Origin of the sequence: Microbacterium sp. UNCCL10, assembly GCF_000746195.1 — a bacterium.
In the GTDB taxonomy this organism is placed as follows: Bacteria; Actinomycetota; Actinomycetes; order Actinomycetales; family Microbacteriaceae; genus Microbacterium; species Microbacterium saccharophilum.
The window spans coordinates 1,012,153-1,242,838 of the sequence record NZ_JQKT01000007.1; the positions used below are offsets into that span (position 1 = coordinate 1,012,153).

197 protein-coding genes, 8 tRNA genes, 1 other RNA gene and 2 pseudogenes (2 of these 208 running past the window's edge) are annotated in these 230,686 nt (G+C 70.3%); 143 read left to right on the forward strand and 65 right to left on the reverse strand.

Going from position 1 to position 230,686, the window contains the following annotated elements; genetic code table 11:
- The 5 genes from BR85_RS05140 to BR85_RS05160 form a co-directional block, all read left to right on the forward strand.
- Positions 1 to 1,003: the 3' portion of an alpha/beta hydrolase family protein gene (locus tag BR85_RS05140; protein ID WP_231478572.1), read on the forward strand. 137 nt of this gene lie to the left of the window's left edge; 1,003 of the gene's 1,140 nt are visible here — the last part of the coding sequence; its start codon lies off the left edge, out of view; it ends in the stop codon at positions 1,001 to 1,003.
- 116 nt (positions 1,004 to 1,119) lie between these two features.
- A complete protein-coding gene (locus tag BR85_RS05145) occupies positions 1,120 to 1,677 on the forward strand; it encodes a PDDEXK nuclease domain-containing protein (protein WP_051526156.1) in 558 nt (185 codons plus the stop codon).
- A 421-nt stretch (positions 1,678 to 2,098) separates the two neighbouring features.
- Positions 2,099 to 3,910 (forward strand): SLC13 family permease, encoded by a 1,812-nt coding sequence (locus BR85_RS05150; RefSeq protein ID WP_028495562.1) that lies wholly within the window; start codon positions 2,099 to 2,101, stop codon positions 3,908 to 3,910.
- Positions 3,911 to 4,357: 447 nt separating this feature from the next.
- On the forward strand, positions 4,358 to 7,144 hold the full coding sequence (locus BR85_RS05155; RefSeq protein WP_081782670.1) for a cation-translocating P-type ATPase: 2,787 nt from the start codon (positions 4,358 to 4,360) through the stop codon (positions 7,142 to 7,144).
- 139 nt (positions 7,145 to 7,283) lie between these two features.
- Entirely contained in the window at positions 7,284 to 7,547 is a 264-nt protein-coding gene (locus BR85_RS05160) for a hypothetical protein (RefSeq protein ID WP_028495563.1), read from the forward strand.
- A 190-nt stretch (positions 7,548 to 7,737) separates the two neighbouring features.
- Here BR85_RS05160 and BR85_RS05165 read toward each other — a convergent pair whose 3' ends face one another.
- The 5 genes from BR85_RS05165 to BR85_RS05185 all read right to left on the reverse strand — a co-directional run bounded on the left by BR85_RS05165 (position 7,738) and on the right by BR85_RS05185 (position 14,324).
- A complete protein-coding gene (locus BR85_RS05165; RefSeq protein ID WP_028495564.1) occupies positions 7,738 to 8,577 on the reverse strand; it encodes a universal stress protein in 840 nt (279 codons plus the stop codon).
- Between the two features lie 613 nt (positions 8,578 to 9,190).
- Complete coding sequence (locus tag BR85_RS05170; protein WP_331280841.1) at positions 9,191 to 10,006, reverse strand: DUF6671 family protein; 816 nt, start codon at positions 10,004 to 10,006, stop codon at positions 9,191 to 9,193.
- Between the two features lie 24 nt (positions 10,007 to 10,030).
- Positions 10,031 to 10,348 carry a P-II family nitrogen regulator gene (locus tag BR85_RS05175; protein ID WP_028495566.1) on the reverse strand — a complete coding sequence of 106 codons (318 nt, stop codon included), beginning with the start codon at positions 10,346 to 10,348 and terminating at the stop codon, positions 10,031 to 10,033.
- Positions 10,336 to 12,810: a DUF2309 domain-containing protein gene (locus tag BR85_RS05180; protein ID WP_155947951.1), complete on the reverse strand. Its 2,475-nt coding sequence runs from the start codon at positions 12,808 to 12,810 to the stop codon at positions 10,336 to 10,338. The genes BR85_RS05175 and BR85_RS05180 overlap by 13 nt, the downstream gene beginning before the upstream one ends.
- Positions 12,810 to 14,324 carry a proton-conducting transporter transmembrane domain-containing protein gene (locus BR85_RS05185; protein WP_155947952.1) on the reverse strand — a complete coding sequence of 505 codons (1,515 nt, stop codon included), beginning with the start codon at positions 14,322 to 14,324 and terminating at the stop codon, positions 12,810 to 12,812. Before BR85_RS05185 ends, BR85_RS05180 begins: the two co-directional genes overlap by 1 nt.
- Positions 14,325 to 14,443: 119 nt before the next feature.
- Between BR85_RS05185 and BR85_RS05190 the strand changes: the two genes are divergently transcribed.
- A complete protein-coding gene (locus BR85_RS05190; RefSeq protein ID WP_036272261.1) occupies positions 14,444 to 14,749 on the forward strand; it encodes a helix-turn-helix transcriptional regulator in 306 nt (101 codons plus the stop codon).
- 58 nt (positions 14,750 to 14,807) lie between these two features.
- Complete coding sequence (locus tag BR85_RS05195; RefSeq protein WP_028495567.1) at positions 14,808 to 15,086, forward strand: helix-turn-helix transcriptional regulator; 279 nt, start codon at positions 14,808 to 14,810, stop codon at positions 15,084 to 15,086.
- Positions 15,087 to 15,128: 42 nt separating this feature from the next.
- Here BR85_RS05195 and BR85_RS14850 read toward each other — a convergent pair whose 3' ends face one another.
- A complete protein-coding gene (locus BR85_RS14850; protein WP_155947953.1) occupies positions 15,129 to 15,635 on the reverse strand; it encodes a hypothetical protein in 507 nt (168 codons plus the stop codon).
- Positions 15,636 to 15,916: 281 nt separating this feature from the next.
- On the opposite strand from BR85_RS14850, the gene BR85_RS05205 reads away from it, so the two are divergent.
- The 8 genes from BR85_RS05205 (at position 15,917) to BR85_RS05230 (ending at position 24,561) form a co-directional block, all read left to right on the forward strand.
- Positions 15,917 to 16,960, forward strand: a complete 1,044-nt coding sequence (locus BR85_RS05205; protein ID WP_036272489.1) for a TerC family protein — start codon at positions 15,917 to 15,919, stop codon at positions 16,958 to 16,960.
- A 67-nt stretch (positions 16,961 to 17,027) separates the two neighbouring features.
- Positions 17,028 to 17,414, forward strand: coding sequence for a hypothetical protein (locus tag BR85_RS15385; protein ID WP_155947954.1), 387 nt, complete (start codon positions 17,028 to 17,030; stop codon positions 17,412 to 17,414).
- Between the two features lie 649 nt (positions 17,415 to 18,063).
- Positions 18,064 to 19,026 carry a hypothetical protein gene (locus BR85_RS15160; RefSeq protein ID WP_036272264.1) on the forward strand — a complete coding sequence of 321 codons (963 nt, stop codon included), beginning with the start codon at positions 18,064 to 18,066 and terminating at the stop codon, positions 19,024 to 19,026.
- A 299-nt stretch (positions 19,027 to 19,325) separates the two neighbouring features.
- Entirely contained in the window at positions 19,326 to 19,502 is a 177-nt protein-coding gene (locus BR85_RS15390; RefSeq protein ID WP_155947955.1) for a hypothetical protein, read from the forward strand.
- Between the two features lie 298 nt (positions 19,503 to 19,800).
- Entirely contained in the window at positions 19,801 to 19,956 is a 156-nt protein-coding gene (locus tag BR85_RS15635; protein ID WP_231478573.1) for an OsmC family protein, read from the forward strand.
- 88 nt (positions 19,957 to 20,044) lie between these two features.
- Positions 20,045 to 20,371, forward strand: a complete 327-nt coding sequence (locus BR85_RS05220; protein WP_051526160.1) for a hypothetical protein — start codon at positions 20,045 to 20,047, stop codon at positions 20,369 to 20,371.
- Positions 20,372 to 20,605: 234 nt separating this feature from the next.
- Positions 20,606 to 24,109: a MobF family relaxase gene (gene mobF, locus BR85_RS05225; protein ID WP_036272493.1), complete on the forward strand. Its 3,504-nt coding sequence runs from the start codon at positions 20,606 to 20,608 to the stop codon at positions 24,107 to 24,109.
- 80 nt (positions 24,110 to 24,189) lie between these two features.
- Complete coding sequence (locus BR85_RS05230; RefSeq protein WP_028495572.1) at positions 24,190 to 24,561, forward strand: hypothetical protein; 372 nt, start codon at positions 24,190 to 24,192, stop codon at positions 24,559 to 24,561.
- A 37-nt stretch (positions 24,562 to 24,598) separates the two neighbouring features.
- Here BR85_RS05230 and BR85_RS05235 read toward each other — a convergent pair whose 3' ends face one another.
- A complete protein-coding gene (locus BR85_RS05235) occupies positions 24,599 to 25,423 on the reverse strand; it encodes a hypothetical protein (protein WP_028495573.1) in 825 nt (274 codons plus the stop codon).
- Between the two features lie 312 nt (positions 25,424 to 25,735).
- Here BR85_RS05235 and BR85_RS05240 point away from each other — a divergent pair, with 312 nt between their 5' ends.
- The 10 genes from BR85_RS05240 (at position 25,736) to BR85_RS15395 (ending at position 41,211) form a co-directional block, all read left to right on the forward strand.
- Positions 25,736 to 25,939: a helix-turn-helix domain-containing protein gene (locus tag BR85_RS05240; protein ID WP_028495574.1), complete on the forward strand. Its 204-nt coding sequence runs from the start codon at positions 25,736 to 25,738 to the stop codon at positions 25,937 to 25,939.
- Positions 25,940 to 26,018: 79 nt separating this feature from the next.
- Positions 26,019 to 26,627, forward strand: coding sequence for a DUF1819 family protein (locus BR85_RS05245; protein WP_028495575.1), 609 nt, complete (start codon positions 26,019 to 26,021; stop codon positions 26,625 to 26,627).
- Complete coding sequence (locus BR85_RS05250; RefSeq protein WP_081782671.1) at positions 26,627 to 27,238, forward strand: DUF1788 domain-containing protein; 612 nt, start codon at positions 26,627 to 26,629, stop codon at positions 27,236 to 27,238. The genes BR85_RS05245 and BR85_RS05250 overlap by 1 nt, the downstream gene beginning before the upstream one ends.
- 4 nt (positions 27,239 to 27,242) lie before the next feature.
- Positions 27,243 to 30,725, forward strand: coding sequence for a BREX system P-loop protein BrxC (brxC, locus tag BR85_RS05255; protein WP_028495577.1), 3,483 nt, complete (start codon positions 27,243 to 27,245; stop codon positions 30,723 to 30,725).
- Entirely contained in the window at positions 30,725 to 34,150 is a 3,426-nt protein-coding gene (gene pglX, locus BR85_RS05260; RefSeq protein WP_028495578.1) for a BREX-1 system adenine-specific DNA-methyltransferase PglX, read from the forward strand. Before brxC ends, pglX begins: the two co-directional genes overlap by 1 nt.
- Positions 34,143 to 36,635 (forward strand): BREX-1 system phosphatase PglZ type A, encoded by a 2,493-nt coding sequence (pglZ, locus tag BR85_RS05265; RefSeq protein ID WP_028495579.1) that lies wholly within the window; start codon positions 34,143 to 34,145, stop codon positions 36,633 to 36,635. The genes pglX and pglZ overlap by 8 nt, the downstream gene beginning before the upstream one ends.
- A 7-nt stretch (positions 36,636 to 36,642) precedes the next feature.
- A complete protein-coding gene (gene brxL / locus BR85_RS05270) occupies positions 36,643 to 38,853 on the forward strand; it encodes a BREX system Lon protease-like protein BrxL (protein WP_051526162.1) in 2,211 nt (736 codons plus the stop codon).
- A gap of 10 nt (positions 38,854 to 38,863) precedes the next feature.
- Complete coding sequence (locus BR85_RS05275; protein WP_155947956.1) at positions 38,864 to 40,084, forward strand: hypothetical protein; 1,221 nt, start codon at positions 38,864 to 38,866, stop codon at positions 40,082 to 40,084.
- Between the two features lie 420 nt (positions 40,085 to 40,504).
- A tRNA-Ala gene (locus BR85_RS05280) sits at positions 40,505 to 40,577 on the forward strand.
- Positions 40,578 to 40,659: 82 nt separating this feature from the next.
- Positions 40,660 to 41,211 (forward strand): hypothetical protein, encoded by a 552-nt coding sequence (locus BR85_RS15395; protein ID WP_155947957.1) that lies wholly within the window; start codon positions 40,660 to 40,662, stop codon positions 41,209 to 41,211.
- 51 nt (positions 41,212 to 41,262) lie between these two features.
- On the opposite strand, the pseudogene BR85_RS15860 reads toward BR85_RS15395, so the two are convergent.
- The 6 genes and pseudogenes from BR85_RS15860 to BR85_RS05305 form a co-directional block, all read right to left on the reverse strand.
- Positions 41,263 to 41,439 (reverse strand): annotated as a pseudogene (locus BR85_RS15860) (recombinase family protein); the annotation flags it as partial.
- A gap of 17 nt (positions 41,440 to 41,456) precedes the next feature.
- A pseudogene (locus BR85_RS15640) lies at positions 41,457 to 42,068 on the reverse strand (AraC family transcriptional regulator); the annotation flags it as partial.
- Between the two features lie 119 nt (positions 42,069 to 42,187).
- Entirely contained in the window at positions 42,188 to 43,093 is a 906-nt protein-coding gene (locus BR85_RS05290) for an NADP-dependent oxidoreductase (RefSeq protein WP_028495581.1), read from the reverse strand.
- A gap of 74 nt (positions 43,094 to 43,167) precedes the next feature.
- Positions 43,168 to 43,593 carry a cupin domain-containing protein gene (locus BR85_RS05295; RefSeq protein ID WP_028495582.1) on the reverse strand — a complete coding sequence of 142 codons (426 nt, stop codon included), beginning with the start codon at positions 43,591 to 43,593 and terminating at the stop codon, positions 43,168 to 43,170.
- 107 nt (positions 43,594 to 43,700) lie between these two features.
- Positions 43,701 to 45,707: a heavy metal translocating P-type ATPase gene (locus BR85_RS05300; RefSeq protein ID WP_028495583.1), complete on the reverse strand. Its 2,007-nt coding sequence runs from the start codon at positions 45,705 to 45,707 to the stop codon at positions 43,701 to 43,703.
- Positions 45,708 to 45,798: 91 nt separating this feature from the next.
- Positions 45,799 to 46,038, reverse strand: coding sequence for a heavy-metal-associated domain-containing protein (locus BR85_RS05305; RefSeq protein ID WP_028495584.1), 240 nt, complete (start codon positions 46,036 to 46,038; stop codon positions 45,799 to 45,801).
- A 160-nt stretch (positions 46,039 to 46,198) separates the two neighbouring features.
- Here BR85_RS05305 and BR85_RS05310 point away from each other — a divergent pair, with 160 nt between their 5' ends.
- The 4 genes from BR85_RS05310 (at position 46,199) to BR85_RS14865 (ending at position 48,458) form a co-directional block, all read left to right on the forward strand.
- Positions 46,199 to 46,882 (forward strand): Crp/Fnr family transcriptional regulator, encoded by a 684-nt coding sequence (locus BR85_RS05310; protein ID WP_028495585.1) that lies wholly within the window; start codon positions 46,199 to 46,201, stop codon positions 46,880 to 46,882.
- Positions 46,883 to 47,572: 690 nt separating this feature from the next.
- Positions 47,573 to 47,761 carry a hypothetical protein gene (locus BR85_RS05315; RefSeq protein WP_036272499.1) on the forward strand — a complete coding sequence of 63 codons (189 nt, stop codon included), beginning with the start codon at positions 47,573 to 47,575 and terminating at the stop codon, positions 47,759 to 47,761.
- A 63-nt stretch (positions 47,762 to 47,824) separates the two neighbouring features.
- The gene (locus BR85_RS05320; protein ID WP_231478575.1) at positions 47,825 to 48,040 is read left to right on the forward strand and encodes a hypothetical protein; all 216 of its coding nucleotides are present in this window, start codon (positions 47,825 to 47,827) and stop codon (positions 48,038 to 48,040) included.
- Positions 48,041 to 48,218: 178 nt separating this feature from the next.
- The gene (locus BR85_RS14865) at positions 48,219 to 48,458 is read left to right on the forward strand and encodes a hypothetical protein (RefSeq protein ID WP_051526165.1); all 240 of its coding nucleotides are present in this window, start codon (positions 48,219 to 48,221) and stop codon (positions 48,456 to 48,458) included.
- On the opposite strand, the gene BR85_RS05330 is transcribed toward BR85_RS14865, so the two are convergent.
- The 4 genes from BR85_RS05330 to BR85_RS05345 form a co-directional block, all read right to left on the reverse strand.
- Complete coding sequence (locus BR85_RS05330) at positions 48,455 to 49,018, reverse strand: flavodoxin family protein (RefSeq protein ID WP_051526166.1); 564 nt, start codon at positions 49,016 to 49,018, stop codon at positions 48,455 to 48,457. The two genes, BR85_RS14865 and BR85_RS05330, sit on opposite strands and share 4 nt — an antisense overlap.
- Before the next feature lie 44 nt (positions 49,019 to 49,062).
- Complete coding sequence (locus BR85_RS05335) at positions 49,063 to 49,713, reverse strand: response regulator (RefSeq protein ID WP_028495588.1); 651 nt, start codon at positions 49,711 to 49,713, stop codon at positions 49,063 to 49,065.
- A complete protein-coding gene (locus BR85_RS05340) occupies positions 49,710 to 51,413 on the reverse strand; it encodes a sensor histidine kinase (RefSeq protein WP_081782673.1) in 1,704 nt (567 codons plus the stop codon). Before BR85_RS05340 ends, BR85_RS05335 begins: the two co-directional genes overlap by 4 nt.
- Before the next feature lie 88 nt (positions 51,414 to 51,501).
- Positions 51,502 to 51,990: a universal stress protein gene (locus BR85_RS05345; protein ID WP_081782674.1), complete on the reverse strand. Its 489-nt coding sequence runs from the start codon at positions 51,988 to 51,990 to the stop codon at positions 51,502 to 51,504.
- Between the two features lie 233 nt (positions 51,991 to 52,223).
- Between BR85_RS05345 and nagE the strand changes: the two genes are divergently transcribed.
- Positions 52,224 to 54,146 (forward strand): N-acetylglucosamine-specific PTS transporter subunit IIBC, encoded by a 1,923-nt coding sequence (gene nagE / locus BR85_RS05350; RefSeq protein ID WP_028495589.1) that lies wholly within the window; start codon positions 52,224 to 52,226, stop codon positions 54,144 to 54,146.
- Between the two features lie 12 nt (positions 54,147 to 54,158).
- On the opposite strand, the gene BR85_RS05355 is transcribed toward nagE, so the two are convergent.
- From BR85_RS05355 to BR85_RS05365, 3 genes are read right to left on the reverse strand one after another with little or no spacing between them, the layout of a single operon-like run.
- On the reverse strand, positions 54,159 to 54,869 hold the full coding sequence (locus tag BR85_RS05355; protein WP_028495590.1) for an SOS response-associated peptidase: 711 nt from the start codon (positions 54,867 to 54,869) through the stop codon (positions 54,159 to 54,161).
- 35 nt (positions 54,870 to 54,904) lie between these two features.
- Positions 54,905 to 55,936, reverse strand: a complete 1,032-nt coding sequence (locus tag BR85_RS05360) for an App1 family protein (protein ID WP_028495591.1) — start codon at positions 55,934 to 55,936, stop codon at positions 54,905 to 54,907.
- A 4-nt stretch (positions 55,937 to 55,940) separates the two neighbouring features.
- Positions 55,941 to 56,624, reverse strand: a complete 684-nt coding sequence (locus BR85_RS05365) for a DedA family protein (protein WP_028495592.1) — start codon at positions 56,622 to 56,624, stop codon at positions 55,941 to 55,943.
- 42 nt (positions 56,625 to 56,666) lie between these two features.
- Here BR85_RS05365 and BR85_RS05370 point away from each other — a divergent pair, with 42 nt between their 5' ends.
- From BR85_RS05370 to holA, 5 genes are all read left to right on the forward strand, one after another.
- Positions 56,667 to 57,974 carry an anthranilate synthase component I family protein gene (locus BR85_RS05370; RefSeq protein WP_051526168.1) on the forward strand — a complete coding sequence of 436 codons (1,308 nt, stop codon included), beginning with the start codon at positions 56,667 to 56,669 and terminating at the stop codon, positions 57,972 to 57,974.
- A 69-nt stretch (positions 57,975 to 58,043) separates the two neighbouring features.
- Positions 58,044 to 60,635 (forward strand): leucine--tRNA ligase, encoded by a 2,592-nt coding sequence (leuS, locus tag BR85_RS05375; protein ID WP_028495594.1) that lies wholly within the window; start codon positions 58,044 to 58,046, stop codon positions 60,633 to 60,635.
- An 89-nt stretch (positions 60,636 to 60,724) separates the two neighbouring features.
- Positions 60,725 to 61,315, forward strand: coding sequence for a ComEA family DNA-binding protein (locus tag BR85_RS05380; RefSeq protein ID WP_028495595.1), 591 nt, complete (start codon positions 60,725 to 60,727; stop codon positions 61,313 to 61,315).
- Positions 61,312 to 63,639 carry a ComEC/Rec2 family competence protein gene (locus tag BR85_RS05385; protein ID WP_028495596.1) on the forward strand — a complete coding sequence of 776 codons (2,328 nt, stop codon included), beginning with the start codon at positions 61,312 to 61,314 and terminating at the stop codon, positions 63,637 to 63,639. The genes BR85_RS05380 and BR85_RS05385 overlap by 4 nt, the downstream gene beginning before the upstream one ends.
- Before the next feature lie 9 nt (positions 63,640 to 63,648).
- Entirely contained in the window at positions 63,649 to 64,683 is a 1,035-nt protein-coding gene (holA, locus tag BR85_RS05390; protein WP_028495597.1) for a DNA polymerase III subunit delta, read from the forward strand.
- Positions 64,684 to 64,777: 94 nt separating this feature from the next.
- Here the strand turns inward: holA and rpsT are convergent, their stop codons facing one another.
- Entirely contained in the window at positions 64,778 to 65,038 is a 261-nt protein-coding gene (rpsT, locus tag BR85_RS05395) for a 30S ribosomal protein S20 (protein WP_028495598.1), read from the reverse strand.
- A gap of 210 nt (positions 65,039 to 65,248) precedes the next feature.
- On the opposite strand from rpsT, the gene BR85_RS05400 reads away from it, so the two are divergent.
- Complete coding sequence (locus BR85_RS05400; protein WP_028495599.1) at positions 65,249 to 66,511, forward strand: MFS transporter; 1,263 nt, start codon at positions 65,249 to 65,251, stop codon at positions 66,509 to 66,511.
- Here the strand turns inward: BR85_RS05400 and BR85_RS05405 are convergent.
- Complete coding sequence (locus BR85_RS05405; RefSeq protein WP_028495600.1) at positions 66,462 to 67,184, reverse strand: alpha/beta fold hydrolase; 723 nt, start codon at positions 67,182 to 67,184, stop codon at positions 66,462 to 66,464. The genes BR85_RS05400 and BR85_RS05405 overlap by 50 nt on opposite strands.
- A gap of 51 nt (positions 67,185 to 67,235) precedes the next feature.
- A complete protein-coding gene (locus BR85_RS05410) occupies positions 67,236 to 71,954 on the reverse strand; it encodes an ExeM/NucH family extracellular endonuclease (protein WP_424960581.1) in 4,719 nt (1,572 codons plus the stop codon).
- A gap of 224 nt (positions 71,955 to 72,178) precedes the next feature.
- Here BR85_RS05410 and lepA point away from each other — a divergent pair, with 224 nt between their 5' ends.
- The 12 genes from lepA (at position 72,179) to BR85_RS05470 (ending at position 83,998) form a co-directional block, all read left to right on the forward strand.
- Complete coding sequence (lepA, locus tag BR85_RS05415; RefSeq protein WP_028495601.1) at positions 72,179 to 74,032, forward strand: translation elongation factor 4; 1,854 nt, start codon at positions 72,179 to 72,181, stop codon at positions 74,030 to 74,032.
- A 10-nt stretch (positions 74,033 to 74,042) separates the two neighbouring features.
- The gene (locus BR85_RS05420) at positions 74,043 to 74,693 is read left to right on the forward strand and encodes a DUF1990 family protein (protein WP_028495602.1); all 651 of its coding nucleotides are present in this window, start codon (positions 74,043 to 74,045) and stop codon (positions 74,691 to 74,693) included.
- Positions 74,693 to 75,910, forward strand: coding sequence for a radical SAM family heme chaperone HemW (gene hemW / locus BR85_RS05425; RefSeq protein WP_028495603.1), 1,218 nt, complete (start codon positions 74,693 to 74,695; stop codon positions 75,908 to 75,910). Before BR85_RS05420 ends, hemW begins: the two co-directional genes overlap by 1 nt.
- Positions 75,911 to 75,988: 78 nt before the next feature.
- On the forward strand, positions 75,989 to 77,026 hold the full coding sequence (hrcA, locus tag BR85_RS05430; protein WP_028495604.1) for a heat-inducible transcriptional repressor HrcA: 1,038 nt from the start codon (positions 75,989 to 75,991) through the stop codon (positions 77,024 to 77,026).
- Between the two features lie 42 nt (positions 77,027 to 77,068).
- Positions 77,069 to 78,181 carry a molecular chaperone DnaJ gene (gene dnaJ / locus BR85_RS05435; RefSeq protein ID WP_028495605.1) on the forward strand — a complete coding sequence of 371 codons (1,113 nt, stop codon included), beginning with the start codon at positions 77,069 to 77,071 and terminating at the stop codon, positions 78,179 to 78,181.
- 3 nt (positions 78,182 to 78,184) lie between these two features.
- On the forward strand, positions 78,185 to 78,919 hold the full coding sequence (locus tag BR85_RS05440; RefSeq protein WP_028495606.1) for a 16S rRNA (uracil(1498)-N(3))-methyltransferase: 735 nt from the start codon (positions 78,185 to 78,187) through the stop codon (positions 78,917 to 78,919).
- A gap of 23 nt (positions 78,920 to 78,942) precedes the next feature.
- Positions 78,943 to 79,290 carry an HIT domain-containing protein gene (locus tag BR85_RS05445; RefSeq protein ID WP_028495607.1) on the forward strand — a complete coding sequence of 116 codons (348 nt, stop codon included), beginning with the start codon at positions 78,943 to 78,945 and terminating at the stop codon, positions 79,288 to 79,290.
- On the forward strand, positions 79,247 to 80,359 hold the full coding sequence (locus tag BR85_RS05450; RefSeq protein WP_051526169.1) for a PhoH family protein: 1,113 nt from the start codon (positions 79,247 to 79,249) through the stop codon (positions 80,357 to 80,359). Before BR85_RS05445 ends, BR85_RS05450 begins: the two co-directional genes overlap by 44 nt.
- Positions 80,356 to 80,823, forward strand: a complete 468-nt coding sequence (ybeY, locus tag BR85_RS05455; RefSeq protein ID WP_028495609.1) for an rRNA maturation RNase YbeY — start codon at positions 80,356 to 80,358, stop codon at positions 80,821 to 80,823. The genes BR85_RS05450 and ybeY overlap by 4 nt, the downstream gene beginning before the upstream one ends.
- Positions 80,820 to 82,166, forward strand: coding sequence for a hemolysin family protein (locus tag BR85_RS05460; RefSeq protein ID WP_028495610.1), 1,347 nt, complete (start codon positions 80,820 to 80,822; stop codon positions 82,164 to 82,166). The genes ybeY and BR85_RS05460 overlap by 4 nt, the downstream gene beginning before the upstream one ends.
- Before the next feature lies 1 nt (position 82,167).
- Positions 82,168 to 83,061, forward strand: a complete 894-nt coding sequence (gene era, locus BR85_RS05465; RefSeq protein WP_028495611.1) for a GTPase Era — start codon at positions 82,168 to 82,170, stop codon at positions 83,059 to 83,061.
- Position 83,062: 1 nt separating this feature from the next.
- Positions 83,063 to 83,998 (forward strand): quinone oxidoreductase family protein, encoded by a 936-nt coding sequence (locus tag BR85_RS05470; RefSeq protein ID WP_028495612.1) that lies wholly within the window; start codon positions 83,063 to 83,065, stop codon positions 83,996 to 83,998.
- An 11-nt stretch (positions 83,999 to 84,009) separates the two neighbouring features.
- On the opposite strand, the gene BR85_RS14870 is transcribed toward BR85_RS05470, so the two are convergent.
- Positions 84,010 to 85,416: an HNH endonuclease signature motif containing protein gene (locus BR85_RS14870; protein WP_051526170.1), complete on the reverse strand. Its 1,407-nt coding sequence runs from the start codon at positions 85,414 to 85,416 to the stop codon at positions 84,010 to 84,012.
- A gap of 130 nt (positions 85,417 to 85,546) precedes the next feature.
- On the reverse strand, positions 85,547 to 86,185 hold the full coding sequence (locus BR85_RS05480) for a hypothetical protein (protein WP_051526171.1): 639 nt from the start codon (positions 86,183 to 86,185) through the stop codon (positions 85,547 to 85,549).
- Between the two features lie 195 nt (positions 86,186 to 86,380).
- On the opposite strand from BR85_RS05480, the gene leuA reads away from it, so the two are divergent.
- Positions 86,381 to 88,141, forward strand: a complete 1,761-nt coding sequence (gene leuA / locus BR85_RS05485; protein ID WP_028495614.1) for a 2-isopropylmalate synthase — start codon at positions 86,381 to 86,383, stop codon at positions 88,139 to 88,141.
- Positions 88,142 to 88,202: 61 nt separating this feature from the next.
- Here leuA and BR85_RS05490 read toward each other — a convergent pair whose 3' ends face one another.
- Positions 88,203 to 88,889, reverse strand: coding sequence for a trimeric intracellular cation channel family protein (locus BR85_RS05490; RefSeq protein ID WP_028495615.1), 687 nt, complete (start codon positions 88,887 to 88,889; stop codon positions 88,203 to 88,205).
- A gap of 36 nt (positions 88,890 to 88,925) precedes the next feature.
- On the opposite strand from BR85_RS05490, the gene recO reads away from it, so the two are divergent.
- From recO to BR85_RS05515, 5 genes are all read left to right on the forward strand, one after another.
- Positions 88,926 to 89,654, forward strand: coding sequence for a DNA repair protein RecO (gene recO, locus BR85_RS05495; protein ID WP_028495616.1), 729 nt, complete (start codon positions 88,926 to 88,928; stop codon positions 89,652 to 89,654).
- Positions 89,651 to 90,454, forward strand: a complete 804-nt coding sequence (locus BR85_RS05500; protein ID WP_028495617.1) for an isoprenyl transferase — start codon at positions 89,651 to 89,653, stop codon at positions 90,452 to 90,454. The genes recO and BR85_RS05500 overlap by 4 nt, the downstream gene beginning before the upstream one ends.
- Positions 90,455 to 90,588: 134 nt before the next feature.
- A complete protein-coding gene (locus BR85_RS05505) occupies positions 90,589 to 91,200 on the forward strand; it encodes a hypothetical protein (protein WP_028495618.1) in 612 nt (203 codons plus the stop codon).
- Positions 91,201 to 91,206: 6 nt separating this feature from the next.
- Positions 91,207 to 92,163, forward strand: coding sequence for a hypothetical protein (locus BR85_RS05510; protein WP_051526172.1), 957 nt, complete (start codon positions 91,207 to 91,209; stop codon positions 92,161 to 92,163).
- A 39-nt stretch (positions 92,164 to 92,202) separates the two neighbouring features.
- Entirely contained in the window at positions 92,203 to 92,895 is a 693-nt protein-coding gene (locus tag BR85_RS05515; RefSeq protein ID WP_028495620.1) for a DsbA family oxidoreductase, read from the forward strand.
- 9 nt (positions 92,896 to 92,904) lie between these two features.
- Here BR85_RS05515 and BR85_RS05520 read toward each other — a convergent pair whose 3' ends face one another.
- Positions 92,905 to 93,408, reverse strand: coding sequence for a glutathione peroxidase (locus BR85_RS05520; protein WP_028495621.1), 504 nt, complete (start codon positions 93,406 to 93,408; stop codon positions 92,905 to 92,907).
- Between the two features lie 63 nt (positions 93,409 to 93,471).
- Here BR85_RS05520 and dusB point away from each other — a divergent pair, with 63 nt between their 5' ends.
- From dusB to BR85_RS05545, 5 genes are all read left to right on the forward strand, one after another.
- The gene (gene dusB / locus BR85_RS05525; protein WP_028495622.1) at positions 93,472 to 94,638 is read left to right on the forward strand and encodes a tRNA dihydrouridine synthase DusB; all 1,167 of its coding nucleotides are present in this window, start codon (positions 93,472 to 93,474) and stop codon (positions 94,636 to 94,638) included.
- Positions 94,610 to 95,998 carry a deoxyguanosinetriphosphate triphosphohydrolase gene (locus BR85_RS05530; RefSeq protein ID WP_424960582.1) on the forward strand — a complete coding sequence of 463 codons (1,389 nt, stop codon included), beginning with the start codon at positions 94,610 to 94,612 and terminating at the stop codon, positions 95,996 to 95,998. Before dusB ends, BR85_RS05530 begins: the two co-directional genes overlap by 29 nt.
- Entirely contained in the window at positions 95,998 to 97,845 is a 1,848-nt protein-coding gene (dnaG, locus tag BR85_RS05535) for a DNA primase (RefSeq protein WP_028495624.1), read from the forward strand. Before BR85_RS05530 ends, dnaG begins: the two co-directional genes overlap by 1 nt.
- Positions 97,846 to 97,877: 32 nt before the next feature.
- Positions 97,878 to 98,645 carry an ATP-binding cassette domain-containing protein gene (locus BR85_RS05540; protein ID WP_028495625.1) on the forward strand — a complete coding sequence of 256 codons (768 nt, stop codon included), beginning with the start codon at positions 97,878 to 97,880 and terminating at the stop codon, positions 98,643 to 98,645.
- Positions 98,646 to 98,710: 65 nt separating this feature from the next.
- Positions 98,711 to 98,786 (forward strand) — tRNA-Asn (locus tag BR85_RS05545).
- Between the two features lie 199 nt (positions 98,787 to 98,985).
- Here BR85_RS05545 and BR85_RS05550 read toward each other — a convergent pair.
- Positions 98,986 to 99,303 carry a hypothetical protein gene (locus BR85_RS05550; protein WP_028495626.1) on the reverse strand — a complete coding sequence of 106 codons (318 nt, stop codon included), beginning with the start codon at positions 99,301 to 99,303 and terminating at the stop codon, positions 98,986 to 98,988.
- Positions 99,304 to 99,624: 321 nt separating this feature from the next.
- On the opposite strand from BR85_RS05550, the gene BR85_RS05555 reads away from it, so the two are divergent.
- Positions 99,625 to 100,467 (forward strand): universal stress protein, encoded by an 843-nt coding sequence (locus BR85_RS05555; protein ID WP_028495627.1) that lies wholly within the window; start codon positions 99,625 to 99,627, stop codon positions 100,465 to 100,467.
- A 6-nt stretch (positions 100,468 to 100,473) separates the two neighbouring features.
- Here BR85_RS05555 and def read toward each other — a convergent pair whose 3' ends face one another.
- A complete protein-coding gene (def, locus tag BR85_RS05560) occupies positions 100,474 to 101,040 on the reverse strand; it encodes a peptide deformylase (RefSeq protein WP_028495628.1) in 567 nt (188 codons plus the stop codon).
- A gap of 58 nt (positions 101,041 to 101,098) precedes the next feature.
- Here def and BR85_RS05565 point away from each other — a divergent pair, with 58 nt between their 5' ends.
- The 3 genes from BR85_RS05565 to BR85_RS05575 all read left to right on the forward strand — a co-directional run bounded on the left by BR85_RS05565 (position 101,099) and on the right by BR85_RS05575 (position 103,183).
- Positions 101,099 to 102,169 (forward strand): DMT family transporter, encoded by a 1,071-nt coding sequence (locus tag BR85_RS05565; RefSeq protein WP_036272514.1) that lies wholly within the window; start codon positions 101,099 to 101,101, stop codon positions 102,167 to 102,169.
- 59 nt (positions 102,170 to 102,228) lie between these two features.
- Positions 102,229 to 102,305: transfer RNA gene (locus BR85_RS05570), tRNA-Ile, on the forward strand.
- Between the two features lie 374 nt (positions 102,306 to 102,679).
- Positions 102,680 to 103,183, forward strand: coding sequence for a DUF3145 domain-containing protein (locus BR85_RS05575; RefSeq protein ID WP_028495630.1), 504 nt, complete (start codon positions 102,680 to 102,682; stop codon positions 103,181 to 103,183).
- 210 nt (positions 103,184 to 103,393) lie between these two features.
- On the opposite strand, the gene BR85_RS05580 is transcribed toward BR85_RS05575, so the two are convergent.
- From BR85_RS05580 to aceE, 6 genes are all read right to left on the reverse strand, one after another.
- Positions 103,394 to 104,632 (reverse strand): beta-ketoacyl-[acyl-carrier-protein] synthase family protein, encoded by a 1,239-nt coding sequence (locus BR85_RS05580; protein ID WP_028495631.1) that lies wholly within the window; start codon positions 104,630 to 104,632, stop codon positions 103,394 to 103,396.
- Positions 104,633 to 104,682: 50 nt separating this feature from the next.
- Positions 104,683 to 104,931 (reverse strand): acyl carrier protein, encoded by a 249-nt coding sequence (locus tag BR85_RS05585; RefSeq protein WP_028495632.1) that lies wholly within the window; start codon positions 104,929 to 104,931, stop codon positions 104,683 to 104,685.
- A 73-nt stretch (positions 104,932 to 105,004) separates the two neighbouring features.
- Positions 105,005 to 106,006: a beta-ketoacyl-ACP synthase III gene (locus BR85_RS05590; RefSeq protein WP_028495633.1), complete on the reverse strand. Its 1,002-nt coding sequence runs from the start codon at positions 106,004 to 106,006 to the stop codon at positions 105,005 to 105,007.
- Positions 106,003 to 106,926, reverse strand: a complete 924-nt coding sequence (locus BR85_RS05595; RefSeq protein ID WP_028495634.1) for an ACP S-malonyltransferase — start codon at positions 106,924 to 106,926, stop codon at positions 106,003 to 106,005. The genes BR85_RS05590 and BR85_RS05595 overlap by 4 nt, the downstream gene beginning before the upstream one ends.
- A gap of 108 nt (positions 106,927 to 107,034) precedes the next feature.
- On the reverse strand, positions 107,035 to 108,249 hold the full coding sequence (locus BR85_RS05600) for a PucR family transcriptional regulator (RefSeq protein ID WP_028495635.1): 1,215 nt from the start codon (positions 108,247 to 108,249) through the stop codon (positions 107,035 to 107,037).
- Positions 108,250 to 108,257: 8 nt separating this feature from the next.
- Positions 108,258 to 110,987, reverse strand: coding sequence for a pyruvate dehydrogenase (acetyl-transferring), homodimeric type (aceE, locus tag BR85_RS05605; protein WP_028495636.1), 2,730 nt, complete (start codon positions 110,985 to 110,987; stop codon positions 108,258 to 108,260).
- A gap of 150 nt (positions 110,988 to 111,137) precedes the next feature.
- On the opposite strand from aceE, the gene BR85_RS05610 reads away from it, so the two are divergent.
- Together BR85_RS05610 and BR85_RS05615 are read left to right on the forward strand one after the other, a co-directional pair.
- A tRNA-Val gene (locus BR85_RS05610) sits at positions 111,138 to 111,210 on the forward strand.
- Between the two features lie 53 nt (positions 111,211 to 111,263).
- The gene (locus tag BR85_RS05615) at positions 111,264 to 112,529 is read left to right on the forward strand and encodes an APC family permease (protein ID WP_028495637.1); all 1,266 of its coding nucleotides are present in this window, start codon (positions 111,264 to 111,266) and stop codon (positions 112,527 to 112,529) included.
- 2 nt (positions 112,530 to 112,531) lie between these two features.
- On the opposite strand, the gene BR85_RS05620 is transcribed toward BR85_RS05615, so the two are convergent.
- Positions 112,532 to 114,040, reverse strand: a complete 1,509-nt coding sequence (locus BR85_RS05620) for an amino acid permease (protein ID WP_028495638.1) — start codon at positions 114,038 to 114,040, stop codon at positions 112,532 to 112,534.
- Positions 114,041 to 114,125: 85 nt separating this feature from the next.
- On the opposite strand from BR85_RS05620, the gene BR85_RS05625 reads away from it, so the two are divergent.
- Together BR85_RS05625 and BR85_RS05630 are read left to right on the forward strand one after the other, a co-directional pair.
- On the forward strand, positions 114,126 to 114,857 hold the full coding sequence (locus tag BR85_RS05625) for a zinc ribbon domain-containing protein (RefSeq protein ID WP_028495639.1): 732 nt from the start codon (positions 114,126 to 114,128) through the stop codon (positions 114,855 to 114,857).
- A 17-nt stretch (positions 114,858 to 114,874) separates the two neighbouring features.
- Positions 114,875 to 116,593 (forward strand): bifunctional 3'-5' exonuclease/DNA polymerase, encoded by a 1,719-nt coding sequence (locus tag BR85_RS05630; protein WP_092896841.1) that lies wholly within the window; start codon positions 114,875 to 114,877, stop codon positions 116,591 to 116,593.
- A gap of 3 nt (positions 116,594 to 116,596) precedes the next feature.
- Here BR85_RS05630 and BR85_RS05635 read toward each other — a convergent pair whose 3' ends face one another.
- Together BR85_RS05635 and BR85_RS05640 are read right to left on the reverse strand one after the other, a co-directional pair.
- A complete protein-coding gene (locus tag BR85_RS05635) occupies positions 116,597 to 118,339 on the reverse strand; it encodes a DUF4012 domain-containing protein (RefSeq protein WP_092896844.1) in 1,743 nt (580 codons plus the stop codon).
- 9 nt (positions 118,340 to 118,348) lie between these two features.
- Entirely contained in the window at positions 118,349 to 119,020 is a 672-nt protein-coding gene (locus tag BR85_RS05640) for a hypothetical protein (protein ID WP_036272277.1), read from the reverse strand.
- A 155-nt stretch (positions 119,021 to 119,175) separates the two neighbouring features.
- On the opposite strand from BR85_RS05640, the gene rnpB reads away from it, so the two are divergent.
- Positions 119,176 to 119,536: RNase P RNA component class A (rnpB, locus tag BR85_RS14905), an RNA gene on the forward strand.
- Positions 119,537 to 119,561: 25 nt separating this feature from the next.
- Here the strand turns inward: rnpB and ppgK are convergent.
- Positions 119,562 to 120,380 carry a polyphosphate--glucose phosphotransferase gene (gene ppgK, locus BR85_RS05645; protein WP_028495643.1) on the reverse strand — a complete coding sequence of 273 codons (819 nt, stop codon included), beginning with the start codon at positions 120,378 to 120,380 and terminating at the stop codon, positions 119,562 to 119,564.
- A gap of 101 nt (positions 120,381 to 120,481) precedes the next feature.
- On the opposite strand from ppgK, the gene BR85_RS05650 reads away from it, so the two are divergent.
- The 3 genes from BR85_RS05650 to BR85_RS05660 are packed head-to-tail and all read left to right on the forward strand — an operon-like array spanning position 120,482 to position 125,099.
- Positions 120,482 to 120,724, forward strand: coding sequence for a hypothetical protein (locus tag BR85_RS05650; RefSeq protein ID WP_028495644.1), 243 nt, complete (start codon positions 120,482 to 120,484; stop codon positions 120,722 to 120,724).
- Between the two features lie 32 nt (positions 120,725 to 120,756).
- Positions 120,757 to 122,094, forward strand: coding sequence for a type I glutamate--ammonia ligase (glnA, locus tag BR85_RS05655; protein ID WP_028495645.1), 1,338 nt, complete (start codon positions 120,757 to 120,759; stop codon positions 122,092 to 122,094).
- Between the two features lie 5 nt (positions 122,095 to 122,099).
- Complete coding sequence (locus BR85_RS05660; RefSeq protein ID WP_028495646.1) at positions 122,100 to 125,099, forward strand: bifunctional [glutamine synthetase] adenylyltransferase/[glutamine synthetase]-adenylyl-L-tyrosine phosphorylase; 3,000 nt, start codon at positions 122,100 to 122,102, stop codon at positions 125,097 to 125,099.
- A gap of 18 nt (positions 125,100 to 125,117) precedes the next feature.
- Here the strand turns inward: BR85_RS05660 and BR85_RS05665 are convergent, their stop codons facing one another.
- Positions 125,118 to 125,585: a universal stress protein gene (locus BR85_RS05665; protein WP_051526239.1), complete on the reverse strand. Its 468-nt coding sequence runs from the start codon at positions 125,583 to 125,585 to the stop codon at positions 125,118 to 125,120.
- Positions 125,586 to 125,642: 57 nt separating this feature from the next.
- On the opposite strand from BR85_RS05665, the gene BR85_RS05670 reads away from it, so the two are divergent.
- The 3 genes from BR85_RS05670 to BR85_RS05680 are packed head-to-tail and all read left to right on the forward strand — an operon-like array spanning position 125,643 to position 129,346.
- A complete protein-coding gene (locus tag BR85_RS05670; protein WP_036272279.1) occupies positions 125,643 to 127,544 on the forward strand; it encodes a heavy metal translocating P-type ATPase in 1,902 nt (633 codons plus the stop codon).
- 39 nt (positions 127,545 to 127,583) lie between these two features.
- A complete protein-coding gene (locus tag BR85_RS05675) occupies positions 127,584 to 128,531 on the forward strand; it encodes an ABC transporter ATP-binding protein (RefSeq protein WP_036272281.1) in 948 nt (315 codons plus the stop codon).
- Entirely contained in the window at positions 128,528 to 129,346 is an 819-nt protein-coding gene (locus BR85_RS05680; RefSeq protein ID WP_028495648.1) for an ABC transporter permease subunit, read from the forward strand. Before BR85_RS05675 ends, BR85_RS05680 begins: the two co-directional genes overlap by 4 nt.
- Positions 129,347 to 129,422: 76 nt before the next feature.
- Here BR85_RS05680 and glnA (BR85_RS05685) read toward each other — a convergent pair whose 3' ends face one another.
- Positions 129,423 to 130,847 (reverse strand): type I glutamate--ammonia ligase, encoded by a 1,425-nt coding sequence (gene glnA / locus BR85_RS05685; RefSeq protein WP_028495649.1) that lies wholly within the window; start codon positions 130,845 to 130,847, stop codon positions 129,423 to 129,425.
- Positions 130,848 to 130,977: 130 nt separating this feature from the next.
- Here glnA (BR85_RS05685) and BR85_RS05690 point away from each other — a divergent pair, with 130 nt between their 5' ends.
- A complete protein-coding gene (locus BR85_RS05690; RefSeq protein WP_028495650.1) occupies positions 130,978 to 131,379 on the forward strand; it encodes an RDD family protein in 402 nt (133 codons plus the stop codon).
- Positions 131,380 to 131,402: 23 nt separating this feature from the next.
- On the opposite strand, the gene BR85_RS05695 is transcribed toward BR85_RS05690, so the two are convergent.
- Complete coding sequence (locus tag BR85_RS05695) at positions 131,403 to 132,113, reverse strand: DUF4191 family protein (protein WP_028495651.1); 711 nt, start codon at positions 132,111 to 132,113, stop codon at positions 131,403 to 131,405.
- A 117-nt stretch (positions 132,114 to 132,230) separates the two neighbouring features.
- On the opposite strand from BR85_RS05695, the gene BR85_RS05700 reads away from it, so the two are divergent.
- On the forward strand, positions 132,231 to 133,451 hold the full coding sequence (locus tag BR85_RS05700; protein ID WP_036272283.1) for a hypothetical protein: 1,221 nt from the start codon (positions 132,231 to 132,233) through the stop codon (positions 133,449 to 133,451).
- An 18-nt stretch (positions 133,452 to 133,469) separates the two neighbouring features.
- On the opposite strand, the gene sucB is transcribed toward BR85_RS05700, so the two are convergent.
- The 3 genes from sucB to BR85_RS05715 all read right to left on the reverse strand — a co-directional run bounded on the left by sucB (position 133,470) and on the right by BR85_RS05715 (position 138,155).
- Positions 133,470 to 135,260, reverse strand: coding sequence for a 2-oxoglutarate dehydrogenase, E2 component, dihydrolipoamide succinyltransferase (gene sucB / locus BR85_RS05705; protein ID WP_028495652.1), 1,791 nt, complete (start codon positions 135,258 to 135,260; stop codon positions 133,470 to 133,472).
- Between the two features lie 61 nt (positions 135,261 to 135,321).
- On the reverse strand, positions 135,322 to 136,692 hold the full coding sequence (gene lpdA / locus BR85_RS05710) for a dihydrolipoyl dehydrogenase (protein WP_028495653.1): 1,371 nt from the start codon (positions 136,690 to 136,692) through the stop codon (positions 135,322 to 135,324).
- Positions 136,689 to 138,155 (reverse strand): leucyl aminopeptidase, encoded by a 1,467-nt coding sequence (locus BR85_RS05715; protein WP_028495654.1) that lies wholly within the window; start codon positions 138,153 to 138,155, stop codon positions 136,689 to 136,691. The genes lpdA and BR85_RS05715 overlap by 4 nt, the downstream gene beginning before the upstream one ends.
- A gap of 82 nt (positions 138,156 to 138,237) precedes the next feature.
- On the opposite strand from BR85_RS05715, the gene BR85_RS05720 reads away from it, so the two are divergent.
- The 5 genes from BR85_RS05720 (at position 138,238) to BR85_RS05740 (ending at position 143,509) form a co-directional block, all read left to right on the forward strand.
- Positions 138,238 to 139,164: a proteasome assembly chaperone family protein gene (locus BR85_RS05720; protein ID WP_028495655.1), complete on the forward strand. Its 927-nt coding sequence runs from the start codon at positions 138,238 to 138,240 to the stop codon at positions 139,162 to 139,164.
- Positions 139,165 to 139,378: 214 nt separating this feature from the next.
- Positions 139,379 to 140,749: an RNA polymerase sigma factor gene (locus BR85_RS05725; protein ID WP_028495656.1), complete on the forward strand. Its 1,371-nt coding sequence runs from the start codon at positions 139,379 to 139,381 to the stop codon at positions 140,747 to 140,749.
- Entirely contained in the window at positions 140,746 to 141,444 is a 699-nt protein-coding gene (locus tag BR85_RS05730) for a coenzyme F420-0:L-glutamate ligase (protein WP_028495657.1), read from the forward strand. Before BR85_RS05725 ends, BR85_RS05730 begins: the two co-directional genes overlap by 4 nt.
- Before the next feature lies 1 nt (position 141,445).
- Entirely contained in the window at positions 141,446 to 142,468 is a 1,023-nt protein-coding gene (locus BR85_RS05735; RefSeq protein WP_028495658.1) for a sugar-transfer associated ATP-grasp domain-containing protein, read from the forward strand.
- Positions 142,469 to 142,495: 27 nt separating this feature from the next.
- Positions 142,496 to 143,509: a sugar-transfer associated ATP-grasp domain-containing protein gene (locus tag BR85_RS05740; protein WP_028495659.1), complete on the forward strand. Its 1,014-nt coding sequence runs from the start codon at positions 142,496 to 142,498 to the stop codon at positions 143,507 to 143,509.
- 86 nt (positions 143,510 to 143,595) lie between these two features.
- On the opposite strand, the gene BR85_RS05745 is transcribed toward BR85_RS05740, so the two are convergent.
- Positions 143,596 to 143,811, reverse strand: coding sequence for a DUF7455 domain-containing protein (locus tag BR85_RS05745; RefSeq protein ID WP_028495660.1), 216 nt, complete (start codon positions 143,809 to 143,811; stop codon positions 143,596 to 143,598).
- A 199-nt stretch (positions 143,812 to 144,010) separates the two neighbouring features.
- Between BR85_RS05745 and BR85_RS05750 the strand changes: the two genes are divergently transcribed.
- Positions 144,011 to 146,083 (forward strand): DNA gyrase/topoisomerase IV subunit B, encoded by a 2,073-nt coding sequence (locus BR85_RS05750; RefSeq protein WP_028495661.1) that lies wholly within the window; start codon positions 144,011 to 144,013, stop codon positions 146,081 to 146,083.
- 9 nt (positions 146,084 to 146,092) lie between these two features.
- Here BR85_RS05750 and BR85_RS05755 read toward each other — a convergent pair whose 3' ends face one another.
- Both BR85_RS05755 and BR85_RS05760 read right to left on the reverse strand, forming a co-directional pair.
- The gene (locus tag BR85_RS05755) at positions 146,093 to 146,467 is read right to left on the reverse strand and encodes a nuclear transport factor 2 family protein (protein ID WP_028495662.1); all 375 of its coding nucleotides are present in this window, start codon (positions 146,465 to 146,467) and stop codon (positions 146,093 to 146,095) included.
- Between the two features lie 66 nt (positions 146,468 to 146,533).
- Positions 146,534 to 148,990 carry a DNA gyrase/topoisomerase IV subunit A gene (locus BR85_RS05760; RefSeq protein ID WP_028495663.1) on the reverse strand — a complete coding sequence of 819 codons (2,457 nt, stop codon included), beginning with the start codon at positions 148,988 to 148,990 and terminating at the stop codon, positions 146,534 to 146,536.
- A gap of 64 nt (positions 148,991 to 149,054) precedes the next feature.
- Between BR85_RS05760 and BR85_RS05765 the strand changes: the two genes are divergently transcribed.
- Positions 149,055 to 150,188, forward strand: coding sequence for an alkaline phosphatase family protein (locus BR85_RS05765; RefSeq protein WP_028495664.1), 1,134 nt, complete (start codon positions 149,055 to 149,057; stop codon positions 150,186 to 150,188).
- A gap of 7 nt (positions 150,189 to 150,195) precedes the next feature.
- On the opposite strand, the gene sepH is transcribed toward BR85_RS05765, so the two are convergent.
- Positions 150,196 to 151,224: a septation protein SepH gene (sepH, locus tag BR85_RS05770; protein ID WP_028495665.1), complete on the reverse strand. Its 1,029-nt coding sequence runs from the start codon at positions 151,222 to 151,224 to the stop codon at positions 150,196 to 150,198.
- Between the two features lie 213 nt (positions 151,225 to 151,437).
- Between sepH and BR85_RS05775 the strand changes: the two genes are divergently transcribed.
- Positions 151,438 to 151,731, forward strand: coding sequence for a DUF4193 domain-containing protein (locus tag BR85_RS05775; RefSeq protein WP_028495666.1), 294 nt, complete (start codon positions 151,438 to 151,440; stop codon positions 151,729 to 151,731).
- An 11-nt stretch (positions 151,732 to 151,742) separates the two neighbouring features.
- Here BR85_RS05775 and BR85_RS05780 read toward each other — a convergent pair whose 3' ends face one another.
- Complete coding sequence (locus BR85_RS05780; protein ID WP_307725234.1) at positions 151,743 to 152,216, reverse strand: DUF3093 domain-containing protein; 474 nt, start codon at positions 152,214 to 152,216, stop codon at positions 151,743 to 151,745.
- Positions 152,217 to 152,234: 18 nt separating this feature from the next.
- Here BR85_RS05780 and dut point away from each other — a divergent pair, with 18 nt between their 5' ends.
- The 6 genes from dut to pepN all read left to right on the forward strand — a co-directional run bounded on the left by dut (position 152,235) and on the right by pepN (position 161,612).
- The gene (dut, locus tag BR85_RS05785) at positions 152,235 to 152,684 is read left to right on the forward strand and encodes a dUTP diphosphatase (protein WP_028495668.1); all 450 of its coding nucleotides are present in this window, start codon (positions 152,235 to 152,237) and stop codon (positions 152,682 to 152,684) included.
- Positions 152,681 to 153,265 (forward strand): DUF3710 domain-containing protein, encoded by a 585-nt coding sequence (locus BR85_RS05790; protein ID WP_028495669.1) that lies wholly within the window; start codon positions 152,681 to 152,683, stop codon positions 153,263 to 153,265. Before dut ends, BR85_RS05790 begins: the two co-directional genes overlap by 4 nt.
- Positions 153,262 to 153,990: a DUF3159 domain-containing protein gene (locus tag BR85_RS05795; RefSeq protein WP_028495670.1), complete on the forward strand. Its 729-nt coding sequence runs from the start codon at positions 153,262 to 153,264 to the stop codon at positions 153,988 to 153,990. The genes BR85_RS05790 and BR85_RS05795 overlap by 4 nt, the downstream gene beginning before the upstream one ends.
- Positions 153,991 to 154,123: 133 nt before the next feature.
- Entirely contained in the window at positions 154,124 to 156,991 is a 2,868-nt protein-coding gene (locus tag BR85_RS05800; RefSeq protein ID WP_028495671.1) for an aconitate hydratase, read from the forward strand.
- A 108-nt stretch (positions 156,992 to 157,099) separates the two neighbouring features.
- Positions 157,100 to 159,055, forward strand: a complete 1,956-nt coding sequence (gene dxs / locus BR85_RS05805) for a 1-deoxy-D-xylulose-5-phosphate synthase (protein ID WP_028495672.1) — start codon at positions 157,100 to 157,102, stop codon at positions 159,053 to 159,055.
- Positions 159,056 to 159,107: 52 nt separating this feature from the next.
- Positions 159,108 to 161,612, forward strand: a complete 2,505-nt coding sequence (pepN, locus tag BR85_RS05810; RefSeq protein WP_028495673.1) for an aminopeptidase N — start codon at positions 159,108 to 159,110, stop codon at positions 161,610 to 161,612.
- A gap of 176 nt (positions 161,613 to 161,788) precedes the next feature.
- Here the strand turns inward: pepN and BR85_RS05815 are convergent, their stop codons facing one another.
- The 4 genes from BR85_RS05815 to BR85_RS05830 all read right to left on the reverse strand — a co-directional run bounded on the left by BR85_RS05815 (position 161,789) and on the right by BR85_RS05830 (position 166,995).
- On the reverse strand, positions 161,789 to 163,930 hold the full coding sequence (locus tag BR85_RS05815) for a 3-hydroxyacyl-CoA dehydrogenase NAD-binding domain-containing protein (protein WP_028495674.1): 2,142 nt from the start codon (positions 163,928 to 163,930) through the stop codon (positions 161,789 to 161,791).
- An 11-nt stretch (positions 163,931 to 163,941) separates the two neighbouring features.
- Positions 163,942 to 165,144 (reverse strand): thiolase family protein, encoded by a 1,203-nt coding sequence (locus tag BR85_RS05820; RefSeq protein ID WP_028495675.1) that lies wholly within the window; start codon positions 165,142 to 165,144, stop codon positions 163,942 to 163,944.
- Positions 165,145 to 165,215: 71 nt separating this feature from the next.
- Entirely contained in the window at positions 165,216 to 166,412 is a 1,197-nt protein-coding gene (locus tag BR85_RS05825; RefSeq protein WP_028495676.1) for a ribonuclease D, read from the reverse strand.
- Positions 166,405 to 166,995: a DUF3000 domain-containing protein gene (locus BR85_RS05830; RefSeq protein ID WP_028495677.1), complete on the reverse strand. Its 591-nt coding sequence runs from the start codon at positions 166,993 to 166,995 to the stop codon at positions 166,405 to 166,407. Before BR85_RS05830 ends, BR85_RS05825 begins: the two co-directional genes overlap by 8 nt.
- 25 nt (positions 166,996 to 167,020) lie before the next feature.
- Between BR85_RS05830 and BR85_RS05835 the strand changes: the two genes are divergently transcribed.
- The 4 genes from BR85_RS05835 to BR85_RS05850 all read left to right on the forward strand — a co-directional run bounded on the left by BR85_RS05835 (position 167,021) and on the right by BR85_RS05850 (position 171,333).
- Positions 167,021 to 168,232 carry an alpha/beta hydrolase family protein gene (locus BR85_RS05835; protein WP_028495678.1) on the forward strand — a complete coding sequence of 404 codons (1,212 nt, stop codon included), beginning with the start codon at positions 167,021 to 167,023 and terminating at the stop codon, positions 168,230 to 168,232.
- 9 nt (positions 168,233 to 168,241) lie between these two features.
- Positions 168,242 to 169,270 (forward strand): cell division protein ZapE, encoded by a 1,029-nt coding sequence (gene zapE, locus BR85_RS05840; RefSeq protein ID WP_028495679.1) that lies wholly within the window; start codon positions 168,242 to 168,244, stop codon positions 169,268 to 169,270.
- 219 nt (positions 169,271 to 169,489) lie between these two features.
- Positions 169,490 to 170,716, forward strand: a complete 1,227-nt coding sequence (locus tag BR85_RS05845; protein ID WP_028495680.1) for an ammonium transporter — start codon at positions 169,490 to 169,492, stop codon at positions 170,714 to 170,716.
- Positions 170,717 to 170,817: 101 nt separating this feature from the next.
- Positions 170,818 to 171,333, forward strand: coding sequence for a type II toxin-antitoxin system PemK/MazF family toxin (locus BR85_RS05850; RefSeq protein WP_028495681.1), 516 nt, complete (start codon positions 170,818 to 170,820; stop codon positions 171,331 to 171,333).
- A 278-nt stretch (positions 171,334 to 171,611) separates the two neighbouring features.
- Here the strand turns inward: BR85_RS05850 and BR85_RS05855 are convergent.
- Positions 171,612 to 171,684: transfer RNA gene (locus tag BR85_RS05855), tRNA-Val, on the reverse strand.
- A 182-nt stretch (positions 171,685 to 171,866) separates the two neighbouring features.
- Here BR85_RS05855 and BR85_RS05860 point away from each other — a divergent pair.
- The 6 genes from BR85_RS05860 to BR85_RS05880 all read left to right on the forward strand — a co-directional run bounded on the left by BR85_RS05860 (position 171,867) and on the right by BR85_RS05880 (position 173,652).
- Positions 171,867 to 171,938, forward strand: a tRNA-Gly gene (locus BR85_RS05860).
- A 53-nt stretch (positions 171,939 to 171,991) separates the two neighbouring features.
- Positions 171,992 to 172,065, forward strand: a tRNA-Cys gene (locus BR85_RS05865).
- Between the two features lie 24 nt (positions 172,066 to 172,089).
- Positions 172,090 to 172,164 (forward strand) — tRNA-Val (locus tag BR85_RS05870).
- 119 nt (positions 172,165 to 172,283) lie between these two features.
- On the forward strand, positions 172,284 to 172,457 hold the full coding sequence (locus tag BR85_RS15400) for a hypothetical protein (protein ID WP_155947959.1): 174 nt from the start codon (positions 172,284 to 172,286) through the stop codon (positions 172,455 to 172,457).
- 21 nt (positions 172,458 to 172,478) lie between these two features.
- Positions 172,479 to 172,988 carry a glycine cleavage system transcriptional repressor gene (locus BR85_RS05875; protein ID WP_028495682.1) on the forward strand — a complete coding sequence of 170 codons (510 nt, stop codon included), beginning with the start codon at positions 172,479 to 172,481 and terminating at the stop codon, positions 172,986 to 172,988.
- Between the two features lie 7 nt (positions 172,989 to 172,995).
- A complete protein-coding gene (locus tag BR85_RS05880; protein ID WP_028495683.1) occupies positions 172,996 to 173,652 on the forward strand; it encodes a DNA alkylation repair protein in 657 nt (218 codons plus the stop codon).
- An 11-nt stretch (positions 173,653 to 173,663) separates the two neighbouring features.
- Here the strand turns inward: BR85_RS05880 and BR85_RS05885 are convergent, their stop codons facing one another.
- Positions 173,664 to 174,821: an SLC13 family permease gene (locus tag BR85_RS05885; RefSeq protein ID WP_081782713.1), complete on the reverse strand. Its 1,158-nt coding sequence runs from the start codon at positions 174,819 to 174,821 to the stop codon at positions 173,664 to 173,666.
- Between the two features lie 169 nt (positions 174,822 to 174,990).
- Between BR85_RS05885 and thrS the strand changes: the two genes are divergently transcribed.
- Both thrS and BR85_RS05895 read left to right on the forward strand, forming a co-directional pair.
- The gene (gene thrS, locus BR85_RS05890; RefSeq protein WP_036272289.1) at positions 174,991 to 177,000 is read left to right on the forward strand and encodes a threonine--tRNA ligase; all 2,010 of its coding nucleotides are present in this window, start codon (positions 174,991 to 174,993) and stop codon (positions 176,998 to 177,000) included.
- The gene (locus BR85_RS05895; protein WP_028495686.1) at positions 176,997 to 177,548 is read left to right on the forward strand and encodes an HIT family protein; all 552 of its coding nucleotides are present in this window, start codon (positions 176,997 to 176,999) and stop codon (positions 177,546 to 177,548) included. Before thrS ends, BR85_RS05895 begins: the two co-directional genes overlap by 4 nt.
- A gap of 12 nt (positions 177,549 to 177,560) precedes the next feature.
- Here BR85_RS05895 and pdxY read toward each other — a convergent pair whose 3' ends face one another.
- Positions 177,561 to 178,412, reverse strand: a complete 852-nt coding sequence (gene pdxY / locus BR85_RS05900) for a pyridoxal kinase PdxY (RefSeq protein ID WP_028495687.1) — start codon at positions 178,410 to 178,412, stop codon at positions 177,561 to 177,563.
- Positions 178,409 to 179,755: an aminotransferase class I/II-fold pyridoxal phosphate-dependent enzyme gene (locus tag BR85_RS05905; protein WP_028495688.1), complete on the reverse strand. Its 1,347-nt coding sequence runs from the start codon at positions 179,753 to 179,755 to the stop codon at positions 178,409 to 178,411. The genes pdxY and BR85_RS05905 overlap by 4 nt, the downstream gene beginning before the upstream one ends.
- A gap of 107 nt (positions 179,756 to 179,862) precedes the next feature.
- On the opposite strand from BR85_RS05905, the gene pdxS reads away from it, so the two are divergent.
- Entirely contained in the window at positions 179,863 to 180,747 is an 885-nt protein-coding gene (gene pdxS / locus BR85_RS05910; RefSeq protein ID WP_028495689.1) for a pyridoxal 5'-phosphate synthase lyase subunit PdxS, read from the forward strand.
- Positions 180,744 to 181,334, forward strand: coding sequence for a pyridoxal 5'-phosphate synthase glutaminase subunit PdxT (gene pdxT, locus BR85_RS05915; RefSeq protein ID WP_036272291.1), 591 nt, complete (start codon positions 180,744 to 180,746; stop codon positions 181,332 to 181,334). Before pdxS ends, pdxT begins: the two co-directional genes overlap by 4 nt.
- Positions 181,335 to 181,350: 16 nt before the next feature.
- Here pdxT and BR85_RS05920 read toward each other — a convergent pair whose 3' ends face one another.
- On the reverse strand, positions 181,351 to 182,730 hold the full coding sequence (locus tag BR85_RS05920; RefSeq protein ID WP_028495690.1) for a pyridoxal phosphate-dependent decarboxylase family protein: 1,380 nt from the start codon (positions 182,728 to 182,730) through the stop codon (positions 181,351 to 181,353).
- 129 nt (positions 182,731 to 182,859) lie between these two features.
- Here BR85_RS05920 and BR85_RS05925 point away from each other — a divergent pair, with 129 nt between their 5' ends.
- From BR85_RS05925 to BR85_RS05965, 9 genes are all read left to right on the forward strand, one after another.
- The gene (locus BR85_RS05925) at positions 182,860 to 183,597 is read left to right on the forward strand and encodes a hemerythrin domain-containing protein (RefSeq protein ID WP_166657794.1); all 738 of its coding nucleotides are present in this window, start codon (positions 182,860 to 182,862) and stop codon (positions 183,595 to 183,597) included.
- Between the two features lie 23 nt (positions 183,598 to 183,620).
- Positions 183,621 to 184,379 carry a YebC/PmpR family DNA-binding transcriptional regulator gene (locus BR85_RS05930; protein WP_028495692.1) on the forward strand — a complete coding sequence of 253 codons (759 nt, stop codon included), beginning with the start codon at positions 183,621 to 183,623 and terminating at the stop codon, positions 184,377 to 184,379.
- Between the two features lie 52 nt (positions 184,380 to 184,431).
- The gene (gene ruvC / locus BR85_RS05935; RefSeq protein ID WP_028495693.1) at positions 184,432 to 185,010 is read left to right on the forward strand and encodes a crossover junction endodeoxyribonuclease RuvC; all 579 of its coding nucleotides are present in this window, start codon (positions 184,432 to 184,434) and stop codon (positions 185,008 to 185,010) included.
- A gap of 47 nt (positions 185,011 to 185,057) precedes the next feature.
- Positions 185,058 to 185,678 (forward strand): Holliday junction branch migration protein RuvA, encoded by a 621-nt coding sequence (gene ruvA / locus BR85_RS05940; RefSeq protein WP_028495694.1) that lies wholly within the window; start codon positions 185,058 to 185,060, stop codon positions 185,676 to 185,678.
- Positions 185,671 to 186,702, forward strand: coding sequence for a Holliday junction branch migration DNA helicase RuvB (gene ruvB, locus BR85_RS05945; protein WP_028495695.1), 1,032 nt, complete (start codon positions 185,671 to 185,673; stop codon positions 186,700 to 186,702). The genes ruvA and ruvB overlap by 8 nt, the downstream gene beginning before the upstream one ends.
- A gap of 81 nt (positions 186,703 to 186,783) precedes the next feature.
- On the forward strand, positions 186,784 to 187,242 hold the full coding sequence (locus tag BR85_RS05950) for a preprotein translocase subunit YajC (RefSeq protein WP_028495696.1): 459 nt from the start codon (positions 186,784 to 186,786) through the stop codon (positions 187,240 to 187,242).
- A gap of 44 nt (positions 187,243 to 187,286) precedes the next feature.
- Positions 187,287 to 189,002 carry a protein translocase subunit SecD gene (gene secD, locus BR85_RS05955; RefSeq protein ID WP_028495697.1) on the forward strand — a complete coding sequence of 572 codons (1,716 nt, stop codon included), beginning with the start codon at positions 187,287 to 187,289 and terminating at the stop codon, positions 189,000 to 189,002.
- The gene (gene secF / locus BR85_RS05960) at positions 189,002 to 189,991 is read left to right on the forward strand and encodes a protein translocase subunit SecF (RefSeq protein WP_028495698.1); all 990 of its coding nucleotides are present in this window, start codon (positions 189,002 to 189,004) and stop codon (positions 189,989 to 189,991) included. Before secD ends, secF begins: the two co-directional genes overlap by 1 nt.
- Before the next feature lie 104 nt (positions 189,992 to 190,095).
- On the forward strand, positions 190,096 to 192,363 hold the full coding sequence (locus BR85_RS05965) for a RelA/SpoT family protein (RefSeq protein ID WP_028495699.1): 2,268 nt from the start codon (positions 190,096 to 190,098) through the stop codon (positions 192,361 to 192,363).
- Here the strand turns inward: BR85_RS05965 and BR85_RS05970 are convergent.
- The 3 genes from BR85_RS05970 to BR85_RS05980 all read right to left on the reverse strand — a co-directional run bounded on the left by BR85_RS05970 (position 192,342) and on the right by BR85_RS05980 (position 195,107).
- The gene (locus BR85_RS05970; protein WP_028495700.1) at positions 192,342 to 192,905 is read right to left on the reverse strand and encodes an SAM-dependent methyltransferase; all 564 of its coding nucleotides are present in this window, start codon (positions 192,903 to 192,905) and stop codon (positions 192,342 to 192,344) included. The two genes, BR85_RS05965 and BR85_RS05970, sit on opposite strands and share 22 nt — an antisense overlap.
- Before the next feature lie 124 nt (positions 192,906 to 193,029).
- Positions 193,030 to 194,733: a DUF349 domain-containing protein gene (locus BR85_RS05975; RefSeq protein ID WP_197018588.1), complete on the reverse strand. Its 1,704-nt coding sequence runs from the start codon at positions 194,731 to 194,733 to the stop codon at positions 193,030 to 193,032.
- A 68-nt stretch (positions 194,734 to 194,801) separates the two neighbouring features.
- Entirely contained in the window at positions 194,802 to 195,107 is a 306-nt protein-coding gene (locus tag BR85_RS05980) for a hypothetical protein (protein ID WP_028495702.1), read from the reverse strand.
- A gap of 157 nt (positions 195,108 to 195,264) precedes the next feature.
- Between BR85_RS05980 and BR85_RS05985 the strand changes: the two genes are divergently transcribed.
- On the forward strand, positions 195,265 to 196,533 hold the full coding sequence (locus tag BR85_RS05985; protein WP_028495703.1) for a replication-associated recombination protein A: 1,269 nt from the start codon (positions 195,265 to 195,267) through the stop codon (positions 196,531 to 196,533).
- Positions 196,530 to 197,141, forward strand: coding sequence for an NUDIX hydrolase (locus BR85_RS05990; RefSeq protein WP_051526174.1), 612 nt, complete (start codon positions 196,530 to 196,532; stop codon positions 197,139 to 197,141). The genes BR85_RS05985 and BR85_RS05990 overlap by 4 nt, the downstream gene beginning before the upstream one ends.
- A gap of 18 nt (positions 197,142 to 197,159) precedes the next feature.
- Here BR85_RS05990 and BR85_RS05995 read toward each other — a convergent pair whose 3' ends face one another.
- Positions 197,160 to 197,444 (reverse strand): hypothetical protein, encoded by a 285-nt coding sequence (locus BR85_RS05995; RefSeq protein WP_028495704.1) that lies wholly within the window; start codon positions 197,442 to 197,444, stop codon positions 197,160 to 197,162.
- Positions 197,445 to 198,010: 566 nt separating this feature from the next.
- Here BR85_RS05995 and rpsD point away from each other — a divergent pair.
- The 14 genes from rpsD to BR85_RS06065 all read left to right on the forward strand — a co-directional run bounded on the left by rpsD (position 198,011) and on the right by BR85_RS06065 (position 213,751).
- The gene (gene rpsD / locus BR85_RS06000) at positions 198,011 to 198,640 is read left to right on the forward strand and encodes a 30S ribosomal protein S4 (protein ID WP_028495705.1); all 630 of its coding nucleotides are present in this window, start codon (positions 198,011 to 198,013) and stop codon (positions 198,638 to 198,640) included.
- A gap of 125 nt (positions 198,641 to 198,765) precedes the next feature.
- Positions 198,766 to 199,083, forward strand: coding sequence for a hypothetical protein (locus BR85_RS06005; protein WP_036272293.1), 318 nt, complete (start codon positions 198,766 to 198,768; stop codon positions 199,081 to 199,083).
- Positions 199,084 to 199,149: 66 nt separating this feature from the next.
- The gene (gene alaS, locus BR85_RS06010; RefSeq protein WP_028495706.1) at positions 199,150 to 201,816 is read left to right on the forward strand and encodes an alanine--tRNA ligase; all 2,667 of its coding nucleotides are present in this window, start codon (positions 199,150 to 199,152) and stop codon (positions 201,814 to 201,816) included.
- The gene (gene ruvX, locus BR85_RS06015; protein ID WP_028495707.1) at positions 201,813 to 202,286 is read left to right on the forward strand and encodes a Holliday junction resolvase RuvX; all 474 of its coding nucleotides are present in this window, start codon (positions 201,813 to 201,815) and stop codon (positions 202,284 to 202,286) included. Before alaS ends, ruvX begins: the two co-directional genes overlap by 4 nt.
- Positions 202,286 to 203,782 carry an endolytic transglycosylase MltG gene (gene mltG, locus BR85_RS15790; protein ID WP_028495708.1) on the forward strand — a complete coding sequence of 499 codons (1,497 nt, stop codon included), beginning with the start codon at positions 202,286 to 202,288 and terminating at the stop codon, positions 203,780 to 203,782. Before ruvX ends, mltG begins: the two co-directional genes overlap by 1 nt.
- A gap of 3 nt (positions 203,783 to 203,785) precedes the next feature.
- Positions 203,786 to 204,619 carry a shikimate dehydrogenase family protein gene (locus BR85_RS06025; protein WP_028495709.1) on the forward strand — a complete coding sequence of 278 codons (834 nt, stop codon included), beginning with the start codon at positions 203,786 to 203,788 and terminating at the stop codon, positions 204,617 to 204,619.
- Positions 204,620 to 204,623: 4 nt separating this feature from the next.
- Positions 204,624 to 205,835 carry a chorismate synthase gene (aroC, locus tag BR85_RS06030; protein WP_028495710.1) on the forward strand — a complete coding sequence of 404 codons (1,212 nt, stop codon included), beginning with the start codon at positions 204,624 to 204,626 and terminating at the stop codon, positions 205,833 to 205,835.
- Positions 205,832 to 206,338: a shikimate kinase gene (locus tag BR85_RS06035; protein ID WP_028495711.1), complete on the forward strand. Its 507-nt coding sequence runs from the start codon at positions 205,832 to 205,834 to the stop codon at positions 206,336 to 206,338. The genes aroC and BR85_RS06035 overlap by 4 nt, the downstream gene beginning before the upstream one ends.
- Positions 206,335 to 207,411, forward strand: a complete 1,077-nt coding sequence (aroB, locus tag BR85_RS06040; RefSeq protein WP_028495712.1) for a 3-dehydroquinate synthase — start codon at positions 206,335 to 206,337, stop codon at positions 207,409 to 207,411. Before BR85_RS06035 ends, aroB begins: the two co-directional genes overlap by 4 nt.
- Positions 207,412 to 207,601: 190 nt before the next feature.
- Positions 207,602 to 208,060 carry a type II 3-dehydroquinate dehydratase gene (locus tag BR85_RS06045; RefSeq protein ID WP_028495713.1) on the forward strand — a complete coding sequence of 153 codons (459 nt, stop codon included), beginning with the start codon at positions 207,602 to 207,604 and terminating at the stop codon, positions 208,058 to 208,060.
- Between the two features lie 91 nt (positions 208,061 to 208,151).
- Positions 208,152 to 208,712, forward strand: coding sequence for an elongation factor P (efp, locus tag BR85_RS06050; RefSeq protein ID WP_028495714.1), 561 nt, complete (start codon positions 208,152 to 208,154; stop codon positions 208,710 to 208,712).
- Positions 208,713 to 208,715: 3 nt separating this feature from the next.
- On the forward strand, positions 208,716 to 209,126 hold the full coding sequence (gene nusB, locus BR85_RS06055; RefSeq protein WP_028495715.1) for a transcription antitermination factor NusB: 411 nt from the start codon (positions 208,716 to 208,718) through the stop codon (positions 209,124 to 209,126).
- A 23-nt stretch (positions 209,127 to 209,149) separates the two neighbouring features.
- Entirely contained in the window at positions 209,150 to 212,089 is a 2,940-nt protein-coding gene (locus BR85_RS06060) for a DEAD/DEAH box helicase (RefSeq protein ID WP_028495716.1), read from the forward strand.
- An 81-nt stretch (positions 212,090 to 212,170) separates the two neighbouring features.
- Positions 212,171 to 213,751, forward strand: coding sequence for a Rieske 2Fe-2S domain-containing protein (locus BR85_RS06065; RefSeq protein WP_028495717.1), 1,581 nt, complete (start codon positions 212,171 to 212,173; stop codon positions 213,749 to 213,751).
- A gap of 54 nt (positions 213,752 to 213,805) precedes the next feature.
- Here the strand turns inward: BR85_RS06065 and BR85_RS06070 are convergent, their stop codons facing one another.
- Both BR85_RS06070 and BR85_RS06075 read right to left on the reverse strand, forming a co-directional pair.
- Entirely contained in the window at positions 213,806 to 214,621 is an 816-nt protein-coding gene (locus BR85_RS06070; protein WP_036272295.1) for a permease prefix domain 1-containing protein, read from the reverse strand.
- Positions 214,603 to 214,941 (reverse strand): PadR family transcriptional regulator, encoded by a 339-nt coding sequence (locus BR85_RS06075; RefSeq protein WP_028495718.1) that lies wholly within the window; start codon positions 214,939 to 214,941, stop codon positions 214,603 to 214,605. Before BR85_RS06075 ends, BR85_RS06070 begins: the two co-directional genes overlap by 19 nt.
- Before the next feature lie 106 nt (positions 214,942 to 215,047).
- On the opposite strand from BR85_RS06075, the gene pyrR reads away from it, so the two are divergent.
- The 14 genes from pyrR to rpe form a co-directional block, all read left to right on the forward strand.
- On the forward strand, positions 215,048 to 215,593 hold the full coding sequence (pyrR, locus tag BR85_RS06080; RefSeq protein ID WP_028495719.1) for a bifunctional pyr operon transcriptional regulator/uracil phosphoribosyltransferase PyrR: 546 nt from the start codon (positions 215,048 to 215,050) through the stop codon (positions 215,591 to 215,593).
- Complete coding sequence (locus tag BR85_RS06085) at positions 215,590 to 216,561, forward strand: aspartate carbamoyltransferase catalytic subunit (protein WP_028495720.1); 972 nt, start codon at positions 215,590 to 215,592, stop codon at positions 216,559 to 216,561. The genes pyrR and BR85_RS06085 overlap by 4 nt, the downstream gene beginning before the upstream one ends.
- Positions 216,558 to 217,859: a dihydroorotase gene (locus BR85_RS06090; RefSeq protein WP_028495721.1), complete on the forward strand. Its 1,302-nt coding sequence runs from the start codon at positions 216,558 to 216,560 to the stop codon at positions 217,857 to 217,859. The genes BR85_RS06085 and BR85_RS06090 overlap by 4 nt, the downstream gene beginning before the upstream one ends.
- Positions 217,856 to 218,389, forward strand: a complete 534-nt coding sequence (locus tag BR85_RS06095) for a PH-like domain-containing protein (protein ID WP_028495722.1) — start codon at positions 217,856 to 217,858, stop codon at positions 218,387 to 218,389. The genes BR85_RS06090 and BR85_RS06095 overlap by 4 nt, the downstream gene beginning before the upstream one ends.
- The gene (carA, locus tag BR85_RS06100; RefSeq protein WP_028495723.1) at positions 218,386 to 219,531 is read left to right on the forward strand and encodes a glutamine-hydrolyzing carbamoyl-phosphate synthase small subunit; all 1,146 of its coding nucleotides are present in this window, start codon (positions 218,386 to 218,388) and stop codon (positions 219,529 to 219,531) included. The genes BR85_RS06095 and carA overlap by 4 nt, the downstream gene beginning before the upstream one ends.
- Positions 219,531 to 222,818 carry a carbamoyl-phosphate synthase large subunit gene (carB, locus tag BR85_RS06105; RefSeq protein WP_028495724.1) on the forward strand — a complete coding sequence of 1,096 codons (3,288 nt, stop codon included), beginning with the start codon at positions 219,531 to 219,533 and terminating at the stop codon, positions 222,816 to 222,818. Before carA ends, carB begins: the two co-directional genes overlap by 1 nt.
- Positions 222,815 to 223,678 carry an orotidine-5'-phosphate decarboxylase gene (gene pyrF / locus BR85_RS06110; protein ID WP_028495725.1) on the forward strand — a complete coding sequence of 288 codons (864 nt, stop codon included), beginning with the start codon at positions 222,815 to 222,817 and terminating at the stop codon, positions 223,676 to 223,678. The genes carB and pyrF overlap by 4 nt, the downstream gene beginning before the upstream one ends.
- Positions 223,671 to 224,567: a guanylate kinase gene (gene gmk / locus BR85_RS06115; RefSeq protein WP_028495726.1), complete on the forward strand. Its 897-nt coding sequence runs from the start codon at positions 223,671 to 223,673 to the stop codon at positions 224,565 to 224,567. The genes pyrF and gmk overlap by 8 nt, the downstream gene beginning before the upstream one ends.
- 87 nt (positions 224,568 to 224,654) lie before the next feature.
- Positions 224,655 to 224,909 carry a DNA-directed RNA polymerase subunit omega gene (gene rpoZ, locus BR85_RS06120; RefSeq protein WP_028495727.1) on the forward strand — a complete coding sequence of 85 codons (255 nt, stop codon included), beginning with the start codon at positions 224,655 to 224,657 and terminating at the stop codon, positions 224,907 to 224,909.
- 105 nt (positions 224,910 to 225,014) lie between these two features.
- Entirely contained in the window at positions 225,015 to 226,208 is a 1,194-nt protein-coding gene (gene metK, locus BR85_RS06125) for a methionine adenosyltransferase (RefSeq protein WP_028495728.1), read from the forward strand.
- 10 nt (positions 226,209 to 226,218) lie between these two features.
- The gene (locus BR85_RS06130; RefSeq protein WP_028495729.1) at positions 226,219 to 228,171 is read left to right on the forward strand and encodes a primosomal protein N' family DNA-binding protein; all 1,953 of its coding nucleotides are present in this window, start codon (positions 226,219 to 226,221) and stop codon (positions 228,169 to 228,171) included.
- Positions 228,172 to 228,179: 8 nt separating this feature from the next.
- Positions 228,180 to 229,109, forward strand: a complete 930-nt coding sequence (gene fmt, locus BR85_RS06135) for a methionyl-tRNA formyltransferase (RefSeq protein WP_028495730.1) — start codon at positions 228,180 to 228,182, stop codon at positions 229,107 to 229,109.
- Positions 229,106 to 230,461 (forward strand): RsmB/NOP family class I SAM-dependent RNA methyltransferase, encoded by a 1,356-nt coding sequence (locus tag BR85_RS06140; RefSeq protein WP_028495731.1) that lies wholly within the window; start codon positions 229,106 to 229,108, stop codon positions 230,459 to 230,461. The genes fmt and BR85_RS06140 overlap by 4 nt, the downstream gene beginning before the upstream one ends.
- Before the next feature lie 201 nt (positions 230,462 to 230,662).
- Positions 230,663 to 230,686 carry the 5' portion of a ribulose-phosphate 3-epimerase gene (gene rpe / locus BR85_RS06145; protein ID WP_051526175.1) on the forward strand. 714 nt of this gene lie beyond the right edge of the window, so only the first 24 of its 738 coding nucleotides appear in the window; the start codon lies at positions 230,663 to 230,665; the stop codon falls past the right edge of the window.

A 230,686-nucleotide genomic window follows, 5' to 3' on the forward strand; every position in this document is an offset into this window, starting at 1 on the left:
CCGGCAGGTGATCGTGCTCGATCGAACGCATCAAACTGAGTCCCCGGGTGAGTTCACTCTGCTGTTCCCAGGTGGCCATTGGGCGCAGCTGTCTGCCGAGGTACTTGATCGCGGGTCTGGGCGCCTCGCACGAGCCGTGACAGCAACAGCACCGGGCTTCACACCGTCAGCCGACGATCGCGCCTCGTGGAGCGGGATCTACTTCATGACGCCCGCCGATGCGGGCCTCAGCGCCTACGACGTTGCGATCCCCACTCCGTCGGGGCCTGCGCCGGCGTGGCGTATTGATGGCAGCGACTCGCAGTCAACGAGGTGGGCAATCCACATCCATGGGCTCGGCAGCCCGCGAGCCGGAACGCTGCGCGGTGTGCAAGTCACCACGGATGTGGGCTACACGTCTCTCGTCGTCAGCTACAGGAATGACGGCGAGGGCCCGCGGCGCGGAAGTGGTCGGTCAACACTCGGCGCCACTGAAGTCGAAGACGTGGACGCTGCGATCCAGTACGCCATCGACCAAGGCGCGCGTGAGGTCGTTCTCTTCGGCTGGTCGATGGGAGCGCAGGTCGCACTCCAGCTCGCTGCACGGCCGCGTTACAGCAGGCTGATAGCCGGGCTCATCCTTGAGTCGCCCGTTCTCGACTGGGCAGCCACGATCAAGGCGAACTGCGCCCGCACCGGGCTGCCTGCCGCGGCGGGGCTCCTCGCGCTCCCGTGGCTCACTTCGCCTTTGCTCGTACACGCAGTCGGCTTGACCGGCACCATCCCTCTCGGGGATCTCGACTGGATCGCACGCGCGCACGAGCTGGCAGTCCCTACTCTGATCCTCCACGGAACGAACGACGGCTCGGCGCCGTCGGCCCTCTCTCGCGAGCTCGCAGTGCTGCGTCCAGATCTCGTTCAACTCGAAATCTTCGACTCAGATCACACGATGACGTGGAACTCCGACCGAGAGCATTGGCGGTCCACTGTTGCTGCCTGGCTTATCGCCGAGGTTACAAACTGACTGATGCTGGAGTAGTGCCCCTTAGCGTGGTGTAGCCCTCTTTTGCCCGGACCGGGCCAGGACCTACCGAGATTGCGCAACAGCCTGTTGCGCAATTGCCGTAGGGCAACATCACCGTGCTCCTGGACAAGCTCCTCGGTCCCGAACTGCGGGACTGGTACGCCGGCCAAACCCTGACGCACGGATGGACCGGTGCCACGCTCGAGCACCCCATCAAGACCACCGCTCACCTGCGGTTCGGCGGGGCGCCGACGAACTTCGATCGCATCCTGGACCCGGGTGCGTCCGAGCTCGCGCAGCAGATCACGAAGGATCCGTACGTCTTCGACTTCCTTCGCATCGAGCCGGGCCACGCGGAGCGGGAACTCGAGCAGGCGCTGGTGGAACGCGCCATAAAGACCCTCGGAGAGTTGGGCAGCGGATTCAGCTTCGTCGGCCGGCAGGTCCCGTTCGACGTGGACGGCGATGAGTTCTTCGTCGACCTGCTGTTCTTCCATCTCGAACAGCTGCGCTACGTCGTAGTGGAGCTCAAGGCAGGTAAGTTCAAGCCGGAGTATGCCGGCCAGCTCGGCTCCTATGTGGAGCTTGTGGAGGGACAGCGACCCAGATCGCATTTGCTTCTGCCAGAACCGCCAGGACGCCAACCTAGAAGGCAGCCCGCCAACGCCGATTAGTCGCCCAGCGAGCAATGGTCCGAGCGTGTAGCCGAGGCTCTTCCACGACCCATAGCGACCGAAGTAGCGCCCCGTGCGACCAGCGCCGGCCAGGCGGGCAACCGTGGCAGACGACGCTGGCGAGAACGCTGCGGTGGCGGCGCCCTGCCCCCAGTCGTGCAACCGCCAGCATGATGGTGTTGTCAGCGCCAAGCCCGAACGGCGACAGTCCCGCAAACGCGAGGAGACCGCCGACGATCACGGGTTTGGCCCCGATCCGATCCGACAGGGATCCGAACAGCGGCTTCAGCAGGAGTTCGGCGACGTCTTACAGCGCCAGGATGTCCATCACCCGTGCGGCGGCGTTGGCACGGTAGCCGAATCATCATCGCCAGCCGAAGGTGGGTACGCTTCAGGAGTCTCCTGAGGGAGGGAGGACGGCGTGAACCTGGAGCTGGCGGTGGTCCTCGCACTTCTGATCGCGGCGATCGTGATGTTCGCGATCGGCCGGCCGCGCATGGATGTGGTTGCGCTATTGATGATCGTCGCGCTGCCGTTGACCGGCATTCTCTCCGTCCCGGAGACTCTCGCGGGTTTCGCCGATCCGAACGTCGTGCTGATCGCCGCGCTCTTTGTCGTGGGTGAGGGGCTCTCCCGCACGGGGGTCACGTACCGGCTCGGGGATTGGCTGGCGCGTACGGCGGGTGCGAGTGCGACGCGGGTGATCGTGCTGCTCATGCTCTGCGTCGCGCTGCTCGGCGCGGTGATGAGCTCGACGGGCGTCGTCGCGATCTTCATTCCGGTCGCGTTGAGCGTGGCATCCCGAACGGGCATCTCGGTCAGGCAGCTGTTGATGCCGATCAGCTTCGCCGGTCTCATCAGTGGCATGCTTACGCTGATCGCCACGACGCCGAACCTAGTGATCGACGCTGAGCTGCGGCGGCACGGTCTGAGCGGTTTCGGCTTCTTCGCCCCCACCCCGTTCGGGCTTGTCATCCTCGCCCTGGGCATCGGCTACATGCTGGTCGCTCGTCGGTTCCTCGGCGCGGAGGCGATCGCGGATGCCGGTTCGCGCACCTCCTTCGGGAGCCTGATCCTCGACTACGGTGTGGACGCCCGCACCCGCCGATATCGAATCAATGCAGGATCGCCGCTGATCGGCCAACGACTGGCGGATGCCGAGTTCGGCGGCGGCGCGATGGTCGGAGTCCTGGTGCTCGAGCGCACCCGCCTTTGGCGTAAGACCGTACGCACCTCCGACGACGACACGATCCTCACGGAGGGCGACATCGTGGTGGTGGACCTGGAGGTGCCCAGCGCGGAGAGACGTCGTCTCCGGCTCGAAGAGCTGGCATTGACACCCGACTTCTTCGAATCGTACTCACGTCAGGTGGGTATGGCCGAGGTCATGATCGCGCCAGACTCGTCCGCGCGCGGCCTCAGCGTGCGGAGCATCCGGTTCCGGGAGAAGCACGATCTCGTCGTGCTTGGCGTCCGTCATCGGCGCGAGGCCGCCGGGCCGGCATTCCCCGTGATCCGCCTCGCCGCCGGCGACACACTGCTCGTCGCCGGCGGCTGGGATTCCATCCACCGGCTCCAGGCGCAGCGCCAGGATTTCATCATGCTCGACCTCCCGGCCGAAGTGAAGGAAGTGGCCCCCGCCGCCAACCAGGCCCCCTTTGCGATCGGCGCGGTGCTCGTGATGGTTGCGCTGATGATGACAGGCATCGTCCCCAACGTGATCGCCGCGCTCATCGCGTGCCTGCTGATGGGGCTCTTCCGCTGTGTCAACATGCCCAGCGCCTACCGATCGATCCACTGGCCGACGATCCTGCTCATCGTCGGAATGCTGCCGTTCGCGCTCGCCCTTCAGCGCACCGGCGGCGTGGACCTCGTCGTCGATGGCCTGCTCGGCGGGCTCGGCGACGCGAACCCGACGATCCTGCTTGGCGGCGTCTTCGTGCTGACCGCCGTCATCGGGCTCTTCGTGTCGAACACTGCGACGGCCGTGCTGATGGGTCCGATTGCGATCGGCATCGCAACACAGCTGGGGGTCTCGCCCTATCCGTTCGCGATGGTTGTCGCTCTGGCGGCTTCCGCCGCGTTCATGACACCCGTGTCTTCGCCGGTGAACACCCTCGTGGTCGAACCCGGCCGCTACAGCTTTCTCGACTTCTTCAAAGTCGGAGCACCCTTCACCATCGTCGTCCTCCTCGTCAGCGTGTTCATGGTGCCCCTCGTCCTCCCCTTCTGACCGACACCACGCGCCCGCCGAGGAGTGCACCCCGTCACGGTTTCACCCGCCAAAAAAGTGACGCCGCCCACCGACGGGTTCAGCGACTTCACTTCTCAACCTCGCGCAAGGATGACGGCGTTCCGAGCTGGCGGCGCGCGAGACCGGATCGAAGTGCGTATGCACTCGGGAAGCCCGCAACGCCGGATTCAGAGCGCTGGCGACGACCTCGTTGCACTCCAGCACGCTTCTTTGCGTGACGCACCGAATTGCCTCTGACGGACGCATTGTGATTATCGAAACGGGTGTCTACAATCGGAGGATTGCAATCGCGTCGGCGGCGCACAGGTCACAAAGCAAAAATGAGCTGGAGGCCGACAGCAGTGCAGTCGCTCGCTCACTGCGGTAGCGCAGCGTGCGCTGGACGGGCGATCATGCGTAACCGCACCCTGCCAAGGAGCACGCCAGATGAATATTTCTGAGACCGACCGCTCCCGCGCCGAGGCGCCCGCAGCGTCCTGGGCCATCACTGGGGGGGAGGTGTTGCGCGCTGTCGCTAGCGGGCCAGAAGGCCTGACGGAAGGCGAGTCCGAATCCCGTCTCGCGCGCGACGGTCGCAACGAATTGCCGACTCCGCCCGAGCCGTCCGTCTTCAAGCGTCTGCTGGCCCACTACGCTGACGTTTTGATCTACATCCTCATCGTGGCGGCCGTGCTGAAGGCGATTAGGGGTGACTGGGTCGACTTCACCGTGATCGCTGTTGTGATCGTGGCTACTGGGCTGATCGGCTTCATCCAGGAAGGTCGTGCGGCGTCGGCGCTCGCGGGATTGCGCAAGATGCAGTCGTTGAGCGCGCAGGTACGGCGCGACGGGACCTGGGGAGTGGTCGACTCCGCGACCATCGTCGTCGGTGACGTCGTCCGCGTTCGTAGCGGCGACCGGGTGCCGGCGGACGTCCGGCTGTTAACCTCCGGGCGGCTGCAGATCGACGAGTCTGCGTTGACAGGCGAGTCGGTGGCCGCCGACAAGAGCGATGAGATCGTGGCTGCGGATGCGGGCATCGGGGACCGAACGTCGATGCTCTTCTCAGGGACGATCGTCACCGCGGGCAACGGCGAGGGCGTGGTGGTGGCTACGGGGCGGGACACTGAGATCGGCCGTATCTCGGTGCTCGTGTCCGAGCAGGACCAGATGGACACCCCGCTCGCCCGACAGCTCGCCCACCTGGGTAAGCAGCTGTCGATCCTCATCGGCGTGCTCGCCGTTGTCATGTTGCTCGTCGGCTGGTTCGTGCACGGCCTGGATGTTGATGAGCTCATCTCGGCGGCCATCGGGTTCGCCGTGGCTGCGGTGCCAGAGGGACTGCCCGCCCTGGTGACGATCACGCTAGCGCTCGGCGTGCAGCAGATGGCTAAACGCCACGCAATCACACGCAAGATGGAGGCGGTTGAGACCCTCGGCTCCACGACGACCATCTGCTCTGACAAGACTGGGACGCTCACTCAGAACGAGATGACCGCCCGGACGGTCGTCACGGCAGTAAGCACATACACAGTCGAGGGCACCGGCTATGACCCCGTGGGTCGGGTCGTCAACTCCGACGGCCAGACCGCCGACCTCGCCGTCCACCCCGACCTCTCCGATCTCGTGCTGGCCGCCGGTCTCACCAACGACGCCCATGTCGAACAGACGGAAGACCGCTGGCGGGTTGTCGGCGTGCCGACCGAGGGAGCCCTCGACGTCCTGGCGGCGAAAGCCGGCGCAGCCACCGGCGCCGTGACCCGCGTCGGCGCGGTGCCGTTCGAGTCAACCCACAAGTTCGCAGCCACCCTCGACGAGCTCCCGACCGGCTCAACCCCCGACGGCGTGACCCGATTCGTCCACGTGGTCGGCGCCCCGGACCGCCTTCTCGACCGAGCCGACACCGAGCGCTCTGCCGACGGCGGCACCGCACCGCTCAACCGGGCGGCGTGGGAGGAGCGGATCGACGCACTCTCGGCCAAAGGACTGCGCGTGCTGGCCGCAGCCACACGCCCGGCCGACGGTGTCGACAATATCGCGCTGGGCGACCTCGATGGCGGCCTGACTTTCCTCGGCATCATCGGCATCGTCGACCCACCACGCCCCGAGTCAACTGCAGCGATCGCCGAGGCCCACGCTGCAGGTATCCGCGTGAAGATGATCACCGGCGACCACCGCGGGACTGCGACGGCGATCGCCCGTGAGCTGGGCATCGCCCCAGCGGAGGGCGAAGTTCTCGCCCTGACCGGCGCCGACCTCCAAGCGATGGACGACGACGAACTCCGCCGGGTCGTACGTGACGTGGACGTTTACGCTCGTACCTCCCCGGAGCACAAGCTGCGGATCGTGCGCGCCCTGCAGTCTCACGGCGAGGTCGTCGCCATGACCGGCGACGGCGTCAACGACGCCCCTTCGATCACGCTCGCGGACGTTGGCGTGGCCATGGGCATCAAGGGAACCGAAGCGACCAAGGAAGCGGCGGACATCGTTCTCGCCGACGACAACTTCGCGACTATCGAACGCGCTGTCGAGGAAGGCCGGCGGATCTATGACAACATCCGCAAGTCCGTAGTCTTCCTGTTGCCAACCAACGGCGCGCAGGCCCTTGTGATCATCGCTGCGGTCCTGGCGGGGATTGCTCTGCCGCTTTCCCCGGTGCAAATCCTTTGGATCAACTTGGTCACCGCGCTCACGTTGTCGTTGACCTTGGCGAGAGAGCCCGCAGAGCCAGGCATCATGCGGCGCATGCCGCGCTCAGCGACGGAGCAGGTCCTGTCGTCGCGGGCGATCGCCGTCGTCCTCACCGCCTCGGTCGTCATCGGCGTCGCGACCTTCGTCGTTTACCTTCTCGAGCGCGACCGCACCGGCGATTACGCCGTGGCGCAGACGTCCGCAGTCCTGATGCTCGCCCTCGGCCAGCTCGCTTTCCTTTTGAACTGCCGTCTGCTCAACGGTTCCGCGTTCACTGTTCGGGTACTTACCGGGAACCGCAACCTGTGGATCTCGGCCGGCCTGCTGATGGCTCTGCAGATCATGTTCACCTACGCGCCGTTCATGAACGACTGGTTCGACTCAACCCCCATCGGTTTCCACAGTTGGGCACTGACAGCTGGCCTGGCCGTCGGCGTTTTCGTGGTGATGGAAGGTGCCAAGGCCGTCATCCGACGGATTGGAAACCGCACGCCGCGAGAGCAGGGAGCACTGCCCGCAGGAAACGCGACGCATCGGGCTTGACGCTAAGCCTGTATCCACCGGTCGACGTGAGATTCTGACGGCTCGTCAAACCGAGAACGCTCATCTGATCAGGTGCAATAGGACTTGTCTAGAGCTCACGAAGGCTGCTCAGCAGCTCTGGACGTCATAGCCTGAACCCATGCGCGCAACTTTGATTGATGAGCGGGATGTCACGGAGGAGATCCATGACGCGGTGTTCCGCGTGTGGGGCCATCTGAATGGCGATGGCGCGGTCGCAGTGTATGAGATGGAGGGCGCCAGCCTGGTTGAGACTATCGACTGGGCGCGCGCGAACTTTCGTGAGGCCTGGTCCCTTTCAGCCGACATCCGCGGGTCGGACCGAGTCACAGCGGTGTGGCTTGTGGGCTCTGACCCGTCCGACCGCGCGGACCGTTCTGTCTAGATCGTTCTCCAGATTAGGTAGTTGTCACAACACACCGACAGCCGATCAGGTGGGTCCGAATGAGACCGTCACCCTGGTCTCCACTCAGGTTGTCACAGACAGCGTGACCACCTCTTCTTGGCAAGGCTGCGCAAGCCGCCGTGACGGCTCGCGCGCCTCGAGCACCTCGCCATCTCGTTTGCGATCCCGCTCATCGCACGACGATGGTGGTTGTCGCGAGCCGGGCGAGAACCTGTTCACTGGTGGAGCCGAGGAGGAACCGTGCCATCGCCCCGCGGCGGTGCGATCCGACTATGGTGAGGCGCGCGTGCGCCGCGACACGGTTGATGAGGAGGGCCGGTTCGCCCCGTTCAACGACCAGTTCCAGTCCCAAGTCCGGGTACTTCGAGGGAAGCCCACCAACAGAGCCGGCTAGCGTTTCCGCGGCCATGCGGTGCATGATGCCCAGGTAGTCGTCGGGGTAGGACCTGAGACCGAGAGGTACCGTGACTGGCGACCAAGCGCTGACGGCGGTGAGCACCTCTGCGGACCGGTCCGCCTCGGCGGCGGCGAACGCGATGGCGGCCTCGGACACATCTGCTCCGTCGATGCCGACGACGACCCCGGTTCTGCCAGTCAGGTCCAGGTCGGGTACGACGGCGACCGGACAGTGTGCACCGGCGGTGATGCGGATCCCGTGCGGGCCGCGCGCTGGCCCGGTCTCTGGGCCGCGGTAGTCGCTTCCGATGACCAGCAGAGCAGCTCCCTTGGAGGCGTCGATGAGCTGTTCCACCGGTTTGCCCCGCCCGATCCGCGTCTCGACGGGCACGCCGTGCGCTCGGACGCGCTCAGCCTCCCGATCGAGAAGGCTTCGTGTGAGCTGGAGGGCCTCCTCGATGACTGGTCCCTCCCCGCGGACACCTTTCGCGCGGCCGATGATCGATACCAGCTCGAGCCGGTCACCACGCGCTGCAGCTCTCTCCACGGCCCAGTCCACGGCCCGACGAGACGCAGACGCATCCGTCACACCGACAACCAACTTCTCATTCATGTTGCACTCCTTCTCATCGAACGGGTTCTCAGCCCTGCGTCAACGGCAGATCGGCCCGACGCCGCATCCTCCGTCACGTCGGGCTCCGGGCTGGACAAAGAGGCTGCTGCGCGGTCGAAATGAAGAATCGGGGCGCCGCCGAGGCTGCGGAGCACTGTGTGCAGCGGGCCTCTGTGGAGCTGACCCGAGACACGAGTGGACGGATCCTTCGCGCGAATCTCGCCGACCAGCCGGCAAAGCTGCTCCCTGGCCTGGGAGGCGTGGCAATTCCGTTCGGCGATGGTCTCCCATGCTCGGTCTTCGACGACGCGAATGATACGGACGCCACCGCTTGTGCGAGCAGCGCCAGCCCAGGCGTCCCGAACGGTCTCCGGCGGTTCGCTCTCTCCGGTCAACAGCACGACGGCCCCGGCATCCATGGGACGAGTCGGACAGCCATCTTCAGAACGCGATCGGAGGGGTTGTCCGTGTGCAGTGCTCATGGGTCTCTGCCTCCTTCTTCTACTATCCGGGGGCCAGCCCGGCGCACGTAGGGCCGGAGGTCCTGTTGGCGGGGCCTCCAGCTGTTCCGGTCGAGCACGGCCGGCGGGATCGAGGTTGGGCTGCGAGGTGGTCAAGGATTGCAGGTCTCGCACCATTGCGGGTCGGCGAGGGTTGAGGTGCGTGGTCGGGTGTGGGTGGTGTCGCAGGTGCTGCAGGCGTGGATGTCGGCGGCGGGCAGATGCGTGGGTTGACCGCACGTGCCGCAGGGGAGTCCGGGGATGGTCTTTACTCGCCCGTATCCGGGGCTGCGGCAGCCGGGGCAAGGGGTGGAGAGGCGCCTGGCCATGCGGGAGCAGAGATCTCGGAGGATGTCGGCGCGGGCGGGTGAGCGATGCGCACGATAGTCCGGCAGCACCGACACGGGCACGTTCTGGTCGAGGAGCCGGTTGACGGTGATCTCAAGTTCGGCCGGGCTGTGGGTGTCTTTGTGGGCGTGGGATCCGTGGTCGTGGTGGGCTTGCACGATGACGCCTTGGTGGGGAAAGCCGAGGCTGGTGGCGTAGGAGAGGGCTTGCGCGCTGGTGAGGATGTGCCGGCCCGGGGGCAGGGGGAAGCTGGCGGTGCGGGATTCGACAACCTCGATCCCGCGGTCCTCGTCGAGGAAGAGGACGAGTTCGTTGTGTCGGGTACTCCACCCGTATTCGGTGGTGAAGCTGCCTTCGCTGGCCAAGCCTGCTGTGAGGCCTGCGGTGCGGATTCCGAGGCGCGCTTTGGCGCGCGCGGTTTCTCGTGGGGGGGAGGGTGCGAGGAATGTCGCCGGCGAAGGTTCCGAACTGGTCAGTGTCGATTCCGGCCACGCCGAGAACTGTGGCGCCGAGGATTGTGTGGAACGGGCCACGGGCGAGATGTTCTTTGCCGTGCATGGTGGCGAACGCGATGACGGCACCGCGGTAGGGGTGCGGGGTGGGTGTCATTGGAAGTAGTCAGGTCGGCTGACGTAGGTGTCGGTGGCGAACATGACGCCGCTGCAGCTGGTGAACAATTCCCGTGCTGCGGTGATGAGCTCTTCGGCGCGGTCGGTGGGGAGGACGGTGATCAGCATGGTGAGGGTGTCGTAGTCGTTGAACAGCAGCGCACCGGAGTGTTGGCCGTGGTGGCCGATGCCGGAGACGCCGGAGACGGCGGTGTAACCGGTGGCGCCGGCAGCGGTGATCAGGGCGCGGACCGAGGGGGCGTCGCGGCCGGGGACGACGAACTCCACCTTCGTCATTTGGGTCAGTCCGTGCATGAGCGGTTCTCCTTGTTGTGTGTGTGGGCGGGTGGGCTCGACCAGCCGTAGCGGGTGTACCGGTGCCAGGGGGTGTTGGGGGAGGGGCGGGCAGTGAGGGTGATCCAGTCGTTGTCGAACAGGTCGCGCAGGACCTGGTTGCCGGAGATGATGTCGCCGATCCTTTCCAGCGGGGCTTGGATGATCACGCTCAGGCGCAACGGTTCGTGCAGGTAGTTGTCGCCGACGGCGACGGATTGCCAGGGCAGTCCGCGGCGCAGGTCGCCGCTGTGGCCGGCGAGGACGCCGATGCCGCCGATGGCGTTGTGGATGGTTTTGGTGCCGGCGGAGAGCAGGTCGGGGTTGAGGGTGGAGAAGTAGTACTGGTGGTTGATCCACTGCGCCACGATCATCGGGGCGGTCAGGATGGTTTCCAGCCCCGTCCCGCCGGGGTCCATCTCGGCGCGGTAGGAATGCAGGAACACCCGGCGATGCAGGTTCACACTGGCGGTCATTTCCCGGGGTCCGATGATCATGGCGGCGTTGCCGGCCAGTCCCAGCTCTGGGTAGACCTCTGCCCAGTCGTGTGCGCGGGCTCTCAGCCGCGCCAGGGACTGGTGCGGGTGTGCGCCGGGGAGGCCAGTGGCTCGCTCGCGGACGAGGAGATCGGCGGCGTCACGTGCGCGCGTGCTGAACTTGGCCAGTTCGGCGGCGTGGGTGCTCGGGACCAGGTGCGGGTCCAGCACGGTGATGGTGTCGGCGACGGTGTTGTGCAGTGCGGCGACGAAGATGGTGTCCTGCGGGATTGTGATCCCGCGGGGGGCGAGCGCTGCCCGGACGGTGGGGTCGTTGAAGATCGCTGCGGCTGCTCGGGCGTTGACTGCGCCTGGGTTTCCGCCGCAGGCGCCGCAGTCCAACGCTGATTGGTAGAGGTTGTTGGTGCTGGTGGATCCGTGTCCGGTGAGGACGATGAGCGGCGCGAACTGGTGCAGTCCCATCATCGTGACCGCAGCTTCGGCCAGCGTCGCACGCTCTTCGAGGCTGAAGGCATCCGAAACGGTGACCTCGCTGGAGGAGGGCGGCGCGATGAGGGTCCGCCACGTGCGGGTGAGGGTGTGGTGCAGGCCGGGGGTGAGGGTGCGGGTGAAGGTGGCGGCGCCGTAGAACCAGCCTGCGGTTTCGGCCAGCGCGAACGGGGTCGCTGTTGCGTTCTCGGTGGTGTGCAGGGCGTGTGCGGCGGCGTCGATGAATCGGAGCCCCTGGCCGCGTCGGTGGGCGCGTTGGGGGCTCGTGGGTGATTCGGTGACGGCGTGGCGGGGACGCAACAGGGCGGGAAGCGAGTCCACCGCCCCGCGGCCCTGGTGGGACGTGAACCGGACGGGGACGCCGAAGAACCCGGCGAAGCCGAGCGTCTCCACCCCCGGTTGCGTTTCCAAGTGACGGCGTACCCCTTCGGAGCGCGGGTCGATACACATCACCACCTGCACCGCCGGCCGGTCCGGTGCGGTGCTGCTCTGGGTGATCGACTGAAGCAATGCGGCCCGATAGTGGCCGTCGTAGGCGGCTTGCCAGGTGAACGGATGATCGGTAGGGGCATGCAGGATCAGGATCCGGGCCACCATCGCCACCTCGGCACGGGTGGGCGCGGTCGCCAGGGTGGCGGAGATCTGTTCGGCGCGCTCCCACAATTCCCTCCCCGGGGCTGGGGTCTCCTCGCCTGCCGGTGTGGGGTGGGCCGCGGAGGGTGGCAGGGGCAGGTCGAGGGCATGGCGGAGGGCGAGGCGGACGGCGAGATATTCGGTCAAGTCGATGTCGCTGTTGTGCTCGGACCGCCATTTCAGGTAGCTGGTCCACCCCGGAAGCGCAGCCAGCTCTGCTGTGAGGGTCTCCACGGTGGTCGTGTCTCCGACCCCGAGATGAGTGAGGGTTGCCGTCAGCGCGGGCAGAGCCCGGTCGGGGAGGGAGCGAATCCGCCGTCGTGCCAGCCTGGTCAGGTGCGGGTCGTGGACGGCCAGGGCGTGCCAGGCGCGGTAGAACCCGTGCTGCCGTCCGGGTATCGGCCACTGCGGGTCGGGGTCCACGAATGCGGCCACCCACTTTGTGATGTGCTGCTCGAGCGGATCCGCCGGCGGCGATGTCCTCGGAGTCGGCGGGCGGGTGTCGGGACGGAGCAATTCCGCGACCAGGATCTCTTCTGCCGACCAGGCCATCCCGCCGAGCTCGATGACAGGTAGCCCGGCGAGTTCCCCGATCCGCTCCCGCAGAGCGGTGATCAGGTCGGCGCGCGTGATGCGGCCTGACGCGAACTGGGCGTGGTACCGCGGGAGAGTCTGGGTGAGCGCGACTCCGGGTTCGGCGATGTTCTCGAATCGGGTGCTCTCGTGTGCAGCGAGCGGGTTGAGCGCGATGAACGATCCGATCGGCCAGCTGGCCATGACGTCGTGGGCGGCTTGGGCGACATGGGCCTGGACCAGCAGACTCATCACACGGCCTCCTTCTGACGGGCACGGGCAGGGCCGATCCGGGTGGGCGCGGAGACCGTCGATTCGGCGAGGGTCCGCGCATACAGGGCGCTGTGCATCCGGCTGGCCGTGCGCGGGGAGTTAACGAGCAGCTCCAGACCAAGCAATAGGGCGGCGGGGATCAGCAGCCACCAAGGCGATGCCGGCTGGATTGACGCAGCGGGAGTGATCAGGTGTTCGAAAATGCCGAGGAAGGCGACGTACGAGAATCCCAGGACAGTGAGTCCGATCGCCGCGGCCGTGAGAGTGGCCGCTGTCATCGAGCGGCGCAGCCCGGCTGCGACGGCAACGGCGGCGGTAAAGGCGACGAATCCGAGCAGGGCCAGGCTCGCGGGGGTTGCCTGGGGGGCGAGCATTCCCTTCGCTGCCACGAGCACCGCCACAGGCAGGGCGGTGGCGAGCAGGACCGCTGCGACCGTTCGGGAGCGGGGGGATGGTTCCGGGGCGGGCCAGGTCCGCTGCTCGGCGTGGTTGGCCACTCCGGTGCCGGCGGAAAGGAACAGGGCGGACTTGTAAAGCGCGTGGGCGATCAGGTGGAAGATGGCCGCAGCGAACGCGCCCAGCCCGACAGCCATCATCATGAAGCCCATTTGACCGGCGGTGGAGAACACCAGCCGGCCCTTCACGTCAGGTTTGACCAGCCGAACCGCCGTGGCGTACACCAGCGTCGCCGCGCCGGCTGCGAAGATGACCAGCATCGCCGCAGCCACGGGCGCGATCAGCGGGGAGAACCGGATGACCAGGATGGCGCCGGCGTTCACGACCCCGGCGTGCAGCAGCGCAGAGACGGGGGTTGGGGCCGACAGTGTCGCGGGAAGCCACCGGTGGAAGGGGATCTGGGCGGACCGGCCAAGTGCCGCGACCACCAACAGCAGAGCCACCGCGACGACGATGCCCTCCGGCAGTGTCGCTGACACCGATCCCACCTCTGCGAGGCGAATATCTCTCCCGGCGGCCAGCGTCAGGACCAACACCGCCACCACCAGGGGGGCGTCCGCGATCAGGAAGCTCAGCCCAGTCCGCCGGACCCCTTGACGGGCCTGTGGCAGCGACCCATAGGTGTGCAACAGGAAGACCAGGGAAACGCCCGCCGCGATCCAGCCGATGGTGAAGGTGACCACCGTCCCCGCACACACCATCACCACGGTGCTGCCCGTCAACGCGTTCGCCCACACTGCGAACCATCGTTGCCGTAGGTCGCCGCGCAGGTAGCGGAGCGCGAACATCTGGATCACCGCGCTCAACCACAAGACCAGCGTCAGCATCAGCACCGCCACCGCGTCGCCGGCCCAGAGGCCCCCGGACGGCGGCTGCTGCCCAGCTAGTACCGCCAGCAGCCGGGCGGCGATAGCAGCGAGGGCGCCTGTTCCCGTCGCCCATGCAGCGGCCCGCGCCACGGTCCCGGCCGATGCCGGGAGCAAGGCGGCGACCACGACACCGACCCACGGTGCCGCTATCGCGATCGTGAAGACCACACTCCCCATCAACCACACCCGTTTTCACCTGTCACTGGAAACACGAAAAACATAGCACGTATTGTGATTCGGTAAATGGGTATGCGGAAACAAGTGGGGTGGAACGGTAAGATGGGGTGATGGCGCAGTGGACCTTTCTCACCAATCACGCCCATGTTCTGCTGTGCGTGGCAGCCAACCCGCAGATTCTGTTGCGGGACGTCGCGAGCCTGGTGGGGGTGACCGAGCGTGCGGCGCAACGCATCGTCAGTGAGCTTGAGCAGGAGGGGTACCTGACCCGGGAGAGGGTCGGGCGGCGCAACACCTACCGGCTCAACCCGGACCGTCCGTTGCGGCACCCCCTGGATCGGGGCCATCACATCGGCGAACTCCTGGCCGTCTTCTCGGCGTCGGATGCATCAGAACACGCGCCCAGCGCAGCCTGATCTCAGCCGCGCGTTCGCAAGGGCTCGCCGGTAGGCGCTACGCAGGAGGAGGGGAGCGATGGCCGAGTGGACGTTCTTGACGCATCACGCGCACGTATTGCTCGCGATTGCGGGTAACCCAGACGCGACCGTCCGTGATATCGCTGCGGTGGTCGGAATCTCTACACGCTCGGCGCTCACGATCCTCAACGATCTCGAGAACGCTGGGTATCTGGAGCGGGAGAAGCGCGGACGACGCAACCACTACGTCCTGTATCAGGACCGTCCGCTGCGGCATCCCGCGAACGCCGCGCATACCGTGGACGACCTGATCCGCGCACTGCTGGACATCCACTAGACCCGCTCGTTGTCGCTCGGCTGAACGGGCACCCGGACGCGGTCAGTGCACGAGTGCCTTGAGGGCGATCAGAGCGAGTCCCATTCCTGCCGTTGCGGCGGCGGTTGCCACCTTCACCACCGTGGAGGCATTGCGTTGCCGGGCCGCCCACCATCCCAATATGGCGAGGCTGACGACACCTCCCCACAGAGAAATGTCCACGGCGACATTCATCGAGAGTCCGAGGAACACGGCTACGGTCAGACAGGCGACCGGGACGATGAGTGCCCACAGGAGTCCTGCGGAGCGCTGCAGTCCTTCGCGGACCGCTTCCCGCCAGCTCATCGCACGGTTTCCGACGATCTCGGCGTAGACGTGTGCACCCCAGAACACGAGGACGGTCCCGATGGTGCGGGCGATGAGGACCGGCAGTGTCGGGTTGTAGAGAGAGTACGCGGAAATGAGACCCGCGGTCAGCACGGTCCCGTAAACGGCCTCCGCGTTCATTGCCCGAGACACCCACGGGTAGCGTCGGAGCCCCGCATCGAGGTCGAATCCTGAACCCTTCACCCACCCACCCTATTTCGCCGCGTAGCTGACGAGCAACCGGGATTCAGCGTAGTCGCGTCAGACGGCCGTCACGGCGGCCGGAACTCGTCCATGTGCAGAGCGTGGCTCCGGACCTGTTTCGCGAGCAGACTTGACATGAAGCATACTTCTCCTGTTTGATGGCTCGAGAAGGGGAGTAATCCTCGCTCCGCATCGTCAATACGTTCCCTCCGCGGGATCCGGTGCGCAGGGGCCCGCCAGGCCGATGAGACCTTCACGAATCTTTCGTGGAGGTCTTTGTCATGACTGTCCCTTTGTGGGCCTGGTTCGCCGTTCTGGGTGTGATCCTGGTCATGCTCGCCGTTGATCTGGTCGCGCACCGTAAGGCGCATGTGATCGGGGTGCGGGAAGCCGCGGTTTGGTCGATCGTCTGGGTGACGCTCGGTGTCGCGTTCGGTGTGCTGGTCTGGTCGCTGTGGGGGGCGGAGTACGGGCAGCAGTACTTCGCCGGCTACCTGATCGAGAAATCCCTCGCGGTGGACAACGTGTTCGTCTGGGCGATCATCTTCGCCGCGTTCGCCGTGCCCCGCGAGTACCAGCACCGGGTACTGTTCCTCGGTGTCCTGGGTGCGCTGATCTTCCGCGGCATCTTCATCGCCGCCGGTGCCGCGCTGATCGAGAACTTCTCCTGGATCCTTTACGTGTTCGCCGCGTTCCTGATCTACACCGGATGGCGGATGTTCCGCTCCCGCAACGACCACATTCACCCGGAGAAGTCCAAGATTCTGAAGGTGTTCCGCCGGTTCGTGCCGATGACCGACGCGTACCACGGGCAGAAGTTCCTTATCCGCAAGGCCGGGATCGTCGTGGCCACCCCGCTGCTAGCAGTGCTGGTGCTGGTGGAGATCACCGACATCATCTTCGCCGTCGACTCCATCCCCGCGATCTTCGCCGTCACGTCCGAACCGTTCCTGGTCTTCACTGCCAACGCGTTCGCGATCCTGGGGCTGAGGGCCATGTACTTCCTCCTCGCCGACCTCATCCACCGGTTCATCTACCTCAAGGTCGGACTCGCGTTCGTCCTGATCTGGGTCGGGATCAAGATGTTGCTTCTGGACGTGCTCTACATCCCCACCACCATCAGTCTCGCCGTGGTCGCCACCATCATCACCGTCTCGATTATCGCGAGCCTCCGCGCTACCCGCGGTCAAGGCCGCCGGGAGGTGCAGACCGAAGCTGCCGGAGCGTTCCGGCTCGCCAGCGACGAGGAGCTCGCTGCGGCCGAGCCGGTCTTCCGCCGCCGCGGCCGAGTGCCCGCAGGCCGGAAGGTGGGTTCCGATGACTGACCGTGCCGCCTCGGCGGCCCTGGCCCCCGATCCCCAGCTGGTGAGGAGGGGCCGCCGAGGTTCGACAGTGGCGGTGCTCGTTCTGCCGCTGCTTGCAGTGACCGGGATTCGCTCAGTCGCGTGGACTGTCGGTGTCGGCGACCGCTGCGGCGGACCTCTGCCGGGGTGCGGGAGCCTGCGCAACGCAGGAGACAATCCGGTCACGGTGCGTGAGGTCACCGATCAAACCGTGACGCACGTTATCGTCCCGGCGGGGCAGCGGGTCTTGCTCGGCGGCTCGAGCAACGAGCTGCACGTGGAAGCCGGCCAGTGCCTCCTCGTCGAGGGAGGCCCGTTCTGGGACGCCCGGACCGTGATCGACCGGACCGCTGAGACCACCGGGATGTCGCATCCGATAGATGACTGGGGCGCGCGCGTGCAGCTGCACCACGATGCCTGCCCGGAATGGAGCTGACCGTGATCACGAAAGAGCACGATCTATGCTTGCTGCGCTACCGTCAGCTCACCACCCCGATCGATCGCGTCGTCCTCGAAGCGCCCGTTTGGCCCAATGATCTTCGCTCGTTCGTCGGGGAAGGTGATCTGTGTGTGCACGTCGCCTTACCGCGGGAACGTGCCCGATGGAGAGTGCTGTTCACCGCGGTTCGAGTCCTCGCAGACCGCACCGCCCATCTGGTAGCACATGTCCAGCCAGAGCGGGCAGGCTTCAGCCTCGACCCGGCCGTCCTGCTGCATTCTCGCACTCGACGGCACCGCGAGATCCGCACTATGGTCCTCGCAGATGCCAGGGCTGCGGGCGTTGAGTTGACCCCAGAGCAGGTGCGCGTCGAGAGCTACTCCGCCACGCGATCTTCCCTCCGCCTCCCCCCATCAGCTGGCCGTGCCCGGGCGTGGGGAGTGATGTCCGTGGCCTGGCTCCCGCTCGCCTGGCCTTACACATGACCGGCCAACGCGCGCAGCACGAAGACACGTCCGGGGGCGGGGAAGAGGCGCACGCGCGTTTCACCGCACCCATCCGCGTGTCATGCCCCGCAAGCGCGGCTCACCTGTCGTGATTGTCCACTGACGCCCGACATCACTCACCCATCCCAAAGGAAACGCTCATGAGCATGTTCGACCGCCTCACCGCCCTGGCCCACCGGGCCCTCAACAAGACACCCCCGCCCGCACACACCCCCGACAGTGAACCGCGCGACTGGAAGAGCACACTTCGTAGTGCGGTGGACGGCATTACCGGCAGCGCGGCCGCCGCGCCCGCCCCGGACAGCGCGCCGGCGACGCCCGCCCCACCGCCCCTAGCCGGAAATCCGCTCGCCCCACCCGCCGACACCGCGACGGCGCCCCCGAAAACCGTGGGTCTGACCCCACCGCCGGCGGACGATCAGGGGTCCGAGCGTGCCGCAGTCGCCCGGTACGAATATCTACTGCGCACCGCCGAGCCTGCCCAACTGGAGCGGATCCACGCGGACGCGTTCAGCCGACTCGCGCCCGCGGAACGCAACGAGCTCCAGGCGCGACTGCGGACCGAACTTCCCCCCGCCGAACAGCCCCGCACATCCCAGCCGGCTGATCTTGCCCGCACCGCTACCCGCGCCGAGGCAGCTCACCCCGGTCTCCTGGCCGGGATCCTCGCTCGCACCCCCCGAACCGGTGCCGCCACGACCGGGCAGAGGATCGGGATGACCGCTGCCAGTGCGGCCGGCGGGCTCCTGGTCATCGTCGCCGCCGGCGCGATCGGAACCACCATCGCCGCACCGCTCCTCAACGAAGCACTCGCCGCGGGCGTCGATTTCGACGCTCTTGCCAGCACGATCGACCTGTCAGGGCTCGCCACGGGACTCGAGGGCGTCACCGCCGGGGCCGCCGACTTCACGGCCGGAGCCGCAGACAGTGTCGCCGGCCTCGAGGACGTCACCGCCGGCGCCGCCGACCTAGCCGGCGGAGCGAGCGACCTCACGGCCGGAGCCACAGACAACATCGCCGGCTGGGGAGAAAACATCAGCGGCTTCGGGGAACAACTCACCAACATCGAGATCCCACACTGGGGAAACCTCTTCGGCAGATGACCGCCGCGAACCGGGCCATCACGTCAGCGTGACCCCTTTCAGCAACTGCGTTCTCACAGCGAAGTGACAACGTCGGCTTCGCTAGAAGCCAAGCGGTCATTGCCGCGCACGATAGCCACTTTCCGAGATGCTCTCACGTCCTCAGCGATGCCCTCGAAAGGTGGCAACATTGAAGCATGATGAGCGCAGTCGCACCTTCGCTTCGCAACGCAGCGCCACCCTCCGTGACTAGAGATGAAAGGGCCTGCAGGAACGGGCGAGGTATTGCACTCGCCGGGCTCGGGTTTGGGCTTTACTTCTTGCTGATCGCCTTGCTGATGCTATTCCCAGATCCGGAAGCCAATGTCTTCGGCGTCATCTTCATCGCACTGGTAGGTGTGTTCTTCACCGTGACGGGAGCACTTGGCGTTGCTCGATCTGCCAAGCGGGTGCGAGAGTACAACGCCACTCGCGGTGGGATTGTCGCCGGCGGTTGAGAATGGGTGTCGGAGAGTGGCCGCGGACCCTACGGTCAGCTCGTCACCACCCGCGCACCACCCGCTCTCCGCTGATGAGCCGGAACCGGTCGGCATGAACTCTGGTCCATCGCTGCAATTAGCATCTGCTGGCGGCTTTCGGGTCGTGCACGTCCATGACGTTGCGGATGTACGCCCAACGGAAGGAATGGCCTGTGGGCCGGATCGCAGTAACGTTGAGCCACTCCAGGATTCACGCGGAAGTGTCGGCGACAGGAAGACTGCGCCAACTGCCAAGGCAGGACCGGATGGGTCGACCATGTCGAAACGAACAATCTCCATCGACGGGCCACTCACCGACGAGCAACGCGGCGCACTGCTGTCGATCGCCGACCGGTGCCCCGTTCACCGCACGCTCGAGGGCTCGGTGGTGGTGAGTACGAACCTCGCCGCGACCATGCCCGCGGCAGCCTAGACAGCGCGGTTCCGGGGGTGGAACCTGAAGCGGAACCGTCACGACACGCCGGATCCGCCGGTCAGTCCGATCCCCCGAGGAGGACATCATGAGCCGATTCGTTGTGCTCGACCACGCGGCTATCAGCGCATCAGAGCAGATGCAGAAATCCGAGGACGCCGGCCAGGCCGAAATGCAGGCCTGGATGGCGTGGGCGCAGAAAGTCGGGCCGGCGCTCGTCGACATGGGTGCACCACTGGGCGAAACCGCCACAGTACCCGCCACCGGCGGAGGCTCGACCGCGAGCACCGCGGTGGGTTACTCGATTCTCGAAGCGCCCGACCTGAGCACAGCTGCCGCGCTGATGGAGGGGCACCCTCACCTGCGCATCGGCACGATCCAGATTCATCAAGCGATAGCTGTTCCAGGCATGTAGCCAGTGCTCCCATGTAGCACCACCCTGCCGGGGACCGCCACAATCCGAGGGCGCTGCAAGGCTTCGCAGAACTCAATGAGGTCTGTGGACAGCGATCGACAACCGCCCCAAACCGCGATTGTCGATCCCACCAGGAGCCCACACGTCTTGCAGATCGAGGGCCGTGCGCACTGACGCGGGCACGGCGGCGCACCTCTCTGGCGTACGAGAGGCGGTGCCGGGGTGTCGGTGTCGATGCGGGTCATGAGCGCAGGGGATGGTTACAAGTACCTCCTCCGCACGGTTGCCGCGGCTGATGGGGAACGGCCGCTCTCCATCCCGCTGACCCGCTACTACGCAGAGGCGGGGACGCCACCGGGGCGGTGGCTCGGGAGCGGGCTGCCAGCCCTTGCAGACGGGCGGATCGATGCGGGATCACGGGTCTCCGAAGCCCAACTCGAGCTGCTGCTGGGGATGGGGCGCGATCCCGGAACGGGTGCGCCGCTCGGTCGGGCATATCCCGAGTACGGGGTTCCCGAGCCCAGTTCGAACAACCCGATCGATCCGCCGGACGACCAGGCCGCACCAACGCCGACTATCCGCCGCCGCGCTGTGGCCGGCTACGACTTCACCTTCTCGCTGCCGAAGTCGGCATCCGTGCTTTGGGCGATCTCTGACGCCGACACCCAAGCGAGGATCGCCGACGCTCATCACGCGGCAATCGACGACGTGCTCGCTTTCATGGAAGGCGAACTCGCAGCCACCCGCGCTGGCGAACCGGGGCGTGATGGCGCCGTCGCACAGGTCGAGGTCACGGGGTTGATCGCCGCAGCGTTCGACCACTTCGACTCGCGCGCGGGCGACCCGCAGTTGCACACGCACGTCGTCGTGAGCAACAAGGTGCGCACAGTTTTCGACGGCAAGTGGCGCTCGCTTGACGGGAGACCGCTGCACGCGGCAACGGTGGCGATCTCCGAGTTGCACAACGCCGTGTTCGCTGACCATCTGACGCGTGCGCTCGGCGTCGGGTGGGAGCGGCGCGAGCGCGAAGCCGATCGCAACCCTGTCTGGGCGATCGCAACCGTTCCCGAGGATCTCGTAGCCGAGTTCTCGTCGCGCTCGCGTCACATCGACATCGAGAAGGATCGGCTCATCGACGAGTACATCGCTGCGCACGGTCGCGCGCCGTCGAAAGTCACGGTCATCCGGCTACGCCAGCAGGCGACGCTGTCGACTCGCCCTGAAAAGCAACTCCGATCGCTCGCGGATTTCACGCAGGAGTGGCGAACCCGCGCGAGTCGGCTACTCGGCCGTGACGCGACGACTTGGGCTCGAGCCGTGATCCGAGATTCGGATGCGCCGACCCCGTTGCGCGCGGAAGACATGTCGCACAGCATCCTGAACCAACTCGCGGCGCGCGTGGTCGAGGCCGCAAGCGAACGCAGGTCCACTTGGAGTCATTGGAACCTTTACGCCGAAGCCGCGCGGCAGACGATGGGCTGGCGCTTCATCGCAACCGAAGACCGGGAGGCGATCGTGGGCATGATTGCGGATGCCGCGGAGCAACGCTCCGTTCGGCTCACGCCGCCCGAACTTGCACTCTCGCCCGCCGAGTTCCGACGTGCGGATGGCACGAGCGTCTTCCGTCCGAGGAACTCCGAGCGCTACTCGTCGATCACTCTCCTGGATGCCGAGGAGCGACTGCTCGCCGCGTCGCAATCAACCGCTGGACCGGTCGTCGGCGCTGCAACCCTCGAGCACGCCGAGCGAGCGCGCCGCAATCACGGGATCGTCCTCGGAGAGGATCAGCGCAACGCCCTTCACTCGATCGCAACCTCGTCGCGCAAGCTCGATGTCTTGATCGGGCCGGCCGGTGCAGGCAAGACGACGGCGATGCATGCTCTGCGACTCGCGTGGGAGCACGAGCACGGGCGCGGCTCGGTCATCGGGCTCGCGCCTTCCGCTGCCGCGGCTCGCGAACTTTCCGATGACCTCGGGATCGCCACCGAGAACACGGCCAAATGGTTACACGACAATCGCCAAGGGCACGCGGCGATGCGCGGCGGCCAGCTCGTCATCATTGACGAAGCCTCCCTCGCCGGCACGCTGACGCTCGATCGCATCTGCGCTGTCGCGATGCACGCGGGCGCGAAGGTCCTCCTGGTGGGAGACTGGGCGCAATTGCAGTCAGTCGATGCAGGCGGCGCATTCCGGATGCTGGTCGAAGCACGTTCCAATGCCCCCGAGCTCGCAGACGTCCATCGCTTCCGGGACGCGTGGGAGAAGGACGCGTCCCTCGATCTCCGTAACGGGAGACTGCAGGCCCTGGACTCCTACGGCGCGCACGACAGGATCATTGGCGGCGATGCCGATGCCATGTCCGATGCGGCTTACAGCGCGTGGCTACGAGACATGGCCGCCGGCATGTCGTCGGTGCTCGTCGCCGATACGGGTGAAGCGGTCGGTGCACTCAACCGACGTGCGCGCGCCGAGCTCATCCTCTCCGGGATCGTGGATGCCAGCGCCGAGGCGCCGCTGCGCGATGACGCGGCAGCATCCGTCGGCGACGTCGTCATCACCCGGAAGAACGACCGCCGACTGCGATCAGGGAGCAACTGGGTGCGCAACGGTTCGCGGTGGCGGGTCGTCGCGGTTCGTCACGATGGCTCGCTGCGCGTGCGAAACATCGACCGCATCGGGGTTCGACCTCTGTGGCTCCCTGCCGAGTATGTGGCTGAGAACGTCGACCTCGGTTACGCGGTGACCGCCTACCGAGCGCAGGGGATCACGACCGACACCGCGCACGCACTCATCGAGCCTGGAACGACGCGTGAGAACCTCTACGTCGCGATGACCCGGGGGCGAGCATCGAACACTGCCTACGTGGTCACGTCTCGTCCCGACGACAATCACTCTGCGCGTCATCCCGGCAATCGCCCGGATGCGACGGCCCGCGACATCCTCGTGGGCGTGCTCGGCCATGTGGGAGCCGAACTGTCGGCGCACGAGGCGCTCGCCACCGAGCAGGAGAGCTGGGGATCGATCGCGCAACTCGCTGCCGAGTACGAGACGATCGCGTCGTCCGCACAACGGCCACGGTGGACGAACCTCATCCACGCATGTGGACTACCAGCCGCTTTGGCCGAGGCCGCGATCGCTTCGGACGCGTTCGGTGCGCTGACTGCCGGCCTTCGACGCGCCGAAGCGCTCGGGCACGACGTCGACGCGTTGCTCCCGCGTATCGCTTCGGCGCATGGATTCGAGGATGCTCAGGATGCCGCGGCCGTGCTCCACGAACGTCTCGAGCGAGTTCTGGCTCAGCCGTCGAGTGGCAGTTCGCGGGGGAGCGGACCCCGGTTGATCGCCGGTCTCATCCCTGCAGCGATGGGCGAGGTGGATCCTGACATGCGGCGTGCCCTCGACGAACGCGCACATCTCATCGAGGAGCGCGCCACGGCGTTGGTCGAGGCCGCTCTGACGTCGCGTGAGAGTTGGACTGCGGCGCTCGGGCGCATCCCCGTCGACCCGGCGCGAGCGGGTTCCTGGCGTCGCCAGGCGAGTGTCGTCGCGGCCTACCGTGACCGGTACGCCGTTTTCGAGGATGACGCCCTCGGTGCTCCCGCGACGTCGGCGAACCAGCGAATGGATGCTGCGGCTGCAGGTGCGGCGCGTGATCGCGCGATCTGGCTGTCGCATGATGCCGCTCCTGCACAGCCTCAGCGGGCGCTCGGTCGCGCGCGTCCCGTCCACAGCATGTAGTCGCGGGTGCCGCGCACCGAGAGGCGGGCGTACCCTGAACACAGTACGGAGACCCACGCCCCAAAGGAGAGGCCTGGACGATGTTTCAACTGCTCATCGCATTCGTGAGTCGCATCTACGCGTTCTTCCAGCGGAGCATGCCGACGAACATCCTGATCCGCGCCACGCACACCCGCCGCGGCCTCAAGTGGGGCGTGCCCGCGATGATTCTCGCCGTCGTCTACGTCGTGATCGCCGCGGCGCTGGCGCAATGGGTGGCCGGCGGCGCGCCGGGTTGGATCAACCTGCTCGTGTTGGTATGCCTGTGGAACGCGCTGAAGTTCGTGGTCAACGGGCCGATCACTTTCGGCCGCTTGTTGAGGTCGCGGGCGCTCGAACGGCGCTATCGGAGCGCAGACGTGGCGCAGAAGGTGCCTCTCGAGCGCGACGCGGCAGCTCGAGACTGGCGCTGACCCACTCGCGGGGTCTTCGATAGTCGAGAGGTGCCCTCTAGCTTGAGAGGTTTCTCGCGTCCCCGTAAGCGTCGCTCGGAATCGCGAGCTTCTCGGGCATCTCTTCGGCCTCGGACTGGATTCCGGTGCGCCCGATTCGACCCACCCCGCGGAGGAAGGCCGCGACCGCCTCTCGCTCCGCTTCGCTGAGTGAGTCTGCCCGACCTTCGAGCATCAGAGCGAGAGCCTGCTCGAGCGTCGGTGAAAGGTCCTCCGCGGTGACCTCGGCGTGCTCAAGCAGCCATCGCTGTTTGGCAGCGTAGTCCTCCGCCAGTTTCAGCTGCAGTTGGGCGAGCAGCACCTCACTACGCGTCATCAGGACGGAGGGCTCGAGCTCGTCCAGTTCGTTCGACACGGGTGTGGGTGCGAGCTCATCCACCTCTTCAAGGTTCGCGACCTTGACCTCTCGTGCCTTCGCCTTGGTCTCGGCGCGCTCGAGGGCGCGGGCGCGGCGGCGCTCGGCGAGCTCGCTGTACTTCGCCTTAGCTGCAGGCGCAAGAACGTCTCGAATGAGCGGAACGAGGAGATCACGTATTGCGACGTCCGCCACTTCGACGATTGCGTCAGCGACGGCCTGCTGGCCAGGTGTGAGCTCGCGGGACGGGGCATCGGAAGTTACATAGATGGGATCGCTCTGATACCGCTCACGGAGCTCGTCCTCGTCGACAGCGCGTGACTCGGTCGGGCCAGCGACGCCCTTGGAGCTCCTGTTGCGAAGTAGATCACTCTCGAACTCGTCCGACTTCGACGAGTTCGAGCGATAGGTGTCCTTCTTCCTGCGGACAACGCGAAGTTCTTCGACGTAGTCGTCCTTATCGCTCACGTTCTCTCCTTGGTGGTGCCGGCGAAGCCCACTTTAGGGTGCAGCCCAGCCAACTCGTGGGGTCTGATGGTGCGATGCGCCAGATCAACTTAGGGCATGTGTAGGACAGATCCGCTGGCCAGGGAGCCGTTTTGGGTTGCGGCGGCACGCACTTTAGGCAACTGACCGTCGCGCGCGCGACCCCTGCGACGAGACCGGTGTGAACCCGGTTATAGCCGGGTCACTCGGGGCGCCACGGGCTTTCGATGGATCTGACCGTCGATAGGGTGACACTGTGCGTGCCTGCGCACTCGATACTGGAGGTCTATCGACGTGGCTGAGCCCTGGCTGTCTGCTGAGGAGATCGCCGCCCACTTGGGCATCACGAAGGACACGGTCTACGACTGGATCGGAGACAAGGCCATGCCCGCCCACCGTGTCGGCCGGCTATGGAAGTTCCAGGTCAGCGAGATCGACGAGTGGGTGCGTAGCGGGGGAGCGGCGCAGCACGCGTCTGACGACACGGACGAAACCTGATCGTCGCGGCTCGTCGACGCGAAGTGTCGGACGCTCGACGTATCCTGATCAACTTGCCATTTTCCAGAGGGGGTGTCTCATGAACAGCGACTCGGCCGCTGCGCCGCGCTACGCGCTCTCGTTCACCACCGGCGGCCTTCTGGAGCGTGAGGCAGCAATTTTGGCGCCCATTTACCTCTTAGAACGTGACTGGGTGAAGGTGCGCGACCTCGCACTCGACGAGAACCTCCTGCAGGCACGGACCTACCGAACGGGGGTGCGGCTCGTTCGAGAGACCGTGAAGCGCCTGTCGTCGCTCTCCGACCACGAGATTGAGATCCTCGACGAAGTCACCGCTTCGGAACGCGGCCACCTCATGTGGGCCGCAGCTTGCCGCCGCTACCACCTCATCGGAGAATTCGCCGAGGAAGTCCTGCGCGAGCGCTTCCTCACCTTGGCGAACACGGTGTCCTATGAGGATTACGACTCCTTCTACCGCGCCAAGGCCATGTGGCACGACGAGCTCGACGATGTCACCGACCTTTCCTATAAGAAGCTCCGAGAGGTGCTCTTCAAGATGATGGTCGAGGCGGGGCTGCTGACCACGCAGCGCGCAATAGAGCCCGCGCTTCTATCTGCCCGCGTCGCGGAGTGCCTCACCCAGCGCTCACCAAGCGACATCCGCTTCTTTCCCACGAGGCAGGCCTGATGCCCATGCGATCCAAGCCCACACTGGCTCAGCAAGAGGAGCACCTGTTCAAGGTGCTCGGCAGTGAGCGCTTCCTGAAAATGGAGGGCCTCGGCAACGAGGTTGCCCACTTCATCTACGACTACGACCCGACGTGGGCGCTTGACGTGGCCCAGGCCAAGAAGCGCATCAAGACCAAGCTCGACACCGAACTGGGCATCAAGGTCCTCGAGATCAATCTCTACGACCTCTGCGTCGACCTGCTCAAGGAGCGCAACGTATGGGATCGCGTCCTTGCGGCCGAACCGACGATGGACAAGCCGGACTTCCTCAAGATGCTTCAGAACATGCTCGACCCGCAGATGCACCTGGCTCCGGCGATCAAGGAGCGCATCGCAGCCGAGTCGTTCCAGATCCTCTTCCTCACGGGCATCGGCGAGGTGTTTCCGTTCGTGCGCTCTCACACCGCACTCAACAACCTGCAAACGGTCGTCTCGGCCAAGCCGATGCTGATGTTCTTCCCGGGCCGGTACGAGGTCTCGGCAACACAAGGCTCAGCGCTGGTCCTGTTCGGCCAACTCAAAGACGATTCCTTCTACCGCGCCAAGCGCATCCTCGACCAGGAAGCATGACCCGATGAAACTCAACGAGATCTTCCTCAAAGACGTCACCCGCTCGATCGAGGGCGTCGTCAAGGCCGACGATGTCGACCACCTGGGAATCGAGGTCGAGGAGTACGTCTTCACCAACGACGCCGCAAAGGGCGTTGCGCCGCTGCTGGAGGAGTACACCAACTACACGAACGCCAACGGTGTGTGGATCTCCGGCTTCTTCGGCTCCGGTAAGTCCCACCTGCTCAAGATGCTCGCGCACCTTCTCGGCGACGTGGAGGGGCAGGCGTTCCCGCGCGAGCGGGTAAGCGAGAGCTTCCTCAGCAAGACCGACGACGCGATGCTCATCGCCTCGCTGAAGAAGGCTGCAGCCATCCCGGCGAAGAGCCTGCTCTTCAACATCGACCAGAAGGCGACCTTGATCGCCAAGGACCAGACTGACGCGCTCCTCAAGGTATTCGTCAAGGTCTTCGATGAGAGCCGCGGCTACTTCGGCAATGATGGCGCCGTCGCCCGGTTCGAGGAGGATCTCGACAAGCGTGGCCAGTACGAGGCGTTCAAAGCGGTCTTCGCGAGGTACGCCGGAATCGACTGGTCCCAGGGGCGCGAACAGACCGCCCTCGAAGGTCACAACATCGACAAGGCGTTCGCCGAGGTCAACGGTGAGGCCAACCCTGGGATCATCGCTCAGTACCAGAAGTCCTATGCCGTGTCGATCGAGGACTTCGCCACTTCGGTCAAGGCGTGGATCGACAAGCAGGAACCGGGCTTTCGACTCAACTTCTTTGTCGACGAGGTCGGCCAGTTCATCGCCGACGACGTCAAGCTCATGCTGAACCTGCAGACGATTGCCGAGTCCCTCAACACGAAATGCAAGGGCCAGTCGTGGGTCTTCGTCACCTCGCAGGAGGACATGGATAAGGTCATCGGTGACCGCACCAGGCAGCAGGGCAACGATTTCTCCAAGATCCAGGCCCGGTTCAGTGCCAAGGTGAAGCTGACCAGCCAGGACGTCGAAGAGGTCATCAGCAAGCGGCTGCTGGAGAAGAACGATGCGGGCGCTGCCGAGCTCATGGCCATCCATGCCAAGGAAGGTGCGAACTTCAAGACGATCTTCGAATTCGTCGACGGAGCGAAGACCTACCGCAACTACGTCGACGGTGGACGGTTCATCAGCACGTATCCGTTCGTCACCTACCAGATCCCAATGTTCCAGGCCGCGATAGAGGGACTGTCCGACCACAACATGTTCGAGGGCAAGAACAGCTCGGTGGGCGAGCGTTCTATGCTCGGTGTGGTTCAGGAGGTCGCGAAGCGCATCGGCGCCGAACAGATGGGCTACCTCGCGACGTTCGACCAGATGTTCGCGGGCATTAGCGCCGCCCTGAAGTCGGCTGCCCAGAGCGCGATCCTTCAGGCGGAGAAGCATCTGCCTGATCCTGGCTCCGACGTCACGATCCTCGCTAATCGGCTGCTGAAGGCGTTGTTCCTGGTCAAGTACGTCGATACCTTCAAGGCCACGCCCCGCAACCTCACCGTGCTCGTCTACGACCGCTTCGGGCTTGACCTCACCGGGCTTGGCAAGCAAGTGCAGGAGGCGCTCAATCTGCTGGAGGCGCAGTCGTACGTCCAGCGCAGCGGCAACGTCTACGAGTACCTCACCAACGAGGAGCAGGAGATCGAGAAGGAGATCAAGGCGGTCGACGTCGACTCCTCGGAGGTCTCCAACAAGCTCTTCCGGTATCTCTCGTCCGACATCTTCAAGACCAACAAGCTGAAGTACGCGAAGAACGGGCAGGACTTCTCGTTCGGCTACAAGCTCGACGACGTGCCCCAGGGAAACCAGCGTGAGCTGACTATCCACTTCGTTACTCCCGAGACGAGCTATAGCGACTCTGAGATTGCGGCGCAGAGCATGGGACGGGACGAGTTGCGGGTGTTCCTCGGCCGTGACAAGCGGCTGCTGTGGGACTTGCGCCTGCTGCTCAAGACAGAGAAGTACACCAAGCAGCGCACCAGCTCAGGGGCGACGCCCTCGATGCAGTCGATACTCCAGTCGAAACAGGTACTCAACGCCGATCGCGAGAAGGAACTCATTGAACGCCTCCGTCAGGCTGTGGGCAAGGCGCAACTGATCATTAACGCCGCCGAGATCCCCTCCAGCTCCCAGGATGCTGTGACTCGGGTGTCGGACGGATTCCAGGAACTGGTCAGCCGCACTTACACGAACCTCGGGCTACTCGGCGGCAAGGTTTACCCCGAGCAACAGGTCGCCGGTGCGGTCCAGAGCGACACGGGGCTATTTGACGCGGCGACGCTCAGCGCGCTCAACTCGCCAGGCACCGAGATGGAGTCCTGGATCATCACGCAATCGGGCCTCGGAGAACAGGTGACGATCAAGAAGATCGTCGCCCGCTTCGAGACCAAACCCTACGGCTGGGACCTCGGCTCCATCGAGGTCGTGCTGGGATGGCTCGTCGGCAGCGGCAAAGTGGCGCTGAGCGTCGATTCCAACCCGGTCGTCCGAACCGAGGCAGTGGGCCTCATCCGCAACACCGGTAAGCACCAGCACGTCGTCGTCGCACCCCAGAAGGCCTACGACCACGCGAAGGTCGCCGCATTCAAGAAGTTCTGCACCGACTTCTTCGACGCCGGGGCCGTGCCGAGCGACCCCACAGAACTCGCCCGGTTCGGCAGGGACATACTCGCGGCCAGGCGGGACGAGCTCAACGCTCTCGTCAGCAGCAGCCGGTATCCCTTCGTCAGCGAGCTCGCCGGCGTTGTCGCCTTGCTCGACGAGGTCGTCAGCAAGCAGGTCGACTGGTATCTCACCGACTTTAATAAGGCTGACGAGCTGCTCGAAGCCAAGGAAGACCTGATCGATCCGATCAAGTCGTTCCTCAACGGCCAGCAGGCCAAGATCTTCGACGAGGCACAGGCACTCCTCAGCGCCAACACGGGGAACCTCGGCTACCTCCCCGCAGGGAGCGCGGATTCGGTCAAAGCCCTGCTCGCAGATGCCAGTGCCTTCCGTGGCAACAAGATGAACCAGCTCAAGGCCGCTTCCGACTCTCTGCGAGCGCAGATCGACGATGTTGTCGCCGACAAGCGTGCGGAGGTGACCGAGGCGATCGATGGGCGGCGGGCCGAGATCCTCGGCAGCACCTACTACGTCAACGCCACTCCGGCAGCACAGGAGAGCGTGATCCGATGGATCGATGCGGTCCTCGCGCGACTCGGCGGCGAGACACAGTCCGCGCTCATCCTCCAGGCGGGAGCAACCTTTGAACAGGACGACTACCCGGAGCTGCTGAGCCGGCTCGTTGCGGCGCAGCAGGGTGGGGATGACGACGCCCCGCCGCCCAAGCCGATGGTGTCAGTCAAATCGATCAGCGTGCCCGGCGCGTCGGGCGTCCTGGAGTCCGAGGCCGACGTCGACGCCTATCTCTCCAAGTACCGCGCCGCGCTCGTGGCGACCCTCAACGACGGAAAGCGAATCACGCTCTGATGGACACCGCAACGCTCAAGTCCTTCGCCACGTCAGCGCGCATCGAACTCATCCGCGAGGTCGGCGCGCGCATTACCGCCGTGCTCGCTCTGGGATCGCCCGAACGCGTCGAACAGCCGCGAGCCGTGACCGCGCTGGAACGCACCATCGCCGCGGGGGGCGGCGGAGACAAGGGCAAGGCGCACGTGGCCGACAAGGTTGCGTACACCTGGTTCAACCGCATCATTGCCCTGCGCTTCATGGATGCCAACAACTACACCGCGATCGGCGTCGTCTCGCCCGCTGTCGAACATGTCGGCCAGCCCGAGGTGCTCGCTGCAGCCAAGCGGGGCCAGATCGACGGTGATGTAGTCAAGGGCGCAAACGCATCAACCATCACAGGACTACTCAACGGCACCCGCCAGCCTCGTCCCGGCGTCGATGCCCAAGCCGAGGCATACGCGCTCCTGCTCGCGGACTACTGCCGCTACTGGAACCGGGCCATGCCCTTCATGTTCGAGCGCGAGGGCGACTACACCGAGCTTCTTATCCCAGCTAACCTGCTCGCTGAAGACTCCGTCCTGAGTCGCTCGGTCAGGGTGCTCAGCGAGGAGGTCTGCTCGGACGTCGAAGTAATCGGCTGGCTCTATCAGTTCTACATCTCTGAACGGAAGCAGGAGGTGTTCGACGGGTTCGGTGCGAAAGGGGCTGCGCGAAAGCTGGCGGGCCCGGATGAGATCCCCGCCGCTACCCAGCTGTTCACTCCGCATTGGATCGTTCGGTACCTCGTCGAGAACTCAGTCGGGCGGTTGTGGATGCTGAACCACCCCGAGTCCCGGTTGGTCGAGCAAATGGACTACTACATCGCCCCGGTTGACGTGACCGATTTCCTCGCGATCAGCAAGCCCGAAGAGCTAAAGGTCATGGACCCGGCCTGCGGTTCGGGCCACATGCTGACCTACGCCTTCGATCTCCTCTATGCGATTTATGAGGAGGAGGGCTACACGCCGTCGCAGATTCCGCGGCTGATTCTCACGAACAACCTCTTCGGCACAGAGATCGATCCCCGAGCAGGTGCCCTCGCGGCTTTCGCGCTGACGATGAAGGCCGCGGCCAGGCGCAAGCTCTTCCTCAGGAACCCGGTCGAGCCGAAGATCTGCGTGCTTGACCGGATCTCGTTCGGCCCCGACGAACTGAGCTATCTGGTCGCTGACGGCGGCAACCGGCACGAGGAAGAGGCGTTCTGGAACCAATTCGGCGAGGCCGATACCTTTGGGTCGCTCATCCAGCCCAATCCCGCGCTGACCGCTCGTCTCGCTGACCAGCTCGCGACGCTAGACGCCGAGGGCGATATCCTCCACGCCGACACACTGGGCCGGGCTCGGAAGACGGTCCGGCAGGCGGAGTTCTTGCTGCCGAGGTACGCGGCGGTTGTCGCGAATCCGCCGTACATGGGAAGCAAGAACTACTCGTCCAGGCTCAGGGAGTTTGCCTCTCGGAGTTACCCGAGCTCGTGGACTGACCTGTGCACCATGTTTGTCGAGCGTTCCTTGGAGCTCACCAAGCGAAGCGGTGTCGCGAGTCTTGTTACAAGCGAATCGTGGATCTTCACCAGCTCCTTCGCTGAGATGCGAGCTCTTGTTCTGCAGCGCGCTCATCCTGTGTTGTGCGCGAGCATCGACAAGTCGGCCTTCGGGGTGGTCCTGAACGTGGCAGCCGTGGTTCTAGTGGGCTCACCACACGAAGATGCGGTGGGCACCTTCTTCCGTGTGACGAAAGAAGCCATTAGGCACGGGATCACTGAAGCGCCGCCAAGCGGGACGGACGTTTACCGCGTTCCTGTATCCGATTTCAAGTTGCTACCTGGCGCGCCCTTCGCATTCGACTTTCCAGTCGATCTGCTCCGGTTGTATCGGTCGCGCCCAACTGTTGGATCTGCGTTCGATGTGAAGCAAGGGCTTGCCACGGGGGACAACGAGCGCTTTCTAAGGTTCTGGTGGGAAATCTCTTTCGGGCGGGCACGTTTCGATGCTCAATCACGAGAGTCCGCCGCAGAATCAGGGCATCGTTGGTTCCTCTACAACAAAGGGGGGACGCCGAAAGCGTGGTGGGGCAACCAGTATCACGTGGTCGATTGGGCAAACGATGGTCAGGAGATCGTTTCGGAGGCGGCGAAGAAATGGGGAAGCGCGAGCCGCACGATCAAGAACACCGATTTCTACTTTCGTGAGAGCGTGACCTGGTCGAAGACGGGGTCCAAGGGCGCTCGGTTTAGATACCTCCCTGCAGGGTCAGTCTTCGACATCAACGGCATGTCGATTTTCGGCAATGAGGAGGGGGAACTCCTCGATGTTCTCGGATACCTGAACAGTCAGATTGCGCGCGACGGGCTTGATGTACTGTCTCCCACCCTCACCTACCAGTCTGGCGATGTCGGGCGGCTCCCGATGCCAGGAGGACGCACAGGTCGTGACACCGTTCGGACGCTGATCCACCTCGCTCGACAAGCGTGGGCTCGATCGGAGGTAGCGCACGGCTTCGTCGGGATTCCACTTACAGGCGGGTCGGGCCCGCTCGAGGAGCGTGTGAATGAATACCTCATGAAAGCGCGCGCAGATTCGCGGAAGATCCTGGAACTTGAGCAGCTAAACAACGAGTACTGGAATGAAGCGATCGCCGCGGATCTTGGCGAGGATCGCGCGCCGGCGGTTCGTTTGACTCCATCCGCTTCGCCCGATGTCGACTCGGGTTCAGTTGTTAGGGACCTGGTCTCGTACGCGGTTGCCTGCATGTTTGGCCGTTACAGCATCGACGAACCCGGGCTGATCCTTGCCGACCAGGGGGCGACCTTGCATGACTACTTGGCGAAGGTGACCGATCCGACGTTCACGCCAGACACCGACAACGTCATCCCGATCGTGGACGGAACCTGGTTCGAGGACGACATCGTCGAGCGCTTCCGGCACTTCATCCGCGTGGCGTTCGGGCAGCAACACCTCGACGCGAACCTGCGGTTCGTTACAGAGATGCTTGGCGCCAAGAATCTGCGCGACTACTTCGTGAAGTCCTTCTACAAGGACCACGTCCAGCGGTACAAGAATCGCCCGATCTACTGGCTCTTCTCCAGCCCCAAGGGCTCATTCAACGCCCTGATCTACATGCACCGCTACACGCCGTCAACGGTCTCGACCGTGCTGACTTACCTGCGTGAGTATGTCACCAAGCTGGACTCCGCCCTCCAACAGGCCGTGCGTGCTGGGGACGCAAAGGAAGCGGATCGGCTTCGCAAGATACTCCTCGAACTGAACGAGTACGAGCACGACACGCTCTTCCCGAAGGCGTCCGAGAACGTCGTGATCGACCTCGACGACGGTGTGAAGGCGAACTACCCGAAGTTCGGCGCCGCGCTCAAGAAGATTCCGGGGCTGGAGGCGGCGAGTGACTGACCTTAACTCCGTCCAGGACGCCCTCCTGGGCCGACTCGCCTCGACGAGGGTCGTGTTCTGGCACGACCCCGCCGGCGAGTATGCCGCCGACCTCGACGCGCTCGATCTCGGGCCCGTCAACGTCATCCGTGTCGAGGACAATGAGTTCGGTGTGAAGAACGCGATCCTTGCCGATCACGTGAGCAAGCACCTCGTCTACCGCCGTGGCGACCTCCCTCGCGGCACGGCGAACTGGCTTCTAGATCTCGAACTCGCGTACGGTGTCTTCACGGCCGACAAGACTTCCATGCTCCAACAGGAGCTTGGCCTCAACGACCCATCCCTGCTGCCGGTCATAGAGCGGCATCAGAAGTTCTTCGCCGCGCACAGCCGCAAGCAGGCACTGGAGAAGCTCCTGAACGACGGAGACGACGCGGCCCGCCTTCGCGCCAAGATGTCCCAGGTGCTCGTCAAGGCATCGGGCAACAAGCTGACCGACATCGTGCGCGAGCTCCTCGTCGAGAACGCCGCCGGCAAGAGCTCCAAGTTCGACGAGCTCGTCACCTTCGGTCTCGATCAGTTCTTCTGGGATGGACTCGGGAGCATCTACAGGTACCCAAGCGCGGCGCCGACGATCGACGACTTTGTCCTGTGGATGTTCAGCCGAGCCATCGAAGACTTCGCGTCGAGGACTCCCGACGAGTTCCGCAACATCCGCAGTGACTTCAACGCGCTGCGCTACGACGTCCGCAGTCAGGAGACGATGACGACGCTGGCCTCCCGCGCGGCTGATGCACTCGACGTGAGTTCCAAGATCGAGCATCGCGACTACCGCGAGTTGTCCAGGATCACGATCTTTGAGGAGATCGACCGCAAGGTGATTGTGGACCTTGCCGCCGCGGTCGCTACTCAGTCGGTGACGCCTCGCGAGGTTGCCGACATTTTGCGGCAGCGCCAGGAGAGCCTGTGGAAGGCGAAGTACGCGAAGCTCTACCAGGCCGTTCAAAGCGCCTCAGAGCTGCTCGCAGCAATCGCGGCCCTGCCGCACGCGGTCGCGTCCGCCGCAGTGGGGCTGGAGAAGTACCAGTCTGACTGGTTCCGCATCGACCAGCACTACCGGTGGTTCACCTACGCTCACCAGACCGCCGACTTCCAGAAACCGCTTGAAGCGCTGAAGACTGAGGTCGACAAGCAGTACGCCAACAAGTACCTCTACGACTTCGGCGGGCTGTGGCAGCAGGCTCTCGAGCCCATAACCGAATGGAAGTTTGCGGCGCTCTGGCCGCAGGCGAAGTTCTTCGACCGTCACGTTGCACCCGTCGTCAAGGATGGGCGCACCAAGGTGGTCGTCATCATCTCCGATGGCATGCGCTACGAGATCGCAGAGGAACTCGCATCCACGATCCGCAGCGAGGACCGTTTCGACGCCTCGCTCTCGGCCCTGCTTGGATCGCTACCGAGCTACACCCAGCTCGGCATGGCGTCGCTCCTCCCGCACTCGAGCCTTGAACTCGACCCCGAGGCTCTGCCCGTACTCGCGGACGGGAAGCCGACGAATGGCACCGCGAACCGCGACAAGATTCTGCAGGCGGTCAAGGGGCACGCCATCACCGCCGCCGAGGCCCTGGCTATGCCAGGGAGCGAACTTCGCGAGTTGTACACGCAGCACCAGGTCTTCTACGTCTATCACGACCGCATCGACGCGGCGGGCGACAAGGCCCCGACGGAGCGGACCGTCTTCGAGGCCGCCGAGGAGACTCGCCGCGAACTGTTGCTCCTCGTAAGAAAGTGGACCAACGCGAACGCGACGAACATCCTGATCACTGCCGACCACGGGTTCCTCTACCAGGACATCCCCCTAGAGCAGGCGTACTACTTATCGCAGAGTCCGCAGGGTGACGCGGTCACCAAGACCAACCGACGCTACGTGCTCGGTCGGTCGCTGAAGCCGTCCCCGTCATTCATGACATTCAGCTCGGCTCAGGCCGGGCTGGTGGGAGACATCGACATCCAGATTCCTAAGTCGATCCACCGCATCCCGCAACCCGGTGCCGGCACGCGCTACGTCCACGGCGGCGCATCCCTCCAAGAGATCGTCGTCCCGGTGATCACGGTCAACAAGAAGCGCAAGAGCGACGTCCGCGCAGTGAACGTCGATCTCATGCCCGAGACCGACAAGATCACCACAGGGCAGCTCGCAGTCAAGCTGCTGCAGCGCGAGGCCGTCTCCGACAAGATCCAGGCGCGCCAGGTCCGGCTTGGCCTCTACGTCGGCGACACGCTGATCTCCGACCAGCGTGTCCTCACCTTCGACAGCGCATCGGACGACCAGCGCGACCGCTACCAGAAGGCCGTCCTGTACCTGACCGAGGACGCCGACCAATTCAACAACCGGCCAGTCGAGTTGCGGCTCGAAGAGCCGATCCCGAACACGACACAGTGGAAGACGTTCTCCAAGGGGAACTACACGATCAAGCGGTCGTTCACGACTGACTTCGACTTCTAGGAGAGCCATGACCAACCTCGAAGACGCGCTCGACGAGATCGACGTCTTTGCCGCCGAGGCAACCCATGCATCGCCGACCAAGTCCGCACTCGATGACAAGATCAACGAGCACTTCGCCGGCGCCGTCGTCCGCAAGGACTTGGTCAACGCGGTCCGCGGCAACGCCGTGGTGCCGTCATATGTCTTGGAGTACCTGCTCGGCCAGTACGCGGCATCCGATGACGAAGCGACGATCCAAGCTGGGATCGACAGCGTGCGCCAGATCCTCGCGACCCACTACGTCAACCGCAACGAGCACATGCTCGTGAAGTCGGAGATCCGCCGCAAGGGCCACCATCGCGTCATCGACAAGGTCACCGTCACGCTCAACGAGAAGAACGACGTCCACGAGGCCGAGTTCGAGAACCTCCAGATCAAGGGCGTCATCATCGACGACCTCACGGTCAAGCAGAACCCTAAGCTGCTCGTCGGCGGCGTCTGGTGCATCTGCGACATCGAGTACTTCCACTCCGACGATCAGCGCGTCGTGCCGTGGATTCTCGACAAGCTCAAGCCCATCCAGGTCGCCGGCGTCGACACTGACCACTACTACAACGCCCGCAAGGCGTTCACAACCGATGAGTGGATCGACCTGCTCATGCAGTCGATCGGCCTCAACCCCGAGCAGTTCAGCGAGCGCGGCAAGCTCATCGCCCTGACCCGCTTGATTCCGTTCGTCGAACGCAACTACAACGTCGTCGAGCTCGGGCCCAAGGGCACAGGAAAGTCCCACACGTTCAGCGAGTTCTCCCCGAACGGAATCCTTATCTCCGGTGGCGAGGTCACCGTCGCCAAGCTCTTCGTGAACAATGCCAGCGGCCGCATCGGCCTGGTCGGATACTGGGACTGCGTTGCCTTCGACGAGTTCGCAGCCAACCGTCGCGCCGACCAGAACCTCGTCAACGTCATGAAGAACTACCTCGCGAACAAGTCCTTCTCGCGAGGTACCAGCATCTACGGTGCCGAGGCTTCGATGGCCTTCATCGGCAACACGACGCACACCGTGCCCTACATGCTCAAGAACAGCGACCTGTTCGACGAGCTGCCCGACGCCTACCGTGACCCTGCGTGGCTCGACCGCGTCCACCATTACATCCCAGGATGGGAGGTCGCGCCGATCCGATCGGAGATGTTCTCTACCGGATACGGCTTCGTCGTCGACTACCTCGCCGAGATCCTGCGCGCCAAGCGCTCTGAGGACTTCTCGGATAAGCACAAGCTCTACTTCACCCTGGACAAGTCGATGTCGACGCGAGACCAGGACGGCATCCGCAAGACCTTCTCGGGGCTGATGAAGCTTGTGCACCCAACGGGCGAGGCGACAGAAGACGAGGTGCGCGGGCTGCTGGAGTTTGCGATCGAGGGTCGCAAACGAGTCAAGGACTCGATTCTGCGGATCGACGCCACGATGCGCGACACCCCCGTCTACTTCCGGTACTCCGACGAGGTGGGTGTGTGGCACGACGTTGCAACCCTCGAAGAGAGCCAGTACCCGCGGCTGTATCGGCGAGACTGGGATGCCGCGTCCCACAGTGATGGAGAATCGGCTGACAGCCTGGGATCGGCGACGCGTGAGTCCGCGAGTCCTGCGTCATCGCCTGCTGCAGCTTCGGTTCCTCAGAAGGGGCCGCAGGAAGCCCCGACCTCGGCGCTGGCGCCGGGGCACCGCGACTTCACCGCCGGCCAGAGGGGCGTCTCATACGAAGAGATACTCCTTCCGTACCTTCGCGGTGCCGCCAGGATCACGATCACGGACCCGTATATCCGCCTTCCGCATCAGGGACGCAACCTTGCGGACCTGCTCAGTCTGCTCGCCGTAGCCAAGGACGAGGCCGACGAGATCGACCTCGAACTCGTCACCACCGAAGAACCGAAAGCCGAGTACAAGCACACCCAGCTGCTCATGCTCAAATCGATCAAGGACGCATCCGACGCCGTCGGCGTCCGACTGGCGGTGCGACTCGATGACACGATCCACGACCGCCGAGTTGAGACCGACCATGGCTGGCGCATCGACCTGGGGAAGGGCCTGGATATCTGGCAGAAGCCGAGCGACAACCCCTTCGACTTCGGGCGGAGTCGTCAGGAGTTCCGTCTCGTCGGCTCGGCATTCAGCATCCACTACGTGAAGATCGCGGTCGCTGACGCTGCGGATCGAGACGGGGGCGATGGTGTCTAAGACCGGAGTCTTGGACTACCAGTCGCTTCGGATGGCCTGGAATTGTGCGGCAGGACTGGTTCGAACGCGGCCCTGGCTGACCATCAGTTGGATTGCGCATCCGGGGGAGGATTGGCACCTCGTTGTGCATGACGGTGCGACCGGGCCCGCGCTGCACTTCGATGAGTATCCTGGCCCGACCCTCGCTGGCAAGTCGGGCGTATCCACGCTGGATTGGGATGACGTGATCCCTCCATCTGAAGCCATCGACTGGGCGTTGGAGTGGGGCCCCGCCGACATAGATGCGGAGTTGACACCGAAGACCGCGGTATACGAACTGCTGAGCGCTCTCGTCGCTCTGGGGCCGTCGTGGTCGGTGCAGGCGGCGCGCTTCATCGGGGACGACGGCGATCCTGCCTCCGTGTTCGCGCTCCAGGAGCTATTTCCCACGATCGCGCTGGCGGTGGACGCGTACGTCGAGATGCTGGGAGGCCAGTATCGCGAGGGAGAACTCGCCGCACGTTCCGAGTACTGGCACGAACCGCTATGGCTCGTCGCCAGAGACGGTATCGCCACCGTGATGGTCGATGAGTCCGGCCAACTCCACATCCCATCCAGCGCAAGCGCCGGGGCATCCGTGTTCGAAGCGTTGCGTACGCTTCGTGACCACGACTGGGAGATCGAAGAACTCGCGTTGGCGGTCGTCGAGGCTTCTGGCATCGGCGAGAACACCGCCCCCGAACCAACGCCTGAGTCGATTGACCATTCGACCTCGACAAGGTGGCAGAAGCTGCGCGTCTATATCGATTTCGCCTCGATCATGACCCAATCGGAGTGGGGTGCCGTCCGACGCGCACGCGAGAGCGGTTCGAGTGTCGAGGACACCAAACTTCTATGGACTGTCGGTCGGGAGTTCGCCGACGCGTTCGGGCAAGAGTGGTGGTCAATGGGCCTTCCAGGCGCCATAGCTGGCGGTGTCGAGTGGACCCTCCACATCGGCGACACGGGAATCGCTGGTGCGCGGGCTGATTTGCTCTACCTGGCAGCGAGTGAGCCGTTCCTGGGCTACTTCTTCGGTGGCGGACGGCTGCTGGTGGACCGTCTGGGTTCCGTGGACTGCGACATCTACATCACCCGTGATGCGACCGCCACCGTCAGGGGTGGAGACCCCGAGGTCATCCGGATTGGCACGAAGGGCTTCGAGGACTGGGCTGCCGCCGCCAGCCGCATCGCAGAACGCGCTCGTCGGTAACCGACAGATCATGGGTCGCCAGAGGTTCACGGGCTCACCCGCGCTTGCTCGAACTCCGACCGATTCATTGGTCCGTTGGGCGGATCGGTCGTGGTGCGTCTGCTGCCCGAGCTCACGGTGCCCTCACCCGCCCCTCGCGCGCATGGTTACAGCGACGAGGCAAGATCGAGGGTGAGAGCGGTTCGGCGAGGGCTTTCCGGTCTGGGGCGACGTCACTGACAACGCATGGTTCAACGAGAGGACGGGCGCTGCCGGGTTGACTTGAGCTGTAGTCACTTACTCGACAGTTCAGATACCTCGAGAGTCTTCGAAGGCCGTCCAGAACCCTCTAAGCCAGTCGCGTATGCTGGCAGTCACGACCGCTGGAGTGAAGCCGAGGGGCCCGATTCCGGGGATTTTGGGAACATGCGTAGGCAGCTTGGGCCTGTGGCGCAGCTGGTAGCGCACCTGCATGGCATGCAGGGGGTCAGGGGTTCGAGTCCCCTCAGGTCCACGTAAGTTGAGAAATTCGAAACCTGCCCCGCCTGATGGCGGGGCAGTTTCGCGTCCGGGGCCGGTTGGGGCGTCTCGCCCCGGTGCTCCTGAGCGAGGACAGCGGCCGCCGGTTCGGCTGGCACGAACGTGACCTGTTCGTCCTCGTCGACGATGATCCGCTTGAACAGCGCGCAGTTGAGGATGCGGCGTTCAGCAGGTTCGCACTTGCTGGAGAGGTCGCCGAGGTCGGTGAGGACACCGACGATCTGATCGAGTCCCTCGTGAGCGTTGTGGTAGGTGGTCGCGAGGCTGTCGAGCCGGTTGGTGATCGCGTCCAGGCTGGTGCGGATGCGGTCCTGTTCGACCTTGAGCAGGTCGAGTGGAATGGCGTCGGCGTAGTGGGCTTGGACGAGTTTGAGGCGTTCGGCTTCGAGCTTGTCGCGCTGTGCGGTGAGCACGGCGCGTTCATCGTCGCTGGAGGCTTCGAGCTGGGTGAACACTTGGTGCAGGACCTGGCTGACGCGCTGTGCTTCCTCATCGCTGAGACCGTTGGCGCTGTAGTCGCGTTCGATGCGGGCCTCTCTGCCCTTGGCGTCGGTGGTGCGCACGTTCAGGTAGCCCACCGGTGCTTTGGTCGGGGTGCCGCCGATTGAGGCCTTCTGCGTCATCCCTTTGAGGACTTCCTGGGCCAGGTTGAGGGAGTAGAACTCGGCCATCGACGCGAGGATGCCGTGCATGAGCATGCCGGAAGGGGACTCGTCGATGTTCTCCGTGACAGAGACCAGGGTGATGTTGGCTCCGCGCAGGGTCGAGTGGATGATCGCGTCATCGAGTCGGTTGCGAGCGAGTCTGTCGACCTTGTTGATGATGCAATACCGCACCGGGTTCGCTTCGCGGTGCGCAGGAGTCCGGCGGCCTCGCGGGCTTCGGCACGCAAGGGCGCAAACCGGCAGTGGTGGGGCAAGCCGGACCGCATCGCCAACCGTTGGGACTGCGTTCGTCGTACTGGAGTTGTCTTGACGAAGGGGGCGATCACATCCAGCACTGCGAACAGCAGCGCCTGGAGCCGGTAGAAGCTCTCCGGCGAGGGTCCATCGATGCTGAGCGCGACCATCTCGTCCAGCCAGGGCATCAGCATCCCGGCGCGGTCCTCACCCAGGAGCAGTATCTGTGCAGGCTCGGCGTACAGCTCGTCGGCGAAGCCCTGGGCATCCAACCGATCGGCCAGCAACGCGGCGTGCTGCCAGAACACCCGGTCGATGATGTAGTCACGGTCGAGGTACAGCGTGGTGACCGTGACCCAGCCCTCGGGCTCACTCCCGCACAGAGTGTTTGCCCCCAACGCCACGGCATTGCCGACGGCAACCGGCTTCTCACCGAACTCGCTGAGCAGGATCGCAGAGCCCGAGCGCACAAAGATCAACTTGACGCAGTCGTAGGCGATGGGAGAGATGGGAGTGTGGATGGACCGTGTGCGGGCAAGCACCGGGGAGAAACATCTGATCCCCATCCCGTCACGCGCCCGCACCGTCCGGGTCACCGTCGCGCGTCGTTACACCGCGCCGTGGATAACCCGGAGCCGGAGTGTCGCCTATTCCGTGCAGGGCCAGCAGACATCGCAGTCTCGTCTCAGGGCACCACGACGATCTTGCCGGCGGCGTGGCCGTTCTCCACTGTGGCAATCGCCTGATCTGCTTGATCAAGGCCGAACTGGGCGTTCACGTGCGGATCAACCAGCCCATACTGGATCACCTCGGTGATCTTTCCCATGGCCTCGTCCGTGCGTGCCAGGGCCAGGCCGCCCAGCTCGGCGGCGGTACCCGGGTCGGCTGCGGAGATGATCCGGGTCTGGTCTGACACCAGGTCCGCGACGGCGCGCAGCGCATCCCCGCCGACGAGATCGACGAGAAGGTCGGGGCCGTCGGGGGCGACATGCCGCACCCGGTCGGCCACGCCCGGACCCGAGTCGATAAAGGTAGCACCGGTGGACTCGACCAGGTCCCGTTTGGCTGCACTGGCCACGCCGATGACCGTGAACTCGTGCACGCGACCGATCTGTGCGGCCATCAATCCCACCCCGCCGCCGGCACCGAGCAACAGTAGGGTCTGGCCTGGTTCGAGTTCGATCTGGTGGGTAGCGTCATATGCTGTGGCTGCGGCCACCGGGATGGTGGCGGCGTCGGTGAAGGAGATCTCCTCCGGCTTGGCCACAGTCGTGGAGGCGCGCAGCAGGGTGTGCTCGGCCATCCCACCCTGTCCGGGTGCCACCAAGCCGAGCACCTCGTCGCCGACCGCGAAGTCTTCGATCCCCTCGCCGACCTGAGTGACCACGCCGGCGGCTTCACGTCCCATCGGCGCCGGCAGGCTCCAGTGACGGCCCAGCTGGCCTTCCCGGATCTTCCAGTCGGCCGGGTTCACGCCGGCGGCTCGGACTTCGATGGCCACTTCTCCGGGTCCGGGCGTTGGAACGGGCCGGTCGATCAGCTGCTGCGTCTTGGGTCCGCCGTAGTCGGTGAAGACATAAACCTTGGGCATGAACGGAATCTCCTTCTGATCTGGACTGGGCGGGGTGTCATCGCGTCGGGGGTGGGTCTTCGGGGCGGTGGTCGTCAGGGCCGGGGCGGTTCGTCCTCCCCGGCGGCCTCGGCGGCGTCAGCCTCCTCCCGGGTGGCGAATGCGGCGCCGGCAGCGTGCTCGGGTGGGCTGTAGATGGTGTACAGCACCAGTGGCTCCTCGCCGGTGTTGCGGAAGTTGTGTTGGGCGCCGGCCGGTACCGCGCACTGGTCACCGGCGTCGATGGGGTGGGTGTGGCCGTTGAGGTCAGCTTCTCCGGTGCCGGAGACGAAGGTGAGGATCTGGTCGGTGTGCTCGTGGACCTCGTCCCCGATCTGGCCGCCGGGCGGAATGGTCATGACCACGATCTGGGCGTGCTCACCGGTCCACAGCACCTTCCGGAAGTCGGGGTTGTCCCTGGCCACGTCCGCGATGGTGAAATGCTCGACGTTGTCTCCCAGGGTGAAGTTCTTTTCGCTCATGGTCTGTCTCCTCTGTTTCGTTTGTTGATTTCGGTGTTCGCGTCGGTGTCTTGAATCTTCGAGGGGCCCGATGTCCGGGGGCGGCGCTCGCTGTCTCAGGATGTGGGTCAGGCGGCTACCTGCTCGGCCGCTTTTCCTGTGGTCCGCTCACTCTTCGGCATCGTCGTGGTGCCTCGGGTATTGCGCAGCAGTCGCATCGCGTTGGCAATGACCACCAGCACGGAGGCTTCGTGGACGAGCATGCCGATCGACATGGTCACCCCGCCGGCGAAGACTCCCGCCAGTAGCAGCACCACGGTGATCAGGGCGATCGCGATGTTCTGCCGCATCACCGACACGGTCCGCTTGGCCAGGCCGATGGCTTCGGGCAGTTTGAGTAGGTTGTCACCCATCAGGGCGATGTCCGCGGTCTCCACGGCCACGGCTGAGCCTGCCGCGCCCATGGCCACGCCGATGTTCGCGGTGGCGAGAGCCGGGGCATCGTTGACACCGTCCCCGACCATGGCGACGATGTGCCCCTGCCTCTGCAGATCGGAGACGGCATCCAGCTTGTCCTCGGGCAGCAGGGAGGCGTGGATCTCGTCGATCCCGGTGGCCTTCCCGATGGCCTCGGCCACCAGCCGGGTGTCACCGGTGAGCATGACCACCTTCTCGACGCCGGCCCGGTGCAGGCCGGCGACCATCTCGGGTGCGTCCTGGCGGATCTGGTCGGCTACGGCAATGACGCCGGCCACCGACCCGTCGACCGCTACGATCATGGGCGTCTTCCCATCGGCAGCCAGGTCGTGGGCGGCCTGCGTCGCCCGGGCGATGGTGGCTTCGGCAATCCCGTACTGCTCCAGCAGCGGCGGGTTCCCGATCAGTACCAGGCGGCCATCGACGTCGGACACGATGCCCTTGCCCGGGACCGGGGTGACGGTGCCGGGAATGCCCCGCGGGCCCACACCCTCGGCCTGAGCGGTTTCCAGGATGGGACGGGCCAGCGGGTGTTCGGAGCCGGCCTCCGCCGCGGCAGCCCAGCGCAAGACCTCGGTACGCTTCAGCGCGGAGTCCAGGACGACGACGTCGGTCAGCTGGGGACGGCCCTCGGTGAGCGTGCCGGTCTTGTCGACGGCAACAGCCGAGATCTTCGCCGAGGTTTCCAGGAACTCGCCGCCCTTGATGAGGATGCCGTTGCGGGCGGCGCGGCCGATGCCGGCCACAATCGCGACCGGGATGGAGATGACCAGGGCGCCGGGGCAGCCGATGACCAGCAGGGTCAGGGCCAGGACCACGTCACCGGAGATCAGCCCGGCCACCAGCGCCAGCACCATCACAGCAGGCGTGTACCACTGGGAGAAACGGTCGATGAACGCTTGGGTCTTGGCCTTGGCGTCCTGGGCCTCCTCTACGCGGTGGATGATGCGGGCCAGGGTGGTATCCGCGCCGATGCCGGTGGCCAGCACTTGCAGGAACCCACCGCGGGAGACGGTGCCGGCGAAGACCTGGCCGCCTTTGGATTTCTCCACCGGGATGGACTCGCCGGTGATGGACGCCTCGTCGATGGCCCCGGTGCCGGACACTATCTGGCCGTCCACGGGCACCTTCGCGCCGTTCTTGACCAGGACGATCTCGCCCATTCTCACCTGCCCGGCAGGGATCTCCTGTTGCTCACCATCGCGCACGACGATCGCGGAATCCGGGGCGACGGCGACGAGTTCGGCCAACGCCGAGCGTGTCTTGTTCAGGGTCGCAGCTTCCAGGGCGTGACCGATCGCGAACAGGAACGTGACCGCCGCGGCCTCCCAGAAGTTGCCGATGAGGACAGCGCCGATGGCCGCGACCGACACGAGCAGGTCGATGCCGATGACCTTGGCGAGCAGCGCGCGAACCGCCTTCACCACGATCCCGTACCCGGCGACCACGGCCGCGGCGATCATGAAGACGTCCCCGAGACTGAACGCCTCGCTGGCGTGGGTGGCGTGGGCGCCGGCGTCGAGCCACCACTGGGGGCCGACGGTGACGTTGCCGGCACCGCCGGCCAGCCACTGGACGGCGAACGAGATGATGATGAGCACGCCGGACACGACGGGAACCGACCAGTTCCCATAGACCCATCTCTGGAGCCTGTTCACTTTCGGGTACGACCTTTCTGCGGCCAGTGCCGGCGGACCGGCAGAGTGGAATGAGGGAAGGATGGGCGCGAGCCGCCCGCAGCATTGGCTCTTAGAAAGCCGAGGGGGCGGCCCTGTAGCCGGCCTTGGCAACGGCTGCAACGAGGTCATCCACGGAGACGCGCTCGGCGTCGTGGTCGATCTCGATACGGGCGGAGGCGAAGTGGACCTTCACGTTCTCGACACCCTTGAGGCGGCCGACCTGCTTCTCAATCTTGGCCACGCAGGACGGGCAGGAGAATCCCTCGGCCCTCAGGACGGTGCGTGTAGTGGTGGGGGTGGAGGTGCTCATTGCGGGTTCCTCTCGTGGTAGTACTTTTTGCTGACAGCTTCACGATAGGTTCGCGGCGTCCGGAACTCCTTGACATAGATCAAGTTCGGACGCATACCTGCCGAGGCCTCTCTGGCGAAGTCCCAGGTCGCGCCCCGCCGTGGTGCGATAGGCTTGGGAAATGCCCGAGGACGACTTGTGCGTCACCCGCGTCCCGATCTTCCAAGGACTCACCCACCAGGAGCAGTTGCGCGTCGCGGAGTTTGTCCGCCCGATGTGCGCGCAAAAGGGGGAGACCGTCTCCGGGCCCGGACAGTCGGTCTCGCGTCTGCTGGTGATGCACAGGGGACAGCTCAAGGTCAGCCACACAGCGGCCAATGGCCAAGAACAGATCCTGCGTACGGTGACCGACGGTGATGTCGTAGGGGAACGAGCCTTCTTGACCGGCCACCGCCCGAACGACCTCGTCGTCGCGCTGGAAGACAGCCGGATGTGCGTCTTCGACCACGCAGACCTGTCGGCCCTGCTGCGCGACTACCCCGATATCAGTCAGCGAATGCTGCGTTCCCTCTCCGACCGCCTCTCCTCCGTCGAGCGGCTGCTGGCCGCCATCACCTCCAGCGATGTCAGCGCCCGCGTCGCGGCGTATCTGCTGGATCTGCCCGGCGGCATGCGAGACGGAGTGCGCACCGTGCGGCTGCCGATGGCGAAGCAGGACATCGCCGCCTACCTCGGCACCACGCCGGAAACCCTGAGCCGGCGCCTCGCCGCGCTGTCCGCCTCCGGGATCATCGAACTCCACGGGCGCCGAGACGTCACGGTTGTCGACATCGGTGCACTGGAACGCGTCGCCACACCTCGGTAATCGGTTGAAGCTCGCACCCGCCCTTGTTGCTGGCGAAGGCGCACAGCCATGAGCAGGGTCGAGGGGAGGACTCATCGCTCACGCCCTTGTGGATCGCGGAGCAGTACCCCCGCAGCGATCAAATGGTTTCGAACAGTGCCGGCCGAAAATCCGACGCGTGCGCCCACGCGTTCGAGAGACTCGCCGTCGGCATACCGCCGAACCATTTCCTGAACCTCCGCATCCGAGGGAGCGGTGCGACGAAGACGCACACCTCGCTCGCGCAACAGTGACGCCAGCCGCTGCCGACTCACGCCGACCTCCGTGGCTATCGTGCGCAGCGTCTCACCGGCCGCGTATTGAGCCTCTGCCGAAAGGAGCACCTCACCGCTGACCCTTGCCTGCTGTCGGACGTAAGACTCCTCGCGACGGACACCACGCCGCGCACGAAGACGGATCGCGCGATGCATCAAACTCAAGCGGGCCAGCGGCGGGGCAAGTTTCGACAAGCCTCCCGCTAGGTCCACGACAATCCCCGGTTCCCCCGGGGATTTCGTGTTTTCCGGCGGCGTTCGCGAGCGAACGACAGGATCGGGCGTGACGGGTGTGGCGCATGAGGCGCATCCGTCCCGCCGGCCACACCCGCTCCTGCGGATCGCCCATCCCATCGCCCACGCCGGTCCGCTCGGACTAGGTGAGCGCGTGAAGAGCATGTGGGCGTGGTTCGTCGCCGGCGCGATCCTCGTGCTCGTCGGGCTCATCTGGACCCTGCAGGGTCTCAACGTGCTGGGCGGCTCGGCCATGAGCGGCTCGTCGCTGTGGGCGACGATCGGGCCGATCGTGCTGCTCATCGGGCTCGTGCTCATCGGGATCGGGGTCGCCCGCCGCCGCAGGACCTGATCACCCGCGCGACGCGGGACGTTCGGCCCGCCGTACGCAGCGGGGCGGGGCCATCGTGGGGGCATGAACACCATGGATGCCGGCGGGCGCCGCAGCGTGCGGGTCGTGGAGAAGGCGGGCCCCTGGGGCTTCTTCTTCCTGCTCGCGTACATCGGCGCCGCCATCTACTTCGTCTCCCAGTCCGGCGGTACGTTCTGGGGCGTCGTCCTGGGCCTCCTCCAGGCGGCCGTGTGGCCGGTCTACCTCATCTACCTCGCTCTGGCGGGGCTCGGTGCGTGAGGTCGGACGGCGCGGCGTGCGCGGCACGCTGCTCGTGCTGACGGCCTTCACGGCGCTCACGGCGACGGCGGGCGGCGTCACGCTGATGTAGGGGAGCCTGTCCGGTGCGTCGTCCGTCCTGGTCCCGCCCGCCGAGTATCTGCAGGGGAGCCCGTTCGGAGATTACCTCGTCCCCGGGATGCTCCTGGTCGTCGGCATCGGGGGGACGCACGCCCTGGCGTTCGTCGCGTGGTTGCGCCGCCGGCGCTGGGCTCCGCTGGCGGCCGTGGTCGCCGGCTACGCGTGCCTGCTCTGGATCTTCGTGCAGATGGTCGTCATCCCCTTCAGCGCGCTGCAGGCGCTGTACTTCGGCATCGGCTGCCTCGAGATCGGCCTCGTCCTGCTGGCTCTCGGGGTCTGGCCGTCGCGGGCTGCCTAGGCACGGGTGTCCGCGCTCTCCAGCAGCCGCGCGCCCAGGAGGCGCCCCCACTGCTCGGCTTCCTCGACCTGGCCCGCCACGAGCGCGCTGTCCTTGTCGACGAGGAAGCTCCGGTAGTCCGCGAGCGGCACCGCGCCGCGCTTGCGCAGCCGCTTGTCCATGCCCGCGGCGGCCGACCCGCTGAAGATCCGCGGCATGTCGGCTCGCGTGTCGTACGCGGCGAAGCCGCGCGCCGGGAGCGGCGCCGCCGCGAGCCACTCCCGTACGCCGTCGCCGTCGTAATACGGCTCGAGGTGCAGGTGCGACGCCGCCCGCGCGACCCAGTTCGCCGCGTCCGCGCGGGTCTGCGGGCGGCTCAGCCCATGGGCGTGCGTCGGCGCACCGACGATCAGCAGGTCGGCGGACGCCAGCCCGCCCGCATCGTGCACCGGCACCACCTCGACGTGGGCGGCCGACCGGAGGCCCGCGCCGATCGCCTCCGCGATGCGGCGCGTCGCGCCGAACATGGACTCGAAGACGATGGTCGCCGTCACCCGCGTGGAAGGCTCGTTGGTGGTCATGGCTTCACCTTCCGCCGGCGGACGGCGCCACGGGGGGACTATGGTCACTCGGGATCGATCGTGGGCCTCTCGTCCCGGTGCTCGAGTTGGAACACGGCGGCCTGGGTCCGCCGATCGAGACCCAGCTTGCTGAGCAGCGACGAGACGTAGTTCTTCACGGTCTTCTCCGCCAGACCCAGCGTCTCGCCGATCTGGCGGTTCGTCATCCCGTCGGCGATGAGCTTCAGGATCTGGCGCTCCCGCAGCCCCAGCGATCCGAGCCGTGGGTCGGCGGCGCTCTCCCGGATGCGCGTGCTCGCCCGTCGCACCATCGAGGGATCGAGCAGATTCCTTCCCGCGGCGACAGCGCGGATGGACTCGACCAGCCGGTTTCCCGCGATGTCCTTGAGCACGTACCCGGCCGCTCCCGCCAGCACGGCCGCGGAGATGGCGGTGTCATCGTCGTAGGCCGTCAGGATGAGACACGCGACCTCCGGCATCCGGGAGCGGATGGTGCGGCAGAGGTCGATGCCGCTCCCGTCCGGCAGGCGGACATCCAGGACGACGACATGCGGACGCGTCGCCTCGATCCGGCGCAGCGCGTGGGTGAGATCGCCCGCTTCGCCGACGACGACGAGATCGGGCTGCATTCGCAAGAGGTCGGCGATGCCGCGGCGGACGACCTCGTGATCGTCGACGAGGAAGATCTCCGTCATCCCGCGCTCGTCTCGGATGCCGTCATCGGTATGCACCATCGCACGGATGTGCCCGCCCTGCTCGATTCGACGTGCAGGTCGCCTCCGTGGCGCTGCGCGCGGTCCTGCAGGTTCTGCAGTCCGCTCCGGCGCGTCCGCGTACCCATCCCATCGCCGTCGTCGGCGACATGCACCGTCAGCCAGCCGTTGCGTGCGGTGACCTCGACCGAGATGCGATCGGCGTCGGCGTGCCGGACCGCGTTGCTGAGGAGCTCCCGTGCCGCGGCGACGACATCCTCACTGCGCCGGCCGCCGACCGCATGGTCGATGGGCCCGCGGAAGCGCACCGTGGGCGGGCGCGACATGTGGCTGGACAGGCCCGCCACGACATCGATGACGCGGTGGCGCAGAGTGTCGGCATCCCGGGCGGACAACGCGAAGATCGCCGTCCGGATCTGCGCGATGGCGTCATCGAGCTCGCCGACGGCGGCGTCGAGGCGATCCGCCGCCGGCCCCGGCTCGAGGGCGCCGGCCACCGCGCGGACCGTGAGCCCCGCGCCGAACAGCTGCTGGATGACGTGATCGTGCAGGTCACGGGCGATACGGGCTCGCTCGTCGGCGAGGAGCGCCCGCTCCTGCCCCTCGCGGGCGTGGGCGAGGTCGAGGGCCAGGCTGGCGCGCGCGCCCAGTTCCGCGGCGGCCGTGACGTCGGCGGGCGTGAAGGCTGCCGCACCGGGAGCACGCGCGACCGCGACGATGCCCCACAGCCGGGTCTGGGAGCGCAGCGGGATCGCCATCGCCGGGCCCGCCGCACCGGCGGCGCGCACCACGAGCGGGTCCGCTGCCGGGCCGGAGCGGTCCTCCGCGACGCGGGGGAGCGCATCCCGGATCACGGCGCCGGCGAAGGTGTCCGCTTCTGCGAGCAGCGCGCCGCGCAGGCTCTCCTCGTCCGATCCCCGCGCCGCCGCGACCTGCAGGAACCCGTCGTCGTCGGCGACGAGCAGGACGGCCACGCGGTCGGCGCCTGCCACCTGGTGCACGCGCGTCGCGAGGAGGTCGAGCGCGGCCGCACGCGGGGTGGACAGGAGGGCAGCGGACAGCTCGACGGCCGCCGTCATCCATTCCTCCCGTGCTCGCGCCTGCGCGAAGAGGCGGGCGTTGGCGATGACGAAGCCCGCCGTCGTGGCGAGCGCCTCCACGAGCGCCGTGTCCTCGTCGGTGAACTTCCCGTGCCGGCGGTTCGTGAGGTAGAGGTTCCCGAACACCTCGCCGTGCACGCGCACCGGCACGCCCAGGAAGGAATGCATCGGCGGATGGTGCGGCGGGAAGCCCACCGCCCGCGGGTCGGAGGAGATCTCCGGCAGGGCGATGGATGCCGGATCGGTGATGAGCGCGCCGAGCAGTCCGTGGCCCTCGGGAAGATGGCCGATGCGGACCGCCTCGGCATCGGTCATCCCCACGTAGACGAACTGCTCCAGGCCGTGGCGATCCGGGGCGATCACCCCGAGCGCGCCGTACTCCGCGTCGACGAGGTCCGCGGCGGCGCGCGCGATCCGGCGGAGCACGATGGGAAGGTCCAACGGCTGCACGACGGACTGCGTCGCGGCCAACAGGGCGCGCAGTCGATCCTCCGCCGCGAGGACGAGTCCCACGGGCGGCTGGTCCTCCGCAGCCGTCGCAGCCTCCGCTCCGCCCACCCCGCCCCCTTCGGCCACCGTCACCGTCACTGTACGACCGGTGGAAGACGCGGCGGAAGGCGGCGCACGAGGTCGGCCGCGGGGGCTCACGCGCCCCCGCGGCCCTCGGACCTCACGCCGGTGCGGCTGCGGCGTGACGTCCGGGCGCCGACCCGTCGTCCTCGACGGCGACGTCGGCGCGGAGGATGAGCACCGGGCAGCGGGCGTGCGCCGCGCAGGCATTGCTGACCGAGCCGAGCAGCAGACCCGCGAACCCGCCATGGCCGCGGCTGCCCAGGACGAGCATCTGCGCATCCTTGCTCGCCCCGATGAGGGCGTCGGCCGGCGACCCGGGCAGGGTGGTCGCGGTGAACCGCTCGGGAGGCGTGCCTCCGAAGGCGGCGGTGACCGCCTCGTCGAGGGCGGCGCGGGCGTGCTCCTCCGGTGACCAGTCGCCCAGGAGCGCGTAGTCCACGTACGGCGGGTAGACCCAGGTCGTGATCGCCTCCAGCGGAGCGTCCAGCACACGGGCGAGGCGCGCCGCGTAGCGCAGCGCGGCGATGGAGGATGGCGACCCGTCGACCCCGACGATGATCCGGTCCGTGTCGGTGTGCTCGCTCATGGCGTGTCCCTTCTCGCAGGTCGGTCTTCCCTGCCACTCTGCGTCGCGCGGCCCCCGCTCCGTCGGGTCGAAGGTCCCGCGAGGGCGGTCGCCAAGACGGCACCGGTCCACGCCGCCGCCGCGGGGCGAACCGGCGACGCACCTGAACGCTTCCTGTGAACGGGCGGGATCGTGTGTAGCCTCCCAGTCGTGGGCGCCCCCGGGGCGCGTCATCCCTTCGGGTTGGAGAGTCCATGAAGTTCTTCCAAAGGCTCGGCAGATCGATCATGCTTCCGGTGGCCGTGCTGCCGGTCGCGGCGATCCTGTCCGGCATCGGGTTCTGGATCAAGAGCGCCAACGGCGGCGACCACAACGTCGTCTCCGCGTTCCTCGCGGCGGCCGGCGGCGCGCTGCTGGACAACCTCGCGCTGCTGTTCGCCATCGGCGTCGCCATCGGCATGGCGCGGAAGTCCGACGGTACCTCGGCGCTGGCGGGCCTCGTCTCGTGGCTGACCGTCACGACGATGCTCAGCCCCGCCACGATCCAGACGCTCACCGGCGCCACGATCGAGGACGTCGACCCGGCGTTCGGCAAGGTGCAGAACGTCTTCGTCGGCATCATCTGCGGCCTCATCGGCGCGTGGTGCTACGACCACTTCAAGGACACGAAGCTTCCCGACGCGCTGTCGTTCTTCTCCGGCAAGCGCTCGGTCGCCATCGTCACGGCGGGCCTCTCGCTCGTCGTCGCGATCGCGCTGATGTTCATCTGGCCGATCGTCTACGGCGGTCTCGTGACCTTCGGCGAGTGGATCGCCACGCTCGGGCCCATCGGCGCCGGCATCTACGGCTTCCTCAACCGACTCCTGATCCCGCTGGGCCTGCACCACGCCCTGAACTCGGTGTTCTGGTTCGACGTCGCCGGCATCAACGACCTCAGCAACTTCCTCAACGCGGACGGCACCTTCGGGGTGACCGGCCAGTACATGACGGGCTTCTTCCCGATCATGATGTTCGGCCTTCCCGGTGCCGCCCTGGCGATCTACCTGACCGCGAAGACCACGCGGAAGAAGGTCACCTACGGCATCATGCTGTCGGCCGCGTTCGCCTCGTTCTTCGTCGGCGTCACCGAGCCGCTCGAGTTCTCGTTCATGTTCCTGGCGCCCTGGCTCTACGTCATCCACGCTCTCTTCACGGGCATCTCGATGGTGATCGCGACGCTCCTGCCCGTGCGGATGGGCTTCGGCTTCTCGGGCGGCTTCATCGACCTCGTCCTGCAGTGGATGAACCCGCTCGCACAGAATCCCTGGCTGATTCCGGTGATGGGCGTGTTCTGGTTCTTCGTCTACTTCTTCACGTTCCGTTTCGTCATCAAGCGGTTCGACCTGAAGACGCCCGGCCGGGAGGACGACGCGGATCTCGTCGACGACGACACGGTCGCCTCCACGGCGACGGGCTACCACGCCACGGCCGCGAAGTTCATCGACGGGCTCGGCGGCGCGGAGAACATCACCGACCTGGACAACTGCGCGACCCGCCTGCGCATGGAGGTCGCGGACGTCTCGAAGGTCGACGAGCGCGCTCTGAAGCGTGCCGGCGCCGCCGGCACCGTGAAGCCCGGCGGGAAGTCGGTGCAGGTCGTCTACGGCCTGAACGTGCAGTTCGTCAAGGACGCCATGGAGGACATCATCGAGGGCCGGCACGTCGTGACCGCCGCGCCGGATGCCGACCTCCCGGCGTCGGGCGGACGCACCGCGGTCGCGGCACCCGCCGCCGTGAGCCTCGCGCTGCGCCAGCCGGTCGCCGGCAGGGTCCTGCCGCTGTCGGAGGTGCCGGACGAGATGTTCGCGGCCGGCACGATGGGACCGGGCATCGCGGTCGAGCCCACAGGGGACACGATCGTCGCTCCGGCGGACGGCACCGTCGCGTCGGTCTTCCCGATCGGACACGCCATCGGGCTGGTGCTGGAGGACGGCACGGAGCTGCTCATCCACATCGGCATCGACACCGTGACGCTGAAGGGCGAGGGCTTCCAGACGCTCGTCACGGCCGGGCAGACGGTGACCGAGGGCACGCCGCTCGTCCGGTTCGATGCCGCCAGGATCCGCGCGGCGGGGCTGTCGACCATCACGCCGATCATCGTCCTCAACAACGAGAACGCGAGCGTCACCCTCCGGTGACGCGGGTCCGGGTCAGCTCGCCGGCTCGATGAGAGCCGGCGAGTTGTTCCGGACGTTGCCGACCGCGCGGTCGACGACGTACGACTCGAGCGTCTCGGCGAGGGCCGGAGCCGCGTCGATCGCGGCATCGAGCACGTCGCCGACGTTCTCGGTGGTCGGGTCCAGCCACGCGTCCGCGTGGTCGGCGTCGATGAACAGCGGCATCCGATCGTGGATGGAGCCGAGCGGCCCGACGGCGTCGCGCGTCATGATCGTGAAGCTGAGCAGCCAGCGGGCGGGATCGTCGTCGGCCTTGCCGGGGTCCTTCCACCACTCGTACAGACCGGCGAACAGGAGGGGCGATCCATCGGCGGGGTGGATGAAATGCGGCGTCTTCACGCCGTCCTCCGTCTTCCACTCGTAGTACCCGGTGGCGGGGATCACGGCGCGGCGCTTGATGAGCGCCTGCCGGAACATCGGCTTGTCCTCGACCTCCTCGGAGCGCGCGTTGAACGCGCGCACGCCGACGGACGGGTCCTTCGCCCAGGCCGGGACGAGCCCCCAGCGCGCGGACTCGAGCCGCCGGACGGGCGGCTCGCTCTTCGCGGAGTCGAGGACGATCGCCACCCGATCGGTCGGGGCGATGTTGTACGAGGGCGCCGGGAGGTCCTCACCCTCGACGTCGACGCGGAGGACGTCCACGAGCTCGGATCCGACATTGGCCACCACGAAACGACCGCACATGCCGCCAGCGTACGCGGGGTCGCCGACACGCCGGGTCAGTCGGCGTCGAGCACGCCCACTTCGGAGAGCCGGTCGAGCAGGCCCGCGCCGTCCGGCCCGGTGACCCACGGCACTGCCGCGGCGGAGTGGTCGTTGACGGCGGTCCGGCCACCGGCCAGCACGGCCTCGGCGGGGGACAGGCGGCGGATCGCGACGGCCGTCACGTGCCCGGGGAACTCGCTCGTGAAGCTCGTGTAGAGGTCGTCGTCATGCTGACCGTCATCGCCGATCAGCATCCACTTGACGTCCGGGAACTCGCGCGCCAGCCGCCGCAGGTTCTCCTGCTTGTGCTCGCGGCCGCTGCGGAACCACCGGTCGTGCGTGGGACCCCAGTCGGTGAGCAGCAGCGCGCCGAGCGGGAAGAGATGCCGGCGCAGGAAGCGCACGAGGGTGGGCGCCACGTTCCACGCGCCGGTGGAGAGGTAGACGACGGGGGAGCCCGGGTGATCCCGGACGAGGCGCTCCAGCAGCACGGCCATGCCGGGGACGGGCTGGCGGGCGTGCTCGTCGAGGACGAAGGAGTTCCACGCCGCGACGAAGGGCCGCGGCAGTGCCGTGACCATGACGGTGTCGTCGACGTCGGAGATGACGCCGAACCGGACATCGGCGCCCACGACGAACACGCGGGTCTCGACGGGCTCGGAGCCCTCGACCGACATCGTGATGGCCTGCCAGCCGGGGGAGAGCCGGGCTTCGATCACGGCGTCGATGACGCCGCCGCGGTCGGCGACGACCTCGTGCGTCACCCCGTCGATCGTGATGGAGACCTGGGCGAAGCCGACCGGGACGGCCGCGAAGCTCCGCCAGCCGCGGACGCTCGCGTACTCGCCGCGCTGCGTGCGCACCGGCGGGACGATGAGGGCGCGGCCCAGCACGCGGACCCACTGCTCGCTGCCGTACCCGGGGTACGCCGCGACCGTCGGAAGCTGCCCGCGCCGGCGGGCACGGCGCTCCCGCCAGGAGTGGAACCGGTACTCCAGGCGCGCGAGCCACAGGATCTTCGCGCGGGCGTTGCGGGGGGTGGGCATCGACTCAGTCTCCCACGCCGTCGGAGGAGGGCCGGACCTCGGCCTCGTCCTCCAGACGCAGGTGACGCGACTCCCGGGCGACGATGACGCGCTTGGCGACATACGCGAGCAGCAGGAAACCCACGATGACCCCGACGAAGATGTAGCCCGCGAAATGCAGCTGGTCGGCGAGCTCGCGGTAGGTCCCCGCCGCCGCGGCGGCGACGCTGACGTACAGCACGGCCCACACGGCGCATGCCGGAGCCGTCCAGGCGAGGAAACGACGGTAGGCGAACCCGCTCATGCCCACCGTGAGCGGCACGAGGGAGTGCAGGACCGGCAGGAACCGGGAGAGGAAGATGGCCGGGCCGCCGCGGCGGCGGAGGTACAGCTCCGCGCGCCGCCAGTTGTCCTCGCCCACTTTCGCCCCGAGCTTCGAGAAGCGGATGCGGGGACCCAGCCAGCGCCCGAGCAGGAAGCCGATGCTCTCCCCGATGAGCGCGCCCACGATCACGGCGACCACGAGGAGCGCGCCCTCGACGACGGAGCCGACGGCGGTGCCCGCGACGATGACGATCGTGTCACCGGGCACGACGAGCCCCACCAGCACGCTCGTCTCGAGCATGATCGCGAGTCCCGCGAGCAGCGTCCTCAAGACCGGGTCCACACTCTGCACCGCGTCGAGGAGCCACGTGAGGAACTCGTTCACGGCACCAGACTATGACCGGATGCGCCGGTCTAGCCTGTGAGGGTGCCTCCTGTCCTCGCCGCCCGCGCGCTGGCCGGCTGGACGGATCCCGCCGTCCTCCATGCGAACGGTCCCGCGCGCGCCGCGCACAGCTTCTGGCTGGACGCCGGCCCCGCCGCCACGACGGGGTGGAGTCTCCTCGGGACCGGCACGCCGGGTGACCCGCGCGCGCCGCAGCAGGTCACCGTCGCGCCGGCGGTGCGGTCGTCGCTTCCGCTGCCGTTCGGCGGCGGCTGGGTCGGCTGGCTCGGGTACGACGCCGCCGCGGCGCGTGCGGGGGCGCCGGCGTCGGCCGACGACACCGCCCCGGCCGAGATGTGGCTCGAGGTCGACCGGTTCGTCGCCGTGGACCACACGACGCGGACGCTGTGGGCGGTCGCGCCGCCCGGGGCGCTCGACGCCTTCGTCGCGCAGGTGGAGTCCTGGCGTGCGGGCGCGCTGCCGCCCCCGACGGCCCCGCCTCGTCGCGTGGCCCGCGGGCGTCACGCGCCGGGCGCGTACGCGGCGCTCATCGGCCGGTGCCGCGAGGCCATCCGTGCGGGGGATGCCTATCAGCTGTGCCTGACGACGCGTTTCGACGTGCCGGCATCCGCAGAGCCGGTGGATGCCGTCGCGACCTACCTGGCCCTCCGCGAGGCGACGCCCGCACACCACGGGGGGCTGCTGCGCAGCGGCCCGTACGCCCTCGCCAGCGCGAGCCCGGAACGGTTCCTCGAGATCGGCGACGGCATCGTGCGGACCCGCCCGATCAAGGGCACGCGGCCCCGTTCCGACGACCCCGCCGCCGACGCGGCCCTGGCTGCGGAGCTGCGCGCCAGTCCGAAGGAGCGCGCCGAGAACGTCATGATCGTCGACCTCATGCGCAACGACCTGCAGCGCGTGTGCCTGCCGGGCACGGTCGGCGTCGAGGAGCTCCTCGTCGTCGAGTCGTACCCCGCCGTCCATCAGCTGGTCAGCGCCGTCGGCGGGCGGCTGCAGCCGGGGCGCACGGTCGGGGACGTGCTGGATGCCGCCTTCCCGGCGGGGAGCATGACCGGGGCGCCGAAGCTGTCGGCGATGACGATCCTGCACGCGCTGGAGGACGCGCCGCGCGGCGTGTTCGCGGGATGCTTCGGCTGGGTCGGCCACGACGGCACGGCCGACCTCGCGATGGTCATCCGCTCGATCGTGGTGCACCCGGGAGGGGCGTCGGTCGGCGCCGGCGGCGGCATCACGTGGGGGTCGGATCCCGGTGCGGAGGTCGCCGAAGTCGGGGTGAAGGCCCGCGGTCCGCTCGCCGCGCTCGGGGCCGCGCTGCCACCGGGCTGGTGAAACGGCGCGTCCGGTAACCTGGGAGGGCGCGCACTCCGCGTACTCCCGCTCCAGCACGATTGGCTTCCCTTGTCCACGACCTCCACGCCCGACACCACTGCCATCCCGGAGGACGGTGCCTCCGACACGTACGCCATCCAGGCGAAGTGGCAGCGACGGTGGGCCGAGGCCGACCCGTTCCGCGCGGGAGGCGATGACGACACCCGGCCGCGCAAGTACGTCCTCGGGATGTTCCCGTACCCGTCCGGCGACATGCACATGGGGCACGCGGAGAACTACGCGTATGTCGACACGGTGGCGCGCTTCTGGCGCCACCGCGGCTACAACGTGCTCAACCCGATCGGCTGGGACTCCTTCGGGCTGCCTGCCGAGAACGCCGCCATCCAGCGCGGGGCGGACCCGCGCGAGTGGACGTACGCGAACATCGCGCAGCAGAAGGCGAGCCTGCAGCACTTCGGCACGTCGTACGACTGGAGCCGGGTGCTGCACACGAGCGACCCGGAGTACTACCGCTGGAACCAGTGGCTGTTCCAGCGGCTGTACGAGCGCGGCCTCGCCTACCGCAAGGCGAGCCCCGTCAACTGGTGCCCGAAGGACCAGACCGTCCTCGCGAACGAGCAGGTCGTCGACGGGCGCTGTGAGCGGTGCGGCACCGAGGTCGTCAAGAAGAAGCTGACGCAGTGGTACTTCAAGATCACCGACTACGCCGACCGCCTGCTGGATGACCTGAATCAGCTCGAGGGGTTCTGGCCGCAGAAGGTCATCCGGATGCAGCGCAACTGGATCGGCCGCTCCGTCGGCGCCGACATCGACTTCGAGATCGAGGGCCGCGCCGAGAAGGTCACGGTCTTCTCCACGCGGCCGGACACGCTGCACGGCGCCACCTTCTTCGTCGTCGCGCCCGACTCCGACCTCGCCGCCGAACTGGCATCCGGTGCCTCGGCAGAGGTGCGCATGCGCTTCCAGGACTATCTGGAGCGCGTGCAGAAGGAGACCGACATCGAGCGGCAGAGCACCGACCGCCCGAAGACCGGCGTCTTCCTGGACCGGTACGCCATCAACCCCGTCAACGGGGAGCGACTGCCCGTCTGGGCCGCCGACTACGTCCTGGCCGATTACGGCCACGGCGCCGTCATGGCCGTGCCCGCGCACGACCAGCGCGACCTCGACTTCGCGCGCGCCTTCGGTCTGCCCGTCAAGGTCGTCGTGGACACGACGGCGCCCGTCACCGGCGCCATCCCCGTGATCGAACTCGACGAGCAGGGCGTCCCGATCGATCCGGGCTCCGCGGAGCCGGACCTCACCGACCTCGACCCCGCCCGCACCGGCGTGGCACTCACGGGGGACGGCCGCCTCGTCAACTCCGGTCCGCTGGACGGCCTGTCCAAGCGCAACGCGATCGCCCGCGTCATCGAGCAGCTCGAGGCGGCCGGCACCGGCCGGGCCGCGAAGTCGTATCGGCTGCGCGACTGGCTGATCTCCCGCCAGCGGTTCTGGGGCACCCCCATCCCGATGGTCCACACCGAGGACGGCCGGATCGTCCCGGTCCCCGACGAGGAGCTCCCGCTGCGTCTGCCCGACGCGCACGGGCTCGACCTCGCCCCGAAGGGCACGTCGCCGCTCGGCGGCGCGACCGAGTGGATGCAGACCGTCGACCCCGAGACCGGCGAGCCGGCGCTGCGCGACCCCGACACGATGGACACGTTCGTCGACAGCTCGTGGTATTTCCTCCGCTTCCTGGCGGCGAACGACCCGGCCGAGGCCTTCCCGTCCCGTGAGGCGGACAGGTGGGCGCCGGTCGACGCGTACATCGGCGGTGTCGAGCACGCGATCCTGCACCTGCTGTACGCGCGGTTCATCACGAAGGTCCTCTTCGACATGGGGCTCATCTCCTTCACCGAGCCGTTCTCGTCGCTGATCAATCAGGGCATGGTGCTGCTCAGCGGCTCGAAGATGTCCAAGTCGAAGGGCAACCTCGTCGAGTTCGCGTCGAGCATGGTCGACCCGGGCGCCGACGCCGTCCGCATCGCGATCGCCTTCGCCGGGCCCGTCGAGGACGACATCGACTGGGAGGACGTGTCGACCACGGGCGCGCAGAAGTTCCTGGCCCGTGCGCTGCGCGTCGCCCGCGACGTCGCGAGCCCCACCGATGTCGCCTGGAAGGACGGGGATGCGGCGCTGCGCCGCGTCACCCACCACCTCTGGGCGGACGCCCCCGGCCTCGTCGAGCACACGAAGTTCAACGTCGTCGTGGCACGCCTCATGGAGCTCGTGAACGCCACCCGCAAGGTGATCGACAGCGGTGCCGGCGCAGCCGACCCGGCCGTGCGGGAAGCCGCCGAGGCCATCGCCATGGTGCTCGACCTGTTCGCACCGCACACGGCGGAGGAGATGTGGGAGATCCTCGGCTACGAGCCGTTCGTCGGTCTCGTGCCGTGGCGTCAGGCCGACCCGACCCTCCTCGTCGAGGAGTCGGTCACCGCGGTCGTGCAGATCGACGGCAAGGTGCGCGGCACCCTCACGGTGCCCGCCCGCGTCTCCGCCGACGAGCTCGAGGCCCTCGCCCGCACGGACGAGAAGGTCGTCCGCGCCCTGGCCGGTCGCGCGATCACGCGGGCCGTGGTCCGGGCGCCGAAGGTCGTCAGCTTCACCACGTCCTAGCCTCCTCCCCGGCGGGGGCGGAGCGCCGTCCGTCCACGTCTTCGTGAAGCGCGGCTCCCCGCCGCCGCGGCAGGTGCGAACCTGGCGCGGTGAGCGGAACGGCCGAGGCGGCGCGTGCACGCCGGCGTCTCGGCGTCGGCGCCGCGATCGTCGTGGTGCTCGCCGCTGCCGCGATCACGGTGCTGATCGGGGTCGTCCGGACGACCGGGACCACCGCCGAGGTGGTCCCGCTGCCGACGACGGCCGTCAGCCCGGCGGCCCTCTACGTCCATCTGGCCGGCGCCGTCGCGCAGCCGGGCCTGTACCGCCTCGACGAGGGGGCGCGGCTCGTGGACGGCGTGGCCGCCGCCGGCGGGTTCGCGGGCGACGCCGACCGTTCGGCGGTGAACCTGGCGCGACTCCTCACGGACGGCGAGCAGGTGCACGTGCCCCGGGTGGGGGAGGCGCCGCCGCCAGGGGGCACGGCGGGCACGGCGGGCGACGGCGACGGCCTCGTCAACCTCAATACGGCCGCGGCCACGGAGCTGGACACCCTGCCGCGCATCGGCCCGGCACTCGCGGAGCGGATCATCGCGTGGCGGGAGGAGAACGGCCGCTTCACGAGCGTGGAGGACCTGCTGGCCGTCCCCGGCATCGGCGAGAAGATGCTCGCGGGTCTCCGCGACCTGGTGACCCTGTGAGCAGTCGCACGGCGCGCCGGCGCGACCTGCGGCTCGTGCCGGTCGCCCTCGCCGCGTGGGTCGCGGCGGGTGTCGCGACGCATCTGCCGGCGGCGTCGCCGGGCATCGCCGCGGGACTGTGGGCGCTCGCTGCCGGGCTGCTGGCGGTCGCGTCGCGGACGCCGGGACGACGGCGCGCGGACGCGGCCCTGGCGGCCGTGGCCCTCGCGTGTGCGGCCGCGGTCGCGAGCCACGTGGCGCTCGCGCAGCCGGCGCGCGCGGCGGCATCCGCTCTGGAGGTCGACGGCGGGCGCGTGATCGCCGTGGACGCGAACGTCGTCGGCAAGGTCGAGCGCGGCGCATCCGGCTGGCGGTTCGACGCGCTCACGGAGCGGATCGCGTACGGGGACCGCGCGTTCACGGCACCCGTGCCCGTGGTCGTGCGGACCGGTGACGCACCCGCGGGCCTCGACCTGGGCGCGCGCATCCAGCTGCGGGGCACGGCCTTCCGTGCGGATGCCGGCGACCGGGCCGTGCTCGTCATCCGGGCGGGCCCGGGCCTCCGGCTGCGGGCGCCGCCGGCCGGCGTGCTCGCGGCGGCCGCCGAACTCCGTGGCGGCCTGCAGGAGACCGTCGCGGGTCTGCCGCAGCCGGCGGCCGGGCTCATCGCCGGCCTCGCGGTCGGCGACACGTCGGCGGTCACCGCGGACCTCGACACCGCCATGAAGACGGCATCCCTGTCGCATCTGACGGCGGTCTCCGGCGCGAACTGCGCGCTCGTCGTCGGGCTCGCCTTCGCCGCCGCGGCGCTCACCGGCGCCTCACGCGGTCTCCGGGTCGCGGCCGGAGTCGCGACGCTGTCGGCCTTCGTCGTGCTCGTCTCGCCGGAGCCGAGCGTCGTGCGGGCCGGGGCGATGGCGGCCATCGCGATGCTCGGCGTGCTGCTCGGCCGGATCGGGGCGGGCATGTCGGTCCTCGCTCTCGCGATCACGGTGCTGCTGATCGTGGACCCGTGGCTCGCGGGATCGCTCGGCTTCGCGCTGTCCTCCGCCGCAACGGCGTCGCTGCTCCTGGCTGCGGGACCGCTCGCGGACGGTTTTGCCCGGTGGATGCCGCGACCGCTCGCCCTCGCGCTCGCGGTGCCGCTCGCCGCGCAGCTCGCGTGCGGGCCGCTCATCGTCCTCATCGACCCGCGGGTCGCGGTGTATGGCGTCGTGGCGAACCTGCTCGCCGCCCCGGCCGCGCCCGTCGGCACGGTGCTCGGCCTCGCGGCCTGCCTGACGGCGGGGATCCCGCTGATCGGCCCGGGGCTCGCGGCGCTCGCCTGGGTGCCCTCGGCGTGGATCGCCGGCACCGCCACCACGTTCGCGGCGCTGCCCGGCAGCAGCGCGCCCTGGCCGGAGGGGCTGCCCGGGCTCGCCCTGCTGGCGATCGTCGGCGCGTGCGCGGCGGCGCTCATCGTGCCGGGGGTGGCGCCCGCCGTGCGCCGGACGGCGGTCCTGCTGCTCGCCGCGTTCCTCGGCGTCGGCGTCGCCGCCGGGCCGGTCGCGGCGCTCATCGATCGTGTGCGCGTGCCGGCGTGGTCGATCGTGGCGTGCGACGTCGGTCAGGGCGACGCCGTGCTGCTGCGGTCGGCGGGACGGGTCGCGCTGGTCGACACCGGTCCGGACCCCGCACCGCTCGGCGCCTGCCTCGACAGGTTCGGGGTGGCCCGCATCGACCTCCTCGTGCTGACCCACTTCGACCTCGATCACCGCGGCGGGGTCGCCGCCGTCCGGGGGCGGGTCGACACGGTGCTGCACGGGCCGCCGTCGTCACCCGAGGATGTCGCCCTGCTCGCCGGCCTCTCCGACGGTGGCGCCCGGCTCGTACCCGGCCACGCGGGGGTCTCGGGGACCCTGGGCGAGGCAGGCTGGCGCGTGCTGTGGCCGCGGGCGAGGGAACAGGGCTACGGGCCGGGCAACGACGCGGGCGTCATCCTGGCCGTGGAGGGAGGCGGAATCCCCTCGACCGTGCTGCTCGGTGACCTGTCGGCATCCGCCCAGCAGGGACTCCTCGCGACAGGACGCGTGCCCCGGGGCGTGGCCGTCGTGAAGGTCGCCCACCACGGCAGCGCCGACCAGGAGCCCGCGCTGTACGCGCGCCTCGCGCCGCAGGTCGCGCTCGTGACCGTGGGGGAGAACACCTACGGACACCCGCGGGACGAGATCCTCGATGTCCTGGACGGGCTCGGCGCGACGGTGCTGCGGACCGACCGCGGCGGCGCCGCCCTCCTGTGGCGCACGGGCGAGGGCATCCACGTCTGGCGGGCCGACGCGTCCGCCGGTGTCACGGGCCGTCAGTAGGCTGGAGGGATGACGCCCGCTCCGCGCCGCCCCGCCGCGCGCACCGCCTCGGCGATCCCGCAGATCTCCTGGCGGGCCCCGCAGCCGGCGCCCATCGTGCTCGTGTCGGGCCCGGAAGAGGTCTGTGCCGAGCGTGCGACGGCCGGCATCCGCGAATTCCTCCGTGCGGAGGATCCGAGCCTCGAGGTCTCCGACCTCCGCGCCGACGACTACGCACCCGGGTCGCTCTTCGCCGTCACGTCGCCCTCGCTGTTCGCCGAGCCGCGGCTCGTCCGCGTCACGGGTGTGGAGAAGTGCAGTGACGCGTTCCTGACCGAGGCGCTCGCGTATCTGGAGTCACCGCAGGACGGAGCGACCGTCGTGCTCCGCCACACGGGCGCGAGCGTGCGGGGCAAGAAGCTCCTGGATGCCATCCGGTCGGGCACCGGCGGCGGCGTGGAGATCGCGTGCCCGGCCATCAAGCGCGACTCGGACAAGTTCGACTTCGCCGCGGGGGAGTTCAAGGCCGCGCAGCGCCGCATCGCTCCCGCCGCCCTCCGCGCGCTCGTCTCCGCGTTCGCGGACGATGTGACCGAGCTCGCCGCGGCCTGCCAGCAGCTCATCTCCGACGTCTCCGGCGACATCGGCGAGGACGTCGTGCAGCGGTACTACGGCGGCCGGGTCGAGGCATCCGCGTTCACCGTCGCCGACACGGCCATCGCGGGTCGTTACGGCGAGGCGCTCATCGCGCTGCGGCACGCCCTCGCCAGCGGCGCCGACCCGGTCCCGCTCGTCGCGGCGATCGCCTCCAAGCTGCGCACGATGGCGCGGGTCGCCGGCTCCCGCGAGCCCGCCCGCGAACTCGCGTCGCGTCTCGGGCTCAAGGACTGGCAGGTCGACCGCGCGCGACGCGACCTCGCCGGCTGGTCGGAGGCGTCCCTGGGCATCGCGATCCAGGCCGCGGCACGCGCCGACGCCGAAGTGAAGGGCGCCTCGCGCGACCCCGTGTTCGCGGTCGAACGCCTCGTCACGGTCATCGCGACCCGCGCGCCGTACGGCGCCTGACCGCGCACACCGTCCGCGCGAGCCCGGCGCGGGTCGCGCCCGGGAACGACGAAGGCCCGCCCCCGGAGGGGCGGGCCTTCGTGACAGACGAGGCTCAGAGAGCGGCGACCTGCTTCGCGATCGCCGACTTGCGGTTCGCAGCCTGGTTCTCGTGGATGACGCCCTTGCTCACGGCCTTGTCGAGCTTCTTCGATGCCTGGGCGAGAGCCTTCTCGGCGGCGGCCTTGTCGCCGGCGGCGATGGCCTCGCGGGTGCGGCGCACCTCGGTCTTCAGGCCGCTCTTGACGGCCTTGTTGCGCTCGTGCGCCTTCTCGTTGGTCTTGTTGCGCTTGATCTGCGACTTGATGTTCGCCACGTTCGACGTATCTTTCGTTCGGAGTTATCGATGGATGTGCCGAGAGACAAGAGAGGGCTGTCGCACGGCGGTCGTGTGAGAGAGGAGCCCACACGCAAGCCAATCACCGAGTCTATCAGGTTTCGCTCCGACGGCCGTGCCGCGGCGCCCGTCGACATCGGGTCGGGCATGATCGATCCTGCCGGATCCGGCCCGTGACGAAGGAGCACCGTGGCATCCTCCCCGCCGCCCGCACGCGTCAGCGCCCGGTGGTTCTCGTTGTTCGCCCTCGCATGGCTTGCGATCTGGGCCGTGCAGCTGACGCCGCTGCAGCTTCTCATCCCGCTCCAGCTGGACACGCCCGGGGGAGAGGGCGAATGGATCGGCGGCGTCGTGGTTTCGGGGCTCGTGCTGGGCGTCGGGGGGCTCGTGGCCCTGCTCGCGACGCCTCTCGCCGGTCACCTGTCCGACCGCACCGGCTCGCCCCTCGGCCGCCGGCGGCCGTGGGCACTCGCGGGCACGGCGCTCATGACCGTGTCGCTCATCGGAACGGCGTTCGCCTCGGGCCCGCTCGCGGTGGGCCTCGGCTGGACCGGTCTGTCCCTGGGGGTGGCGATCTCCTCGGCCGCGTTCACCGCCCTCATCGCCGATCAGCTCTCCGACCAGCGCGGCGCGGCCTCCGCGGTCGTCGGGTCCACGCAGGCCGTCGGGCTCATCGTGGGCGTCGGGACGATCGCGCTCCTCGACCTCGACGTGACGGGCGGGTACCTCGTGCTCGCCGCGCTCGTCGCGGTCTCCGGAGCGGCGGCGGCTCTGCTGCTGCCCGACCCCGCTCGCGGCATCGCCCTGCCCACGCGGCACGAGCCGCCCGCCGCGCGCTGGGCGGTGCTCCGCAACCGCGACTTCACCTGGATGCTAGGCGGGCGTTTCGTCGTCAACCTGGGCAACGCGCTCGGGACGACGCTGCTGCTGTTCTTCCTGCGCTATGGCGTCGGCACCCCGGCCGCGCAGGCCGAGGACGACCTGCTGCTGCTGATCCTCGTGTACACCGTGTTCGTCGTGGCGGCCTCGGTCGTCGGCGGGCGGATCTCGGACCGCACGGGAAACCGCCGGCGGCTCGTCGTCGGGGCCGCACTCGTCCAGGCGGTCGCCGCCGCCCTTCTCGCGGCGGTGGCGACCTACCCCGTGGCGCTGGTGGCGGCGGCGATCCTCGGGGTGGGCTTCGGCGCGTTCACGTCGGTGGGCCTCGCACTCGCGACCGATCTCCTTCCCCGCGCGGAGGACCACGCGCGCGACCTCGGCCTCGTCACGGTCGCCGCCAACCTGGGCCAGCTGCTCGGCCCGCTCATCGGGGCGGCGCTGGTCGCCCTGGTCGGCGGGTTCTGGCTCCTGTTCGCGAGCGCGGCGCTGCTCTCGGTCGCGGGCGCCGTCATGACGTCCCGCGTCAGCGCCCGGCATCCATCGTCGCGAGAGCCAGATCCAGCACCGCGTTGAACACCCGCGGGCGCATCGCGGTGACGAGGTGCGTCGTGCGCGGCACCACGATGAGCTCCGAGTCGGGCACGAGCGACACGAAGAGGCGCTCGTTGACGCGCAGCTGGTCGTACTGGCCGTTGACGAACCACGTCGGCACGTCGATGCGGCGCAGCGCCGCCAGGAGATCGAGGACCGACAGGCTCGCCAGGGCGACGTCCTGCGCGTCGTACGCATAGCCGCCGGCACCGAAGTCGCCGCGCGTCTCGGGTGGCAGGGTGCCGGCCAGCACGCGGTCGGTGAACCACTGGCCGCGGCCGGGGAGCGCATTGAACCCGCGGGCGAGCGTGCGGTACGCCCGCAGCCCCAGCCCTCGGGGGATCGCGCAGCAGGAGGCGGCGATGAAGGCGTCCACGGGCGGACGCGTCTCGCGTCCGACGTACTCGATGCACAGGAGGCCGCCCATCGAATGACCGGCCAGCAGCACGCGGCCGCGTGCGGCGGCATCCTGCACTGCCGCGTCGATGGTCCGCATGGCCTCGTCGAGCGTGAACTCCTCGCCCCGCCGGGTGCCGTGCCCCGGCAGGTCCACGGCGACGGCGGGGATGCCGCGCTCTTCGAGGTGCGCGAGCTGCGCGCGCCACATCGATGCGGAGGTGCGGATCCCGTGCACCATCACGACCGAGATCGTCATGGCCTCAGCCTAGGAGGGGCGGCGCGGGCGCCGCCCCTCCCGGAGCCGGGATCAGCGAACGACCCGCACACTCACCGTGCGGCTGGAGGACCCCTCGACCGTCTGGGGGTCGCTCGGCACGAAGACGGCCGTGTACTGGTGGATGCCGCGGCTCAGGGTGCCGAGCCGGAGCGTCGCCGTGCCGGACTTCACGGTCGCCGTGCCGACGAGCGTGCCGTCGGCGCCGCCCTCGCGGAACTCCACGACACCGCTCGGGCGCCCGCCGTCCTGCGTCACGGCGGCCACGAGGGTCGTCGGGAGCAGGCGGTTGATGTGGATCGGCAGGATCGCCCACAGGCGCGTCTGCGTCTCCGCCTTCACCTGCGCGGCCTCGACCGTCAGCGGCACGGTGACGACCGTGCCGGACGGCGCGGCTGTCAGGGTGAGGGCCGCCGCGCCGGCAGGCGTGCCGGCGGGGAGCGTCACCGACACGGTGGCGGCGCCGCCCGTGACGGGGACGGACCCCAGCACGGTCTCGCCGAGCGCGACCGCCAGCGTCGTGTTCAGCGGCGCACCCCGGCTCGTGAGGTCCAGGCCCGCGACGGAGAACTGCACCGTCTCCCCGGCCCGCACGCTCTCCGGCACGCCGGCCACCTGCACGGCGCGACGGGCGAAGGAGGGCTCCAGCGGGGAGTTGTCGGCGATGTAGTCGACCCACGCCTGGTAGTCCTGCAGGCCCGTGTCGACGTAGTCGGTGCCCTGCGTGAACACGCGGAAGTTGTCTCCGCCGGTCGCCAGGAACGAGAACGTGCCGATGCGGTACTGCCCGGCCGGGTCGAGCGGCTGCCCGTCGACCGTGACCGATGTGATGCGCTGCCCCTCGGGTAGGGACGGGTCGAACGTGTAGGACACGTTGTCACTGAGCCCCAGCTGGAGGTAGGGGCGCTGCGGGATGTTCCCCGCGGCATCCCGCTGCCACTGCTGCTCGAGCATCGTGGTGAACTGCGCCCCGGTGAGCGTCACGAGGGCCAGGGTGTTGTTGAACGGCAGCACCGCGTTGGCCTGCGAGAACGAGACCGTCCCGTCCGCCATCCCCGGGATGGCCGTCGCGCCGAACTCGGCCTGCGTGTCCCACAGGTCGGCGCGCAGACCGCCCGGGTTCGTGACGCCGATCGTCGCACCGTTCGGCAGGTCGGCGAGCGAGTCGCGCAGCATGTTGCCCACCGCGTTGCCGAGCGAGGACTCCGCGGCGCGGTTGTCGCGCGTGCCGCCCGTGTAGACACCGTCGACGTACGATCCGCCGCTGAAGGCCGTCGTGATGTCGCCGCCGACCTCGCCGATGGCCGTGTTGCCGATCTCGGCGGCGTCGGCCAGGGCCTTCTTCACGATCTCCGAGACGGCCGCGACGCGGTCGTACTGGGCGATGAGCGTGGCGTCGTCGGTCGTGGTGCGGTTGACGTTGCGCTCGGTGTGCGCCGTGATCTCGCCGGTGGCCGGGTCGACCGTCAGCGTGATCTCGCCGATCCGCGCGCCGTACGAGCCGGTCTGGACGACGGGCCGCGTGCGGTCCGTGCCGGGGATCGGCGCCGACCACGCGTACTCCTTGTGCGTGTGGCCGGTGAAGATCGCGGCGACCTCGGGGGAGGTGTCCTCGATGAGGGAGGCGAAGGGCCCGCCGGCGGCGATCTCCTCCTCGAGCGTCGCGCCGTCCGAGGTGCCGGCCCCGGCGCCCTCGTGGTACAGCGCGATGAGCACGTCCGCCTCGCCGTTCGCGGCGTCGCCGTCGGTCAGCTGCGCCGACACGCGGTTCACGGCCTCGACGGGGTCGCCGAAGGCGAGGTCGACGATGCCGGCCGGGGAGACGAGCGAGGGGGTCTCCTCGGTGACGGCGCCGATGACGCCGACCGTGAGGCCGCCGGCATCCAGCAGCGCGTACTCGTCGAGCGCGGGCGTCTCGGTGCCCGCGAGGTACACGTTGGCACCCAGCTGTGGCGCGTCGAACGCGTCGGACACGCGGCCGGACAGGTCGGCCCACCCGCGGTCGAACTCGTGGTTGCCGACGGCGGATGCCTGCAGGCCGAGCGCGTTGAGCACATCGATGGTCGGCTGGTCCTTGGCGACCGCCGACGGGAACAGCGACGCGCCGATGTTGTCGCCCGCGGAGAGGAACAGCACGGGACCGGATGCGGCGTCCCGCAGCTGCTCGACCGTTCCGGCGAACTTCACGGTGTTGTTGTCGATGCGGCCGTGGAAGTCGTTGATGCCCAGCAGCGTCAGGGTGACCGGCGCCGCGTCGGCGTCGAGGCCCACGAGCACGGGGTCGTGGTCGCTCGAGCGGTAGACGTCGGCCGCGTAGAACTCGGCACCGTGCGAACGGAACCGGCTGTACTCCAGCGCCACCGACTCGCCCGAGTTGATGTTCCAGACGTCGGCGCCGGTGGCCCGGTCGCGCGCCGCCTGGTTCAGCAGCACGTGGTCGAGCGACCCGGACAGGCCGGAGAAGCTGTACGACTGCGTCGGGACGTCGAAGGCCTGCTCCGCGTCGGCGTAGCCGGCGTCGTAGAGCACCTGCAGCGGGTCCTCCTGACCGTACGAGTTGAAGTCGCCGACGAGGGCGACGGCGTCCACATCGCCGCGGATGGTCGACACCCAGTCGCGCAGCGCCGTCGCCTGGCGGACGCGGGACTCGTTGGACGAGCCCTGCCCGTCGCCGGCGTCGGCGTCGCCGGGCCACGGCCCGGCGGATCCCTTGGACTTGAAGTGGTTCACGACGAACAGCAACGGCGCGCCGCCGCCCGCGGGTTCGAAGACCTGCGCGATGGGCTCGCGGGCGTTGCCGAACGCCTCGCCGGCGCCGCTCTGGTCGCCGAGCGCGCGCGCCGCGCCGACCGGGCTGACGGCGGCGGGCTGGTAGATGATCGCGTTCGTGATGACGTCCTGCTCGGACACGTCCGGCAGGTCGGCCGACGAGGGGACGTACGCCCACGTGCCGGCACCGGCCGCGGCGTTGAGCGCGGCGACCAGGGTCGCGGTGGCCTCGTCGGCCTGTTCGCCGAGGGCCGCGGAGTTCTCGATCTCCATGAGGCCGACGACGTCGGCATCCAGCGCCCGGATGGCCGCGACGATCTTGTCCTGCTGGCGCGTCAGGTCGGCGGCGTCCCACGCCCCGCGCTGGTCGCACCCGTCGCGGACCGTCACCCCGTCGCCGAGGCGGTCGGTGTACGCGACGCACGAGGCGTCCTCGTTCCCGAGGGTCGTGAAGTAGTTGAGGACGTTGAACGAGGCGATGGACAGATCGCCGCCGACGGCGTCGGGAGCCGGTGTCCGCGGGTTCGCGAACGCGACCCCGTCCGCCCCGGTGCCGTCGCCGACGAGCGGGGTCGTGGGGTTCAGCTTCCAGGCGTTGTTGCGGTAATCGACGATCACGGGTGCCGCGAAGGTGAGCGAGGCGCCGACGACGACCGGTTCGGTGAGCGAGACGTAGGCCGGGATGAGGGCGCTGTTCGCGGCGCTCAGGTAGTTGATCGTCGTGCCATCGTCGAGGGTGACGGCGCGGGCGGCGTTGTCTGCGGCGATCGCGGCGGCCTCCGGGGTGCCGGGGCGCGCGGCGTCGGTGGGCTGACGCAGGGGAGTGGTGCCCGCCGCGAGCCCGACCTCGCCGTACTGGTTGGTGGCGTAGGTGTTGCTCACCGTGAACGCGCCCTGCGGCTGCACGAGCATCGACTCCAGGGCCTCCCGCTCGGCAGGGGTGGCCGGCCAGGGGACGGTCGCGGGGATCGGAGCCGCGGCGTCAGCGATCTTGGTCGCGCCGCCGGCGGCGACGGTCAGCTCGGTGAGGCCGCTGAACTCCGAGACGACACCGGTCACCTCGACCGTGTCGCCGAGCGCGACCTCGCCGACGGCGCCGGGCGCGTAGACGAAGAGGGCATCGGATGCCGTGTGCGCCGCGTCGAGCGCGCCGCCGGTGCCGGGTGTCTGGATGACGTACCCGTTGAAGCCGCCCTGCGGGTAGTGCGCCGTGACGACTCCCGTCGTGGTCACGGTCGCGCCGGCCAGCGGCGACGCGTCGCCGGTGCCCTGGATCTCGGCGATCGTGGCGGTCGTCGGCTCGGGTTCGGGGTCTCCGCCGCCGTCGCCCAGGGCCGTCGGGGTGGGCGCGCCGAGGGTGAAGTCCGCCGCGTTGTCGGCGGTGTTCGTGAACGCCGCGTCGCGGGCGATGCTGCGGGCGTTGTCGGTGCGGGGAGCCGCCGCCGAGCCGGCGAACGCGTTCGCGCTGCCCCAGCCGACCAGGTCGACGACCTGCTCGAGCGCGGCCACGCCGGTCGCGCCGGCGAGCGCGGTCTGGGCCGACACGAGCGCGACCTTGCCCTCCGAGCCGCTCATCGCGATCGTGCCTTCGACGTCCGGGGTGAAGGCGGGCAGGGCGGTGTTGGCCCCGGTCGCCTGCCCGATCAGGAGCTGCTCACCCGCCGGGAGCGTCACGCCCGTGAGGTTCGTGACCTGCCAGGAGGTGCCCGACGCCGAGGCGTACTGCACGCTGTAGGCGCCGAGGTCGACGGCCGTGTCGCCGACGTTCGCGAGCTCGATGAAGTCCCGGTTCCAGGCGGCTCCGCTGTTGCCGCCGCCGCCGTAGACCTCGCTGATGACGATGTCGGCATCGGGGCTGACGGCCGCGACGGCGACGCTCGGGGTGAGCGCGATGCCGGCGGATGCCGTGATGGTGGCGGCGAAGATCGCGCCCAGCCGAAGTCGGGCCGGGCGCGCGGAGGGGCGGTCGGTGTGCTGCGTCACAGTGTGTGTTCTCCCGTGCGGCTCGGGCGCGTGAGGGTTTCGCGCAGAATCCGTCCGCAACACCGAGCATTCGGTGCAACCGGCCCGTTCGACAAGTGACAGATCGGTTAACTCTTTCTCATCGAACCCGTTCTGGCGTGTCACGCTCGGGACCCCGTATGGTTCACCGCTCGCGGACGCCGCCGCGCAGCATCCCGCTTCCCCGCCGGTAGACTTCACGGGACATGTCACCCCGTGCCCTGAAGCCTCTCGAGCCGTCTGCGACCCCTCCTGAGCTGATCCGCAATTTCTGCATCATCGCCCACATCGACCACGGCAAGTCCACGCTGGCCGACCGGATGCTGCAGATCACCGGCGTGGTCTCCGACCGCGACATGCGCGCGCAGTACCTGGACCGCATGGACATCGAGCGCGAGCGCGGCATCACGATCAAGTCGCAGGCCGTGCGGATGCCGTGGACGACGCCGGAGGGCACCTTCGCGCTGAACATGATCGACACGCCCGGGCACGTGGACTTCACCTACGAGGTGTCGCGCTCGCTCGCCGCCTGCGAGGGCGCCATCCTGCTGGTCGACGCGGCGCAGGGCATCGAGGCCCAGACGCTCGCGAACCTGTACCTGGCACTGGAGAACGATCTGCAGATCATCCCGGTGCTGAACAAGATCGACCTGCCGGCAGCCGACCCGGAGAAGTACGCGAAGGAGCTCGCCGGTCTCATCGGCGGACGTCCCGAAGACGTCCTGCGGGTCAGCGGCAAGACCGGCATGGGGGTCGAGGAGCTCCTCGACCACGTCGTCGCGCAGATCCCGGCTCCCCAGGGCGACCCGGACGCCCCGTCCCGCGCCATGATCTTCGACTCGGTCTACGACGCGTACCGCGGCGTCATCACGTACGTCCGCATGATCGACGGGTCGCTGAAGCCGCGCGAGCGCATCCAGATGATGTCGACCCGCGCGGTGCACGAGCTGCTCGAGATCGGCGTGTCCTCGCCCGAACCCGTTCCCACGAAGGGTCTCGGGGTCGGCGAGGTCGGCTACCTCATCACGGGCGTGAAGGACGTGCGGCAGTCGAAGGTCGGCGACACCGTGACGAACGCGGCGAAGCCGTCGTCCTCTCCGCTGCCGGGCTACACCGACCCGAAGCCGATGGTCTTCTCCGGGCTGTACCCGATCGACGGCAGCGACTACCCCGTGCTCCGCGAAGCGCTCGACAAGCTCAAGCTGTCCGACGCGTCCCTGAACTACGAGCCGGAGACCTCCGTCGCCCTGGGCTTCGGGTTCCGCTGCGGGTTCCTGGGTCTGCTCCACCTGGAGATCGTGACGGAGCGCCTGGAGCGCGAATTCGGTCTCGACCTCATCTCCACCGCGCCGTCGGTGACCTACGAGGTCGTCACCGACGACAAGAAGACCTTCACCGTCACCAACCCCAGCGAGTTCCCGTCCGGGACGAAGATCTCCAGCGTCACGGAGCCGATGGTCAAGGCCGCGATCCTCGCGCCCAAGGACTACGTCGGCACGATCATGGAGCTCTGCCAGTCGCGTCGCGGCACACTGCTGGGCATGGAGTACCTCGGCGAGGACCGCGTCGAGATCCGCTACAGCATGCCGCTCGGCGAGATCGTCTTCGACTTCTTCGACCACCTGAAGTCCAAGACCGCCGGCTACGCGTCGCTGGACTACGAGCCGAGCGGCGACCAGGAGGCCGATCTCGTGAAGGTCGACATCCTGCTGCAGGGCGAGCCCGTCGACGCGTTCAGCGCGATCGTGCACCGCGACAAGGCCTACGCGTACGGCGTGCTCATGACCGAGCGCCTGAAGAAGCTCATCCCGCGCCAGCAGTTCGAGGTGCCCATCCAGGCCGCCATCGGCGCCCGCATCATCGCCCGCGAATCGATCCGCGCCATGCGCAAGGACGTCCTCGCCAAGTGCTACGGCGGCGACATCAGCCGCAAGCGCAAGCTGCTGGAGAAGCAGAAGGAGGGCAAGAAGCGCATGAAGATGGTCGGTCGCGTCGAGGTCCCCCAGGAGGCGTTCATCGCCGCCCTCTCCGGCGACGTCGAGAGCAAGGACAAGAAGTAGGCTGGAGCCCATGCGCCGCGGGAGCTTCCAGGACGGGACAGTGGACTACGCCGCCGTCGGGGCGACTCAGGCGGCCGACCTCATGGGCTACCCGCCCGAGAAGAGCGTCCCCGCCGAGGCCTCCTGGCGGATCGGCAGCGGCCAGGCCCGGTTCGCCTCGTCCGCCGACGCCCTCCTGGCCTGGAGCGCCCTGCGCGGCGCGGGTCTGGAACTGACCGACGTGCGCCCGGCCGCCGGGCCGATGTACTCCGGCGTCAGCTTCGATGCCGAGGGCAACCCGCTCGTGCCGAGCCGGATGGAGGCGGACCAGCGCTTCGACGCCGACGGGACGCCCTATGTCGCGGCGGGGACGACGATCCGCGTGCACGGGCGTGTCAAGGCGATGCGCGCCGACGCCGAGCTGCGGGTCATCTACGTCATCGAGGAGCCGCGGCGGGTCGGGTTCGCGCTCGGCACCGTGTCCGACTCGGTCGTCAGCGGCGAGGAGTCGTTCCTCGTCGACTGGCGCGACAACGATGAGGTGTGGTTCACGGTGCGGGCGTTCGACCGTCCCGTCGCGCCGCTCTACCGGCTCCTGCCGCCCCTGACCAAGCGGCGCCGCCGGGAACTCTTCCAGGGGTACCTGCGCGCGATCTCGCCGCTGTACGCCACCCCCGCCTGATGGGCGCCGCGCTCCCCGTCGGCGATCCCGCCCCGCGCGACGGCGCACTGCCGGCCGACATCGCACCGTCACCGGAGACCGACTTCGGCGTGTACCTGCATGTGCCGTTCTGCCGCGTACGGTGCGGCTACTGCGACTTCAACACCTACACGGCCACCGAACTGCGCGGCGCACGGCAGGACGCGTACGCGGACGAGGTGCTGCACGAGGTCGCGCTGTCGCGGCGGGTCCTCGCCGAGCGCGGACCGCTCCGGCCCGCCCAGACCGTCTTCTTCGGCGGCGGGACCCCGACCCTCCTGCCCCCCGGCGACCTCGCCCGGATGCTCACCGGCGTCCGGGAGACGTTCGGTCTCGCCGACGGCGCCGAAGTGACGGTCGAGGCCAATCCGGACACCGTCACCGACGCCGTGGCCGCCGAGCTCGCCGCCGCCGGGGTCACGCGGCTGTCGATCGGGATGCAGTCCGCCGTGCCGCACGTCCTCGCCGTCCTGGACCGCACCCACGACCCGGCCCGGGTCACGACCGCGGTCGCCGCGGCGCGCCGCGCGGGCCTGGACGTCAGCGTCGACCTCATCTACGGGTCGCCGGGGGAGTCCCTTTACGACTGGCGACGATCGGTCGATGCCGCGCTGGCCCTCGCGCCGGACCATATCTCGGCGTACGCGCTCATCATCGAGGACGGCACGAGGCTCGAGCGGCAGATCCGCCGCGGGGAGGTGCCCGCGCCGGACGACGACCTGCAGGCCGACATGTACGAGCTCGCGGACGACCTGCTCGCCGCGGGCGGCTACGGCTGGTACGAGGTGTCCAACTGGGCCAGGGATGAGCGGCACCGGTCGCGCCACAACCTCGCGTACTGGCGGGGGACCGACTGGTGGGGCTACGGTCCCGGCGCGCACAGCCACGTCGGGGGGCTCCGCTGGTGGAACGTCAAGCACCCTGCCGCCTACGCGCAGCGTCTCGCCGCCGGGGAGTCGCCCGCGGCCGGACGGGAGCGCCCCGACGAAGCCGCCCGTCGCCTGGAGACCGTGCTGCTGCGCTCGCGCATCGCCGAGGGCCTTCCCGTGTCGGAGGTCACCGGCGAGGGTCGCCGGGCCGTCGCCTCCCTCATCGCCGACGGGCTCATCGACGGGGCGGCGGCCGTGCACGGCCGCATCGTCCTGACCCGGCGCGGCCGGCTCCTCGCCGACGCCGTCGTCCGGGCGCTGACCGTCTGACCTCTCCGGAGGGGCATCCGTCCGCGCGGCGGGATAGAATTGGCACTCCAGGATCACGAGTGCCAGCGAGGAGGGACCATGGTCTCCGAACGAGGTCTGCAGGTCCTCCGCGCGATCGTGCAGGACTACGTCGACACGCGCGAGCCCGTCGGCAGCAAGGCGATCGTCGACCGCCACCACTTCGGCGTCTCGGCGGCGACGATCCGCAACGACATGTCGCTGCTCGAGGACGAGGAGCTCATCGCCGCCCCGCACACGTCGTCGGGGCGCATCCCCACCGACAAGGGCTACCGCGTCTTCGTCGACCATCTCGCCGAGCTCCGTCCGCTCACCGGCGCGCAGCGCGCCGCGATCTCCTCGTTCCTCGAGGCTCCTGTCGACCTCGACGACCTCCTCGTGCGCACCGTCCGGTCGCTCACCCAGCTCACCGGCCAGGTCGCCATCGTGCAGTACCCGTCCTTCGCGCGCGCGAGCGTCTCGCACGTCGAGTTCGTCCATCTCGGCGGGACACGCGTCGTCGTCATCGTCGTGACCGACACCGGCCGGGTCTCGCAGCGCGTCGCGTTCCTCCCGTTCGAGCCCGACGAGGACGAGACCCTCGCGGTCAAGGCGCAGGTCGCGTCTCTCGTGACCGGGAAGAGCGTGCGCGACGCCGCGCAGGCCGTGACCGACCTGCTCGCCGTCGAGGGCGCCGGCGACCGGCGTGACCTCGCGCTGCGCACGGTCGCGCGAATCGTCTCCGAGGAGCTCGACGAATTCCGGCAGGACCGCCTCGTCATGGCCGGAGCCGCGACGCTCGCGCGACGGGAGAACGACTTCCGCGGCAGCATCTATCCGCTTTTGGAGGCCATCGAGGAGCAGGTGACCCTGCTACGGCTCATGAGCGAGATGGTCGCCGACGACAAGGGGCTCTCGGTGTCCATCGGGCAGGAGAACGAGTCGTTCGGGCTCTCCGAAGCGTCCGTCCTCGCGAGCGAGTACGACCCCACCGGCTCGCGGGCGCGCGTCGGCATCCTCGGCCCCACCCGCATGGACTATCCCACCAACCTCGCGGCGGTCCGCGCCGTCGCGCACTATCTCAGCCGACTGCTCGACGAAGACGAGCGGTCCCGCTGAACGACGCATACGCGCCCTCGCGGGCGCCCAGGAAAGGCGATTGTGGCTGATCACTACGAGGTACTCGGCGTGTCGCGAGATGCGACCCCCGACCAGATCAAGAAGGCGTACCGGCGGCTCGCCCGCGAACTGCACCCGGACGTGAACCCGGGCGCGGACGCCTCCGAGCGCTTCAAGCTCGTGACGCACGCCTACGACGTGCTCAGCGACCCGGAGCAGCGGCAGCGCTACGACATGGGCGGCGACAACAGCCCGTTCGGCGGGGCGCAGGGCTTCGGCGGCTTCGGGGACATCTTCGAGACGTTCTTCGGCGGAGGCGGGGGAGGGCGTGGGGGACGCCCCCGCTCGCGCCGCGAGCGCGGCCAGGACGCCCTCGTGCGCGTCACGCTGGACCTCGGCGACATCGTCTTCGGCGCGCACCGCGACATCGAGGTCGACACCGCCGTCCTCTGCGAGACGTGCCAGGGCTCGTGCTGCCAGCCGGGCACGCAGCCGGTCACGTGCGACATCTGCCACGGCTCCGGTCAGGTGCAGCGCACGGTCCGCAGCCTCCTCGGCAACGTGGTCACGTCGCAGCCGTGCACGACCTGCCAGGGCTACGGCACGACGATCCCGTACCCGTGCGCATCGTGCCAGGGCCAGGGGCGCGTCCGCTCGCGCCGCACCGTGTCCGTCGACATCCCCGCCGGCGTCGAGTCGGGCCTGCGCCTGCAGCTGCCGGGCTCCGGGGAGGTCGGCCCCGCCGGCGGCCCGAACGGCGACCTCTACCTCGAGGTCACCGTGGCGGCGCACGAGACGTTCAGCCGTGACGGCGACGACCTGCTCGCGACCCTCGAGGTCTCGATGCCCGACGCGATCCTCGGCACCACGACCCGCATCGCGTCGCTCGACGGCGATGTGGACCTCGAGGTGCGTCCCGGCATCCAGTCCGGCGACGTCCTGACGATCAAGGGCCGCGGCATCACCCCGCTGCGCGGCACGCAGCGCGGCGATCTTCGCGTCGGCATCCAGGTGGTCACGCCCACGCGGCTCGACGCCAAGCAGCGGGCCCTCATCGAGGACTTCGCGAAGAAGTCGAAGGCCCCGGCTCCCCGCCTCGCGGAGTTCCACCAGGGGATGTTCTCCAAGCTCCGCGACCGGTTCCGGAACGGCTGAGCCGTGGCGCTGCACTTCCTCGTGGAGGATGCCGGCGACATCCCGGTGGGCGGCGAGGTCGTCCTCACCGGCGCTGAGGCGCACCACGCCGCGGCGGTCCGCCGCGTCCGCGTCGGCGAGGAGGTCACGGTCGGTGACGGGCGCGGCGTCCGGCTCAGCGGCGCCGTCGAGGAGGCCACACCCGCGCGGGTGACCGTGCGGGTCACCGCTCGCACGGTCACCGAGCCGCCGCGTCCGCGGCTCGTGCTCGTCCAGGCGCTCGCGAAGGGCGACCGCGACGAGCTCGCGGTGCAGGCGGCCACCGAGCTCGGCGTCGACGAGATCGTGCCGTGGCAGGCGGCGCGCAGCGTCTCGCGCTGGGATGCCGCGAAGGCCGCCAAGGGCGTCGCCCGGTGGAGCGCGATCGTCCGGGAGGCCGCGAAGCAGGCGCACCGGCTCTGGGTCCCCGAGGTGACGTCGCCCGTCACGACGCGCCAGCTCGCGGCGCGCGCGGCGCAGTCGCGGATGCTGATCCTCGAGCCGACCGCCGAAGCGGCGCTGTCCGCCCTCGACCTCACCGCCGGCGACGGCGACCTCGTCCTCGTCGTCGGTCCGGAGGGCGGCATCGCACCCGAGGAGCTCACGGCGCTCACCGCCGCCGGCGCCACGCTCGTGCGGCTCGGCGAGACGGTGCTGCGCACGTCCACCGCAGGACCCGCGGCCCTCGCCGTCGCCAGCGTCCGCCTCGGCCGGTGGTGAACGCCGCTGGCTAGACTGGGCACATGAGCGAACCGTCGATCTTCACGCGCATCCTGCAGGGGGAGATCCCCGCCGAGATCATCGCCGAGACCGAGAACGCCTTCGCCATCCGCGACATCCATCCGCAGGCTCCCGTGCACCTGCTCGTGATCCCCAAGTCCGAGCAGTACCGCAACGTGGTCGAGCTCGCCGCAGGCGACCCCGACCTCCTCGCAGAGCTCGTCGGTCTCGCGAACTCGGTGGCCGCCGAGCACGCCGACGGCGACTTCCGCCTCATCTTCAACACCGGCCCCGGCGCCGGACAGACCGTCTTCCATGTGCACGCCCATGTGCTCGGTGGAGGCCTTCCCGAAGGGAGCCTCGGTGGCTGATGCCCCCGAACCCACCGTCGAGCTGATCTACGCCGACGGCGTCGCGATGGTCCAGCTCCTCGGACCCCAGGATCGACTCCTGCGGGCCGTCGAGCGGGAGCACCCGTCGGTACAGGTGCACGTCCGCGGCAACGAGATCACGCTCAGCGGCGAACCCGCCGCCGTCGCCGCCGCGCGCACGCTCGTCGAGGAGCTGATCTCGCTCGCGCGGGCCGGACAGGGCCTCGACCCGTCCGACGTCCGCGCGTCCACCCGCATCCTCGAATCCGGGCAGCGCCCGTCAGAAGTGCTGGGCGAGGCCATCCTGTCCTCGCGCGGGAAGATCATCCGCCCGAAGACGCTCGGCCAGAAGAACTACGTCGACGCGATCGATGAGAACACGATCGTCTTCGGCATCGGCCCGGCCGGCACCGGCAAGACCTACCTCGCGATGGCGAAGGCGGTGCAGGCGCTGCAGCGCAAGGAGGTCAACCGCATCATCCTCACGCGGCCCGCCGTCGAGGCGGGGGAGCGGCTGGGGTTCCTGCCCGGAACCCTGACCGACAAGATCGACCCCTACCTGCGGCCGCTGTACGACGCGCTCAACGAGATGATGGATCCGGAGCTCGTCCCCAAGCTCATGGCCTCCGGCACGATCGAGGTCGCGCCGCTCGCGTACATGCGCGGACGCACGCTGAACGACTCGTTCGTCGTCCTCGACGAGGCGCAGAACACGACGCCCGAGCAGATGAAGATGTTCCTCACCCGGCTCGGCTTCGGCACCCGGATGGTCGTCACCGGCGACATCACGCAGGTGGACCTGCCGCAGGGCTCCTCGGGCCTCCGGCTCGTGACGCGCGTGCTCAAGGACATCGACGACATCCACTTCGCCATGCTCACGAGCGACGACGTCGTCCGGCACACCCTCGTCGGTCGCATCGTCGACGCGTACAGCGTGTACGACGAGCAGCGGCTGGCGTCCCGCCGGGAGCGCGACGAGGCCACCGAGTTCGCGAACCGCGCCGAGCGCCGTTCCCACGTGCGGCCGAGCGGCCCGCGCGACCATCTGCCCAAGCGAGGACGTTCATGACGATCGAGATCACCAACGAGTCGGGCGTCGCGATCGACGAGACGGTGCTGCTGCGGCTCACCGAGCACAACCTCGGCGAGCTCAACGTGAGCCCCGACGCCGACGTGGCGCTCCTCCTGGTCGACGAGGGCGCGATGGAGTCGCTGCACGTGCAGTGGATGGACGAGCCCGGCCCCACCGACGTGCTGAGCTTCCCGATGGACGAGCTCCGCCCCGGTACGGAGGAGGCGCCGACCCCGGCCGGCCTCCTCGGCGACATCGTGCTCTGCCCGCAGGTCGCGGAGACGCAGGCGCAGGGCGCCGGCCACTCGACGCTCGAGGAGCTCATCCTGCTGACGACGCACGGCCTCCTGCACCTGCTCGGCTTCGACCACGCCGAGCCGGAAGAGGAACGCGAGATGTTCGCGCTGCAGCGGCAGCTCATCGCGGCGTTCCATGCGTCCGAGCGACGCCGTCGCGCATGACCGCATTCCTCCTCCTCTTCGCCGCCGTCCTCCTCGTCGCGCTCGGCGGGCTCATGGCGGCACTCGACGCCGCGCTCGGCGTCACCTCCCGCCTGGACGTCGCCGAACTGTCGCTGAGCGGACGCAACCGCTCGTCGCTGTCGAAGATCGCCGGCGACCCGGAGGCGCACGGCAACGCCGTCGTCTTCATCAGGATCCTCGCCGAGACGACGGCCGCCGTGCTCGTCACGGTCGCCTTCACGCTGCTGTTCCGCAACATCTGGTGGGCCATGCTCGCCGCCGCGGTCCTCATGTCGATCGTGTCGTTCGTCCTCGTCGGCGCGAGCCCCCGCAGCGTCGGCCGGCAGCACGCGAAGGGCCTCCTGCGTGCATCTGCGCCCATCATCCGCGGCGCGCGCATCGTGCTGGGACCCCTCGCCCACCTCCTCGTGATCCTCGGCGACCGGCTGACCCCCGGCATCCGCCGCAGCACCTCCTTCGCCTCGGAGGAGCAGCTGCTGAGCATGGTCGACGAAGCCGCGTCGCAGGCGCTCATCGAGGAGGACGACCGCGAGCTCATCCACTCGGTGTTCGACTTCACCGACACGATCGTCCGCTCCGTCATGGTGCCGCGCACCGACATGGTGACGATGGATGCCGCGGCGACGACGCAGGAGGCGATGCAGCTCTTCCTCGACAAGGGCGTCTCGCGCATCCCGGTCGCCGACGGCGACGCCGATGACATCAGCGGTGTCGTCTACCTCAAGGACCTCGTGCAGTTCGCGTACCGCGACGAGCGCGCCTGGCGCGGCGTGCCGGTGCTGCAGATCGCCCGGCCGGCCGTCTTCGTCCCGGAGTCGATGAAGGCCGAGACGCTCCTGCAGCAGATGAAGCGCGACGCCGTGCACGTGTGCCTCGTCGTGGACGAGTACGGCGGCGTCTCGGGACTCGTGACCCTCGAGGACCTCATCGAGGAGCTCGTGGGCGACATCGCCGACGAGTACGACCCGCGCTCCAGCGAGGTCGTCGACCTCGGCGGGGGGCGCTACCGCGTGAGCACCCGCCTGGGCCTGGACGAAGTGGGCGATCTGTTCAACATCGAGCTGGACGACGAGGACGTGGACTCCATCGGCGGCCTGCTCGGCAAGGTGCTCGGCCGCGTGCCGCTGCCGGGTGTGACCGCCGAATACGGCGGGCTGCTGCTGACCGGCGGCGCGTCCCGCGGGCGCGGACGGGGCCTGGCGACCGTGTTCGTCGAACGCGCCCCCAGCCTGATCGCGCTCGAGGAGAGCACAGCCCCGCGGACGGGTGAGGTGCGCGTCCCGCGCACCGGCGAGATCCGCACCCCCAGGAAAGGCGAATGACATGAGCGAGACCCGATCCGGATTCGTCACCTTCGTGGGGCGGCCGAACGTCGGCAAGTCGACGCTGACGAACGCCCTCGTGGGGGAGAAGGTCGCCATCACGAGCGACAAGCCGCAGACGACGCGACGCGCCATCCGCGGCATCCTGAACCGCCCGGCCGGGCAGCTCGTGATCGTCGACACCCCCGGCATCCACAAGCCGCGCACGCTTCTCGGGCAGCGCCTCAACGACCTCGTCGAGCAGGTGCTCGGCGACGTCGACGCCATCTGCTTCCTCGTCCCGGCGACCGAGAAGGTCGGGCCCGGTGACCGGCGGATCGCCGCATCGCTCGACGGGTACCCGCGCGCCCGGAAGGTCGCGCTCGTCACGAAGACCGACATCGCGTCGCGGGAGCAGATCACCGAGCGGCTGCTGGAGGCGGACGCCCTCCGCGAGGACTGGGACGCCGTCATCCCCCTGTCCGCCGTCGCGGGCGAGCAGCTCGACGTGCTCGCCGACGAGCTCCTGGCCATGATGCCGGTCGGTCCCGCGCTCTACGCCGACGACATCGCCACCGACGAGTCCGTCTCCGACCGGATCGCGGAGATCATCCGCGAAGCCGCTCTGGAGGGCGTCCGCGACGAGCTGCCGCACTCCATCGCCGTGACGATCGAGGACATCGCGCCCCGCGCGGATTCCGACCTCACCGACGTATTCGCGAACATCGTCGTCGAGCGCGACAGCCAGAAGGCCATCATCATCGGCCACAAGGGCTCCCGCCTGAAGGACGTCGGCGCGCGGGCCCGCGCGGGCATCGAGCCGCTCGTCGGGACGCGCGTGTTCCTGTCGCTGCGGGTGCGCGTCGCGAAGGAATGGCAGCGCGACCCGAAGCAGCTCGGACGACTGGGGTTCTGACATGGCGCGGCAGTGGATGGCGACGACGTGGGGTGCCCCGGACGCGTGGGAGCTCCGTGAGGTCGAGGTGCCGGCGCCGCGCACCGGTGAGGTCACGATCCGGGTGCACGCCGCGGGGGTGAACCCCGCCGACGCGAAGCACGTCGCCGTCCCGCGGGACGGCGTCGACCTGCCGCTGCCGATCGGCTACGAGGTCTCCGGCGTCCTCACCGCTGTGGGTCCGGACACCCGGATCGCATCCGGTGCGGCCGCGGAGGGCGACGAGGTCATCGCGTTCCGGGTGCAGGGCGGCTACGCCACCGAGCTCACGGTGCCCGCCGACCTCGTTCTCCACAAGCCCTCGACCCTCACGCATCCCGCCGCGGCGAACCTGCTGCTGGCCGGCACGACGGCCGCGGAGATGCTCGCCGTCACCGGAGTGCAGGGCGGGGAGACGATCCTGCTGCACGCCGCATCCGGTGCCGTCGGCGTCGCCGTGCTGCAGCTCGCGGCCGTCCGCGGGGTCCGCGTCATCGGCACGGCGAGCGAGGCCGGCGCGGAGCGCGTCGCCCGCTACGGCGGGGTCCCGGTGCGATACGGGCCGGGGCTGGCAGACCGGGTGCGGGCGCTCGCCCCGCACGGCATCGCCGCAGCCCTCGACAGCGTGGGGACCGCCGAGGCGCTCGACGTGTCGATGGAACTCGTCGCCGACCGCGACCGCATCGTCACCATCGCGGATGCCGCGCGCGCCCGCCGTGACGGCATCCGCTTCATCGCGGGAGCCCTGCCGGACAGCGCGCGGTTCCGCGCCGAGGCGCGCGGGCAACTCGTCGACCTCGCCGAACGGGGGCTGCTCGAGGTGCCCGTCGCCCGCACGTACCCCCTCGCCGACGCGCGTGACGCGCTCCGTCTCCTCGCCGGCGGTCATCCGGGCGGAAAGCTCGCGCTCATCCCGTAACCCGCGGGCGATCACGTCCGCCGGCGGACCGTGTCCAGCAGACGCGTCGGCGAGGTGGTCGCGACGCGCCAACGTGGTTCCGCCTCGACCCAGACGGGCGCGAGCACCTCGGGAACACCGCGGTTCATCCGGACGTGCCAGCCGGTGCGGTCCAGATGCCGGTGATGGAACCAGCAGAGCAGGACACCGTTGTCCGTATGCGTCGCCCCGCCGCGTGCGTAGTCCGTGACGTGGTGGATCTCGCACCAGCCCGCCGGCACACTGCAGCCCGGGATGATGCAGTTGCCGTCGCGGAGCGCGATCGCCCGGCGCTGGTGGCGGTTGAAGACCCGCTCCTCGGTGCCGATGCGCTTCACCCTCCCGTCGCCGCCGAGCGCGACGCGCTGGATCACTCCTGCGCAGGCGACGTGGCGGGCCGCCGCCAGGGGTACGGCCTCATCGGCGCCGTCGATGTGCGCCCATCCGGCGCCTGCGAGCAGGTCCTCTTCCCGGACGGAGACGACGAGGGTCGGGGCGGCACCGCCGATCGTCGGAAGCAGGGCGCTGGAGGCCGCCGTGAACAGGACGGTCGCGAACGTGTCGTGCCGCTTCTGCGCCGGCGTGCGCACGTCGTCGTCCTCGCGGCCCGTCTGGTCCGACCCTTCCGGCCGGAACGTCGGCGCGGACGTGCGCGGTGAGACGATTGCGTCGTGCAGGCGCTGGAACTGCGCGGCGACCTCCACGAGCAGCGCTCCGCTGACCGGCACGACGCCGTCGCGGGCCGCGCCGAACGTGAGACCGCGGAGCCGCAGCGCCTTCTCCTCTCGGGGCTCGGCGCCGTCCTGATCGAGGGCGGCCGCCCACGCACGTGCCTGGATCCGCAGCAGATCGGCGCACGCCGGCGGTGCGCCGTCCGGGCCGGAGCCCCGGGCCTCCGCGGCGAGGATCTCGTCGGCGGCGAGGAAGTCGTCATGCCCCACGCGGCGCCGGAGTCCCCGAAGCGGATCGCCGACCGCGAGCAGGCCGTCGAGCCCCACGGCGCCCTCGAGCAGCGCAGCACGCATCGCGGGAAGTGGCGCCGGCATCGGCTCCTGCGCCAGCGACACGCCCACGCGCACGTCGTCCGCCGCGCGCCGCAGCCGGGCGGCGGTCGCGGGGCCTGCCAGTGTCGCCCGCTGGACGAGTTCCCCGACGTCATGGCATCCGTACCGCGAGGTCAGCCGCAGATCGCGATCCGCGGCGATCGAGCGCCGGTCGATCTCACCGACGGCCTCGATCAGGACGGCATCCGTCAGCCGCTGCAGCTCGGCAGCCAGGGAGAGGGCGCGCACGACATCCGCATCGGACGCTGCCAGGATGCCGCCGCCGGCGAGGCCCGCCCGCACCCGCTCGCGCGTCTGACCGATCGTGTCGGCGAGGTGCGCGAGGAGTGCCTGCATGCCTCGATTCTCGCGAGGGGGTCCGACATTCCCGGGGCGGTTTTCCCCAGATCGAGCACCAGATCGCGTGTGGCCGGGGCGGGGAACCCGCACGCGCCGCGGAAGCCGTCGCGGCGCGCGCGGGTGGGGGTCAGCCCGCGATCTCGCGGAGGGCCGACCGGATGATGACGACGTCCTTTCCGTAGTCGTCGTCGGCGGCCTTCTGCGAGGTTCCGTCGTCCCAGACGACATCCACCCACAGCCAGCCGTTCTCGGGGTAGGAGCTCAGGTACTCCGCGCCGAGCACGTCGGGGAGAGCGTCCTGGATTTCCAGAAGCTCCGCCTCGGCACCCTTGCCGGGTTTCCCGCCGGTGGGATCCGGGGTCATCATCGGGTCGTACAGCGCCAGCATGATGGGCGGCTGGGTGACGGTGAGCGTCTCGCCGTCGTACGTGCCCTGCACGGCGTAGGCGCCCCAGCGGATGTCGCCCTGGGACTCCGAGCCGTCGACGCCCTCCCAGCTCCACCCCTCGAGCGGGATGCCGCTGCACTGCGGCGGCCAGGACTCCATGACGGGGCCGACGCACAGTTCGACTGCGCCGCCGGTGTCCATGACGGTGCCCTGACCCACGACGTTGCCTTCCGGCGGCGCCGGCCACAGCGAGCCGAGGGACTGTCCGACCGGCGCGTCGGGCGAGCCGGCGGAGGGCGAGACGGTGGCGCAGGCGGACAGCGACAGCAGGGCGACGACGCCGATCGCTGATCCGACGATGAAACGACGTGGGTTCATGCCCGGGGAGTGTCCCGGCCCGCGCGATCGTCTCAGAAGTTCTCCGGTCGCGTGCGACGGGTGTAACCTGGGCGCATGCGCTTCGGCCGGCTCCTCCTTCTTAGCCGCCGCGACGAGACCTCGTTCTAGGGCCTCCCTCGTCGCGGAGCTTGTCGTCGGCCCGCATCATTCGACGAGAGTAGAAGCGACAGCATCATGGAGAACACACAGCAGCCGTCCGGCATGCCGATCCACAAGTACCGTCCGTATCACGAGCAGATCCGCGTCGACCTGCCCGACCGTACGTGGCCGAACGCCCGCATCGAGAAGGCACCGCGCTGGTGCGCGGTCGACCTCCGCGACGGCAACCAGGCCCTCATCGACCCGATGAGCCCGGAGCGCAAGCGCATCATGTTCGAACTCCTCGTGAAGATGGGCTACAAGGAGATCGAGGTCGGGTTCCCCTCGGCGAGCCAGACCGACTTCGACTTCGTCCGCCAGCTCATCGACGACGGACTCATCCCGGACGACGTGACGATCCAGGTGCTGACGCAGTCGCGTGAGCACCTCATCGCCCGCACCTACGAGGCCATCGCGGGGGCGAAGCAGGCGATCGTGCACCTGTACAACTCCACGAGCATCCTGCAGCGCGACGTCGTGTTCCGCACCGACAAGCAGGGCATCATCGACATCGCACTGGAGGGCGCGCGGCTGTGCCGCGAGTTCGAGAAGCGCATCCCCGAGACGAAGGTCTTCTACGAGTACTCCCCGGAGAGCTACACCGGCACCGAGCTGGAGTTCGCCGTCGACGTCTGCAACCAGGTGCTCGAAGTGCTCGAGCCCACTCCGGACCGCAAGGTCATCATCAACCTGCCCGCGACGGTCGAGATGGCGACGCCGAACGTCTACGCCGACTCGATCGAGTGGATGAGCCGCCACCTCGCCCACCGCGAGAACGTCATCCTGTCGCTGCACCCGCACAATGACCGCGGCACGGCGATCGCCGCCGCCGAGCTCGGCTACATGGCGGGTGCGGACCGCATCGAGGGCTGCCTGTTCGGCAACGGAGAGCGCACCGGCAACGTCGACATCGTCGCGCTCGGCATCAACATGCTGACGCAGGGCATCGATCCGCAGATCGATTTCAGCGACATCGACCACGTCAAGCGCACCGCCGAGTACTGCAACCAGCTGCCCGTGCCGGAGCGCAGCCCGTGGGCCGGTGACCTCGTCTTCACCGCGTTCAGCGGATCGCACCAGGACGCCATCAAGAAGGGCTTCGAGGCCATGGAGGCGCGCGCCGCCGCCGAGGGGGTCTCCGTCGACGAGATCGAGTGGGCCGTCCCGTACCTGCCGATCGACCCGAAGGACCTGGGACGCTCGTACGAAGCCGTCATCCGCGTCAACTCGCAGTCCGGCAAGGGCGGCGTCGCCTACCTGCTGAAGACCGACCACGCCCTCGACCTGCCGCGGAAGCTGCAGATCGAGTTCTCGGGGGTCGTGCAGGCCAAGACGGATGCCGACGGCGGCGAGGTCTCCAGCGAGCAGATCTGGGACATCTTCACCGACGAGTATCTCCCCGCCCGCGTGGACGAGGACAAGTGGGGGCGCTTCGAGCTGCTCGCGACGCGGACGAACAGCGACATGTCCGGCGACGTCTCGCTGGAGGTGACCCTGCGCGACGGCGAGGAGACGGTGCCCGCGACCGGCCACGGCAACGGCCCCATCGCGGCGTTCCTGTCGATCCTGCACGAGCGCGGCTTCGAGGTGTCGCTCTACGACTACGTCGAGCACACCCTGAGCGCCGGCGGCGACGCGCAGGCCGCCGCCTACGTCGAGCTCAACGTGGACGGTGACCGCCTGTGGGGGGTCGGGATCGACGGCGACATCTCGACGGCGAGCCTCAAGGCGATCGTCTCCTGCGTCAACCGCGCGATCCGCACGCGGGAGCGCTCCGGCGAGCTCGCCTCCGTCTGATACCGCACGCAGCGGCACCGCCTCCCTCGGGGGCGGTGCCGCTCTGTCGTGGTTTCGCGGGTCAGGGCCGGACGATCGGGATGCTCGACGTCTCCACGGCGACCTTCCGGCGGTACAGCGCCCGCTGCTCGGGTAGCGAGATGTCGAAGAGCACGGCGAGCAGACGGATGACGGTCGTCACGATGAGGCCGGCGATCGCGGCGGCCAGCAGCGGGGCGCCGAAGGCGTGGCTGAGGGCGAGGACGACGCAGCCGGCCGCGGCGGCGACCGCGTAGAGCGAGCCCACGTGCATGATCGCGACGGGCAGGCCCATGAACACGTCGCGCAGCACGCTGCCGCCGACGGCGGCGCACACGCCGACGAAGACCGCGGGCACCTCGGGCAGTCCGATCGCGAGCGCCTTGCTCGTGCCGAACGCGCCGAACAGACCGATCACGACGGCGTCGAGCGCGACGATCACGGCGTTCAGGCGCTGGAAGATGTTCGCCAGGAGCATCCCGAGGAGGGCCGCCGCGACCGCCGCCAGCAGGTACCAGTTGCTCTGCATCGTGGCGAGCTCGACGTTCAGGAGCAGGTCGCGGATGAGACCGCCGCCCATGCCCACGACGGTGCCGATGATGACGACGCCCAGCAGGTCCAGGCGGCGCTGCCCGACGAACCCGGAGGCGAAGAGCGCTCCCTGCACGCCGCCGAGGCCGACGGCGAGGAGGTCGGCCCAGAGAGGGATCAGGAAGAGCGGCTCTGTCACGCCTCCATTGTCGTCGCTGGCGGCGATAATCGAGGAGTGCCCACCTACCGCGACGAAGTCGTGGTCCTTCGCACCCACAAGCTGGGTGAAGCCGACCGCATCGTGACGATGCTCAGCCGCCGTCACGGCAAGCTGCGCGCCGTCGCGAAGGGCGTACGCCGCACGTCGTCGCGGTTCGGTGCGCGCCTCGAGCCGTTCATGGTCGCCGACGTGCAGCTGTACCAGGGCCGCTCGCTCGACATCATCCAGCAGGCCGAGTCGCTGGGTTCCTACGGTGCCGAGATCGCGGTGCACTACGACCGGTACACCGCCGCGCACGCCATGGTCGAAACGGCCGACCGGCTCAACGAGGCCGAGGCGACGCCGCAGCAGTACCTGCTGCTCGTCGGGGGCCTGCGCTCCCTCGCGCGCGGCGACCACGCCTCGCGCGCCGTGCTCGACTCGTACCTGCTGCGCGCCATGGCGCTCTCCGGCTGGGCGCCGGGGCTCGGGGACTGCGCCCGCTGCGGTGCCGTCGGACCCCACGAGTGGTTCGTCGCGCAGCTCGGCGGCACGGTGTGCAGCGCGTGCGCGCCGGTCGGGTCGGCGCGCCTGCGCCCCGAGACCGGCGATCTGCTGCGCGCCCTCATGGCGGGTGAGTGGGACGACGTGGATGCGGCGTCGCCCGGCGCGACCGGCGCGGCATCCGGACTCATCGCCGCGTACGCGCAATGGCACCTGGAGCGCGGCATCCGCTCGCTCAGTCACATCGAGGCGGTTTCGTGAGCCCCAAGCCCTATACCCACCGCGACGCGGTGCCCTACCGACCGCTGGACTGGACCGGGGTGTACCCGCCCGCCTTCCCGAAGGCCGGTGTGCCAAACCACATCGCGATCGTCATGGACGGAAACGGCCGCTGGGCGAACCGTCGCGGCCTCACGCGCATCGAGGGACACCGCGCCGGGGAGGAGGTGCTGCTCGACGTCGTCGCCGGCGCCATCCAGGCCGGCGTCAGACATCTGAGCGTCTACGCCTTCTCCACGGAGAACTGGAGCCGCTCGCCCGACGAGGTGCGCTTCCTCATGGGCTACAACCGTGATGTGCTCCACCGCCGGCGCGACCAGCTGAACGAGTGGGGTGTGCGGGTCCGCTGGGCGGGCCGGAAGCCGCGACTGTGGGGCTCGGTCATCTCCGAACTGCAGTACGCCGAGAAGCTCACGGCCGGCAACGACGTGCTCACCCTCACGATGTGCATCAACTACGGCGGCCGCGTCGAACTCGTCGACGCCATGCGTCGCATGGGCGAGGAGATCGCCGCCGGGCGGATGAAGCCGTCCGCGATCACCGAGAAGACGATCCGGCGGAACCTCTACATCCCCGACATGCCCGACGTCGACCTGTTCGTCCGCTCGAGCGGCGAGCAGCGCACCTCGAACTTCCTGCTCTGGGAGTCGGCGTACGCCGAGATGGTGTTCCTCGACACGCTCTGGCCCGATTTCTCCCGCACGGAGCTGTGGCACGCCATCGGGCTGTACCTCAGCCGCGATCGCCGCTTCGGCGGCGCCGTGGACGCGCCCACCGCCTGAGCTCCCCGGGGCATACCGGCCGCGCGCCCCGCGGCGTATCATGCAGCCGAGCAGACGCTCTCCGATACAGGGGGCGGCGCAGACGTGCCGCGGTCGGGAGGTCTCGGATGTCTCCGCGTCAGCACGGGTCCCGCATGGCGCCCATCGTCGCCACCGCGCTCCTCGCCCTCGCCCTGGCGGGCTGCGCGCCCGCGGAGACGGGCACGGCCGAGCCGCCCGCCCCGACGACCGCACCGGACGACGGCGGCAGCACCGGCAGCGGTGGCGGCGCCGATAACGGCGCCGGGGACGGCGTGACGGACGGACCGGTCGATCCGGTGCAGGAGACCCGCCGCTCCGGCCCCTCCGTCGAGTTCGGCGGCCCGCCGTTCGGAGCGCAGGGCGACCCCGAGGAGGTCTCGGCGGGCGTCTGGTGCGTGACGGTCGGGTTCTTCTGGGGCGGGGAGGCCCCGCCGGAGAACGTCACCTTCACCGTGGAGGGGATCGTCGCCGACCCCGCCGGCGCGGTGACCGCGGAGCCCGCCGTCTGCGGGTCGGTCGGCGCCGAGGAGACCTGCATCGGCTTCGTCATGGCGCCCGACACGCCCTTCACGACGTGCAGCCTGCTCCTCACCGCGACGGAGGCGTACCAGGGGAGCGCGGAGGTGGGCTTCGCGGGGACGCTCGAGTGCACCGAGCCGGCCTTCTGCGACGCGGCCATCGAACGCGACGCGGACCGCGGCCCGCCGATCCGGCTGGGCGGGTGACGGGGCATGGCCCGCGTCCGGTCCCGCCGGCCCGCTGCCGCGCCGCCGGCGGCGAAGCCCGAGCCGGCCGAGGACGCCGCTCCCGCCGGGCTGGGCTTCGAGAAGTGGATGAGCTTCCTCTCCACCTTCATCGCGCCCGCGACGCTCATCACGGGCCTCCTGTTCTACTTCGGGTACGTGTCGTCCCGCGCCTTCTTCCTCTACTTCGGGGTGGACGTCGACGTCCTGGGCCTCAGCAACCAGCAGTTCGTCATGCGCAGCCCGGGGGCGCTCTTCATCCCCGTCATGGTCCTGCTCCTCCTGGCGGCGGCCGTCATCGCCGTGCACCGGATGCTCCGCCGTCGCCTTGCCGCCTCGGCCGTCGCGCGCCGGCGCGTGGCGGGAGTGCTCGGCTGGACGGGCGTCCTCCTGCTGATCGCCGGCCTCGCCCTCGCCTTCGGCTACGCCTTCCTCGCCGCGTGGCCGTTCTACGGCTTCGCGACAGCGGCATCCCTCGCGATCGGGGCGGGCCTGGCCGCCTACGCCGCATCCACCGCCCCGCCACCCGGCGATGCGGCCCGCGCCCGCCCGCTCGTCGTCCTGCTGGTCGCGGTCATGGTCGCCGGCACCTTCTGGGCGACCGCGACCGTCGCGGAGTGGTGGGGACGCGGCCAGGCCCGCACGCAGGCCGCCGACCTGTCCACCCTCCCCGCCGTCGTCCTCGACACCCGCGAGCGCCTGGCACCGGGAAGCCCCGCCATCACCCTGATCGAGCTGGAGCAGGAGCGGGATGCGGCGGGCGAGCCGCTGCCCGGCCAGTTCGCGTACCGCTACCACGGCCTCCGCCTCCTCGTCCGCGGCGAGGACCGGCTGTTCCTCGTCCCCGACCGGTGGTCGCCGAACGCCTCGACCCTCGTGGTGCCCCTGGGCGACGACATCCGGGTGCGGTTCCGGTTCTTCCCGGACGAGAACCCACCGGACTGACCCGGAATATGTCGGGGGGCGAACGGCGTTCCCCTCGGTATGACGGATGCCATCAAGATCGACGTGTGGAGCGACATCGCCTGCCCCTGGTGCTACATCGGCAAGCGGAACCTGGAGAAGGGCCTCGCGCAGACCGCCGACGATGATGACGCACCGCGGGTGGAGGTCACCTTCCACTCGTTCGAGCTGTCACCCGACACACCCGTCGACTTCGACGGCGACGAGATCGACTTCCTCGCCGGACACAAGGGGATGCCGCGCGAGCGCGTGCAGGAGATGCTCGAAAACGTGACGGGCGTGGCCGCGCAGGCGGGCCTGGCGTACCGCTTCGACATCCTGAAGCACACGAACACCGTGAAGGCGCACGAGCTGCTGCATTTCGCGAAGGCGCAGGGCGCCCAGCCGGCCATGGCGGAGCGCCTCATGTCGGCCTACTTCCTGGAGGGCCGCCACGTCGGACGCATCGACGACCTCGTCGAGCTGGCGGCCGAGGTGGGCCTCGACGCCGGTGCGGCGCGGGACGCGCTCGAGTCGAGCCGACATCTCGCCGACGTCCGCGCAGACCAGGCGCAGGCCGCCGCGTACGGCATCAACGGCGTGCCGTTCTTCGTGATCGACGGCAAATACGGCGTCAGCGGTGCGCAGCCGGCCGACGCGTTCGCCCAGATCGCCCGCCAGGTGTGGGGCGAACGGCAGGACACCGAGCAGGAGCCCGCCGCGCAGACGGCGTGAGGCCTCCGGCTACCGGGGGAGGTTCGCCTCGATCGCGCGGACGATCTCCGGGTCGTCCGGCTTCGTCTGCGGGCGGAAGCGGTGCACCTCACCGGTCGGGGTCACGAGGAACTTCTCGAAGTTCCAGATGATCGGGCCCTTGGAGCCCTCCACGTTCGGCGCCTTCTTCAGCGCCTTGTACAACGGGGCCGCGTGGGAGCCGTTGACGCGGACCTTGTCCATGATCGGGAAACTGACACCCCACGTGACCGAGCAGTACTCGAGGATCTCGTCCATCGATCCGGGCTCCTGCCCCATGAACTGGTTGCAGGGGAACCCGACGACCTGCAGTCCGCGCTCACCGTAGGTGCGCTGCAGCTGCTCGAGCTGCTCGTACTGCGGCGCGAGGCCGCACTTCGACGCGACGTTGACGATCATCAGGAGGCTGTCGTCGTAGTCCGCGAGGGTCTGCTCCGACCCGTCCGCGCTCTGGAAGGGGATGCGGCGGATGTCCACCGTCTGCGTCTCGGTCATGTTCTCCACGATAGGGCCGCCGGGGAGCCCGCGGGCGGCGCTGCGTCTGGGAGAATGGACAGGATGTCCACGACCCTCGCTCCCGCGTCCCCGTTGCGCATCGGGCCCATCACGCTCGATGCGCCCGTCGTGCTGGCCCCGATGGCCGGGATCACCAACACGGCCTTCCGGCGCCTGTGCCGCGAGTACGGGGCAGGCCTGTACGTCAGCGAGATGATCACGACCCGCGCCCTCGTGGAGCGCAACGCCACCACGCTGCGCCTCATCCGGCACCACGAGTCGGAGACGCCGCGTTCCATCCAGCTCTACGGCGTCGACCCGACGACGGTGGAGTCCGCCGTGCGCATCCTCGTCGACGAGGACCACGCCGACCACATCGACCTCAACTTCGGCTGTCCGGTCCCCAAAGTCACCCGCAAGGGCGGGGGAGCGGCGCTGCCCTGGAAGCTCGGGCTGTTCCGCGAGATCGTCACGCGCGCCGCGCGCGCGGCCGGCGACATCCCGCTCACCGTGAAGATGCGCAAGGGCATCGACCCCGACCACCTCACCTACCTGGATGCCGGACGGATCGCCGAGGATGCCGGGGTCGCCGCCGTGGCCCTGCACGCCCGCACGGCGTCGGAGTTCTACTCCGGCACCGCCGACTGGGAGGCCATCGCGCGCCTCAAGGAGGCCGTCACGAGCGTCCCCGTGCTCGGCAACGGCGACATCTGGTCGGCCGAGGACGCCACCCGGATGATGGCGGAGACCGGGTGCGACGGCGTCGTCGTCGGCCGTGGCTGCCTCGGGCGCCCGTGGCTGTTCGGCGACCTCGCCCGCGCCCTCGGCGGCCCCGATGCCGCCCCGGGCGAGCCGGTCGACGCCGACCTCGCGTTCGTCGCGCGGGCGTTCCGCCGGCACGCGGAACTCCTCGTCGAGTTCTTCGAGGACGAGGGACGCGGCTGCCGCGACATCCGCAAGCACGTCGCCTGGTACTTCAAGGGCTACCCGGTCGGCGGCGACACGCGCGCCAAGCTCGCGACCGTCTCCTCCCTCGAGGAGATCGACGAGCTCGTGCAGACGCTCGATCTGACGGCCCCGTACCCCGGTGCCGCCGCGGAGGGCCAGCGGGGCCGCGCGGGCACCCCGAAGCGTCCGGCGCTGCCGGAGGGCTGGCTCGACTCGCGCGACCTCGGGGCCGACGCCTCCAGCGCCCTCGCCGATGCGGAGCTCGACCACAGTGGCGGTTGACCTCGCCAGCGGCGTGGGCGTCGCGCCGGGACGACCCTCCGGCTACGACGACCACGACGCCGAGCGATTCCACCCCGAGCGGCACCGGTCCCAGCGCGACAGCTTCGCGCGCGACCGCGCCCGCGTGCTGCACTCCGCGGCGCTGCGGCGGCTGGCATCCAAGACGCAGGTCCTGAGCCCCGCGAGCCCCGGCGACTTCGCCCGCAACCGCCTCACCCACTCGCTCGAGGTCGCGCAGGTGGGCCGGGAGCTCGCAATCGCCCTGGAGCTGTCCCCGGATGTCGTCGACACCGCGTGCCTCAGCCACGACATCGGGCACCCGCCGTTCGGGCACAACGGCGAACGGGCGCTCAACGAGTGGGCCGAGGACATCGGCGGGTTCGAGGGCAACGCCCAGACCCTTCGCATCCTGTCCCGTCTGGAGCCCAAGGTCATCGACGAGTCCGGACACAGCTTCGGACTGAACCTCACCCGCGCGAGCCTCGACGCGGTGTGCAAGTACCCGTGGACCGCGGACAACCCCGTGCCCGACCCGGGCGGGCGGCTCAAGTTCGGCGTCTACCCCGAGGACGACGCCGTCTTCCGCTGGCTCCGCGCCGACGCCCCTGGACGCGTGCGGTGCATCGAGGCCGAGGTCATGGACCTCTCCGACGACATCGCCTACTCCGTGCACGACTTCGAGGACGCGATCCTCAACGGCTACCTCGACCCGCGCCGCCTCGACGACCCGCACGAGCGGGACGCGCTCCTCACGGCCATCCAGACGTGGGTCGGCTACGGGTTCACGCGTGACGAGCTCGCCGATGCGCTGTATCGCATCAGCCGGCTGCCGGAGTGGTTCACCTCCTTCGACGGCTCCCGCGGCGACGTCGCCCGGCTGAAGAACCTCACCTCCGACCTCATCGGCCGCTTCGCGCGCGCCGCGACCGCCGCGACCCGGGAGCACTTCCCGGTGTCCGTGCTCACCCGCTACCGCGGGCGCGTCATCGTGCCACGCGTCATCGAAGCGGAGATGGCCGTGCTGAAGGGAATCCTCGGCGCCTTCGTCGTCTCGATCGAGGGCCGGAAGGGGCTCTACAAGGAGCAGCGGCGCGTCCTGAAGCGCCTCGCGTCGGCGCTCGCGGCCCGTCCGGAGCATCTCGACCGCATGCACGCCGGCGATTTCGCCCGCGCGCAGACGGATGCCGAGCGCAAGCGCGTGGTCGTCGACCAGGTCGCGACCCTCACGGACCGGTTCGCGATCGAGTGGCACACGCGCCTCGTCGGGCCCGTCGATCTGCGCGAACTCGGCCTGTGGTCCTCCGGCGCCGTCGTCCCCTCGCACTCCTTCGCGCTCCCCGAACCCCTCGAGGGGCTCTGATGGCGCGCATCCGGCAGGCCGACGTCGACGAGGTGAAGTCCCGCACCAACATCGGCGACATCGTCGGCGAGCGGGTCGCCCTCAAGTCCGCCGGCGTCGGGTCTCTGAAGGGCCTCTGCCCGTTCCACGACGAGCGCAGCCCCAGCTTCCACGTCCGGCCGCAGGTCGGCTACTACCACTGCTTCGGATGCGGCGAGTCGGGCGACGTGTACTCCTTCCTCCGCGCGATGGACCACCTCTCCTTCACCGAGGCGGTCGAGCGGCTCGCGGGGCGCATCGGCTACCAGTTGCACTACGAGGACGGTCAGGCGGCCCCGGAGACGAGCGGGCGCACGCGGCTGTACCAGGCCAACTCCGCCGCGGCGGAGTGGTTCCGCTCACAGCTGTCGACCCCCGAGGCCGATGCGGGACGCCGGTTCCTGGGGGAGCGCGGGTTCGACGCGGGAGCTGCGGCGCATTTCGGCGTGGGGTACGCCCCGAAGGGGTGGAACGCGCTCCGCGACGCCATGCGGGCGCAGGGCTACGCCGACGAGGAGCTCGCGACCGCGGGCCTCGTCTCGCAGGGCCAGCGCGGCGTGTACGACCGCTTCCGCGGCCGTGTCGTCTGGCCCATCCGCGACGTCACCGGACAGACCATCGGCTTCGGCGCCCGGCGCCTGTACGAAGACGACCAGGGCCCGAAGTACCTCAACACCCCCGAGACGCCGATCTACAAGAAGGCGCAGGTGCTCTACGGGCTCGACCTGGCCAAGCGCGACATCTCGCGGCAGCACCGGGTCGTCGTCGTCGAGGGCTACACCGACGTGATGGCGTGCCACCTCGCCGGCGTGACGACGGCCATCGCGTCGTGCGGCACCGCGTTCGGCTCCGACCACATCACGGTGCTGCGCCGTGTCATGGGCGACGATGATTCCGCCGCCGGCGAGGTCATCTTCACGTTCGACCCGGATGCGGCCGGGCAGAAGGCCGCGCTGCGGGCCTTCGGCGACGAGAAGCGCTTCGCCGCGCAGACCTATGTGGCCGTCGCGCCGGACGGCCTCGACCCCTGCGATCTGCGCCTGAACCGCGGCGACGGCGCCGTGCGGTCGCTCATCGAGACCAAGGCCCCCATGTTCGAGTTCGTCATGGACCAGCGGCTGTCCGGTTTCGACCTCGCCACGGTGGAAGGGCGGGTCGGCGCGCTGCGCTCCGCCGCCCCGATCGTCGCCGACATCCGCGACTCCGCGCTTCGCCCCGGGTACACCCGCGTCCTCGCGCGGAAGCTCGGCATGGACCTCTCCGAGGTCGCGCCGGCCATCGAACGCGCGGCGCGCGCGGCGCGCGCCGCCCGCTCCGGCGAGACCGCCCCGGCCGCGCCGGCGCCCACGGGGGAGACGACGCGGGTCACGATCACCTCCCTGCCCCGCACGGCGGACGCCGCCATCGAGCGGGACGCGCTCATGGGGATCCTGCAGTACGGTCATCTCCTGGATGCCGCCGAGGTCGATGCCGCGCTCGCCCTGCCGATGTCGCATCCCGCCCTCGACGCCGTGCGCCAGGCGATCGTCGCGCAGGCCGACCGCAGCCGGATCGGCTGGGCCTCGACGGCCGTGGAGTCGGCCCGGGAGCCGTTCCGGTCGCTGGCCGTCGAGCTGCTGACCGCCGACTTCCCCGCCCTCACCGAGGCCGAGGCCACGGCATCCACGCTCTCCCTCTGCCGGCGGCTGCGCGTGCGCGCCGTGGACCGGGAGAAGAGCGAACTGCTCGGCGCCATCCAGCGCGTGCCCGCCGATTCCGAGGAGGGCCGCACGGTGCGTGTCGCGTTGCGCGAGCTCGACGCGCGCCGGCGTGCCCTGTCCGACGAGTAGCGTGTCCCGCCCCGTCCGGGCAGGATGAGGGGATGCCTCCGCACACCGACGCCGATGTGTCCGTGCGCTGCGTGGATCTGTCGATCGCGCGGGGACGGCGGGGACCGCGCGTCGTCGACGGCGTCTCCTTCACCCTCGAGCGCGGGGGAGCGCTGGCCGTCATGGGGCCCGCCGGCTCCGGCAAGTCGAGCCTCGCCGCCGTCCTCGCCGGCGCGGACACGGACGCGCGGATCGTCGGGGGATCGGCGTTCGTGGAGGGCATCCCGGCGCGTGCGCGGGGGCGTCGCCGGCGCGTGCTCACCTATGTCACGGGCTGGCTCGGGCAGGGCGTCGGGGCCGATCTCCCGGCCCGCCTGACGGTCTCGGACATCATCGCCGAGCCGATCACGAGCCGGGACCGCAGGGTGAACCGTCGGGCTCTCGCCATCCGGGTCGCCGAGCTCCTCGACGAGCTCCAGCTGCCGCTCGGTGCCGCAGGGAAATACCCGTACGAGCTGAGCGCGGGGATGCGCCAGCGCGTCGCGCTCGCGCGCGCCCTCGTCCTCGAGCCGCGCCTGCTCGTGGGGGATGATCCGCTCGCCAACCTCGACCCGGAGGTGAGGGTCACGGTGCGCGACGCCCTGCAGCGGCGGCGCCGCGAGACGGGCATGTCACTGCTGCTCGTCACCAACGAGGAAGACGTCGTGCGGCATTTCGCGGCTGCCGTGCTGGTGCTCCGCGATGGCCACACCGTCGGGTCCGGCCGGAGCCTGGACGACATGCTGTGGACGCCGAATGAGGACACGCGGATCGCCCCCTGACGTCACGAGCACCCCCGCGGCTTTGCTACGATAGTCGGGTTGCCCACCGCAAGGTGAGCGGCTGATCCTCGGTAGCTCAATTGGCAGAGCAATCGGCTGTTAACCGATAGGTTCTTGGTTCGAGTCCAAGCCGGGGAGCCACAACCTCCCGAAACTCCCCTGGTCCGCCGGGGGAGTTTCGCCGTGCGGGCGCGGCACCGAGAAACCACATCGAGCATGAGAAACCGCTGCAGACATGGTTTCTCAAGCCGGATGTGGTTTCTGGGGCGGCGACGCGCGGAGCCGGGCGGCGACGCGCGGAAGCGGGTGACCCGGGCGTCCGCACCGGTCCCGCGGCGGATCAGACCGGGACGGACGCGGCGAGGGCGAGCAGCGCGCGGATGGCGTCATCCTGCACGAGATGCGAGCTCACGCCACGGCCGGCCGCCTCGGGCGCGGCGGCCACCCACTCGACGTGCACGGCACCGGTCAGGACGCGCTGGGTGCCGGGAACCCGCTTCCGGGTCTGTGTCGTGCGGGACACCACGTCACCGACGTACGCATCGCCGAGGTAGACGCGGAAGCCGCCCGCCTCCGCGGTGTGCGGTGCGAGCGCGACCGTGACACTGCCGGCAGCGTCGGCGCTGCGTCGGATGGTCCGAGCGATCAGTTCGGTCATGCGTCTACTCCCTGGCGGCGTGCAAGCCGGCGACAGCCGCAGGCACGGTCCCCACTGTGCTTCGTGCGGTCGTCACGGAGGCGGCCCCAGCCGCCTACCGATGAAGAGTCTGCCAGATATCCGATTCGTACGTCGCCGATTCGCGGGTACACTGGAGATCGAGAATCCCGCGTCATCTGCGCGGCTCTCGACCGAAGGCCAGGGCTTCCACCCCTGGCCTTCACCCTTTCGCCGGCGCACCCTTTCTCACGGCTCCCGGGCCCGCGACCGCTCGCGGCGACGGCTATCGTGGGGGGCAAGCGGATCCCAATGGAGGGCACCATGTCTGGACTGATCGTCGTCGGCGTGACCGGAGATCCCGTCTCGCACCGAACTGTGGACTGGGCCGTCGCCCGCGCAGCGGAGAACCACCAGCGCATCGAGCTGGTCGCCGTCGTCGGCGGCGCGATGGGCACCGTCGGCGAGGCGGATGTCGTCATCGACGCGCGCGCCGCCGCCCAGAAGATGCTGGACCTCGCGGCCGAGCGCGTGGCGGGGCGCGGGGTCGACATCACGACCCGCGTCGACAACGGCAATCCCGTCGCGAAGCTCATCGACGCCTCCGCATCGGCGAACCTCCTCGTCATCGGCAGCGACTACACCGGTCCGGGGTCGGGTCCCGCGCGCGGCATGCACGGCGTGCGCATCGCGGCGGGTGCCGCGTGCCCCGTCGTTGTGGTGCCGGACCTCGAGCTCGGCGCCCGCTCCGGGATCGTGGTGGGCGTGGACGGGTCGGAGGTGTCCGAACGGGCGATCCGCTTCGCGGCGGCCGAAGCCGACCGGCTCGGCGAGCCACTGATCGCGTGCGCGGTGTGGACGCCGCTGCAGGCACCCCGCAACGGGATGGCCGTGTACCCGGAGCTGTACCTCACGAACATGCAGGCCGCGACCGAGGAGATCCTCGCCCTGTCGCTCGCCGGCATCGCCGCGGACTACCCCGACGTGCAGGTCATCCGCCGCGTCGAGCGCGGCTACCCCTCGCACGTCCTCAACGAGCTCGCGGCATCCGCCCGGCTGGCGGTCGTCGGCACGCACGGGCGCGGCGCGATCGCGCGCTTCCTGCTCGGCTCGATCAGCCAGGAGGTGCTCGCCCGGCTCGCGACCGTCACGGCCGTCGTGCGCTGAGCGACCTCAGGCGTCGACGTCGTCGACGCCGGGCGTCCAGCTGGCGCCCGGGCGACCCCATCCGCGCTTGCGCGCGATCTTCTGCACGGTCTTCCAGTCCGAGTCGTCGAGCCGGTCGATGTAGAGGATGCCGTTCAGGTGATCGAACTCGTGCTGCATGATGCGGGCCCGCCATCCGGTGACGTGGATGTCGACGGGAGCGCCGTCGAGGTCGGTGCCGGTCACCCGGACCTCGTCCGAGCGGCGCAGGGGGAAGCGCTCACCCGGGAAGGAGAGGCAGCCCTCCGACTCGTCGTCGACGTCGGGCACCCCCGGCTCGGGCGGTGTCATCCAGAGCACGGGGTTCAGGATGACGCCCCGCCACGGCTGCCCGTCGTCATCGGGGTACGAGTACGTGTAGATGCGGAGACCCACGCCCACCTGGGGAGCCGCCAGGCCCACGCCGGGAGCGGCATCCATCGTCTCGAACATGTCGGCGACGAGGACGCGGATCTCATCGGTCACGTCGGCGACGGGGGAGGCGATGGAGTGCAGGACGGGATCGCCCATGATGCGAATCGGGAGAACAGCCACGTCCTTGAGCCTATCGAGCCGTGCGTGCGGTTAGTGTCGAGGGGTGGAAGCCCTGGCCATGCCGCTCGACGACATCGCCGACCAGGTGGTGGGCGTCTTCCGTGATCCTGCGATCCTGATCGGCATCCCGCTCGCCCTGCTCGGCGCCGTCTTCATGTCCTTCGGCGCGCAGTACCAGCACCGCGGCGTACAGAAGGTCGAGGCGCTCAGCCACGTCGACGGCGGGCGCGGACTCACCGGCGGACAGCTCGTGCGCCTGCTCACCCGACCGTCGTGGGTTATCGGCACCGTCATGCTCGGGCTCGCGATCGTCTGCCAGCTCGCGGCCCTGTCCTTCGCGCCGCTCATCCTCGTGCAGCCCGTCGGGGCGATCTCCCTCGTCATCACGACGCTGCTCAATGCCCGGATCAGCGGTCACCGCCCCACGAGGCGGTCGCTCACGGCGATCGCGCTGTGCGTCGGCGGCATCCTCGTCTTCGTGACGATCGCGGCGCTGTTCGCGACCGAGACCCGCGTGCTGGACAGTCAGCTGATCACGATCCTGATCATCCTCGCGGCCGTCACGCTCGCTCTGACGGGACTGTGGCTGTGGCTGCGCAAGCGCATCGCCGCCCTGTTCTACATCGTCGCGGCGGGCATCATGTACGGTTTCGTCGCCACGCTCGCGAAGGTCGTCATCAGCCGGATCCAGACCGGCGACTTCGAGTGGCTCACCCTCGTCTGCCTCGTCGCGCTGCTCGCCGGCACCGCCATCGGCGCGTACTTCGTCCAGACCGCCTACGCCTCCGGCCCGCCCGACCTCGTGATCGCCGGCCTCACCGTCATCGACCCGATCGTCGCGATCCTCATCGGGCTCATCGTGCTGCGCGAGGCCGTGAACGCCCCGCTCTGGGCGTACGTCGGGTTCGCGATCGCCGGGGCCATGGCCGTCACGGGCGTCTTCCAGCTCGCCCGCCATCACCCGCAGGTGCTCAGCGACAGCCAGGAGATCCCGATCCCGCGGGGGAGTGAGCCCGTCGACGGCCCCGCGCCCCGCACCGGTTCCATCCGGATCACGGAGGCCGTCTCCAAGGTGTGGCCCGACCCGCCCGTGGACGACGAGCGCCCCCTCGGCCCGCACCGGGGCTGACCGGGCGCACCGGGGCTGACCGGGCGCACCGGGCCGCTCCGGTAGGCTCTCTGTCGCAGGGGGCGGTGGCCAAGCTGGTCAAGGCAGCGGGCTCATAACCCGACGATCGTGGGTTCAAGTCCCACCCGCCCTACCAGAGCGCATGAGAGCGCGCAGACACTCCGTGCGTCGGAGCAGGCTGCGAGCCCGACGCCGCACGGATCAGTGGCGGGTGAGGTCGCCTCGAACACCCCGAGGCGGCACGTTGCGACCCCCATTCGCGTCGGCGTCGAGAAGGGGGACCGTTCGCGTCGCCTCGGGCCGGTCCAGGCGGCGCGAAGCGCCCCCGATCCCGCGGGGCGGGCGACGGAGCGCCCCGCCGCACGGCCCCGCGGGGCGGCACGCGCGGCCCGGAATCACAGGGTTGTGATTCGCGCGGCGCGTGGGGGATAATGGCCCCACAACCGCATAACCGCCGCACTCCGGTACTCAGGTCGTAGGGGAAGACGCACCTGATGAAACGGAGACGAAATGGCGACACCACAGGCGCGCGGAGTGATCTTCATCCACTCCGCGCCACGCGCGCTGTGCCCCCACCTCGAGTGGGCGGTCGGACGCGCTCTGGGGCGTGCGGTGAACTTCGACTGGGCCGACCAGCCGGTGCTCGCCGGCAGCCGGCGCGCGGAGTTCTACTGGGAGGGACCGGCCGGCACGGGCGCGTCCCTGGCGACGGCCATCCGCGGGTGGGAGCACCTGCGTTTCGAGGTCACCGAGGATCCGACGCCGCGCAGTGACGGCGGTCGCTGGCTGCACACTCCGGGCCTCGGCATCCACTTCGCCCAGACCGACACCGCCGGCAACGTCGTCATCGGCGAGGACCGGCTGCGGTACGCCATGGAGATCGCCGCCGGCGACGCGTTCGAACTCCAGCGCGAACTGCACGTCGCGCTCGGTGCCGCGTGGGACGAGGAGCTCGAGCCGTTCCGGCACGCGAGCGATGACGCGCCCGTCGTCTGGCTCCACAAGGTCGGCTGAACCACACGGTCGGCTGAACCAGACGGCTGAGACGCCTCACCCGGCGGACACACTCCACAACTGCAGACTTCAGACGGCGCGCGGCGCCAGTACCGGGCTCGGTCGACGGGTGTCCCGGGATCCGGGACCGCGTCCGCACCGTCTGACACGAAGAACGCCCCCGGATGGCTTCCCGAGGGCGTTCTTCGTGTGCGGGCTTGCGGGCGCGGCTCAGACCGACGCGAACGCGGCGACGGCGTTGTGACCGCCGAAGCCGAACGAGTTGCTGATCGCGAGCTGCTGACCGGATCCCAGCGGGGTGGGCTCGCCGGACAGCCGGAAGGGGACGGCGGGGTCCTGCTCGGTCAGGTTGATCGTGGGCGGCGCCACGCGCTCCTGCAGCGCCATGATCGTGAAGATGGCCTCGAGCGCGCCCGTGCCACCGAGCAGGTGACCGGTGGACGCCTTCGTCGCCGACACCGGGATGTCGTCGATGCGGTCGCCGAACACCGTCTTGAGCGCGACGTACTCGTTCGGGTCGCCGACGGGCGTCGACGTCGCGTGCGCATTGATGTGCGTGACGTCGTCGGGGGACGCGTCGGCCATCTCGAGTGCGAGCCGCACGGCGCGTGCGGCGCCGGTGCCCTCGGGGTCGTTGGCGGTGATGTGGTACGAGTCGGCGGTGACGCCGCCGCCGACGACGGCCGCGTAGATCTTCGCCCCGCGGGCCTTGGCGTGCTCCTCGGTCTCGAGGATGAGCACCGCGGCGCCCTCGCCCATGACGAAGCCGTCACGGTCGATGCTCCCCGGACGGGATGCCGTGGCGGGGTCGTCGTTGCGGCGCGACAGCGCCTGCATGGAGGAGAACGACGCGATCGTGACCGGGTGGATGACGGACTCCGTGCCGCCGGCGATCACGACGTCGGCGAGTCCGTCGCGCAGGTGCTCGATCGCGTTGACGATCGACTCCGTGCTCGACGCGCAGGCGCTCGCGACGGTCCGCGCGTACGCGCGGGCACCGAAGTGCAGCGACAGGTTCCCCGCGGCGGCGTTCGGCATGAGCATCGGGACCGTCATCGGCAGCACACGCCGCGGCCCCTTCTCGCGCAGCGTGTCCCACGCGTCCAGCAGGGTCCACAGGCCCCCGATGCCGGTCGCGAAGTCGACGCCCAGACGCTCCGGGTCGACCTCGGGTGCACCGGCATCCGCCCACGCCTCCTGAGCCGCCACGAGCGCGAACTGGGAGGACGGGTCGAGTCGCTTCGCGACGGGGCGCTCCAGGACCGTGTCGGGGCGCACGAGCGCCTGCGCCGCGAACGTGACGGGCAGGTTGTACTGCTCGACCCAGTCGTATTCGAGGGTGCGGGCGCCGGACTTCCCGGCCAGCAGCGCCGACCAGCTCTCCGGTGCGGTGCCGCCGATGGGCGACGAGGCGCCGATGCCGGTGACGACGATTCGGGGAATGCTCATGGTCTCCTCGGGATGCTCCGGTGGGGGCGAGGCCCCCACCGGTGTCGGGGCTACGCCTGGTTCGACGTGATGAACGTGACAGCGTCGCCGACGGTCTTGAGGTTCTTGACCTCTTCGTCGGGGATGGTGACGCCGAACTTCTCCTCGGCGTTGACGACGATCGTCATCATCGAGATGGAGTCGATGTCGAGGTCGTCGGTGAAGGACTTCTCCAGCGCGACCTCGTCGGCCGAGATGCCGGTCTCGTCGGTGATGAGCTCGGCAAGCCCTGCCAGGACCTCGTCGTTCGTGAATGCCATGGTTTCTCCTTGTTCGGTGTCGGTCGCGGGCCCGGCCGGGCCGCTGTTCAGTTTAGGTGCGGGGTGCGCGCGGTCAGGGGAGGACGACGACCTGGGCGCCGAAGACGAGCCCGGCGCCGAAGCCGATCTGCAGCGCGAGTCCGCCGCTGAGTTCGGGGTGCTCCTCGAGGAGCCGGTGCGTGGCGAGCGGGATGGAGGCGGCCGACGTGTTGCCGGTCGTCTCGATGTCGCGGCCGATGACGACCGACTCCGGCAGCTTCAGCTGCTTCGCGAACTCGTCGATGATGCGCATGTTGGCTTGATGCGGGACGAACGCCGCGAGGTCGCCGGGCTCGACGCCGGCCTCCTCGAGCGCCTTGCGGGCGACCTTGACCATCTCCCAGACGGCCCAGCGGAAGACCGTGGGCCCTTCCTGACGGAGCGTCGGCCAGGGCGCCTGGCCGTCGCGGAACTCCACGAGCGTGTGGTTCATGCCCACCGCGTCGGCCTTCGAGCCGTCCGAGCCCCACACGGTGGGGCCGATGCCGGGGAAGTCGCTCGGGCCGATCACGACGGCGCCGGCTCCGTCGCCCAGGAGGAAGGAGATCGACCGGTCGGTGGGGTCGACGATGTCGCTGAGCTTCTCGGCTCCCACGACGACGGCGTAGTGCGCGGCGCCGGCCCGGATGAGGGCGTCGGCCTGCGCCACGGCGTACGCGAACCCGGCGCAGGCCGCGTTGACGTCGTATGCGGCGGCCGGATTGGCGCCGATGCGGTCGGCGACGATCGCCGAGACCGAGGGCGTCTGTTTCGGGTTGGAGACGGTCGCCACGATCACGGCGTCGATCTTGTCGGCCGGGACGCCGGAGCGCGTGACGGCCTCGGCGGCGGCATCCGCGGCGAGATCGATGGCGCTCGTGCCGGCGACGGCGCGCGTGCGCGTGACGATGCCGGTGCGCTGACGGATCCACTCGTCGCTGGAATCGATCGGGCCGATGAGGTCTTCGTTCGGGACCGCGTTCTCGCCGCGCGCGGCGCCGTACGAGTAGATGCGGGTGTACGCGGGTCCGGTCGCCTGGTTGAGCGTGACGGTCATGCGGCGTCTCCTGTCAGCAGAGCGGTCGCGGCCGCGAGGTCGTCGGGGGTCTTCACCGCGACCGACGGTACGCCGCGGAGGGCGCGTTTGGCGAGTCCGGTGAGGGTGCCCGCGGGGGTGAGTTCGATGATGCCGGTGACGCCGTGCTCGGCGAAGGATGCCATGCACAGGTCCCAACGGACGGGGTTCGCGACCTGACCGATCAGCAGGTCGAGCGCGGCCGCGCCGTCGCCGACGACGCTGCCGTCGCTGTTGGTCCACAGCGTCGTCTCCGGCGCGGAGACGGCGATCCCGTCGGCGGCGGCGCGCAGCCGCTCGACGGCGGGGAGCATGTGTCGGGTGTGGAAGGCGCCGGCCACCTGCAGGGGGATGACGCGGGTCCCGGCGACCGGTTCGGCCGCCAGCGCCGCGAGCGGCTCGAGCGCGCCGGCGGCGACGATCTGTCCGGCGCCGTTGTAGTTGGCGGGGGTGAGGTCGAGTTCGGCGAGGCGGGCGAGGACGGCATCCTGGTCGCCGCCGATGACGGCGCTCATGCCGGTCTGCTCGACGGCCGCGGCCTCGGCCATGGCGCGCCCGCGCTCACCCACGAGACGCATCCCGTCCGCCGCGGAGACGACGCCTGCGGCCACGAGCGCCGCGACCTCGCCGACGGAGTGCCCGGCGACGCCACCGGGACGGACGGCGCCTGCCCGATCCGTCAGGGCCGACCAGGCCAGGACGCTCGCGGCGACGATGAGCGGCTGGGCGATCGCGGTGTCGCGGATCGTGTCGGCATCCGAGGTGGTGCCGTGCGCGATCAGATCGACGCCGGACGACGCGGAGTAGGCCTCGAGCCGCTCACGCGCACCGTCGAGTTCGAGCCAGGGAGCGAGGAACCCGGGGGTCTGGGAGCCCTGTCCGGGGCAGACGACGACGATCACTGAACCATCCTCCCAAGAACGGGTCGCCCTCCTCTGGCGGAGGGGTCACAAGAAACGCGGCATCCTTTGTGCGCGTCATACAGGGCACACGTCATGCAGCGTACCGACTCACCCGCGGCGCGGGGGAGCCGGGCGGCGACGCGTGACCTCCGTGCCGATGGATCCGAGGATGAGCGCGGTCTGCAGGATGAGCGCCTCGCGGGGGCCTGTCGCATCCCATCCGATGACGTCCGAGACCCGCTTGAGGCGGTAGCGCACGGTGTTGGGGTGTACGAACAGCTCGCGCGCCGTCGCCTCGAGCGAGCGACCGTTGTCGAGGTAGCTCCACAGCGTCAGGACGAGGTCGGTCGAGTGCGCCTGCAGGGGACGGTAGATCCGCTCGACGAGCGTCATCTTCGCGACCGAGTCGCCCGCGAGGGCACGCTCGGGGAGCAGGTCGTCGGCCTCCACGGGCCGCGGGGCGTGCCGCCACGCCTTCGCGACGGCGAACCCCGCGAGGGCCGCGCGGGCGCTCTGCCCGGCGTCGATGAGCGCCGGGACCGGGGGGCCGAGGACGAGGTGCCCCGCACCGAAACCCGGCTCCAGGCGCTTCGCGATCTCGGAGAACGGGAGCGGCTCGGCGGTGGCGTCTTCGCGTCCGGGCAGGTCGGCGCGGCCGATGACGAGCACCAGCCGCGAGCCCTGCACGCCGATGAGGACATCCACGCCGAGCTTGCGCGCGAGGCGCCGCAGCTGGTCGACGTCGAACTGCGGCGGGGTCGTGCCGACGAGGACGGCGACCTCACCGTGCCCGTGCCAGCCGAGCGCCGCGATCCGGCTGGGCAGCTCCTCGTCGGCTTCACCCGTGAGGATGGAGTCCACGACGAGCGCCTCCAGGCGCGCATCCCACAGCCCGCGCGCCTCCGCGGCGCGGGCGTAGACGTCCGCGGCGGCGAAGGCGACCTCGCGGGAGTACAGCAGGATGCTCTCGCGCAGGTCCTCCCCACGGCCGGCGACCCGCTCCTCGGTCACCTCGACGGTGACGCGGATGAGCTGCAGGGTCTGCGTCAGGCTGACGCTGCGCAGCAGCTCACGCGGCGCGGCCGCGAAGATGTCCGCCGCGATCCAGGGCGTCGAGGTCGGGTCGTCGTACCACTGGATGAACGAGGAGATGCCCGCCTGCGCGACGAGACCCACGGTCGATCGTCGCGCGGGCGGCATCTCCGCGTACCAGGGGAGCGAATCCTCGAGCCGCTTGTTCGTGACCGTCGCCAGGTCGCCGGAGATCCTGCGCAGCCACGCGAGGGTCTCCGCCTTCTCCTGTGCCGTGGGGCGAGCGGGCATCGAAACCGTCAGCTCTCGCCGCCGGCGTTCCCGCTCGTGCCGGCGTTCACGTCCTCGAGGCGGTACTTCTCGATCGCCTGGGCCGACAGCGAGCGGTCCACCCGGCCTTCGTCGGCGAGCGACTGCAGCGTCCGCACGACGAGGGAGGGTCCGTCGATCTTGAAGAACCGGCGAGCCGCCGCACGGGTGTCGGAGAAGCCGAACCCGTCGGCGCCGAGGGTCGCGTAGGAACGCGGCATCCACGGCCGGATCTGATCCTGCACGGCGTGCATGAAGTCGCTGACCGCGATGATGGGGCCTTCGCTGTCCGCGAGCTTCTGCGTCACGTACGCCGTGCGCGGCTCGTCCATCGGGTGCAGGAAGTTGTGCTCGTCGGCCGCCAGGCCGTCGCGGCGGAGCTCGGTCCAGCTCGTCACCGACCAGACGTCGGCGACGACCCCCCAGTCGTCGCGGAGCAGCTGCTGCGCCTCGAGCGCCCACGGGACGCCGACGCCGGAGGCGAGGAGCTGCACGCGGTGCCCGTCGCCCTCGCCGACCGAGATGCGGTGGATGCCGCGGACGATGCCCTCGACGTCGACGTTCTCCGGCTCGGCCGGCTGCACGAGCGGCTCGTTGTAGACCGTGATGTAGTACATGACGTTCGGGTCGGGGTGGTTCCCGCCGTACATGCGCTCGAGGCCCGACCGCACGATGTGCGCGATCTCGTACCCGTACGCGGGGTCGTACGAGACCGTCGCGGGGTTCGTGGATGCCAGGAGGTGGGAGTGCCCGTCGGCGTGCTGCAGGCCCTCACCCGTGAGGGTGGTGCGCCCGGCGGTCGCGCCGATGATGAACCCGCGCGCCATCTGGTCGCCGGCGGCCCACTGGGCGTCGCCGGTGCGCTGGAAGCCGAACATCGAGTAGAAGACGTAGACCGGGATGAGCGGCTCGCCGTGCGTCGAGTAGGACGTGCCGGTCGCGGTGAACGCCGCGACGGCGCCCGCCTCGTTGATGCCGACATGCATGATCTGGCCCTGCGGGCTCTCCTTGTACGCCAGGAGCAGCTCACGGTCGACCGAGGTGTAGTTCTGGCCGTTCGGGTTGTAGATCTTCGCCGTCGGGAAGTACGCGTCCATGCCGAACGTGCGCGCCTCGTCGGGGATGATCGGCACGATCCGGTGCCCGAAGTCCTTGGCCCGCAGGAGGTCCTTCAGCAGGCGCACGAACGCCATGGTCGTGGCGATCTCCTGCGTGCCGGAGCCCTTCTTCGGCAGCGCGTACGCGCTGTCGTCGGGGAGGCTGATCGGCACGTGGTGCGTGCGGCGCTCCGGCAGGAACCCGCCGAGGCCGCGGCGACGCTCGATCATGTACTGGATCGTCTCGTCCTCGTTGCCCGGGTGGTAGTACGGCGGGGCGTACGGGTTCTCCTCGAGCTGCGCGTCGGTGATCGGGATGCGCATCGAGTCGCGGAAGTGCTTGAGGTCCTCGAGCGTCATCTTCTTCATCTGGTGGGTCGCGTTGCGGCCCTCGAAGTGGTGACCGAGACCGTAGCCCTTGATCGTCTTCGCCAGGATGACGGTCGGCTGGCCCTTGTGCTTGACGGCCGCGTCGTAGGCGGCGTACAGCTTCTGGTAGTCGAGGCCGCCGCGACGGAGCTTGCCCCAGATGTCTTCGTCGGACCAGTCCTTGACCATGTCCGAGGTGCGCTCGTCCCGGCCGAAGAAGTGGTCGCGGATGAACTTGCCGTCCTCCGCGCGGTAGGTCTGGAAGTCGCCGTCGGGCGTCGTGTTCATGAGGTGCACGAGCGCGCCGTCCCGGTCGACGTCGAGGAGCTCGTCCCAGCCGCGACCCCAGACGACCTTGATGACGTTCCAGCCGGCACCGCGGAAGAAGCTCTCCAGCTCCTGGATGATCTTCCCGTTGCCGCGGACCGGCCCGTCGAGGCGCTGGAGGTTGCAGTTGACGACGAAGGTCAGGTTGTCCAGCCCCTCGTTCGCGGCGACCTGCAGCTGGCCCCGGCTCTCGACCTCGTCCATCTCGCCGTCGCCGAGGAACGCCCAGACGTGGGACTCGGAGAGGTCCTTGACGCCGCGGTTGGTGAGGTACTTGTTGGTCATCGCCTGGTAGATGGCGTTGATCGGGCCGAGACCCATGGACACGGTCGGGAACTGCCAGTAGTCCGGCATGAGCCGCGGGTGCGGGTAGGACGGGATGCCGAGGGGAGCCTTGGACTTCTCCTGGCGGAACCCGTCGAGCTGATCGGCGGAGAGCCGGCCCTCGAGGAAGGAACGGGCGTAGATGCCGGGGGAGGCGTGGCCCTGGATGAAGATCTGATCGCCGCCGCCCGGGTGGTCCAGGCCCCGGAAGAAGTGGTTGAAGCCGACTTCGTACAGCGAGGCCGACGACGCGTAGGTGGAGATGTGACCGCCGACGCCGATGCCGGGGCGCTGGGCGCGGTGCACCGTGAGTGCGGCGTTCCAGCGGATCCATCGGCGGTAGCGGCGCTCGAGCTCCTCGTCGCCCGGGAACTCCGGCTCGTTCTCCGGCGCGATCGTGTTGATGTAGTCCGTCGTCGGGACCTGCGGCACGTTGAGCTGCAGTTCGTGAGAGGCCTGCAGGAGGCTCAGCATGATCTCGCGGCCGCGGCCGGCGCCCTTGGCATCCACGAGCTGCTGGAGCGACTCGCGCCACTCCGACGTCTCGTCGGGATCGCTGTCCTGCGGTCCCTGCGAGTACGGATCCTGATCGTTGACAGTCACGGGAGACCTTTCGTCGTCTGGCAGGTCATGCCAGGAATGGGGCTTCGGACGCGCGCGGCTTTGTTCAGCACGGACAACGCATCCTGCTCAGCCTAGCGACTCCACGGGGAAGCGGGGTGCCGCCGCCGCGGCCTCCTAGACTGGGAGGAGGGGCCTTTAGCTCAGCTGGTAGAGCGCCACGTTTACACCGTGGATGTCGTCGGTTCGATCCCGGCAGGGCCCACTGTCAGCCGACGGCGACCGTGCCCGTCACGTTCACCCGCTACCATTCCGGCGATGACCTCCGGTGCCGCCCTCTCCCGCCGCCTCGGCACGTTCGATGCGGTGCTGATCGGGCTGGGCTCGATGATCGGCGCAGGCATCTTCGCCTCGTTCGCGCCCGCCGCCGCTGCAGCCGGCGCCGGTCTGCTGATCGGACTCGCGATCGCCGGCGTCGTCGCGTTCTGCAACGCGACGGCCTCGGCGCAGCTGGCCGCGCAGTATCCGACCTCCGGGGGCACCTACATCTACGGCCGGGAGCGCCTCGGCGCCTGGCCCGGGTTCCTGGCCGGGTGGAGCTTCGTGGTGGGCAAGACGGCGAGCTGCGCGGCGATGGCGCTGACCTTCGCGGCGTACGCCGCCCCCGCCGGATGGGAGAAGCCGGTCGCGGTCGCGGCCGTCCTGGCACTGGCGGCGGTGAACTACCGCGGCGTCACCCGCACGGCGCGACTGACGCGCATCATCGTCGCGGTCGTCCTCGTCGTGCTCGGCCTCGTCGTGGTGCTGGGCCTGACGACCGGCCGCGCGTCCGCCGGGCTCGCCGGCGCCGACCTGTTCGCCGGTGGGCCGTACGGCATCCTGCAGTCGGCCGGGCTGCTGTTCTTCGCGTTCGCCGGCTACGCCCGCATCGCGACGATGGGGGAGGAGGTGAGGGATCCGCGGCGCACGATCCCGCGGGCCATCGTGGGCGCCCTCGCCCTGGTCCTCGTCGTGTACGCGCTCGTCGCCGCCACGGTGCTGGTGGTGCTCGGCCCGGAGCGGCTCGCCACGAGCGCGGCGCCCCTCGTCGAGGTCGTCTTCCTCGCGGACGCCGGCGGGGCAGCCCCGATCGTCCGGGTCGGCGCGGCGGCGGCGGCGCTCGGCGCGCTGCTCGCCCTCGTAGCCGGGGTCGGCCGGACGGCGCTGGCGATGGCGCGCAACGGCGACCTGCCCGTCTGGCTCGCGGGCGTGCACCCGACCTTCCGCGTGCCGCATCACGCGGAAATGGCCCTCGCCGCCGTCGTCGGCATCCTGGTCCTGACGATCGATCTGCGCGACGCGATCGGGTTCTCCTCCTTCGGCGTCCTGCTGTACTACCTGATCGCCAATGTCGCCGCCCTCACCCAGACCCGTGAGCACCGGCGCTACGCGCGGGTGCTCCAGGCGCTGGGCGCCGCGGGCTGCCTCCTGCTCGTCGCCACGCTGCCTCCGGCCTCGATCGTCGGGGGCGTCCTCGTGGTCGCCGTGGGCGTGGGCTACCGGCTCGTCCGGCTTCGGCTCGCGCGGCGCGCGGACGAGACCTGACCTCAGCTTCCGTCCTCGCGTCCGACGACCTTCGGCAGCGCGGGGTTGCGGTAGAGCCCGGATCCCCGGCCCAGGCGGGAGTTCCGCCGCGAGTACGCGAAATAGACGATGAAGCCCAGCGCGAGCCAGATGAGGAACCGCAGCCACGTCTCCACGGTCAGGTTGAGCGTCAGGTAGATGCAGATGAGGGCGGACAGCCCCGGCAGCCACGGATTCCACGGCACCGTGAACCCGCGTGGAAGTTCGGGACGGTTGCGGCGCAGCACGATGACGCCGACGGAGACGAGGATGAACGCGGAGAGCGTCCCGATGTTCACCATCTCCTCGAGCACGCCGACGGGCGTGAAGCCGGCGACGACCGCCACGATCGCGGTCACGATGACGGAGATGAGCCACGGCGTGCGGCGAGTGGGGTGCACCTTCGCGAGGCGCTGGGGCAGCAGACCGTCCCGCGACATCGCGAAGATGATGCGGGTCGCGCCGATCAGCAGCGTCAGGACGACGGTCGTGAGCCCCGCGACGGCGCCCGCGGAGATGACGGTAGCCATCCAGGTCTGCCCGTGGAAGGCGAAGGCGTTCGCGAGCGCCGCAGCCGGATCGAGGTCCCGGTAGGAGACCATGCCGGTCACCACCAGTGCGACGGCGCAGTACAGGACGGTGCAGATCGTCAGCGACGCGATGATGCCGATCGGCAGATCGCGCTGCGGGTTCTTCGTCTCCTCCGCCGTCGTCGCGACGACGTCGAAGCCGATGTAGGCGAAGAACACCAGCGCCGCACCGGCGAAGATGCCGCCGAGGCCGAAGGCCATGGGTTCGGCGCCGGAGAGGAACTGCAGGAGCGGCTGGGTCAGACCGGATGCCGCTTCGCGGGGCGCTGTCTCCGGCACGAACGGGGAGTAGTTGGCCGGATCGATGAAGAGGATGCCCGCGACGATCACGAACAGCACGATGAACAGCTTCACCGCCACGAGGACGAGATTGACCCGCATCGATTCCCGGATGCCCAGGGTCATCAGCGCGCCCAGGACGACGACGAGCAGCACGGCCATGAGGTCGACGGTGCCGCCATAGCCGATGACGGCCGGGATCGGCGCCCCGAGCTGCTCCATGAGGACGCCCAGGTATGCGCTCCAGCCCTGTGCGACCACGCTCGCGCCGAGGAACATCTCCAGGATGAGGTCCCACCCGATGATCCAGGCGAACAGCTCGCCCAGCGACGCGTAGGAGAACGTGTACGCGGAGCCGGAGACGGGCACCGTCGACGCGAACTCCGCGTAGCACATGGCCGCCAGCGCGCAGGCGATGGCGGCGACGACGAAGCTCACGACGATGGCGGGGCCGGCGACCTCGTGCGCGGCGCGGCCTGTGAGGGTGAAGATGCCGGCGCCGATCACGACGCCGACGCCGAAGACCGTCAGGTCGAGCGCCGAGAGCGATTTCCGGAGGCGGAACTCGGGCTCTTCGGTGTCGGCGATCGACTGCTCGACGGATTTCGTCCTCATCAGGCTCATCGCACCGCTCCTTCGCATGGCGTCAGAGCCCACATGGTAGACCGATCGGGGCGCGCGCGAGAGGGGGCGCGGTAGGTTGGGGACTGTGAAAGCCAGCCCCTCCGACCAGCGCCGTCTCCTCGACCTCGCCGCGCTCGACGCGACCGTCCGCCATGCGGACCACCAGCGCCGGCACCCGGAGCAGACGGCCCGCGTCCAGGAGCTCCTCGCCCAGCGCAAGGAGCTCTCCCTCGAGCTGACCCGCCTGCTCGGCGTCCGCGACGACGCCAAGACGGAACTGTCGCGGCTGGAGTCGGACGTCGCGCTCGTCGACGCCCGCGCGGCACGCGACGCGGAACGCCTCGCGACGAGTGCGAACGCGAAGGAGGCGCAGGGCCTCGAGCACGAGATCGCGTCGCTGACCAAGCGGAAGAGCGATCTGGAGGATCTGGAGCTCGAGATCATGGAACGCCTGGAGACGGCCGAGGCGGACGTGCTCGCGCAGGAGGCGCTCATCGCCGCCCTGAACGATGAGGGCGCGCGGCTGAGCGCCGCCGGCAAGACCGCCGTCGCCGAGGCGACCGCCCGGTTCGAGTCGTCCACCCGGGATCGCGAGGCGGTCGCCGCCCAGATCCCCGCCGATCTGCTGGCGCTCTACGAGAAGCTCGCCGCGCGGGGCGTCGGGGCGGGGCTCCTGCGTCGCCGCACGTGCGAGGGCTGCAACATGGTGCTCTCCGGCACCGACCTGCAGACCCTGCGCCAGGCTGCGGCGGACGACGTCGTCACCTGCCCCGAGTGCGGGGGCATCCTCGTCCGCGGCGACGAAACCGGTCTCTGACCCGCCGCCCTCCGGCGATGACGCTCGACGAACCGGTCTGGAGCGTCCTCGGTCGCGGTCCGGACGGGACCGTCGTCGTCGCCGACCTGAACGCCGACGGCACCGAGCGGCGCAGGACGTCGGTGGACTCCGCGGCCCTGGCGTCGCTCGTGCGGGCAGCGGGTCCGGCGCGACGCTGGGTGTGGAGCGACGCGACGCGCTGGTATCCGCCGCTCCTCGCCGCCGGCGTCGTCGTGGCGCGCTGCCACGATCTGCGCCTCTGCCACACGATCCTGCGCGGCAGCGCATTCGTGACGGATGCCGCGGCGCTGCGCGCGCACCCGGAGTGGGACGGCCCGGCAGCTGACGCCGTGACTCCCGCCGCGGAGACCCTCTTCGAGCTCGACGAACGCGGCGACGCGTCCTCCGTCCCGGACGGCATCGACGAGGCGCTCGCGGAGTTCGCCCGCCAGCGCGCCGCACTCGAGGGCGCGACCGCGCCCGGTCGGCTGCGGCTGCTCCTTGCCGCCGAGTCGGCGGGCGCCGTCATCGCCGTCGAGCTGCACGCCGCCGGCCTGCCGTGGGACGCCGGCGTGCACGACGCGATCCTCGTGGACCTCCTCGGCCCCCGCCCCGCCGCCGGCCGGCTCCCGGCCCGCATCGAAGAGCTCGCGGTCCGCGTGCGGGACGCCCTCGGCGACCCGGCGGCGAGCCTCGACTCGCAGCCGAAGCTGCTGCGCGCGCTGCACCGCGTGGGCGTGCTCGCGACCTCGACGAGCCGGTGGGAGCTCGCCCAGTACGACCATCCGGTGATCGCGCCGCTGCTCGAGTACAAGAAGCTCATGCGGCTGCTGTCGGCGAACGGGTGGGCGTGGATGGAGGAGTGGGCCGCCGAGGGCCGGTTCCGGCCCGTCTACGTCCCGGGCGGAGTCGTCACCGGCCGGTGGGCCTCGTCCGGCGGGGGAGCGCTGCAGCTGCCCCGGCAGCTGCGTCCCGCCGTGCGCGCCGACCCCGGGTGGCTCCTCATCATCGCCGACGTCGCGCAGCTGGAGCCCCGTGTGCTCGCGGCGATGGCCGGTGACACGGCCCTCGCCGACGCCGCGCGCGGGCAGGATCTCTACGCCGGGGTCGTCGCCGGCGGTGTCGTCGCGACGCGGCAGGAGGCGAAGGGCGCGATCCTCGGCGCGATGTACGGCGCGACGACCGGCGACAGCGGCAGGCTCGTGCCGGCGCTGCGGCGGGCGTACCCCCGCGCCATGACGCTCGTCGACGAGGCCGCACGGATCGGCGAGGACGGCGGCATCGTCACGACGTGGCTCGGACGGTCGGCCCCGGCCCCGTCGTCCTCCTGGCGGGACGTCCAGCGGGGGGCGGGCGCGATCGAGGCCACGGCGGCCGACGAGTCCCGCGCGCGCCGATCGGCACGCGACCGGGGGAGATTCACCCGCAACTTCATCGTGCAGGGCACGGCCGCCGAATGGGCGCTCGCGTGGATGGCCGACGTGCGCGGCCGGCTGGCCGCCTTCGATGCGGTCGAGGATGCCGGTGGCCGTTCCGGTCCCGTCTTCGGCCGCCGCGCCCACCTCGCCTTCTTCCTGCACGACGAGATCGTCGTGCACGCCCCGGCGGCGCAGGCCGAGGCGGCCGCCGAGGCGGTGCGGGCCGCGGCGGACGGGGCCCGGCGACTCCTCTTCGGCGATTTCCCGCTCGACTTCCCGCTCGACCTGCGGATCGCGGAGGATGCCGGCAAGGCCTGAGGCTCAGCGGCAGCCGCCGCCCGCATCCACCGTCACGGCCGGCGTGTTGACGAGCGGCGTGTGGACCAGCCGGAGGTCCAGCGACCCCGGCCGGGCGGCGAGGAAGCCGAACTCCACGACGTTGACCTCGCCCGGGGAGAGGTTGATGCGCACGAGGCTCGTCGGGCGGCCCTCGTCCTCCACGTCGACCGACAGGAGGTGGGCTCCGTCCTTGGTGACGCCGCCGAAGTAGGTGCCGGCGGGTGCGGCCACCGACACGCTCGTCCCGATGTCGCCGGCGCCCGTGCCGAACAGTCCGTGTCCGGTCATGGACGGGGGCAGGACGTCGCCGGCGCCCGCGGGCGCCGTGCTGCGCATCGTGACGCGGAGCCGGATCTCGACGCGGCCGTCCCCGCGGCATCCGATCGCGGTGAGCTCCATGTCCGCGTGGAGGAAGGTGTCCATCTTGCCGCCCGTCGCGTCGTTCAGGAAGACGGCGAAGGCGTCGGGTCCGGCGGCGGTCAGCCGCCCGGCCGGACCGGAGAGCACCGTTGCGTCGACGACTCTCTGCGCTGCCTCGTCCGAGGTCCACACCGACACGCGACCCTCCGCGATCGGATCGGCCAGAGCGCGCGCCCACGTCAGCGGATCGAGGTCCACACTCGTGAAGCGTTCGATCACCGCCGTGCTGATCGCCTCCAGCACCACGGTCTGCCCCGCGGGGTCCCGCGTCATGTAGGGGTCGACGAGGACGCGCTGCACGAGGTTCTCCGCCGTCAGCTGCGATCCGTCCGGCAGTGTGACGGGTCCGGTCGCCGTGAGAAGACCGCGCACCGCCAGCGGGTCGATCGCGACCACCGCGTCCGGCTGCTCCCCGCCGCGGCTGCGCCACCATGCGGTCAGGAGCTCCGCACTGCGCGCGAAAGCGGTCGGCATCGTCGCGTTCTGCACGAACCGGCCGACGACCTCGCCATAGAGCCGCGCCGTCGAGCGCGGCACCGGCACGATGGACTCCGGCAGCTCCGGGAAGTCGGTCGAGTCCGTCTGCTGGGCGATCCGGAAGCGGCCCCCCTCCGCGCGGAGCAGGACGAAGGAGCCGGTGATGCCGCCGGCGGTGCGCAGCTCGGCAGGGTTCTGCAGCGCCAGCAGGACGGTGCCGCCGTCCCGCTCCGTCGCCGAGCCGGCGAAGGCGGCCAGCGCCGCGAGGGCGTCGACGCTCGGCGCGGCGTCGTCCAGGGCGGCGCGCACGGCGCCGAACCCCGCGCGGACGGGGGAGACGAGGTCGCCTTCATCCACGGCAGAGAGCGCCGTGCGGGCCTCGGCCACGGCATCCCCCGCACCGTCGAGTGTGCGGCCCAGGGCGGTCAGCAGACCGGGATCCCACGCGCCTTCGCGCGCTTCGACGAGACGGAGGACGGGGTCGAGCACCCGGTCCAGGAGCTCGGCGGACTGTGCCGAGAGGATGCGGACGGCGGCCGCGTCATCCCCGAAGAACGGCATCGTCTCCGCGACCGGCCACAGCGGATCCGAGGTCGCGTCGCGTGCCGCGCGCGTGTGCGCGGACAGCGTCCGCGCACGGTCGGCCGCGTCGAGGAGATCGCCGGACTCGACCGCGGAGACCAGGTCACGGGCGGCGGCTTCGGCCGCCCGCATCTCGGTGGCCGCCACCGCGACACGCGATCCCAGCCAGCCGAACGCGCCGAGCAGCACGCACAGCAGGAGGGCTGCGGCCGGAAGTGGCGACCCCGTCCGTGGAACAGGGGCCATGGGCGGCACTCAGACGCGATGCCGGCGACGTACCGACAGGACCACGACGAGCCCCATGGCCGCCGCTCCCGCACCGGCCAGGACGAGCGGCAACAGGATGTCCCCGCTCGTGCCCGTCGCGGCCAGGCGACCCTGGATGCTGCCCGTGGGCGCTGCGCAGCCCGACGTCGCGGGCGGGTATGCCAGCGGCACGGCGAGCTCCGGATTGACCCGGATCCACGCCCGCACGTCGCCCCGTGTCCACGCGAAGTTGCCCGCGGTCTCCCGCCACTGGCCGCCCTCGTAGACCCACCCCGGCCAGCCCGTCCCGACACCCCCGCTGACGGCGGCACCGGGCCACAGCACGGAGCCGGCGACACGGCCGGATGCCAGGGTGCCCAGCGGCAGCGACACCTCGTGCGTACCGTCGCTGATCACGAGAACCGCCCGGTCACCGGTGGACTGCCGGTCGGGATCGGTCAGCGTGACCTCGAAGGTGATCCACGGCGCATCGCGCAGGCAGACCACGTCGACCCGAGACCCGGCAAGGCTCGGCTCCTTCGGCTTGTCCGGCGTGTAGTCGACGTCGCCGTCGACCGCACGAACGGTCCCGGCGCCGACGTCGGCCGTAGCCGCCGCCGGTGCCGCGAGTGTCAGCAGCGCAGCCGCCACGACGGCCGCAAGAATCGATCGCTTGTCCATCAGACCTCCCCAAAGGTCGATAGCGGGCGTCGTCGGACGACCCCCTTCTGTGCGACGAGCACCCCACATGCCCGTCATCCCCACCCGCAGGCTAACCCACCGGGCCACCGGCCACAATCGGTCGAGCTCGGCACGACTAGAATCGGCAGTGCGAATGGGTCGGCTGGACGGTCGCGTGGCGGGAGACCGCACCGAGGAACGTCCGGGCTCCACAGGGCAGGATGGTGGGTAACACCCACCCGGAGCGATCCGCGAGACAGTGCCACAGAGAGCAGACCGCCGGGGCGCGAGCCCCGGTAAGGGTGAAAGGGTGGTGTAAGAGACCACCGGGATCGTGGTGACACGATCCGCAAGGTAAACCTCGTCCGGAGCAAGGCCAGACAGGGGATGACGACGCGGCCCGCCGAGTCCCCGGGTAGGCCGCTGGAGCGGCACGGCAACGTGTCGCCGAGAGAGATGACCGTCGAAGGGGCGTCAGCCCCGGAACAGAACCCGGCGTACAGGCCGGCCCATTCGCCTCACGTCGGCCGTGTCGACGGTGTCAGCGCGTCGTCTCCTCGACGAGCTTCGCCGTCTCCGCGGTCTGCACCCCGGCGTCCGCCGCGAGGGCGAGGGCCGCCGCGCCGACGATGCCTGCGCTGTTGCGGTGCACGGCCGGGACGATCGGGGTGCTCAGCGTCAGCAGGGGCAGGAACTGCTCGGCGTGCTTCGACACGCCCCCGCCGACGATGAACAGGTCGGGGCTCAGCAGGAACTCCAGGTGGCTGTAGTACCACTGCAGACGCTTCGCCCACTGCGGGAACGTCAGCTCGTCGCGCTCCATGGCGGAATACGCCGCCCAGGCCTCCGCATCCTTGCCGTGCTTGGCCCGCTGCAGGTGGCCGAGCTCGGAGTTCGGGATGAGGCGGCCGTCGTACAGCAGGGCGGTGCCGATGCCGGTCCCGAGCGTCGTGAGGATCGTGAGCCCCTCGACCCCCTTCGCCGCGCCGTAGCGCAGTTCCGCGACGCCGGCGACATCGGCGTCGTTCGCGAAGTGGATCTCACGGCCGAGGCCCTGTTCGAAGAACTCCTCGGCGGGGAAGCCGATCCAGGTGTCGGCCACGTTGGCGGCCGACAGCGTCTTGCCGTGCTTCACGATCGCCGGGAACGCCACGCCCAGCGGGACGTCCGCGTCGGTGACGTCGAGCGTCTCGAGGACGACCTTGACGGCCGCCAGGACGTCGTCCGGTTCCGCACCGGCGGGCGTCGGCACCTTCACGCGCTCGCTCAGCAGACGCCCCTCCCGGAGGTCGACGAGCGCCCCTTTGATCCCGGTTCCGCCGATGTCCACACCGACCGCTGTCGTCGCCTGCGCCGTCATGGCACTCAGCCTACCGAGCGGGCGGGGCCGCCTCGTCCGCGCCGGAGCGCCTCGTTAGGATCGAGACGAGCACCCCGCAACGACGCACCAGGAGGCGCAACATGTCCGCAGGCGAAGAGAAGTACTGGTTCAACCTCACGACCGGTCAGGTCGAGAAGGGCTTCGAGTCTCCCGCCGTCGACCGCGCGGGCCCGTTCGACACCCCCGAGGAGGCCGCCGGAGCCCCCGAGCTCATGAAGCGCCGCTCGCGCGCCTGGGCCGAGGAGGAGGCGCGCGAGGACTCGTGGGGATCGGGCTCGACGCCCGACGTGTCGGCGGACTCGGAGGACGACGCGGGCCGATAGTCTGGGCGGAAAGTCGGCATCGAGAGGACACGATGGACAAGCAGCGGGACTTCGTACTGCGCACGATCGAGGAGCGCGGCGTCAAGTTCGTGCGACTGTGGTTCACCGATGTGATCGGCACCCTCAAGTCGGTCGCGATCGCGCCCGCCGAGGTCGAAGGCGCCTTCACGGAGGGCCTCGGCTTCGACGGCTCCGCCATCCAGGGGCTGACGCGCTCGTACGAGTCCGACCTGCTCGCCCACCCGGACCCGTCGACGTTCCAGGTGCTGCCGTGGCGCGGCGAGATCGACCCGACGGCGCGGATGTTCTGCGACATCACGACGCCGGACGGCCAGCCTGCCGTCGCCGATCCGCGGCACGTCCTCAAGCGCTCGCTCGCGAAGGCCGCCGACGCCGGGTTCACCTTCTACACGCACCCCGAGATCGAGTTCTACCTGCTGAAGTCGTCCTCGTACGGCCCCGCCGGCCCCGAGCCGGTGGACTCCGCCGGCTACTTCGACAACGTGCCGGGCGGGACGGCGCACGATTTCCGGCGCCGTTCCGTGCGGATGCTGGAGGACCTCGGCATCTCGGTCGAGTACAGCCACCACGAGGGCGGCCCCGGACAGAACGAGATCGACCTGCGCTACGCCGACGCCCTCGCCACGGCCGACAACATCATGACGTTCCGCACCGTCGTGAAGGAGGTGGCGATCGAGCAGGGCGTGTACGCCACGTTCATGCCGAAGCCGCTCGGCGGCCACCCCGGCAGCGGGATGCACACGCACATGTCGCTGTTCGAGGGCGACGTCAACGCGTTCTACGAGGAGGGCGCGCAGTACCAGCTCTCCCAGACCGGCCGGCAGTTCATCGCGGGCCTCCTGCGCCACGCGCCGGAGATCTCCGCCGTCACGAACCAGTTCGTCAACTCGTACAAGCGCCTGTGGGGCGGCGATGAGGCGCCCAGCTTCATCACGTGGGGTCACAACAACCGCTCCGCCCTCGTCCGCGTGCCGATGTACAAGCCGAAGAAGGGGCAGTCCTCGCGCGTCGAGTACCGGGCCCTCGACTCGGCCGCGAACCCGTACCTCGCGTACGCGCTCATGCTCGCCGCGGGCCTCAAGGGCATCGAAGAGGGCTACGAGCTGCCCCCGGAGGCGGAGGACAACGTGTGGTCGCTGACCGACGCGGAGCGCCGCGCGCTCGGGTACGCGCCGCTGCCGGCGAGCCTGGATCACGCGCTGGAGTACATGGAGGAGTCGGAGCTCGTCGCCGAGACGCTCGGGGAGCAGGTCTTCAACTACGTCCTGCTCAACAAGCGTCGCGAGTGGCAGGAGTACCGCGCCCAGGTGACGCCCTTCGAACTGAAGAGCAACCTGGAGATGCTTTAACGCGGATGTCCGGCACGGAGCGTTCGTCGTCGCTCACGACGCTCGCGCGCGCCGGATTCGGCCAGCTGACCGCCGCCGACACGCTGCTCGACGAGCTCGCCGCGGAACTCGGCATCCCGCGTCTGGACGTCGTGACCGGCGCCGACGCGGCGGCAGACCCCGACGCGGCCATCACGGCGCTCGCCCGCATCGCCCGCCGCGACCCGGCACCGGTGCGCGCCGCGCTGCGCGCCGACCCCGTCACGCTCTGGGCCCTGCTGGGCGCCTCGCCCGGCTTCGGCGAGTTCTACGCGCGGCACCCGGCCGAGCTGGCCTTCCTCGAGGGCGCCGGCGCCTCCCTGCCGAGCGGCGACGAGCTGCGCGCGGAGCTGCTGGCATCCGTCGCCGCCGACGAGGACGGCTTCGCCGCGACCGGCGACGAGACGGCGTGGGTCGCGCTGCGCATCCGCTATCGTCGCCTCCTCGCCCGGATCGCCGCGTTCGACCTCCGCGCCCCGAGCGCCGTCGACGTGCTCGCCCCGGTCGCCGCGGCACTCGCAGATGCCGCCGGGGCCGCACTGGAGGCGTCGCTGTGCGTCGCGCGCACCCGCGTGACGACGGGCGGCGCGGGGGCGGGCCTGTTCCCGCGTGAGCAGGTGGCGGCCGTCCGACTCGCGATCATCGGAATGGGCAAGACGGGGGCCCGGGAGCTCAACTACGTCAGCGACGTGGACGTCATCTTCGCCGGCGGCGCGGACGATGCCGTCACGGAGGCGATCGGCGAGAGCCGCGTCATCGACATCGCGACGCGCCTCGCCGTCCAGACGATGCGCGGGATCACGAGCATCGAGATCGAGCCTCCGCTGTGGGAGGTGGATGCCAACCTGCGGCCGGAGGGAAAGCAGGGCGCCCTCGTCCGCACGATCGACTCGCACGTGTCGTACTACGACCGCTGGGCCAAGAGCTGGGAGTTCCAGGCCCTGCTGAAGGCCCGCCCCATCGCGGGGGACCGGGATCTCGGCGACGCGTACATCGCGGCCGTGCAGCCGAAGGTGTGGACGAGCGCCGCGCGGGAGAACTTCGTCGACAGCGTGCAGCGCATGCGCGAGCGGGTCACCGAGCACATCCCGGCCGCGGAGGTCGCCTACCAGCTGAAGCTCGGACCCGGCGGCATCCGCGACATCGAGTTCACCGTCCAGCTGCTGCAGCTCGTGCACGGTCTCGCCGACGAGCGCATCCGGCAGCGCGGGACGCTCGACGCGCTGGATGCGCTCGTCGCGGAGGGCTACATCGGCCGGTCCGACGCCGCCACGTTCTCGCACGACTACCGGCAGCTCCGGGTGCTGGAGCACCGCCTGCAGCTGCGCGACCTCCGCCGCACCCACCTCATGCCCACGACGCCGGAGGGGCTGCGCGTCCTCGCGCGGGCGTCCCGGCTCGCCGACACCGGCGACGGCGTGTGGCAGCTCTGGGAATCGGTGAAGCGCGAAGTGCGCGACATCCACGTCCGCCTCTTCTACCGGCCGCTGCTGTCCGCCGTCGCGGCACTGCCGAGCGACGAGCAGACGCTGTCGCCGGCCCAGGCCCACGACCGGCTCGCGGCCATCGGCTTCCGCGACCCGACCGGCGCTCTCCGCCACATCGGCGCGCTCACGAGCGGCCTCAGCCGGAAGGCGACGATCCAGCGCCACCTCATGCCGGTGATGATCCGCTGGTTCGCGGACGGCGTCGACCCCGACTACGGCCTCATCTGCTTCCGCCGCATCAGCGAGCGGCTGGGCGACACCCCGTGGTTCCTGCGCATGCTGCGCGACTCGTCCGGCGCGGCCGAGCGCCTCACCCGGGTCCTCTCCGGGTCGCGCTACATCGGCGAGCTCATGGAGTGGATCCCGGAGTCCGTCGCATGGCTCGACGCGCAGGAGAGCCTGAAGCCCCGCACCGGCGTCGCCCTCCAGGAGGAGGCCCGCGCCATCCAGGCGCGGCACGCGCCCATCGACGAGGCGATGCGCGCCGTCCGGGCGCTGCGTCGCCGTGAGCTGCTGCGTCTCGCGATCGGCGGCGTCCTCGGCATCCTGACCATCGACGAGCTCGCGCACGGCCTCACGACGATCAGCGAGGTCACCATCCAGGCGACACTGCGGGCCGTCCGCCGCGAGGTGGTCCCCGAGGAGGACCGCGCCCTCGACTTCTCCGTCATCGCGATGGGGCGGTTCGGGGGAGGGGAGCTGGGCTTCGGCTCGGACGCCGACGTCATGTACGTCTACGACGCGAACGGTCTCGACCCGCAGCGCGCGCACACGCTCGCGACGCAGATCGTGACGGGGCTGCGCACCTATTCCGAGGACCAGCGGGTCCCGTTCGAGCTGGATGCGGGGCTCCGTCCGGAGGGCCGCAACGGCCCGCTCGCACGCTCCATCGAGGCCTATGCGGAGTACTACCGCCGGTGGTCGCTGTCGTGGGAGGCCCAGGCGCTGCTGCGCGCGCGCGGGGTCGCCGGCAGCGTCAAGCTCATCCGCCGCTTCATGCAGCTCGCCGACGATGTCCGCTACCCGGCGGCCGTGGCGCTGCAGGACCTCCGCGAGATCAAGCGCATCAAGGCCCGCGTCGAGAACGAGCGTCTGCCGCAGGGGGTCGACCGGTCGCGGCACCTGAAGCTCGGGCCGGGCGGGCTCAGCGACGTCGAATGGCTCGTGCAGCTGCTGCAGCTCGAGCACGGGCACCGCATCCCGTCGCTGCAGACCACGTCGACCCTGGAGGCGCTGGCGGCCGCCGTGGAGGCGGGACTCGTTCCGGAGACCGCCGCCGAGCGGCTGGAGGCCGCCTGGCGTCTCGCGAGCCGGCTGCGGTCGGCGAACACGCTGCTGTCCGGGCAGACGAGCGACGTGCTGCCGGTGGACCGCGGCAAGCTCGACGGAATCGGGCGCCTGCTGGAGTACCCGCCGCGCTCGGCGACCCTCGTCGAGGAGGACTGGATGGGCACGGCGCGCCGCGCCCGCCGCGCCTTCGAGAAGCTCTTCTACGGGTAGGCGCGGTCCGCGGCGGTCTCAGGCGTCGCCACGCACGGCGTCCTCGCGCACGATGAGGACGGGGCAGTGCGCATGCGCGGCGCACGCGGCGCTGACCGAGCCCAGCATCAGTCCGGCGAACCCGCCGTGGCCCCGGCTGCCGAGCACGAGCATCTCGGCATCCCGGCTCTGCGCGATCAGCGTCGGCGCCGGCAGGCCGGGCAGCACGGTCCGGACGAGGGCCCGGGGCGGCGCGTCGGCGAAGGCCTGCTCGACGGCGTCGTCCAGAACCGCGGAGGCCTCCACCTCGGGCGACCACCCTGCGATCGACGAGTAGTCGACGAACGGCGGGGCGGTCCACGTGGTCACCGCCTCCAGCGGTGCGCCGAGCGCCTCGGCGATCCTCGCAGCGTGCCGCAGGGCCGCGATCGACGAGTCGGATCCGTCCACCCCCACCACGATCGGTCGCGCCCCGGCGCCGTGGACCAGTCCGTCATCCTCGCTCATGCTTTGATCCCACCGCATCGGCTCGCACGTGTCGAGCATCCGGGCCAAGCTGGAGGCATGCCCGTTCTCCGCGCTCTGCGTCGCTACCGCGTCATCCTGCTCGCGCTCGTCGTCCTCGCGGTCGTCTTCCTGCTGCACGCGGCCGGCATGCCGGCGGCGGGTCGCTGGACCGCGACCGTCTTCGTCGCGCTGTTCGTGGTGTGGACGCTCATCGGGATGGTGCGCGACGTCCTCCGCGGACACATCGGGCTCGACGTCCTCGCGGTCGTCGCGATGGTCGCGACGCTGGCGGTCGGGGAGTACATCGCGGCCCTCATCATCGTGCTCATGCTCGCCGGCGGAGAGGCGCTGGAAGACATCGCCGGGCGGCGGGCGAAGCGGGAGCTCACGGCACTGCTGGATCGCACCCCCCGCGTCGCGCACGTGATCGTGCATCCCCGATCCTCGGATGCGGATGAGATCCAGGATGCCGACGTCGACGACGTCGTGGTCGGCGATGTGCTGTTGGTCCGTCCGTCCGAGATCGTGCCGGTGGACGGGACGCTGCTCAGTGAGACCGGCACCTTCGACGAGTCCTCGATCACGGGGGAGAGCCTCCCCGTGACCAGGCGGGCCGGTGAGGAGGTGCTCTCCGGGGCCACGAACGGCGAGGGCGCCGTCCGGATCCGGGTCCTCCGGCGCGGCGCCGACAGCCAGTACCAGCAGATCGTGGCCCTCGTGCGCGGCGCCTCCGAATCCCGGGCGCCGGTCGTGCGCCTGGCGGACCGGTTCGCCGTCCCGTTCACCGCCGTGTCGCTCGTCCTCGCCGGGACGGCGTGGGCGATCTCGGGGGAACCCAGCCGGTTCGCCGAGGTCCTGGTTCTCGCCACCCCCTGCCCGCTGCTGATCGCCGCCCCTGTCGCGTTCCTCGCCGGATTGTCGCGAGCCGCGAAGGCCGGCGTCATCATGAAGGGCGGGGCGGTGATCGAGCAGCTCGCGCGGGTGCGCTCGGCCTGCTTCGACAAGACCGGCACCCTCACCCAGGGCCGACCGGAGCTGATCGAAGTGCGGGCGGCCGACGGCTTCGCGGAGCCGGACCTGCTGCGGCTGGCCGCCTCGGCCGAGCAGTACTCCTCCCACGTGCTGGCCGACGGCATCCGGCGCGCGGCACACGAGCGCGGCATCCCGCTGAGCTCCGCGGAACGGGCGAGCGAGATCGCGACGAACGGCGTCACGGCCGTGATCGAGGGCCGGGAGGTCGTGGTGGGGAAGCCCGCCTATGTGGCCGGCCTGACGCCCGACATGCAGCCGGCGACGCTGGAGCCCGGGCAGGCGGCGGCCTACGTCGCGATCGACGGCCGGTTCGCCGGCGCACTGATCCTCGCCGATGCGGCCCGCCCCGAATCCGCGCAGGTCGTCACATGGCTGCGGGGGAACGGCGTCGAACGCATCACGATGCTCACCGGCGACGCCCACGCGACCGCCGCGTCGATCGCGGCGACGGTGGGCATCGACGACGTGCACGCCGACCTGCTGCCCGCGGAGAAGGTGCACCTCGCCGCGCAGCTCCGCCCCCGGCCCACCATGATGGTCGGCGACGGCGTGAACGATGCGCCCGTGCTGGCGGCGGCCGACATCGGCGTCGCGATGGGGGCCCGGGGCGCGACAGCGGCCGGCGACGCCGCGGATGTCGTCATCCTGGTGGACTCGCTCGCGAAGGTGGCGGATGCCGTGGCGATCGGCCGGCACACGGTGCAGGTGGCCCTCACCGCGATATGGATCGGGATCGGCCTGAGCATCGGACTCATGGTGATCGCGATGACGGGCGTCATCCCTGCCGTCGGCGGCGCGCTCATCCAGGAACTCGTCGACCTGGCCACGATCCTGTACGCCCTGCGGGCGTTGCGCGGACCGGCGCCGGGGGAGGAGCGGGCCCCGACCGACGCGAGGAGGCCGCAGCGCGCAGCTTCCGCAGCATGACCTCCGGTGCCACACTGACCCCGGGACAGGAGGAGGACGATGACGTCGCCCGCGATCAGCACGCACGCCCTGCGCAAGGACTACGGCCGCCACATCGCGTTGCACGGGCTCGACCTGCGCGTTCCGCGGGGCTCCGTGTACGGGCTGATCGGCCCGAACGGCGCCGGCAAGACCACGACCCTGCGGATGCTGCTGGACATCATCCGCCCCACGTCGGGGGAGATCACCGTCCTCGGTGAGAACCCCCGGGCCGGCGGCGCGGCCCTCCGCCGGCGCATCGGCTATGTCCCCGGCGAGCTGCGGTGGGGGACGCGCCTGCGAGGCGAGGCGCTGCTGCGCCACCTCGCCGAGATCAGCGGGCCCGTGCGGGCGGGGGCGATCCATGAACTCGCCGAGCGGCTCGACCTCGACCTCACCCGCCCCGTGCGCATGCTGTCCAAGGGCAACCGCCAGAAGCTCGGTCTCGTGCAGGCGCTCATGCACGAACCCGACCTGCTCGTCCTCGATGAGCCGACGAGCGGCCTGGATCCGCTCGTCCAGCGGGAGTTCCTCGCTCTCATCCGGGAGGCGCGCGAGCGCGGGCAGACCGTGCTGCTCAGCTCGCACGTCCTCAGCGAGATCCAGCAGGCTGCGGACGATGTCGCCGTGCTCGCCGCAGGCAGGGTCGTCGCCGAGGGGCCGGTGGCCGACCTGCGGCTCGCGAGCGTCCGCCGCATCCACGCGATGCTCGCCGGGTCGACGGCGGACGAGGTCCGCAGCGCCCTGCAGAGCACCCCCGGCGTCGAGTCGCTCGAGGTCGCCGACGCGCCCTCCGGCGGCCTCGTACGGGTCAGCGCCACCAGCCGGGGCGACATCGATCCGGTGCTGCGCGTGCTCACCGCGTCGACGGTCCGGGAGCTGACGGTCGAGGAGCCCGACCTGGAGGAGTCCGTCCTCGGTCTGTACGAGGCGGAACCGCAGGCCCCGCGTCGACGAGGACGTCCGTGAGCGGCGCGGCGGGCGTGCGGCAGGCGCCGCTGCCCATCCTGCGGCGCGCACTGACCGACGGGTGGCGGGGACTGCTGGGGTGGACGGTCGGACTCGCCGGCGTCGCGCTGCTCTACCTGCCGCTGTTCCCGTCGATGGCGTCGCCGGAGCTCACCGACGTGCTCGACGCACTCCCGCCCGCCCTCATCGAGACGCTCGGCTATCGGGACATCGGGACCGGGCCGGGGTACACGCAGGCGACCTTCTTCGGACTGATCGGCTTCGTGCTCCTCACGATCGCGTCGATCGGCTGGGGCGCCGCCCTCATCGGCGGCGCGGAGGAGTCCGGCCGCCTGGAGCTGACCCTCGCGCACGGCGTGGGCCGGGTCTCGTACGCGGTCCAGAGTGCCGCGGCCCTCGTCCTCAAGCTCGCGTGGCTCGGCGTCGCGGCGTGGCTGATCATCCGGGCGATCGAGGGACCGGCGCAGCTGGGTCTGGATGCCGGGAACCTCTGGGCGACCGTCGCGGCGTGGGTCGGCGCAGGGCTCGTGTCGGGCGCCGCGGCCCTCGCCGCCGGCGGGCTCACCGGCAGCCGGGCGTGGAGCGTCGGCGCGGGCGCGGGGGTCGCGGTCGCCGGGTACACCCTGCAGGCCGTCGCGAACAACAGCGCCGACCTCGACGTGCTGCGCCGGTTCTCGCCGTTCGACTGGGCGTTCGGCAGCGCGCCGCTGGCGAACGGCGCCGACGTCGGCGGTCTCGGTCTGCTCTTCGGCGTCTCCGCCGTGCTGATCGCCGTCGCCACGCTCGGCCTCGCCCGCCGCGACGTGCTGGGGTAGCCGCGCCGGCGGGATCCGGATACGCGGGCATGCAGAAAGGCCCCGGCGATCCGCCGGGGCCTTTCCGTGGTGTGCGTCAGACGCCGAAGTACAGCTCGTACTCGAACGGGTGCGGACGCGCCGCGAGCGGCTTGATCTCGTTCTCGATCTTGTACTCGATCCAGGTCTCGATCAGCTCGGGCGTGAAGACGCCGCCGGCCAGCAGGAACTCGTTGTCGGCACGGAGGGCCTCCAGCGAGTCCAGCAGGGAGTTCGGCACCTGCGGGATGTTCTTGGCCTCCTCGGGCGGCAGCTCGTAGAGGTCCTTGTCGACCGGCTCGTGCGGCTCGATGCGGTTCTTGATGCCGTCCAGGCCCGCCATCATCTGCGCCGCGAAGGCCAGGTACGGGTTGCCGGAGGCGTCGGGCGCGCGGAACTCGATGCGCTTGGCCTTCGGGTTGGAGCCCGTGATGGGGATGCGGATGGCCGCGGAGCGGTTGCCGGCCGAGTAGACCAGGTTGACCGGGGCCTCGTAGCCCTTGACCAGGCGCTTGTAGGAGTTCAGCGTCGGGTTGGTGAAGGCGAGGACGGCGGGCGCGTGCGCCAGCAGGCCGCCGATGTACCAGCGCGCGATGTCGGACAGCCCGCCGTAGCCCTTCTCGTCGTAGAACAGCGGCTTGCCCTCGAGCCACAGCGACTGGTGCGTGTGCATGCCGGAGCCGTTGTCGCCGAAGAGCGGCTTGGGCATGAAGGTCGCGACCTTGCCCCACTGCTCGGCGACGTTCTTGACGATGTACTTGAACTTGAGGATGTCGTCCGCGGAGTGGACCATCGTGTCGAAGCGGTAGTTGATCTCCTGCTGACCGCCCGTGCCGACCTCGTGGTGGGCGCGCTCGAGGACGAGGCCCGCCTCGATCAGGTGCAGCGAGATGTCGTCGCGCAGGTCGGCGGTCTTGTCGACCGGCGAGACGGGGAAGTAGCCGCCCTTGAAGGGGGTCTTGTTGGCGAGGTTGCCGCCCTCTTCGACGCGACCGGTGTTCCAGGCGCCTTCCTCGGAGTCGACCGAGTAGAAGCTCGAGTTCTGCTTCACCTCGTAGCGCACGTCGTCGAAGATGTAGAACTCGGCCTCAGGGGCGAAGAACGCGGTGTCGGCGATGCCGGTGGAGGCCAGGTACTTCTCCGCCTTCTTGGCGACCTGGCGCGGGTCCTTCGCGTAGATCTCCCCGTTGCGGGGGTTGTAGATGTCGAAGATCATGATCAGCGTCTTCGCCTCGCGGAACGGGTCGAGGTACGCCGTCGACACGTCCGGGATGAGCTGCATGTCCGATTCGTGGATGTTCGCGAAGCCCCGGATGGAGGACCCGTCGAACAACTGCCCGACCGTGAAGAATTCCTCATCGACGGTCGAAGCGGGGATGTTGAAGTGCTGCTGGACACCGGGGAGATCCGTGAAACGGATGTCGAGGAACTTGACGTCCTCGTCCTTGATGAATTTCAGCACCTCGGATGAATCTTTGAACATGGAGTCTCCAAGATCGGGTGAGGAACGGGCCTGTCGAGAGCAGGCGTACAACGAACCTAACCGGATCCAGTTGCCCGGCAGTATCCCCCGTGTTTCGGGGATGTTACGTCGCCGCCGTTAGGCTTGAGCGGTGGCAGACCTGAGGATCGGGAACAGCTATCCGGGGGAGCGGCTCGGGCGACCGACGACCGGTCCGCAGAGCGTGGCCCGCGTCGGCCGGCGTCTGGCGGCCATCGCGATCGACTGGGCCTGCGCCGTCATCATCTCGATGGCGTTCTTCTCCTACGACCCGATGGCCACGCTCGCCGTGTTCGCGGCGGTGCAGATCGTCTTCATCCCGACGATCGCCGGAAGCCCCGGCCACCGCCTCATGGGAATGCGCCTGACGATGCTCGACGGCGGATGGGTGGGGCTCTGGCGCCCCGTCGTGCGGACGCTGCTGCTCGTCCTCGTCATCCCGGCCGTCATCTGGGACCCCGACCAGCGAGGCCTGCACGACAAGGCCGTCGGGACGATCCTCGTCCGCAGCTGACCGGCGGAGCCCCGCCGCGGGAATCAGCGCGGGCGCGGGGCGCGGGCGCGGAGCGGGTCGATGCCCTTGGGGATCGGCAGCGACGTGACCGACTGCGAGACCGAGTCGATGCGCTTGATGACCGCGGCCATCGTGGCGCGATCGACCTTCGTCGGCAGCGACTTGATGGCGCCGGCGAGCTTGCCGATGGGGATGTCGTCGTCGCCGTGGCCGACGTAGAAGACCTGCACGGGCACCCCCGAGGCGACGCGCTGCACCTTCATGCGCTCGTCGTTCACGAGCCGCGTGAGACGGCCGCGGGCGCCCTCGGCGACGATGACGACGCCGCCTCGTCCGACGGCGCGGTAGACGGCATCCTGCGTCTTGGGGTTGATGCCGACGGGCATCTCGCTGGCGACCCACTTGCGGCCGAGGGAGGTGGACAGGATGTGGCCGGTGGCTCCCGGCATCCCGTCGATCTTCTTGTACATGGCGCGCGTCGACAGGCGGGTCATCGTGATCATGGCGGCCAGGAAGCCGAACATCAGACCGGAGATGCCCCACAGGATGATGCTCCAGATCGCCGCGGGCGGGATCAGGAATCCGATGAGGACGCCGAGACCGACCCCGAGGACCAGGATGCCGATGAGCAGCCACGGCAGCCACGGGTAGGCATCCTTCGTGAACGTGATCAGGGTGCGGATCTGGGCGAAGAAGCCGGGGCGCTTTTCGGGCGCGGAACTGCGGGATGCCATGGCTCCCAGCCTACCTTCGACGGGCGCCGAGTTCTTCACAGTCGCTCCGGCGCGACGGCACTCCACAGATGCCCGGGGCGTCCGGAGGACGGCTGCTGCACGGCGCACACTGACCGGATGCCCCTACCCGCGGCCGCCGACGCCCTCGCCGCCCCCGCGCGGCTGCGCTCGGTCGTACCGGGGGAGCACCCGTATCCCGGCGTCGTGGTGGCCGGGGACCCTCCCCGGGTGTGGGTGGATGCCGACGACTTCCGCGACGGTCCCGCCTGGCGGGCCGATCCGGACGGGCATGTGCTCGGGCCGCTCGAAGTCGCGCGGACGCCCACGGATCACGCCGTCGTCCTCCCGCTGTGCACCGAGCGCCTCCGCGAAGCCGTCGTCCGCCGGGCACCGCTGTCGCGGGGCGAGGTCGTGACGGTGGCGGTCAGCCTGCTGCGCGGCGCCGTCGAGGCCGACGATCTCGGCGCGAGCCGTGGAGCGTGGTGGGTGACGGATGCCGGGCGTCCCGTGCTCGCCCTCACCGGGGAGACGCTGTGGCGGCCGGCGAGCGGGGAACTGTTCGCGCTGCTCGGACAGGAGCAGGACACGGACGTGGCGGAGGTGCTGGAGCGCTGCCGCGACGCGGTCGCCGATCCACGTCACCTGGCGCGGGATGCGGCTGCCTGCGAGGACGCCCTCTTCGCCCTCGCAGAGCCTGCCGCGCTCGGCACGCGCCTCACCCCGGTGCGCGCGCGAGACGTCGCGCGGGCGGCTCCGGCATCCGAGCAGCCGCCGCCGCGCGTCGTGGAGCTGGTCGCCCGGTGGCTGGATGCGGGGTTGGCCGACCGGCTCCGGGCGGCGCTGCCCCGGAAGGCCCCGGCGGCCCGGGAGCCGGGCGCCGCGGCCACGCGCCGACGGCGGGCGCCGTGGCTCCTCGGGGCGGGGCTCGCCGGCGTCATCGTCATGGCGGGTCTGCTGTGGCCGGACGATGCGCCCCGCGGCGCCGAGCCGCCGGTGGACCCGTCGCCGAGCGCGCCGTCGGTCTCCGTCTCTCCGAGCGCGCCGCCCGGGACACCCGAGGAGGAGCGGTCGCAGCTCCTGGACGAGCTCGCCCGGTGCGTCGCGTCGCCGTGCGGTGACGCCGACCCGCGGGAGGACCCGCGGCGACCGATCCCTGCGGGGATCGCGAGCGATCTCCGGTCGGAGCGGCGCATCACGCTGCTCGACGAGTACGGCGGGGTGTCCGTGCTGCGCGTGGAGAGCGGCACCGGGGAGGTTCCCCCGCAGATCGCGGTGATCGTCCGGGACGACGAGAAATGGCTGGTCCGCGACGTCTACGACGTCGCGGACCAGCCGTGAATCAGGTTCGACCCGGGATCAGATGCCGAGCTGTGCCTCGAACTGCGCGGCCTCCAGGCGGGCCTTGACGGCGCCGAGGAAGCGGGCCGCGTCGGCACCGTCGATCGTCCGGTGGTCGTACGACAGCGCGAGGAAGACGTACGAGCGGACCGAGATCGCGTCCTTCCCGTCCACCGTCACGACGCCGGGGCGCTTGACGACGACGCCGGTGCCGAGGATCGCCGACTGCGGCAGGAACACGACGGGCGTGTCGAACAGCGCGCCGCGCGAACCGGTGTTGGTCAGCGTGAACGTGCCGCCGGCGAGCTCGTCGGGCTTCAGCTTGTTGTCGCGCGTGCGCGCGGCGAGGTCGGCGATCTCGTGGGCGATCTGTGCGAGGTTCTTCGACGCGGCGTCACGCAGCACGGGCGTGAGGAGGCCCCGCTCGGTGTCGACCGCGATCGAGAGGTTCTCGCTCGCGGGGTAGACGATGTCGGTGCCGTCGACCGTCGCGTTGACGATCGGGTAAGCCTGCAGCGCCTCGGCGGCCGCGAGGGCGAAGAACGGCAGGAACGACAGCTTGTCGCCGGTCTTCTCCTGGAACGCGCCCTTCACCTGGTCGCGGTAGGACGCCAGCTTGGTGACGTCGACCTCGATGACCGTCGTCAGCTGCGCCGTCTGCTGCATCGAGGCGACCGCGCGCTCGGCGAGCACCTTGCGCAGACGCGACATGGGCTGCGTCGTGCCGCGCAGCGGCGAGACCTCGAGCGCGGGAGCGGCCGGTGCGGCAGCAGGTGCAGCGGGCGCTGCGGCGGGGGCCTTGGCGGCCTCGGCCGCCTTGAGGACGTCCTCCTTGCGGATGCGTCCGCCGACGCCCGTGCCGGTGACGGTCGCGAGGTCGACGCCCTGCTGCTGCGCGAGGCGGCGGACGAGCGGGGTCACGTAGGTGAGCGCGTCCTCATCCGCGGCGGGTGCCGGTGCGGCGGCTGCCGCAGGTGCCGCGGCGGCCGGAGCCTGCGGGGCGGATGCGGCCCGAGCCGGGGGGGCGGGAGCCTCCGGAGCGGGTGCGGCCGGAGCCGGGGCGGCGGGCGCCTCCTGCGCGGGGGCCGCCGGGGCCTCCTCCTGCGCGGGGGCCGCCGGGGCCTCCTGGGCGGGAGCGGCCGGAGCCGCGGGGGCGCCGGAGCCGATCCGGGCCAGCACGGAGCCGACGGCGACGGTCTCGTCCTCGCCGACGACGATCTCCTGCAGGACGCCGGCGAACGGGGCCGGGATCTCGGTGTCGACCTTGTCGGTGGAGATCTCCAGGAGCGGTTCGTCGGTCTCGACGCTGTCGCCGACCTGCTTGAGCCAGCGGGTCACGGTGCCTTCGGTCACGCTCTCACCCAGTTCGGGGAGGACGACGTCCTTGGCGTCGCCGGACGGGGCTGCGGCGGGCGCGGCCTGCTCGGCGGGCGCCTGCTCGGCGGGCGCCTGCTCGGCGGGTGCCGCCTGCTCCGCGGGTGCCGCCTGCTCCGCGGCGGGCGCCTCGGCGGCGGGCGGGGCCTCCTGGGCCGGGGCCTCGGCGGCGGGCGCCTCGTCTGCGGACGCGCCGGAGCCGTCGCCGATCTTCGCCAGGACGGCGCCGACCTCGACGGTCTCGTCCTCCTGGACGAGGATCTCCTCGATGACGCCGCTGATGGGCGAAGGGATTTCGGTATCCACCTTGTCGGTCGAGATCTCGAGCAGCCCTTCGTCGGCCTGCACGGTGTCACCGACCTTCTTGAGCCAGCGGGTGACCGTACCCTCGGTGACGCTCTCGCCGAGCGCGGGGAGGACCACGGATGTGCTCATGACCTTGTCTCCTTCAGAAATGTCGATGTCGTCTCTAGCTTAGTGATGCCCGACCGGGTGGTCAGAGCGCGTGGAGGGGCTTGCCCGCCAGGGCGAGGAACGCCTCGCCGAGCGCTTCGCTCTGCGTGGGGTGCGCATGGATGAGCGGTGCGAGGTCCTCCGGGTGGGCTTCCCAGCCGACCGCGAGCTGTCCCTCGGTGATGAGCTCGCCGACACGATCGCCCACCATGTGCACGCCGAGGACGGGGCCCTCGACCTGCCGCACGACCTTGACGATGCCCGCCGTGCCGAGGATCTCGCTCTTGCCGTTTCCGGCCAGGTTGTACTCGTAGGCGACCACGGCGTCGCCGTGCAGTGCGCGCGCCTGCGCTTCGGTGAGGCCGACGGAGGCGACCTCGGGGCTGGAGTAGGTGACGCGGGGGATGGTGGACTCGGGAACCGGCACGGGGCTCAGGCCCGCGATCTTCTCGGCCGCGAAGATGCCCTGCTGGAAACCGCGATGCGCGAGCTGCAGTCCCGGGACGATGTCGCCCACGGCCCACACGTGCGGGACGTTCGTCTGCAGCCGCTCGTCGACCGTGACGAAGCCGCGGTCGATCGTGACGCCGGCCTCCTCGAAGCCGAGACCCGCCGACGCGGGCCCGCGGCCCACGGCGACGAGGAGATAGTCCGCATCGATCGCGGTGCCGTCCTCCAGCGTCACCGTCACGCCGGCATCCGTCGGCGTCACGCCGGAGAACCGCACGCCGAGCTTCGCGGTGATGCCGCGCTTGCGGAAGGCCCGCTCGAGCGCCTTGCTGAGGGCGATGTCCTCGTTGGGCACGAGGTGCTCGAGCGCCTCGACGACCGTGACCTCGACGCCGAACGAGCGCCAGACGCTCGCGAACTCGACGCCGATGACGCCGCCGCCGAGGATCACGACCCGCGCCGGGATCTCCTCGAGCGCCAGCGCCCCCTCGCTCGTGATCACGCGTCCGCCGATCTCGAGGCCGGGGAGCGTGCGGCTGTACGAGCCGGTGGCGAGGATGACGTCGGCGCCGCGGTAGACGTCGTCGCCCACCGCGACGGCGCGGTCGGCGGTCAGGCGGCCCTCGCCGGCGACGACGGTGATGCCGCGCGCCTTGACGAGCCCCTCGAGGCCCTTGAACTTCTTCGCGACGATCCCTTCGCGGTAGGCCGTCACGCGGGAGATGTCGATGCCCTCGAGCGTCGCGGTCACCCCGACGTTGCCGGCGTCGCGGACGTGATCGGCCACCTCCGCGGCGTGCAGGAGCGCTTTCGTCGGGATGCAGCCGCGGTGCAGGCAGGTGCCGCCCAGCTTGTCCTTCTCGACGAGGATGACGGATTTCCCGAGCTCGGCGGCGCGGAGGGCCGCGGCATAGCCGCCGCTGCCACCGCCGAGGATGACGACGTCGGCGGTGTGGTCGGTCATGCTGCCCCTTCCAGGAACGCGATGAGGGAACGGACCGTCGCGCCCGTCGGACCCTTGTCGGTGGCGCCGTAGCCGCCGCCCTTGTGCATGCCGGCGCCGGCGATGTCCAGGTGCACCCAGGGTATACGCGGCGCGTCGGGCTCGTCCGAGACCGGGCCGACGAAACGGCGCAGGAACAGCCCGGCGAAGAGCGAGCCGCCCGCGGGGTCGCCGATCTTCGCGTTCTGCAGGTCGGCGATGGGGGAGTCCAGCTCGTCCTCCATGTGCGCCGGGAGCGGCAGCTGCCAGGCGAGCTCGCCGGCGCGCTCGGAGGCTGCGAGGTACTCCGCGACCGCGTCGTCCTCGCCCATCACGCCGACCACGCGGTTGCCGAGCGCGACCGTGATGGCGCCGGTGAGCGTCGCGACGTCGACGATCACGTCGGGGTGCTCACGGCTGGCCGCCACGAGCCCGTCGGCGAGGACCAGCCGGCCCTCGGCGTCGGTGTTGAGGACTTCGACGGTCGTGCCGCCGAGGGTCGTCAGTACGTCGCCCGGGCGGATGGCCCGGCCCGAGGGCATGTTGTCGGCGACGCACAGCCAGCCGGTGACGCGCACCGGCAGTGCGAGCGCGGCGGCGGCGCGGACGACGGCGAGGGCCGTCGCGGCGCCGCACATGTCGTACTTCATGCCGACCATGGAGGCGGCGGGCTTGAGCGACAGACCGCCGGTGTCGAACGTGATGCCCTTGCCGACGAGGGCCACGTGACGCGCGGCGCCCTCCGGCGCGTATTCCACGCGCACGAGGCGCGGCGGCCGGTCCGAGCCCTGCCCGACGCCGAGGATGCCGCCGAAGCCCTCCGCCGCGAGACGCTCCTCGTCGAAGACCTGCACGTCGATGGGGAGTCCCGCCGTCGCCTCGACGGCGCGCTCGGCGAAGTCGGCCGGGCCGAGCCACTCCGCGGGGATGTTCACGAGATCCTTCACGAGGGCGACGGCCTCGCCGGTCGCGGTGACCGCGGCCAGCTCGTCGTCGCCGACGGTGGCGGGGGAGTGCACAGTCACGGCGGACGCGCGCGACGCCCCGGCATCCTTCTTGTAGCCGGCGAAGCGATAGCCGCCGAGGACCGCGCCCTCCGCGGCGGCCCGCCACTGCGCCGGGGCGGCCGGGGCGGCAACCGCGAGCGTCGCGAAGCCGGTCGTGACCCGGACGGCGGCGCCGATCGCGTCGCGGATCGCCGCGGCATCCCCGGCGGCACCCGTGCCGACGACGATGAGGGGCTTGGCGGTGGCTTCCGGCGCGTAGACGCGGTGCGTCGCGCCGGCCGCGCCGGTGAAGCCGATGGCCGTCAGCGAGGCGGCCAGTCCCGGCCAGGCGGTCAGCGCCTGCTCCGCCGCGTCGAGCGGGGGGAGGGCGAGGACGAGCGCCTCCGCGTCGGATTCGTTCAGGGGGGCGGTGCTGTGCGAGAGCGCGGGAAACGGCATGCGTCCCATCCTAGGTTCGCGTGTTCGCTGTCAGCGGGACGGTCGCGCGACCGCCGCCCACGGCGGCTCGTACAGTTGTCTCATGCCTCTGTCCGGTCCTCTCTACGAGCGCGTCGTGTCCGCCCCGCCGGTTCCGCCGGGGCTCCCGCTCGTCATCACGCTGACGGGGTTCACGGATGCCGGGGGCGCCGTCGCGCGCGTCATCGACTACTTCCGCGACGAACTGGACCCCACCCCCGTCGTGGCGTTCTCGGCCGACGTGCTGCTGGACTACCGCGCCCGCCGACCCGTGATCACCTTCGACACCGATCACCTCACCGACTACCGCCCGGCGCGCCTGGAGCTCTCCCTCGCGCACGACGCCTCGGGCAGCCCCTTCCTGCTGCTCGCCGGCTACGAGCCCGACTTCGCATGGGAGGCGTTCGCCGAGACCGTCGTGGGCCTGGCGGAGGGACTGCAGGTCGCGACCGTCACGTGGGTCCACGCCATCCCGATGCCGGTGCCGCACACCCGCCCGATCGGGACCACCGTCAGCGGAACCCGCACGGACCTCACGCACGCGCACTCCGTGTGGCAGCCGCGGACGCAGGTCCCCGCCTCCATCGGGCACCTGCTCGAGCACCGCTTCGCCCAGGCCGGCGCCGAGGTCGCGGGTTTCGTCCTGCTGGTCCCGCACTACCTCGGCGACACCGACTACCCGGCGGCCGCGATCGCGGCGCTGGACAGCCTCACGGTCGCGACCGGACTCGTCTTCTCCAGCGACGACCTCCGTGAGGAGAACCGCGTCTACCTCGAGAAGGTGGACGATCAGGTGGAGGGCAGCCCCGAGCTGACGACGATGCTGCACAACCTCGAGGAGCGCTACGACTCCTACATGGCAGGCTCCACCCTCGGGCAGCCGATCATCCACGCGGGCGACCTGCCCAGCGCCGACGAGATCGCCGCCGAGCTCGAACGGTTCCTGGCTACGCGGCCGCCCGGAGACGACGACAAGCGGATGCGCCACTGACGGAATGTCCCTGCCCGCGGGGGCGTTCGTCTCTATGACGCGGAACCGCCGCGCGGCGCACGGCCGCACCGGCATCCGACGCGACATGTGAGACAATGGACCATCTGACCCGTTGTCGACACCGGCGCGGCGCCTGACGGCGCAGCCCGGGGACTTGACAAGGGTCTTACTAGTGTCCGAAACCCCGGCGGTCTCCGTCGGTGAAAGGCAAGACGTGACGTCAGGCACGAAGAGCACCCGCACACCCGCCGAGGACACCACCGAGGCGACGACGCCGGCTGCGAAGGCGCCGGCCAAGAAGGCGCCGGCGAAGGCCGCCCCGAAGACCACCGCGGCGAAGACTCCCGCCGCGAAGACCCCCGCCGCGAAGAAGCCGGCTGCCGCCAAGGCCGCCCCGGCGAAGGCACGCACCTCCAAGGCGAAGGCCACGGAGGAGGACGAGGAGATCGAAGACGTCGTCGTCCTCGACGACGTCGAGATCGACGACACCGACGACGCGGACGACGCCGCCCCGAAGAAGGACGCCGTCAAGGCGGCCGACGAGGACGAGGAAGAGGACGACGAGGAGACGGTGAAGCCCGCCTTCTCCGAGCCGCTGCCCACGGGCGCGATCGTCATCTCCTCCAGCGACGAGGACGACGTCCCGGTCTACTCCACGCAGATCACCGGCGCGACGGCCGACCCCGTCAAGGACTATCTGAAGCAGATCGGCAAGGTCCCCCTGCTGAACGCGGCCGAAGAGGTCGAGCTCGCGATGCGCATCGAGGCGGGCCTGTTCGCGGAGGAGAAGCTGTCGCACATGACGGCGGCCGAGAAGTCCAAGCAGCTGGGCCTGGACCTCCAGTGGGTCGCCCGCGACGGCCAGCGCGCGAAGAGCCACCTGCTCGGCGCCAACCTGCGCCTCGTGGTCTCCCTCGCCAAGCGCTACACCGGCCGCGGCATGCAGTTCCTGGATCTCATCCAGGAGGGCAACCTGGGCCTCATCCGCGCGGTCGAGAAGTTCGACTACACGAAGGGCTTCAAGTTCTCCACGTACGCCACGTGGTGGATCCGCCAGGCGATCACTCGCGCGATGGCCGACCAGGCCCGCACGATCCGCATCCCCGTCCACATGGTCGAGGTCATCAACAAGCTCGCCCGCGTGCAGCGTCAGATGCTCCAGGACCTGGGCCGCGAGCCCACCCCGGAGGAGCTGTCCCGCGAACTGGACATGACGCCCGAGAAGGTCGTCGAGGTCCAGAAGTACGGCCGCGAGCCCATCTCCCTGCACACGCCCCTCGGCGAGGACGGCGACAGCGAGTTCGGCGACCTCATCGAGGACACCGAAGCGGTCGTGCCGGCCGACGCCGTCGGCTTCACGATGCTGCAGCGCCAGCTCGAGTCGCTCCTGGACTCCCTCTCCGAGCGCGAGGCGGGCGTCATCCGCATGCGCTTCGGTCTCGGCGACGGTCAGCCCAAGACGCTCGACCAGATCGGCGACACGTTCGGCGTGACCCGCGAGCGGATCCGCCAGATCGAGTCCAAGACGATGGCGAAGCTGCGCCACCCGTCGCGTTCGCAGTCGCTGCGGGACTACCTCGAATGACCGCGGCGGCCAACGAGGGCAAGGCCCTCGAGGTCGCCGTGGACGGCGTCTCGTACGCGCGCATCCCGATCCGGACGCGCGTCGTGATGCCCGGCGACGACCTCGACGCCTTCGTGGCGGAGTACGCGACGCCGACGGTGCAGCCCGGCGACATCCTGTTCGTGACGGAGAAGATCGTCGCGATCACGCAGGGGCGATCGTTCCGCCTGGATGAGATCACCCCGCGCCCGCTCGCGCGCCTGCTCTCGAAGTACGTGGTGCGCACGCCCTACGGGATCGGCCTCGGCATGCCCGAGACGATGGAGATGGCGCTCCGGGAGTGCGGGACGCCCCGCATCCTGTTCGCCGCGGCCGTCAGCGCCGTCACGAAGCTGTGCGGTCGGCGCGGCGACTTCTACCGCATCGCGGGCGACAAGGCCCGCGCGATCGACGGGCCGACGAGCGGCACCATCCCCCCGTACAACCAGGCCGTCGTCCTCGGGCCGGACAAGCCCGATGAGGTCGCCGCGCGCCTGAAGTCCCTGCTGGGCTCGGCCCTGGAGGTCGCGGTCGTCGACATCAACGACATCGGCGGCAACATCCTCGGCTCGACGCTGGACAAGGCGGGGGAGCAGCGGCTCGTCCGCATCCTCGGCGACAACCCGCTCGGGCAGGGACACCAGTCCACGCCTCTGGGCGTCATCCGCAAGGCCTGACATGGGAGCGGTGAACCGCCTCTATCGACGTGCGCGCTTCTTCGTGCGCCGCATCGTCTCCTTCGACCGGGAGCGCGTGCTGCAGTTCGCGCGCCAGTCGGCGAGGCTGTCGAAGGCGCCGGTGTGGTGGGTCGCCCTCGACATGGCCTGGTGCGCCGTCCGCTACGAGACGACGTTCGAGAACTACTCGGAGTGGGACTTCCGCATCCTCCGGGGCCGTGAGCGTCGCACCTACATGACCGACCCGAAGTCGTTCCACCTCTCCCGCAAGCTCAACGACAACACGCAGCGCGCGATCTTCGACGACAAGCTGGAGTTCGCGGCCCGCTTCGGCGACGAGCTCGGCCGGGACTGGCTCGATGTGGCGAAGACCGACGTCGAGCAGCTCGCGCAGTTCGTCCGCCGCTTCGACCGCATCATCACGAAGAACCCGGGCGGCGTGGGCGGCAACGGCATCACGATGCGCGCCGCCGCCGACATCCACGACGTCGCGGCACTCCGTGCCGAGCTCCTCGCCTCCGGCCAGACGCTCGTCGAAGAGGTGCTCGTGCAGCACCCGGAGATGGCCCGGCTGTACCCCGGGAGCGTCAACTCGCTGCGTATGGTGACCTACCTCGACCCGGACGGCGACGTGCATCTGCTGGCCGCGGTGCTGAAGGTCGGCAACGGCGGCGTCATCGACAACTTCAGCAACGGCGGCATGTACACGATGCTCGACGAGGCGGGGCGCGCGCTGCACGCCGCGAGCGACGAGGAGGGCCGGCCGTTCGAGACGCACCCCATCACGGGCGTCGAGATCACCGGCTATCAGGTGCCGCTGTATCCGGAGATCCTCGAGCTCGTCGACCGCCTGGCGCGTCGGGTGCCCGCGCTGCCGTACATCGGCTGGGACATCGCGATCACACCGGAGCGTCCCGTCGTCATCGAGGGCAACCACAACACCGGAGTCTTCCAGTCGAAGCCGTCGGTCTCCGGCATCCGTCAGGGCCTGCTGCCGCGCTACCGCGCTGCGATGCGGTTCTGACGTCCAACGACGGTTAGGGTCGAATCCATGGGTCAGGGTCGTGTGCGTCTCGGGTATCTCCTCAACCGGGCCCGCAACATCCGGCCGGGGAACCTCGTCGAGTTCGCCCGCCAGACGCAGAAGGTCTCCAAGGCCCCGCTGCCCGTCATCATCGCGGACATGCTGTGGTGCTCGGTGAAGTACGACATGGGGTTCCGCGACTACGCCGTGTGGGACATCCGGCTCCTGAACGCGAAGGAGCGCGCCACCTGGATGACGCACCCCAAGTCGTTCCGGGTGACGCGGATGTACAACACGCCGGAGGGGCGCGCGAAGCTCGAGGACAAGCGGCGCTTCGCCCGCGAGTACGCCGATCTTCTGGGCCGGGAGTCCATCGACCTGCGCGATGTCGACGACACGGAGCTGGCGGCCTTCCTGGCCCGGCACCCCAAGGTCCTCGCGAAGCCGAACGACGGGCACGGCGGCGGCGGCATCGACCTGCATGAGACCGGGCCGGGCACCGACCCGGCCGCATTCCGCGCCGAGGTCACCGGCAGGGGGCAGACGATGATCGACGAGTTCATCGTCCAGCATCCCGACATGTCGGCGCTCTACCCGGACAGCGTCAACACCGTCCGGCTCATCACGTTCCTCGACAAGGCCGGCGTCGTGCACCTGCTGGCGGCGGTGCTGCGCATCGGAAACGGCGCGGTCATCGACAACTTCGCCTCCGGCGGCATGTTCACGATGCTCGACGAGCACGGCGTCGCCCTGTACCCGGGCGTCGACAAGAACAGCAACGTCTACCCCGAGCATCCCGTCACGCACACGCCGATCGTCGGCTTCCAGGTCCCGCTGTACGACCAGGTGGTGGAGCTCGCGTTCGCGCTCGCCCGCCGTACCCCGGAAGCGCCGTACGTCGGCTGGGACCTCGCGATCACCCCGAGCGGCCCCGTCGTCATCGAGGGCAACCACAACTCCAGCGTGTTCCAGCCGAAGCCGTCCGCCTCCGGCGTCCGCACGGGCCTCCTTCCCGTCTACCGCGCCGCGATCGGGTTCTGAGCCGCGGCCCCGGCATCCGTTCCGGGGGAACGACGAAGCGCCGAGGGGCTGGGCCGCCTCGGCGCTTCGGTGATCGTGGGTGGGCGTCAGACCGCTTCGGTCAGACGGGCCGTCTCGTCGTGCCACGACGTGGCGATGGAGCGCAGCTTCTCCTCGTACTTGCGGCCGTGGTGCGCGCAGAACAGGAGTTCGCTGCCGTTGACCTCGGCGGCGATGTAGGCCTGTGCGCCGCAGGAGTCGCAGCGGTCGGCGGCGCTCAGGCGGTACTCGAGGACGGCGGGGGACTCTGTGGTGGTCGACATGCTCATTCTGGGTGCCTCCTCGTTGACGTCAAGATCCGGTCCGGTCATGAAATACAACCACGCGGATGTTTCGAGAATGCCGCGATCCGGTCACATTTCGCTGTGCGCGTACCGTGAGTCGCGCCGCGGGGCGGGAACCGGCCCGATGGCGCGTGTGTCTGCGGGGCCGGGGGACCGGCCCCGGATACGCTAGAGGATTGTGACAGCCGAGTATTCCGCCCATCACCTCCAGGTGCTCGAAGGGCTCGAGGCCGTCCGCAAGCGCCCCGGCATGTACATCGGATCGACGGATTCGCGTGGTCTCATGCACTGCGTCTGGGAGATCATCGACAACTCCGTCGACGAGGCCTTGGGTGGCCACGGCTCGCGCATCGACATCCTCCTGCATGCCGACGGGAGCGTCGAGGTCCGCGACCGCGCCCGCGGCATCCCCGTCGACGTCGAGCCGCGCACCGGTCTCAGCGGCGTCGAGGTCGTCTTCACGAAGCTGCACGCCGGCGGCAAGTTCGGCGGCGGCTCGTACGGCTCCTCCGGCGGGCTGCACGGCGTCGGCGCATCGGTCGTCAACGCCCTCTCCGAGCGTCTCGACGTCGAGGTCGACCGCGGCGGGAAGACGTGGGCCATGTCGTTCCACCGCGGCGAGCCGGGCCTGTTCGCCGGTGACGCGCCGGACTCGCCGTTCACCCCGTTCGAGAAGTCGTCCGACCTGCGCGTCGTCGGCAAGGTCGCCAAGGGCGTCACCGGCACCCGCATCCGGTATTGGGCCGACCGGCAGATCTTCACGAAGGATGCCAGCTTCCACCTCGATGAGCTCGTCCAGCGCGCACGGCAGACGGCGTTCCTCGTGCCGGGCCTGGAGATCGTCATCGCCGACGAGCGCGGCCCCGAGCGCGTGGAGACGAGTTACCGCTTCGACGGCGGCATCTCGGAGTTCGCCGACTTCCTCGCCCCCGACTCCGGCCTCACCGACACGTGGCGTCTGACGGGCTCGGGCACCTTCACCGAGACCGTGCCCGTGCTGCAGCCGACGGGGGCCATGGTCCCCACCGACGTCGAGCGCGAATGCCAGGTCGACATCGCCCTGCGCTGGGGGACCGGCTACGAGACGACGAGCCGCTCGTTCGCCAACATCATCTCCACGCCGAAGGGCGGCACCCACCAGCAGGGCTTCGAGCAGGGTCTCATGAAGGTCGTGCGCGGGCAGATCGATCAGAACGCGCGCAAGCTCAAGGTCGGCGCGAACGAGAAGATCGAGAAGGACGACATCCTCGCCGGTCTCACCTGCGTCCTGACCGTGCGCCTGCCCGAACCGCAGTTCGAGGGGCAGACGAAGGAGATCCTCGGCACGCCCGCCGTCCGCAACATCGTCGCGAACGTCGTCCAGCGCGAGCTCACCGCACGTTTCACCTCGTCCAAGCGCGACGACAAGGCCCAGACCGCGCTGCTCCTGGACAAGGTCGTCGCGGAGATGAAGGCGCGCATCTCGGCGCGCACGCACAAGGAGACCCAGCGGCGGAAGAACGCCCTGGAGTCCTCTTCGCTGCCGGCGAAGCTCGCCGACTGCCGTACGAACGACGTCGCCCAGTCCGAGCTGTTCATCGTCGAGGGCGACTCGGCGCTGGGCACCGCCAAGCACGCCCGCAACAGCGAGTACCAGGCGCTGCTGCCCATCCGGGGCAAGATCCTCAACGTGCAGAAGGCGTCGGTGAGCGACATGCTCTCCAACGCGGAGTGCGCGGCCATCATCCAGGTGATCGGCGCCGGATCCGGCCGCTCCTTCGACCTGTCGGCGGCGCGGTACGGGAAGATCATCCTGATGAGCGACGCCGACGTCGACGGCGCCCACATCCGCACGCTGCTGCTGACCCTCTTCTTCCGGTACATGCGTCCGCTCATCGAGGAAGGGCACGTGTATGCCGCGGTTCCGCCGCTGCACCGGGTGATCGTGGTGAACCCCGGCTCCAAGCCCAACGACACGGTCTACACCTACTCCGAGCAGGAGCTGCACACGCTGCTGGCCAAGCTGCAGAAGTCGGGCAAGCGCTGGCAGGAGCCCGTGCAGCGTTACAAGGGCCTCGGCGAGATGGATGCCGATCAGCTGGCCACGACGACGATGGACCGCGCCGGGCGCACCCTCCGCCGCGTCCGCGTCCAGGATGCCGAGGCCGCGGCGCACGTGTTCGAGCTGCTGATGGGCAGCGACGTGGCCCCGCGCCGCGACTTCATCGTCTCCTCGAGCGACCGCCTGAACCGCGAGGCCATCGACGCCTGACGCGAGGACCTACTCCTGGACCTCCCAGACGGGACCTGGCTCCACGGCCCACTCCACGAACGAGCGCGCGCGCCCGTCTTCGGCGAACTCGATGACCCAGAGGTTCGCGTACACGCTGCCGCCGGCGTAATCGGTGCGCCCCTGGATGATGCCGGTGCCGGCGGTGAGCGCCAGGGGCGCACCCTCGAACGTCCAGGTTCCCGGCTCGTCCCGGTGCGCTCGCCAGCCCGCGACGATGGCGTCGGCTCCGACCCATGGCTCCGCGTCCCAGGGACTTCCGGCGTAGGTGGCGTCGTCGGTGAACAGGGCACGGATGTCGTCCGGCTCGTTCGACCGCCAGGCGACGAGGTAGCGGTCGAGCCAGTTCTGCAGAATGTCGTCCATCCCGCAGGTCTACCTCAGGGTGCCGACAGCGGTGCCGACAGCGGCGTCGGACAGCGGCGTCGGCGATCAGCCGACGACGGTGCCGATCGCGCCGATGACCGCCTCGAGCGGCTGCCCCGAGGCGTCCCGCTTCGCGCCGGCTGCCGGCAGGGCGCGCACGGCGCCGTCCGTGCCGACGGCGCGTGGGTCGGAGCCGACCCAGGCGAGGGTCAGCGTGTCCTCGCCCTTCAGGAACCGCTGGGCGCGCACACCGCCGGTGGCGCGACCCTTGGCCGGGAACTCCGCCAGCGCGGTGACCTTGCCGCTGCCGGGGTCGGCGCCGGCGAGGGCCTGGTTGGACCCGGCGATCGTGACGACGACGGCATCCTCATCCCCGGGTGCGACGGTGCCGAAGAAGACGACGCTCTCGCCGTCCGCGACCCGGATGCCGGCCATTCCGCCGGCGGAGCGGCCCTGCGGGCGGACGGCGTCCGCCCCGAAGCGCAGCAGCTGCGCGTCCGTCGTCGCGAAGACGAGTTCGACGTCGTCCGGCGCCGGGGCCGCGCCGACGACGCGGTCACCGTCCTTCAGCGCGATGATCTCGACGTCGTGCTTCGTCCCGAGCTCGGTGGCCGCGACGCGCTTGACGACGCCCTGGGCCGTGCCGATCGCGATGACCGGCGCCTCGACGAGCGGCACGACGGCGACGACATGCTCGCCGCCGGAGAGCCCGAGGTACTGGTCGGCCTTCGTGCCGGCGGCCAGCTGCACCGAGTTGCCGGGGACGGACGGCAGGTCGACGGGGGAGAAGCGGATGAGGCGCCCGGCCGAGGTCACGGCACCCAGGTCGCCGCGGGTCGTCGCATCGACGCCGGAGCGGACGGCGTCGTGCTTCGACCGGCGCGCCGGCGGGACGATGCCGCCGCCGAGGGTGTCGACGGCGAGCTCGGCGCGCACCATCCGGCCCGTCGCGGAGAGGAACACACGGCACGGGGCGTCGGCGATCTGGAGGTCGGCCGGCGCGGCGGCCCGCGAGCGGGAGGCGACGGGTCCGCCGTTGAGGAGCAGGGTGCGCCGTGGCGTCCCGTAGGCGTCGGCGGCGGCATCCAGCTCCCGCGCGACCTGCGCGCGCAGCAGGGTGTCGCTGGCCAGCAGCTCCTCGAGGTGCGCGATCTCCGCCTTCAGCGCGTCGCGCTCGGTCTCCAGCTCGACACGGGAGAACTTCGTGAGACGGCGCAGCCGCAGCTCGAGGATGTACTCCGCCTGCGCCTCGGACAGGTCGAACACGTCGCGGAGACGCTGGCGCGCCTGCTCGGAGTCGTCGGAGGTCCTGATGACCTGGATGACCTCGTCGATGTCGAGGATCGCGATGAGGAGACCCTCGACGAGGTGCAGGCGCTCCTGCCGGCGGCCGAGGCGGTGACGGGAACGACGGGTGACGACCTGGATGCGGTGGTCGAGGTAGACGCGGAGGAGCTCCTTGAGTCCGAGCGTCTGCGGCTGCCCGTCGACGAGCGCGACGTTGTTGATGCCGAAGGAGTCCTCCAGCGGGGTCAGCCGGTACAGCTGCTCGAGCACGGCGGCCGGGTCGAAGCCCGTCTTGATGCCGATGACCAGGCGCAGTCCGTGGTTGCGGTCGGTGAGGTCGGTGACGTCGGCGATGCCGGTGAGCTTCTTCGCGCCGACGGCATCCTTGATCTTCTCGATGACCCGTTCGGGACCCACCATGTACGGCAGCTCCGTCACGACGAGGCCGGTTCGGCGGGGCCCGACCGACTCGATCGACACCTTCGCGCGGGTGCGGAACGAGCCCCGCCCGCTCGCGTAGGCGTCCTTCACGCCGTCCAGGCCGACGATGACGCCGCCGCCGGGCAGGTCGGGGCCGGGCACGAACTCCATCAGCTCATCGAGCGTCGCGTCGGGGTGGTCGAGGAGGTGGACTGCGGCGGCGACGACCTCGATGAGGTTGTGCGGTGCCATGTTCGTCGCCATGCCGACCGCGATGCCGGTCGTGCCGTTGACGAGGAGGTTCGGGAACGCGGCCGCCAGCACCTCGGGCTGCTGGAACTGGCCGTCGTAGTTCGGGATGAAGTCGACGACGTCCTCGTCGAGGTTCTCCGCCAGCGCGAGGGCCGCGGGTGCGAGCCGCGCCTCGGTGTAGCGGGCGGCGGCGGGGCCGTCGTCGAGGGAGCCGAAGTTGCCGTGGCCGTCCACGAGCGGGACCCGCAGGGCGAAGTCCTGCGCGAGGCGCACGAGGGCGTCGTAGATGGCGGAGTCGCCGTGCGGGTGCAGCTTGCCCATGACCTCGCCGACGACTCGCGCGCTCTTGACGTGACCGCGGTCGGGGCGGAGGCCCATCTCCGCCATCTGGTACAGGATGCGGCGCTGCACGGGCTTGAGCCCGTCGCGCGCGTCGGGCAGTGCGCGGGAGTAGATGACGGAGTACGCGTACTCCAGGAACGACCCCTGCATCTCCGCGGAGACGTCGACGTCTTCGATGCGTCCCTCGTCGATGGGCGCGGGTTCGGTGCGCGAAGCTGCCATGGAACTGAGGGGTCCTCCGGTGACGGGAAAAGAGGCCCGTCCGCCGTGTGCGAGACTGGCCCCGATGTCTCTCAGCCTACCCGCGGACCCGCCGTCGGCCCGGAGCCTCACCGGTGTCGTGCCGCAGGTCCTGGCCTCGATGTCGGGCGGAGCGGACTGGTTCCCGTCGGCCCGGTCGGCGGTCATCCTCGTTGTGGACGGCCTCGGCCGCGGCAACCTCGCCGCGCGCGCCGGGCACGCGCGCTTCCTCGCGCAGCGCATGGCGAAGAAGGACTCCGCCCGCACGGTCTTCCCGTCGACGACCGCCGTCGCCCTGACGAGCCTCCTGACGGGGGTGGATGCCGGCGTGCACGGCATCGTCGGCTACCGCGCACGGGTGCCCGGCACCGACAGCGCACCGAACCAGCTGAAGGGATGGGAGACCGACGGGCTCGACCCGATGACATGGCAGCGCGCCGAGCCGCTCCTCGCCCGGGAGTCCGCGGCCGGCCGGCCCTGCTTCGTCGTGTCGCGGCCGTTGTACGCGGGCACCGGCTTCACACGCGCCATCCAGCGCGGCGCGACGTTCGTCGGCGCCGCGCACCTCACCGAGCGGGTCGCGCAGGCGGCGGCGCTCGCGGCCGACCACGACGGGGCGCTGGTCTACCTGTACGCGCCGGAGCTCGACACGATCGGCCATGCGCAGGGGTGGGAGAGCGCGGCGTGGACCTCGAGCCTCGAGTCCGTCGACGCGGCCGCGCGCCTCCTCGAGGAGCGCCTCCCGCGCGACGTCGGCGCGCTGGTCACCGCCGACCACGGGATGGTCGATGTGCCGCGCCACCGCCAGATCCTCCTGGGCGACGGCGAGCCCCTCCTGGACGGCGTGCGCCTCGTGGCGGGGGAGCCGAGGATGCTGCACCTGTACGCCGAGGACGGCGAGGCGGCCGGCGTACTGGCCCGCTGGCGCGCGGCGGAGTCGCACCGCTCCTGGGTGATGGGACGGGACGAGGCGGTCTCCGCCGGGCTGTTCGGTCCGGAGGTCGACCCGGCCGTGGCGCCGCGGATCGGCGATGTGCTCGTCGCCGCACGGTCAGCGGTGGTGTACTACGACGACCGTCTCGCGGACAGGAAGCCGCAGAACATGATCGGCCAGCACGGGTCCCTGACCGATCAGGAGCGGATCGTCCCGCTCATCCGCCTCGGCGCGTTCGCGCGCTGAGACGGGCTCAGCCGTCTTCCGTGCGTGCCCCGAAGACGATCTCATCCCAGGACGGCATCGACGTGCGCCCCTTGCGCTTGCCGAGGTCGGCCGTGGTCGCCTCATCGGGCCGCGGCTGCTCGACGGACTCCGGCTCGGGGACGATGTCGTCGTATCCGGGCTCGAGCGCATCGAAGAGGGCGACCGGCGCGTGCGGATGGGCATCGGCGTGCTCGTCCGACGGCATGGGCTCGCGCTGACCACGGCGACGCCGCAGCGCCTCCAGCAGGTCGGCGGTCTCCGCCGAGGTCACACCCTGGTCGGGCGCCCGCTTGATGGCGGCCTCCTGCACGGCCGCCGTGGCGGGCGTGCGCAGCTCGGGCTGGTCGTCGGCGTCCGCCTCGACGATGCGCCGCGGTCCGAACGCCCCGCTGTCGAAGCGCGAGGCATCCTTCAGCGGCGAGGAGTCGAGAGCGCGCAGCCGGGGGATGAGGCCCTCCGGCAGGGACCCCTGCCGGGAGAGCTGCACGGCGTCGGAGTTCTGCGGTGCGAGCGTGGAGCGGCGCGGGTCGAACGACCAGCGGGCATCGTGGTCGACCTCGTTCGCGACGAACTCGAGCTTCACGACCCAGCCGGTCTGCTCGCGCCAGCTCGACCAGCGCTCACCGGACGCGCCCGCCTCGGCGAGCTTCGCACGCACGGCCGCGCCGAAGGTCGGCTGGGCATCGGGTTCGATGTCGCCGCCCATGAGGACGGGGACGGCGAGAGCCTGACCCACGATGTGGTCGCGCTCCGCGAGCACAGGGCCTTCGTAGCGGGCGACGTCCTCGACCCGCACGCCGAGCAGCGCCGCCACCTCTTCGGCCGACAGGCCGGAGCGGATGTGGGACTGGATCTCACGGGGACTCGGGCGAGCCGCGCGCGGCTCCGCATCGCGTGGCGCGCGGCGCAGCTGCGCCCGCAGCGTCTCGTCGACGGGCAGCGTGAAACGCTCCCCGGACTCCGTGGCGAGGACGAGGATGCCCTCTTCGGTCCCGATGACTTTGAGCTGCTCCATGCGAAACACCCCTCCCGATCCTGCGTGTGCGGCCCATGCTGTCACAGCGCTCGCCCGTCGCCGGGAATATCGAGGGCGCGCCGTGAGTTTCAGGGGACGCATCGATGCGAGGGCGGCCCACCCGAGCCGCATTTGCGAAAAGCACCTCGGTCATGCAAACTATCGCCGCCCCATCGGGCCCACAGCACCTCCTGGAAGTAGAGACGTTCGAGCATGGCTACGGATTACGACGCCCCCCGCAAGACCGAAGACGACAGCGAGTCGATCGAGGCCCTGAAGGAGCGCGTCCCCGACAAGATGTCCGGCGCCGTCGACAACGAGGATGCCGACAACCCGTCCGGCTTCGAGCTGCCCGGTGCGGACCTTTCCGACCTCGAGCTCGACGTCGTCGTGCTGCCCCCGCAGGAGGACGAGTTCACCTGTGTCGAGTGCTTCCTCGTCAAGCACCGCACCCAGATCGACCACGAGACCGGCGCCGGCGCGATCTGCGTGGAGTGCGCGGCCTGATCTCCGCCGCGTCAGCGCACTGACTGTGCGCGACGGATCGCCGCGATCACCCGGTCGGGCGTGCGCGTCGAGAAGACCCATTCGGTGACGGGATCCTCCGCATCCCGGACCGGGACCCGCACCACGCCGTCGACCCCGCCGCGCAGCAGATGCCAGGCGTCACGGCTGAGCCCGGGCCCGCGCGCCTGACGGGCGTCCTCCCCGGTCGCGCCGACGGGGTCGCCGAGGTCCGCGACGTCGATGTGCGCGCGGCCGACGCGGAGCTCGCCCCCGTGGACGGCGACGACCGGCGCCATGAGGATCATCCCCGCCACGAGCGCGATCCCCGCGACGGCTCCGATGACCAGAGCGAGCGTCGCGTCGATCGGCACGAAGACGAGCGCGATCATGGGACCGCCCACCGCGGCGCCCACGAGCGCCCAGAGCGAGGGGCTCAGGCGCTCCCGATACCCGGCGGCTGCGGGCCGCGTGCCGGCTGCGGTCATGTGCATTAGCCTCATCTGGTGATCGAATCCGTGGACGTTCCCATTATCGCGTCGCAGGTTCCCGTCTACGCACACCCCGGCGACGCGGGGGCCGACCTGGTCTCCGCCGAATCGGTCCGTCTGGAGCCCGGCCGTCGCGCGCTCGTCGGCACGGGGGTACGCATCGCCCTCCCCGACGGGTACGTGGCCTTCGTCGTGCCGCGCAGCGGCCTGGCGGCCAAGCACGGGATCACGATCGTCAACGCGCCCGGCACCGTGGACGCCGGATACCGCGGCGAGATCAAGGTGTCCCTTCTGAACACCGACCTCGACAGCGCGTTCGACATCGCCCCCGGCGACCGCATCGCCCAGCTCATCGTGATGCAGGTCCCGCGCGCCACCTTCCTCCCGGTCACGACCCTCGAGGGCAGCGCCCGCGGCGACGGCGGGTTCGGGTCCACCGGCATCACGACAGGAGCCGCCTCATGAGCGACGACATCACCGACGGCGGCACCGCCGACCGCGCCAGCACCGGACCCTTCGACGAGTCCGAGGCCAATCCCGTCCGGCCGTACATCGACCTCGGCGGCATCAAGATCCTTCCGCGCGAGGGCTTGAACCTCCGCCTCGAGGTGGAGGAGCAGACCAAGCGCATCGTGGCGGTCGGACTCGACTACGCCGGCTCGACCCTGCAGGTGCAGCCGTTCGCGGCGCCCCGGTCGACGGGGCTGTGGGATGAGACACGTGACCAGATCCGCCAGCAGATCCGTCAGCAGGGCGGGCGCGTCGAGGAGCGCGAGGGGCCGCTGGGCCACGAGCTGCTCGCCGAGGTGCCGGTCGTCGCCGGAGCGGACGGCACGGCGGGCAAGCGCCTCGCGCGGTTCGTCGGCGTCGACGGTCCGCGCTGGTTCCTGCGCGGCGTGATCGGGGGCGCGGCCACGAGCGACGTCGAAGCGGCGGCGCAGGTCGAGGACCTCTTCCGCTCCATCGTCGTCGTCCGGGGCGGCACGCCGATGCCGCCGCGCGATCTCATCCCACTGAAGATGCCGGCCTCGCCGGGCACGGCATGAGCGAACCGCGGGACCCCGACCCGCAGCCCACGGCCGCGGAGATCTTCGGGCAGGCCCTCGGCGGCGCCGCCCGAAAGGCCGGGCTGGACCCCGCCAAGGAGGCCAGCACGGGACACGTCGTGTGGTCGGCGATGGGCGGATGGCGGGGCGTCGCGGAGTCCGTCATCCCGGGGCTCGTCTTCATCGTGGTCTACACGCTCACGATCGACCCCGACTCCGGCGACGGCGACCTGTGGCTCTCGCTGGGCCTGTCGGTCGGCATCGCCGCCGTCTTCACCATCGCCCGGCTGATCGCCCGCCAGCCGGTGAGTGCGGCGATCGGCGGACTCCTCGCGGCCGCCGTCGCGGCCGCCTTCGCGGTCTTCACCGGCGACGCCGCCAACAACTTCATCCCCGGCTTCATCACGAACGCGGTCTACGGCACCGCCCTGCTGATCTCGGCCCTCCTCGGGTGGTCCCTCATCGGCCTGGCCGCCGGATTCCTCATGGGGGAGGGCACCGCCTGGCGCGCGGACAAGCGCAAGCGGCGCGTCTTCTCCTGGCTCGCGATCGCCTGGGCGGCGCTGTTCTTCCTGCGCCTCGGCGTGCAGCTGCCGTTCTACCTCGCCGACGATGTGACGACGCTCGGCACCCTCAAACTCGTCATGGGCCTGCCGCTGTTCGCGCCGCTCGTGGCCGTCACCTGGCTCGCCGTCCGCGCACTCTACGGGCGCCGCGACGCATGATAGATTTATCTTGATATCAAGATAAATCTTCCCGGTCACGGTTAGGCCGTCCTCACTGGCACGGGGCGCCGAGGGCAGGGAAGATGAAGGGCGGGGCCCCAGTCCCGTGAATCGCCGACGAAGGAGACCAGACGTGTCGACAGTTGACAGCTTCGGAGCCAAGAGCACCCTGACAGTCGGCGACACCGACTACGAGATCTTCCGGATCGACACGGTCCCCGGCTACGACAAGCTCCCGTTCAGCCTCAAGGTGCTGCTGGAGAACCTCCTCCGCACCGAGGACGGCGCGAACGTCACGAAGGAGCAGATCGAGGCGCTCGGGTCGTGGGATGCGAACGCCGAGCCGAACACCGAGATTCAGTTCACGCCCGCGCGCGTCGTGATGCAGGACTTCACCGGCGTGCCCTGCATCGTCGATCTCGCCACGATGCGCGAAGCCGTCACGGCGCTCGGCGGCGACCCGAAGAAGATCAACCCGCTCTCGCCCGCCGAGATGGTCATCGACCACTCCGTCATCGCCGACCTCTTCGGCACCGAGAACGCCCTCGAGCGCAACGTCGAGATCGAGTACGAGCGCAACGGCGAGCGGTACCAGTTCCTCCGCTGGGGCCAGACCGCCTTCGACGACTTCAAGGTCGTCCCCCCGGGCACCGGCATCGTGCACCAGGTCAACATCGAGCACCTCGCCAAGGTCATCTACGACCGTGAGGTCGGCGGCGTGCTGCGCGCCTACCCGGACACGTGCGTCGGCACCGACTCGCACACCACGATGGTCAACGGCCTGGGCGTGCTCGGCTGGGGCGTCGGCGGCATCGAGGCCGAGGCCGCGATGCTCGGCCAGCCCGTGTCGATGCTCATCCCGCGCGTCGTCGGCTTCAAGCTGAGCGGCGAGATCCCGGCCGGCGTGACCGCGACCGACGTCGTCCTCACGATCACCGACATGCTGCGCAAGCACGGCGTGGTCGGCAAGTTCGTCGAGTTCTACGGCGCTGGCGTGGCCTCGGTGCCGCTGGCCAACCGCGCCACGATCGGCAACATGAGCCCCGAGTTCGGCTCCACCGCAGCGATCTTCCCGATCGACGACGTGACGCTGGAGTACCTGCGCCTCACCGGCCGCGACGAGCAGTCCGTCGCCCTCGTCGAGGCCTACGCCAAGGAGCAGTCGCTCTGGCACGACGCCGACATCGAGCCCGCCTTCAGCGAGTACATGGAGCTCGACCTCTCCACCGTCGTCCCCTCCATCGCCGGCCCGAAGCGCCCGCAGGACCGCATCCTCCTGTCGGAGGCGAAGTCGCAGTTCCAGAAGGACATCCTCAACTACGCGGAGGCCGCCGATGAGGACTCCGTCGAGCTCGAGGGCACCTTCCCGGCGTCCGACCCCGGCACCGCGCCCGGCGTCGAGCACGAGACGGTGTCGGCGAACGGCGTCTCGCACCAGCACGAGGACCAGCACGCCGAGTCGATGCTGCTGTTCAGCGGCTCGAGCCACCCGGCATCCAACCCCGTGCAGGTGACGCCCCCGGAGGGCTCGCCGTACCTGCTCGACAACGGCGCGGTGACCCTCGCCGCGATCACGTCGTGCACGAACACCTCCAACCCGTCGGTCATGATCGCGGCGGGCCTCCTGGCGCGCAAGGCGCGCGAGAAGGGCCTGAAGCAGAAGCCGTGGGTCAAGACCACGCTCGGCCCCGGCTCCAAGGTCGTCACCGACTACTACGAGAAGTCCGGTCTCGACAAGGACCTCGAGGGCCTCGGCTTCTACACCGTCGGCTACGGCTGCACGATCTGCATCGGCAACTCCGGCCCGCTGATCGACGAGGTGTCCCAGGCCGTCAACGACAACGATCTGGCCGTCACGGCCGTCCTCTCCGGCAACCGGAACTTCGAAGGCCGCATCAGCCCCGACGTGAAGATGAACTACCTCGCGTCGCCGCCGCTCGTCGTCGCCTACGCGCTGGCCGGGTCGATGAACTTCGACTTCGAGACCGACGCGCTGGGCAAGGACACCGAGGGCAACGACGTCTTCCTCAAGGACATCTGGCCCGGCACGGAAGAGGTCCAGGAGATCATCGACTCCTCCATCTCGCGCGAGCAGTTCATCAAGCAGTACGCGACCGTGTTCGACGGCGACGAGCGCTGGCAGACCCTGCCGACGCCGACGGGCCCCATCTTCGAGTGGGACCAGGACTCCACCTACGTCCGCAAGGCACCGTACTTCGACGGCATGTCGATGGAGCTCACCCCCGTCGCCGACATCACCGGCGCCCGCGTCATGGCGGCGCTCGGCGACTCCGTGACGACCGACCACATCAGCCCGGCCGGCAACATCAAGGCCGGCACGCCCGCCGCGCAGTACCTCATCGAGCACGGCGTCGCGCAGAAGGACTTCAACTCCTACGGCTCGCGTCGCGGCAACCACGAGGTCATGATCCGCGGCACGTTCGCGAACATCCGGCTCAAGAACGAGCTCGTCGCGGCGGTCAACGGCGGTCAGGTCGTGGAGGGCGGCTACACCCGCGACTTCACGCAGGCCGGCGGCCCGCAGTCGTTCATCTACGACGCCTGCCAGAACTACGCCGCGCAGGGCACCCCGCTCGTCGTGTTCGGCGGCAAGGAGTACGGCTCCGGCTCGTCCCGCGACTGGGCAGCCAAGGGCACGAGCCTCCTGGGCGTCAAGGCCGTCATCACGGAGAGCTTCGAGCGCATTCACCGCTCGAACCTCATCGGCATGGGCGTCGTGCCGCTGCAGTTCCCGGCCGGCGAGAGCTGGAAGTCGCTGGGCCTGGACGGCACCGAGATCGTCTCGATCACGGGTCTCGAGCAGCTCAACGAGGGCGTCACGCCGAAGACGGTCCGCGTCGTCGCCGAGCCGAGCGAGTTCTCGCCGGAGGGCAAGCAGACGATCGAGTTCGACGCGGTCGTGCGCATCGACACCCCCGGAGAGGCGGACTACTACCGCAACGGCGGCATCCTGCAGTACGTGCTGCGCAGCCTCGTCTGACACGCACCGCAACGGGCGCCCGGCATCGCGCCGGGCGCCCGTTGCCGTCTTCCGCATCCTCGCCGCGGGTAGACTCGACAGACGCTGTCGTCACCTGGAGGGACACGCATGTCACTGCTCTCATCGATCTCGGGACCGCGCGACCTCGATCGGCTGAGCATCTCCGAGCTGGACGCCCTCGCCGCCGAGGTCCGCGCCTTCCTCGTCGAGAACGTGGCGCGCAGCGGCGGACACCTCGGCCCCAATCTCGGCGTCGTCGAGCTCACGATCGCGATCCACCGGGTCTTCCGCTCGCCCGAAGACCCGATCATCTTCGACACCGGCCACCAGTCGTACGTGCACAAGCTGCTCACCGGCCGCCAGGACTTCTCCCAGCTGCGCTCCCGCGGGGGCCTCGCCGGCTACCCGCAGCGCTCGGAGAGCCCGCACGACGTCGTCGAGTCCTCGCACGCGTCGAGCTCCCTCAGCTGGGCGGACGGCGTGTCGCGGGCGCTGACGCGCACCGGCCATGTCGACCGTCACGTCGTGGCTGTGGTCGGCGACGGCGCGCTCACCGGCGGGATGACGTGGGAGGCGCTCAACAACATCAGCGACGACAACGACCGCAACCTCGTCATCGTCGTCAACGACAACGGCCGCTCCTACGCCCCGACCATCGGCGGCATGGCCCGCTACCTCAACCGCGTCCGCACGGGGGAGGCGTACCGCTCGCTGCACCGCGGGTCGGACACGCTCTTCCGGCGCCTCGGCCCCGCCGGGCGCGCCGTGTACCGCGGCGTCCGGGGCGGCACGCACGGCTTCCTCTCCCGCTTCGTGAACAACGCGGCGCTCTACTCGAACCTCGACATCAAGTACCTCGGTCCCGTCGACGGGCACGACCTGGCGTCGATGATCGAGACCCTCGAGCTCGCGAAGTCCTACGGCGCCCCGGTCATCGTGCACGCGATCACCGAGAAGGGGCGCGGCTACGCGCCGGCGCTGAGCGACGAGGCCGACCAGTTCCACGCCGTCGGGAAGATCGACCCCGTCACCGGCGTCGCCCTCGGCGGCGCCGCGCAGGTCGCGTGGACGGACGTCTTCGCCGAGGAGCTCGTCACGGCGGGGGAGGAGCGTGAGGACGTCATCGCGATGACGGCGGCGATGCTCCGCCCGACCGGTCTCCTCCCGTTCGCGCAGCGCTTCCCCGACCGTGTCTACGACGTCGGGATCGCCGAGCAGCACGCCGTCGCGTCGGCGGCGGGCCTCGCCTACGGCGGACTGCATCCCGTCGTCGCCATCTACGCCACGTTCATGAACCGCGCGTTCGATCAGGTCGTGATGGATGTCGCGCTGCATCGCGCCGGCGTCACCTTCGTCCTCGATCGCGCCGGTGTGACGGGTCCGGACGGGCCCAGCCACCATGGCGTCTGGGACCTCGCGATGCTGCAGCTCGTCCCGAACATCCGGATCGCCGCGCCCCGTGACGCCGCGCGCCTGCGCGAGGAGTTCCACGAGGCGCTGGCGGTCGGCGACGCCCCGACCGTCGTGCGCTTCCCCAAGGGCGCCGTGAGCGACGATCTGCCGGCGGTCGAACGACTCTCCGACGGCGTCGACGTGCTCGTGCGCAGCGACGCGGAGGACGTGCTGCTCGTCGGGATCGGCCCCATGGCGCACCTCGCGGTCGACGTCGCCGGTCGCCTCCGCGCACAGGGGATCGGCGCGACCGTCGTCGACCCGCGCTGGGTCGTGCCCGTGCAGCCGTCCCTCGTCGACCTCGCCGCCCGTCACCGCCTCGTCATCACGATCGAGGACGGCATCCGCGTCGGCGGCGTGGGAACCCGCATCCGTCAGGTGCTCCGCGAAGCGGGCGTCGACACGGCGGTGGACGAGCTCGGCCTGCCGGACGAGTTCATCGACCACGCGAGCCGCGAGCAGATCCTGGCCGATGCCGGCCTCACCCCGGCGAAGATCGCGCAGGATGTCGTCGCGCAGGTGCTCGGCACGCGCATCCCCGTCGCGCGACCGACGGCGGACACTGGGGCGATCTGGATGGCGGACGTCGACGCCCGCCGCCAGGACTCCTGACCCCGGCTACCGCCGGGCGCGGGGCCGACGGGCGGCGTGGAACGATGGTCGGATGAGCACCGCCAGCCTCACCCGTGAGGAGACCGCCGCCCGTTCCGCCGCCATGACGCTGCACACCGTGCACGTCGATCTCGACCTGCGCACTGCGCCGGATGCCGACACGACGGGCTTCGCCACGGTGAGCACCCTCGCCTTCGCCGCGGCGACGGGGGAGACCTGGATCGACTTCCTCGGCGAATCGGTCGACACCGTCGAGATCAACGGCATCCCGCAGGCGGTCGAGTGGGACGGCTCCCGCATCCGGGTGACGGGGCTCGTGGACGAGAACGTCGTCCGCGTCCGCGCCCGCGGCGCATACAGCCGCTCGGGCGAGGGTCTGCACCGGTTCACCGACCCCGTCGACGGCGCGGTGTACCTGTACACGCAGTACGAGCCGGCCGACTGCCGGCGCGTCTACCCATGCTTCGAGCAGCCCGACATGAAGGCCCGCTGGACCTTCCGGATCACGGCGCCGGGCGGCTGGGAGGTCCTCTCCAACGGGGCCGAGACCGGCCGCACCGCCGTGGACGACGGCATCCGGGTCACGTTCGCCGAGACGCTTCCGCTGTCCAGCTACATCACCGCCGTCGCCGCGGGGCCGTATCACCGCGTCACGGGGCGCTGGGAAGGCGAGCGGCAGAGCGCCGACCTCGGCGTCCTCTGCCGCGCCTCGCTCGCGGTGCACCTGGACGCCGACGAGATCCTGGGGATCACCCGGCGCGGGCTCGACTTCTTCACCGGCGTCTTCGGCGACTACCCCTGGGGCAAGTACGACCAGATCCTCGTGCCGGAGTACAACCTCGGCGCGATGGAGAACCCCGGGCTCGTGACGTTCACGGAGGGCTACATCTTCCGCGGCGCGTCGACCGTCGCACAGCACGAGGCGCGGGCGAACACGATCCTGCACGAGATGGCGCACATGTGGTTCGGCGACCTCGTGACGATGCGCTGGTGGGACGACCTGTGGCTCAAGGAGTCCTTCGCGGACTACATGGGCACGCATGCCGCGGCCGCCGTCGGCGGCTACCCCGACGCGTGGGTGACCTTCGCGTCGCGCCGGAAGGCGTGGGCATACCAGCAGGACCAGCTGCCGACGACGCATCCGATCGTCGCCGACATCACCGACCTCGAGGCCGCGAAGCTCAACTTCGACGGCATCACGTACGCGAAGGGCGCGTCGGTCCTCAAGCAGCTCGTGGAGTACGTGGGGGTGGATGCGTTCTTCGCGGGCGCGAAGCGCTACTTCGAGGCGCACGCGTACGGCAACACGACCCTCGACGACCTGCTCGTCGAGCTGGAGGCGGCCGCCGGGCGCGACCTGCGTGCGTGGAGCGCCGCGTGGCTGCAGACCACCGGGATGTCGACCATCCGCGTCGAGCGCGGGGAGCACCTCGCGATCGTGCAGACCCCGCCGCGGCCCCATCGCCTGAGCGTGGGCCTGCACCGCCTCGACCACGGCACGCTGCGCCGGCTCGCGGCGCTCGACGTCGACATCCACGAGGAGCGGACGGCCGTGACGCTGCCGGTCGTGCCGGACGTCGACCTCATCCTGCCCAACGACGGCGACCGCACGTACGCGAAGGTGCGGCTCGACGAGCGCTCGGTCGACGCGCTGGCGTCTGCCCTGTCGACGATTCCGGATGCCCTCACCCGCGCCGTCGCATGGTCGGCGCTGTGGAATGCGACGCGCGACGGCGAGCTCGCCGCGGCCCGCTACGTCCAGATCGCCGGCACACACGGCCCCGCCGAGACGAACATCGCCGTGCTGGCGGACGTCGTCGGGCATGCCCGCTACGCCGTCGAGCATTTCGTCCCGGCGGACGAGCGCGACGCGCGGCGTCCCGCGTGGCTCGAGACCGCATGGCAGGCGATGACGGCTGCGGATGCCGGCAGCGACGCCCAGCTCGTCTGGGCGCGCGCCGTGGGCGCGGCCGCGTCGACGTGCGATGACCGCGCCGCAGACCTGCGGGCGATGCTCGACGGCACGGCCCCGGCCCCGGCGGGCCTCGCCCTGGACCCCGAGCTGCGGTGGAACTGGCTGTTCGCCCTGTCCGCAACGGGACACGCGAGCGTCGAGGATGCCGACGCGGAGTACAGCCGGGATGCCACGGCGAAGGGGCGGAGCTCACAGCTCGCGGTGCTCGCCGCCCGACCCGATCCGGGGGTGCGAGCGGAGGCGTGGCGCACCGCGTGGGAGGACCAGGCCCTGACGAACGAGCATCTCGACGCGACGATATCCGGCATCCGTGCGGGCGGGCGGCGCGACCTCGTCGCACGCTTCGACGAGGACTACTTCGCGCGCCTGCGCGCCGTGTGGGAACAGCGCAGCATCGAGATCGCCGGCCGACTCGTGCGCGGGCTGTTCCCGGCCTCGGAGTCGCTCGATCCGGTCGACGCGTGGCTCGCGGCGAACGAGGACGCACCGGGCGCGCTGCGCCGCATCGTGCTCGAGCAGCGGGACCACCTGGCCCGCGACCTGCGGGTCCGCGCCGCGCAGGGGCTGCTCGGGGCGGCCTGACCGGCAGCCTCACACGCGGCTGAGAGCCCAACGGCGGAGATCGTCGCGGGCCTGCCGGCCAGCCGGCATCCTTGGGGGTACCCGAGCCACGATCTCCGCCGTTGCACGCGCGCAGCGACGCCGGCACCGACGGCAGCGGCCCCGGGCCGGAGCCCGGGGCCGCTGTGAGCCGATCGTCAGCCGATGCCGCGGATGGGCGGGGTGTGGAACGTGCCACCGAACGCACGCTCCGACGCACCCTCGCGGTCGAGGTACGGCGACGCGCCGCCGTCGATGAACGGCCAGCCGGCGCCGAGGATGAGGCACAGGTCGATGTCCTCGACCTCGGGCACGACGCCCTCGTCGAGCATGATCTTGATCTCCTGCGCGAGACCGTCCTGCACGCGCGCGAGGATCGTGGCGGCATCGACGGGCGTCTTGCCGACGGCCGGCTTGAGGACCTTCTCCGCCGCCTTCGTGAACCCGGTGACGCGGCCGCCCTTGTCCTTCTCGACGACCTCGGGCAGCTCGGCCAGGGCGTGGAAGTTCTCGTTGGCGTAGAACCGGTCGGGGAACGCGCGGACCATCGTGTCCTGCACGTGCGCGGCGACCTTCCAGCCGACCAGGTCGATGAGCTGGAACGGTCCCATCGGCAGGCCGAGCGGGCCGAAGGCCTTCTCGACGTCGGCGACCGGGGTGCCCTCGTAGACGGCGCGCGCCGCCTCGCCCATGACCTTGGCGAGCAGCCGGTTCACGACGAAGCCGGGGGCGTCGGCGGTGAGGACGGCATTCTTGCCCAGCCCGCGAGCGACGACGAACGCCGTCGACAGCGCGGCATCCGAGGTCTGCGGCGTCTTGACGATCTCGATGAGCGGCATGACGGCGACGGGGTTGAAGAAGTGGAAGCCGACGAGACGCTCGGGGTGGGCGAGCTTCGCGCCGATCTCCTCGACCGACAGCGACGAGGTGTTGGTCGCGAGGATGGCATCCTCCGCGATGATCTTCTCGATCTCGCCGAACACCTCCTGCTTGACGCCGACCTCCTCGAACACGGCCTCGATGACGAAGTCGCAGTCCGCGTAGAGGCTCTTGTCGGTCGTGCCGGTCACGAGCGCGCGCAGCCTGTTCGCCGCGTCGCCGTCCAGACGCCCCTTCGCCTCGAGCTTGCCGATCTCCTCGTGGATGTAGGCGACGCCCTTGTCGACGCGGGCCTGGTCGAGGTCGGTGATCAGCACCGGCACCTGGAGCTTGCGCACGAACAGCAGCGCGAACTGGCTCGCCATGAGCCCCGCGCCGATGATGCCGACCTTCGTGACCTTCTTGGCGAGGTCCTTGTCGGGGGCGCCGACGGGACGCTTCGCACGCTTCTGCACGAGATCGAACGCATACATGGATGCCGCGAACTGATCGCCCGTGACGAGTTCCGCGAGCGCCTCATCCTCGCGCGCGAAGCCCTCCGCCTTCGTCCCGGACTTCGCCTTGTCGAGGAGGTCGAGGGCGACGTACGGTGATCGGGGCATGGTGCCGATCTTGGACTCCAGCATGCCGCGGGCCATCTTGATCGCGATGGGCCACTTGGTGAGGCGCTCGATCTTGCCGGGCTCGTTCTTCCGGTCGACCTTGGTCACCCCGGTGAGCACGCCGTCGGCCCAGCGCAGCGAATCCTCGAGGTAGTTCGCGGCCGGGAAGATGGCGTCGACGATGCCGTAGTCGAACGCCTGCTGCGGCTTCAGCATCCGGTTCTGCTTCAGGGGGTTGGAGATGACCACCTCGAGGGCGTTCTCGATGCCGATGAGGTTCGGCAGCAGGTAGGCGCCGCCCCAGCCGGGGATGATCCCGAGGAAGACCTCGGGGAGCGCGATCGCCGCGGCGGACGCGTCGACGGTGCGGTAGGTGGAGTTCAGCGCGATCTCGAGCCCCCCGCCGAGCGCGAGGCCGTTCACGAACGCGAACGACGGCACACCGAGCTCTCCCAGCATCCCGAGCACCTTGTGCCCGAGCTGCGTGATGAGCTTGGCGTTCTCCTTCGACCCGACCTTCGAGATGTCCGACAGGTCGGCGCCTGCGGCCAGGATGTACTGCTTGCCCGTGATGGCGACGGCGTCGATCTCGCCGGCCTTCGCCCGCGCCGTGAGCGCGGCCAGCGTCTCGCCGAGCTCGGTGAGCGTCGCCGGGCCGAGGGTGTTCGGCCGCGTGTGGTCACGGCCGTTGTCGAGCGTGATGAGGGCCAGCCGCTTGCCGCTCGGCAGCGTGACGTCGCGCACGCGGGAGTGCGTCACGACCTCGCCGGCGGTGAGGGCCTGAATGGGGGAGAAGTCGATCGCGTCGTAGTCGGTCATCGGTGTCTCTCTCACTTCTTCTTGCCGTCGTAGTGCGGGTTCTCCCAGATGACCGAACCGCCCTGACCGAGGCCCACGCACATGGCGGTGAGGCCGTAGCGGACGTCGGGGCGCTCGGCGAACTGGGCCGCGAGCTGGATCATGAGGCGCACGCCGGAGGCGGCGAGGGGGTGGCCGAGGGCGATCGCCCCGCCCCACTGGTTGACGCGCGGGTCGTCGTCGGCGATGCCGAAGTGGTCCAGCAGGGAGATCACCTGGATGGCGAACGCCTCGTTCAGCTCGAACAGGCCGATGTCCGAGATCTTCAGCCCCGCCTTGCGGAGCGCCTTCTCCGTGGAGGGGATGGGCCCGATGCCCATGATCTCCGGCTGCACGCCCGCGAACGCGAACGACACCATGCGCATCTTGGGACGGAGACCGAGCTCCTTCACGGCCCGTCCGCCGGCCAGCAGCGACATCGTGGCACCGTCGGTCAGCGGCGACGAGGTGCCCGCCGTGACCCGACCGTGCGGGCGGAACGGGGTCTTGAGGCCGGCGAGGTCCTCCATCGTCGTCTGGGGACGGCGTCCCTCGTCCTCGGTCGCGAGCGCCCAGGAGCCTTCGGCGTCCTTGACGGCGACCGAGACGAGGTCGGGCTGGAACTTGCCGGCGTCGTAAGCGGCCTGCGCCTTGTGCTGGCTCAGCATCCCGAACCGGTCGGAGCGCTCCTTCGTCAGGTGCGGGAAGCGGTCGAAGATGCGCTCCGCCGTCACGCCCATGTTGAGGGCGCCCGGGTCGACCATCTTCTCCGCGACGAAGCGGGGGTTCGGGTCGGCGTTCGCGCCGATGGGGTGGTGTCCCATGTGCTCGACGCCACCGGCGAGGGCGACCTCGTACATGCCGTAGCCGATCGACCCGGCCATGGTCGTCACACTCGTCATGGCGCCCGCGCACATGCGGTCGATCGCGAAGCCCGGCACCGTCTGCGGCAGACCCGCGAGGATCGCGACCGAGCGCCCGAGGGTCAGTCCCTGGTCGCCGGTCTGGCTCGTCGCGGCGATCGCGACGTCGTCGACGCGGTCCGCGGGGACGCCCGGGTTGCGCTCCATCAGGCCGATGGTCGCCTTCACGGCGAGGTCATCGGCGCGGGTGTTCCAGTACATGCCTTTTTCGCCGGCGCGCCCGAAAGGGGTTCGCATTCCGTCGACGAAGTAGACGTCCGAAAGCTCGGCCACACTGCCTCCAAAGATAGGGATCGCTCCAGCCTATGAAGGCGGCAAGGGCGGGGAAATCGGTTGGATCGTATCTACGAAGCCGGCTCGGACGGCTCCGCCGCCTCGTGCACGGAATCGACAAAGGCTTGGACGATCACCTGTGCAGTGTACGCAATCTGCCAGCGTCGGGCGCCGAACGATTCCAGGATGCGGCCGACGCCGTCGACATCCAGCGGCTCCGGCGGCTGCCACGCGACGCGGCGCAGCGTGTCCGGGGTCAGGAGGTTCTCGGCCGGCATGTTGAGCTCTTCCGCGAGGTCATCGATGCGCGGCCGGACGGTCTTCAGCCGCGCGTCGGCGGCCGGGTTCCGGTCGGCCCATGCGCGCGGCGGCGGCATTCCGTCACCCGGAACGCGTTCCACCGGGAGGACCGGGTCGGCGCGGCCCGCTTCGATGGCCGCCCACCAGCGGTCCAGCTGGGTGCGGCTCGCGCGGCCGATGAACTCCTTCGTGCGGGCGAGATCCTGCTTGGTGGCCGGGTCGGCCCGCACGGCGGCGACGAGTGCACGGTCGGGCACGAGGCGGCCGGGGGAGACGTCCTGCTCCCTGGCGTACTCCTCGCGCGCCGTCCAGAGCGCCTTGGCGATCGCGAGCGAGCGCCGTCCGCGCACCGTGTGCAGACCGCTCAGGCGGCGCCACGGCTCTTCACGCGGCGGCTTCGCGGGGCGTGTGCGCACGGCCTCGAACTCCTCCTGCGCGAGAGCCGTCTTGCCCTGCTCCTCCAGCTCGAGCGCGAGCGCATCGCGGACGTCGATGAGGTGCAGCACGTCGAGGGCCGCGTATTCGAGCCAGGATTGCGGCAGGGGACGAGTGGACCAGTCGGCCGCGGAGTGCGCCTTGGCAAGGGTGATGCCGAGCGTGTCCTCGACGACGGCGCCGAGTCCGACCCGGGCGTGCCCGAGCAGCCGGGCGGCGAGTTCGGTGTCGAAGATCGACGGAGGCTCGAGGTTCTCGTCGCGCAAGGACGGGAGGTCCTGGCTCGCCGCGTGCAGCACCCACTCGACGTCGCCGATGGCGTCCTGCAGCGGGGCCATGTCGCCGAGGGCCGGCGGGTCGAAGAGGAACACGCCGGCATCGCGCCGGTAGACCTGGATGAGGTACGCGCGCTGCGTGTAGCGGAACCCGGATGCTCGTTCGACGTCGACGGCGACCGGCCCCGTGCCGCCCGCGAGGGTCAGCGCGGCCTCGATGAACTCTTCGACATCGGTGATGACGTGGTACTCAGCCACGCGCCGCCCTGTTTCCGCCCAACACGACGATTCCCTCCGACCCGGGCGGGAGACCCGCCAGCATGCACACCAGTTCCGCCCACGCCCGCACGTGCGCCGCGACGTCGCCTTCCGGCGACCAGGACGCACGCAGCTCGATCTGCGCGCCGTCGCCTTCCTCGGCGAGGGATCCGAATCCCTTGGACAGCGTCTTGGTGGCCGTGCCGGATGCCGAGTGGAACCGGGCGCCGCGGGCGGCCAGCGCGTCGACGAGCCAGGACCACGCGACGTCCGCCAGGAGGGGATCGGTGCCGATCTCCGGCTCGAGGGGCGCCTGCGCGAAGCAGACGATGCGCCAGGCGCCGTTCCACGCGTCGGGCTCGCTCGGGTCGTGCAGGAGGATGAGCCGGCCGGTCCCGTACTCGGAGTCGCCGCCCTCCTCATCGGGGCGCACGTCACCGGCGAGAGCGATGGCCTCCGGCGCGAGCGAGGACGGCGCCGGGATCTCGCGCACCGCGAAGTCATCGCGGAAGCTCAGGGCGCGCAGCGCATCGGCGACCTGCGCGAAGGCCGGCGTGGCAGCCGGGGGACGGGGTTCATCCACGTCGACAGACTAGAGTGACGGGACCATGAAGGCACCCAGGCGCGCCGTTCCCGCCGGCGCATCTCCGACGCTCATCGCGGCGCTCCGCGGACTCATCGTCGCGATGGCGACGGCGCTCGTCGGCGTGACCGGGATGCTGACCTTCATCTCGGTGCGGATGGCCCGGAAGGTCGTGACCCCGGGGGGCAGGCTGCCCGACACGAAGATCCTCGACGTCGACACCGCCGCGCAGACGATCACCCTGACCCGCACGCCGGATACGGCGCTGCCGGGACGCTATGGCCTGTTCACCGTCGGCACGGCCGCCTATCTCAAGCTCGGCTCCGTGCTCTCCGCCGACGAGACGAGCGTGAAGCGCAAGCTCCTCACGCATGTCGGCCCCGACGCGCAGCTCGCCCCCGATGCCGCCTTCAGCGGCTGGTACTTCGACCAGCCCGAGGAGCTGCACCTGCCCTTCTCCGTCGAGCTCGTCGGCTCTCCCGTCGGCCCCTGCCCGGCCTGGATCTTCCCGGCCGCAGAGCCGAGCGACACGTGGGTCGTGCAGGTGCACGGGCGCGGCACGACCCGCGCCGAATGCCTCCGCGCCGTCCCCGTCTTCCACGCGGCCGGGCTCACCTCGCTCGTCGTGTCGTACCGCAACGACGGTGAAGCGCCCCGCAGCCGCGGCGGGGCCTACGGCCTGGGCGCGACGGAGTGGCGGGACGTGGATGCCGCCATCGGCCTGGCCCGCCGCCGGGGCGCCCGCCGCGTGATCGTCATGGGCTGGTCGATGGGCGGGGCGATCGCACTGCAGCTGGCGCTCAGCTCCGCGCATCGCGACATCCTGACCGGGATCATCCTCGAATCGCCGGTCATCGACTGGCGGATCGTGCTCAGCCATCAGGCGCGGCTCCTCGGCCTCCCCTCGCAGGTCGCGGACCTCGCGATCGCCACCCTGCGCCGGGAATGGACGACGCCGGTCACCGGCGCCGACGTGGCGATCCCGTTCGACCGGCTCGACGTGGTGTCCCGGGCGGCGGAGCTCCGGCATCCGATCCTCATCCTGCACAGCGACGACGACGGCTTCGTCCCGTCAGACGCCTCGCACGATCTGGTCGTCGCGAGACCCGATCTCGTGGACCTGCAGATCTTCGACGTCGCACGGCACACGAAGCTGTGGAACTACGACCAGGAGCGCTGGACCGCGGCCATCACGGGCTGGCTGACGCGGACTGGGCAGGTCACCCCCGCGGTTTAGTGTGGAGGGGTGAGCAGCGCACCCGTCGGCATCGTGCATCTGAGCGACCGCGCTCCCCAGGTCTCGGGTGAGCAGATGGTCGCGGCGCTGATCCCTCCACCCCAGTTCGACGGCGCGACGTTCGAGACGTACCGCGCGGATGCGCGCTTCCCGTCGCAGCAGGAGGCGAAGGATCTGCTGATCGCGTTCAGCGGCGGCGGGGCACCGGCGGCCCGGGGCGGGCTCTTCCGACGCGCCAAGAAGACCCCCGAGGTCAAGCCCGGGGTGTACCTGGACGGCGGCTTCGGCGTGGGCAAGACGCACCTGCTCGCCGCGATCTACCACGCGGTACCGGCCCGCCGGAAGTACTTCGGCTCCTTCATCGAGTACACCGCCCTCGTCGGGGCGCTCGGCTACCAGAAGACGGTCGAGCTGTTCCGCGGCGCCGACCTGCTCTGCATCGACGAATTCGAGCTCGACGACCCGGGCGACACCATGGTGATGACCCGGCTGCTCGGCGAGCTCGTCCCGACCGGCACGCGCCTGGCCGCGACATCCAACACCCCGCCGAACGCGCTGGGCGAGGGCCGGTTCGCCGCGCAGGACTTCCTGCGCGAGATCCACGCGATGGCGGCGAGTTTCCAGACCATCCGCATCGACGGCACCGACTACCGTCAGCGCGCCGTCGACGGGCACGCCGTGGTCGTGACCGCGGGCGAGTACGAGCGTGACCTCGCGGATGCCGCGGCGTCCGGCCTCGTCTCCGACGACGCGTTCGACACCCTCATCCGGCACCTCGCGACGGTGCACCCGTCGCGCTACATCCGCCTCATCGAGGACATCGCCGTCATCGGCATCCGCGATGTCGCCCCGCTCGACGATCAGTCCGCCGCGCTGCGCTTCGTCGCGTTCATCGACCGCGCGTACGACGCGCAGATCCCGGTGCGCGCCACCGGAACCTCTCTGGATCAGGTCTTCACCGACGACATGCTGGCCGGCGGCTATCGCAAGAAGTACCTCCGCGCGATCTCGCGACTGGTCGCCCTCACCCACAGCTGACACCGCCGCCGCGGCCTTCCTCCGGCCGATTCCTAGCGGTCATCCGGTCCGCCGAAACGTGATGTTCACGCCCGGGGCACCCTTGTAACAGTCGCGAAACACGACACGCATACTGCGGGAAACCGGCAGTGATGAGACTGGGCGAGCCCGGATCCCACCGTCACACCCGACATCAGGCGGAGCGGGCCTTTGAGTATCAACACATGAGTGAGGAACTTCATGGACAGCGGAAATCTCGCCTGGTCTGTCGCGGCGACAGCCCTCGTGCTTCTCATGACGCCCGGTGTGGCGTTCTTCTACGGCGGTCTGGTGAAGGCCAAGTCGGTCGTCAGCATGATGATGCTGAGCTTCGGCGCCATGGGCTTGGTGGCCGTGCTCTGGATCCTCTACGGCTCCAACATGACCGTCATCGGCGAGGGGGAGTCCCAGTTCCTGGCCGGCAACCCGTTCAGTGACTTCGGTCTGGCCAACGCCGACAGCGACACCCTCGTCATCTCGGCCTACGGCGCCACGTTCGCGATCATCACGGTCGCCCTCATCTCCGGCGCGATCGCAGACCGTGCGAAGTTCGGGTCGTGGATGATCTTCGCGGGCGTCTTCGCCACGGTCGTCTACTTCCCGGTGGCCGCCTGGGTCTGGGGCGGTGGCTGGATCTACAACCTCGGCGCGAACCTCGGTCTGGATGTCGCCGTGATCGACTACGCCGGCGGTACGGCCGTGCACATCAACGCCGGCGCGGCGGCCCTCGCCCTCGCACTGGTGCTCGGCAAGCGCGTCGGATTCCAGAAGGGGATCAACAAGCCGCACAATGTGCCGCTCGTGCTCCTGGGCGCCGCGCTCCTGTGGTTCGGATGGTTCGGGTTCAACGCCGGCGCCGAAGGCACGTTCTCGCTTCTCGGCACCGAGGACTCCAGCGTCGGCCTCATCGTCGTCAACACCCTGGGCGCCACGGCCGCCGCGATCCTCGGCTGGATCATCATCGAGAAGATCAAGGACGGCAAGGCCACCTCGATCGGTGCCGCGTCCGGCGCCGTCGCGGGCCTCGTCGCGATCACCCCGGCGTGCGCCGCGCTGGCGCCCGGCTGGGCCCTCCTCCTCGGCCTCGTCACCGGTGCGGTCTGCGCCCTCGCGATCGAACTGAAGTGGAAGCTCGGCTACGACGACGCGCTCGACGTCGTGGGCGTGCACCTCGTCGGCGGCCTGATCGGAACGCTGTACCTCGGCTTCTTCGCCACCGGCACCGGCCTCTTCACCGGCGGCGACGCGTCGCAGCTGCTCGTGCAGGTCATCGCTGCCGTGGGCGTCCTGGTTTACTCCTTCGTGGTCGCCTACGTCCTCGGTCTCATCATCGAGAAGACGATCGGCTTCCGCGTCAAGAACGAGGACGAGATCGCCGGCGTCGACACCGTGGTCCACGGTGAGGAGGGCTACGCCCTCGTCGACTGAATCGACGCAGTTCCAGCACGGAGAGGGTGCCGCATCATGCGGCACCCTCTTCGCGTGCGCGGGGGCGCAGGCGTCGGATCCCGGCTCAGTAGGGTGGCAGGGTGAGCTACGCCACCCGCATCCTGCACGCCCTCGGCGGCCTCTTCCGCTCCTCCGGTGCCCCGCCGCCCGCGCCTGTCCGCGACCTGCCGGGACGCGGGGGAGAGGGCGCGACCGTCGAGGTCGCGCCGCGGGCCGCCCGCGGACTGCGGATCACCTACGCCCCCGCCCTCGACGGCGATCCGGATGCCGGGGAGATCGTCTGGACGTGGGTGCCGTACGCGGAGAACGACGGGCGCGGCAAGGACCGCCCGGTGCTCGTCATCGGCCGCGACGGGGAGGACCGCGTCTACGCCGTCCGCCTCACGAGCAAATCGCATGACGGCGACCGCGACTTCCTGGCGCTCGGCACGGGACCGTGGGACACCCGGGGGCGGCCGTCCTGGGTCGACATCGAGCAGCTCTACAGCGTGCATCGCGACGGGATGCGGCGCGAGGCCAGCGCGCTGGACCTCGACCGCTTCACGCGCGTCGCGAAGGCGCTGAGCGACCGGTACGGCTGGGCCGTCGGCAGCTGACCGCCGGCATCCATCCCGGCGCCGGGTGCCGGCATCCCTCCGCCGTCCCGCGCCGGGACCGCGTCCCGCTTCCGAGCCGTGTCCCACTTCGAGCGAGTCGCCGCGGCCTGCAGCCACGGATGCCGTGACACGGTGCGGCCGCCTGTCCCACCTCGTGCGGCTGCGCGCCCGGAAACCCGCAGGTGGCGCGACACGCACGCTCGGCGGGCGTGTGGGCGCGCGCGGGCACGAAAAAGCCCCGATGCTCGCGGGGTGCGCGTGCTGCGGGGCTGCTTCCGTGGGCGATACCAGACTCGAACTGATGACCTCTTCCGTGTGAAGGAAGCGCGCTACCAACTGCGCCAATCGCCCATGGCCCGGGGGCCGAGCACCAAGCTTATCGGATTCCCGGAGCCGTTCCACACACGTGGCCCGCGCTTCCGGGTGGTGGGGCGACCGCACAACGGGGCGAGACACGCGCGAGCGTCCGCCGGTTTGGAACTCGCGGATTAGTCAGCTAAAGTCAATGACGCGCCCGGAGAGATCCGGGATCCGCGGATGTAGCGCAGTGGTAGCGCATCACCTTGCCAAGGTGAGGGTCGCGAGTTCGAATCTCGTCATCCGCTCGAGTGCGGGGATCCCTTTTCGAAGGGATCACGACACGTGGGTCGAACCACATGGTGGCGTGGCCGAGCGGCTAGGCACCGGCCTGCAAAGCCGTTTACACGGGTTCGAATCCCGTCGCCACCTCCACTCAGAACTGAACAGCCCATGCGGGCGCGATTGGCGCAGCGGTAGCGCGCTTCCCTGACACGGAAGAGGTCACTGGTTCGATCCCAGTATCGCGCACCACCTGAAACCCCCGGCCCCGCCGGGGGTTTTCTGCATTCCGGGTTCGCCCGCACACCCCCGCTCCCACCTCGCGGCCCGACTGTGGATACGATCGGAGGACGACGTCACGGAGGTTTGCGATGTTCATCGTCTATCTGGTGCTCTTCCTGCTCGGCTTCTACCTGTTCGGGCTCGCGTTCGCGATCGACTCCGACCCGAGCGGCTACATCTTCGTCGCCGGCATCCTGTCGGTCTCCCTCGCCGTCGCGCTGCTGATCCACCTGCCGAGCGCAGCCGACCGCGCCAAGCGCTGACGCCGCGCGACAGGCAGCGCCATGGCCACCCTCGTCCTCACCGTCGTCGGCGATGACCGTGCCGGTCTCGTCAGCGCCCTCGCCGAACAGGTCGCCGCGCACGGCGGCAACTGGGAGCAGAGCGAACTCGCCGAGCTCGCCGGCGCCTTCGCCGGCATCGTCCTGATCTCGGTGCCGGATGACCGCGTCGACGAGCTCACGCGTGCCGTGCAGAGCCTCGAGGGACTGTTGCGCGTCACGGCCCACACGCCGCCCGCGGCGCACGCCGACAACGACGCCTACAACCTCACCTTCACGGTGCTCGGCAACGACCGGCCCGGCATCGTCCGCGACGTGACGACCGCCGTCGCCGCGCACGCCCTCAGCATCGACGGGTTCCGCAGCCGCACCCTGGACGCGCCGATGGCCGGCGGCACGCTCTTCGAGGCGACGGTGCAGGTGCGCGTCCCCTCGGCAGCGGACGCCGACGCCATCACGAGCGCGCTGGAGCGCCTCGCCGGTGAGATCCAGGTCGACCTCAGCCTGGGGTGAGCACCGGATGAGCGCCGCCGACGACGTCCGCGCCGCCCTCCGCCGCGCCGCGGACCCCGCCCGCGCCGCGGGGCAGCAGGCATACATGAAGTCGGCCATGCCTTACCTCGGGGTCACGATGCCCGACGTCCGGCGCATCGCCCGGCTTGCCGGGAAGGACCTCCGATCCCCGGATGAGGCGCGGGGCCTCGCCCGCGCCCTGTGGGACGAGGCGACGCACCGCGAGGAGCGGTACGCCGGCATGATCCTGCTCGGCGGGCCCGTCCTGCGGGGCGACCTCGACTCCGTCCCTCTCCTCGAGCACATGGTGCGCACGGGCCGCTGGTGGGACTTCACCGACGACCTCGCCGGCCGGGTGCGCGAGCTGCATGACCGGCATCCCGTCGAGACGGCGCGACTGGTGCGCGACTGGAGCGTCGACGAAGACCTGTGGATGCGGAGGCTGGCGATCCTCTCGCAGCTCGGACGCCGCGACCGCACCGACCTGGCGCTCCTGAGCCAGCTGCTCGAGCCGAACCTCGGCGACCCCGAGTTCTTCATCCGGAAGGCGATCGGCTGGGCCCTCCGCGACGTCGGCCGCACGCGGCCGGACTGGGTGCGGGAGTACGCGGCCACGCACGAGCTCAGTCCGTTGAGCCGCCGGGAGGCGCTCAAGCACCTGTAGCGCCCCGGAGTTCAGCGTGCGAGCGGGATGACGGCGAGCCCGACCACGAGGGGCGCCGCGAGCAGCCCCCACAGGATGTACGTGCGCCAGGGCACGTCGACGCCGACGGCGTGCAGCCGCTGATGCCACAGCAGCGTCGCGAGCGACGCCCACGGCGTGATGAGCGGCCCGGCGTTCACGCCGATGAGGAGAGCCGCCAGGCGGGCGGGGGAGTCGGCCGTCCCCTCGAACGCGAGGTAGGCGGGCAGGTTGTCCGCGACGTTGGCTCCCAGCATCCCGGCTCCGGCCAGTCGCCAGAGCGCCAGGAGGTCGTCGCCGGACCCGGCCGCGGTCGCCAGGACCGCACCCCAGCCGAGCGCCTGCGCGGCGGCGACGGCGAGGAAGAGCCCGGAGGCGAACACGAGAAGCTGCCACGGCACGAGGCCCACGCGCAGCACGTCCGGGGAGCGCCAGGCGAACACCCCGGCCAGCACGAGCGCCGCCAGGGCGGCCGGCATCCACGGCGGCAGCCCGCTGACCAGGAGGGGCACCATCACGGCCACCACGACGGCGCTGACCGTCAGCAAACGGCGGTCCACCAGGTGCGGCGGCGGGGCCGGTGCGTACCGGCCGCGGAGCGATCGCCGGTGGATGAGGAGCAGCAGGGCGACCGTCACGACGATCGCGACGACCGCCGACGGGCCGAGCAGGGCCAGGAAATCCCCGGCATCCGCGCCGCCCAGCCGGTGCGCGGCGAGCAGGTTCGTGAGGTTCGACACCGGCAGCAGCAGGGATGCCGTGTTGGCGAGCCAGACGGTCGTGAACGCGAAGGGGAGCGCCGGCAGCCCATTGGCCCGCGCCACGGCGACGACGACGGGGGTCAGCAAGACGGCGGTCGTGTCGAGCGACAGGAACGCCGTCGCGGCGACCGCCAGCGCCACGATCAGCAGCCACAGCACGAGCGTGCGCCCACGGGCCAGGCGCGCGAGGCGGGCGGCCAGCGCGTCGAAGACCCCCGCGACGGCGGCGAGCTCCGCGACGATCGTCACCGCGACGACGAAGAGGAGGATCGGCCAGACCCGCTCCGCCACGGCCAGCGCGTCATCGACGGGAAGCACGCCGAAGGCGACCGCGGCCCCGCCGAGGAGCAGCAGCGCGGCTCCGACGACGGCGAGCTTCACGGCATCCATCATGGGGGATCGGCCGGGCGGCGATAGACTCGATCCATGGAACACCGCCGGATCCTCGCCGTGACGCTCGTCACGCGCACCGGCACGCGAACGCTCGACGCCTGAGCGGGCGGGACGCGACGCGTCCGAAGCTGAGCACATCCTTCCGATCCACCTCTGGAGTCCTCTCTTGACTGACGTCAACGCCCCGTCGGACGTGTCCTTTCCGGCCGACGGCTTCGCCCTGTTCCCCGACCGCTCCGTCGTCGCCCTGCGCGTCAACGGCGAGCTGAAAGACCTCGCCACGGTCGTCACCGCGACGGATGCCGTCGAGCCGGTGACGATCGACAGCGCCGACGGCCTGTCGATCCTCCGTCACTCCACCGCCCACGTGCTCGCGCAGGCTGTCCAGCGGGTGCGCCCGCAGGCCAACCTCGGCATCGGCCCGCCCATCACCGACGGCTTCTACTACGACTTCGGCGTCGACGAGCCCTTCACCCCGGAGGACGTCAAGGCGATCAAGAAGGAGATGGAGCGCATCGTCCGGGAGGGCCAGCGCTTCGTCCGCCGCGTCGTCACCGACGAGGAGGCGCGCGCCGAACTCGCCGACGAGCCGTTCAAGCTCGAGCTCATCGGGCTCAAGGGCGGGTCGAAGGAAGCGGCAGAAGGCGCCTCCGTCGAGGTGGGCGCGGGCGAGCTGACCATCTACGACAACGTGTCCCGCGACGGCGAGACCGTCTGGAAGGACCTCTGCCGCGGGCCGCACGTGCCGGGCACCCGCATGCTCGGCAACGGCTGGGACCTCACCCGCATCGCCGGCGCGTACTGGCGCGGCAGCGAGAAGAACCCGCAACTGCAGCGCATCTACGGGACCGCCTGGCCCACGAAGGACGAGCTGCGCGCCTACCAGCAGCGCCTCGAGGAGGCCGCCAAGCGCGACCACCGCCGCCTCGGCAAGGAGCTCGACCTGTTCTCGTTCCCCGACGAGATCGGCTCCGGCCTGTCGGTGTGGCACCCGAAGGGCGGCATCGTCCGCGGCGAGATGGAGCAGCACGCCCGCCGCCGGCACATCGAGGGCGGCTACACCTACGTGTACACGCCGCACATCTCGAAGGAGGACCTGTTCCTCACCTCGAACCACCTCGTCACCTACCGTGAGGGCATGTTCCCGCCCATCCGCATGGATGAGGAGACGGATGCCGACGGCAACATCACCAAGCACGGCCAGGACTACTACCTGAAGCCGATGAACTGCCCGATGCACATCCTCATCTACAAGGAGCGCGCGCGCAGCTACCGCGACCTGCCCATGCGGCTCGCGGAGAACGGCACCGTCTACCGCAACGAGCTCTCCGGCGCCCTGCACGGGCTCACCCGCGTCCGCGGCTTCACACAGGACGACTCGCACCTGTTCGTCACCCCCGACCAGCTCGAGGCGGAGACGGCCCGCGTCCTGGAGTTCGTCCTGTCGATGCTGCGCGACTTCGGCCTGGAGGACTTCGAGCTGGAGCTCTCGATGCGCGACGACGAGAAGTCGAAGTGGATCGGCAGCGACGAGTTCTGGGAGTACTCCACGAACGCCCTCCGCCACGTCGCGCACGCCTCGGGCCTCAAGGTCACCGAAGTGCCCGGCGAGGCCGCGTTCTACGGGCCGAAGATCGACCTGAAGACGCGCGACGCGATCGGCCGGACCTGGCAGCTCTCGACCGTCCAGGTCGACGTCAACCTGCCGGAGCGCTTCGGTCTGGAGTTCACCGGCCCCGACGGCGAGAAGCACCGGCCGATCATGATCCACCGGGCCCTGTTCGGATCGATCGAGAGGTTCTTCGCGATCCTGCTGGAGCACTACGCGGGTGCGTTCCCGGTGTGGCTCGCCCCCGTCCAGGTCGTCGGCATCCCGGTCGCCGAGCAGTACGGCGACTACCTGCAGGGCATCGTCGACACCCTCCGTGAGGCGGGGGTCCGCGCCGAGGTGGACCATTCCGATGACCGCATGCAGAAGAAGATCCGCACCCACACGACGCACAAGGTGCCGCTGCAGCTCATCGCCGGCGAGCAGGACCGCTCGGCGGGAACCGTCTCCTTCCGCTTCCGGGACGGGTCGCAGACCAACGGCATCCCGGTCGACGAGGCCATCGCGAAGATCCGGTCGGCGATCGAGCAGAAGACGCTCGTGAACACCGCGGAGGACCTGGCGTGACGGACGGCTCGGAGCCCCGCTTGGAGGACGCCGCGACGCTTCCGGGGGTGCCGGACGAGTTCCAGCGCCTGTGGACGCCGCACCGCATGGCGTACATCCAGGCTGGCCCCGAGCCGCTCCGCGAGGAGTGCCCGTTCTGCGCGGCGCCGGGCACGTCCGACGCCGACGGTCTCATCGTCGCGCGGGGGAAGACCGCGTACGTGCTGCTGAACCTCTTCCCGTACAACTCCGGGCACCTGCTCGTGTGCCCGTACCGGCATATCGGGCTGTACGACGAGGCGACGCCGGAGGAGGTCGCCGAGATCGGCGCCCTCACGCAGACCGCCATGCGCGTGCTGCGTCAGGTGTCGCGCTGCGACGGCTTCAACATCGGCATGAACCAGGGCGCCGTGGCCGGCGCAGGCGTGGACGCCCACCTGCACCAGCACGTCGTGCCGCGCTGGGCGACGGACGCCAACTTCTTCCCGATCATCGCGAAGACCAAGGCGCTGCCGCAGCTGCTCGGCGACGTCCGCCAGGCGGTCGCGGCCGCCTGGCCGGCATCCTGACAGCCGCCGGCCTCAGCGGACCTGCGTGACGGCGAACTGCTCCGCGGGGTGCGCGTAGAACTCCTGCGCCTCCACGAGCTGGAGCTCCCGCTGCCCCGACTCGTACGTCATCCGCAGCAGGTCGTACACGCTCGAGGTGGTCTTCGCGAGCGCCGTCGCGGCGTCGCCCGTCGCGCGGTAGTGCGCCGTGAACAGCGCCGCCGTGACGTCCCCCGACCCGTTGGCCTTCATGGGGATGTGCGGCGTCTGGACGATCCACGCACCGGCGTCGGTGACGGCGAGCATCTCGATCGTGCCCTCCGGGCGGTCGGGACGCTCGACGCTCGTGACGAGCACCGTGCGGGGGCCCATGGCCCGCGCCAGGTCGGCGGAGGCGAGGGTCGATTCCAGGTCGGCGGGCTCGGTGCCGGTGAGGAACCCCAGCTCGAACTGGTTCGGCGTGATGATGTCGGCGGCGGGGACCACGCGCTCGCGCAGCAGCACCGGGATCGCGGGCGCGACGAAGCACCCCGACTTCGCGTTGCCCATGACCGGGTCGCACGCGTACACGGCGGCGGGGTTCGCCGCCTTGACCCGCGCCACGGCATCGAGGATGACGTCGGCGATGCCCTCGCCGCCCTGGTAGCCGGAGAGGATCACGTCGATGTCGGGGAAGGCGCCGCGCGCCTCGATGCCGGAGATGACGGCGGCGACGTCGTCGGGGCTGATCATCGGGCCGCCCCAGGAGCCGTAGCCGGTGTGGTTGGAGAAGTTCACGGTGTAGACGGGCAGGACCTCGATGCCGATGCGCTGCAGGGGGAACACGGCGGCGGAGTTGCCGACGTGACCGTAGGCGACGGCGGACTGGATCGACAGGATCTTCACGAGCGGGTGACCTTCTCTCGGGGGGATGCCGTCGCACCGACGGCGGCGGCGACGTCGGCGGCGAGCCGCTCGGCGTCGGGATCGGACAGGGTGTGCACGGTCAGGCGGAGGCGGTGCGCCGCGCGCTCGTCGACGAGGACGAACTCGTCGCCCGCGCGGGCGAGCCAGCCGCGTCGCATGAGCCGCTCGACGACCGGGCCGGCGGGCCCGTCGACGTCGACCCACAGGCTCAGCCCGTCGCCGGCGTCGCACGGTACGCCGAGGGCGGTGAGGCGGGCGGCGAAGGCGCGGTTCCGCCGCAGGTAGTGCTCGCCCGCGCGGTCGACGGCTGCCATCACGGCCGGGTCGGTGACGAGGGCGACGGCAAGGCGCTGCAACAGGTGGCTGACCCACGTGCTGCCGGGGCTCAGGCGCATCGCGAGGCGGTCGGCGGTCTCCGGGTCGGAGGCGGTGACGGCGAGGCACATGTCGGGGCCGAGGAACTTCGACACCGAGCGGACGAGTGCCCACCGCCGATGCTCGGGTCCGATGATCGAGTGGTACGGCTGACGCGTGAGCATCGAGAAGTGGTCGTCGGCGATCACGAGGACGTAGGGGTGGTCGGCGAGCACGGCGCGCAGCTGCGCGGCGCGCTCGGCGGTCAGGCTCGCGCCGGTGGGATTCTGGGCGCGCGGCGTGCAGATGACGGCGCGCACGCCCTGCGCGAGTGCGGCGCGCAGCCCCTCGACCGTCATCCCCTCCTCGTCCACCGGGACGGCGACGGGGCGGTAGCCGCCGAGACGCACGGTGCGGATGCCGGAGAGGAAGCACGGGTCCTCCAGCGCCACGGCGTCGTCGCGGACGAGCGCCTGCGCGAGGAGACGCTCCATGGCATCCACGGCCCCGCCGGTGACCGTCAGCCGCAGCGCCGCGGGGTCCGCGACGTCGGGCGTCATCCAGTCGCGCGCCCAGCGCTCGAGGTCCGGGTCGATGACGGGTTCGCCGTACAGGATCGGCCGGCCGGCCAGCGCCGTCAGGGCGCGGGACGGGTCGGGGATCAGCGCGGGGTCGGGGTTGCCGTCCCCGACGTCGCGGAGGACGCTGTCCTGCGCGTACCCCTCGACGGCGAGCGGGGCGGGAGAGGCGACCCGCGTGCCGCCGCGCCCGAGCGTCTCGACGGTGCCGGCCTGGCCGAGCAGCCGGTACGCGGCGACGACGGTGTTGCGGTTGACGCCCAGACGGTCGGCGAGCGTCCGGACCGGGGGGAGCGCCTCGCCCGGGACGACGCGGCCGCTGTCCACGAGCGCGCGGACGCTGTCGGCGATCTCCGCCGCCGAGGTCCCCGTGATCGCCTCGCCCGTCACCGCCACCGTCCTTCACATGTCGTCTGGCACAACTGAGGCCATGCTAGCTTCTGGCATAGGCCAATAGCGAAGCGGCGCGATCCGCGCGTCGAAGAGGGGAAGCAGCCATGTCCAGCACCGGAACCGGTCGCGTCAAGCGCGGACTCGCCGAGATGCTCAAAGGCGGCGTCATCATGGACGTCGTCACCGCCGATCAGGCGAAGATCGCCGAGGATGCCGGCGCCGTCGCCGTCATGGCGCTCGAGCGCGTCCCCGCGGACATCCGCGCGCAGGGCGGCGTCTCGCGCATGAGCGACCCGGACATGATCGACAGCATCATCGCGTCGGTCTCCATCCCGGTCATGGCGAAGGCGCGGATCGGGCACTTCGTCGAGGCCCGCGTGCTGCAGGAGCTCGGCGTCGACTACATCGACGAGTCCGAGGTGCTCTCCCCGGCCGATTACGTCAACCACATCGACAAGTGGGACTTCACGGTGCCCTTCGTCTGCGGCGCGACGAACCTGGGGGAGGCGCTCCGGCGCATCACCGAGGGCGCGGCGATGATCCGCTCCAAGGGCGAGGCCGGCACCGGCGACGTCTCCGAGGCGACGAAGCACATCCGCACCATCACGAGCGAGATCAACATGCTGCGCTCGAAGACGAAGGACGAGCTGTACGTCGCGGCGAAGGAGCTGCAGGCCCCCTACGAGCTGGTCGCCGAGGTCGCCGAGACCGGCACGCTCCCGGTCGTCCTGTTCGTCGCTGGCGGCGTCGCGACGCCCGCGGACGCCGCGATGATGATGCAGCTCGGCGCCGACGGCGTGTTCGTCGGCTCGGGCATCTTCAAGAGCGGCAACCCCGCGCAGCGCGCGGCGGCCATCGTCAAGGCCACGACGTTCCACGACGACCCGAAGGTCATCGCCGAGGTCTCCCGCGGACTCGGCGAGGCGATGGTCGGCATCAACGTCGCCGACCTCCCCGCTCCGCACCGGCTGTCGGAGCGCGGCTGGTGACAGCGCCGCGCGTCGGCGTCCTCGCACTGCAGGGCGACGTCCGCGAGCACGCCCGCGTGCTGACCGGCCTCGGCGCGGAGGTCGTGCTCGTCCGCCGCCCGGAGGAGCTGGCATCCGTCACGGGACTCGTCTTGCCGGGCGGGGAGTCCAGCGTCATGGACAAGCTGGCGCGCGCCTTCGGTCTGCAGCAGCCGCTGCGGGATGCCATCGCGGCCGGCCTGCCGGTCTACGGCACCTGCGCGGGGCTCATCCTGCTCGCCGAGCGCATCACCGACGGGATCGCCGGACAGGAGACGCTCGGCGGCCTCAACGTCACGGTGCAGCGGAACGCGTTCGGCAGTCAGGTCGACTCCTTCGAAGCCGACCTGGACGTGCCGGCCTTCGGCGACCCGCCGGTGCACGCGGTGTTCATCCGGGCGCCGCTCGTGACCGAGGTCGGCCCGGGCGTCGAGGTGCTCGCCGCGCTCGAGGACGACCGTATCGTCGCGGTCCAGCAGGGGAACCTGCTCGGCACCGCGTTCCACCCCGAGGTCGCGGGGGAGACGCGGTTCCACCGCCGTTTCCTCGACCTCGTGCGCGCCGCCTGACGACCCGCGGCCGGGCTCACCGCGGACGCCGCTCCGCGACGAGCCGGGCGATGGCCTCGATGGTCCGGTCGATGTCGTCCTGCGTGGTCGCCCACGACGACATGGAGCAGCGCAGCGTCGCGTGCCCGTCCCACTCGGCGCCGGTGAGCGCCGCCGTCCCATCGGCCAGGATCGCGGCGCCGAGCGCGCGGGTCGCGTCGTCGTCGTCGAGCCGGAACATCACCTGCGTGTAGACGACGTCGTTGACGACCGTCACGCCGTCGAGCCGGCGAAGGCCCGCCTCCAGGCGTCGCGCGTGCGCGTGCAGCCGGTCGACGAGGTCGGCGACGCCCCGGCGGCCGAGGCTGCGCAGCGCCGCCCACGCGGGCACCCCGCGCCCGCGCCGGGACAGCTCGGGGTTCACGTCCCACGGGTCCAGGCTCGTGTACATCAGGTAGTCCCCGCCGGTCCGGAACATCGCGATCGCGTCGGCGGGGTTGCGGATGATCGCCATCCCGCAGTCGTAGGGGACGTTCAGCGTCTTGTGCGCATCGGTCGTCCACGAGTCGGCGCCCGCGGCGCCCGCGACGAGGTGCGCCAGCCCGGGGGTCGCAGCCGCCCACAGCCCGAACGCCCCGTCGATGTGGATCCACGCCCCGGCGGCGCGCGCCAGCGGGATGAGCTCCTCGAACGGGTCGAACGCGCCGGTGTGCACCTCCCCGGCCTGCAGGCACACGATCGTCGGCGTGTCGGCGCCCGCGCCGAGCGCCTGGGCGAGGGCGGCCGGCAGCATCCGCCCCTCTTCGTCCGTGTCGACGACGACGAGTTCCTCCGCGCCGATGCCGCTGAAGCGCGCGGCCCGGTCGATCGACCCGTGCCGGTGCCGCCCGACGACGAGGCGCAGCGTCGGCGCCCCCCGCAGGCCCCGGCGGGTCAGGTCCCAGCCGACGCGGCGCAGGACGGCGTGCTGCGCGACCGCGAGGCAGACGAAGTTCGACATCTGCGCGCCAGTGACCCAGCCCACCGCCGCGTCCTCCGGCAGTCCCATCAGATCGCACACCCAGCGCCCCGCGACCCGCTCGAGCGCGACCGTCGCGGTGGTCATGGTGGAGGAGCCGGAGTTCTGATCCCACGCCGAGACCAGCCAGTCCGCCGCGAGCGCGGCCGGCAGAGTCCCCCCGATCACGAAGCCGAAGAACCGACCGCCGGGGATCGCGACAAGGCCTGGGTCGGCGCGCGCGGCCAGGTCGGTCACGACGGCCGCCGCGTCCGCGCCCTCCTCCGGAAGATCGTCGCCGAAGACCGCGAGCATGTCCTCGATGCCCGCGCGCGGCCACACGGGCCGCTCGTCGAGACCGTCCAGAAACCCGAGCGCTGCCGCATGGGCCGCCTCAAGCGCACGACGCCGATCGTCCATACCAACGAAGTGTGCTCGCGTCGCCCGGCTGATACAACGGGGCCCCGGCACGGTGGGGATTGCCGGCCGGCGGCCACGGCGCTAGCATCCCGCCATCGACCAGCCATGGGGTCGGGGGAGGGGGATGCCATGGCCGCCACAGCGCTGCCGTCGTCGGGCGCGCCGATGCCGGAGGACGCGGGGTGCGACACCGAGGACCTCGTGTTCGTGCACGATGCGTTCCGCCGGCTGTACGTCGTCCTGCCCACCGGCATCCGCGAGACCCCGCCGGAGGATCACCGGCGCGTCGCGCGCGTCGCGCGCGGTGTCGCGATGGTCGGCGATGCCCTGCACCACCATCACCACCTGGAGGACGAGTACTACTGGGGCCCGATGCAGACGCGCCGGCCGGCCTGCACGCCGCACGTCGAGCTCATGAAGCAGCATCATGCGCGGGTCGCCGCGCTCCTGGACGCCTCCGCGCCGCTCGCGGACGCGTGGACGACCAACCCCGGCGCCGGCACGGCGGAGGCGTTCGCCGCCCACATCGAGGAGATCGGCGCGCTGCTGCGGCTGCACCTGGCCCGCGAGGAGGAGCTCGCCCTCCCGGTCATGGGCGAGGTGTTCAGCCAGTCCGAATGGGATGCCGTGGGGGCCCAGGCGCAGAAGGCCTACGACCGGTCGCAGATCTTCCTCTTCTTCGGGATCATCCAGGACTCCCTGACGCCGGAGCGGCTGGACGCCTTCATCGCAGAGGTCCCGGCGGCCATCCGCATCCTCTATCGCCTCATCGGGCGCCGCCAGTACGAGAGATCCCTCGACCTGCTGTCGGCCGGCACGGTGCGTCCCGGGCCGTACGACGCCGCGGCTCTGCGCGGCGTCGGCTAGCGCCGCCCTTTAGACTGATCGTCATGTCCGGCCACTCCAAGTGGGCGACGACCAAGCACAAGAAAGCCGTCATCGACTCTCGCCGTGCCAAGTCGTTCGCCAAGCTCATCAAGAACATCGAAGTCGCCGCCAAGCTCGGCGGCGCGGACCTCGCGGGTAACCCCACCCTCTACGACGCCGTCCAGAAGGCGAAGAAGACCTCGGTCCCCAACGACAACATCGACCGCGCCATCAAGCGCGGCGCGGGCATCGGCGGGGAAGCCGTCGAGTACACGACGATCGTGTACGAAGGCTACGGCCCCAACGGCGTCGCGCTCCTGATCGAGTGCCTCACGGACAACAAGAACCGCGCCGCCGCCGAGGTGCGCACGGCACTGTCCCGCAACGGCGGCACGCTCGCCGATCCCGGGTCGGTCGCGTACAACTTCCACCGCAAGGGCGTCATCGTCGTCTCCGGCGAGGGCACGACGGAGGATGACGTCATGCTCGCCGCGCTCGAGGCCGGCGCCGAAGAGGTCGAGCCGCACGCGCAGGGCTTCGAGGTCGTCACCGACGCCTCGGACCTCGTCTCCGTCCGCGTCGCGCTGCAGGAGGCGGGCCTGGACTACGAGTCCGCCGACGTGGAGTTCGTCCCCTCGCTGAAGGTGGAGATCGACGCCGACACGGCGCGGAAGGTCTTCCGTCTCATCGACGCCCTCGAAGACAGCGACGACGTGCAGAACGTCTTCAGCAACTTCGACCTCACCCCCGAGGTGCAGGCCGAGCTCGAGAACGACGAGTGAGTCGCGGGCGCGCCTGAGCGCGCCCGTCGGCACCCGCCCGTACCGTGGGGGCGTGGCATCCACCCTCCGCGTCCTCGGGATCGACCCCGGCCTCACCCGCTGCGGTGTCGGCGTCGTCGACGTCGGCCGCGACCGGTCCGCCACGCTCGTGCACGTCGGCGTCGTGCGCTCCGACCACACGCTCCCCATCGAGCGCCGGCTCGCGCTCATCGCCGCCGGCATCCGGGAGGTGCTGGACACGCACCGTCCGCACGTCGTCGCGGTTGAGCGGGTGTTCGCGCAGCAGAACCGCAACACGGTCATGGGCACGGCGCAGGCCAGCGGCATCGCGCTGCTCCTCGCGGGGGAGTACGGGCTCCCGGCCGCGACGCACACCCCGTCCGAAGTGAAGGCGGCGGTCACCGGGTACGGGTCGGCGGACAAACGGCAGGTGCAGACGATGGTCGCCCGGGTCCTGCGCCTGGACGCGCTCCCGCAGCCCGCCGATGCCGCCGACGCCCTCGCGATCGCGCTGTGTCACGCGTGGCGCGGCGGAGCATCCGGCGCGGCCTCGGCGACCGGGGCTGCGGCGACCGCGCTCACCCCGGCGCAGCGCGCGTGGGCCGACGCGGAACGTCTCGCCCGCCGGTGACGCGTGTCGCTCGAACAAACATCCGAACCGGTGCGTAGGCTCGACGCATGATCTCCTCCCTGCGCGGACGCGTCCTGCACCTCGATGCCGACAGTCTCGTCGTCGACGTCGGGGGCGTCGGGTTCGCGGTGGCGGTGACGCCCGCCGTGACGCGCGAATTCCACATCGGCGACGAGATCGTGCTGCACACGAACCTCATCGTCCGGGAGGACGCCCTGTCCCTCTTCGGGTTCCAGGAGCGCGAGGAGCTCACCGTCTTCACACAGCTGCTGAGCGTCTCGGGCGTCGGCCCGAAGTCGGCGCTCGGCGTGCTGTCGTCCCTCACGGTCGACCAGATCGCGGATGCCGTCGCGGCCGAGGACGACGCACCGTTCCGCCGCGTGTCCGGCATCGGCCCGAAGACCGCGAAGCTCATCGTCGTCCAGCTCGCCGGCAGGCTCCTGCCGTCCGGCCGACCCGGCGGGGTTCGCGGCGCCGCGGCTCCCGCCGTCGCGAGCCAGGTCGTCGCGGCCCTCGTCGCCCTCGGCTGGAGCGAACGCGTCTGCATCGACGCCGTCTCCGACGTCTCGGCGGGCGCGACGCCGGCGGAACTGGGGTCCGTCTCCGCCCTCCTGAAGCTCGCCCTGGCGCACCTGGGACCGGCACGGACGGAGCAGAGCGGTGTCTGAGCCCCGCGACCCGAGCCTCGCCGAGGACGCGGGCGAGCTCGCCGTCGAAGGCGCCCTGCGCCCCGGCTCGCTCGCGGAGTTCATCGGCCAGCACAAGGTGCGCCGTCAGCTGCAGCTGCTCCTCGACGCCGCCCGCATCCAGCAGCGGCCGGCCGACCACATCCTGCTGTCGGGTCCTCCCGGCCTCGGGAAGACGACGCTCGCCATGATCGTCGCCCACGAGAGCGAGCGACCGCTGCGCCTCTCCAGCGGACCCGCGATCCAGCACGCCGGCGACCTCGCCGCGCTGCTGTCGAGCCTCCTTCCCGGCGAAGTGCTCTTCATCGACGAGATCCACCGGATGACCCGGTCCGCCGAGGAGATGCTGTACCTCGCGATGGAGGACTTCCGGATCGACATCATGGTCGGCAAGGGCGCCGGGGCGACCAGCATCCCCCTCGACCTCGCGCCGTTCACGCTCGTCGGCGCCACGACGCGGTCGGGACTCCTGCCGAACCCGCTGCGCGACCGCTTCGGCTTCACGGCGCACCTGGAGTACTACGAGACCGCCGAGCTCGAGCAGGTCGTCGAGCGCTCGGCCAGCGTCCTGGACGTGACGGTGCCGCCGGTCGCCCGCGCCGAGATCGCGCGGCGGTCGCGGGGCACCCCGCGCATCGCGAACCGGCTGCTGCGGCGCGTCCGCGACTACGTCGTCGTGCACGGCGGGGATGCCGGTTCGGCCACGGAGGCGGACGTCTCCGCCGCGCTGGACCTGTACGACGTCGACGCGATCGGCCTGGACCGGCTGGACCGCGCCGTCCTCGATGCGCTCATCCGGCGGTTCCGCGGGGGACCGGTGGGCCTGAACACCCTGGCGGTCACGGTCGGCGAGGAAGCCGAGACCATCGAGTCGGTCGTCGAGCCGTATCTCGTGCGCATCGGCCTCATGGGGCGCACCCCGCGCGGCCGCATCGCGACCCCGGAGGCGTACGCCCATCTGCGCGTCCCGCGGGCAGATGAGGCGCTGAGAATCGATGACCTATAATCGCTGAAGGCACTCGCCGATCACCCGCTCTTCGCTGCGCCCCTGCGCCGCGCCACCACCGTGAAAGGTGCCGTCATCTCCATGACTTTCGCAACGACGCAGACCACCGAGGCCAGCGGGTTCGCCCTGTTCTTCCAGCAGTACGGCCTTCTGCTGATGCTGCTCGTGCTCATCGTCTTCATGTTCTGGAGCTCGCGTCGTCGCGCGGCTCGCGCGAAGGTCGAGCAGGAGACGAAGGCGCGCCAGATGGTCCCCGGCGTGAAGATCCTCCTGCAGGGCGGCCTGTACGGCACGCTCGTCGAGTTCGACGCCGAAGACCTCTCCAAGGCGGCGCACGTCGAGCTGGCTCCCGGCTTCGTCGTCGAGGTGCACAGCCAGGCGATCCTCCGTGTCGTCGACCCTCTCGAGGATGCTCCGGCCGAGGACGCCGTGCTCTCCGACGCCCCCGCCGTCGAGTCGATCGACGCCGAGCCGGCCGAGCCGACCACGCCTCTCACGGGCGGCACCGTCCCCGACGCGGACGACAAGCCCAAGGCCTGATCCTCCACCGCCCGCGCGCGGTGCTCGAAGAAAGCTGACCCTCCGTGGCCACACCGACCCCCGTCCGCCACGCCTGGCGCGCCCTGACCGGGCTGCTCATCGTCACCGCGGTCCTGTTCGGCATCAACGCCCTCGGCGTGCACGTGTTCCAGAAGAGCTCGTGGACCCCGGAGCTGGCGCTCGACCTGCAGGGCGGCACGCAGATCATCCTCGCCGCCCAGACGCCCGACGGCGCCGCGCCGACGACGGAGCAGATGGAGCAGGCGGCGTCGATCATCCGCCAGCGCGTCGACGCGTCGGGTGTCGGCGAAGCCGACATCACGACGCAGGCCGGGAACCAGATCGTCGTCCAGATCCCCGGCCAGGCCGACGAGGAGACCCGCAACCGCATCGAGGCGTCCGCGCAGCTGCAGCTGCGCGCCGTCCTCTACACCGGCTCCGCCGCGACGAGCTTCGTGGGCGAGGACGGCAACGAGACGCCCTACCCGAGCCCCGACCCGACGCTCAACGCCACGCCGACGGCCGCGCCGACCAACGGCAGCGACCCGAGCTGGGTCACCGACCGCCTCTTCGCGGAGTTCCTCGCGTACGACTGCTCCGATGAGGCGAACGACCCTGCCAACGAGCCGGCCGACCAGCCGCTCATCACGTGCGGGCCGACGGGGACCGACAAGTACATCCTCGGACCCGTCGAGCTCGACGGCTCGTCGATCTCGGACGCGACGTTCGGCGTCGTCCAGACGAACGGCCAGTGGGCCGTCAACCTCGTCTTCGACGGTGAGGGCACCGACGTCTTCGGCAAGATCAGCCAGCGCCTGTACGGGCTCGACGCCCCGCAGAACCAGTTCGCGTTCGTCCTCGACGGCGTCGTCCTCTCCGCGCCGTCGATGAACGCCGTCATCCTCGACGGCAAGCCGCAGATCACCGGCAGCTTCACGCAGGAGTCCTCCAAGACGCTCGCCGACCAGCTCAAGTACGGCGCGCTGCCGCTGAGCTTCGAAGTGCAGAGCAGCAACTCCATCTCGGCGACGCTCGGCTCCCAGCAGCTGCAGATCGGCCTGATCGCGGGCCTCATCGGCCTCGCGCTCGTCGCCATCTATTCGCTGGTCGTGTATCGCGCCCTGGGCTTCGTCATCATCGCGTCGCTCGCCGTGATGGGCGTCCTGACGTACATCGCGCTCTGCATTCTCGCGTGGCGCATGGGCTTCCGCCTGTCCCTCGCGGGCGTCGCGGGCCTCATCGTGACGATCGGCTTCACGGCCGACTCGTTCATCGTGTACTTCGAGCGCATCCGAGACGAGCTGCGCGACGGGAAGTCGATCACCGGGGCCGTCGAGGACGGCTGGGCCCGCGCGAAGCGGACGATCTACATCTCGAAGTCGATCAACGTGCTGGCCGCCGTCGTGCTGTACATCCTCGCCGACGCCACCGTGAAGGGCTTCGCGTTCACCCTCGGCCTCACCACGGTCATCGACATCGCGATCTTCATCCTCTTCACCCATCCCGTGCTGCAGCTGCTCGCACGCACCCGGTTCTTCGGGGGCGGTCACCCGCTGTCCGGACTCGACCCGGAGGCGCTGGGCGCGGTGTACCGCGGCCGCGCACAGTTCCGCGCGCCCGCGGCCGCCGCGGCGAAGGGAGCCGCGGCACGCCGCAGCGTCCGCTCCCGCGGGGAGGCGGAGCGCCGCCAGACCATCGCCGAGCGCAAGCAGGCCGAACTCGGCACGAGTAGCCGCCGGACGACGGAGGGGGACCGCTGATGCGCTCCATGAACGATCTCGGCAACGACCTCTACACCGGCAAGACGTCCTTCCCGTTCGTCGGCAAGCGGCGGCTGTGGTTCATCATCGCCGCCGTGCTGGTCATCGGTGCGGCGCTCGTGCCGCTCCTGCGCCCCATCCAGTTCTCCATCGAGTTCACCGGCGGGTCGCAGTTCACCGTCAGCAACGTGGCGTCACCGGATCAGGCCGTCGCCACCGAGGCCGTGCAGACCGTCGTCGACGGCGCCGCGACGAAGGTCACCACGATCGGCGAGGACACGCTCCGCGTGCAGACCGACCAGATGACGGATGCCGACACGCGCGCCGTGACGGCCGCCCTCGCCGACGCGTTCGGCGTGTCCACCGACGAGGTCAGCTCGTCCTTCATCGGACCCAGCTGGGGCGCCGACGTGACGCGTCAGTCGCTGTGGGGTCTTGCGATCTTCCTGGCCCTGACCTTCCTCATCCTCGCGATCTACTTCCGCACCTGGAAGATGTCCGTCGCGGCCATCATCGGCCTCGTCGACGTGCTCATCATCACGGTGGGCGTGTACGCGCTGTTCGGCTTCGAGATCTCGCCGGCGGCCGTCATCGGCTTCCTCACGATCCTGTCGTACTCGCTGTACGACACGACCGTCGTGTTCGACAAGATCCGCGAGAACACCCAGGAGGACGGGGAGGGCTCGCCCCGCACGTTCGCCGAGTCGGTGAACCTCGCCGTCAACCAGACCCTCATCCGGTCCATCAACACGACGGTCGTCGCGGCGTTGCCGACCGGCGCGATCCTCTTCATCGGCGCCCTGTGGCTCGGCGCGCAGACGCTCACCGACATCTCGCTGTCGATCTTCGTCGGCACGATCGTCGCCGCCTACTCGACCCTGTTCGTCGCCGCGCCGCTGTACTCGCTGCTGCGCGAAGACGAATCGGACCTGAAGGCGCGCGACGCACGTCTCCTCGAGTCGCGCGAGCGTGGGCTCGCCTCGGCGTGACTCCGCGGCCCACCCGGCGGGCGTAGAATCGAGGAATGCCCGGCGGAGCGCTCCGCGAGGGCGTGAGAAAGCTGCACAGGCGGTCCTGAGACGGAGGTGAGCGGATGGCGGAGCCCGTTCCCGCGTCGACGCAGACGCCCGGACAGAGCTCTTCGCTGCGCCGCCTCGTTCCGCGCATCTTCTCCCGCGCCCCCTCCCGCGACGGCGTCGAACTCCTCGTCCGCACGGTGCGCACGCACCACCCGAAGGGCGACCTCGCGATCATCGATCGCGCGTACCGGGTCGCCGAGCGCGCCCACGCCAACCAGAAGCGGCAGAGCGGCGAGCCGTACATCACGCATCCGCTCGCGGTCGCGCAGATCCTCGCCGAGCTCGGTCTCGGGCCCCGCGCCATCGCGGCGGCACTCCTGCACGACACCGTCGAGGACACCGACTACCGCCTCGGCCAGCTGACCGCCGACTTCGGCGACGAGGTCGCGATGCTCGTCGACGGCGTCACGAAGCTCGACAAGGTCAAGTACGGCGACGCGACGCAGGCCGAGACGGTCCGGAAGATGATCGTCGCGATGTCCAAGGACATCCGCGTGCTCCTCATCAAACTCGCCGACCGCCTGCACAACGCGCGCACATGGGGTTTCGTCCCGCCTGAGAAGGCCGCGCGCAAGGCCACCGAGACCCTCGAGATCTACGCGCCGCTGGCCCACCGGCTCGGCATCCAAGCCATCAAGAGCGAACTCGAGGACCTCTCGTTCGCCGTCCTGCATTCCAAGCTGTACGCCGAGATCGACAGTCTCGTCAAGCAGCGGACGCCGCAGCGCGAGCAGTACGTCCAGACGGTCATCGAAGCCGTCGAGGCCGACCTGCGGGAGCTCCGCATCCGCGGGCGCGTCATGGGACGCCCGAAGCAGCTGTACTCGGTGTACCAGAAGATGGTCGTGCGAGGGCGCGAGTTCGACGACATCTACGACCTCATCGGCATCCGCGTGCTCGTGAACTCCGTCCGCGACTGCTACGCGGTGCTCGGCGCCATCCACGCGCGCTGGACGCCGCTGCCGGGCCGCTTCAAGGACTACATCGCGACGCCGAAGTTCAACCTGTACCAGTCGCTGCACACGACCGTGATCGGCCCCGGCGGCCGGACGGTCGAGATCCAGATCCGCACCAACGAGATGCACCAGCAGGCCGAGTACGGTGTCGCGGCACACTGGAAGTACAAGGAGCGCGTCAACGGCGGGAAGACCGATTCGAAGTCGGACAACGCCGACATGGCCTGGCTCGCGCACATCTCCGACTGGCAGGCCGAGACCGCCGACCCGGGGGAGTTCCTCGACTCGCTGCGCTTCGAGATCGGCGCGAAGGAGGTCTACGTCTTCACCCCGAAGGGACGGGTCATCGGTCTTCCCGCCGGCGCGACGCCGGTCGACTTCGCGTACGCGGTGCACACCGAGGTCGGCCACCGCACGATGGGCTCCAAGGTCAACGGCCGCCTCGTGCCGCTGGAGTCCGAGCTGCACAGCGGCGACGTCGTGGAGGTGTTCACCTCGAAGAACCCCGACGCCGGCCCCAGCCAGGACTGGCTGACCTTCGTCAAGAGCACCCGCGCGCGCAACAAGATCCGCGGCTGGTTCACGAAGGAGCGGCGCGAAGAGGCCATCGAGCAGGGCAAGGATGCCATCGCCCGCGCCATGCGCCGGCAGAACATGCCCCTGCAGCGCCTCATGAACCAGGACTCGTTCACCGAGGTCGCCCACCAGCTGCGCTACGAGGACGTCACGGCACTGTACGCCGCGGTCGGCGAGGGCCACGTCTCGACGCAGTCGGTCATCGAGAAGGTGACGGCGCTCATCGGCGCCGAAGAGGACACCTCGACCGGCGCCGTCGACCTGCCCGCCCCGGGCCGCGCGCGGGCACCGCGCGGGGGAGACTCGGGCGTGCTCGTCCGCGGCGCCGGCGACATCCTCGTCAAGCTCGCGAAGTGCTGCACGCCGGTGCCCGGCGACGCGATCGTCGGCTTCGTTACCCGCGGCAGCGGCGTGTCGGTGCACCGCGCCGACTGCACGAACGTGAAGTCGCTGACGGCCGACGCGGAGCGGATGATCGAGGTCGAGTGGGCCCCGACGAGCAAGAGCGTCTTCCTCGTCCAGATCCAGGTCGAGGCCCTGGACCGCGCGGGACTGCTGAGCGACGTCACGCGGGTGCTCAGCGAGCACCACGTCAACATCCTGTCGGCCACCGTCTCCACGACGAACGACCGGCTCGCGCTCAGCCGCTTCGTCTTCGAGATGGGCGACACGGTGCACCTGGACCGCGTGCTCAACGCCGTCCGCCGCATCGACGCCGTCTACGACGTCTACCGGGTCACCTCCTCCTGATCCCGCGCCCGCCCGCGCAGGTAGGCGAGGGCCGGACGCTTGAAGTGCACGGGACCGGACCGCTCGAGCCAGGCCACGGCGGCGACGGCGAGACCCGGCTGCCACGCGCACATCGCCTCCACGGCCGACGGATCGCCGTCGGTGCGCCCCACGAGGTCACGGACGAGGTCGACGAGCGTGCGGACGGGCGTCGTGACGGCGACGCCCGAGATCATCACGACGTCGGCGGGGGGAAGCCGGAGGTCGCGGTAGTCGAGGCGCGCATCGATGACGGTGGCGATGCGGCGGTCCGTGCGGCGCTGTACGCAGTGCCGCACGGGAGGTTCGGGGACCGCTCCGTGCACCCACGCCGCCGACAGACGCGTCAGGGCGACCGTCTCGCCCGCGAGTGCGCGCAGGGCACCGGCGCGCAGCTCGCGCGTCTCGACCGCGTCGGCGGGCATGAACGCCTCGCCGATCTCGATGAGGTCGCCGTCCAGCCGCGCCGCCGTCAGCTCCGCCGTGGACAGCCGATCGCCCGCGTAGTACAGGAACGGCCACATGACGGCAGTGTGCCGGAGCGGGACGCCCCGAACGCGCATCACGACCCGTCCTGTGGACAGGTCGCGATGGGCGACGAGGGGGAGGAGACGCCGGCGGCTGTCAGCCGCCGAGCGCAGCTGCGTGTCAGCCGCCGAGCGCGGAGAGCCACGCCTTGCGCGCCGCGAGGGCATCCTTCGCGGCCGCGATGGCGCGCTCGTCCTTGGTATTCTCGGCCGCCGCGACATCCGCCTCGAGCTTCGCGATCGCGTCGCGGAGCTGCTGCGTCATGTCGTTCTGGCGCGCCCTGGTCTCGGGGTTGTTGTTCTTCCACTCGGCGTCTTCGCGCGCCTTGACGCCCTGCTCGATCTTTCGGAGCTCGTCGTCGAGGCCGCGTTCGGCCTCCCGCGGGAAGATGCGGCCGATGTCGTCCCAGCGGCGCTGGATGCCGGTCAGGAGCGCGCGCGCCTTGCCGGCGTCCTTCTCCTTGGGCACGGCGGCGGCCTCGGCCAGAAGAGCGCGCTTGGCTTCGATCTTCTCCTTGGACTCCTCGGCATCCGCCTGCTCGCGCTCGGCGCGCGCGCCGTACAGGGCGTCTCCGGCGGCCTTGAACCGCGCCCACAGCGCGTCGTCGGCCTTCTTGCCGGCACGGCCGGAGTTCTTCCACTCATCCAGCAGCGCGCGGTAGGCGGTGATGCCGTCCTCGCCCTTGTTCGCGAGCGCCTCGGCCTTCTCTACGAGACGCGACTTGGCATCCCGTGCGGACTTGTGCTGCTCGTCCAGGCTCGAATAGAACTCGCGGCGGTGCTTGTCGACCACGCTGCGCGCGTCGCGGAACCGCTTCCACAGCTGCTGCCCGGTGGACTTGGGCAACCGGGGACCGGTCGCCTGGTGGGCCTGCCAGCGCTCGAACAGCGCGGTGACCTCGGCCGTCACCTGCTTCCACTGGATGGACTTGGGGTCGCGGGAGGCGATCTCCTCGATCGCCTGCACGAGCTCGGTGCGCTCGGCGATTGCGGCGTCGACGGCGGCGCGCTGCGCCTGCTGCTCCTCTGCGGTCGCCTCGGAGAGCGTCGCCTCGAGGGCGTCCAGCCGCGCCTCCAGGGCCGCGAGGTCGCCGACCGCCATGGCTCCCGTCACGCGCTCACGCACCGTCTTGGCCGTCGAGCGAAGATCGGATGCCGACGCGCCGCCGCGCCGGTGGCGAACCTCCAGGAGGCTCACCTCGCTGACGAGGTCGGCGTACTTGCGCTGGAAGTAGGCGAGCGCCTCATCGGGCGTGCCGTCGGGGTACTGGCCGACGACGCGCCACTGGTCGCCCTCGCGGACGGAGACCGTGCCGTCCTCGTCGACGCGGCCCCACTCGCCGGCATCGGCCAGGGGCTCGCCGGCGACGGCCGGCGCCGCGGCGGGCTTGACCGGCATCGCCGGCTTGGCGGGCTTTCCCGGCAGCGGGAAGCGTCCCGGGGTCGGCTTCGCGGGGGCGGGGGATGCCACCGGCTCGGCCGGGGCGCTCGGCTCGGCGTCTGCAGACGGCTCGGCGTCGGCCTCGGCGGCGGGCTCGGCCTCGGCCGCGGACTCTGCCTCGTCGATCGACTCCGGCTCGGGCTCGACGGTCGGCGCGGGCTCGGCTGCGGGCTCTGCCTCGTCGGTCGAGTCCGGCTCGGCGTCGGAGTCGGCTGCGGGCTCGGCCTCGGCGGTCGGCTCGGGCTCGGCCTCGTCGGTCGGCTCGGGCTGGGCCTCGTCGGCGGCGGTGGATGCGGGCTCGACGGTCTCCGCCGGCTCGGGAGCGTTCAGCTCCGAGTCCTCGGCGGCGTTGTCGGCGGGCTCGGGATGTGTGGCGGAAGTCACAGGATGCACCTCGTCGCGGCATACGCCGCATGGGGGTTCGGTCGGCTCACAGCCTAGTACGGCCGAACTCAGGGTGTGGGCGAGGGGGACGGCGTCGTGGCCACCGTGGGCGTGGGCGACGGGGTCACTGCCGGCGTCGGCGTCGGTGTGGCGGACGGCGACGGCGCGGGCTCGGGGGTGCCGGGGCTGAGCGTGTAGTAGGCGATCTGCCCGCCGATGACGGCGAGGATGAGCGCACCGCCCGCGATCCCCGCGATGAGGTTGTCGCGCTGTCGGCGACGCTGCAGGCCGTGGTGGTACTCCTGGCGCGCGAGATACAGCCGCGCGCGTTCCTTCGCCGCGCGGTCGCCCTTCTTGCCTGCACCGCTCGCCACGTGGCCTCCTTCATCGCCGGTCCGCACCGGGCGCGGGAAAGCCTATGGTGCGGGCGCAGCGGCGGCCAAACGCGCCCGCGTCGGCGGGCGCGACTAGCCTTGACGGGTGACCACTCCCACCGCCCTCTTCCAGGGGCAGACGCCTCTCGCGGTGCGGATGCGGCCGGTCTCGCTCGACGAGGTCGCCGGCCAGTCGCACCTCCTGCGTCCCGGATCCCCGCTCGTCGCCCTCGCCAACCCCGACGCCACGGCGTCGCGCGCCGTGTCCGTCATCCTCTGGGGTCCGCCCGGCACCGGGAAGACGACCCTCGCGCAGGCGATCGCACGCACCTCGGGGCGGCGCTTCGTCGAACTGTCCGCCGTCACGGCCGGCGTGAAGGACGTCCGCGAGGTGATGCAGGAGGCGATGACCCAGCGCGACCTGTACGGCCAGTCCACCATCCTCTTCCTCGACGAGATCCACCGCTTCACGAAGGCGCAGCAGGACGCGCTGCTGCCCGGCGTCGAGAACGGCTGGGTCATCCTCATCGCCGCCACCACCGAGAACCCGTCCTTCTCGGTCATCTCCCCGCTGCTGTCCCGCTCCCTGCTTCTGACCCTGCAACCGCTCACCGACGCCGACCTCGGCACCCTCATCGACCGGGCGGTCACCGATGCCCGCGGTCTGGCCGGCGCCGTCGAACTCGCCCCGGAGGCGCGGGCGGCGCTCATCCAACTGGCATCCGGAGACGCGCGGCGGGCGCTCACGGCGCTCGAAGCGGCGGCATCCATGCCGGAAGGCGACTCCGCGGTGATCACGGCGGAGCACGTCGCGCAGGCCGTGGACCGCGCGCTCCTGCGCTACGACCGGCAGGGCGACGAGCACTACGACGTCATCAGCGCCTTCATCAAGTCGATCCGCGGTTCCGACGTGGATGCCGCGATGCACTACCTCGCCCGCATGATCGAGGCGGGGGAGGACCCCCGCTTCATCGCGCGCCGGCTCGTCATCTCGGCCGCCGAGGACATCGGCCTCGCGGACCCCCACGCGCTGCAGATCGCGGTCGCCGCCGCCGACGCCGTCGCGTTCATCGGGATGCCGGAGGGCCGCATCCCGCTCGCCGAGGCCACGGCCTACCTCGCGACGACGGCGAAATCCAACGCCGCCTACAACGCGATCAACGCCGCGATCGCCGATGTGCGCGCGGGCGGGTTCGGCCGCGTCCCGACGCACCTCCGCGACGCGCACTACCCGGGCGCGAAGCGGCTCGGGCACGGCAAGGGCTACATCTACCCGCACGACCTCGACGTCGGCGTCGCGACCCAGCAGTACCTTCCCGACGAGCTGCAGGGCCGGCGCTACTACGAGCCGACCGGCCGCGGCGTCGAGCGCGACATCTCGGCGCGGCTGGAGAAGATCCGCAAGATCCTCGGGGACGACCGGTGACGGCAGACGAGCCCGTCCCGCGCTGGATCAAGCTCGGCACAGAACCGATGTACGCCGGCTATGTGCGCGTGCGCCGCGACCAGTACCGCCTCCCGGACGGCAGCGAGAGCGGCTGGGACGTCATCGAGATCGGCGACACCGTCTCGGTCGTCGCTTTCACGCCGGACGACCGCGTCGTGCTGTTCGACCAGTACCGGGTCGGGCCCGAGCGGGTCATCGCGGAGCTGCCCGGCGGCCTCATCGATCCCGGTGAGGATGCCGTGGAAGCCGGCATCCGGGAGCTGCAGGAGGAGACCGGCTACCGCCCGGGCGCCGTCTTCCACGCGGGGGCGGAGTGGGCGGCCGCCAACTCCCGGCGTCGCAAGAACATCCTCATCGCGGCGGACTGCGTCCGCGTCGCCGAGCCGCAGTGGGAGGCGGGGGAGACCGGGCGCGTCCGCGAGATCCTGGCGGCCGCGCTGCTGGAGCACCTCGTCTCCGGCGAGCTCAGCGACGCCGGCGCGGCGCTGCGGGGCCTGCATGCCTTCGCCCGGGCGGGCGACGTGCCCGCGCCGCTCGCCGGACTGCAGAGGAGCGTCCGCACGCTCCTGGCTCCGTGGACGGCCTAGCCGCGCCGAGTCAGTCAGTCAGTCAGTCGGCATCCGCTCGAGCGCATCGGCTCCCGCCGCCGGCATGCCGTCGCGCGGGGTCCACCGCATCCCCGCCAGCACGAGGGTGCCGATGAACGACGCCGCCGCGATCCCGACCATCAGATAGGACCACGCGCGGAGCTCGCCGACGGCTTCGCGGTCGTATGACGCGTAGTCGGTCTCCGCGGCGACGATGAGCATCAGCATCAGGGCCAGCAACAGCGCGAGGCCGCCGACCGTGAGAAGGTTGCCGTAATAGGGATTGCGCCGCATGTCGCTCATGATGCCAGCCGCCGCGCACGCCCACCAGACAGGGCAATCCGCCCGGCGGCCCGTGTCACACCTGCTGCGGGCTGCCGGCGGGCCGACCCGCACCTCGCGTGACACCCGCGCGCGGCGTGTCACACCTCCCGCGCCTGTGCCCGCGCGTGGCCGCGACTTCTGTGACAGGCCGCCGCGCACGAGGCCCCGCGCCAGGAGGATGATCTGGGGCGCCGCGGATCGGGGTCGGTTCGTGCCACGTCGCGCGGGCTGAGGCGGCACGGACTGACACCCTTCGCGGAGCCCGCGGAGAATGGGGGCGGATGCTGTCGCCTCCCGGCGGGGGATGCGGCGCGAAGCGACCCCGATTTCACCGCCCGACCCCGCCGCAGGCGTGCCTGGACGCGCCGTGGGGCGCCCAGGCCCGGTCTGCTAGACTTGAGCGGCTCGAAACCGAGTTTTCGGGCATCCCCTCTCCTCTGGAACACCATTCGGCATGCCCCGGCGTGCTGTCCGAACCGGGCGAGGAGAGGCGATACGTCCGTGAGTCGCGAAAGACGCGGCCACGTCTACGGAAGGAACACTTCGTGGCAACGAAGTCCCAGGACCGCCGCAAGGTGCGTCTGTCGCGCGCCCTCGGCGTCGCGCTGACCCCCAAGGCAGCCAAGTACCTCGAGAAGCGCCCCTACGCTCCCGGTGAGCACGGTCGCACCAAGCGCAAGCAGGACAGCGACTACGCCGTCCGTCTGCGCGAGAAGCAGCGTCTTCGCGAGCAGTACGGCATCCGCGAGAAGCAGATGCGCAACACGTTCAACGAGGCCCGCCGCAAGGACGGCCTGACCGGTGAGAACCTGGTCGAGCTGCTCGAGATGCGTCTCGACGCCCTCGTCGTCCGCTCCGGCTTCGCTCGCACCACGGCCCAGGCCCGCCAGCTCGTCGTGCACCGGCACATCCTCGTCGACGGCCAGCTCGTCGACCGCCCGTCCTTCCGCGTGAAGCCGGGCCAGCTCGTCCACGTCAAGGAGAAGAGCGAGTCGCTCGAGCCCTTCCAGGTCGCAGCCGCCGGCGGTCACGCCGACGTCCTGCCCCCGGTTCCGGCCTACCTCGAGGTCGAGCTCGACAAGCTGCAGGCGCGCCTCGTGCGTCGCCCCAAGCGCGCCGAGGTGCCCGTCACGTGTGACGTGCAGCTCGTCGTCGAGTACTACGCCGCGCGCTAAGCGGGGCGTAGTACAGCCGCGCAGCGGCCGACAGCACAACTACGCCGCGCGCTGATACATCAGCGAGCATCGAAGGGCGTCGGGGTCACCCGGCGCCCTTCGTCGTTTGCGCCTAACATGGACGCATGAAGAACGCGCTGTGGTTCCTGCTGGGCATCGCCGGCGGCTTCGTCGCCGCCCACCTGGTCAACAAGGACCCGCGTGGTCACGAGGTCCTCGCCGAGGTCGACGCCCGCATCTCCGAGTTCACGGACCGCATCGGCGACGCCTACCGCGCGCAGGAGGCCAAGATCGAAGGCCTCGTCGCCGACGCGAAGGGCGCTGCCTCGCACGTCGTGGACGCCGCCCAGAACGCCGCGTCCGCGACCGCCGACGACCTCGCGGATGCTGCGGCCGAGGCCGTCGAGGCATCCAAGGACGCCGCCGCCAAGCTCACCGACTGACCCGCGTCACCGCGGCGCACCGTACCGGTGCGTCGCATCCGCATGCTCGCCCGAGGGACCCATTCCATGAAGACCGCTGAGATCGCCCAGCGCTACCTGTCGTACTTCGAGAAGAACGACCACGTCATCGTGCCGTCGGCATCCCTCGTGAGCCCCGACCCGTCCGTCCTCTTCACGATCGCGGGCATGGTCCCGTTCATCCCCTACCTCAACGGGACCGTCCCGCCGCCATACCCCCGCGCCGCGGACAACCAGAAGTGCATCCGCACGAACGACATCGAGGAGGTCGGCAAGACCGCCCGTCACGGCACGTTCTTCCAGATGCTCGGCAACTGGTCGTTCGGCGACTACTTCAAGGAGCAGGCGATCGGCTACGCCTGGGAGCTGCTGACCTCCTCGCGCGCCGACGGCGGTCTCGGCTTCGCCGAGCGCGACCTGTGGGTCACCGTGTACCAGGATGACGACGAGGCCGCCGCGCTGTGGCAGAAGGTCGCGGGGCTGCCCGAGCACCGCATCCAGCGCCTCGGCCGTGAGGACAACTACTGGTCCACCGGCCAGCCCGGCCCCGCCGGCCCCTGCTCGGAGATCTACTTCGACCGGGGTCCCGCCTACGGGCAGGACGGCGGCCCCGCCGTGGACGACAACCGGTTCACCGAGATCTGGAACCTCGTCTTCATGCAGGACGCGATCGCGAACGTCCGCTCCAAGGTCGACTTCGACATCGTGGGGGAGCTCCCCAACAAGAACATCGACACCGGCATGGGCCTGGAGCGCGTCGCGTTCATCACGCAGGGCGTGGACAACATGTACGAGACCGACCAGGTCCGTCCCGTGCTCGACCGCGCCGTCGAGCTGTCCGGCCGCCGCTACGGCGCCGACCACGGCGACGACGTGCGCTTCCGCGTCATCGCGGACCACATCCGCTCGTCGCTCATGCTCCTGTCCGACGGCGTCACACCGTCCAACGAGGGCCGCGGCTACATCCTCCGCCGCCTCATGCGCCGCTCGGTGCGCGCCATGCGCCTGCTCGGGGTCGACGGCCCCACCTTCCCGGAGCTGTTCGCCGCCTCGCGCGACGCGATGAAGGCGGCCTACCCGGAGGTCGAGACGGACTGGCAGCGCATCTCGCAGTACGCCGTCGCCGAGGAGGAGACGTTCCTGCGGACCCTGGCGGCCGGCTCGACGATCCTCGACCTCGCCGTCGAGGACACCAAGCGCTCCGGTGGCGCGTCGCTGGCGGGCTCCGAGGCGTTCCTCCTGCACGACACCTACGGCTTCCCCATCGACCTCACCCTCGAGGTCGCCGAGGAGGCCGGCCTCTCCGTCGACCGTGCGGCGTTCGACGCGCTCATGCTCGAGCAGCGCACGCGGGCGAAGGCGGATGCCAAGTCGCGCCGCCGCGCCCTCGCCGACCTCAGCGTCTACAGCAGCCTCCGCGCCCAGGGCGAGACCGTCTTCACCGGCTACAGCGATCTGGAGACCGAGTCCACCGTGCTCGGTCTGCTCGTCGACGGCCAGCCGGTCGACCGCGCGACGCAGGGGCAGATCGCCGAGGTCATCCTCGCGGAGACCGCGCTGTACGCCGAGTCCGGCGGCCAGGTCGCCGACAAGGGCGTCATCGTCGGCCCCGGGTACGAGCTCGACGTCATCGACGTGCAGAAGCCGGTGCCGGGCCTCGTGAGCCACACCGTCGAGGTCAGGACCGGCGAGGTCGGCGTCGGCCAGCCGGCGACGACCGTCGTGGATGCCGTGAACCGCCGCGCCGCCCGTCAGGCGCACTCCGCGACCCACCTCGTGCACGCGGCGCTGCGCGACACCCTCGGCAAGACCGCGACGCAGGCGGGGTCGCTCAACCGCGCCGGCTACATGCGCTTCGACTTCACGTGGGGTCAGGCGCTCTCCGAGGCGACCCGGACGGAGATCGAGGAGATCGCCAACAACGCCGTCCGCGACAACCTCGAGGTCACGACGCGTGTCCTCCCGCTCGCGGAGGCCAAGGAGCTCGGCGCGATGGCGCTGTTCGGCGAGAAGTACGGCCAGACCGTGCGCATGGTCGACATCGGCGGCCCCTGGTCGCGCGAGCTGTGCGCCGGCACGCACGTGTCCACGAGCGCCGAGGTCGGTCTCATCAACCTCGTGGGGGAGTCGTCGGTCGGCGCCTCCAACCGCCGCGTCGAAGCCCTCGTCGGGCTCGACGCGTTCCGCGAGCTCGCGGCCGAGCGTGCCATCGTGTCCCAGCTGACCTCTGCGCTGAAGACGCCGCGCGACCAGATCCCCGCGCGCATCGCGGAGCTGACCGCGAACCTCAAGGCGGCGGAGAAGAAGATCGCGCAGTTCGAGGCGAAGGCCCTCGGCGAACGGCTGCCCGCCCTGCTGGAGACGGCGCAGCGCGCGGGCGCTCACCGCGTCGTCGCGCAGTCCCTGGGCGCCGTGGCGTCCGCGGACGACGTGCGCGGACTCGCGCTGCAGCTGCGGGAGCGGCTCGGCTCGGACGCGGCCGTCGTCGCGCTCGGCGCGGATGTCGGCGGACGCCCCGTCGTGATCGTCGCGACCAACGACGCGGCTCGCACCGCCGGGGCCAAGGCGGGTGCCCTCGCGAAGGCGGCGTCCGCGACGCTCGGCGGAGGCGGGGGCGGCCGGGACGACCTCGCGCAGGGCGGCGGCACCGACGCATCGGCGCTGCCTGCGGCCCTCGCGGCGATCGTCACGGCGCTGGAGTCGGCGACCGCGTGAGCGGGTTCCGGCGCGGAGTCCGGCTCGGCGTCGACGTCGGGACGGCCCGCGTCGGCGTGGCCCGCTGCGACCGCGACGGCCTCCTCGCCGTCCCGGTCGAGACGGTGCCGCGCACCGACGCCGCCGCGGCGCGCGTCGCGGAGCTCGCCGCGGAGCACGAGGCGTTCGAGATCCTCGTGGGCCTGCCCATCAGCCTCAGCGGCAACGAGACGTCGTCCACCGCCGACGCGCGCACCTTCGCGGTCGCCGTGGCGGCGGCATCCGGCCTGCCCATCCGGCTCGTCGACGAACGACTCAGCACCGTCTCGGCGCACGCGGCACTGCGGAACTCTGGGCGAACACAGAAGTCGTCTCGTAGGATTGTCGACCAAGTCGCCGCCGTCGTCCTGCTCCAGCAGGCGATCGACGTCGAGAAGAGCACCGGCAACCCGGCCGGCACGCCTCTGCCCGATCCGCAGGAGATCGTCTGATGCCCGACACCCCGTCGAACGACGATCAGTTCGCGGACCTCTTCAGCAAGCTGCCGACGCCGAGCGCGCGTAGCGGCGTGCATCCCGAATCCGACCAGCCCGCTCCCGCCGCCGCGCCGCTCAGCCGTCGCGCGGCGCGTCTGGCCGCCACCGGGACGACCCCCACCGTGACCGATGTCCCGGCTTCGGACGCCCCGGCTCCGGACGCCCCGGCTTCGGACGCCCCGGCTCCGGACGCCCCGGCACCCGAGGAGCAGACCGCGCCGCCGGCGATGAGCACGCCCGCCGACGAGCACGAACCCGCCCCCACGACCGACGTGCCGCGATCCACGACACCCATCGACGCCCTCTTCGCCGAGGAGCACCCCGCGGACAAGCGCCTCGTCGAAGAGCGCCACGAGCGCGACCGGCGCAAGGGCCGCATCGCGGGCTGGGTGATCCTCCTCGTCGTGCTCGCGATCATCGGCGGCATCGTCGCCGGCGGCCTGTGGGTCTGGAACACCTATGAAGAGCCCATCCGCGATCTGTTCGGGTGGAGCGAGCCGAAGGATTACGAGTCGGGCATGGCCGAGGGGGAGGCGCTCGTCACGATCGTCTCCGGCGACACCGGCGCGACGATCTCCGAGCGCCTGTACGACGCCGGGGTCACGAAGACCTCCGGCGCGTTCTACGACTACCTCATCTCCTCCGGCCAGAACCCGACGTTCGTGCCGGGCGTCTTCACGCTGCAGAAGAAGATGACCTCCGCGGCCGCCCTCGAAGCCCTCCTGGACCCGGCGAACAAGCAGGAGAACACCGCGCAGCTGCGCGAGGGGCTCACGGTCGAGGCCACGCTTCCGCTCCTCGCCGACGGCATCGGCCTGCCGATCGAGGACTTCCAGGCCGCCGTCGCCGACCCGTCCGTCTACGGCGTGGATGCCGACAGCCTGGAGGGCTGGCTCTTCCCGGCGACCTACACCTTCGACCCGGGCGTCACGGCGCAGCAGGTCATCCAGACGCTCGTCGACAAGACCGTCAGCGTCCTGGACACGGTGGGCGTCCCGGCGGAGCGGCGCGGCGAGATCCTCACGATCGCATCGATCATCGAGCGGGAAGCACGATTCGAGGACGACTTCTACAAGGTCTCGCGCGTCATCCAGAATCGCCTCGATGCCGGCAACGAGGAGACCTTCGGCAAGCTGCAGATGGACTCCACGGCCCAGTACGGCTACGGCGAGATGCACGACGGCACCGTGAGCTCCTCCAAGGAGGCTCTCGAGGACGACAACCCGTGGAACACGTACGTGCACCCGGGTCTCCCGGTCGGCCCCATCGCCAACCCCGGCCAGCTCGCGATCGATGCGGCCATGAACCCCGTCGAGGGCCCGTGGCTGTACTTCGTGACCGTGAACCTCGACACCGGCGAGACCGAGTTCACCGAGACCTACGCGCAGCACCAGCAGGCCATCGAGAAGTGGACCGCCTGGTGCGAGGCCAACCCGGACTCGGGCTGCTGAGCGGTGTCGGACGCCGCACTGGAGGTCTGGGGCGACCCGATCGAGCACAGCCTGTCGCCGGCGCTGCATTCCGCGGCGTACCGGCAGCTCGGCTGGGACTGGACGTACGGCCGGCGCCGCGTCACGGAGGCCGGCTTCGCGGGCGAGCTCGCCGCGGCCGCGCCGACGCTCCGCGGCCTGTCGCTCACGATGCCGCTGAAGACCGCCGCGTTCGCCGCCGCCACGACGCGTGATGACCGCGCGGAGCTGACCGGCGCCGTCAACACGCTGCTTCTCACGGACTCCGCGCTCCGCGGCTTCAACACCGACGTCGGGGGCATCGTGCGCTCCCTCGCCGAGGAGGGCATCGCCGGCGTCGAGGAGGCCCGCATCGTCGGGGCCGGCGCCACCGCGACCTCCGCGCTCGTCGCCCTCGCCGAACTCGGCGCCCGCTACGTCGAGGTGGCCGCGCGCCGCCCCCTCGCCGTCGCGCCGCTGCAGGACCTGGGGGACCGGCTCGGGATGACGGTGCTGCCCGTTCCGCTGACCGCCGACGCCTTCGCCCCGGTGCCGCTCACGATCGCGACGCTCCCCGGCGGCGCCCGGCTCGACCCCCTCGCCGCCGACGCCCTCGCCGGTGCCGGCGGCCTGCTGCTGGACGTCGTCTACGGCCACTGGCCCACCGTGCTCTCCGCCGCGTGGGACCGGGCCGGCGGCCGCGCCGTCAGCGGGGCGGGGATGCTGCTGCACCAGGCGGTGCTGCAGATCCGGATCTTCCGCACCGGCGACCCCGCCGAGCCGCTGCCGGACGAGGCCGCCGCCGTGGCCGTCATGCGCCGCGCGCTCATGGGAGGATAGAACAATGCTCCGCGTGCTCACGGCCGGCGAATCGCACGGCCCCGAACTCGTCGCCGTCATGGAGGGCCTGCCCGCGGGCGTCCCCGTCTCGCGCGCCGCCATCCAGGCCGACCTCGCTCGCCGCAAGCTCGGCTACGGCCGTGGCTCCCGGATGAAGTTCGAGGAGGACGAGCTCACGATCTCCTCCGGCGTCGTGCACGGCACGAGCATCGGCAGCCCCATCGCGCTGCGCATCGGCAACACCGAATGGCCCAAGTGGGTCGAGGTCATGAACCCCGAGCCCGTCGAGCTGACGGAGAAGTCCCGCGGCCGCGGCGCCGCCCTGACGCGCCCCCGCCCCGGCCATGCCGACCTCGTCGGCATGCAGAAGTACGGCTTCGACGAGGCCCGGCCCATTCTCGAGCGCGCCAGCGCCCGCGAGACCGCCGCGCGCGTCGCGCTCGGCGCGATCGCCCGCGGCTTCCTCGGCGAACTCGGCATCCGTCTCGTCAGCCACACGCTCTCCATCGGCCCCGTCCGCGTGCCGGAGGGCACGGCGCTCCCGGCGCCGGACGACGTCGCGGCCCTCGACGCCGATCCGCTGCGCTGCTTCGACGCCGCCACGAGCGCGGCCATGGTCGAGGAGGTCGACGCCGCACGCAAGGACGGGGACACCCTCGGCGGCATCGTCGAGGTGCTCGCGTACGGCCTGCCGCCCGGGCTCGGCTCGCACGTGCAGTGGGACCGCCGCCTCGACGCGAAGCTCGCGCAGGCGCTCATGAGCATCCAGGCGATCAAGGGGGTCGAGGTCGGCGACGGCTTCGAGACCACGCGGCGCCGGGGCTCCGCCGCGCACGACGAGCTCTTCGCCACGGACGGCGGCATCACGCGCGCCACCGACAAGGCCGGCGGCACGGAGGGCGGCATGTCCACCGGTACCGTCCTGCGGGTCCGCGCCGGTATGAAGCCCATCGCCACCGTCCCGCACGCGCTCCGCACGATCGACGTCACGACGGGCGAGGCGGCGACGGCGCACCACCAGCGCTCCGACGTGTGCGCCGTCCCGGCCGCGGGCGTCGTCGCCGAGGCCATGGTCGCGATCGTGCTCGCCGAGGTCGTCCTGGAGAAGTTCGGGGGCGACAGCGTCGCCGAGACCCGCCGGAACCTCGACGGCTACCTCGCCGCCATCCCGGATAGCCTGCACACGGCACCGGGCAGCGACGACACGCTCGGATGACGAGCCCCGCGGTCGTCCTCATCGGTCCGATGGGCGCGGGCAAGACCAGCATCGGCAAGCGCGTCGCGAAGCGGCTCGGCGTGGAGTTCTACGACAGCGACGTCGCCGTGTCCCGCGCGCACGGCCCCATCGAGAAGATCTTCGCCGACCACGGCGAGGAGCACTTCCGCGCCCTCGAGCGGGATGCCGTGCACACCGGCCTTGACCAGGGCGGCATCGTCGCACTCGGCGGCGGGGCGGTGCTGCACCCCGACACGCAGGCCGAGCTCGCCGGCCACCGTGTCGTGCTGCTCACCGTGTCGCCGCACACCGTCGGCTCCCGCATCCGCGGCTCGAAGCGCCCCCTGCTGCAGGGCGAGGACCCCGTCGCCCGCTGGCGCGAGGTGTACGAGACGCGGCGCGGCCTGTACGAGCAGCTCGCCGACGTCACCTTCGACACGTCCACCGGCCCCCTCCAGGACATCGTCGACGCCATTACCGAGTGGGTTCAGGAGAACACATGAGCGAGACCACCGTCATCACCGTCGCAGGCGACCAGCCCTACGACATCACGATCGGTCGCGGCATCCTGCCCATGATCGGCGACGTCCTGCCCGCCGCCGCGCGCCGCGTGCTCATCGTGCACCCGCCGACCCTGTCCGCGCAGGCGGAGCAGCTCCGGGCGCTCCTGGGGGAGGAGCGGCAGGTGCTCCTCGCCGAGATCCCGGATGCCGAGCAGGGCAAGCGGGTCGAGGTCGCCGCGTTCTGCTGGCAGGTCATGGGGCAGGCCGACTTCACCCGCACCGACGTCGTGATCGGCTTCGGCGGCGGGGCCGTGACCGACCTCGCCGGGTTCGTCGCGGCCACCTGGTTGCGCGGCGTCACGCTCGTGCAGGTGCCGACCACGGTCCTCGGCATGGTGGATGCCGCCGTGGGCGGCAAGACCGGCATCAACACCGCGGAGGGGAAGAACCTCGTCGGCGCCTTCTGGCCGCCCCGCGCCGTCGTGTGCGATCTGGAGATGCTCGACTCGCTGAGCGACAACGAGCGGGTCGCCGGGTTCGCCGAGGTCGTCAAGGCCGGTTTCATCTGGTACCCGGAGATCCTCGACCTCATCGAGGCCGACCCGAAGGCCGCCGTCGACCCGCACAGCCCGGCCTTCCGGCGCTGCATCGAGCTCGCGATCGACATGAAGGCGCGCGTCGTGGGGGAGGACCTCCGCGAGGCGGGCCTCCGCGAAGTCCTCAACTACGGCCACACCCTCGGTCACGCCATCGAGCACTCCGAGCGGTACCGCTGGCGCCACGGCGCCGCGATCTCGGTCGGCATGGTCTTCGCCGCCGAGCTCTCCCGCCTCGCGGGACGCCTGCCGGATGCCGCCGCGCAGCGGCACCGCGACATCCTCGAACTCCTCGGGCTGCCGACGACGTACCGCGCGGGCGCGTGGCCGTCGCTGCTGGCGACGATGCAGCGCGACAAGAAGTCCCGCGGCTCGATGCTCCGCTTCATCGTCCTCGACGACATCGCCAAGCCCACCGTGCTGCAGGCGCCGGATGAGTCCCTGCTCTTCGCCGCGTACCAGGAGGTCGCGGGCTAGCGTCCGCGGCCGCCGCGCCACCGGCATCCGCACCGCCGGCATCCGCACCGCCGGCATCCGTACCCCTCCGGAGGAGATGACGCGCCGGGAGGTCACATCCGCGGAATCCGCCCTCCCGAGGCGCCATCTCCTCCCGCGGCGTACGGCCGAGCAGACCGGGCCGCCGGCCCACGGCCGCTAGGGTGCTGACGTGACCACCTCGCGCCGCCTCCTGCTCGTCAACGGGCCGAACCTCAACCTCCTCGGCACCCGCGAGCCGGAGATCTACGGGCGGGAGACCCTCGCCGACGTCGAGCGGCTCGTCACCGAGACCGCGACCGCGCGCGGCTTCGAGGTCCGCGCCGTGCAGAGCAACCACGAGGGCGTCCTGATCGACGCGATCCACGCCGCCCGCCCGGACTGCGCCGGCATCGTCATCAACCCCGGCGGACTCACGCACACCTCCGTCGTCCTCCGCGACGCGCTCTCCGGCGTCGCGCTGCCGGTCGCGGAGGTGCACATCTCCAACGTCTACGAGCGCGAAGCGTTCCGCCACCACTCGTTCGTGGCCGACGTCGCCGCCGTCCACGTCATCGGCGAGGGAGTCCCCGGCTACGCTCGCGCCACCGCCCTGCTCCTCGACGTGATCACGGGCCAGTCGGACCTCTGAGCCGTCTTCCCGTAGAATCGACTGTCGGCCCGCGCTTCGACCTCTTCAGCGCCGCGGCCCCGGACCCCACACGAACGGAAACTTCACACTCATGGCATCCACCGCAGACATCAGGAACGGCGTCGTCCTCAAGATCGACGGACAGCTCTGGAGCGTCGTGGAGTTCCAGCATGTCAAGCCCGGCAAGGGCGGCGCGTTCGTCCGCACGAAGCTGAAGAACGTCGTCTCGGGCAAGACCGTGGACCGCACGTACAACGCGGGCACGAAGATCGAGATCGAGAACGTCGACCGCCGCGACTACACGTACCTGTACAACGACGGCGACAGCTTCGTGTTCATGGATGTCGCCGACTACGACCAGCTGACCGTCCCGGCGGCGACCGTGGGCGACGCGAAGAACTTCCTGCTGGAGAACCAGCAGGTCCAGATCGCGCTCAACAACGACAACCCCCTGTACGTCGAACTCCCGGCATCCGTCGTGCTCGAGATCACGTACACCGAGCCCGGCCTGCAGGGCGACCGCTCGTCGGCGGGCACCAAGCCCGCGACCGTCGAGACGGGCTACGAGATCCAGGTGCCGCTGTTCCTGGAGACCGGCACCAAGGTCAAGGTCGACACGCGCACGGGTGACTACCTCGGTCGCGTGAACTGAGCGTTGAGCGCCCGCAGCAAGGCGCGCAAGCGCGCCCTGGACATCCTGTACCAGTCCGACGTCCGCGGTGACGACCTCGGCGTGACGCTCGCCGCCGAGGCGCAGCGCGCGGCCAGCGAACCGTCCCGCGAGGCGTCGTGGCTGTACGCGCGCGAGATCGTCGACGGCGTCATCGACAACCGTGACGACATCGACGAGCAGATCGTCACGCACGCCCGGGACTGGAAGCTCGAGCGGATGCCGGCCGTCGACCGCGCGATCCTCCGCATGGGCGTGTGGGAGCTGGTCTACAACGACGAGGTGCCCACCGCCGTCGTGATCGACGAAGCCGTGGAACTCGCCAAGGAGTTCTCCACCGACGACTCCAGTTCGTTCGTGCACGGCGTCCTGGCGCGCATCGCCCGCTCTCACTGACATCGGCACGCGAAGCCGCCGCCATGGATGCCGCTCGCCGCACCCCGGGTGAGGCGGCGCCGTCCTGGCGCACCCTCCTCTCCGCTCCACCGGCGGAGTTCGAGCCGCTCGCCCTCGGCGTCGAGCTGCGCCAGCGCGAAACCTCCGGGGAGGCCCACTGGGCGCCGCGCCGCGTGCAGGCCGTCACCCCCCGCCGCTTCGCGCACGATCCGTTCGACCTCCTGGTGGGCCTCCGCCCGCTCATGCGCGGCGCCGCGGGGTGGATCAAGGGCGACGTGACCTGGGAGTCGCTGCGCCGCACCGGCCGCGGACGACGCTGGAGCCGGGCGCAGGTGCGCTGGTTCACCGAACTGCACGCCCTCGCCCGCGACGACCGGATCCTCGGCGGCTTCGCCGACACGTCCGAATGGCTCACCCTCGACACGATCGAGGCCACGCTGCTGTGGCCGCACCTGCGCACCGCCGCGGATCTCGGCATCCCGATCGTCCCCACCCGAAAGGACCTCGACGTGACCCTCGCGGCCGGCGCCACCGTCGAGGTCGTCCTGAACCGCGACGACGCGGGCCTGCACCTCGCCCCGCGGGTGGAGATCGACGGCGCTCTCGCCGACGCGCCGGCCGTGCGTCCCGTCGCCCGCAGCGGGGTGTACGCCGTCGCACCGGACGGCGCCCGTCTCCGCGTCACGCTCGCTCCCGTGCCGCTCAGCGAGACGGCCCGCGCCGTCCTCCTCGCGCCGGCGCCCGTCCGCGTCCCGGCGGACGAGGTCGACGACTTCGTGCGCGAGGCGTACCCCGCGCTCGCCCGCCACGTCACGCCGGCGCCGGGGCTCGACCTGCCGACCCCGCGGCACACGACCCTCGTCGCGGCGGTCGCCTTCCAGCCCGGCGACACGATCGACTACGCCCTGCGCTGGGAGCGCGCCGGCGCCGGCAGCGCTCCGTACGCGCCGCCCGCCGACGACGCCGAGACCGCCACCGCCCAGGCGCTCGAACGCGCGTGGGACGACGCCGTCCCGCTGCCCTTCGCGCCGGTCGCGACGCTGCGCGGCGTCGACGCGGCCGAGTTCGGCGCGCACGCCCTGCCCCTGCTGGAGTCGCTCGACGGGGTCCGCGTCGTCGTGACGGGGACCCGCCGCCGCTACCGGGAGCTCACCGACGACCCGCGGATCACCGTCTCCACCGTCGAGTCCACCGACCCGGACTGGTTCGACCTCGGCATCATCGTCGAGATCGGCGGGCGACGCGTGCCGTTCACGCCGCTGTTCACGGCGCTGGCGCTGCGGCGGAAGAAGATCCTGCTCAGCGACGGCCGGTACTTCTCGCTCGCCCACCCGGCCCTGGACCGGCTCCGCGAGCTCATCGACGAAGCCGCCGAATTCGACGAATGGGAGACCGGTCCGCGCATCAGCCGCTACCAGGCCGCTCTCTGGTCGGATTTCGAGGACCTCGCCGACGTGTCCGAGCCCGCGGTGAGCTGGCGGGAGGCGGCGAGCGCGCTGCGGAACGTCGAGCGGGTCGACCACGCACCGCTTCCCGCACGGCTGCACGCCGAGCTGCGCCCCTACCAGCGGGACGGCTTCGACCGGCTCGCGTTCTTCTGGCGGCACCGGCTCGGCGGCATCCTCGCCGACGACATGGGCCTCGGCAAGACGCTGCAGGTGCTCGCGCTCCTCGCGCACGCCCGGGAGACGGGGGAGCGGCGCCCGTTCCTCGTGGTCGCGCCGACCTCGGTCCTGTCGGTCTGGCGGGAGGAGGCCGCCCGCTTCACGCCGGACCTGCGCGTCCGGGTCGTCGATGCCACGCGCGCCACGAGCGGGATGCCGCTGGCCGACGCGGCGGCGGGCGCCGACATCGTCGTGACCTCGTACACGCTGCTGCGCCTGGATGAGGCGGAGTTCACCGCTGCCGAGTGGGCTCTCGTCGTGCTGGACGAAGCCCAGTTCGTGAAGAACCGCCGCACGCGCGCCTACCGCGCGGCCGCGGCGCTCCGCGCGGACGTCACGCTCGCCGTCACCGGCACCCCGTTGGAGAACTCGCTCGAGGAACTCTGGACCCTCCTCTCCCTGACCTCCCCGGGCCTGTTCGCCTCCGCCCGCCGGTTCCGCGAGGAGTATGTGAAGCCGATCGAGAAGGGCAAGGTCCCGGAGAACGTCGAGGGCGGCCCCTACCGCGCGCGGCGCATCGAGCGCCTGCGCCACCGCATCCGTCCCTTCGTCCTGCGCCGCACGAAGGAGCTCGTCGCCGCCGAGCTCCCGCCCCGGCAGGAGCAGGAGCTGCGCATCGAGCTCAGCAGCGCGCACCGGACCGTCTACGACACCGTCCTGCAGCGGGAGCGGCAGAAGGTGCTCGGGCTCCTGGACGACCTCGACCGCAACCGGTTCATCGTGTTCCGCTCCCTGACGCTGCTGCGCATGCTCGCGCTCGCGCCGTCGCTCGTGGATGCCGGGAACATCCGCTCGAGCAAGCTCGATGCCCTGCTGGAGCGCCTCGACGAGGTCGTCGCGGAGGGCCACCGGGCTCTCGTCTTCAGCCAGTTCACGTCGTACCTGACCCTCGTCGCGGCGGCACTGGACGCGCACGGCATCCGCTACGTCTCCCTCGACGGGTCCACGCGCGACCGCGCCGGGACCGTCGAGGAGTTCCGCGGCGGCGACGCGCCGGTGTTCCTCATCAGCCTGAAGGCCGGCGGCTTCGGACTCACCCTCACCGAGGCGGACTACGTCTTCCTGCTCGACCCGTGGTGGAACCCCGCCGCCGAGGCGCAGGCGATCGACCGCACCCACCGGATCGGCCAGGATCGTCCGGTCAACGTGTACCGGCTCATCGCGGACGGGACGATCGAGGAGAAGGTGCTCGCGCTGCAGGAGCGGAAGGCCCGGCTGTTCCACGCCGTCCTGGACGAGGACGAGCTGCTCTCCCGCGCGCTCACCGCCGACGACATCCGCGGCCTGTTCGAGGACTGACCCGACCCGCCTCGTTTTGCACGGCACCGCTGCCCGGACGCGCGGACCACCTCCCGTAAACTCTCGGCAGGAGGATTCAGCATGCGCATCACCGGTCTCGGCCACGCAGGAATGTTCATCGAGACCACGGGCGGCAGCATCCTGTGCGACCCCGTGGTCGGCTCGTCGTTCTACGGCTCGTGGTTCGTGTTCCCGGACAACCGGGCGCTCGACTGGGAGCGCTTCGGGGCGGCGGACTTCCTGTACATCTCGCACCGCCATCGCGACCACTTCGATCCCCGGGCGCTGCAGCAGTACGTGTCGAAGGACATCGAGGTGCTGCTGCCGGACTACCCGACGGACGACCTCGAGCAGGATCTCCGCGCGCTCGGGTACGACAACATCACCTACACGCGCGCCGGCGAGGTCGTCGAGCGCGGCTCGCTGAAGATCATGATCACGCCGCTGCGCGCACCCAGCGACGGCCCCATCGGCGACTCCAGCCTCTCCGTCGACGACGGCACGGCATCGATCCTCAACCAGAACGACTCGCACCCGCTTGACCTGGAGAAGCTGCTGTCGTTCGGCAAGCCGGAGGCGTACTTCACCCAGTTCTCCGGCGCGATCTGGTGGCCGATGGTCTACGACCTGCCGCAGGAGGCGAAGCGCAACTTCGCGCACCTCAAGCGTGAGGCCCAGCACAAGCGCGCCATGTTCTACATCGAGAAGGTCGACGCGCCGCACGTCTTCCCGATGGCGGGGCCCCCGATGTTCCTCCGCGATGAGCTGTTCCGCTACAACGGCCTCGGCCAGGAGGACGACTCGATCTTCACCGACCAGGCGCAGTTCCTGGCGCGGATGAAGGAGGAGGCGCCGCAGTACGACGGTCACTACTTCCTCCCGGGCACCGTCGTCACCCTCGAGGGGGGCGAGGTGAGCGTCGAGCAGAGCCTCTACACGGATGCCGAGATCGAGCGCATCTTCACCGACAAGTGGGCCTATCTCGAGGAGCAGCGCGCCTCGCGTCAGCAGGAGATCGCCGACGAGGTCGCCTCGCGCTCGCCCATCCTGCCGCCCGCCGAGATGCTCGCCGCGCTCCAGGAGTGGTGGGAGCCGCTGCTGCGCCGCGCACGCACGATCCGCACCGGCGTCGGCGGCCCCGTGCGCTTCACGATCGGCGACCTCGACATGGTCGTGGACTTCCCGAAGGCGAAGCTCCGCGAGTACGCGGGGGAGGAGACCGGGTACTGGTTCACGATCCCCGCCGACCTCGTCTCCACGAACATCGCCGAGCGCGAGATCGACTGGTCGAACTCCATCTTCCTGTCGATGCAGTTCCAGGCCGGACGCGTGGGGAAGTTCAACGAGTTCATCTACACCTTCCTGAAGTGCCTGTCCCGCGACCGCATCGAGTACGTGGAGAACTGGTACGCCGAGCAGGCAGACGTGTCCGAGGACATCGAGCTGGCCGACTGGACCGTGCAGCGCCGCTGCCCGCACCTGCGCGCCGACCTGTCGAAGACCGGCAAGATCGAGGACGGCGTCCTCACCTGCTCGCTGCACGACTGGAAGTGGGACCTCGCGACCGGCAAGTGCCTCACCACCCACGGACACCCGGTGCGCGCGTCCCGCAGCGTCGACGGCGAGATCACCGAGGCCGCGACGCTGCCCGCCGCGGTCTGACGACGCGGAGAAGGGGGCCGATCGCGCACCGCGATCGGCCCCCTTCTCGTGACGTCAGGCGGGAACGGCGTGCCCGCGGGAGACCCGGCGCGCGAGGCGCACCGCGAGATCGGCGAGCGCGGCGATGAGCACGGCGCCCATGCCGGCCACGAGCGCCCAGCCGGCGAACTCGAGGTTCGCCTCGGCGAACTGACCGAGCAGCGTCACCGCGATCGACGCGATCCCGATGAGCGGGGCGGCGACCAGCAGCACGAGGACGAAGGTCCGTGAGCCGGCGTGCGACCGCCGGGCGCGCGCCATTGTCCAGGTCACGGCCGCCGCCAGCAGCGGCAGCCAGAAGATGATCGCCCACGCGAGCACGAGCGCCGCGGCAGCGGAGAGCACTCCGAGCGCCGCGATCGCGATCGTCGAGCCGTCGAACGCCCCGGTTGCGCGGAGGTTCATCCCGACGAGCACAGCCGTCGTGACGAGGCAGGCGGCGGAGATGAGCATCGCCGAGAGCAGGTAGCGGTCGGAGGTCCATGCGCCGTCGACGTCCGTGAAGCCATACAGAGCGGCCACCGACGCGACGGCCCAGAGGACGGCGGCCAGAGCGGCGGTTGCGCCGAGATGGCGCGAGAAGAACAGGGTCACGAGGTTTCCTTTCGATGGGACGGAGGTGAGGAGGCCCGCCACCAGGCGCGGCTCGCCGAAACGGGCCAGGGCGCGGCGCTGGGCGGTCTCCGGGTCGACGCCGACGGCTTCGAGCCGCTCGGCGGCGGAGTGCAGGTGGTCGGCGACCTCGTCGAGCAGGTCGGCGCGGTCGCGCCGCCCGCGCATGCCCGTGCCGAGGACCTGGAGGTACTCGTCGATCAGGCTGTCTGCGGCCACGGGTTCCTCCTCAGCACCGAGTCGACGGCGTCGACGAACTCGCGCCACCCCTGGCGCTGTTCGACGAGTCGGGCCTGGCCCTGCGCCGTCAGGGCGTAGAGCTTCCGGCGGCGGCCCGAGCTGTCGGACCATTCGTGCTGGAGAAGACCCGCCCGCTCCAGACGGTGCAGCACGGGGTAGACCGTGCCTTCGGCCAGGTCGAACGATCCGCCGCTGCGATCGCGCAGTCGCTCGATGACCCCGTAGCCGTGCAACGGTCCCCCCGAGACGATCGCGAGGACCAGCAGGTCGAGATGACCTTTGAGTGCTTCGCTATTCATACCTAGGGACACTAGGCCTAGCGTCACTAGGTGTCAAGGGGCGGACTATCATCGAGGGAAGCAGCCACCTTTAACACCGTCCAGAGAGGCGGAGAAGGGAGCGCGGATGAGCACGCCCACCGTGCACCCCCGCACCGTGATGTCCACCGCCGACATCGCCCGGGCCCTGACTCGGATCTCCCACGAGATCCTCGAGTCCAACAAGGGGCCCGACGACCTCGTCATCCTCGGCATCCCCACCCGCGGCGTCGCCCTCGCCGACCGCATCGCGGCGCTCGTCTCCGAGTTCGGGGGAGCGGCCGTGCCCCGCGGTGCCCTGGACATCACGATGTACCGCGACGACCTGCACCGGAACCCGACGCGGACGCCCCAGCCCACCCAGATCCCCGCCGGCGGCATCGACGGCAAGACCGTCATCCTCGTCGACGACGTGCTCTTCTCCGGACGCTCCATCCGCGCCGCCCTCGACGCCCTGCAGGACATCGGGCGCCCCGCCGCCGTGCGCCTCGCGATCCTCGTCGACCGCGGCCACCGGGAGCTCCCCATCCGGCCCGACTTCGTCGGCAAGAACCTGCCCAGTGCCCGCCAGGAGCGCGTCAACGTCCTCCTCGCCGAGGTCGACGGCGCCGAGGAGGTGACGATCGCCTCATGAGGCACCTGCTGGACACCAAGACCCTCTCCCGCCACGACGCCCTGCGCATCCTGGACGTCGCCGAGGACATGCGCGACACGCAGACCCGTGAGATCAAGAAGCTCCCGACGCTGCGCGGCAAGACCGTCGTGAACCTCTTCTTCGAGGACTCCACGCGCACCCGCATCTCCTTCGAAGCCGCCGCCAAGCGCCTCTCCGCCGACGTCATCAACTTCTCCGCGAAGGGATCGTCGGTGTCGAAGGGGGAGTCGCTGCAGGACACCGCGCAGACGCTGCAGGCCATGGGCGCGGATGCCGTCGTCATCCGCCACGGCGCATCCGGCGCCCCGCAGACCCTCGCCACGAGCGGCTGGATCTCCGCGGGCGTCGTCAACGCGGGCGACGGCACGCACGAGCACCCCACGCAGGCGCTGCTCGACGCCTTCACGATCCGCAAGCGGCGCTTAGGCGCGGACAGCCGCGGCCGCGACCTCACGGGCGTCGCCGTCACGATCGTCGGCGACATCCTGCACTCCCGGGTCGCCCGCTCCAACGTGTGGCTGCTGTCGACGCTCGGCGCCGACGTGACCCTCGTCGCCCCGCCGACCCTCGTGCCGCAGGACGTCTCGGCGTGGCCGGCCCGCATCCGCTACGACCTCGACGACGCCCTCGCCGCCGGCCCGGACGCGGTCATGATGCTCCGCATCCAGCTGGAACGCATGAACGCCGCCTATTTCCCCACTGAACGGGAGTATTCCCGCCGCTGGGGTCTGGACGCGCGGCGCGTGGCATCCCTTCCGGCGGATAGCATTGTCATGCACCCCGGTCCCATGAACCGGGGCCTGGAGATCTCCGCCGACGCCGCCGATTCCCCGCGCTCGACCGTGCTCGAACAGGTCGCGAACGGCGTCTCGGTGCGCATGGCGGCGCTGTACCTGCTGCTGGCGGGCGAGCGGGACACGACGAACGCAGAGGAGGCCGCACGGTGACCGAGACCATCCTCATCCGCGGAGCCCGCATCGACGGGGCGGCATCCGACCTCGTGATCGCCGACGGACGCATCGACGAGATCGGCACCGGCCTCAGCCGCGCCGGCGCGCGGGTCGTGGATGCCGACGGGTTCCTCGCCCTGCCCGGTCTCGTCGACCTGCACACGCATCTCCGCGAGCCCGGATACGAGGCGTCCGAGACGATCCTCAGCGGCTCCCGCGCCGCCGCCGCCGGCGGCTACACGACGGTGTTCGCGATGCCGAACACGTCGCCGGTGGCCGACACGGCCGGCGTCGTCGAGCAGGAGCTCGCCCTCGGCGAGGCCGCCGGCTACGTCCACGTACAGCCGATCGGCGCCGTCACGGTCGGGCAGAAGGGGGAGCGGCTCGCCGAACTCGGCGCCATGGCCTCCTCCCGCGCCCGCGTCCGCGTGTTCAGCGACGACGGATTCTGCGTCTTCGACCCGCTCATCATGCGGCGGGCCCTGGAATATGTGAAGGCGTTCGACGGCGTCGTCGCCCAGCACGCGCAGGACCCCCGGCTCACCGAGGGCGCCCAGATGAACGAGGGCACCGTCTCGGCCGAGCTGGGTCTCGCCGGCTGGCCGGCCGTCGCCGAGGAGTCGATCATCGCCCGCGACGTGCTCCTCGCCGAACACGTCGGCTCCCGCCTGCACGTCTGCCACCTCTCCACCGCGGGCTCCGTCGACATCATCCGCTGGGCCAAGAAGCGCGGCGTCAATGTCACCGCCGAGGTGACCCCGCACCACCTGCTCCTGACCGAGGATCTCGTCCGCGGCTACGACGCCCGCTTCAAGGTCAACCCGCCGCTGCGCCGCGACGAGGACGTGCAGGCCGTCCGGGAAGGGCTCGCCGACGGGACGATCGACATCGTCGCGACCGACCACGCCCCGCACCCCGCCGAGGCGAAGTCCTGCGAATGGCAGGCCGCCGCGAACGGCATGGTCGGTCTCGAGTCCGCGCTCCGCGTCGTGCAGCAGGCCGTCGTGGACACCGGCCTGCTCGACTGGTCGGACGTCGCGCGCGTCATGTCCGCGGCGCCGGCGCGCATCGGCCGTCTCGACGGCGCCGGCACCCCGCTCGTCGCCGGCGCCCCGGCATCCCTCACCCTCTACGACCCCACGCCGGTGCGCGCGTTCACGCGCGAGGACCTGCACGGGCGCAGCACCAACTCGCCCTACGTCGGCCGCGACCTGCCCGGGCAGGTGCTGTGGACGTTCTTCCGGGGCACCCCCACCGTCGAACGCGGCATCGTCCGCGAGGAGGCACGCGCATGACCCGCGAAACCGCCGTCCTGATCTTCATCGCCCTCGCCGTCGTCCTGCTCGGGCTCGGCGTCTGGGCGTGGATCCGACGAACGCGGCGGGACAGCGCGCTGGCCGCGCCGCTCGGCGAGATCCCGGCGGGCGCGGCGACCCGCGCGATCTTCCACGGCCTCTACGTGGCCACCACGCGACACGACGAGCCGCTCGAGCGCCTCGCCATCCGCGGGCTCGGCTTCCGCTCCCGCGTCACGGTGACGGTCACCGACCTCGGCGTCGCGCTGGACCTCACCGGCCAGCCGCGTCTGTTCCTGCCCCTGGAGCGCATCGCATCGGTCGGGCAGGCGACCGTCGCGATCGACCGCGTCGTGGAGAAGGACGGACTCGTCCGCCTCGCCTGGCACGCCGCGGCCGACACCCCGGACCGGACGCTCGTCGACACGTACCTGCGGGCGCAGGACGCGTCCTCGCGCGCCGTCGTCGACGCCATCGCCGGCATCCTGCCCGCACAGACTTCCACCACCCCGACGGGAACCGACGCATGAGCTTCACCACCGACCCCGCCGTCCTCGTCCTCGAGGACGGCACCCGCCACACCGGCCGCGCGTACGGCGCGCGCGGCGTGACCCTCGGCGAGGTCGTCTTCTCCACCGGCATGACCGGCTACCAGGAGACCCTCACCGACCCGTCCTACGCCGGCCAGATCGTGCTGCAGACCGCGCCGCACATCGGCAACACGGGCATGAACGACGACGACCCCGAGTCGCGGCGCATCTGGGTCGCCGGCTACATCGTCCGCGACCCCTCGCGCGTCGTGTCGAACTGGCGCGCCCAGGAATCCCTCGACGACGCCCTCGAGCGCGACGGGATCGTCGGCATCAGCGGCATCGACACCCGCGCCGTCACCCGGCACATCCGCTCCGCCGGGTCGATGCGCGGCGGCGTGTTCTCCGGCGCGTCCGCAGACCTGGCGGCCGACGAGCAGCTGCGCATGGTGCGCGAGGCGCCGCAGATGGCCGGCCAGAACCTCTCCGCCGCCGTATCGGTGTCCGAGACGCAGGTGACCCCCGCCGTGGGCGAGCGCCTCGGCAATCTCGCCGTCCTGGACCTCGGCGTCAAGCAGTCCACCGTCACGAACCTCGCGGCGCGCGGGTTCGACGTGCACGTGCTTCCGCAGAGCGTCACGATCGACGAGATCCGCGCGATCGACCCGGTCGCCGTGTTCTACTCCAACGGCCCCGGCGACCCGGCCGCCTCCGACGACCATGTGAACCTGCTGCGCGCCGTCCTGGACGAGCGGCTGCCGTTCTTCGGCATCTGCTTCGGCAACCAGCTGCTCGGACGCGCGCTCGGCTTCGGGACCTACAAGCTGCCCTTCGGGCACCGCGGCATCAACCAGCCGGTGCTGGACAAGCAGACCGGGCGCGTCGAGATCACGGCGCACAACCACGGCTTCGCCGTCGACGCGCCGATCGAGGGCGTCACGGACAGCCCGAACGGCTACGGGCGTGTCGAGGTCAGCCACGTGGACCTCAACGACAACGTCGTGGAGGGCCTGCGCGCCCTCGACATCCCGGCGTTCTCGGTGCAGTACCACCCCGAGTCGGCGGCCGGCCCCCACGACGCCAACTACCTGTTCGACCGCTTCCGCGACCTCGTCGTGTCGACCCTGAAGGACAAGAACTAGTGCCCAAGCGCGACGACATCCGCTCCGTCCTCGTCATCGGCTCCGGCCCCATCGTCATCGGCCAGGCCTGCGAGTTCGACTACTCCGGCACCCAGGCGTGCCGCGTGCTGCGTGAGGAGGGCGTCCGCGTCATCCTCGTCAACTCCAACCCGGCGACGATCATGACCGACCCCGACTTCGCCGACGCGACCTACATCGAGCCGATCACCTGGCAGGTGATCGAGACGATCATCGCGAAGGAGCGCCCGGACGCGATCCTGCCGACCCTCGGCGGCCAGACGGCCCTGAACGCCGCGATCGACCTGCACAACCACGGGGTCCTCGAGAAGTATGACATCGAGCTCATCGGCGCGAACTTCGAGGCCATCAACAAGGGCGAGGACCGGCAGATCTTCAAGCAGCTCGTGCTGGACGCGGGCGCCGACGTCGCCGACAGCCGCATCTGCCACACGATGGACGAGGTGCTCGCCGGTGCCGCCGAGCTCGGCTACCCGCTCGTCGTCCGGCCGTCCTTCACGATGGGCGGCCTCGGCTCCGGCTTCGCCTACGACGAGAACGACCTCCGCCGGATCGCCGGCGCGGGCCTGCGCGACTCCCCGACGACCGAGGTGCTCCTGGAGGAGTCGATCCTCGGCTGGAAGGAGTACGAGCTCGAGCTCATGCGCGACACGGCCGACAACACCGTCGTCGTCTGCTCCATCGAGAACGTCGACCCCGTCGGCGTGCACACCGGCGACTCCATCACCGTCGCCCCGGCCCTCACCCTCACCGACCGCGAGTACCAGAAGCTCCGCGACATCGGGATCGACATCATCCGCGCCGTCGGCGTCGACACCGGCGGGTGCAACATCCAGTTCGCCGTCGACCCGGCCACCGGCCGCATCATCGTCATCGAGATGAACCCCCGCGTCTCGCGCTCCTCGGCGCTCGCGTCCAAGGCCACCGGCTTCCCGATCGCGAAGATCGCCGCGAAGCTCGCGATCGGCTACCGCCTCGACGAGATCCCCAATGACATCACGAAGGTGACGCCGGCGAGCTTCGAGCCGACGCTGGACTACGTCGTCGTCAAGGTGCCGCGGTTCAACTTCGAGAAGTTCCCGAACGCCGACACGACGCTCACCACCACGATGAAGTCCGTCGGCGAGGCCATGGCCATCGGCCGCAACTACGCCACGGCGCTGCAGAAGGCGCTGCGCTCGCTCGAGAAGCGCGGCTCCAGCTTCCACTGGGGCGACGAGCCGCGGTCGATGGAGGAGCTGCTGGAGGTCGCGCGGAAGCCCACCGACGGTCGCATCGTCGTGCTCCAGCAGGCGCTCCGCAAGGGCGCGACCCTGGAGCAGGCCTTCGAGGCCACGAAGATCGACCCCTGGTTCCTCGACCAGATGATCCTCATCAACGAGGTCGCCGAGTTCATCGCCGCGGCCGCAGAGCTGGATGCCGCGACGATCCGCATCGCGAAGGATCACGGCTTCAGCGACGCGCAGATCGCGCAGCTGCGGGGCCTGGACGAGGCCGAGGTGCGCGGGATCCGGCACGGGCTCGGCATCCGCCCCGTCTACAAGACCGTCGACACCTGCGCGGGGGAGTTCCCGGCCCAGACGCCGTACCACTACTCCTCCTACGACGCCGAGACCGAGGTGACGCCGTCGGAGCGCCGGAAGATCGTGATCATCGGCTCCGGACCCAACCGCATCGGCCAGGGCGTCGAGTTCGACTACTCGTGCGTGCACGCCTCGTTCGCGCTGTCCGATGCCGGGTACGAGACCGTCATGGTCAACTGCAACCCCGAGACGGTGTCCACCGACTACGACACCTCCGACCGGCTGTACTTCGAGCCGCTGACCCTCGAGGACGTCCTCGAGGTGCTGCACGCGGAGGCCCGCTCCGGTGAGATCCTCGGCGTCATCTGCCAGCTCGGCGGGCAGACGCCGCTGGGACTGGCGAAGGGCATCGAGGCCGCCGGCTACCCGATCCTCGGCACCCAGCCGGCCGCCATCGACATGGCGGAGGAGCGGAGCCTGTTCTCCGGGCTCCTCGCCGAGGCCGGGCTCGTCGCCCCGCGCCACGGCACCGCCACCGACGAGGCCGGCGCGATCGTCATCGCCGAGGAGATCGGCTACCCCGTGCTCGTGCGCCCGAGCTTCGTGCTCGGCGGCCGCGGCATGGAGATCGTGTACGACACCGACAGCCTCCGCGACTACTTCGTCCGCGTCGCCGACCAGGCGATCATCGGCGAGGGTGCGCCGCTGCTCGTGGACCGGTTCCTCGACGACGCCGTGGAGATCGACGTCGACGCGCTGTACGACGGCGAGGAGCTGTACATCGGCGGTGTCATGGAGCATCTCGAGGAGGCCGGCATCCACTCCGGCGACTCCAGCTGCACCCTGCCGCCGATGTCGCTCGGCCGCAACGAGATCGACCGCGTCCGCATCGCGACCCTCGCGATCGCGAAGGGCGTGGGCGTCCGCGGCCTCCTCAACGTGCAGTTCGCGGTGTCGGCCGGCGTGCTGTACGTCATCGAGGCCAACCCGCGCGCGTCGCGCACCGTCCCGTTCGTCTCCAAGGCGCTCGGCATCCCGCTCGCGAAGGCCGCCGCCCGCATCATGGCCGGCGCCACGATCGCCGAGCTGAAGGACGAGGGGCTGTTGCCCGCGCAGGACGGCTCCCGCGTGCCGCTGGACGCCCCGGTCGCCGTCAAGGAGGCCGTGCTGCCGTTCAAGCGGTTCCGCACCGCCGACGGGCACACCGTGGACTCCGTGCTCGGCCCGGAGATGCGCTCCACGGGCGAGGTCATGGGCATCGACCGCGACTTCCCGACCGCGTTCGCGAAGAGCCAGGCCGCCGCATACGGCGGGATGCCGACCTCCGGGACCGTGTTCCTCTCGGTGGCCGACGACGACAAGCGCGCCGTGATCCTGCCCGCGCACCGGCTGCAGGAGCTCGGCTTCCGCCTCGTCGCGACCGAGGGCACGGCGGAGATCCTGGCGCGCAACGGCATCCGCGTGGAGGTCGTGAACAAGTACTCCGCGACCCACGACTCCGGCGAGGTGAACGTCGTCGACCTCATCAACGCGGGCGAGATCGACATCATCGTCAACACGCCCTCCGGCGGCATCGCACGCGCCGACGGCTACGAGATCCGGGCCGCGGCGGTCGCCGGCGACAAGGCGCTGTTCACGACCATGGCCGTGCTCGGCGCGGCCGTCAGCGCCCTCCCCGTCCTCCGCGAGGGGTTCCGCGTGCGGAGCCTCCAGGAGTACGCCGCCGACCGGGCGGCTTCGGCGTGAGCGGATTCGGCGGGCGCCTGGACGCCGCCATGACGGAGCGCGGCCGGCTGTGCGTCGGCATCGACCCGCACGCCGCGCTGCTCGAGGAGTGGGGGCTGGATGCCACCGCCGCCGGCGCGCGCGACTTCGGCCTGCGCGTGGTCGACGCCGCGGCGGGACGCGTCGCCGTCGTGAAGCCGCAGGTGGCGTTCTTCGAGCAGTACGGCTCGGCCGGCTTCGCCGCCCTCGAGGACGTCCTGCGCGCGGCACGCGAGGTCGGCCTGCTCGTCATCGCCGACGCGAAACGCGGCGACATCGGCTCGACCATGGACGCGTACGCGCAGGCGTGGCTCGCGCCCGGGTCGCCGCTGGAGGCGGACGCCGTGACCGTGAGCCCGTACCTGGGCCCCGACTCGCTGCGCGGCACGATCGCGCACGCCGTCCGCGGCGGCAAGGGCGTCTTCGTCCTCGCCGCGACGAGCAACCCCGAGGCGCTCGGACTGCAGTCGGCCGAGGTCACGGTCGTCGACGCCGAGCGCGGGCAGACGGTCGCCGACTGGGTCGCCTCCCACGCCGGAGCGGCGAACCGCTCCGCCGTCGTGGAGGGCGACGCGCTCGGCCCCGTCGGGTTCGTCGTCGGCGCCACGATCGACCGCGACGAACTGGGCCTGCGGACCGAGACGCTCGGCGGTGCGCCGATCCTCGCGCCGGGCTTCGGCGCGCAGGGCGCGCGCCTGGCCGACCTCGACCGCCTCTTCGGCGCGCTCGCGCCGCAGGTGCTCGCCTCGGCGAGCCGCAGCATCCTCGGCGCGGGACCGGACGGTCTCGTCGCCGCGATCGACGCGCACAACGCAGAACTGCAGGAGAACCGCCGTGGCTGACGGACAGCGTCCCCCCGAGGTCGACCGGGCCGCGGCATCGCGGCGCGCCGTCGCCGCCCGCCGCGAGCGCGCGTCGCTCAAGCGCGACGTCTCGACCCGCGTCATCACGCCGCAGGAGCTGCTGCGGCGCGCCCTCGCCGACCCGGCGTCGCCGGCCGGCGCCATGCGGGTGCCGGAGTTCCTCACCGCGATCCCGGCGATCGGGGAGGGCAAGCGCGACCGCATCCTCGCCGAACTCGGCATCTCGCCCGTCAAGCGGCTCGGGGGTCTCGGCACCCGGCAGCGGGTCGCACTGCAGGCCTTCCTCGACCGGCGCTGGCCGGAGCCCGCGCCGCGCGCCGGCCGCAGCCGTCTGCTCGTGCTCGCCGGCCCCACGGCCGTCGGGAAGGGCACCGTCGCCGCGCACATCAAGGCGCACCACCCCGGCATCCTGCTGTCCGTCTCCGCGACGACGCGGACGCCGCGGCCGGGGGAGGTCGAGGGGGAGCACTACTTCTTCGTCGACGATGCCGAGTTCGACCGTCTCATCGCCTCCGGCGCGCTCCTCGAGCACGCGACGGTGCACAACACGCACCGCTACGGCACGCCGAAGGCCCCGATCGACGCCGCCCTCGCGGAAGGACGCACCGTGCTGCTGGAGATCGACCTGCAGGGCGCTCGGCAGGTGCGTGCCGCCGCGCCGGACGCCACGCTGGTCTTCCTCCTGCCGCCGAGCTGGGACGAGCTGGTTCAGCGGCTCGTCGGCCGGGGCACGGAGGACGAGGAGGAGCGCGCCCGGCGCCTCCGCACCGCCCGCCGTGAGCTCGCCGCGCAGGGGGAGTTCGACTACCTCGTCGTCAACGACGAGGTCGCCCGTGCCGCCGAGGAGGTCGCCGCCCTCGCGCGGTGACGCCCGCCCGTCCGGTAGACTGGTGGGATGCCGCGGCGCCGCCGCGCCACGATCTTTCCCATGACATCCGATCCAGGAGGTTTCGCCATGGCCGGAACGAACCAGGGCATCATCGACCCGCCCATCGACGCACTGCTCGACAAGGTGGACTCGAAGTACCAGCTCGTCATCTACGCATCCAAGCGCGCGCGTCAGATCAACGACTACTACTCCGACCTGCACGAGGGGAACCTGTTCGACAACGTGGGCCCGCTCGTGGACTCCAGCGTCGAGGACAAGCCGCTCACGATCGCGATGCACGAGATCCACGAGGACAAGCTCCGCCTTCGCCCGGCCGAGTGACTCTGTGACGCCGCAAGGCGTCGCCATGCCCGTGTGCCCTGACATGTCAGGCCCCACGGGCATGATGGTTTCCGCACCCGTTCGCGTCCGTTTCCTGGAGAGCCGATGACCCCGCTGCGCCTGTTCACCTCCGAGTCCGTCACGGAGGGGCATCCGGACAAGATCTGCGACCAGATCTCCGACAGCATCCTCGATGCGATCCTCACCGACGACCCGGACGGCCGGGTCGCCGTCGAGACGCTCGTGACGACGGGTCTCGTCCACGTGGCCGGCGAGGTGTCCACGAGCGCGTACGTGGAGATCCCGGCGATCGTGCGCGACGTCGTCAACCGCATCGGCTACACATCCTCCGAGACCGGGTTCGACGGCGACTCGTGCGGCGTGAGCGTGTCCATCGGCGCCCAGTCCTCCGACATCGCCGCGGGCGTCGACAAGGCGTTCGAGCGTCGCGAGGACGGCTCGGAGGACCCGCACGACCTGCAGGGCGCCGGCGACCAGGGCATCATGTTCGGCTACGCGACCACCGAGACCCCGCAGCTCATGCCGATGGCGATCTGGACCGCGCACCGCATCGCCGAGCGGCTGTCCGAGGTGCGCCGCGACGGCAGCCTGCCGTTCCTCCGGCCCGACGGGAAGACCCAGGTGACCCTCGGCTACGACGGCACCGTCCCCAAGACTGTCGAGTCCGTCGTGCTCTCCACGCAGCACCACCCGGACATCTCGCAGAAGGCGCTGCGCGCCGCGATCCGCGCCGAGGTCATCGAGCCGGTCCTCGAGCAGACGGGCCTCGACATGCCCGATGTGAAGTACTTCATCAACCCGGCCGGGCCGTTCGTCATCGGCGGCCCGAAGGGCGACGCCGGTCTCACCGGGCGGAAGATCATCATCGACACCTACGGCGGCGCGTCGCGCCACGGCGGCGGCGCGTTCAGCGGGAAGGACCCCTCGAAGGTCGACCGCTCGGCCGCATACGCCATGCGCTGGGTCGCCAAGAACGCCGTCGCTGCGGGCCTCGCCGACCGGCTCGAAGTGCAGGTCGCATACGCCATCGGCAAGGCCAAGCCCGTCGGCCTGTACGTGGAGAGCTTCGGCACCGGCCACGTCGCGGACGAGGTCATCACGGCCGCGATCCGCGAGGTGTTCGACCTGCGACCGCACGCCATCATCGAGCACCTCGACCTCCTGCGCCCCATCTACGCGCAGACCGCCGCGTACGGTCACTTCGGCCGGGAACTGCCCGACTTCACGTGGGAGCGCACGGACCGCGTCGAGGAGCTCCGCGCGGCCGCACGACTGTAGAGCCGCGGCCGTGACGAGCGTCGCCCGCGTCCTCATCGACTCCCCGCTGCCGCAGCTCGACCGGCTGTTCGACTACGCCGTGCCGGCGGAGCTGGATGCCGACGCGGTCCCGGGCGTGCGGGTGAAGGTGCCGCTGCGCACCGCCGGGCGGGTCGTCGAGGGGTACGTCGTCGAGCGCGGGGAGGCGGAGACCTCCGGCCGCCCCCTGTCCGACCTCGACAGCGTGGTCTCCACGGTGCCGGTGCTCACTCCGCCGCTGTACGCCCTGGCACGCCGCGCGGCCGACCGCGCCGCCGGCTCGGCGAGCGACATCCTGCGGCTCGCGATCCCGAAGCGCATGGTGCGCGCCGAGAAGGCGTGGCTCGCCGCCGAGACGCCGCCCGCCGCCGCCGTGGCCCCGGAGACCGCCGCGTGGGCGTCCGGCCTGCTGGCCGGCTACCCGGGTCTCGCCGAAGCCCTCGCGGCGGGGGAGCGGCTGGCCCTGGACGCCCCGCCCCGCCCGTCGACGGAACGCGTCGTGGGGGCCTGGGCCGAGCTGCTCGCCGCGATCGCCGTGCACACGCTCGCCGCGGGCCGCAGCACGCTCCTCGTCGTCCCCGACCAGCGCGACGAGGATCAGGTGCTCGCGGCGCTGGAGGGACGCGCGCCCGAGGTGGTCCGCGACGACGCGCGCCGTTCGGGTCCCGAACGGTACGCGACGTACCTGCGCCTGCTCACCCCGGCCCCCTGCATCGTCGTCGGCAACCGGTCGACGGTGTACGCCCCGGCATCCGATACGGGTGTCGTGGTCGTGTGGGACGACGGCGATCCGCTCCTGGCGGAGCCGCTGAGCCCCGGCGTGCACGCCCGCGACGCGGCGCTCATCCGGCAGGAGCTCGAGGGCAGCGCCCTCGTGTTCGCGGGGCACACCCGCACGACCGACGTCGAGCGTCTCGTGCAGATCGGGTGGGTCCGCGACCTGCCCGCCGCGCGCCGCGCGAGTCCCCGGGTCGTGCTGTCGGCCACCCGCGAGGGCGAGTCCCGGGGCGCGCGTGTGCCCTCGGCGGCGTTCGCGGCCGCGCGGGAGGCCCTCGCGTCGGGTGGGCCCGTGCTCGTGCAGGTCGCGCGGCCGGGGTACGCGCCCGTGCTCGTGTGCGCCGACTGCCGCACGCCGGCGCGGTGCCGGCACTGCGGCGGGCCGATGCGGGCCCGGCGGGCCGGCGCGGCGCCGGAGTGCACGTGGTGCGGCCGGTCGGCGCCGAACTGGTCCTGCACGAACTGCGAGTCCACAAAGCTGCGGATGGCCTCGGCCGGCAGTGAGCGCACCGCCGACGAGCTCGGCCGGGCGTTCCCGAACACGCGGATCATCGTCGCGGACGGCGAGCACCCCGTCACCCGCGTCGAGCACCGCCCCGCCCTCGTCGTCGCGACGCGCGGCGCGGAACCCGCCGCCGTGGGGGGCTACCGCGCCGTCGTCCTCCTCGACGGCGACCGGATGCTGATGGCCGAGCAGCTGCGGATCGGGGAGTCGTGCCTGCGCTGGTGGTCGCACGCCGCCACCCTCGCCGCCCCCGGGGCGCCCGTGCACCTCGTGGGGGTGTCGGGGCCCGTCGCGCGGGCCCTGGCGACCTGGACGCAGCCCGCCTACGCGCGTGCCGAGCTCGCCGACCGCGTCCCGCTGCACATGCCGCCCGCCGTCCGCGTCGCCGCCCTGGAGGGCGCCGTGCCGGTCGTGGAGGCGACGCTCGCGGAGCTGCGGACCGCCGTGCGCTCGCTGGGGCCCGAGGCGGTCCTGGGACCGGTGCCGCAGGCGGAGGGCGGCGTCCGGGCCCTCGTGCGCTTCGACTACGGGCACGGCAAAGCCGTCGCCGAGCACCTCCGGGCGGCCGTCGTCGCGGAGGCGCTGCGCGCCCGCCGGGCGAGGGAGCGCGGCACGCGCAATACACTCAGAGTGCGGCTCGACGTGCCCGAGCTGGATCTGTGAGGAGTCCCATGCGCATCGTCTTCGCCGGGACACCGCACCCGGCGGTCCCCTCGCTGCACGCCGTCGCGGCGTCCGCGCACGACCTGGTCGGCGTCGTCACGCGCGGCGACGCGCCGCTCGGCCGCAAGCGCGTCCTGACGCCGTCTCCGGTCGCCGCCGCAGCCGAGGCGCTCGGCGCACCGGTCGTCAAGGCCGACCGGCTCGACGCCGACGCGACGGCCGCGATCGAGGCGCTCCGCCCCGACCTCGGGGTCATCGTCGCGTACGGCGGACTGGTCCGCGAGCCCCTCCTGTCGCTGCCGCGGCACGGCTGGATCAATCTGCACTTCTCGCTCCTGCCGGCCTGGCGAGGCGCCGCGCCGGTGCAGCGCTCGCTCATGGCGGGGGAGACCGTCACGGGTGCGAGCGTCTTCCAGCTCGTCCCGGCGCTCGACGCGGGCGACGTCTTCGGGGAGATCCGCTACGACGTCCCGGCCGAAGCGACCGCCGGCGACGTACTCGCAGCCCTCGCCGAGCGCGGAGCGGGCCTGCTCGTCGACGTCGTCGACGCGATCGCGGCGGGCACCGCGCGCGCCGTGCCGCAGAGCGGGGAGCCGACCCTCGCCCCCAAGCTCACGATCGCCGACGGCGCCCTGGACTTCACGGCATCCGCCGACGCCGTCCTCGCCCGGTTCCGCGGCACGACCCCCGAGCCGGGCGCGCACACCTCCGTCGGCGGTCAGCGCCTGAAGGTGCTCTCCGCCGTCCGCGGCCCCGACACCGGCCTGGATACCGGGCGCCTCGCCCTCGTCGACGGCGCCGTCCTCGTCGGCGCTCGGGAGGGCACCGTGGCCCTGCGCACCGTGCAGCCGGCCGGCAAGGGACCGATGGCCGCCGCCGACTGGTGGCGGGGCCTCAGAACCGACGACCCGCGGGTGGATGCGGCGGTGGCCCCGTGAACCTCGCCCGCCGCGTCGCGTACGAGACGCTCCGCGCCGTGCACGAGTCCGACGCGTACGCCAACCTGCTGCTGCCGCGGGAGATCACGCTCGCCGGCCTCGACACGGCCGACGCGGGGCTCGCCACCGAGCTCACCTACGGGACGCTGCGCCTGCAGGGGACGTACGACGCCATCATCGCGGATGCTGCGGGCCGAGCGACCGAGGACATCGATGCGGATGTCCTGGACGCGCTGCGCCTCGGCGCGCATCAGCTGCTGTCGATGCGGGTCGCGACGCACGCCGCCGTCAACGAGACCGTCGACCTCGTGCGGGACACCGCGGGGAAGAAGGCCACCGGGTTCGCCAACGCCGTCCTGCGGCGGATCTCGGAGCGGCCGCTGGCGGAGTGGCTGGACCGCGTCGAGAGCGCGGCCCGCTCCGACGACGAGCGCCTGGGCCTCCGCTTCGCGCATCCCGTGTGGGTCATCCGCGCGTTCCGGCGTGCGCTGACCGCCGAGGGCCGGGCCGATGAGCTCGAAGATCTGCTGGCCGCCGACAACGCCGCACCGGGTGTCACGATGACGGCGCTCCCCGGCCTGGTCGACGCGCCCGCGGACGCCGAGGCGACGCCGTACTCGCCCATCGGGTTCCGCCTGGCCGGGGGAGACCCCGAGCGGCTCGTCCGCCAGGCGTCCGGCCGCGTGCGGGTGCAGGACGAGGGGTCGCAGCTCGCGGCCCTCGCCCTCACCCGCGCCGCGCCGATCCGCGGCGGCGAGCGCTGGCTCGACCTGTGCGCCGCGCCGGGCGGGAAGACCGCCGTCCTCGCCGCCGAGGCGCTCGCGGGCGGCGCAGCCCTGGAGGCCAACGAGCTCTCGCCCATCCGCGCGCGCCTGGTCCGCGACTCCGTGTCGGGGGTGCCCCTGGATGTGCCGGTCTCGGAGGAGGACGGCCGCGACCGTGCGGGCCGTGGCCGCTACGACCGCATCCTGGTCGACGCCCCGTGCACGGGGCTGGGTGCGCTGCGCCGACGTCCGGAGGCGCGCTGGCGGAAGAGTCCCGCCGACGTCCCCGCGCTCGTCGATCTGCAGCGGGAGCTCCTCTCGGCGGCCGTCGACGCCCTGGCGCCGGGCGGCATCGTCGCCTACGTGACGTGCTCGCCGCACCTCGCCGAGACCGCCGCGGTCGTCGCGGACGTGCGCCGCTCGCGCGGCGACGCGCTGGAGGAACTCGACGCGCGGGCGGTGCTGGCATCCATCTCGCCGCGCGAGATCGACCTGCCAGAACCCGCGGACGGGTCGGGCCGGGCCCAGCTCTGGCCGCACCGGCACGGCACGGACGCCATGTCGATCACGCTGCTGCGCCGCCGCTGAGCCGGGCCTGCGCGTCCCGCGCCTCGCGGCCCGGGCCTGCGCCCGGGCCGGCCCGCCCCGGCATCCTGGGCCAAAGGGTGGCGCTTCACGCCGCCTCGCGCCCGCCCATGCGGCACGAACTGCCCCCGATCGGCGCGAGAGCCGGCGCGCCCCGGCATCCCGGGCGAAAGGGGGGCGCTTCGCGCCGCCTCGCGCCCGCCCATGCGGCACGAACTGCCCCCGATC

What these genes read in the sequence shown, in the direction of transcription:
- BR85_RS05155 (WP_081782670.1), top strand. Translation starts at nt 4,358, where the DNA reads ATGAATATTTCTGAGACCGACCGCTCCCGCGCCGAGGCGCCCGCAGCG.
- BR85_RS05160 (WP_028495563.1), top strand. Translation starts at nt 7,284, where the DNA reads ATGCGCGCAACTTTGATTGATGAGCGGGATGTCACGGAGGAGATCCAT.
- BR85_RS05165 (WP_028495564.1), bottom strand. Translation starts at nt 8,577, where the DNA reads ATGAATGAGAAGTTGGTTGTCGGTGTGACGGATGCGTCTGCGTCTCGT.
- BR85_RS05175 (WP_028495566.1), bottom strand. Translation starts at nt 10,348, where the DNA reads ATGCACGGACTGACCCAAATGACGAAGGTGGAGTTCGTCGTCCCCGGC.
- BR85_RS05180 (WP_155947951.1), bottom strand. Translation starts at nt 12,810, where the DNA reads ATGAGTCTGCTGGTCCAGGCCCATGTCGCCCAAGCCGCCCACGACGTC.
- BR85_RS05190 (WP_036272261.1), top strand. Translation starts at nt 14,444, where the DNA reads ATGGCGCAGTGGACCTTTCTCACCAATCACGCCCATGTTCTGCTGTGC.
- BR85_RS05195 (WP_028495567.1), top strand. Translation starts at nt 14,808, where the DNA reads ATGGCCGAGTGGACGTTCTTGACGCATCACGCGCACGTATTGCTCGCG.
- BR85_RS05205 (WP_036272489.1), top strand. Translation starts at nt 15,917, where the DNA reads ATGACTGTCCCTTTGTGGGCCTGGTTCGCCGTTCTGGGTGTGATCCTG.
- BR85_RS15160 (WP_036272264.1), top strand. Translation starts at nt 18,064, where the DNA reads ATGAGCATGTTCGACCGCCTCACCGCCCTGGCCCACCGGGCCCTCAAC.
- BR85_RS15635 (WP_231478573.1), top strand. Translation starts at nt 19,801, where the DNA reads ATGTCGAAACGAACAATCTCCATCGACGGGCCACTCACCGACGAGCAA.
- BR85_RS05220 (WP_051526160.1), top strand. Translation starts at nt 20,045, where the DNA reads ATGAGCCGATTCGTTGTGCTCGACCACGCGGCTATCAGCGCATCAGAG.
- mobF (WP_036272493.1), top strand. Translation starts at nt 20,606, where the DNA reads ATGCGGGTCATGAGCGCAGGGGATGGTTACAAGTACCTCCTCCGCACG.
- BR85_RS05230 (WP_028495572.1), top strand. Translation starts at nt 24,190, where the DNA reads ATGTTTCAACTGCTCATCGCATTCGTGAGTCGCATCTACGCGTTCTTC.
- BR85_RS05245 (WP_028495575.1), top strand. Translation starts at nt 26,019, where the DNA reads ATGAACAGCGACTCGGCCGCTGCGCCGCGCTACGCGCTCTCGTTCACC.
- BR85_RS05250 (WP_081782671.1), top strand. Translation starts at nt 26,627, where the DNA reads ATGCCCATGCGATCCAAGCCCACACTGGCTCAGCAAGAGGAGCACCTG.
- brxC (WP_028495577.1), top strand. Translation starts at nt 27,243, where the DNA reads ATGAAACTCAACGAGATCTTCCTCAAAGACGTCACCCGCTCGATCGAG.
- pglX (WP_028495578.1), top strand. Translation starts at nt 30,725, where the DNA reads ATGGACACCGCAACGCTCAAGTCCTTCGCCACGTCAGCGCGCATCGAA.
- brxL (WP_051526162.1), top strand. Translation starts at nt 36,643, where the DNA reads ATGACCAACCTCGAAGACGCGCTCGACGAGATCGACGTCTTTGCCGCC.
- BR85_RS05290 (WP_028495581.1), bottom strand. Translation starts at nt 43,093, where the DNA reads ATGCCCAAGGTTTATGTCTTCACCGACTACGGCGGACCCAAGACGCAG.
- BR85_RS05295 (WP_028495582.1), bottom strand. Translation starts at nt 43,593, where the DNA reads ATGAGCGAAAAGAACTTCACCCTGGGAGACAACGTCGAGCATTTCACC.
- BR85_RS05305 (WP_028495584.1), bottom strand. Translation starts at nt 46,038, where the DNA reads ATGAGCACCTCCACCCCCACCACTACACGCACCGTCCTGAGGGCCGAG.
- BR85_RS05310 (WP_028495585.1), top strand. Translation starts at nt 46,199, where the DNA reads ATGCCCGAGGACGACTTGTGCGTCACCCGCGTCCCGATCTTCCAAGGA.
- BR85_RS05315 (WP_036272499.1), top strand. Translation starts at nt 47,573, where the DNA reads ATGTGGGCGTGGTTCGTCGCCGGCGCGATCCTCGTGCTCGTCGGGCTC.
- BR85_RS05320 (WP_231478575.1), top strand. Translation starts at nt 47,825, where the DNA reads ATGAACACCATGGATGCCGGCGGGCGCCGCAGCGTGCGGGTCGTGGAG.
- BR85_RS14865 (WP_051526165.1), top strand. Translation starts at nt 48,219, where the DNA reads ATGCTCCTGGTCGTCGGCATCGGGGGGACGCACGCCCTGGCGTTCGTC.
- BR85_RS05330 (WP_051526166.1), bottom strand. Translation starts at nt 49,018, where the DNA reads ATGACCACCAACGAGCCTTCCACGCGGGTGACGGCGACCATCGTCTTC.
- BR85_RS05335 (WP_028495588.1), bottom strand. Translation starts at nt 49,713, where the DNA reads ATGACGGAGATCTTCCTCGTCGACGATCACGAGGTCGTCCGCCGCGGC.
- BR85_RS05345 (WP_081782674.1), bottom strand. Translation starts at nt 51,990, where the DNA reads ATGAGCGAGCACACCGACACGGACCGGATCATCGTCGGGGTCGACGGG.
- nagE (WP_028495589.1), top strand. Translation starts at nt 52,224, where the DNA reads ATGAAGTTCTTCCAAAGGCTCGGCAGATCGATCATGCTTCCGGTGGCC.
- BR85_RS05355 (WP_028495590.1), bottom strand. Translation starts at nt 54,869, where the DNA reads ATGTGCGGTCGTTTCGTGGTGGCCAATGTCGGATCCGAGCTCGTGGAC.
- BR85_RS05360 (WP_028495591.1), bottom strand. Translation starts at nt 55,936, where the DNA reads ATGCCCACCCCCCGCAACGCCCGCGCGAAGATCCTGTGGCTCGCGCGC.
- holA (WP_028495597.1), top strand. Translation starts at nt 63,649, where the DNA reads ATGACGCCCGCTCCGCGCCGCCCCGCCGCGCGCACCGCCTCGGCGATC.
- BR85_RS05405 (WP_028495600.1), bottom strand. Translation starts at nt 67,184, where the DNA reads ATGACGATCTCGGTCGTGATGGTGCACGGGATCCGCACCTCCGCATCG.
- lepA (WP_028495601.1), top strand. Translation starts at nt 72,179, where the DNA reads ATGTCACCCCGTGCCCTGAAGCCTCTCGAGCCGTCTGCGACCCCTCCT.
- BR85_RS05420 (WP_028495602.1), top strand. Translation starts at nt 74,043, where the DNA reads ATGCGCCGCGGGAGCTTCCAGGACGGGACAGTGGACTACGCCGCCGTC.
- hemW (WP_028495603.1), top strand. Translation starts at nt 74,693, where the DNA reads ATGGGCGCCGCGCTCCCCGTCGGCGATCCCGCCCCGCGCGACGGCGCA.
- hrcA (WP_028495604.1), top strand. Translation starts at nt 75,989, where the DNA reads ATGGTCTCCGAACGAGGTCTGCAGGTCCTCCGCGCGATCGTGCAGGAC.
- BR85_RS05445 (WP_028495607.1), top strand. Translation starts at nt 78,943, where the DNA reads ATGAGCGAACCGTCGATCTTCACGCGCATCCTGCAGGGGGAGATCCCC.
- BR85_RS05450 (WP_051526169.1), top strand. Translation starts at nt 79,247, where the DNA reads ATGTGCTCGGTGGAGGCCTTCCCGAAGGGAGCCTCGGTGGCTGATGCC.
- ybeY (WP_028495609.1), top strand. Translation starts at nt 80,356, where the DNA reads ATGACGATCGAGATCACCAACGAGTCGGGCGTCGCGATCGACGAGACG.
- BR85_RS05460 (WP_028495610.1), top strand. Translation starts at nt 80,820, where the DNA reads ATGACCGCATTCCTCCTCCTCTTCGCCGCCGTCCTCCTCGTCGCGCTC.
- era (WP_028495611.1), top strand. Translation starts at nt 82,168, where the DNA reads ATGAGCGAGACCCGATCCGGATTCGTCACCTTCGTGGGGCGGCCGAAC.
- BR85_RS05470 (WP_028495612.1), top strand. Translation starts at nt 83,063, where the DNA reads ATGGCGCGGCAGTGGATGGCGACGACGTGGGGTGCCCCGGACGCGTGG.
- BR85_RS14870 (WP_051526170.1), bottom strand. Translation starts at nt 85,416, where the DNA reads ATGCAGGCACTCCTCGCGCACCTCGCCGACACGATCGGTCAGACGCGC.
- BR85_RS05480 (WP_051526171.1), bottom strand. Translation starts at nt 86,185, where the DNA reads ATGAACCCACGTCGTTTCATCGTCGGATCAGCGATCGGCGTCGTCGCC.
- leuA (WP_028495614.1), top strand. Translation starts at nt 86,381, where the DNA reads ATGGAGAACACACAGCAGCCGTCCGGCATGCCGATCCACAAGTACCGT.
- BR85_RS05505 (WP_028495618.1), top strand. Translation starts at nt 90,589, where the DNA reads ATGGCGCCCATCGTCGCCACCGCGCTCCTCGCCCTCGCCCTGGCGGGC.
- BR85_RS05510 (WP_051526172.1), top strand. Translation starts at nt 91,207, where the DNA reads ATGGCCCGCGTCCGGTCCCGCCGGCCCGCTGCCGCGCCGCCGGCGGCG.
- BR85_RS05515 (WP_028495620.1), top strand. Translation starts at nt 92,203, where the DNA reads ATGACGGATGCCATCAAGATCGACGTGTGGAGCGACATCGCCTGCCCC.
- BR85_RS05520 (WP_028495621.1), bottom strand. Translation starts at nt 93,408, where the DNA reads ATGACCGAGACGCAGACGGTGGACATCCGCCGCATCCCCTTCCAGAGC.
- dusB (WP_028495622.1), top strand. Translation starts at nt 93,472, where the DNA reads ATGTCCACGACCCTCGCTCCCGCGTCCCCGTTGCGCATCGGGCCCATC.
- BR85_RS05530 (WP_424960582.1), top strand. Translation starts at nt 94,610, where the DNA reads ATGCGGAGCTCGACCACAGTGGCGGTTGACCTCGCCAGCGGCGTGGGC.
- dnaG (WP_028495624.1), top strand. Translation starts at nt 95,998, where the DNA reads ATGGCGCGCATCCGGCAGGCCGACGTCGACGAGGTGAAGTCCCGCACC.
- BR85_RS05540 (WP_028495625.1), top strand. Translation starts at nt 97,878, where the DNA reads ATGCCTCCGCACACCGACGCCGATGTGTCCGTGCGCTGCGTGGATCTG.
- BR85_RS05550 (WP_028495626.1), bottom strand. Translation starts at nt 99,303, where the DNA reads ATGACCGAACTGATCGCTCGGACCATCCGACGCAGCGCCGACGCTGCC.
- BR85_RS05555 (WP_028495627.1), top strand. Translation starts at nt 99,625, where the DNA reads ATGTCTGGACTGATCGTCGTCGGCGTGACCGGAGATCCCGTCTCGCAC.
- BR85_RS05565 (WP_036272514.1), top strand. Translation starts at nt 101,099, where the DNA reads ATGCCGCTCGACGACATCGCCGACCAGGTGGTGGGCGTCTTCCGTGAT.
- BR85_RS05575 (WP_028495630.1), top strand. Translation starts at nt 102,680, where the DNA reads ATGGCGACACCACAGGCGCGCGGAGTGATCTTCATCCACTCCGCGCCA.
- BR85_RS05580 (WP_028495631.1), bottom strand. Translation starts at nt 104,632, where the DNA reads ATGAGCATTCCCCGAATCGTCGTCACCGGCATCGGCGCCTCGTCGCCC.
- BR85_RS05585 (WP_028495632.1), bottom strand. Translation starts at nt 104,931, where the DNA reads ATGGCATTCACGAACGACGAGGTCCTGGCAGGGCTTGCCGAGCTCATC.
- BR85_RS05590 (WP_028495633.1), bottom strand. Translation starts at nt 106,006, where the DNA reads ATGACCGTCACGCTCAACCAGGCGACCGGACCCGCGTACACCCGCATC.
- BR85_RS05600 (WP_028495635.1), bottom strand. Translation starts at nt 108,249, where the DNA reads ATGCCCGCTCGCCCCACGGCACAGGAGAAGGCGGAGACCCTCGCGTGG.
- BR85_RS05615 (WP_028495637.1), top strand. Translation starts at nt 111,264, where the DNA reads ATGACCTCCGGTGCCGCCCTCTCCCGCCGCCTCGGCACGTTCGATGCG.
- BR85_RS05620 (WP_028495638.1), bottom strand. Translation starts at nt 114,040, where the DNA reads ATGAGCCTGATGAGGACGAAATCCGTCGAGCAGTCGATCGCCGACACC.
- BR85_RS05630 (WP_092896841.1), top strand. Translation starts at nt 114,875, where the DNA reads ATGACGCTCGACGAACCGGTCTGGAGCGTCCTCGGTCGCGGTCCGGAC.
- BR85_RS05635 (WP_092896844.1), bottom strand. Translation starts at nt 118,339, where the DNA reads ATGGCCCCTGTTCCACGGACGGGGTCGCCACTTCCGGCCGCAGCCCTC.
- BR85_RS05640 (WP_036272277.1), bottom strand. Translation starts at nt 119,020, where the DNA reads ATGGACAAGCGATCGATTCTTGCGGCCGTCGTGGCGGCTGCGCTGCTG.
- ppgK (WP_028495643.1), bottom strand. Translation starts at nt 120,380, where the DNA reads ATGACGGCGCAGGCGACGACAGCGGTCGGTGTGGACATCGGCGGAACC.
- BR85_RS05650 (WP_028495644.1), top strand. Translation starts at nt 120,482, where the DNA reads ATGTCCGCAGGCGAAGAGAAGTACTGGTTCAACCTCACGACCGGTCAG.
- glnA (WP_028495645.1), top strand. Translation starts at nt 120,757, where the DNA reads ATGGACAAGCAGCGGGACTTCGTACTGCGCACGATCGAGGAGCGCGGC.
- BR85_RS05660 (WP_028495646.1), top strand. Translation starts at nt 122,100, where the DNA reads ATGTCCGGCACGGAGCGTTCGTCGTCGCTCACGACGCTCGCGCGCGCC.
- BR85_RS05665 (WP_051526239.1), bottom strand. Translation starts at nt 125,585, where the DNA reads ATGAGCGAGGATGACGGACTGGTCCACGGCGCCGGGGCGCGACCGATC.
- BR85_RS05670 (WP_036272279.1), top strand. Translation starts at nt 125,643, where the DNA reads ATGCCCGTTCTCCGCGCTCTGCGTCGCTACCGCGTCATCCTGCTCGCG.
- BR85_RS05675 (WP_036272281.1), top strand. Translation starts at nt 127,584, where the DNA reads ATGACGTCGCCCGCGATCAGCACGCACGCCCTGCGCAAGGACTACGGC.
- glnA (WP_028495649.1), bottom strand. Translation starts at nt 130,847, where the DNA reads ATGTTCAAAGATTCATCCGAGGTGCTGAAATTCATCAAGGACGAGGAC.
- BR85_RS05695 (WP_028495651.1), bottom strand. Translation starts at nt 132,113, where the DNA reads ATGGCATCCCGCAGTTCCGCGCCCGAAAAGCGCCCCGGCTTCTTCGCC.
- BR85_RS05700 (WP_036272283.1), top strand. Translation starts at nt 132,231, where the DNA reads ATGCCCCTACCCGCGGCCGCCGACGCCCTCGCCGCCCCCGCGCGGCTG.
- sucB (WP_028495652.1), bottom strand. Translation starts at nt 135,260, where the DNA reads ATGAGCACATCCGTGGTCCTCCCCGCGCTCGGCGAGAGCGTCACCGAG.
- lpdA (WP_028495653.1), bottom strand. Translation starts at nt 136,692, where the DNA reads ATGACCGACCACACCGCCGACGTCGTCATCCTCGGCGGTGGCAGCGGC.
- BR85_RS05715 (WP_028495654.1), bottom strand. Translation starts at nt 138,155, where the DNA reads ATGCCGTTTCCCGCGCTCTCGCACAGCACCGCCCCCCTGAACGAATCC.
- BR85_RS05720 (WP_028495655.1), top strand. Translation starts at nt 138,238, where the DNA reads ATGCCTCTGTCCGGTCCTCTCTACGAGCGCGTCGTGTCCGCCCCGCCG.
- BR85_RS05730 (WP_028495657.1), top strand. Translation starts at nt 140,746, where the DNA reads ATGACCGCGGCGGCCAACGAGGGCAAGGCCCTCGAGGTCGCCGTGGAC.
- BR85_RS05735 (WP_028495658.1), top strand. Translation starts at nt 141,446, where the DNA reads ATGGGAGCGGTGAACCGCCTCTATCGACGTGCGCGCTTCTTCGTGCGC.
- BR85_RS05740 (WP_028495659.1), top strand. Translation starts at nt 142,496, where the DNA reads ATGGGTCAGGGTCGTGTGCGTCTCGGGTATCTCCTCAACCGGGCCCGC.
- BR85_RS05745 (WP_028495660.1), bottom strand. Translation starts at nt 143,811, where the DNA reads ATGTCGACCACCACAGAGTCCCCCGCCGTCCTCGAGTACCGCCTGAGC.
- BR85_RS05755 (WP_028495662.1), bottom strand. Translation starts at nt 146,467, where the DNA reads ATGGACGACATTCTGCAGAACTGGCTCGACCGCTACCTCGTCGCCTGG.
- BR85_RS05760 (WP_028495663.1), bottom strand. Translation starts at nt 148,990, where the DNA reads ATGGCAGCTTCGCGCACCGAACCCGCGCCCATCGACGAGGGACGCATC.
- BR85_RS05765 (WP_028495664.1), top strand. Translation starts at nt 149,055, where the DNA reads ATGTCTCTCAGCCTACCCGCGGACCCGCCGTCGGCCCGGAGCCTCACC.
- sepH (WP_028495665.1), bottom strand. Translation starts at nt 151,224, where the DNA reads ATGGAGCAGCTCAAAGTCATCGGGACCGAAGAGGGCATCCTCGTCCTC.
- BR85_RS05775 (WP_028495666.1), top strand. Translation starts at nt 151,438, where the DNA reads ATGGCTACGGATTACGACGCCCCCCGCAAGACCGAAGACGACAGCGAG.
- BR85_RS05780 (WP_307725234.1), bottom strand. Translation starts at nt 152,216, where the DNA reads ATGACCGCAGCCGGCACGCGGCCCGCAGCCGCCGGGTATCGGGAGCGC.
- BR85_RS05790 (WP_028495669.1), top strand. Translation starts at nt 152,681, where the DNA reads ATGAGCGACGACATCACCGACGGCGGCACCGCCGACCGCGCCAGCACC.
- BR85_RS05795 (WP_028495670.1), top strand. Translation starts at nt 153,262, where the DNA reads ATGAGCGAACCGCGGGACCCCGACCCGCAGCCCACGGCCGCGGAGATC.
- dxs (WP_028495672.1), top strand. Translation starts at nt 157,100, where the DNA reads ATGTCACTGCTCTCATCGATCTCGGGACCGCGCGACCTCGATCGGCTG.
- pepN (WP_028495673.1), top strand. Translation starts at nt 159,108, where the DNA reads ATGAGCACCGCCAGCCTCACCCGTGAGGAGACCGCCGCCCGTTCCGCC.
- BR85_RS05815 (WP_028495674.1), bottom strand. Translation starts at nt 163,930, where the DNA reads ATGACCGACTACGACGCGATCGACTTCTCCCCCATTCAGGCCCTCACC.
- BR85_RS05835 (WP_028495678.1), top strand. Translation starts at nt 167,021, where the DNA reads ATGAAGGCACCCAGGCGCGCCGTTCCCGCCGGCGCATCTCCGACGCTC.
- BR85_RS05845 (WP_028495680.1), top strand. Translation starts at nt 169,490, where the DNA reads ATGGACAGCGGAAATCTCGCCTGGTCTGTCGCGGCGACAGCCCTCGTG.
- BR85_RS15400 (WP_155947959.1), top strand. Translation starts at nt 172,284, where the DNA reads ATGTTCATCGTCTATCTGGTGCTCTTCCTGCTCGGCTTCTACCTGTTC.
- BR85_RS05875 (WP_028495682.1), top strand. Translation starts at nt 172,479, where the DNA reads ATGGCCACCCTCGTCCTCACCGTCGTCGGCGATGACCGTGCCGGTCTC.
- BR85_RS05880 (WP_028495683.1), top strand. Translation starts at nt 172,996, where the DNA reads ATGAGCGCCGCCGACGACGTCCGCGCCGCCCTCCGCCGCGCCGCGGAC.
- BR85_RS05885 (WP_081782713.1), bottom strand. Translation starts at nt 174,821, where the DNA reads ATGGATGCCGTGAAGCTCGCCGTCGTCGGAGCCGCGCTGCTGCTCCTC.
- pdxS (WP_028495689.1), top strand. Translation starts at nt 179,863, where the DNA reads ATGTCCAGCACCGGAACCGGTCGCGTCAAGCGCGGACTCGCCGAGATG.
- BR85_RS05920 (WP_028495690.1), bottom strand. Translation starts at nt 182,730, where the DNA reads ATGGACGATCGGCGTCGTGCGCTTGAGGCGGCCCATGCGGCAGCGCTC.
- BR85_RS05925 (WP_166657794.1), top strand. Translation starts at nt 182,860, where the DNA reads ATGGCCGCCACAGCGCTGCCGTCGTCGGGCGCGCCGATGCCGGAGGAC.
- BR85_RS05930 (WP_028495692.1), top strand. Translation starts at nt 183,621, where the DNA reads ATGTCCGGCCACTCCAAGTGGGCGACGACCAAGCACAAGAAAGCCGTC.
- ruvA (WP_028495694.1), top strand. Translation starts at nt 185,058, where the DNA reads ATGATCTCCTCCCTGCGCGGACGCGTCCTGCACCTCGATGCCGACAGT.
- BR85_RS05950 (WP_028495696.1), top strand. Translation starts at nt 186,784, where the DNA reads ATGACTTTCGCAACGACGCAGACCACCGAGGCCAGCGGGTTCGCCCTG.
- secF (WP_028495698.1), top strand. Translation starts at nt 189,002, where the DNA reads ATGCGCTCCATGAACGATCTCGGCAACGACCTCTACACCGGCAAGACG.
- BR85_RS05965 (WP_028495699.1), top strand. Translation starts at nt 190,096, where the DNA reads ATGGCGGAGCCCGTTCCCGCGTCGACGCAGACGCCCGGACAGAGCTCT.
- BR85_RS05970 (WP_028495700.1), bottom strand. Translation starts at nt 192,905, where the DNA reads ATGTGGCCGTTCCTGTACTACGCGGGCGATCGGCTGTCCACGGCGGAG.
- BR85_RS05985 (WP_028495703.1), top strand. Translation starts at nt 195,265, where the DNA reads ATGCGGCCGGTCTCGCTCGACGAGGTCGCCGGCCAGTCGCACCTCCTG.
- BR85_RS05995 (WP_028495704.1), bottom strand. Translation starts at nt 197,444, where the DNA reads ATGAGCGACATGCGGCGCAATCCCTATTACGGCAACCTTCTCACGGTC.
- BR85_RS06005 (WP_036272293.1), top strand. Translation starts at nt 198,766, where the DNA reads ATGAAGAACGCGCTGTGGTTCCTGCTGGGCATCGCCGGCGGCTTCGTC.
- alaS (WP_028495706.1), top strand. Translation starts at nt 199,150, where the DNA reads ATGAAGACCGCTGAGATCGCCCAGCGCTACCTGTCGTACTTCGAGAAG.
- mltG (WP_028495708.1), top strand. Translation starts at nt 202,286, where the DNA reads ATGCCCGACACCCCGTCGAACGACGATCAGTTCGCGGACCTCTTCAGC.
- aroC (WP_028495710.1), top strand. Translation starts at nt 204,624, where the DNA reads ATGCTCCGCGTGCTCACGGCCGGCGAATCGCACGGCCCCGAACTCGTC.
- BR85_RS06035 (WP_028495711.1), top strand. Translation starts at nt 205,832, where the DNA reads ATGACGAGCCCCGCGGTCGTCCTCATCGGTCCGATGGGCGCGGGCAAG.
- aroB (WP_028495712.1), top strand. Translation starts at nt 206,335, where the DNA reads ATGAGCGAGACCACCGTCATCACCGTCGCAGGCGACCAGCCCTACGAC.
- efp (WP_028495714.1), top strand. Translation starts at nt 208,152, where the DNA reads ATGGCATCCACCGCAGACATCAGGAACGGCGTCGTCCTCAAGATCGAC.
- BR85_RS06060 (WP_028495716.1), top strand. Translation starts at nt 209,150, where the DNA reads ATGGATGCCGCTCGCCGCACCCCGGGTGAGGCGGCGCCGTCCTGGCGC.
- BR85_RS06065 (WP_028495717.1), top strand. Translation starts at nt 212,171, where the DNA reads ATGCGCATCACCGGTCTCGGCCACGCAGGAATGTTCATCGAGACCACG.
- BR85_RS06075 (WP_028495718.1), bottom strand. Translation starts at nt 214,941, where the DNA reads ATGAATAGCGAAGCACTCAAAGGTCATCTCGACCTGCTGGTCCTCGCG.
- pyrR (WP_028495719.1), top strand. Translation starts at nt 215,048, where the DNA reads ATGAGCACGCCCACCGTGCACCCCCGCACCGTGATGTCCACCGCCGAC.
- BR85_RS06085 (WP_028495720.1), top strand. Translation starts at nt 215,590, where the DNA reads ATGAGGCACCTGCTGGACACCAAGACCCTCTCCCGCCACGACGCCCTG.
- BR85_RS06095 (WP_028495722.1), top strand. Translation starts at nt 217,856, where the DNA reads ATGACCCGCGAAACCGCCGTCCTGATCTTCATCGCCCTCGCCGTCGTC.
- carA (WP_028495723.1), top strand. Translation starts at nt 218,386, where the DNA reads ATGAGCTTCACCACCGACCCCGCCGTCCTCGTCCTCGAGGACGGCACC.
- rpoZ (WP_028495727.1), top strand. Translation starts at nt 224,655, where the DNA reads ATGGCCGGAACGAACCAGGGCATCATCGACCCGCCCATCGACGCACTG.
- metK (WP_028495728.1), top strand. Translation starts at nt 225,015, where the DNA reads ATGACCCCGCTGCGCCTGTTCACCTCCGAGTCCGTCACGGAGGGGCAT.
- fmt (WP_028495730.1), top strand. Translation starts at nt 228,180, where the DNA reads ATGCGCATCGTCTTCGCCGGGACACCGCACCCGGCGGTCCCCTCGCTG.